This window comes from Allomesorhizobium camelthorni (assembly GCF_011045125.1).
GTDB classification, from domain to species: Bacteria; Pseudomonadota; Alphaproteobacteria; order Rhizobiales; family Rhizobiaceae; genus Allomesorhizobium; species Allomesorhizobium camelthorni.
Map to the genome: position 1 here is coordinate 108,420 of NZ_JAAKZF010000003.1, position 165,901 is coordinate 274,320.

Annotated in this window: 170 protein-coding genes, 2 tRNA genes, 7 pseudogenes and 1 riboswitch (1 of these 180 running past the window's edge); of the genes and pseudogenes, 82 read left to right on the forward strand and 97 right to left on the reverse strand. The window is 62.9% G+C overall.

The window, feature by feature from the left end; genetic code table 11:
* From G6N73_RS04455 to G6N73_RS04515, 13 genes are all read right to left on the reverse strand, one after another.
* On the reverse strand, window positions 1–252 hold the 5' portion of the coding sequence (locus G6N73_RS04455) for a hypothetical protein (RefSeq protein ID WP_165023934.1). 177 nt of this gene lie to the left of the window's left edge; the window shows 252 of its 429 coding nt (coding positions 1–252); its start codon is at window positions 250–252; its stop codon lies off the left edge, out of view.
* 79 nt (window positions 253–331) lie between these two features.
* Window positions 332–1,714, reverse strand: a complete 1,383-nt coding sequence (locus tag G6N73_RS04460) for a phage major capsid protein (RefSeq protein ID WP_165023936.1) — start codon at window positions 1,712–1,714, stop codon at window positions 332–334.
* A gap of 10 nt (window positions 1,715–1,724) precedes the next feature.
* Window positions 1,725–2,432 carry an HK97 family phage prohead protease gene (locus tag G6N73_RS04465; protein WP_165023938.1) on the reverse strand — a complete coding sequence of 236 codons (708 nt, stop codon included), beginning with the start codon at window positions 2,430–2,432 and terminating at the stop codon, window positions 1,725–1,727.
* Window positions 2,425–3,711 carry a phage portal protein gene (locus G6N73_RS04470; RefSeq protein WP_165023941.1) on the reverse strand — a complete coding sequence of 429 codons (1,287 nt, stop codon included), beginning with the start codon at window positions 3,709–3,711 and terminating at the stop codon, window positions 2,425–2,427. The genes G6N73_RS04465 and G6N73_RS04470 overlap by 8 nt, the downstream gene beginning before the upstream one ends.
* On the reverse strand, window positions 3,711–3,926 hold the full coding sequence (locus tag G6N73_RS04475; RefSeq protein ID WP_165023633.1) for a hypothetical protein: 216 nt from the start codon (window positions 3,924–3,926) through the stop codon (window positions 3,711–3,713). The genes G6N73_RS04470 and G6N73_RS04475 overlap by 1 nt, the downstream gene beginning before the upstream one ends.
* Window positions 3,926–5,683 (reverse strand): terminase large subunit, encoded by a 1,758-nt coding sequence (locus G6N73_RS04480; protein WP_165023944.1) that lies wholly within the window; start codon window positions 5,681–5,683, stop codon window positions 3,926–3,928. Before G6N73_RS04480 ends, G6N73_RS04475 begins: the two co-directional genes overlap by 1 nt.
* Before the next feature lie 10 nt (window positions 5,684–5,693).
* Window positions 5,694–6,212 carry a hypothetical protein gene (locus G6N73_RS04485; protein ID WP_246251609.1) on the reverse strand — a complete coding sequence of 173 codons (519 nt, stop codon included), beginning with the start codon at window positions 6,210–6,212 and terminating at the stop codon, window positions 5,694–5,696.
* 39 nt (window positions 6,213–6,251) lie between these two features.
* Window positions 6,252–6,560 carry a hypothetical protein gene (locus G6N73_RS04490; RefSeq protein ID WP_165023946.1) on the reverse strand — a complete coding sequence of 103 codons (309 nt, stop codon included), beginning with the start codon at window positions 6,558–6,560 and terminating at the stop codon, window positions 6,252–6,254.
* On the reverse strand, window positions 6,560–6,874 hold the full coding sequence (locus G6N73_RS04495; protein ID WP_165023949.1) for an HNH endonuclease: 315 nt from the start codon (window positions 6,872–6,874) through the stop codon (window positions 6,560–6,562). Before G6N73_RS04495 ends, G6N73_RS04490 begins: the two co-directional genes overlap by 1 nt.
* A 123-nt stretch (window positions 6,875–6,997) precedes the next feature.
* The gene (gene nusG, locus G6N73_RS04500; protein WP_246251612.1) at window positions 6,998–7,681 is read right to left on the reverse strand and encodes a transcription termination/antitermination protein NusG; all 684 of its coding nucleotides are present in this window, start codon (window positions 7,679–7,681) and stop codon (window positions 6,998–7,000) included.
* A complete protein-coding gene (locus G6N73_RS04505; RefSeq protein WP_165023952.1) occupies window positions 7,650–8,891 on the reverse strand; it encodes a hypothetical protein in 1,242 nt (413 codons plus the stop codon). The genes nusG and G6N73_RS04505 overlap by 32 nt, the downstream gene beginning before the upstream one ends.
* Complete coding sequence (locus tag G6N73_RS04510) at window positions 8,888–9,586, reverse strand: hypothetical protein (RefSeq protein ID WP_165023954.1); 699 nt, start codon at window positions 9,584–9,586, stop codon at window positions 8,888–8,890. Before G6N73_RS04510 ends, G6N73_RS04505 begins: the two co-directional genes overlap by 4 nt.
* Entirely contained in the window at window positions 9,583–10,116 is a 534-nt protein-coding gene (locus G6N73_RS04515; RefSeq protein WP_165023957.1) for a hypothetical protein, read from the reverse strand. The genes G6N73_RS04510 and G6N73_RS04515 overlap by 4 nt, the downstream gene beginning before the upstream one ends.
* 74 nt (window positions 10,117–10,190) lie before the next feature.
* On the opposite strand from G6N73_RS04515, the gene G6N73_RS04520 reads away from it, so the two are divergent.
* Window positions 10,191–10,499, forward strand: coding sequence for a DUF982 domain-containing protein (locus G6N73_RS04520; RefSeq protein WP_165023959.1), 309 nt, complete (start codon window positions 10,191–10,193; stop codon window positions 10,497–10,499).
* A 105-nt stretch (window positions 10,500–10,604) separates the two neighbouring features.
* Window positions 10,605–10,904 (forward strand): DUF982 domain-containing protein, encoded by a 300-nt coding sequence (locus G6N73_RS04525; RefSeq protein ID WP_165023962.1) that lies wholly within the window; start codon window positions 10,605–10,607, stop codon window positions 10,902–10,904.
* 32 nt (window positions 10,905–10,936) lie between these two features.
* Here the strand turns inward: G6N73_RS04525 and G6N73_RS04530 are convergent, their stop codons facing one another.
* From G6N73_RS04530 to G6N73_RS04605, 16 genes are read right to left on the reverse strand one after another with little or no spacing between them, the layout of a single operon-like run.
* On the reverse strand, window positions 10,937–12,856 hold the full coding sequence (locus G6N73_RS04530; RefSeq protein ID WP_165023964.1) for a DNA cytosine methyltransferase: 1,920 nt from the start codon (window positions 12,854–12,856) through the stop codon (window positions 10,937–10,939).
* Window positions 12,853–13,137, reverse strand: a complete 285-nt coding sequence (locus G6N73_RS04535) for a hypothetical protein (RefSeq protein WP_165023967.1) — start codon at window positions 13,135–13,137, stop codon at window positions 12,853–12,855. The genes G6N73_RS04530 and G6N73_RS04535 overlap by 4 nt, the downstream gene beginning before the upstream one ends.
* The gene (locus tag G6N73_RS04540) at window positions 13,134–13,427 is read right to left on the reverse strand and encodes a hypothetical protein (RefSeq protein WP_165023969.1); all 294 of its coding nucleotides are present in this window, start codon (window positions 13,425–13,427) and stop codon (window positions 13,134–13,136) included. The genes G6N73_RS04535 and G6N73_RS04540 overlap by 4 nt, the downstream gene beginning before the upstream one ends.
* A complete protein-coding gene (locus G6N73_RS04545) occupies window positions 13,424–13,810 on the reverse strand; it encodes a hypothetical protein (RefSeq protein WP_165023972.1) in 387 nt (128 codons plus the stop codon). The genes G6N73_RS04540 and G6N73_RS04545 overlap by 4 nt, the downstream gene beginning before the upstream one ends.
* Window positions 13,811–13,812: 2 nt before the next feature.
* On the reverse strand, window positions 13,813–14,256 hold the full coding sequence (locus G6N73_RS04550; RefSeq protein ID WP_165023974.1) for a hypothetical protein: 444 nt from the start codon (window positions 14,254–14,256) through the stop codon (window positions 13,813–13,815).
* Window positions 14,253–15,137, reverse strand: a complete 885-nt coding sequence (locus G6N73_RS04555) for a DNA adenine methylase (RefSeq protein WP_165023977.1) — start codon at window positions 15,135–15,137, stop codon at window positions 14,253–14,255. The genes G6N73_RS04550 and G6N73_RS04555 overlap by 4 nt, the downstream gene beginning before the upstream one ends.
* Window positions 15,134–15,988 carry a DNA-methyltransferase gene (locus tag G6N73_RS04560; RefSeq protein WP_165023979.1) on the reverse strand — a complete coding sequence of 285 codons (855 nt, stop codon included), beginning with the start codon at window positions 15,986–15,988 and terminating at the stop codon, window positions 15,134–15,136. Before G6N73_RS04560 ends, G6N73_RS04555 begins: the two co-directional genes overlap by 4 nt.
* Window positions 15,985–16,968, reverse strand: a complete 984-nt coding sequence (locus G6N73_RS04565; RefSeq protein ID WP_206078655.1) for a hypothetical protein — start codon at window positions 16,966–16,968, stop codon at window positions 15,985–15,987. Before G6N73_RS04565 ends, G6N73_RS04560 begins: the two co-directional genes overlap by 4 nt.
* Complete coding sequence (locus G6N73_RS04570; protein ID WP_246251614.1) at window positions 16,965–18,545, reverse strand: MT-A70 family methyltransferase; 1,581 nt, start codon at window positions 18,543–18,545, stop codon at window positions 16,965–16,967. Before G6N73_RS04570 ends, G6N73_RS04565 begins: the two co-directional genes overlap by 4 nt.
* Window positions 18,542–18,727: a hypothetical protein gene (locus tag G6N73_RS04575; RefSeq protein WP_165023982.1), complete on the reverse strand. Its 186-nt coding sequence runs from the start codon at window positions 18,725–18,727 to the stop codon at window positions 18,542–18,544. Before G6N73_RS04575 ends, G6N73_RS04570 begins: the two co-directional genes overlap by 4 nt.
* Window positions 18,724–19,665, reverse strand: coding sequence for an ATP-binding protein (locus G6N73_RS04580; protein ID WP_165023984.1), 942 nt, complete (start codon window positions 19,663–19,665; stop codon window positions 18,724–18,726). Before G6N73_RS04580 ends, G6N73_RS04575 begins: the two co-directional genes overlap by 4 nt.
* Window positions 19,665–20,342, reverse strand: coding sequence for a DUF2312 domain-containing protein (locus G6N73_RS04585; protein ID WP_165023987.1), 678 nt, complete (start codon window positions 20,340–20,342; stop codon window positions 19,665–19,667). The genes G6N73_RS04580 and G6N73_RS04585 overlap by 1 nt, the downstream gene beginning before the upstream one ends.
* Before the next feature lie 39 nt (window positions 20,343–20,381).
* Window positions 20,382–20,636 (reverse strand): hypothetical protein, encoded by a 255-nt coding sequence (locus G6N73_RS04590; RefSeq protein ID WP_246251643.1) that lies wholly within the window; start codon window positions 20,634–20,636, stop codon window positions 20,382–20,384.
* A gap of 56 nt (window positions 20,637–20,692) precedes the next feature.
* Window positions 20,693–21,400, reverse strand: a complete 708-nt coding sequence (locus G6N73_RS04595; protein WP_165023992.1) for a hypothetical protein — start codon at window positions 21,398–21,400, stop codon at window positions 20,693–20,695.
* The gene (locus tag G6N73_RS04600; protein ID WP_165023994.1) at window positions 21,400–21,588 is read right to left on the reverse strand and encodes a hypothetical protein; all 189 of its coding nucleotides are present in this window, start codon (window positions 21,586–21,588) and stop codon (window positions 21,400–21,402) included. Before G6N73_RS04600 ends, G6N73_RS04595 begins: the two co-directional genes overlap by 1 nt.
* Window positions 21,588–22,046 (reverse strand): phage regulatory CII family protein, encoded by a 459-nt coding sequence (locus G6N73_RS04605; protein ID WP_165023997.1) that lies wholly within the window; start codon window positions 22,044–22,046, stop codon window positions 21,588–21,590. The genes G6N73_RS04600 and G6N73_RS04605 overlap by 1 nt, the downstream gene beginning before the upstream one ends.
* A 218-nt stretch (window positions 22,047–22,264) precedes the next feature.
* Here G6N73_RS04605 and G6N73_RS04610 point away from each other — a divergent pair, with 218 nt between their 5' ends.
* The gene (locus tag G6N73_RS04610) at window positions 22,265–22,549 is read left to right on the forward strand and encodes a hypothetical protein (protein WP_165023999.1); all 285 of its coding nucleotides are present in this window, start codon (window positions 22,265–22,267) and stop codon (window positions 22,547–22,549) included.
* A gap of 5 nt (window positions 22,550–22,554) precedes the next feature.
* On the opposite strand, the gene G6N73_RS04615 is transcribed toward G6N73_RS04610, so the two are convergent.
* Together G6N73_RS04615 and G6N73_RS38500 are read right to left on the reverse strand one after the other, a co-directional pair.
* A complete protein-coding gene (locus G6N73_RS04615) occupies window positions 22,555–23,070 on the reverse strand; it encodes a hypothetical protein (protein ID WP_165024001.1) in 516 nt (171 codons plus the stop codon).
* A gap of 89 nt (window positions 23,071–23,159) precedes the next feature.
* Window positions 23,160–23,390, reverse strand: a complete 231-nt coding sequence (locus G6N73_RS38500; protein WP_165024003.1) for a helix-turn-helix domain-containing protein — start codon at window positions 23,388–23,390, stop codon at window positions 23,160–23,162.
* A 36-nt stretch (window positions 23,391–23,426) separates the two neighbouring features.
* Between G6N73_RS38500 and G6N73_RS04625 the strand changes: the two genes are divergently transcribed.
* The 25 genes from G6N73_RS04625 to G6N73_RS04745 all read left to right on the forward strand — a co-directional run bounded on the left by G6N73_RS04625 (window position 23,427) and on the right by G6N73_RS04745 (window position 35,935).
* Window positions 23,427–23,876: a helix-turn-helix domain-containing protein gene (locus G6N73_RS04625; RefSeq protein WP_343044552.1), complete on the forward strand. Its 450-nt coding sequence runs from the start codon at window positions 23,427–23,429 to the stop codon at window positions 23,874–23,876.
* 381 nt (window positions 23,877–24,257) lie between these two features.
* A complete protein-coding gene (locus G6N73_RS04630) occupies window positions 24,258–24,473 on the forward strand; it encodes an Arc family DNA-binding protein (protein ID WP_165024006.1) in 216 nt (71 codons plus the stop codon).
* 316 nt (window positions 24,474–24,789) lie between these two features.
* Window positions 24,790–24,984, forward strand: a complete 195-nt coding sequence (locus G6N73_RS36285) for a hypothetical protein (protein ID WP_206078656.1) — start codon at window positions 24,790–24,792, stop codon at window positions 24,982–24,984.
* A gap of 2 nt (window positions 24,985–24,986) precedes the next feature.
* Window positions 24,987–25,334, forward strand: a complete 348-nt coding sequence (locus tag G6N73_RS38505; protein WP_165024010.1) for an HNH endonuclease — start codon at window positions 24,987–24,989, stop codon at window positions 25,332–25,334.
* A complete protein-coding gene (locus tag G6N73_RS04645) occupies window positions 25,334–25,483 on the forward strand; it encodes a hypothetical protein (RefSeq protein WP_165024012.1) in 150 nt (49 codons plus the stop codon). Before G6N73_RS38505 ends, G6N73_RS04645 begins: the two co-directional genes overlap by 1 nt.
* A gap of 23 nt (window positions 25,484–25,506) precedes the next feature.
* Entirely contained in the window at window positions 25,507–25,764 is a 258-nt protein-coding gene (locus tag G6N73_RS04650) for a hypothetical protein (protein ID WP_165024014.1), read from the forward strand.
* Window positions 25,765–25,793: 29 nt separating this feature from the next.
* Complete coding sequence (locus G6N73_RS04655) at window positions 25,794–26,345, forward strand: hypothetical protein (RefSeq protein ID WP_165024016.1); 552 nt, start codon at window positions 25,794–25,796, stop codon at window positions 26,343–26,345.
* A complete protein-coding gene (locus G6N73_RS04660; RefSeq protein ID WP_165024018.1) occupies window positions 26,342–27,670 on the forward strand; it encodes a hypothetical protein in 1,329 nt (442 codons plus the stop codon). Before G6N73_RS04655 ends, G6N73_RS04660 begins: the two co-directional genes overlap by 4 nt.
* On the forward strand, window positions 27,667–28,125 hold the full coding sequence (locus G6N73_RS04665) for a hypothetical protein (RefSeq protein WP_165024020.1): 459 nt from the start codon (window positions 27,667–27,669) through the stop codon (window positions 28,123–28,125). The genes G6N73_RS04660 and G6N73_RS04665 overlap by 4 nt, the downstream gene beginning before the upstream one ends.
* Window positions 28,126–28,362: a hypothetical protein gene (locus G6N73_RS04670; RefSeq protein ID WP_165024022.1), complete on the forward strand. Its 237-nt coding sequence runs from the start codon at window positions 28,126–28,128 to the stop codon at window positions 28,360–28,362. It begins immediately after the preceding gene.
* A complete protein-coding gene (locus G6N73_RS04675; protein ID WP_165024024.1) occupies window positions 28,362–28,610 on the forward strand; it encodes a hypothetical protein in 249 nt (82 codons plus the stop codon). Before G6N73_RS04670 ends, G6N73_RS04675 begins: the two co-directional genes overlap by 1 nt.
* Window positions 28,610–29,083, forward strand: coding sequence for a hypothetical protein (locus G6N73_RS04680; protein WP_165024027.1), 474 nt, complete (start codon window positions 28,610–28,612; stop codon window positions 29,081–29,083). The genes G6N73_RS04675 and G6N73_RS04680 overlap by 1 nt, the downstream gene beginning before the upstream one ends.
* 62 nt (window positions 29,084–29,145) lie before the next feature.
* Window positions 29,146–29,508 carry a hypothetical protein gene (locus G6N73_RS04685; protein ID WP_165024029.1) on the forward strand — a complete coding sequence of 121 codons (363 nt, stop codon included), beginning with the start codon at window positions 29,146–29,148 and terminating at the stop codon, window positions 29,506–29,508.
* Window positions 29,508–30,671 (forward strand): DUF5131 family protein, encoded by a 1,164-nt coding sequence (locus tag G6N73_RS04690; RefSeq protein ID WP_165024031.1) that lies wholly within the window; start codon window positions 29,508–29,510, stop codon window positions 30,669–30,671. The genes G6N73_RS04685 and G6N73_RS04690 overlap by 1 nt, the downstream gene beginning before the upstream one ends.
* Window positions 30,668–31,684, forward strand: coding sequence for a hypothetical protein (locus G6N73_RS04695; RefSeq protein ID WP_165024033.1), 1,017 nt, complete (start codon window positions 30,668–30,670; stop codon window positions 31,682–31,684). Before G6N73_RS04690 ends, G6N73_RS04695 begins: the two co-directional genes overlap by 4 nt.
* Window positions 31,681–32,019 carry a hypothetical protein gene (locus G6N73_RS04700; protein WP_165024035.1) on the forward strand — a complete coding sequence of 113 codons (339 nt, stop codon included), beginning with the start codon at window positions 31,681–31,683 and terminating at the stop codon, window positions 32,017–32,019. The genes G6N73_RS04695 and G6N73_RS04700 overlap by 4 nt, the downstream gene beginning before the upstream one ends.
* The gene (locus tag G6N73_RS04705) at window positions 32,016–32,624 is read left to right on the forward strand and encodes a hypothetical protein (protein WP_165024037.1); all 609 of its coding nucleotides are present in this window, start codon (window positions 32,016–32,018) and stop codon (window positions 32,622–32,624) included. Before G6N73_RS04700 ends, G6N73_RS04705 begins: the two co-directional genes overlap by 4 nt.
* Window positions 32,621–32,821 carry a hypothetical protein gene (locus G6N73_RS04710; RefSeq protein WP_165024039.1) on the forward strand — a complete coding sequence of 67 codons (201 nt, stop codon included), beginning with the start codon at window positions 32,621–32,623 and terminating at the stop codon, window positions 32,819–32,821. Before G6N73_RS04705 ends, G6N73_RS04710 begins: the two co-directional genes overlap by 4 nt.
* Window positions 32,818–33,126 carry a hypothetical protein gene (locus G6N73_RS04715; RefSeq protein ID WP_165024041.1) on the forward strand — a complete coding sequence of 103 codons (309 nt, stop codon included), beginning with the start codon at window positions 32,818–32,820 and terminating at the stop codon, window positions 33,124–33,126. Before G6N73_RS04710 ends, G6N73_RS04715 begins: the two co-directional genes overlap by 4 nt.
* Entirely contained in the window at window positions 33,123–33,302 is a 180-nt protein-coding gene (locus G6N73_RS04720) for a hypothetical protein (protein ID WP_165024043.1), read from the forward strand. Before G6N73_RS04715 ends, G6N73_RS04720 begins: the two co-directional genes overlap by 4 nt.
* Window positions 33,295–33,726 carry a hypothetical protein gene (locus tag G6N73_RS04725; RefSeq protein WP_165024045.1) on the forward strand — a complete coding sequence of 144 codons (432 nt, stop codon included), beginning with the start codon at window positions 33,295–33,297 and terminating at the stop codon, window positions 33,724–33,726. Before G6N73_RS04720 ends, G6N73_RS04725 begins: the two co-directional genes overlap by 8 nt.
* A complete protein-coding gene (locus G6N73_RS04730) occupies window positions 33,723–34,097 on the forward strand; it encodes a DUF4326 domain-containing protein (protein ID WP_165024047.1) in 375 nt (124 codons plus the stop codon). Before G6N73_RS04725 ends, G6N73_RS04730 begins: the two co-directional genes overlap by 4 nt.
* Window positions 34,094–34,273, forward strand: a complete 180-nt coding sequence (locus G6N73_RS04735) for a hypothetical protein (RefSeq protein ID WP_165024049.1) — start codon at window positions 34,094–34,096, stop codon at window positions 34,271–34,273. Before G6N73_RS04730 ends, G6N73_RS04735 begins: the two co-directional genes overlap by 4 nt.
* Window positions 34,274–34,281: 8 nt before the next feature.
* Complete coding sequence (locus tag G6N73_RS04740) at window positions 34,282–35,334, forward strand: tyrosine-type recombinase/integrase (RefSeq protein ID WP_165024053.1); 1,053 nt, start codon at window positions 34,282–34,284, stop codon at window positions 35,332–35,334.
* Between the two features lie 43 nt (window positions 35,335–35,377).
* Window positions 35,378–35,935: a hypothetical protein gene (locus G6N73_RS04745; protein ID WP_165024056.1), complete on the forward strand. Its 558-nt coding sequence runs from the start codon at window positions 35,378–35,380 to the stop codon at window positions 35,933–35,935.
* Between the two features lie 25 nt (window positions 35,936–35,960).
* Here G6N73_RS04745 and G6N73_RS04750 read toward each other — a convergent pair.
* Window positions 35,961–36,045, reverse strand: a tRNA-Leu gene (locus tag G6N73_RS04750).
* A 193-nt stretch (window positions 36,046–36,238) separates the two neighbouring features.
* Here G6N73_RS04750 and lipB point away from each other — a divergent pair.
* Window positions 36,239–36,982, forward strand: coding sequence for a lipoyl(octanoyl) transferase LipB (gene lipB / locus G6N73_RS04755; RefSeq protein WP_165024059.1), 744 nt, complete (start codon window positions 36,239–36,241; stop codon window positions 36,980–36,982).
* Between the two features lies 1 nt (window position 36,983).
* On the forward strand, window positions 36,984–38,753 hold the full coding sequence (ggt, locus tag G6N73_RS04760; RefSeq protein WP_165024061.1) for a gamma-glutamyltransferase: 1,770 nt from the start codon (window positions 36,984–36,986) through the stop codon (window positions 38,751–38,753).
* Between the two features lie 275 nt (window positions 38,754–39,028).
* On the opposite strand, the gene G6N73_RS04765 is transcribed toward ggt, so the two are convergent.
* From G6N73_RS04765 to G6N73_RS04890, 26 genes are all read right to left on the reverse strand, one after another.
* Window positions 39,029–39,727, reverse strand: a complete 699-nt coding sequence (locus tag G6N73_RS04765) for an ABC transporter ATP-binding protein (RefSeq protein WP_165024064.1) — start codon at window positions 39,725–39,727, stop codon at window positions 39,029–39,031.
* Window positions 39,724–41,013: a lipoprotein-releasing ABC transporter permease subunit gene (locus tag G6N73_RS04770; protein WP_165024066.1), complete on the reverse strand. Its 1,290-nt coding sequence runs from the start codon at window positions 41,011–41,013 to the stop codon at window positions 39,724–39,726. Before G6N73_RS04770 ends, G6N73_RS04765 begins: the two co-directional genes overlap by 4 nt.
* Complete coding sequence (gene proS / locus G6N73_RS04775; protein WP_165024069.1) at window positions 41,010–42,335, reverse strand: proline--tRNA ligase; 1,326 nt, start codon at window positions 42,333–42,335, stop codon at window positions 41,010–41,012. Before proS ends, G6N73_RS04770 begins: the two co-directional genes overlap by 4 nt.
* Window positions 42,336–42,771: 436 nt before the next feature.
* On the reverse strand, window positions 42,772–43,041 hold the full coding sequence (locus G6N73_RS04780; RefSeq protein ID WP_165024071.1) for a DUF1467 family protein: 270 nt from the start codon (window positions 43,039–43,041) through the stop codon (window positions 42,772–42,774).
* On the reverse strand, window positions 43,038–43,442 hold the full coding sequence (mce, locus tag G6N73_RS04785) for a methylmalonyl-CoA epimerase (RefSeq protein WP_165024073.1): 405 nt from the start codon (window positions 43,440–43,442) through the stop codon (window positions 43,038–43,040). Before mce ends, G6N73_RS04780 begins: the two co-directional genes overlap by 4 nt.
* Before the next feature lie 136 nt (window positions 43,443–43,578).
* The gene (locus tag G6N73_RS04790; RefSeq protein ID WP_165024076.1) at window positions 43,579–45,249 is read right to left on the reverse strand and encodes a ribonuclease J; all 1,671 of its coding nucleotides are present in this window, start codon (window positions 45,247–45,249) and stop codon (window positions 43,579–43,581) included.
* A 19-nt stretch (window positions 45,250–45,268) separates the two neighbouring features.
* Window positions 45,269–46,096, reverse strand: a complete 828-nt coding sequence (locus G6N73_RS04795; RefSeq protein ID WP_165024079.1) for a biotin--[acetyl-CoA-carboxylase] ligase — start codon at window positions 46,094–46,096, stop codon at window positions 45,269–45,271.
* On the reverse strand, window positions 46,097–47,533 hold the full coding sequence (nuoN, locus tag G6N73_RS04800) for an NADH-quinone oxidoreductase subunit NuoN (protein WP_165024081.1): 1,437 nt from the start codon (window positions 47,531–47,533) through the stop codon (window positions 46,097–46,099).
* 13 nt (window positions 47,534–47,546) lie between these two features.
* Window positions 47,547–49,091 carry an NADH-quinone oxidoreductase subunit M gene (locus tag G6N73_RS04805; protein WP_165024084.1) on the reverse strand — a complete coding sequence of 515 codons (1,545 nt, stop codon included), beginning with the start codon at window positions 49,089–49,091 and terminating at the stop codon, window positions 47,547–47,549.
* Between the two features lie 3 nt (window positions 49,092–49,094).
* Window positions 49,095–51,092 (reverse strand): NADH-quinone oxidoreductase subunit L, encoded by a 1,998-nt coding sequence (nuoL, locus tag G6N73_RS04810; RefSeq protein ID WP_165024086.1) that lies wholly within the window; start codon window positions 51,090–51,092, stop codon window positions 49,095–49,097.
* Window positions 51,093–51,102: 10 nt separating this feature from the next.
* Complete coding sequence (nuoK, locus tag G6N73_RS04815; RefSeq protein WP_008836435.1) at window positions 51,103–51,411, reverse strand: NADH-quinone oxidoreductase subunit NuoK; 309 nt, start codon at window positions 51,409–51,411, stop codon at window positions 51,103–51,105.
* A 2-nt stretch (window positions 51,412–51,413) separates the two neighbouring features.
* A complete protein-coding gene (locus G6N73_RS04820) occupies window positions 51,414–51,677 on the reverse strand; it encodes a hypothetical protein (protein WP_165024089.1) in 264 nt (87 codons plus the stop codon).
* 2 nt (window positions 51,678–51,679) lie between these two features.
* Complete coding sequence (locus G6N73_RS04825; protein WP_165024091.1) at window positions 51,680–52,300, reverse strand: NADH-quinone oxidoreductase subunit J; 621 nt, start codon at window positions 52,298–52,300, stop codon at window positions 51,680–51,682.
* A gap of 133 nt (window positions 52,301–52,433) precedes the next feature.
* On the reverse strand, window positions 52,434–52,925 hold the full coding sequence (nuoI, locus tag G6N73_RS04830) for an NADH-quinone oxidoreductase subunit NuoI (RefSeq protein WP_008836437.1): 492 nt from the start codon (window positions 52,923–52,925) through the stop codon (window positions 52,434–52,436).
* 2 nt (window positions 52,926–52,927) lie between these two features.
* Window positions 52,928–53,119, reverse strand: a complete 192-nt coding sequence (locus G6N73_RS04835) for a hypothetical protein (protein WP_165024093.1) — start codon at window positions 53,117–53,119, stop codon at window positions 52,928–52,930.
* Window positions 53,119–54,162: an NADH-quinone oxidoreductase subunit NuoH gene (gene nuoH / locus G6N73_RS04840; protein WP_165024096.1), complete on the reverse strand. Its 1,044-nt coding sequence runs from the start codon at window positions 54,160–54,162 to the stop codon at window positions 53,119–53,121. Before nuoH ends, G6N73_RS04835 begins: the two co-directional genes overlap by 1 nt.
* An 8-nt stretch (window positions 54,163–54,170) precedes the next feature.
* Window positions 54,171–56,252 carry an NADH-quinone oxidoreductase subunit NuoG gene (nuoG, locus tag G6N73_RS04845; protein ID WP_165024098.1) on the reverse strand — a complete coding sequence of 694 codons (2,082 nt, stop codon included), beginning with the start codon at window positions 56,250–56,252 and terminating at the stop codon, window positions 54,171–54,173.
* A complete protein-coding gene (locus G6N73_RS04850) occupies window positions 56,252–56,563 on the reverse strand; it encodes a pentapeptide repeat-containing protein (RefSeq protein ID WP_165024101.1) in 312 nt (103 codons plus the stop codon). The genes nuoG and G6N73_RS04850 overlap by 1 nt, the downstream gene beginning before the upstream one ends.
* Window positions 56,564–56,571: 8 nt before the next feature.
* Window positions 56,572–57,282, reverse strand: a complete 711-nt coding sequence (locus G6N73_RS04855) for an NADH-quinone oxidoreductase subunit E (RefSeq protein ID WP_165024103.1) — start codon at window positions 57,280–57,282, stop codon at window positions 56,572–56,574.
* Between the two features lie 85 nt (window positions 57,283–57,367).
* Window positions 57,368–58,672 carry an NADH-quinone oxidoreductase subunit NuoF gene (nuoF, locus tag G6N73_RS04860; RefSeq protein ID WP_165024333.1) on the reverse strand — a complete coding sequence of 435 codons (1,305 nt, stop codon included), beginning with the start codon at window positions 58,670–58,672 and terminating at the stop codon, window positions 57,368–57,370.
* Window positions 58,672–59,283, reverse strand: a complete 612-nt coding sequence (locus G6N73_RS04865) for a hypothetical protein (RefSeq protein WP_165024106.1) — start codon at window positions 59,281–59,283, stop codon at window positions 58,672–58,674. Before G6N73_RS04865 ends, nuoF begins: the two co-directional genes overlap by 1 nt.
* An 18-nt stretch (window positions 59,284–59,301) precedes the next feature.
* Window positions 59,302–60,588: an NADH-quinone oxidoreductase subunit E gene (locus G6N73_RS04870; RefSeq protein WP_165024108.1), complete on the reverse strand. Its 1,287-nt coding sequence runs from the start codon at window positions 60,586–60,588 to the stop codon at window positions 59,302–59,304.
* A 271-nt stretch (window positions 60,589–60,859) separates the two neighbouring features.
* Window positions 60,860–62,050: an NADH-quinone oxidoreductase subunit D gene (locus G6N73_RS04875; RefSeq protein ID WP_165024110.1), complete on the reverse strand. Its 1,191-nt coding sequence runs from the start codon at window positions 62,048–62,050 to the stop codon at window positions 60,860–60,862.
* Between the two features lie 8 nt (window positions 62,051–62,058).
* Entirely contained in the window at window positions 62,059–62,661 is a 603-nt protein-coding gene (locus G6N73_RS04880) for an NADH-quinone oxidoreductase subunit C (protein WP_165024113.1), read from the reverse strand.
* Window positions 62,662–62,667: 6 nt separating this feature from the next.
* A complete protein-coding gene (locus G6N73_RS04885) occupies window positions 62,668–63,246 on the reverse strand; it encodes a NuoB/complex I 20 kDa subunit family protein (RefSeq protein ID WP_165024115.1) in 579 nt (192 codons plus the stop codon).
* The gene (locus tag G6N73_RS04890) at window positions 63,237–63,602 is read right to left on the reverse strand and encodes an NADH-quinone oxidoreductase subunit A (RefSeq protein WP_165024118.1); all 366 of its coding nucleotides are present in this window, start codon (window positions 63,600–63,602) and stop codon (window positions 63,237–63,239) included. The genes G6N73_RS04885 and G6N73_RS04890 overlap by 10 nt, the downstream gene beginning before the upstream one ends.
* Window positions 63,603–63,970: 368 nt before the next feature.
* Here G6N73_RS04890 and G6N73_RS04895 point away from each other — a divergent pair, with 368 nt between their 5' ends.
* On the forward strand, window positions 63,971–65,182 hold the full coding sequence (locus tag G6N73_RS04895; protein ID WP_165024120.1) for a winged helix-turn-helix domain-containing protein: 1,212 nt from the start codon (window positions 63,971–63,973) through the stop codon (window positions 65,180–65,182).
* On the opposite strand, the gene G6N73_RS04900 is transcribed toward G6N73_RS04895, so the two are convergent.
* On the reverse strand, window positions 65,166–65,612 hold the full coding sequence (locus G6N73_RS04900; protein ID WP_165024123.1) for a hypothetical protein: 447 nt from the start codon (window positions 65,610–65,612) through the stop codon (window positions 65,166–65,168). The two genes, G6N73_RS04895 and G6N73_RS04900, sit on opposite strands and share 17 nt — an antisense overlap.
* Window positions 65,613–65,799: 187 nt before the next feature.
* A riboswitch (cobalamin riboswitch) is annotated at window positions 65,800–66,001 on the forward strand.
* Between the two features lie 38 nt (window positions 66,002–66,039).
* Between G6N73_RS04900 and G6N73_RS04905 the strand changes: the two genes are divergently transcribed.
* From G6N73_RS04905 to G6N73_RS04935, 7 genes are read left to right on the forward strand one after another with little or no spacing between them, the layout of a single operon-like run.
* On the forward strand, window positions 66,040–66,465 hold the full coding sequence (locus tag G6N73_RS04905; RefSeq protein ID WP_165024125.1) for a DUF1636 family protein: 426 nt from the start codon (window positions 66,040–66,042) through the stop codon (window positions 66,463–66,465).
* On the forward strand, window positions 66,462–67,499 hold the full coding sequence (cobW, locus tag G6N73_RS04910; RefSeq protein WP_165024128.1) for a cobalamin biosynthesis protein CobW: 1,038 nt from the start codon (window positions 66,462–66,464) through the stop codon (window positions 67,497–67,499). The genes G6N73_RS04905 and cobW overlap by 4 nt, the downstream gene beginning before the upstream one ends.
* Before the next feature lie 10 nt (window positions 67,500–67,509).
* The gene (locus G6N73_RS04915; RefSeq protein WP_165024130.1) at window positions 67,510–71,253 is read left to right on the forward strand and encodes a cobaltochelatase subunit CobN; all 3,744 of its coding nucleotides are present in this window, start codon (window positions 67,510–67,512) and stop codon (window positions 71,251–71,253) included.
* A complete protein-coding gene (gene cobG, locus G6N73_RS04920; protein ID WP_165024133.1) occupies window positions 71,250–72,560 on the forward strand; it encodes a precorrin-3B synthase in 1,311 nt (436 codons plus the stop codon). Before G6N73_RS04915 ends, cobG begins: the two co-directional genes overlap by 4 nt.
* Window positions 72,561–72,562: 2 nt before the next feature.
* Window positions 72,563–73,192: a precorrin-8X methylmutase gene (locus tag G6N73_RS04925; RefSeq protein WP_165024136.1), complete on the forward strand. Its 630-nt coding sequence runs from the start codon at window positions 72,563–72,565 to the stop codon at window positions 73,190–73,192.
* Window positions 73,193–73,194: 2 nt separating this feature from the next.
* Window positions 73,195–73,926: a precorrin-2 C(20)-methyltransferase gene (locus G6N73_RS04930; protein WP_165024335.1), complete on the forward strand. Its 732-nt coding sequence runs from the start codon at window positions 73,195–73,197 to the stop codon at window positions 73,924–73,926.
* Entirely contained in the window at window positions 73,923–74,687 is a 765-nt protein-coding gene (locus tag G6N73_RS04935; protein ID WP_165024138.1) for a precorrin-3B C(17)-methyltransferase, read from the forward strand. Before G6N73_RS04930 ends, G6N73_RS04935 begins: the two co-directional genes overlap by 4 nt.
* Here the strand turns inward: G6N73_RS04935 and G6N73_RS04940 are convergent.
* Entirely contained in the window at window positions 74,651–75,418 is a 768-nt protein-coding gene (locus G6N73_RS04940) for a cobalt-precorrin-6A reductase (protein WP_165024337.1), read from the reverse strand. The two genes, G6N73_RS04935 and G6N73_RS04940, sit on opposite strands and share 37 nt — an antisense overlap.
* Window positions 75,419–75,875: 457 nt before the next feature.
* On the opposite strand from G6N73_RS04940, the gene cbiE reads away from it, so the two are divergent.
* From cbiE to cobM, 4 genes and pseudogenes are all read left to right on the forward strand, one after another.
* Window positions 75,876–77,102, forward strand: a complete 1,227-nt coding sequence (gene cbiE, locus G6N73_RS04945; protein WP_165024141.1) for a precorrin-6y C5,15-methyltransferase (decarboxylating) subunit CbiE — start codon at window positions 75,876–75,878, stop codon at window positions 77,100–77,102.
* Window positions 77,099–77,293, forward strand: a pseudogene (locus G6N73_RS04950) (cobalamin biosynthesis protein); the annotation flags it as partial. The gene cbiE and the pseudogene G6N73_RS04950, both read left to right, overlap by 4 nt.
* A gap of 414 nt (window positions 77,294–77,707) precedes the next feature.
* Window positions 77,708–77,869 (forward strand): annotated as a pseudogene (locus G6N73_RS36685) (cobalamin biosynthesis protein); the annotation flags it as partial.
* A complete protein-coding gene (cobM, locus tag G6N73_RS04960; RefSeq protein WP_165024144.1) occupies window positions 77,866–78,630 on the forward strand; it encodes a precorrin-4 C(11)-methyltransferase in 765 nt (254 codons plus the stop codon). The pseudogene G6N73_RS36685 and the gene cobM, both read left to right, overlap by 4 nt.
* Before the next feature lie 593 nt (window positions 78,631–79,223).
* On the opposite strand, the gene G6N73_RS04965 is transcribed toward cobM, so the two are convergent.
* Window positions 79,224–80,321, reverse strand: a complete 1,098-nt coding sequence (locus G6N73_RS04965) for a cobalt-precorrin-5B (C(1))-methyltransferase (RefSeq protein WP_165024342.1) — start codon at window positions 80,319–80,321, stop codon at window positions 79,224–79,226.
* Between the two features lie 53 nt (window positions 80,322–80,374).
* Here G6N73_RS04965 and cobA point away from each other — a divergent pair, with 53 nt between their 5' ends.
* The 5 genes from cobA to G6N73_RS04990 all read left to right on the forward strand — a co-directional run bounded on the left by cobA (window position 80,375) and on the right by G6N73_RS04990 (window position 84,700).
* Entirely contained in the window at window positions 80,375–81,151 is a 777-nt protein-coding gene (cobA, locus tag G6N73_RS04970) for a uroporphyrinogen-III C-methyltransferase (protein ID WP_165024146.1), read from the forward strand.
* Complete coding sequence (locus G6N73_RS04975) at window positions 81,148–82,461, forward strand: cobyrinic acid a,c-diamide synthase CobB (RefSeq protein WP_165024149.1); 1,314 nt, start codon at window positions 81,148–81,150, stop codon at window positions 82,459–82,461. Before cobA ends, G6N73_RS04975 begins: the two co-directional genes overlap by 4 nt.
* 3 nt (window positions 82,462–82,464) lie before the next feature.
* Window positions 82,465–83,223, forward strand: a complete 759-nt coding sequence (gene cobS / locus G6N73_RS04980; protein WP_165024151.1) for an adenosylcobinamide-GDP ribazoletransferase — start codon at window positions 82,465–82,467, stop codon at window positions 83,221–83,223.
* A gap of 24 nt (window positions 83,224–83,247) precedes the next feature.
* The gene (cobT, locus tag G6N73_RS04985; RefSeq protein ID WP_165024155.1) at window positions 83,248–84,258 is read left to right on the forward strand and encodes a nicotinate-nucleotide--dimethylbenzimidazole phosphoribosyltransferase; all 1,011 of its coding nucleotides are present in this window, start codon (window positions 83,248–83,250) and stop codon (window positions 84,256–84,258) included.
* Window positions 84,259–84,388: 130 nt separating this feature from the next.
* Complete coding sequence (locus G6N73_RS04990; protein WP_165024157.1) at window positions 84,389–84,700, forward strand: hypothetical protein; 312 nt, start codon at window positions 84,389–84,391, stop codon at window positions 84,698–84,700.
* Between the two features lie 287 nt (window positions 84,701–84,987).
* Here the strand turns inward: G6N73_RS04990 and G6N73_RS04995 are convergent, their stop codons facing one another.
* Window positions 84,988–85,716 carry a Crp/Fnr family transcriptional regulator gene (locus G6N73_RS04995; RefSeq protein WP_165024160.1) on the reverse strand — a complete coding sequence of 243 codons (729 nt, stop codon included), beginning with the start codon at window positions 85,714–85,716 and terminating at the stop codon, window positions 84,988–84,990.
* A 137-nt stretch (window positions 85,717–85,853) separates the two neighbouring features.
* On the opposite strand from G6N73_RS04995, the gene G6N73_RS36690 reads away from it, so the two are divergent.
* The 4 genes from G6N73_RS36690 (at window position 85,854) to G6N73_RS05010 (ending at window position 88,173) form a co-directional block, all read left to right on the forward strand.
* A complete protein-coding gene (locus tag G6N73_RS36690) occupies window positions 85,854–86,267 on the forward strand; it encodes a cupredoxin domain-containing protein (RefSeq protein ID WP_246251617.1) in 414 nt (137 codons plus the stop codon).
* A complete protein-coding gene (locus G6N73_RS36695; RefSeq protein ID WP_343044553.1) occupies window positions 86,258–87,001 on the forward strand; it encodes a multicopper oxidase domain-containing protein in 744 nt (247 codons plus the stop codon). The genes G6N73_RS36690 and G6N73_RS36695 overlap by 10 nt, the downstream gene beginning before the upstream one ends.
* A gap of 438 nt (window positions 87,002–87,439) precedes the next feature.
* Complete coding sequence (locus G6N73_RS37875) at window positions 87,440–87,655, forward strand: formate dehydrogenase subunit delta (protein WP_165024345.1); 216 nt, start codon at window positions 87,440–87,442, stop codon at window positions 87,653–87,655.
* Complete coding sequence (locus G6N73_RS05010; RefSeq protein ID WP_165024162.1) at window positions 87,637–88,173, forward strand: pyridoxamine 5'-phosphate oxidase family protein; 537 nt, start codon at window positions 87,637–87,639, stop codon at window positions 88,171–88,173. Before G6N73_RS37875 ends, G6N73_RS05010 begins: the two co-directional genes overlap by 19 nt.
* Before the next feature lie 293 nt (window positions 88,174–88,466).
* On the opposite strand, the gene G6N73_RS05015 is transcribed toward G6N73_RS05010, so the two are convergent.
* The 4 genes from G6N73_RS05015 to G6N73_RS05030 all read right to left on the reverse strand — a co-directional run bounded on the left by G6N73_RS05015 (window position 88,467) and on the right by G6N73_RS05030 (window position 93,258).
* Window positions 88,467–89,138 (reverse strand): SH3 domain-containing protein, encoded by a 672-nt coding sequence (locus G6N73_RS05015; RefSeq protein ID WP_165024165.1) that lies wholly within the window; start codon window positions 89,136–89,138, stop codon window positions 88,467–88,469.
* A gap of 25 nt (window positions 89,139–89,163) precedes the next feature.
* Complete coding sequence (locus tag G6N73_RS05020) at window positions 89,164–90,411, reverse strand: MFS transporter (protein ID WP_165024167.1); 1,248 nt, start codon at window positions 90,409–90,411, stop codon at window positions 89,164–89,166.
* A 232-nt stretch (window positions 90,412–90,643) separates the two neighbouring features.
* Window positions 90,644–92,083: a DEAD/DEAH box helicase family protein gene (locus G6N73_RS05025; RefSeq protein ID WP_246251618.1), complete on the reverse strand. Its 1,440-nt coding sequence runs from the start codon at window positions 92,081–92,083 to the stop codon at window positions 90,644–90,646.
* On the reverse strand, window positions 92,080–93,258 hold the full coding sequence (locus tag G6N73_RS05030) for a BaiN/RdsA family NAD(P)/FAD-dependent oxidoreductase (RefSeq protein ID WP_165024170.1): 1,179 nt from the start codon (window positions 93,256–93,258) through the stop codon (window positions 92,080–92,082). Before G6N73_RS05030 ends, G6N73_RS05025 begins: the two co-directional genes overlap by 4 nt.
* A gap of 86 nt (window positions 93,259–93,344) precedes the next feature.
* Here G6N73_RS05030 and G6N73_RS05035 point away from each other — a divergent pair, with 86 nt between their 5' ends.
* Window positions 93,345–94,265: a DMT family transporter gene (locus G6N73_RS05035; protein WP_425484047.1), complete on the forward strand. Its 921-nt coding sequence runs from the start codon at window positions 93,345–93,347 to the stop codon at window positions 94,263–94,265.
* A gap of 27 nt (window positions 94,266–94,292) precedes the next feature.
* On the opposite strand, the gene G6N73_RS05040 is transcribed toward G6N73_RS05035, so the two are convergent.
* The 5 genes from G6N73_RS05040 to G6N73_RS37880 form a co-directional block, all read right to left on the reverse strand.
* Window positions 94,293–94,823, reverse strand: coding sequence for a DUF3299 domain-containing protein (locus tag G6N73_RS05040; RefSeq protein WP_343044554.1), 531 nt, complete (start codon window positions 94,821–94,823; stop codon window positions 94,293–94,295).
* Window positions 94,824–95,228: 405 nt separating this feature from the next.
* Window positions 95,229–97,277, reverse strand: a complete 2,049-nt coding sequence (locus G6N73_RS05045) for a bifunctional aldolase/short-chain dehydrogenase (protein ID WP_165024172.1) — start codon at window positions 97,275–97,277, stop codon at window positions 95,229–95,231.
* A gap of 87 nt (window positions 97,278–97,364) precedes the next feature.
* The gene (locus G6N73_RS05050) at window positions 97,365–98,321 is read right to left on the reverse strand and encodes a sugar-binding transcriptional regulator (RefSeq protein WP_165024175.1); all 957 of its coding nucleotides are present in this window, start codon (window positions 98,319–98,321) and stop codon (window positions 97,365–97,367) included.
* A 59-nt stretch (window positions 98,322–98,380) separates the two neighbouring features.
* Window positions 98,381–98,674: a Dabb family protein gene (locus G6N73_RS05055; protein WP_165024177.1), complete on the reverse strand. Its 294-nt coding sequence runs from the start codon at window positions 98,672–98,674 to the stop codon at window positions 98,381–98,383.
* A 100-nt stretch (window positions 98,675–98,774) separates the two neighbouring features.
* Window positions 98,775–98,903 (reverse strand): hypothetical protein, encoded by a 129-nt coding sequence (locus G6N73_RS37880; protein WP_281352836.1) that lies wholly within the window; start codon window positions 98,901–98,903, stop codon window positions 98,775–98,777.
* A gap of 355 nt (window positions 98,904–99,258) precedes the next feature.
* Between G6N73_RS37880 and G6N73_RS05060 the strand changes: the two genes are divergently transcribed.
* Both G6N73_RS05060 and G6N73_RS05065 read left to right on the forward strand, forming a co-directional pair.
* Entirely contained in the window at window positions 99,259–100,515 is a 1,257-nt protein-coding gene (locus G6N73_RS05060; protein ID WP_165024180.1) for an SAM-dependent methyltransferase, read from the forward strand.
* A gap of 74 nt (window positions 100,516–100,589) precedes the next feature.
* Window positions 100,590–101,600 carry a glycerophosphodiester phosphodiesterase family protein gene (locus G6N73_RS05065; RefSeq protein WP_165024182.1) on the forward strand — a complete coding sequence of 337 codons (1,011 nt, stop codon included), beginning with the start codon at window positions 100,590–100,592 and terminating at the stop codon, window positions 101,598–101,600.
* Window positions 101,601–101,623: 23 nt separating this feature from the next.
* On the opposite strand, the gene G6N73_RS05070 is transcribed toward G6N73_RS05065, so the two are convergent.
* Window positions 101,624–102,658 (reverse strand): sodium:calcium antiporter, encoded by a 1,035-nt coding sequence (locus tag G6N73_RS05070; RefSeq protein WP_165024185.1) that lies wholly within the window; start codon window positions 102,656–102,658, stop codon window positions 101,624–101,626.
* Window positions 102,659–102,861: 203 nt separating this feature from the next.
* On the opposite strand from G6N73_RS05070, the gene G6N73_RS05075 reads away from it, so the two are divergent.
* Complete coding sequence (locus tag G6N73_RS05075) at window positions 102,862–103,239, forward strand: hypothetical protein (RefSeq protein WP_165024187.1); 378 nt, start codon at window positions 102,862–102,864, stop codon at window positions 103,237–103,239.
* A 56-nt stretch (window positions 103,240–103,295) separates the two neighbouring features.
* On the opposite strand, the gene G6N73_RS05080 is transcribed toward G6N73_RS05075, so the two are convergent.
* Both G6N73_RS05080 and G6N73_RS05085 read right to left on the reverse strand, forming a co-directional pair.
* On the reverse strand, window positions 103,296–105,272 hold the full coding sequence (locus tag G6N73_RS05080) for a bifunctional 2',3'-cyclic-nucleotide 2'-phosphodiesterase/3'-nucleotidase (RefSeq protein ID WP_165024190.1): 1,977 nt from the start codon (window positions 105,270–105,272) through the stop codon (window positions 103,296–103,298).
* Window positions 105,273–105,379: 107 nt separating this feature from the next.
* A complete protein-coding gene (locus G6N73_RS05085; protein WP_246251620.1) occupies window positions 105,380–106,681 on the reverse strand; it encodes an NAD(P)/FAD-dependent oxidoreductase in 1,302 nt (433 codons plus the stop codon).
* A gap of 204 nt (window positions 106,682–106,885) precedes the next feature.
* Between G6N73_RS05085 and G6N73_RS05090 the strand changes: the two genes are divergently transcribed.
* Window positions 106,886–107,560, forward strand: a complete 675-nt coding sequence (locus G6N73_RS05090; protein ID WP_206078660.1) for a 5-formyltetrahydrofolate cyclo-ligase — start codon at window positions 106,886–106,888, stop codon at window positions 107,558–107,560.
* Window positions 107,561–107,563: 3 nt separating this feature from the next.
* Here G6N73_RS05090 and G6N73_RS05095 read toward each other — a convergent pair whose 3' ends face one another.
* A complete protein-coding gene (locus G6N73_RS05095) occupies window positions 107,564–108,136 on the reverse strand; it encodes an HdeD family acid-resistance protein (protein WP_165024195.1) in 573 nt (190 codons plus the stop codon).
* Between the two features lie 109 nt (window positions 108,137–108,245).
* Window positions 108,246–108,719, reverse strand: a complete 474-nt coding sequence (locus tag G6N73_RS05100) for an Lrp/AsnC family transcriptional regulator (RefSeq protein ID WP_165024197.1) — start codon at window positions 108,717–108,719, stop codon at window positions 108,246–108,248.
* Window positions 108,720–108,865: 146 nt separating this feature from the next.
* Here G6N73_RS05100 and ald point away from each other — a divergent pair, with 146 nt between their 5' ends.
* A complete protein-coding gene (gene ald / locus G6N73_RS05105) occupies window positions 108,866–109,981 on the forward strand; it encodes an alanine dehydrogenase (protein ID WP_165024200.1) in 1,116 nt (371 codons plus the stop codon).
* Window positions 109,982–110,196: 215 nt separating this feature from the next.
* Here ald and G6N73_RS05110 read toward each other — a convergent pair whose 3' ends face one another.
* The 5 genes from G6N73_RS05110 to G6N73_RS05130 all read right to left on the reverse strand — a co-directional run bounded on the left by G6N73_RS05110 (window position 110,197) and on the right by G6N73_RS05130 (window position 114,044).
* Window positions 110,197–110,667 (reverse strand): DUF1203 domain-containing protein, encoded by a 471-nt coding sequence (locus G6N73_RS05110; protein ID WP_165024201.1) that lies wholly within the window; start codon window positions 110,665–110,667, stop codon window positions 110,197–110,199.
* A gap of 120 nt (window positions 110,668–110,787) precedes the next feature.
* Window positions 110,788–111,351, reverse strand: coding sequence for a GNAT family N-acetyltransferase (locus G6N73_RS05115; protein WP_165024203.1), 564 nt, complete (start codon window positions 111,349–111,351; stop codon window positions 110,788–110,790).
* Between the two features lie 4 nt (window positions 111,352–111,355).
* Window positions 111,356–112,207 (reverse strand): 3-mercaptopyruvate sulfurtransferase, encoded by an 852-nt coding sequence (gene sseA / locus G6N73_RS05120; RefSeq protein WP_165024205.1) that lies wholly within the window; start codon window positions 112,205–112,207, stop codon window positions 111,356–111,358.
* A 59-nt stretch (window positions 112,208–112,266) separates the two neighbouring features.
* The gene (locus tag G6N73_RS05125; RefSeq protein WP_165024207.1) at window positions 112,267–113,010 is read right to left on the reverse strand and encodes an alanyl-tRNA editing protein; all 744 of its coding nucleotides are present in this window, start codon (window positions 113,008–113,010) and stop codon (window positions 112,267–112,269) included.
* The gene (locus G6N73_RS05130; protein ID WP_165024209.1) at window positions 113,010–114,044 is read right to left on the reverse strand and encodes a cysteine synthase A; all 1,035 of its coding nucleotides are present in this window, start codon (window positions 114,042–114,044) and stop codon (window positions 113,010–113,012) included. The genes G6N73_RS05125 and G6N73_RS05130 overlap by 1 nt, the downstream gene beginning before the upstream one ends.
* A gap of 296 nt (window positions 114,045–114,340) precedes the next feature.
* Here G6N73_RS05130 and G6N73_RS05135 point away from each other — a divergent pair, with 296 nt between their 5' ends.
* Window positions 114,341–115,159: an SDR family NAD(P)-dependent oxidoreductase gene (locus tag G6N73_RS05135; protein WP_165024211.1), complete on the forward strand. Its 819-nt coding sequence runs from the start codon at window positions 114,341–114,343 to the stop codon at window positions 115,157–115,159.
* 458 nt (window positions 115,160–115,617) lie between these two features.
* On the opposite strand, the gene G6N73_RS05140 is transcribed toward G6N73_RS05135, so the two are convergent.
* From G6N73_RS05140 to G6N73_RS05155, 4 genes are all read right to left on the reverse strand, one after another.
* Window positions 115,618–115,702, reverse strand: a tRNA-Leu gene (locus G6N73_RS05140).
* 12 nt (window positions 115,703–115,714) lie between these two features.
* Window positions 115,715–116,707 carry an alpha/beta fold hydrolase gene (locus G6N73_RS05145; protein WP_165024214.1) on the reverse strand — a complete coding sequence of 331 codons (993 nt, stop codon included), beginning with the start codon at window positions 116,705–116,707 and terminating at the stop codon, window positions 115,715–115,717.
* Window positions 116,708–116,883: 176 nt separating this feature from the next.
* The gene (locus tag G6N73_RS05150; RefSeq protein ID WP_165024216.1) at window positions 116,884–117,807 is read right to left on the reverse strand and encodes a pyridoxamine 5'-phosphate oxidase family protein; all 924 of its coding nucleotides are present in this window, start codon (window positions 117,805–117,807) and stop codon (window positions 116,884–116,886) included.
* A gap of 7 nt (window positions 117,808–117,814) precedes the next feature.
* Window positions 117,815–118,438 (reverse strand): glutathione S-transferase, encoded by a 624-nt coding sequence (locus G6N73_RS05155; RefSeq protein ID WP_165024219.1) that lies wholly within the window; start codon window positions 118,436–118,438, stop codon window positions 117,815–117,817.
* Between the two features lie 96 nt (window positions 118,439–118,534).
* Between G6N73_RS05155 and G6N73_RS05160 the strand changes: the two genes are divergently transcribed.
* Window positions 118,535–119,443 (forward strand): LysR family transcriptional regulator, encoded by a 909-nt coding sequence (locus tag G6N73_RS05160; protein WP_165024221.1) that lies wholly within the window; start codon window positions 118,535–118,537, stop codon window positions 119,441–119,443.
* A gap of 56 nt (window positions 119,444–119,499) precedes the next feature.
* On the opposite strand, the gene wrbA is transcribed toward G6N73_RS05160, so the two are convergent.
* Complete coding sequence (gene wrbA, locus G6N73_RS05165) at window positions 119,500–120,099, reverse strand: NAD(P)H:quinone oxidoreductase type IV (protein WP_165024224.1); 600 nt, start codon at window positions 120,097–120,099, stop codon at window positions 119,500–119,502.
* 184 nt (window positions 120,100–120,283) lie between these two features.
* On the opposite strand from wrbA, the gene G6N73_RS05170 reads away from it, so the two are divergent.
* A complete protein-coding gene (locus G6N73_RS05170) occupies window positions 120,284–121,027 on the forward strand; it encodes a competence/damage-inducible protein A (protein ID WP_165024226.1) in 744 nt (247 codons plus the stop codon).
* Between the two features lie 73 nt (window positions 121,028–121,100).
* A complete protein-coding gene (locus G6N73_RS05175; RefSeq protein ID WP_165024229.1) occupies window positions 121,101–121,940 on the forward strand; it encodes a universal stress protein in 840 nt (279 codons plus the stop codon).
* Here the strand turns inward: G6N73_RS05175 and G6N73_RS05180 are convergent.
* The gene (locus tag G6N73_RS05180; protein ID WP_206078661.1) at window positions 121,927–123,693 is read right to left on the reverse strand and encodes an arylsulfatase; all 1,767 of its coding nucleotides are present in this window, start codon (window positions 123,691–123,693) and stop codon (window positions 121,927–121,929) included. The two genes, G6N73_RS05175 and G6N73_RS05180, sit on opposite strands and share 14 nt — an antisense overlap.
* Window positions 123,694–123,811: 118 nt before the next feature.
* Here G6N73_RS05180 and G6N73_RS36705 point away from each other — a divergent pair.
* From G6N73_RS36705 to G6N73_RS05205, 5 genes and pseudogenes are all read left to right on the forward strand, one after another.
* A pseudogene (locus G6N73_RS36705) lies at window positions 123,812–124,004 on the forward strand (LysR family transcriptional regulator); the annotation flags it as partial.
* An 85-nt stretch (window positions 124,005–124,089) separates the two neighbouring features.
* Entirely contained in the window at window positions 124,090–124,911 is an 822-nt protein-coding gene (locus G6N73_RS05190; protein WP_165024231.1) for an alpha/beta fold hydrolase, read from the forward strand.
* A 118-nt stretch (window positions 124,912–125,029) separates the two neighbouring features.
* Entirely contained in the window at window positions 125,030–125,527 is a 498-nt protein-coding gene (gene gpt / locus G6N73_RS05195) for a xanthine phosphoribosyltransferase (protein ID WP_165024234.1), read from the forward strand.
* A 160-nt stretch (window positions 125,528–125,687) separates the two neighbouring features.
* Window positions 125,688–126,179 carry an NUDIX hydrolase gene (locus tag G6N73_RS05200; RefSeq protein ID WP_165024236.1) on the forward strand — a complete coding sequence of 164 codons (492 nt, stop codon included), beginning with the start codon at window positions 125,688–125,690 and terminating at the stop codon, window positions 126,177–126,179.
* A 102-nt stretch (window positions 126,180–126,281) separates the two neighbouring features.
* On the forward strand, window positions 126,282–127,835 hold the full coding sequence (locus tag G6N73_RS05205) for an inorganic phosphate transporter (protein ID WP_165024239.1): 1,554 nt from the start codon (window positions 126,282–126,284) through the stop codon (window positions 127,833–127,835).
* 366 nt (window positions 127,836–128,201) lie between these two features.
* On the opposite strand, the gene G6N73_RS05210 is transcribed toward G6N73_RS05205, so the two are convergent.
* Window positions 128,202–128,348 (reverse strand): hypothetical protein, encoded by a 147-nt coding sequence (locus tag G6N73_RS05210; RefSeq protein ID WP_165024241.1) that lies wholly within the window; start codon window positions 128,346–128,348, stop codon window positions 128,202–128,204.
* A gap of 61 nt (window positions 128,349–128,409) precedes the next feature.
* Here G6N73_RS05210 and G6N73_RS05215 point away from each other — a divergent pair, with 61 nt between their 5' ends.
* From G6N73_RS05215 to G6N73_RS05230, 4 genes and pseudogenes are all read left to right on the forward strand, one after another.
* Window positions 128,410–132,231 (forward strand): vitamin B12-dependent ribonucleotide reductase, encoded by a 3,822-nt coding sequence (locus G6N73_RS05215; protein ID WP_165024244.1) that lies wholly within the window; start codon window positions 128,410–128,412, stop codon window positions 132,229–132,231.
* Between the two features lie 819 nt (window positions 132,232–133,050).
* Window positions 133,051–133,899: pseudogene (locus G6N73_RS05220) on the forward strand (SAVED domain-containing protein).
* The gene (locus tag G6N73_RS05225) at window positions 133,896–135,140 is read left to right on the forward strand and encodes a nucleotidyltransferase domain-containing protein (protein WP_165024246.1); all 1,245 of its coding nucleotides are present in this window, start codon (window positions 133,896–133,898) and stop codon (window positions 135,138–135,140) included. The pseudogene G6N73_RS05220 and the gene G6N73_RS05225 overlap by 4 nt, the downstream one beginning before the upstream one ends.
* 5 nt (window positions 135,141–135,145) lie before the next feature.
* The gene (locus tag G6N73_RS05230) at window positions 135,146–135,754 is read left to right on the forward strand and encodes a type II CBASS E2 protein (protein ID WP_165024248.1); all 609 of its coding nucleotides are present in this window, start codon (window positions 135,146–135,148) and stop codon (window positions 135,752–135,754) included.
* A 308-nt stretch (window positions 135,755–136,062) separates the two neighbouring features.
* Here the strand turns inward: G6N73_RS05230 and G6N73_RS05235 are convergent, their stop codons facing one another.
* The 4 genes from G6N73_RS05235 to G6N73_RS05250 all read right to left on the reverse strand — a co-directional run bounded on the left by G6N73_RS05235 (window position 136,063) and on the right by G6N73_RS05250 (window position 140,641).
* The gene (locus tag G6N73_RS05235) at window positions 136,063–136,275 is read right to left on the reverse strand and encodes a KTSC domain-containing protein (RefSeq protein ID WP_165024250.1); all 213 of its coding nucleotides are present in this window, start codon (window positions 136,273–136,275) and stop codon (window positions 136,063–136,065) included.
* A 3-nt stretch (window positions 136,276–136,278) separates the two neighbouring features.
* On the reverse strand, window positions 136,279–137,961 hold the full coding sequence (locus G6N73_RS05240; RefSeq protein ID WP_206078662.1) for a helicase HerA-like domain-containing protein: 1,683 nt from the start codon (window positions 137,959–137,961) through the stop codon (window positions 136,279–136,281).
* Window positions 137,962–138,085: 124 nt separating this feature from the next.
* Window positions 138,086–139,348: an SIR2 family NAD-dependent protein deacylase gene (locus G6N73_RS05245; RefSeq protein WP_165024256.1), complete on the reverse strand. Its 1,263-nt coding sequence runs from the start codon at window positions 139,346–139,348 to the stop codon at window positions 138,086–138,088.
* A 132-nt stretch (window positions 139,349–139,480) separates the two neighbouring features.
* Window positions 139,481–140,641: a hypothetical protein gene (locus tag G6N73_RS05250; RefSeq protein WP_165024259.1), complete on the reverse strand. Its 1,161-nt coding sequence runs from the start codon at window positions 140,639–140,641 to the stop codon at window positions 139,481–139,483.
* A 268-nt stretch (window positions 140,642–140,909) separates the two neighbouring features.
* Here G6N73_RS05250 and G6N73_RS05255 point away from each other — a divergent pair, with 268 nt between their 5' ends.
* Window positions 140,910–141,770, forward strand: coding sequence for a metallophosphoesterase (locus G6N73_RS05255; protein WP_165024261.1), 861 nt, complete (start codon window positions 140,910–140,912; stop codon window positions 141,768–141,770).
* A gap of 613 nt (window positions 141,771–142,383) precedes the next feature.
* Here the strand turns inward: G6N73_RS05255 and G6N73_RS05260 are convergent.
* Window positions 142,384–142,866, reverse strand: a complete 483-nt coding sequence (locus tag G6N73_RS05260; RefSeq protein ID WP_165024264.1) for a hypothetical protein — start codon at window positions 142,864–142,866, stop codon at window positions 142,384–142,386.
* Between the two features lie 374 nt (window positions 142,867–143,240).
* Between G6N73_RS05260 and G6N73_RS38510 the strand changes: the two are divergent.
* From G6N73_RS38510 to G6N73_RS05300, 9 genes and pseudogenes are all read left to right on the forward strand, one after another.
* Window positions 143,241–143,390 (forward strand): annotated as a pseudogene (locus G6N73_RS38510) (DUF4236 domain-containing protein); the annotation flags it as partial.
* A 105-nt stretch (window positions 143,391–143,495) separates the two neighbouring features.
* Window positions 143,496–144,374, forward strand: a complete 879-nt coding sequence (locus G6N73_RS05265; protein ID WP_246251622.1) for a hypothetical protein — start codon at window positions 143,496–143,498, stop codon at window positions 144,372–144,374.
* Window positions 144,375–144,379: 5 nt separating this feature from the next.
* Window positions 144,380–145,039 (forward strand): thermonuclease family protein, encoded by a 660-nt coding sequence (locus G6N73_RS05270; RefSeq protein WP_246251624.1) that lies wholly within the window; start codon window positions 144,380–144,382, stop codon window positions 145,037–145,039.
* A 257-nt stretch (window positions 145,040–145,296) separates the two neighbouring features.
* Complete coding sequence (locus G6N73_RS05275) at window positions 145,297–147,102, forward strand: AAA family ATPase (RefSeq protein ID WP_246251626.1); 1,806 nt, start codon at window positions 145,297–145,299, stop codon at window positions 147,100–147,102.
* Window positions 147,099–147,764 (forward strand): 4Fe-4S single cluster domain-containing protein, encoded by a 666-nt coding sequence (locus G6N73_RS05280; RefSeq protein ID WP_165024274.1) that lies wholly within the window; start codon window positions 147,099–147,101, stop codon window positions 147,762–147,764. Before G6N73_RS05275 ends, G6N73_RS05280 begins: the two co-directional genes overlap by 4 nt.
* 248 nt (window positions 147,765–148,012) lie before the next feature.
* Entirely contained in the window at window positions 148,013–154,030 is a 6,018-nt protein-coding gene (locus G6N73_RS05285; RefSeq protein ID WP_343044555.1) for an AAA domain-containing protein, read from the forward strand.
* Complete coding sequence (locus G6N73_RS05290) at window positions 154,027–155,373, forward strand: hypothetical protein (protein ID WP_165024279.1); 1,347 nt, start codon at window positions 154,027–154,029, stop codon at window positions 155,371–155,373. Before G6N73_RS05285 ends, G6N73_RS05290 begins: the two co-directional genes overlap by 4 nt.
* 111 nt (window positions 155,374–155,484) lie before the next feature.
* The gene (locus G6N73_RS05295) at window positions 155,485–158,898 is read left to right on the forward strand and encodes a TM0106 family RecB-like putative nuclease (protein WP_343044556.1); all 3,414 of its coding nucleotides are present in this window, start codon (window positions 155,485–155,487) and stop codon (window positions 158,896–158,898) included.
* 151 nt (window positions 158,899–159,049) lie between these two features.
* A complete protein-coding gene (locus G6N73_RS05300) occupies window positions 159,050–160,735 on the forward strand; it encodes a DNA cytosine methyltransferase (RefSeq protein ID WP_343044557.1) in 1,686 nt (561 codons plus the stop codon).
* Window positions 160,736–160,817: 82 nt separating this feature from the next.
* Here the strand turns inward: G6N73_RS05300 and G6N73_RS05305 are convergent, their stop codons facing one another.
* Window positions 160,818–161,057 (reverse strand): hypothetical protein, encoded by a 240-nt coding sequence (locus G6N73_RS05305; protein WP_165024287.1) that lies wholly within the window; start codon window positions 161,055–161,057, stop codon window positions 160,818–160,820.
* Between the two features lie 119 nt (window positions 161,058–161,176).
* Between G6N73_RS05305 and G6N73_RS05310 the strand changes: the two genes are divergently transcribed.
* Entirely contained in the window at window positions 161,177–161,863 is a 687-nt protein-coding gene (locus G6N73_RS05310) for a type II toxin-antitoxin system VapC family toxin (protein WP_165024289.1), read from the forward strand.
* A 96-nt stretch (window positions 161,864–161,959) separates the two neighbouring features.
* Here G6N73_RS05310 and G6N73_RS05315 read toward each other — a convergent pair whose 3' ends face one another.
* The 3 genes and pseudogenes from G6N73_RS05315 to hisD all read right to left on the reverse strand — a co-directional run.
* On the reverse strand, window positions 161,960–163,888 hold the full coding sequence (locus tag G6N73_RS05315; protein WP_165024292.1) for an AAA family ATPase: 1,929 nt from the start codon (window positions 163,886–163,888) through the stop codon (window positions 161,960–161,962).
* Between the two features lie 68 nt (window positions 163,889–163,956).
* Window positions 163,957–164,580, reverse strand: a complete 624-nt coding sequence (locus G6N73_RS05320) for a hypothetical protein (protein ID WP_165024294.1) — start codon at window positions 164,578–164,580, stop codon at window positions 163,957–163,959.
* Between the two features lie 224 nt (window positions 164,581–164,804).
* A pseudogene (gene hisD, locus G6N73_RS05325) lies at window positions 164,805–165,617 on the reverse strand (histidinol dehydrogenase); the annotation flags it as partial.
* Window positions 165,618–165,625: 8 nt separating this feature from the next.
* Here hisD and G6N73_RS05330 point away from each other — a divergent pair.
* Window positions 165,626–165,901: pseudogene (locus G6N73_RS05330) on the forward strand (transposase); the annotation flags it as partial.

The following is a 165,901-nucleotide window of genomic DNA, read 5'->3' on the forward strand; positions in this document are numbered from 1 at the left end:
GGCATCCGCCTCCGTGCCGAGCAGATCGGCATCGGCTACGCTGGTGAACGTGCCGGTCGCGGTGTCGCACTCGGTGATGAGCGCAGTGAAAACCGCATTCGTCGCCGTGACGGTGCCGTAGGAGATTTCGACCTCAGCGGCATCATAGCCCTGCAGGTCGATGGCGCCGGACGTCTTTCCGGTACCCGTGGTGCCGATCGCCACCGGCGACACGGCACGGATAATGTTGATGTTGTTGTGGAGATCGCGCATTGGATCGCTCCGTGAATTCGGGGTTACGAAAGCCGCGCCTGAGTGGCGCGGCGATGGTTCATCCTTCGTTGACCAAAGATCAGGCGGAGATCTTCTGCAGCTTGATCGCCTCGAAGTTGGTGACGTCGCCGCCAACGCGCCGGCGGGTGTAGTACCCGACGAACGGCTTCGCGGTGTACGGGTCGACCAGGACCGAGATACCCATGCGATCGACGATGGTGTAGCCGGCCTTGAAGTCGCCGAACGCGATAGACAGCGTGCCGGCGTCGACCGCGACCATATCCTCAGCCTCGCGCACGGCGTAGCCGAGCAGAAGCGAAGGCTGCCCCACCTGGTTGTTCGGGCGCCACAGATACTGGCCGTTGCCGTCCTTCAGGAGCATCACGGCGCCGACCGTGGTGCGCTTCATCAGGAAGTTGGCGTTGGCCTTGTAGAAGCCCTTCAAAGCCGCGGTCAGATTGATAAGACCGTCGAACGTTACCGCCGTGGCGGCTCCGGAGACGACCTGCTCGATTTGGCCGCGGGAGGTACCGCTGGCATAGGTCAGAAAGCCGCGAGGCTTGCCGACCCCATTGCCGGCGACGAAGGCGGTCGCCTCGGTGCGACCGAATTTCTCGCCGATTTTGCGACCCAGCCAGGCGCCGACATCGATGCCGGCGTCTTCGACGAACTTCTGCGTCGCCTTCGGAAAGGCATACATCTCATGGGCGACGATGGTCTGCTTGCCGACCTGAGGCGTGTCGGTCTTCGGCCGGTCGGCAGTTTCGCCGGCCCAGCTCGCACCGGCTTCATCCTCGTCGATCGGGATTTCGAGTTCGCTTGTCGAGATCGTCTCGATGGTGGCGATCTCGCGAAGCGGCGAAGATTCCCTGACGATCATCATGGTGCGGGAAGACACCTTGGGGACCAGCAGGTAACCGCCGTCGGGATCGGAGCCGACAGACATGTCCTTACGCTCTTCCGGCGAGAGACCGTCTTCGCCCTGGCGGTTCGAAATGACGCGATTGAACGCCGCTTCGTAGCCTTTGAACTCGTCGACGTTCACCGCGTCGTCGGGCATGCGGACGCCGCTTTTCAGCGTCTTGTGAAGCGCCGACTTGATCTCGGCGAACTCGCGGGCCTGCTTGAACTCGTCATCGCCGCCGCCACCACCATTCAAACGGGCGCGGTTGAGCTTCTTCTCGAGCTCGTCCATGCGGTCCTGGGCGGCCTTGATCGACTCGTCCTGGATCTTCTTGACCGCAGCTTCGATGGCGGCATGCTTCTCGGTGACGCCGGTCGTCAGCGCCTCGAGGTCCTTCTTGAGCTGGGTGCCTTCGCCGGCGTTCTTGCCGGCCTTCTCGGCAAGGTCACGGACCTCCTTGAGGTCCTTTTCCATAGAGGTTTTCAGGCCGGTGACATCTTCACCGAACTTCTTCACCTCGCGCTGGACATCGTCCAGCACGTCTTTGATCTCAGGCATTGAAGCCTCCTTAGCGGTTGGGGATTATGAGCTTGCGGGTCGAGCGGATGCTCTCCAGCAAGCCGGCTGCTACGTCTTGATCGTCCCCAGCCTCGCGCCGTACGACCTTCTTGAAACGGCTCACGAAATCGCGAACCGTCTTCTTCGACCATGCAGGACCGCCTGCCTCGCGCAGGAAATCCTCAAAGTCGGAGATGGTGTTAAGCGCATCGATGTCGGCGGATTTCACCGCGCCAACGACCGCCTTGTCATTTGCTGGGAACGTCACGATGCTGAGTTCGCGGAGTTCGACCTCATGCAGTGTGCGAGTCGGATCGGTCGGTTTCGTCCCGACCGTGAATTTCTTGGCACGGTAGCCGATGGAAAGACCATCGAGCGACCCGGCCTTCATGCCTTCATAGATCAGCTGGCCGCGATCGGTGCTGAGCGCGAACAGTTCGCCCTCGACCTTCAAACCCTTGGTGTTCTCCTCCATTGAGGTCCACTTCCCAACCGGCAGCATGTCGTCGACGGGCCCGAAGAAACCGCCATGCTGGAGCAACATCGGCGGCAGCTTGCCCTTGCTCTCCCAGGTACGGAGGGATTCCTTGAAGGCGCCGCGTTCGATGACGTCGCCGTAGCTGTCGACATTGCCGAAGATGGCTCCGTAGCCGGAGAAGGTGCCGTCCTTCGCTCCGGTGGCAAACTTGAACTCGAAGTCGGCCTGATACCTATCCATCGGCGGGCTCCTTGTTGGCTGCCGGCTGTTTCGTGGGTCGGGGGTAACCGTCATCGTCGATCGGCGTGACGTTGACCGGCACGTAAAGGCGGTTGCCGCCCGGCAGAGGCGGCATTTCATCGAAGCCGCGGACCTCGTCGGGCGTCACCCATCCCGGGTTGCCGCCTCCGCCAAGGGCAACCTTGAAGTATTCTGCTTTGTCCTTCATGGCCGGGCTGAGGAAGGCCTGTTCCGTGAAAGCGAGGTAGTATCCGGCTTTCCGCTCCTGGGGCGTGAGCAGCCACCGCTTTGCGGATGAAGCCACTCGGTCATGCCAAGGCCTGACTGTGTGCACGAGATGCGCCAGGAAGAGCTGCTCGGCCGACGCGTAGGTTGGTGCCTTGTCGCCGGAGAAGCCGACCATGATCGGCATCACGCACATCGCGCGGCAGATTTCCTCGACCTGAAACTGCCGGACCTCGATGTGCTGAGAGTCGACGCCCGACATGGCAAGCGGCTGCCACGTCAGTCCGTTGTCCAGAACCGCGGTGCGGAACTTGTTGGCGAGGCCGACCTGATTCTGCGCCCACTGCTCTTTCAGCCGTGCCCTGGCTGGCCCTTTCAGCTCCTTCTCGGTCGTCAGGATACCGCCCGGCTGGGCGCCGTTGGCGTGAAGCCGGGAATGGGTCTCCTCGGTCGCGATCGAAAGGCCGATGGCCTCGCGCATCAGCTTGATGGCGTCCATGCCAACACTGCCGTTCCATGACGGCCCGCGGATATGCCAGATTTCGTCGGCCTCGAAGGTCGAGTAGGTGTTGTCGAAGAGCCTGACCCGGTAAGTCAGCCGGCCGTCGCGCTGAAGTTGCGGCGTGGCACCATCAGGATCGAGGGGGATAAGCTCATTGATTTGCCCCCTGACGCGCCCGATGTAGGAATAGTGGTTGAAGGTCAGCGCAAGGTGCAGGCCGATCGTCTCGAAATATTCGAGACCGCTCTGCCATTGGTTCGGAGCATCTTCAACCACGCTGTAAAGCGGATGATCGCGATCCTCCTGCCTTGTCGTCGAGTTGGGATCTCGGCGGTACACCTTGCGCGGCACCATGAGCGCCTCGGCGATGCGGCGGGCGCACGCAACTACCGTCGTGCACTGGAGCGCGGTCTTCCAATTCACAGTGGCTCCGGATTTCGCCGGACCGCCGCCAAATAGACCGGCCCAGATCGCCTCGACATCGCCTATCGTGGTCGAGTTCTCGGCCTTGATCTGCAGGCCTTCCGCGATCGCGCCGAACAATCCCGACATCAGTCAGCCTTCGGCTTTTTCGTGCTGACCAAAATAACCCCGGCCAGCAGCAGCGTACCGGCGGTGATGAAACCCGCCGATGGATGAATCAGCCATGCCCCGTAGGAGATCAGCCCGACGGCCGCGAGGCCGATCCCGTCGCGAATGGCGGAAGGTATGGCTCGCGCGAAGCGCTTGCCGGCCGGAATGGACCGAGCACCGATATCGTCGATCATCAAATCACCATCAAATCTTCTTCTTCGAGGTAGGAACCGCCGTCGACAATTATCGGCTCGGGATTCAGCACCATCACGCTGACTGAATCGAACATGGCCATGGCGGGGTCGATCTTGGCGTCTCCGGCGTTTTGCTTGGTGGCCCGGATCGCGGTAGCCGTCGGCTCGATCTTAATGTTCCCGACGCACCAATCCATCAGTGTGCTGGGGCAATGCTTCATCGTGCGATTGGCCAGCTTGCGCTCCGATGTCTTCAGTGCGTTCATCAGCTTGTAGCCTTGGCCCACGCCGACCACGTGACCGCTCTCCTGGGTAACACCAATCAGCGCCAAAGCGTCGGTGAGCTCGCCATATGGGCCTTCGACATCGAGCGCGACGGCGGCGAGTAAGCTCGCCCGATTGATGCGATCGATTAGTATTAGAAAACCGGCAACGTCCTTAGGCAGCAGCAGCTCTTCCACTGGCTCAAGCAGTTTCACCAGCGGAGCGACGTCGACGAACTCATCGTCGATGATCGTCAGGGCGCTCGCCTGGGCGAAATCCTGAAGCCGGGCGGCGATAGTCTGCCGTCGCTTCAGCACACCTTCATGACACCAGGCGTGCGACCAGCTGAGCCAGGTCTTGGATCCGGTCTCCCGGCCAAGCACGTTGGCGCCGAATAGATCGTCAAGGCCGCCGCCATCGGCTCCTACGACGATCGCCTCGGAGCGTTCGATGATGGCATCGAGAGTTAGATCGGCATCTTCAGAGGAGGCCCAGAATTCAGCGCCAGGCCAGCCGTCGGTTTTCATGCCGACGCCCATCTCGATATTGAGATATTGGGACGCCCACACGCGGATGGCCTGGTCGCCTTTTTCCTTTTCGGAATTCCAGTCAGGAACAAGCGTGGCGAGATGAACCGAGCGGCCGAGGTTCGGCATAACCATCGGCCAATTTGAAGTGTCCCTCCAAGCCGCTGGCTCTTTCGCGATGTCCTGTGGAAATTCGAACATCACCGACAGCGTCGGTCGCGCGTTCTTTCCTCGGAAGGCACCATCGCGATGCCGACGGGCGTTGTGCAATTCGTCCTTGAACGCACCGGCAGGTATATCGTCGCTCTGCGTGGTTGTGATGAGGAACTTGCCCTCGGGCGTCTTGTCGATGCCGCCGCGAATTTGGCGGATGACCTTGGCGGCGTAGTGCGTCTTTCCGAGCAGATGCACCTCGTCAAGATGCGCGAATATCAGAATGCCGCCGGTCAGGATCTTGAGATCAAAGGTTTTGACCTTCATCTCCGACTGGTTGACCAGATCCTCGATCGTCTTGAGGTGATCGCGAGGCCGAAAGCGGCGTTTGAGATCCGTCGATTCCTCGATCATGCCGACCGCTTGCTCATAGGCGCGATCAGAAATCGCCTGTGTGGGACCGATGAACAATGCCTCTGCACGTGGGCGTGTGTTCATCAGCATCACTGACAGCGCCAGGCCGGCACCATATGACGTCTTCGATGATCCCTTCGGCGCCAGGACAAAGATGTCCCGGATAAAATTCTGCTGCGAAACCGGATCCCACGATCCAAACGACGTCGCAACAATGTCGCGGAACCATTGTCCCGTGGCATCGGCGAGCCGTGGCTTGCCAGGAACGTCCGGAAGCCTCAGCTCATCGTAAAATGCGAGGCCCATTTCGGCCTCGGATTGGATCAGCGGCAGATCCGGGATGAGGGAACGGCCTGTACGGATCCGCTCTTCCCAGTCCAGGCAGCTCAGATCCCACATTGGCGACGCATCAGTTCGCTGGACCCTGCCGGCGCGCCATCAGGTCGCCAAGGCGGTTGCCGCGATCTGGCTGGTGAGCCGCTACAACAGCCGCTTCCTTCTTGCCGAGCTTGGCGGCCTTTTGAGGCTTTTCCGGCTGGCCCGTCTGCCCGTACAGCATGAGGTCATTCTTCTCGAGGAAGTCGCGGAATTCCTTACCGGCCGCGACGTTGCCCGCCATGAACAGTTCCCACAGCTTGGTCGCCATGGTGGCGTTGAGGCGGTCTCGGGCGACATCCCGGAATTTGAGCTCGGAAAAATAATGCTTCCGCAAAGTCGGGAGCGTCACGAACAACGCCGAGGCAATCCGCGCATTGGACCAGCCGAGCGACACTAACATGCTGACTCGATTCCGGTTTTTCTGGCTGGCGATGTGCTGCGGTCGCCCGCGCTCACCCCAGTTCGCCGGAACTGGCTCTCCAAAGAGGTCAAAAATCTCACTCATCGAAAAAAAACCTCTGAATGCACCCAATGCGGTTAGGGGCCCCAAAGGCCCCAGAGATCCGACCCCCCCCCACCCCCTTGGGGGTCAGGCGGGCTGCATCGCTCGGATGACTGCGACCTCTCGCTCGACGAGGGCTTTCACCTCAGGCCTGATGTTGCCGTTCGTGAAGCTGTCGTCGATGACGACGTGGCCACCGAGCCCGCTGCGCTTGATGACATCGGATCTGTGCTCGACCGTGATCGTCCTGCAGCAGTCAGCTACAAGCTTGCCTCGACGTTCGAAGATGCCCTGTTTCAGCCAACGGCCGATGTCACTCCTGGCCACGATGATGACTGCACCTTCGTCGGGTAGGCCATCGATCAGTTGCTTGGCCCGATCCATCTGCTCACCCATCAGTACCTCTCCGCCATCCTCTTCGCTCGCGCCGCCGCCGTCTTCTTCGTGTGACATGAGCCGCAAAGGCATTTGACGTTGCGCTTGTCGAGCAGCGCGCCGCCGTCCTTCACCTCGACGATATGGTCACCGAAGATGCGCGTATTGGTCCGACCGCAATCCTCGCACCGCCTGCCCCGTTCCGCGATGACCTCAGCCATCAGCTTTCGCCACTCAGGCGACAGGTAGAACGGTTCGGCTGTCTTCGGCACGACCTTCACGGTCCGTGTGTCCATCGTCTTGATGGACGGCCGCATCATCCGGAGCTTGGCCATTGTTCGCTTTTAAGAGGGAGGAATCGCTTCCATTGCGGTGAGGCTGTCCGCCTTCACCTGGGGCCGATGGCGCGGTCCACCTTGCGGCGTGCGACTCTTTCGGCTCGTCCTAGGTGAGATTCGCTAGTCCAGTTTGGTGACTTGCGCAAGGTCGAGGTCGACGAACGACGCGCGCCCGAACAGATGCGTCTCAACCTTGATCCGCTCGCTGTCGCCCAGCATCAGAACGACAGCCTGGAACGATGCGAGAGGGCCGTTGTCGATCGTCACCCTGTCGCCCACCTTCAGGGCATTGGTCAGGATCTCGATCGCCTTCGGGTCTTTCTCGATAAACGCTTGCAGCTTAACGATTTCCTGCTCGTTCACCGGCTTTGGATTGTCGGCTCCGCCGAGCACGTCGACCACGCCTTTGACCGTCTTCAGCCCTGCCCAAGTGACCGCGCAGGATACTACCTTGACGAACAGATAACCCGGCAGTGCGGGCAGCATGCAGGGCTCCAGCGACTGCCATTTGCGCTTGCCGCGCCGCTTCGGCTCGACTTCCTTGACCGCCATCCAGCGCTCGACATTCGCTTCCTCAAGCGACTTATCCACAGCAATGTCCGCTCGATCCTCGACGCGCAGCACATACCAACGCGCTTCAGGCCCATCCATGCCCGCCGCGGCGAGCATCGCCTGCTCCCTGCGCGTCAGTGCGATTCGCTGGTCGCTCTTCTGCCAGGCGCGATCGATGTTGATCGGATCGCCCTTGCGGTCGAGCCAGACGCGTTCGCTCTCACTCAGCCGCTTGCCGTTGACCGCCATCATCGGTGTTTCCCTCGTTGCCCTGCTTCACCGCCTGTTCGAACGCACTCAACGCACCCGGTCCGCCAGCCGGGAAATACACAACGGGCTGTCGCCCCGGATCCGGCAGCCATGGCCAGCCGCGCAGCTCGTGCTCCAGCTTCCACGCCTCGAACGTCTCGGAGCCGACAGGCACGGCCTCCATCATCGCCGCCAGCGGCTCCAGCGCAGTCGCCACCGTGACGCCCTGCCGGCTTGCCGCCCGATCGTGCATGACATTGACGCGAGGCCATCCGAGCTTGGCCTGACGCTCCCGCCTCGCCGCCTCGCCCGTCTCGTCCTGCCTCTCCAGCATCTGCCGCAGGAAGCCCGAAGGAGGCGGAGGAAGCGGCGCCGGCGGCTGCATCAGCTGCTTCAGCCGCGCCACCTGCCACATCGGCCCGAACGGCGCGGCATCGACGAACAGCGGCTTTTCCGGCTCTTGCGGATCAGCCACCTCGTCGAACAGCTTCTGCCCGAAATAGGTGGAAAGCGCCGGGATGTGCGATTTCGCCTGCGCCTTCAGCAGCGCCAGCCAGGCCGGATAGCGCCGCTCGGCGCGGTCTCGCTCGTCGGGATCGAGCTTCAGCCATTCGACGAGCCAGCCCTGTTTCGGCATCCCCGACGACTGCGGATGGCCCCGAGCCATCTTCCAGAACCGACGCTCCAGGGTCTCACGGCTTTCTGCCCGTTTTCCTTCATCGGCCTCGCGCTCGCGCTCTCTCTCAATGGAGGGATCAAGGGAGGGGTCTGGAGGGGTTGGTGGACTCCCAGTGTCACCCTTAGGCGTCTCCGGTGTCACCCTATCGGGGCCGGTTTTGTCACCCTTGGCGGCTTCGTCTAAGGGTGACTGGGTGTCACCCTTAGGATTGAAGCCGCGCCCGGCCGCATAGGCGTCCCAGCCGGCCTTGCTGATGGCCGAAAGCACGTCGAGATCGAGCGCATATTCGTTGGTCGAGCGCCTGCCCTGCCCGCCGGCTCGCACCAGCGACAACAGCCCGATGTCGAGGAAACCCTTGATCTCGCGCTGCACCTGGCGGTCGGAGCACTGCGCCGCGCGCGCCACCGTGGCGATCGCCGGGAAGATGCGGCTGCCATCATCCTCGCAGGCGTCGATCAGCTTCAGCAGCACCAGCTTGCGGATGCATGTGCCCATGTCGGCGCGAAAGCCGGTGCCGAGGAGGAAGGCGCTCACAGCAGCGCCTCCTGCCGGCCTGAAGCGGGGTGCGCTGCGAAGGCCTTGCGCTCCGGCAGGATCGGCGGATCGGCCTCGACGAAGGTGCGGGCGCGGAGATGCTTGCAGACGGCCTTCTCGATCTCGGACCCGGTCATCATCCGCGACAGCTCGGGAACGAGCTTGTTGCCCGGCGTCCGGCTGGTGCAAGCGATCCGATGGTCTGCCGCGACAGCACGGAGCTCGTCAGCCCATAGGAGCAGCAGCATCCGGTGATACCAAGGAACTTCGGCTCGGTAGGGCGCTGACCAATCGCGCCTGCGGCTTTCGCTATTCGGGTAGGACCAGATGTCGTAGCATCTGCGTGCGCCAGCCAGCGCAAGGGTCAGCGGTGATGGAAGTTGCCTTATGACGCCATGCTTCACTGTCTCCATACCGGGCGACTTGGTCCACTTCTCATGCGCGGCCACGATCAGGCCGTGGCATGTCGGCCCGAAATCCGCGATCTGGCCGGCCAGCCGGTCGAGCTTGTCGCGCTCACTCTTGATCTCGCAAATCCAGAGCCTGTCAGGCTGAACTGCGACGACGTCCGCGCGGCTTGAACCGTGCTCGACATTCATCTCATGGATGATGCGGGCGTTGGGCCACAGCTCGCGGAATCGTTTGACGACCGCATCGCGTATCTCGACCTCCGCAGATGAGCGCGAATGCTTCAATTCCCCGTCCTCTTCCAGTTCTCGAAATCGCCGCGCATCGCCTTCCAGCGCGCAGCCGCCTGATCGTCCATGTTGAGTTCCTTGCGGCTGTTAATGCCGAGCAGAGAGCGCAGCTTCTGGATGCCGCGTGCCGTCGTCAGCGGTTCTTGGAGCCCGTGCCGCGCCGCCAGGAATTCGAGGAATCGCCACTCCGAGCACTTCATCGTCGCTTCGGCGGCATAGTTTTTCCGCACGTCCGCCACGGGCCCGGCTGGCGGCTGTCCCTGCCGGTCAGGCTGCAGCGCCTTCGTCTTGGCAATCGCCCTGTCGATCAGCTCCAGCAGGAACTGCACCGAGCCGGCCGCGTCGCAGACGAAGGCGATCTCGTCCTCGCTGGCGCCCGGGTCGAAGCGCGCGATCGGCAGCAGCATGCCGGTCTTTGTCCTCGCCTCGATGAAGCAGCCTTCGGAATCGTGCACGCGCGTCCACTCGCCCGGCGCGATGCCGGCGACGAGATCGCGGATCCGTGCGAGGCGCGCGCCGTCCTTCACCGAAGCGCCTCCCTTGCCGGGAACCGGACGGCTGCTGTAGCGTTGCGCCGCGGTGCGAGTGCAGGGTTTTGAGTATGGCGACGCTTGAGGATAAACCCTTCGACCAGGCGGTGTGCGTGCACGGCGCGCGCGCCGGTCAGGTGCAGAACGTCGGCAGCGCGCGGGAGGCCGCCGAATGGCTGCTCTACGAATGGCCGGCAGAGACGATAGACAGCGACAAGGCCCGCGCCGCGCGCCAGGCGTGCTTGGCGGCGCTTGAGAGCAGGGGCGAAACGGCCGATGCCCGCCAGGCGTTCCGCGCGGCGGCGCACGAAGCCGGCATTTTCATCGGCGACGTGGATCGTGTCCCCAAGCCGGGCAAGATCGTGAAGCGCAGGCGCTGAGTGCGCGCCAGACCACTTGAACCCGAAAAAGTCCGAGATCATATTTTGCGACGGCGCCACATCCCGGTGCCGACGTTCAACCCATTTGCGCAGATGGAGGAAGGAATGGACGAGCGCTTTGCCACCCCTGTCTATGTCGTAGACGGGTCGCGGATCATCCGTGAAATTGCCTGCCTGGAGGACGCAATCGATTTTCTTGAAGCTTTGCGGGCTCCGGTCAACGGCACGGTCCACGAGACCGCGCTCAAAGCATGCTACCGCGCAGCAGCGGGTCTGCTTCCGGTCGACAATGCCCGCCGCGCTTTCGAAAGCTTCGCGAAGATGTCCCGTATCCTTGAAGACGCGCCTCCGCAGCCGTGGATGATCCAGGTAAAGGATGAAACCGACGGCGGGGCCGCCAAATAGCATCAAAGCCGGGAGGCGATGCAGCGCGCTTTTCACTCCGCCGCCTCCCGAAATTCCACCAGGTGGCTGCAGTTGGCCGCTGCAAGCGCCTCGGCCAGCGGCGGCGAGACGCTATTGCCGCAGCACGAGCCCTGCACCGTCTGTGTGATCGCAGAGCCGTCAGTCCTGCGGTCGATGATGTAGCTGTCGGGAAAGCCCTGCGCGCGGAATCGCTCGCGCGGCGTCAGCATGCGCATGCCGATATCGGCGATGGCATAGGTCTGCCCGTCGATCTCGACCGTCACCAGTCCGAACCGGTCCTTGGTCGTGTCCGTGTGCAGCGGCCCGTCCACGGCCGCCCCGTCGCCCTGCCCGTAATACTTGGTCAGGAACGGCGCGATCAGCGCCGACTTGTTGACCCGGGCGGTGTCGGTGTGGGTCGGCTCGTCGAGCGAATGCCCGACCGACGTGCCGAACTGGCGCATCATGTGGGCCGTAACGACCTGCTGCTGCGCGCCGGCGGCCGTCAGCGTCGCCAATGGCTCATCCGCAGGGCGACCCGGATTGACCCCGCCAATGCGCCTGCTGTCGTTATTGTGCTGGGCAAGGAACGCCGCCACCACGCCGAACTTCGGCGCGCCCGCCATCACCGTGTCGAGCGGTTCGTCTGCGCCATGCCCGACGCCGTTCTGGGTGAACCGCGACAGGTGCACAGCGGCCAGAGCATGGTTGCCGCTGATCGTGCCGGTACCCGTAGGCTCGTCGGCGCGCTTGATGCCGAGGCCCCAGCGCTTGACCCCGCTCAGCGAAATCTCGCCATGCGCAGTCTCGACGAGGACGGGCGCCACGACGCATCCGTCCGCCTTGGCGGTCAGCGTCCCCAGCGGCTCGTCTCCGCCACGTGGCGCGCTCTGCCCTGCCCTGCCGCCGCAACCGACGAAGGTCGGAACGATGACGGCATTCTGGTCCTTCCGGCTCGCGGTGATGGTGTGCAGCGGTTCGTCCGCACCGCGCACGGAGCCGCCATGCTGCGCGGCGGTCATCACCGGGGAGACGATCGCGAAGGATCCTGCCGTCGTCAGGGTGTTAAGCGGCGCATCGACATCTTGGACGCCGTTGCGGTTTGCCGCGCTCGCCATGTCGGTGCGCACGATGAACGGCTTCTTCGCTTCCAGCACGTAGCGCACTACGCCGCGCGCGATGCGCCGCATGGTGGCGTCGGCGAGCGGGCGGATCGCGCGCACGCCGTGCTTGGCCATGATCTCCTCGGCGCTGTCGAAGATCGACGGGCACGGGATCGACCAGTCGATGATCTCCGCCGCTGTCCGCCAAGGCTTCTTCCGCCCCTTGATCACATCGGGATCGTCCGGCTTGCCATGGGTCGGCTTCGGCCAGACGATTTTTCCCCCGTCGCGGCGCGCAATGAGAAAGAGCCGCTTGCGTATCGTCGGCGCGCCATAGTCGCAGGCGCGCAGCTCGCGGTGCTGAACCTTGTAGCCGGCCTTTTTCAGCCGCTTCACCCAGTCCTGAAACGTCTGCCCGCGCAGCTGGGCGATGGCCGTGCCGTCCTCGTAGATCGGCCCCCAGGTGCGGAACTCCTCGACGTTTTCGAGCAGGATGACGTCGGGGCGCACCTCTTCCGCCCAGCGCACAACCACCCAGGCCAGATCGCGAATGTTGCGGTCGAGCGGCTTGCCGCCCTTGGCCTTGGAGAAATGCTTGCAGTCGGGCGAGGCCCAGAGCAGGCCGACATGCCGCCCCTTGCACACTTCCGAAGGCGAGACGTCCCAGATGTTGGAATCGAGGTGCACGGTGTCGGGATGGTTCATCGCGTGCATGGCAAGCGCGTCGGCAGAATGGTTGATGGCGATGTCGGGCGAGCGCCCCAGCGCCAGTTCGATGCCCGTCGAGGCCCCGCCGCCGCCGGCAAAGCTGTCGACGATCAGCGGCCTGTTTCCCCCGTCCAGCATCATTTCGGCCCCCGCCCATGCTTGCGCATCACCTTGGCGAGAAGCGCCGCCGCGCGTTCCAGCCTCCGCCTCGCCGGCAGTTCAGGAGCCCCGGCAAACTTTGCTTGCGCGATCGCGTCGCTCGCTTCGCCGACAGCCTGGCATGCGGCCATGATTTCGCTGTCCGCACGCTCTGCCTTGGCGACGTGATCGGCGCGCGCCTGAATCAGACGCGCCTCCTCGACGACGAGGTGATCGAGGCGCTCGGCGAGCTTGAGTACGCGCGGGTCGATCTGCGCGGTCATGTCGCCCCTCCTGCGGAAAACTGCGCCAGGGCGGCGCGGATGGATGTCAGGCGCTCGTCGAGGTTGGCCGGCAACAGCCCATTGCTCCCCCGTACCGCCATCAGCGACGCGACGCGCATCGTGATGAAGGCGTTGCCGGCCTCGAAACGAGCATCGCGGCAGCAGCGGGCAAAGATGTCGGGATAGGTGAACAGGATGCTGTCCGGTACCCGGAGCAGCACGTCAGCCCGAGGAGCATCGCCGTCGGCATCGATCATCTCGCGCAGTATGGGCAGCATGGTATCGGTCATGCGCCTGCTCTATCGAGCCGCTCGATCTCGGTGAGGATCAGCGTGTAATACGCCTCCGCATCAAGGTCGCGATGATCGGCTCTCTTTGCAAAGACCCGGTGGATACGGTCTTTCTCCGCAAGCGCGAGAGCCCCCGCGCGGACAAGGTCTTGGCGAGGTGCCTTCGGTTTCCACCATTTTGCGTCCCACGGCCAATCGTACGGGATACCCGCACGGTCTCCGCCCGATGGCGATAGCGCACGGCGCGTTGCATGGGCGAAGTATGCCTTCGCCGCGAGCAGGATCTCGCCCTTCTTGTGCTTGTCGTCGTGCTCCGGCGTCCAGCCTTCAGCATCAATCTGCCGCTGCCGTTCCGCCACGATGTCGGCAACTGCGCGAGACATGGTCATCCCTTCGCCCCCACTGTTTCAGTGCTTTTCCCGTGAAACCTTTTCGCCCGCGCCGGCTTCAGCGCCGGGCGTGGCCGCTTGCGCGCCGGCGGCGTGCCAGCCGGGGCGCGGTAGAATTTGCGCGCGTCGAGCCCGGCCCAGTCGCAGATGGCGAACACCTTTGCCGCCGAGATGTCCTGCCCGGCCATGATGCGTGAGAGGTCCGGCGAGGTGACGCCGATCTCGGCCGCCAGCACGCGCCAGCCGCGCCCGTCGAATTCCAGCATGGGCCGCAGCTTCCGGCCGAGCGCGGCCGTATCGTAGGCGGCGAGCGTTCCGGCCCTGATCGGCCGGCCTTCCCGCGTCGCCAGCTCTTCGGCGCGATCGTCGAGGCGCATGCGCCGCTCCAGCGCCTTGCGCAGCCGCGCCATGGCGCGCGTGATGCCGGCGTCGGCGCTCATGCGACCGCCCCGAAAAGCGGTGTGCCCTGCCCGGCCGCTCGGACTTCCAGCGCCGCCGCGCAGGCAGGATTCAGCCACAGCACTTCAGTACGCGGGCGTGCGCCATCGGCCAGCGCTTCCCTCTCGAACCGCGTCCAGCCCGCCAGCGCGTCGTCATAGAGCGGATGCGGATAGCCAGAGAGGACAACCATGCCGGCGAGGGCGCGCAGCGCCTCGAGCATCGCCGCATGATCGGCGTCGCTCATTTCATGGCGGTATTGATGCTTGGCATCGTAGGGATTCTTGCGGTTGCGGGTCGCGTGCACATAGGGCGGATCGACATAGTGAAGCGTGTCGGTGCGATCGTGCGCGGCCATCACTGCCAGCGCCGGGCGGTTCTCGATAGTAACGCCGCGAAAGCGCCGCACCACCGCCTCGAGCGTTTCCGGATAGCCAGCCCAGTCATGCGCCGGCGTGGTGCCCGATCTGGAGGAGTTGGCGCGAAATCCTGTAGTGCGATGCCCGCGCCCTATGTCGGAATGGGCGTTCGACCCGAATCCCATGAAGGCGCGGATGATCAGCCGGCGGGCGCGCTCGACAGCATCGTCGGTCGGATCCCAGCCAAGCTCAAACTCGGCACGGGCGAAGGGCGTAAGCTCAAGCAGCTGCATGAGCCTGCCCCCCCCGGCCGGGTCCTGGAGCACCCGGAACAGATTGACCACGTCGCCGTCGAGATCGTTGTAGACCTCGGCGTAGGCGCTAGGCTTGCGCAGCAGCACCGAGGCCGCGCCGCCGAACGGCTCGACATAGATCCGGTGCGGCGGAAAATGCGAGATGATCCAGGGCGCAAGCAGCCATTTGCCGCCATGCCAGCGAAGAACGGGACGGGAGGGCGCTCTCATGCGACCTCTCCGAAATCGAATGCCGCCTGTTTCGGTCGGGCGATCTCCAGTCGCTTTTCGGCTGTCGCGATGGCATCGGGCGAGAGGTCAATGCCAGTCCAGTTGCGGTTAAGCCGCTGCGCCGCGACCAAGGCTGTCCCGCTCCCGCAGGTAGGGTCCAAGACCATGTTGCCGCGCAGGGTCGCAGCGCGGATCAGTTCCTCAATGAGGGCAACCGGCTTCTGCGTGGGATAGCCGACGCGCTCTTTGTCGCCCTGGGCGAGCGGCGCCGCCTCAGCGAAGGTGTCGAAACGATATTCCCAACCCGGCGAGCAGGGATCGCCGCCGATGGTGCCGAGACGCCATAGCCGCCACAGCGCCGCCGGGCTGCGCGCATAGCAGGCGATGGTATCGTGGACGCGGCCGAAAGACTTAGCGTTGGCATGGCCGCCGAGCGTCCGCTTCCAGACCAGTGTCCCGGCCTCGAGTCCGGGTCCAAAGATCGCCGTGCAAAGCAGGCGCAACTCCGCGCCCATGGTGTCGTCGAAGTGCAGCCACAGCGTGCCGGTCAGCTTCAGGACGCGCCGCAGTTCGGTGACGATGCCGGCCATGACGCCGAGATATGCGCGCGCGGGAGCGGTTCGCGCCACGGCCGCCAGCAAGGCCGCGGCGGCGGCGGAATGGCGGTTGAGAGCCTCCCAGCCTTGGGCCGATGCCGCTGACCACTCCCACCGATCGTCGAACGATCCTGCCTTGCCGGCCCAGACTTGTTCATTGCCGAAAGGCGGGTCGGAATAAACCATATCCACCGAGCCGGTGGTGATCTCACGTCGCAGGACATCGACAGCGCTGCCGAGTAGAAGGCGGTTCATGCCGGCACCGCCTTGCGGTGTCGAGCCTTGCTTTTGACGACGGCAACCGCCGTAGCCGTGGAATCCGTCATGGCCGCCAGTTGCGTGTTATTGAGATCTGGCCGGGCGGCAGCCAGCGCCAGGATCGCGGCCTGCTTTGATTCCGCCTTGGCGTGCGGCGAAGCGCCCTCATGCACCAGGAGGTCCACGAACCAGAACTTGTCGACCTTGCGCAGGTCGACCGCAGCGACGTTCTCGACGATGAAGCGGGCAACATCCCTCCGGTGAATCCACCAGAAGTCATCTGTCGCCGTGGCCTCCCGTCGGGTCGCTTTCAGCCAGCCCTTCGCAATCCAGCCGCTGACCGTCTTGCGGTCGACCCCCATCACCCCGGCCAGCTGGTTAGCATTCAGGTGGTTGGGATCAGTGCGATCGGCACCGATGCGCTTCAGCTTGACGAAGATTGCTGTCTCGGTGCGGTGGAATCCCTTCGACCGCAGCATCTTCTGCAGCGTGGCGGGTGCCTTGTGGGCATTTTCTGTGACGATCTCGATCTCGACTTCCGACCAGGCAGGCTCCTTGAACCGGGGCACAACGAGGCCGAGCTTGACGGCGCGTTTCGAAACCCACCAACGCGGCCTGCCGCATGTGGCGGCGCACTTTTGGATGTCTCCCTTGGAAGGCGATTTCTGATAGGTGCGGCGGATGATCAGGTCGATCTGCTCGCTGCTTTCCCAAGCTTGGCGCTCGTGCACCTTGCCGTCGGGTCCTGGCCTGAGCAGCCCCAGCGTTCCGGCGCGCATGTAGATCGATTTGGCGGAGCGCCCCGGAAGCACAGCAAGGCAGGCTGAAACCCCGCCGCCAGGATAGTTCTCACGCAGCAGTTTTTCTTCCCGCCCGGTCCAGAAGCGCCGTGAGCCGTCGCGCCTTGCTCCGACCATTGGGTTGCTGTCGAGCAGTTCGCGGATACCATCTACTTCGCGGGCGACAGCGAGGTTCATGCTGCGCCCTCCCGAAGATCGAGGCCCCACTCGGTGGCTTGGCCTTCAATCCACAGGCAGCCAAAGCCCAGCGCTCGCCTCTGCTTGGCCGACAAGTCGCCGTTGCACTGGACCTCTAGAAGCCTCAGACGAAGGGAGATGAGCCCAGCCCGCAGCGCCGCTTGAAAACTGTCGAATTCCCCTTCCGGCCCGAAGCTTCCGCCCTCCAGCCCCGGGACCTCGTAGCGGCCGAAGGTTGCGAAGATGCCGCCGGCCAGCGGGGAAACACCGAACGACGCCGTTGCGGTCTTGCGCATGCCGCCGACCGTGTATTCAATCGACTGCGTCGTCGGCGCCGGCGGCAGTCTTGGCCGCGAGGGCTCAGCTGGTGGCGCATCCGGCTCGTTTGCCGATTCATTCCCCCACACGTCCCAGCCCGGCCGGCCGCAGCGCGCATTGAGTTCGATCTTGGCGGTGTTCGGCCAGTGCTTTTCGATCCACTCGGCAAAGACGTCCGGCTTCTTCGAATGTTTGGTCGCGTCAGCCTCGACGGCCATGTCGTCCTGCCAGCTGGCGAGCTGGTCGCCCATCGCTGGCGCCACCGGGTTGCCGCGCGTCGCGATCAGAAGGATCTCGTGCTTGCCGCGGTTCCAGTATCCCGGCGCGATCTTCTGCTTCAGCCAGGCCCAATGGCTGACATAGCGGCAGCGGGCCTTGTTAGGGGACAGGAAGCCGGTCGTCGGGTCGCGGTCGATCCAGGCGAAGCCCCACGCGTCGAGCAGGCAGATCGCCTCGACAAGCATCGGCGCCGTGGCCCAAAGGAACAGGACGCAATCCTTGGCGGCGATCGCGCCGACATCGCGTTGCATCAGGGTGAGAAGATCGCTTGTCGGATAGTGGTTGTCCGGCGCCCGGTCCATGCCGGTCTCTTCGCTGTAGGGCTCGAACTTCCACTCCGGGTCGGCATAGATCACGCCGTATTTCTTGGTCGGAAGCGCCGCCTGTTTCCCGGCGAGTTCGATCTCGCGAACGCCGCGGCGTTCCTTCTTCTCAGCCTGCTCGTCGGCCCGGATGGACTTGGCCACCGGCGCGATCGCGCGCTTGAGCGCAGTGCGCGTCGGCTCGTCGCCGCTGGCGATCAGCTCGTCGAGCGCGGCCCGGACGATGCCGGGATCGCGGACGATCGCATCGCGCACCTGCCGCGCCTCGAAAACCTCTTTCGATGAAATGCCGATCTCGCCAGCAGTGGCAGAACTATTCCCGCCGGGAAGAGATTTCGGGCGGCCCTTGGCCACCTCGCCGCGAGACTGCGCCCCGTCATATTCGTCGGCCAGCCGACGCTTTGCCGCCGCCTCGATCTCCAGCGCATCGGCCTGGGCGCGATGCGTGGCGGCGATGATGTCGTCATGCGCCCGCTTGGCTCGCTGCATGCGGCTGGCGCGCTTGGCCGCGTCATAGGCGAGGCTCGCCTTGTCGCGGGCGTCGAGAACCTCCGCCGCCGTTTGCGCGCCGGCCAACGCGTCGGCCGCCTGGCGGATAAGCGCCGGAAGTGAGTTCCGATCGGAAGTGGCAATCTCGGTGGCGCGCATCTTGATCATGCCGGCGCTCCATCGGCTGGAACGTCAGCCTTGCTGGCGACGGCGATGCTGGCGCTGGCGCATTTCGGGCAACGCGCCGCAAGAGCTAGCTTCGCCACCTTCTCCAGTTCCATCGGCAAATACGCGACAGCCCAGACGTGCGAACACTCTTTGCATTTCGCCCAGAGCGCCTTGTCGCTCATGCGCTCCTCCCGCGGCGCAGCGGTACGACATCGCCACCGGCCGACACGGGTTCGTCTACCGGATAGGCGGCAAGGTCACGCTCCAGCGGCCAAGGGAACTGAGGGACGGCCTTGTCTTTCAGGCCAAGGCTCCAGAGCCGCGGCAGGCCTATGTCCGGATGTGGCTTCACTGTGGCTATCACCCGCTCGATGACGGCGTTGCGGTCCATCGGCCAGCCGGCTTTCGGGCCGACGACAATCTGCCGCTTGATATGCTCGCAGAAGGATCGGATCAGCGCCGGAGACGCTGTCTCAAGCGAGTGAGCCAGTGCGGCAAGCGCCGCCTTCGGAATCACGAACGGTGCAATGTATCGCTCGACGATCCGCTGCCGTTCGTGAGGCCCCGGAAGATCGATGCCGATCTGGATTTCGAACCGGCGCCAGACCGCCTCGTCGACGCGGCTGCCAAGGTTGGTCGCGGCAACGATGAAGCCCTCGAACCGGTCCATGGCCGCGAGCAGCGCATTGATGGTGACGTTGTGATCCTGCTCGATCGTCTCGTTGACGCCGCTGCCCATGCGTTTTGCAGCGATCGAATCGAACTCGTCGAAGAACAGGAAGATCGGTTCCGGCTGCGCCGCCACCATGTCGAACAGCTTGCCGACCGCTTCGGCCGACGCGTTCATGTACCGGCAGTTGATCTTTTCCGGCCGCACGATCAGCAGCGGAAGTCCGAGCCGCGCTGCCAGATGGTGCGCCAGCGTCGTCTTGCCGGTACCGGGAGGGCCGGTGAAGATCGCACGCATACGCGCATTCAGGCCGACCTCTTCAAGTTCGGCCTTGGCCCAGATCTCTTCCAGCCATTCCAGCAGCGCCGCGCGCACCGGCTTGGCCAGGATAGGCTCCATCGCCGCGTCTGGCATCAGCACCGGCCCGAAGGCTTCGAGCGGATGCCGCATCAATCGTCCTCCGGTCCCATGCCGTCCGTGCCGGACGCCTCGCGCCAGCCGCCGTCGAACTCCTGCCGCCTCTCGTCATCCCAGGGAAATGGATTGGAGGTGATCGGCTGGTTTTCGCGGTAGGCCGTGGCGCCGAGCGCGCGAGCGCCAAGCCGGTCGACATCGGGCACGTCACGCTTCGGCCTGCTAGTCACGGCCGACGCCGGTTTGGACGCCGCAGTCGGCTTCTCGATGATGTCTTCCGCCTGCGCCACGCCGTTTTCGTCGCGGAACAACCGAACCGGCTGCTTGCCGATCTTGACGATAATCTCGCCTTCGGTCGGCACCAGCTGCTTGAACGCCTCGATCACTTCGTCGCGAGCGGCGAGATCGACGCTCATGTTTCCGACAGAGCGAAACAGCGGCGTTTCCGTCGCCATGCCGATCGCGTGCAAATAAAGGTCGAGCATCGATTCCGCCTCTTCGACATCGGCGGGCTTGGCGGCGCGGCGGCGCAGAACGTTGCGAATGGTCTTGTTGTCGAATCCGGTAGCCGCGCTTTCGGCGAACACCAGCTTCTCGTCTTCGGCCAGCTGCTTCTTCTGGTCGCGGATGCGCTCGATGCGTTCGATGAAGGCCATGAGGATGCGGCCGGAAATGGTATTGCGGCCCACGGCCGTGGCTTCACGCTTGGACATGCTCGACCCCCGATGATTGTGAAAAGGAAAGCGCCGACATCAGAACGACCTCGGCGGAACGAACAGGCAGATGGTGCGGCCGTCATTGGCCCCGGCGACGCTGCACCAGTGCGTGTCGCCGTCCGGCGAGTGCTTCAGCCGTGCGTCGGAATAGGCGACGACCTCGCCGGTGATGACGATGCGAAAGCCTTCCGGGCTTTCCTTCACCCAGTCTGCCGGCACGGTGCGGCAGTCGTAGCCGGAGCAGCACGAGAACGGATATGACCAACCCTGCGGCTGCGCAGCGGTCGGCATAGCGTCGTGTGCGTGGGCTGAAACCGTCAGCGCTGCGAGGATGAGCCCGGCGCGGATCACTCTGCCGCCTCACGCGCTGGCTCGGCCTTCGCCGGCTTCCTGAAATGCTTGTCGCCGCGCGCCCTCTTGGCCGCGAGCATGTCGTTATGCGAGCCGAGCGCATCGGCCTCCGGCGAATAGTCGTCGTCGGTGAACAGCACCCGTGCGCGCACTGTCTCGGCCTTGATGACCTGGCACACATGGTTGAGTTCTATCGTGAGCGCGGCGATCTGCGTTTCGAGCGCGATCTCCCGGCCGCGCAGCTCGTCCATCAGTTCATCGGATTTTCGACGCTCGACCTCGATCAGCGTCGGCGCAGGCAGGGCCAGCGCCGCATCCATCTCGGTGTCCAACCTGTCGAACGCGTCGGCAAGCCTGTCGGCGCGCTGGAATATTCGCGAAAGCCAGTTCATGAGCGCTTCCCCTGCTTTCTTCCATGCGTTGAGAATCTTGGTGACCAGCACTTCCTTGACGCCGGTTGCCTTGGAGATCGCTGCGGCATCGCCCTGCCCCGCCAAGGCGAAGACCAGCTTCACCTGCTCGTCGAGTTCGGCGTCGGAGACAGGATCCCCACGCAGCTGTCCGAGGCGGGCGGCGAAGCCGGCGTCGAACAGCATCTGGGCGTAGGCCGAGGCGGAGTAGCCTTTGGTCTTGCCGATCTCATGCAGGCGCTGATGCGCCTTCGGCGGCACCTTGATGGTAATGGAGACGTCGTTCGCCGCCATCACGCCGCCCTCATCAGGGAACGGCCGAGCTGGTAGCCAGCCCCTGCGCGCTCACAATGGCCGGCGCAATAAGGCTTGCCGGGAACACGAGGCCCAGCGCAGAACTGGTGCGGCTCGCCTGGCGCGGCATTGTTCACCGGCCGGCGGCATTCGTTCCAGTCGAGTTCGGCAAGCGTCGGGCTACCCATCACGCTACCGCCACTTTGCGGTCGAGCCGGTGCAGGACAGCGATGTTCTCGGCGATCTGCGAGCGGACTTCGCGCTTCTCGGCCAGGTCGACCTTCCCATCGGCGAGTGCGTGCGCCAGTGAGGTCACCACGTCGCCGCCTTCCTTGCTGACGCGGGCGATGTCTTCGTAGCCGATCGGCTCGCCTTCCTCCGGTTCGAGAGGCACGAGCCGGTAGCCCAGCTGCGCAGCCATGTCGGCTAGAATGAGCGGCGATCCGATGTCGCGGCAGAGATCGACGACGACATCGATCGGCATGAAGCTGTCCGGAATGCCCGGGTTGCCATAGTTGGAGAGCGCCGGCGGCAGGACGCGGGTGATCATCGCGAACTTGGCGGCGCATGCCATATCCAGCGCGCGCCTGGTCGAGGCCTTGAGTTCCATGCGTTCGGAGTCTGATGTCGGTCGGGGAAGCTTCATTTGACGGCGTCCGCTGGGCAAGGCTCCGCCGGTCAAGGAATCTTTTTCGCAAAAGATTCCCGTGCCGGCAGGCAAGGAATGGATTCAAAGTGCGGTCGTGAAAGTCCTCACGGGGGTCCGCATGCCTGTTTGCTCTTCGTTGATTGAGTGCAGTAGCTTCCGAAATCCGGGAGTTCTACGTGTCGCCATCCCGGAAAGGTGGATGGAGGATTATCGAGATGACGACCGAGACAGACCGGGACGTGGATATTCGCGAACTTTACGCGCGCTATCGCGTCCTCGAGGCAATCCAGACACAGCTTCTGCTTACAACCGCAGCTCGATCGGGCGACCCCAAGGAATTCGTCCAGTCGCTCATGCTTCACGTCGAGGAGACGTTCCGCATGGCGAAGCAAAGCGCCACCGCAGGCCAGTCGCAGGCGGCGGTGGACGCGGTGGACTTTCTCCGCGACTATTCGATGCGCCTCATCGCGGCGCTGACGCCGAATGCCGCGCGGCAGTAACGCCTTCATTTGCCACCTCGCGCGAACCGATTGATTGGCGCACGCTCGAACTCCGGCAGATCGGCCAGGTCCTGGGCATCGCGGGCAAGTGCGGGCACGCCCAGCTGCGTGGCGTAGACGCCGATCGCGCGGGCGAAGATCTCGTCACGAGAAAGGTCGGCCCTTGCCGTCTCGACCAGGCGCAGGATGAGCGCCACGGCCGGCGAAAGGGAAATGGTGAAAGCCGCGCCGGCAAGCGTGTGACCGAATCCCGGCGCGGTTTCGTCCGTCACGGATGCGGGCGGCGCATCCATGGCGGCAGCCTGTCCGTGAGTGGGGTCCGGACAGGAGTGGGGTGCCACCATGGACGCTGCAACGTCCATGGCGGCGGTCTCGGGTCGGGGACCGAGACAGGAATGGGAAAATGCCGCCGACGCCCGGAAATCGGTGGCGTCGGCGGCAACACCGCGGTCGGGCGCTTGGGGAGCCTGCGCGGAAACGGTTCGCGGCACGAGCCGGCCGGTGAAGGAAGCGGCGCTCATTCGGCTGCCGCCTTCATCGGACTGGACCGCTGTACGCCTATCGGCCAAGTCGCATTGGCTGGCCGGTTTTGCGAAAACGCGACGGACGCTCATTCTGCGGCCTCGCTAGGGACAGCCACCGGAGCATCGAAGAACCAAGTGTCGTTCCACTCAATCGCTCGGTCAGACGCCGCCTTCCGGATAGCCTGCATCTCGTCGAGGGACGGTGCTCCGCCGGCTTCCCAGCGGGAAACGCTGGCCTGCGTTACGCCCGCCAGCGCGGCGAACTCTGCCTGCGTGACTTGGAATATCTCTCGCCGGATGAATCGAATTGCACTCATGTTGGCGGATATTATGCGCAAACGGATAGTTTACAAGTGGAAAATTATGCGCAAGCGGATTTTCGTTTATCCGCGAGAAGTGGCAGCGTCCGCGTCATGACCATAGAGCAGAAAATCCGGGCGATCATGAGGGCGACCGGATGGAAACAACAGAAGCTGGCCGTCACCTTTGGGGTGTCTCAATCCACGGTCAACCGATGGCTTCGAGGGGCCGAGCCGGAAGGCCACCGCAGAGACGCAATTAATGCGGCTTACGCCGAACACGTCAAAGACGACGCACCGTCGACAGACGACAAAATTCGCGGTGATCAGGAAATCCTGGCGATGCTTCGGCGTATCGACGGTCTCTCGACGATCGACATCGACGTGGCTTTCACTGTGATTTCCAACGCTTTGAAGGCTAACAGGGCCGGATCAGAACAAGCTGATGCTGGTGATCGACAAGAACCCGCCATTGCCCGCCGTGAATCGACGCCATCGCAGTAGCGATTGAAGCGGCGCCCTCTTCAATCTGCTTTGCCGGGTCGGTCGCTCGCCAAAGACCCGTAGCCATGCCCCTCAGTTTGTCTAACGCTTCCTCGTTCCGCGTTTTGTCGCGCGGCAAAAACTGGATCAATTCATCTCACTCCCAAGCCCTTGGACGCCCTTGAAATAGGAACAATTTCCTGCCGCCATGTCAACAACGGTTTCCATGCCGCCCAATGTCCCATTTTGAAACGTACAAGCCTTGGTGTTTGATTAACAGAATATTTCAATCTGTAGCATTTGCCTGTGAATAGCGGGGGTAAATGGTACCAGTGGTGGGGCATGCGCGCCAACTGAGGGACGATTCCCGAGGATTAAGGTTTCCGCCATAAGTCGGGGACCATGCCACAGCCCGACAAGCCCAGCTTTCATCTCCGGTTGACCCCTGCCCTGCGCAAGCGCATTCGCGTGGCCGCAGCTGAGAATGAGCGCAGCATCAATGCCGAGATCGCCGCCAGGCTGGAAAGGTCTTTCTCGCCAGATGACGAAGACCGCTCGAAAGCGGTGCGGCTGTTGACCGATGCCTTGTCCATCCTCGACAAAGGCGGGACGGGGTAGTCGGATCCCGCGTCAGTCTTGATGAATTGCTGGTCAGCAATCATCGCCAGCGGAATCGCTTTCAAGCAGTAGCTCCAGACGGCATCGCGGTTATCCGCTTGCGCAAAGCGTCCTATCCGTTTACGCATTTTCTTTCTTGACTGTTATCCGTTTGCGCATATTATCCGCTCATCCGACATGAGAGGACGGGATGCAAACGCTCTTGATCGAATATCCGCCGACCATTCGCCTTACCTTCTCGGCAGAAGGTGGTGATTTCGCATCTAAGAGATGCGCCGTCTCCTTTCTTGAGAAGAGAGGATTCTCTGTCGGACGCATGCAGCGTGGCGCTCCGCGAGGGATTCTGTTCGGCCTCTACGACATTGCAAAGTGGAAGAACCTAAGCTCAGCCGATCGCCGCGCGCTGCACGGCGTCATGACTGGTGACATGCGCAATGGGCCCGTCTCTGTCGAGATATTCCACATCGCGCCGGATGAGGCGAAAGCCGCTGTCACAAAGCGCAGGGTCTGACGATGGCCCGCAAGCGTTTCTCCCGCAAAGACCGGGAACGGATCCTCGATGCAAATCACGGCCGCTGCCATCTATGCAGCCGTCCGATCGCCATCGGCCAGGCTTGGGAAGTTGAGCACGTCATTGCCTGGGCGCTGACGTGCGACGACAGCGACAGCAATCTTCGCCCCGCCCACGTCAAATGCCACCGCGTGAAGACGCACAGGCATGACAGGCCGGCGATCAATAAGGCCGAGCGCATCCACGCCAAGCACCGCGGCTGCTGGCCGAAACCCGTCGGCAACGCCCGCCTGCAATCGCGACCATTCCAGAAAACCCGTCCCTGCTTTCAACAGAGGGAGAGAAGCTGATGCGCCACCTCGGAACCTTCCAGGGCAAAAACGCCCACAGCGCCCCTCATGGTGAGCTTGTCGAACCACAGGGCGACACCCTCACCTCGATCATCTTCGCTGTCATCGTCATGTACGTCGTCATGGCGTGCGGCTTCACCCTGCAATGATCCACCCACAAGGAAACGCCATCATGAAACACATCGTTCTCACTGCTCTACTCGCCGTCTCCGCCTGCGCGACCCCGCCGAACCGGATCAAACCGATCGCCAACGCGGCCCCCTGCACTTCCCAAGACCGTACCCGGCTGGCCGAGATCTCCAAGGTCCAGGCCGCGACCGCCACCAACGATGCGGTCGGGGTCTTCCTCGTTGGCCTCCCTGTAGGGTCGATGGTCGGCGGTGCCGATCACAAGCAGGAAATTGCCCTGCTCAAGGGCCGCTGCGGCTGACCCCCATTCCTTACCGAACTGGAGCAGAGATGACCAAGTCCGCCAAATGGACCGGAACGAAACAGCGCGATGACCTCAAGACGTGTCCTTTTTGCGCGACCAAGCCTGTCCAACAGGTGCGGCTAGCAGGGAGCGACACCGACATGCAGTTCCGCATCGGGTGTAGCAATTCCTTCTGTTTCGTTGAACCGAACACGCCACCTTTCGCAGCCCTGAACGACGCCGAATGGGCTTGGCAGGATCGTGAAGCCGAGGCCCGCCTCGTCATGACCGAAGCAGCGAAACATACGCCGGGAACTTGGACCGCATACGAGAGCGCCGGGTTTAAGGGCGAATGGGGCGTCCAGACCGACGATCCGGCAATGGTCGAGGCTGGTGACGAGATCATAGTCTACCCGAGCCTCAGTGAGGAATACGCGCGCCTGATCGCGGCCGCTCCCGACATGCTGGCGGTGCTAAGGGATTTCGTCTCCGAAACACGCGCCTATAGCTCGCCGGAATGCGAGGAATGCGAGATCGTCGGCCCTCTTCTTCGCGCCGCTGATGCTGCCATCGCCAAGGCGGAGGCGCGCCCATCATGACCGAAGCAGCGAAACAAGACCTGACCTGCACCGACTGCGGCGGAACTGGAGAAACCTACCAGACTGAAAAGCGGTGCGCATGTCAGCCATATGGCAGCGACATAGCCGATCTGGTGGACGAATTGCGGGCGGGTGTCGCCGTTTGCGGCGAAACATCAAGCGGGGCCGAACTCTACGACATCGATGCCGCAGAAACGACAATGGCGAAAGCCGCCGATGCCGTTACCGCCGCATCCCTGGAGGCGGAGAAATGGAAGCAGCGCTGGCAGGCAAAGGCCGACGCTTTCGAGGTCCAAGAGCAGACAATCGCGGTTCTTCACCATCAGAAGGAAGTCGCCGCTGCCGCCCTTCGCGAGAAGCAGGCGGAACTGGATACGTGGCGCGATCATTGCCACGACTGGATAGCCCGTTTCGAAAAGGTCGAGTCTGCCCTTCGCGCACAGGAGGCAGTTACTCGCGCGTTCACCAATGAACTCGGTAATCGGATCAAGATAACAATCGAGGGGCCAACCTCGACATCTGAAAACATTCTGACGCCGGTTGAGTATGCGGAACTTCAAGCCGCATGCGCCCAACCTGCGGCGGTCGCCGATCAGATCATTGGCCAGATAGAAGAGCGGTTTCCGAACTGGCGATCCTATCGCGACCTAATCGACTGCATAGACTGCACTTTGCACGATCTTCGCGACAGCGCTGGTCTCTCCCCCTCCGCCCTTACGGTTGCGGCAGAAGAAGCACGCAACGAATTGGCGCGCAGACGAGATGCGGGATGGGATGCCCGCGTTCCGCTCACTGGACCAAAACATCTAGAGCGCCTAAGCGATTCAGAACTCTCCGCTCTCGCCTCGCCCCAGCCTGCGGCGAGTGGCTGGGGTAGTCTCAAGGAAGGCGACCGCGTTTCCTGCACTGACTATGGCGTTATCGATTCCATAGACGAAGAAGGCACCGCAGCGGTGGTGTGGGAGGCTTCGGGTTGCGTCGGCGATGTAGACCTTGATCGTCTCGTCCCTGCCTCCCCGCCAGCGCCGCAGCATGTTCAAGCAGCCCGGGAAGGTGTTCTCACAGATCGGCAATGGATGCTGCTGAAGAAGGCGGCAGATGAAGGCGGGATCTACCCGCAGCCGGCGCTGCCTGACCATCCCGGAAGCTGGGACGGCGACGTCTGCGCTCTGTCCGAAATGGGATTGCTCGACACCTCGCAAGAGATACCACATGCACCCGGCAGGCCGCGCAACGTACCCGGCCCGAAGGACGGCCCGCGGACGGCCTGGCATGTGCTGACCGAAAAGGGCCGCGCTGCCCTGTCGGAGGCTCGCCCGTCATGACCGAAGCAAAGACGCCGACGCCTTGGTACGTTTCCGGCTTTGAGGCCGGGGCCGGCGGTGACTCGCGCGTCGTCATGGGTGCGGATGGGTTTTCAATCGCGCACGTCATGGATCGCACCCCTATGGAAAACGCGGCCGACGCCGATTTCATCGTCAAGGCTGTCAACGCCTTCAAAGAGATGAAGAAGGCGCTCACGGCCGCATCCCACGCGCGGCGATCCTACCAGTACGGCAACAGCGCGCCCGACCTGGCGCAATCGACCGCCGACCTTTGCGACGCTGCCCTCTCCGGAACGTCAAATGCCGTTGAGCCCATCCTGTCAGGCGCCGAGAAGAAGGCCCAGGGCGCGCGCTGCGGCTGCCAAGGCGTTGACGACTACTGCCCATGCCAGAACGCGCCGGACAGAGAAACCCGACGCGCCCGCACCGCTCTCGCTGCACGCAAGGAGGATTAAATGAACTCGCTAGATCGCCTCGTCGACTTCCATCGCGAGCGCGCCGCCGAACCGGAGCGCGAAACCGCCTTCCGGCCGAGTGATCGGCAGGACGGCCCTCCCCTCGACCACGTCCCGGCCTCCTACAGGCAACCGGAAGGCGCGATCTACGGCACGGTCGAAAAAATCCTGATCGGTTCGATCATCCTGCTCGGGGTCTTCGCATTCGCCGCCGGCTACAGCTGGGGCGCGATCTGATGGGCGACCTCCGCGTGGAAAACCCGAAAACCACCGAAGCGTTCGTCGCGGCGCTCGCCGAGCAGATGGTCAAGCTGCCGCTCGGCGTGAGCGAGGATGAGCCGGGCGTTGTCTTCGATGCTGACGGCGAAACGGTCTTCGTGGTCGACGTCAATAACGAGCGGCCAGACGACCAGGTCGAGCAGATCGCCATGTGGATCGTGCTCGCGGTCAACACCTGCGGCGGCTTCAAGCTGGAGATGCAGTGATGAATGATCGCGTCCTGACCCGCCGTTTCGCCGAGGCCTTCATGCTGATGAAGTACGCAGGCAAAGCCGGTGAAGTCGAATGGCTTTGGAATAGCCGCGACGGCGTGTCGCCGTTCGGCGTATCGACCGGTTCCGGCGGCGGCATCATGAACCACGCCGATTGGCGTGAGGATGTGTTCGTGCCGAACTTCGTGCCGCCGATCGGCATGCGCATCTTCGTCGACCTGACGATGGACAAGGCGCTGGTGAGCGCGAGGAAGCGCGTCAGCGAAAGCTGGGATCGTGGTCAGTATCAAATGAAGGACCATCCGATCCTCGGGCCGCTAGGCCCGGCGGGCGCTGCGGACGAACTGGCCAAGGAGATCGTCGGGAACGGCGACCAACCCACGGTCGAAATCGTCACCGAAGAGATTCACGATCATTTCCGGATGCTCGCCTCCAAACATCCGTTCCGGCAAGAGCGAAGCGCCTGACGTGGCCGATAACACCGCGATCGAATGGTCCGCCGCTACCCAACAGCACTTAGGAGTTGAACATGTTTGATTTCGTGGAACCACATAGCGGACCCGTTGTAGTCGGGCTTGAGAAATTCGAAACGGTCTATGCCAAAGACCAACCGCAGTATCGGCCGTTGCGCACGTTGCCGGCCCGAAACGGCACCAGCGCCATTTCCCGGTTTCACTTCACCGATGCTCAGCGAAAGGCCATCGCGGATGGCGCAGACCTCTATCTGGAATTGCTGCACTTTGGAGGCCCGCTGGCACCTAGCCTGATGATGATCATGAGTGAACCTGCCGATACGGATGACTTCCGTTTGTGGTGGAAGGCGCAAACGAACGCACCGTATCAACCGGATACCATCAAACAGTCGGACGGCCGGGCGGCGAGCGAATTCTGATGGCCGATAACACCAGCATAGAATGGACAGACGCCACGTGGAATCCGATCGGCGGCTGCTCCATCAAGTCAGCCGGTTGCGCGCCCTGCTACGCACAGCAGCTCGCCGGCACGCGCCTGAAGCATCATCCCCTCTATGCGGGCACCACTACGCTCGTAAAGGGCAAGCCGGTCTTCAACGGGCACCTGACTGCAGCGCCGACTGATCATCCGGTCTGGACCTTCCCGCTGAGCTGGCGTGGTGCGAAGAACCCGGTGATGGGCCCGAACGCCCGCTCGCTGATCTTCGTCGGCGACATGAGCGACCTCTTCCACGAGGATCGCTCGCTCGGCTACGCGATGCGGGTGTTCGAGATCGGCATGCGCTCCAGCCACATCCTGCAGCTACTCACCAAGCGGCCGGAACGGATGCTGGAATTCCTGAAACTCTGGCACGATCTCGGCACGCCGGACGAATGGGAACCGAAGCTCGCCAGCGGTCCCGAGGCGATGCGCGCCGCACACAAGGCCGGCCGGGCGCGCCTCTTTGCCGACATGCTCGACACCATGGGCGATCCACCGCCCGGGTGCGCATACCCGTTCTATGACTGGGCCGGCGGCATCGCTGGCTGGGCTGGGCCTTTCAACATCTGGTTCGGCTTCTCCGCTGAGCGTCAGCGTGAGTTCGACGAGCGCTGGCCCGCGATGCGCGAGATCGCGGCCATGGGTCACACGGTCTTCTGCTCCTACGAGCCGGCGATCGGCCCGATCGTCCTGCCGGCCGACTTCCTGCGGCTTGGCCGCAAGGCCTGGCTGATCGCCGGCGGCATGTCCGGCCGCAATGCCGATCAGCCCCCGCACCCGAACTGGTTCCGCGCCGTTCGCGACCAATGCGCCGCAGCCGGCGTGCCGTTCCTGTTCAAGCAGTGGGGCGAGTATTTACCTGTCGGCCAAATCCTGCCCGGTTACGGGAAGGTCCATGGCGCGACGGCGGTTAAGCCGGGCCGGATGAAGCTGCACTACGGCGGCACACCTAAGCAGGCGCCGAAACACGCCTTTGCCGAGCGCGGCGTCGAGTTCGCTTCGACGGCTGATGGCCGCATGACATTCCACCTCGGCAAGAAGGCCACCGGCCGGCTGCTCGACGGTGTTGAGCACAACGGTTTCCCCAAGGTGATAGCATGAGACAGCCAGTCGAAATTCGTATCCACGATGCGCACATCGGCATCTGGCAGGACAACGCCCAGGATCCGAGCTTCAGACGAGAAGTCTATGGTGGGCTCATCCGCCAGATGCGCGATCGTGGCTGGTCGATCCGCTCCGAGCCGGGCGTCCGCCATCGCCATCGCATCTTGAGCCCAGACCATCGCCTCGGCGCACGCGGTACGCTCCGCTGCGCGATCAGGGTTTCCGGCCGCGTCGTCGAGGTCGACTTTTGGGCGGTGACCTGGCCGATCTGCAATAGCAACGGACGGCGGCACGACTTCGACCGGATGCAGCGCATGCGCCATATCGACCGGCTACGTGTGGAGTTGGAGTTCCGACGCTTCATCACCTGGCTCGAAACGTTGGCGACGGCGAAGGTCAGGCGGTCTGCCGAGCGTGACATGGCCCCGATCGAGCGCATCGAGAAGGACTATGCCGAAAGCTGGCACCGAGACAAGGTGCTAGGGCGCCCGACGTGGAGCAGCGATTCCCAGCGAAAGTCGCAGGACGGGAGCCTGCTCGTGCACGGCCAAACAGTATGGCTGCCCGACCGCAAGGGCCGCGTCGTCAGAGGCGCCGCTTACTACAACCTCAACAATATGTGGTGGGTAGTGGCCGGCGGGCAGCTTTTGAACGAGGGCAGCCATTCGCTGTTCACCGCACCGCCGTCAGATCTCCGCATCAAACGAAACGATCGCGCGCGGCGTTCACGGCTGGAGAAGGAACTGGCGCTGGCGGCTGGGCGAATGGACTTCCAGCGCGCTCACACGCTCAAGATGATCCTGTTCGGCGGCGAGCCGACGTTCATGATCTGGGCCCGCGACCACAACGCCTACTATCGATCCCAATATGCCGGCTACACGACGGACCGGATCAGCGCCGGCAAATACACCCGTGAAGAGGCGGAAGCTGAATGCAAGCGCGTCCCTCATGAACTCGAAATGGTGTGCCCGGACGGCGCTCATATTCGTTTCGATCGGAGGGCGGCATGATCCGCGTCACCTTCGAAATGCTGCCCCGCGGCAATGCCGACAAGGCCCGCACCATCGGCATCATGGAGATAGCCAACATCGCCTGCTACCTCGACGGCACGGCCGACTATGCGGTTATCCTGAAGAAGACGCCGCCCTTCTCCGGCGCGCTCGAAGCGGCGTGGAAGAAGGGCAAGCTCACCGCTGAGCATGGCGTCATCAACAGCGTCATGGCCGGCGAGGATGAGGAGACCATAACCGCCCTCGCCCAAGGCCATCACCGCACCCAGCGCGGCGTCTACGATCTGCTCTATCGCGCGCTGAAGGCCTGCGGCCTCGACCGGAGGAACTCATGATCCTGATTCCAGAAATTAGCACAGTCCTGATTCTTGTTCCCCGCACCGGCTCTGGATCCCTGCGGCGCGCAATTGCAGCGGCCTACCCGCAGTCGGTTCTGATCTATCGCCATATGGAGGCGGACGGCGTGCCAGCCGGATACGATCGCTGGCGCAGGGTCGGGGTCGTTCGCCATCCGGTGGAGCGGCTCTGGAGCCTGTACAAGTTCATGCGCAATTTTGCCGGCGATCACGACCCTGCCTACGTGGCGTCAATGCGCGACAGCGCTAAACGGCCGTTCTGCGAGTGGCTCACTCAAAACCAGACAGTCTTTACCAGTCCATACGATTCCGCCGGGCGCGGACGCTATTGGCCGCAGTTCACGGTTCGGCATCCGCTGCCGGAAAATCGAAAAAGCCAATTCGTCTATCTGCGGCCCGACCTCGGGACAGAGATCGTTCCATACGAAAAGGTTGGCGACCTGGCGGCGCAATTGTTCATTGCCCTCGATCGCCACAACCAGACGACCGCCACGCCACCACCACCGCTTACGCCCGAAGCTGCTGACCATGTCTCGCGCGTTTTTGCATGGGACTTCGAAGCCGTAGCCGAGGCGCGGCTATGATCGAGCGTGACTCCGGCAAGCAGCAACTCGTCTGCGACTGCGGTGCGTCCCACAAGGTCTACGCCGCCGACGACTTCACCATCATGATCACCGAGGCCAAGGCCGACGGCTGGAAGGTCCAGAAGGTCGCCGGAGAGTGGGAGCATAGCTGCCCCGATTGCGCCGCGCCGTCGCCGAGGAAAGGAACGCTGCTGTGAAGGGCGACACCGCATGGCAGGCCGAGGAGCGCGCGCAGGCTCAGCGCCTGGGCGACATCATCCAGAAGGCGATCCAGGACGACGGGATCGCGATAGCCGCCGAAGGCCGCGCCCCGATGCTGAACGCGGTCGCGGGCGCGCTGGTCAATGTTGAAGCTGCGATGCTGGCCGCGATCCCCGACCCACGGCACCGCAAGGCGCTGCGCCAGGCGATGGAACGTGCACGGCCGCGCGCCCTTGCCGAAGCGATGACGCGCGACAACGGCAAGGTGCAGGTCATCACTATCGGAGGCGTCAAGCAATGACCGAACCGGAAACCCGCGCCTGCAAGGGCGGAGAGACGCGCTGCGTCCAGACGCTGATGTCTCACATGGAGGAGTGCCAAGCCTGCGGCACGGCCGTCGCCTGCGACCTGATCGACCATCCCTTCTTCGGCTTCGCCACCAACTGCCCGCAGGCGGAGGAGCAGGACGATGGCTGAGCAGACTGGACTGGAAGTTAAGCCGCTGGGCGAGTTCTTCATTCAAGAACGCGACGACGACATGCTTATCGCTGAGAGGTGTTGGCAATTCGGCAACCGCTGCATCGCCCGCCGTCCGCGGCTCCTGACGAATGAAGAATGGCGACCAACGGCGCAACGCATCGTTGCAGCCCTCGCCGTCCCAGCGCCGCAGCCGGGCTGGCAGACCATGGACACCGCGCCGAAGGATGGGACGCGGATCCTGCTTTGGATGGTTCATGACAACGCGAAGTATAGCAAGCACCCCGTCGAGGAGGGATGGGAGGCTGCTGTCATCGCGGAATGGATCGATCACAACGGCGGCGGCTGGACGTGGCACGGCCTGTTTGGGCGCCCAACTCATTGGCGGCACCTGCCTGCATCTCCCCGGAGTGCGGGCCAATGACCGCCCCTGTTCGCCTCCGCCTCTCCCGCCGGCGCGGCTTCGACTTGCAGGCGCATTCGCACCAGGTCAATGGCCTCGAGGCGGTGAACGTCGCCCGGCCAGGCGTTTGGGGAAATCCCTTCATCGTCGGCAAAGATGGCGACCGGCCCTATTGCGTCGACCTCTACAAGGCCCTGCTCGCCGGCATGATCCCGCTCGGCAAGAGCGCGCACCACGGCGAGCTGCTGGCCGCGCGCCTGCGCGTCATCGCCGGGATCGACCGGCTGCGCGGAAAGAACCTCGCCTGCTGGTGCGCGCTCGACGGCAAGCCCTGCCACGCCGACGTGCTGCTCAACATTGCGAACGCGCCGGAAAGGGGAAACCGGGGATGAGCCGAGCCCTAGCCCTCTCGGCCCGCCAGGTAACGGCCCTCTGCAAGGGCGCCGAGAAGGCCGGCTTTGTTCCGGAGGTCAAGATCGGCGACGTGGTTGTGCGCCTTGTCCCGGCAGAACATGCGGCCCAGGAAAGAAGGGGCACTATTGACGAAATCGAGGAGATACGTCTTTGAATGGCGATATGCCTCGGAAGCTGCCGCCCTTTGTCATGCGCGAGACCACTCGCCACAACACGGTCGTCTTCTATTTCCGCAAGGGCAAAGGGCCGCGTATTCGCCTTCCGGCGCTGGGAGCGAAGGATTTCGACGAGGCCTACCAGGCGGCTCTCGCCGGCTCGATCCCCCAGAAACGTGCAGTTGCCAATGCCAGCAGCCTGAAATGGCTTGTCGCCCGCTATCGCGAGACCGGCGCATATCTGGCGCTTTCCCCGGCCACACGCCGGCAGCGCGACAACATCTTCAAGGGCGTGCTCGAGAGCGCCGGCGATGCGGCCTTTCGCGCGATCACGCGCAAGACGATCGTCGACGGTCGCGAACGCAGATCCGGCACGCCGGCCCAGGCCCGAAACTTCCTCGACGCCATGCGCGGCCTATTTCGCTGGGCGCTCGAGGCCGAGCACGTCAACGTCGATCCGACTGCCGGCGTGAAGAACCCGGCGAAACCGAAGGGCGGCGAGGGCTTCGCTGCCTGGACCGAAGATGACGTCGTGGCGTATGAGGAACGATGGCCGGCAGGAACGAAAGAGCGGGTCTGGCTTCACGTCCTGCTCTACACAGGGCTGCGCCGCGGTGATGCCGTCATCGTCGGACGGCAGCATGTCCGCGATGGCGTGGCGACGCTCCGGACCGAAAAGACAAACACCGAAGTCTCAATCCCGATCCTACCAGTGCTAAACCAGACGCTGGAGATCGGGCCGACCGGTGACCTGGCGTTCATCGTCGGCGAACGCGGAGAACCACTCACCAAGGAATCCTTCGGCAATATGTTTCGGAAGGCCTGTAACGAAGCCGATGTCAAGAAATCGGCGCACGGCGTTCGCAAGATTGGAGCGACCAGGGCGGCCGAAGCCGGCGCCACTGTTGCCGAGCTCGAGGCGCTGTTCGGCTGGACCGGCGGCGCGATGGCTTCGCTCTACACGAAGACCGCCGATCGGAAGCGGCTCGCGAGACAGGCATCGGAAAAGATCGGGAACATCCATCGCCCGCAGATCAAGAGAACGAACGATGCGAGCTAATGACTATCCGCATGTCGAAGTCGCGAAATCACGACACGGTAGGATGCGGACCTATTTCAGGCGAGGTAAAGGACCGCGGTTCAGGCTTCCCGATGATATCGCTTCAGCGGAATTCCAAGCAGCCTACCAAGCAGCGGCGGAGGGCAAGCCGCTACCTCATATCCGGTTCATGCCGGTCACACCGGTCGATCGCCGGAAGCAGGGAACGGAAGCTGTCCTTCGTGGTGCGTTCCGCTCCGCCAGGACACGCGGTCGGCAGAAGGATGTCGCGTTTGACCTCGACTTGGATTTCCTCCTCGAAATGGCTGTCAAGCAAGATTTCCGCTGCGCCCTGACGGGGATCGAGTTCCTTACGGAGCGGCCTGGCGACAGCCGGGTCAATCCCTACACACCGTCAATCGACCGTATCAGGCCTAAGCTCGGCTACACAAAGGGTAACGTCAGGCTGGTGATCTACGCAGTGAACGCAATGCTACTGGATTGGGGCGAGGAGCTTTTCAGGCAGATAGCCAACTCGCATCGTTACTGGCCGGGAACAAAAACGGGACGCGCAACGCCCGCACCAAAGATGGCGGTACGGGGCAAAGTAGAAAAAACATAATGATTTCAAAGGCTAAAAAATTCGTTGGTGCGGTCGAGAAGACTCGAACTTCCACGGGTTGCCCCACAGCGACCTCAACGCTGCGCGTCTACCAATTCCGCCACGACCGCACGTCACGAAAGAACCGGTCGGAACCGGCCAGCGGCATGTAGCAAATCGTTTCCGGCGAAACAAGTGCGTCAGAGGCATTATTCGGCGCAGAAAAGCGCGGTGTCGAAGCACTTCGCCCACTGCCTTGGCCCACAACAAAACTGGACCTTTTCAATGCTTGCCATCATATGATGGGAGCCAAGAGAGAGCCCCATGTCAGAACGCAGCCAGATAGCCGGATCGTTCCTGCCCGCGCCCGGTTCCGCGCCGGTCGAGTGGCGAATCGAGCCCGGCCTGACTGGATACGAGGAAGCGCTTGCGGTGATGGAAGCCCGCGCCGGCGCTATTCGCGACGGCACGGAGTGCGAACTGGTCTGGCTCGTCGAACATCCGCCACTTTATACAGCCGGAACATCGGCCCGCATCGAGGATCTTGTCGAACCCGACCGGTTTCCGGTGTTCAATGCCGGCCGCGGCGGCGAATACACATATCACGGCCCCGGCCAGCGGGTCGCCTATGTCATGCTCGACCTCAAGCGGCGGCGCGAGGACGTGCGCGCCTTCGTCGCGGCGCTGGAGGACTGGATCATTGCTGCGCTCGCGGCATTCAACGTGCGCGGGGAGCGCCGAGAGGACCGCGTCGGCGTCTGGGTGGTGCGGCCCGAGCGGCCGCCCATGCCGGACGGTTCGGCGGCCGAGGAGAAGATTGCCGCGATCGGCATCAGACTTCGGCGCTGGGTCAGCTTCCACGGCATCGCCATCAATGTCGAACCCGATCTTTCGCATTTCACCGGCATCGTGCCTTGCGGCGTGGCCGACCACGGCGTGACAAGCCTCGTCGATCTCGGCCTGCCGGTGACCATGGCCGACCTCGATTTGGCGCTGAAGTCCGCCTTCATCAAGGTGTTCGGGCAGGTTCTGGATGTTGCGGGGGCGCAGCACAGAAGGAGCGCATGACATGAACGGAGGAGTTTTCGGGAGCGGCGCCTTGTGGCGGGCGCTGGCCCTGACCTTGCTGCTGGCCGGGCCGGCCCCGGCGCAGCAGGCGGCCGACACAGTCGCGCCGGAGGCAAAGACCGCGATCGAATCGAAGCCAGCCATTCAGGCCGAGCGCCAGATGGTTGTCGCCGCCAACCCGCTGGCTGCCGACGCAGGCATCGAAGTGCTGCGCGCCGGCGGCAACGCGGCCGATGCGCTCGTGGCGGTACAGACGGTGCTGGGTCTGGTCGAGCCGCAGTCCTCCGGCATGGGCGGCGGCGCTTTCCTAGTCTGGTACGACGGCAAGAGCGGCGAACTCACCACCTTCGATGGTCGGGAGACTGCGCCCGCCGCGGCCACGCCGGATCTCTTCCTGGGCGAGGACGGCAAGCCTCTGGAATTCATGGACGCCGTGGTCGGCGGCCGCTCGGTCGGCGTTCCCGGCGTGCCGCGGCTCCTCGAAACCGTGCACCGCCGTTATGGTACGCGACCCTGGCAGTCGCTGTTCGAGCCGGCGATCAAGCTGGCCGACCAGGGTTTCGCCATCTCCCCTCGCCTTGCCGCGCTCGTCGCCAATGAGGGCGAGAAGCTCGACGAGGACCCCGGCGCGCGCGCTTATTTCTTCGCGCCGGACGGATCGCCTCTGCCCGCCGGGCACCTCCTGCGCAATCCGGACTATGCCACGACGCTCCGGGCCGTGGCTGCGGAGGGTGCGGACGCCTTCTACAACGGACCGATCGCGGCAAAGATCGTCGAAACGGTGCGTTCGCACCCGACCAATCCCGGCCTGCTGACGCTGGATGATCTAGCCGTCTACAAGGTCAAGGAGAGGCCCGCCGTCTGTGCGCCCTATCGCGGCCACGAGGTCTGCGGCATGGGACCGCCCTCCTCCGGCGCGATCGCCGTCGGGCAGATACTCGGCCTGCTCGAGCCGTTCGACATAGCCACGTTGGGCAAGGACGACCCGGAAGCCTGGCGGCTGATCGGCGACGCCACTCGTCTCGCCTTCGCCGACCGTGGCCGCTACGTCGCCGACAGCGATTTCGTCTCGATGCCCGAGGGCTTGCTCGATCCGGCCTATCTCAAGGCGCGTTCCGAATTGCTCCGCCGTCCGACGGCGCTGGGCGAGGACGAGGCCAAGGCCGGCGAACCGGCATGGCAGAAAGCCGAACTCCGCATCGACGGCATCTCCTTCGAAATGCCGTCGACATCGCATTTCGTGATCGTCGACGCGGCAGGCAACATCGCCTCGATGACCACGACGATCGAGAACGGTTTTGGCGCACGCCTGATGACGGGCGGCTTCCTGCTCAACAACGAGCTTACCGACTTCTCCTTTGCGCCCGTAGAGGATGGCGACAACGTCGCCAACCGCGTCGAGCCCGGCAAGCGGCCACGCTCGTCAATGTCGCCGACCATCGTGCTCAAGGACGGCAAGCCGGTCTTCGCGCTCGGCTCGCCGGGCGGCTCAAGCATCATCTCCTATGTCGCCACTACGCTGATCGGGCTGATCGACTGGAAGATGGACATGCAGGCTGCAATCTCCATGCCGCATCTCGTCAACAGGTTCGGCCCCTACGACCTCGAAAAAGGGACTGCCGCCGAAGGACTGGCCGCCGACCTCGAAGCGCTGGGCTACAAGGTCGCAGTGAAGGACCTGAATTCCGGCCTGCACGGCGTCGCTATCCAGCCTTCGGGATTGACCGGCGGAGCCGATCCGCGCCGCGAAGGCGTCGCCCTCGGCGACTGAGCGCCGGAGCAACATGCGGCGGCGACCCGACAGTCGCCGCCCGCCATTCTCAGAGCGCGCCGATCCATACGGCCATCGAAATCAGAAATGTGCTCATGCAAACCAGCGAGACCACGTCTTGCACCAAATCGGTCATGATTCCCTCCTGTTTTCAGTATGTTCGTAGTTTGTTCTCTCTTTATTCAAATGTCAAACGCCTGCACACGCCGAGAAGCGCGAGGGTAAATGAAAGGTAAAGGGCAGTAGAACGCCCGGGAGAACCCCGGCAAAATTCCTCAGAGGGGGACGACTTTGCCCTCACTCAGGGTGACACGCCGGTCCATGCGCCGCGCAAGCTCGTGATTGTGCGTGGCGATCAGCGCGGCGAGGCCGGACTGCCGGACAAGCGCTGCCAGGGCCTCGAACACATAGGAGGCCGTAACCGGGTCTAGATTGCCAGTCGGCTCGTCGGCGAGCAGCACCAGCGGCGCATTGGCTACGGCGCGGGCGATCGCCACGCGCTGCTGTTCGCCCCCCGACAGTTCCGCCGGGCGGTGGTGGCCGCGATTGCCGATCTGCATATAGTCGAGCAGTTGGCTGGCCCTCTCTCTCGCTTCCGACGCCGGAAGCCCTTTGACCAGTTGTGGCATCATGATGTTTTCGAGCGCTGAGAACTCCGGCAGCAGATGATGGAACTGGTAGACGAAACCGATGTCGTTGCGGCGGATCGCCGTGCGGTCGTCGTCCGACAGGCGGCCGCAGGCCTTGCCGGACAGGATGACGTCGCCGGCGTCTGGACGCTCCAAAAGGCCGGCCGTGTGCAGCAGCGTCGACTTGCCGGTGCCCGACGGGGCGACCAACGCCACCATCTCGCCGCGCCTCAGCGCAAAATCCACGCCGTTCAGGATGGTGAGCTTGCGCGGGCCCTGCACATAGTGCCGCTCGACGCCTTTCAGCTCGATGATGATGTCGCCGGAGCGATTGCCGCTTGTCATTCGTAACGCAGCGCCTCGACGGGATCGAGCTTGGCCGCGCGCCACGCAGGAAACAGCGTCGCCAGGAACGACAGGACCAGCGCCATCAATATGACGGAAAATGTCTCGCCCGGATCCATCTTGGCCGGCAGCTTGCTCAGGAAATAAAGCTCGGGATTGAACAGCACCGTGCCCGACATCCAGGAGAAGAACTGGCGGATCGATTCGACGTTGAGGCAGATGACGACGCCGAGGATGACGCCGGCGATGGTGCCCGTGACGCCGATCGCCGCCCCCGTCATAAGAAATATCCGCATCACCGCACCGCGCGACGCACCCATTGTGCGCAGGATGGCGATGTCGTGACTCTTGTCCTTCACCAGCATGATGAGGCCGGAAATGATGTTGAGCGCCGCCACCAGAACGATCAGCGTCAGGATCATGAACATGACATTGCGTTCGACCTGCAGCGCCGAAAAGAAGGTCTGGTTGCGCTGGCGCCAGTCGGACAGGAATATCTGCCGCTGTGCCGCTTCCTCTACCGGCGCCTTCAGAGCGTCGACATTGTCGGGATTGTCGACAAAAATCTCGATCGACTGGGCGCGCCCCTCCATATTGAAATAGAGCTGTGCCTCGGCAAGCGGCATGAAGATGATCGAGGCGTCATACTCCGACATGCCGACTTCGAAGATCGCGGTGACGGGATAGGCTTTCACGCGCGGTGTGGTGCCGAATGGCGTAACGTCGCCGTCGGGCGAGACCAGCGTGATGGAATCGCCGAGCGCCAGGCCGAGATTATCGGCCATGCGCTGGCCGATCGCCACGCCCTCGCTGGTGTCGAAGCCGACGATGGAGCCCTGGCGGATGTTGTTTGCCACCAGCGCGACCTTACCCAAATCCTCCCCGCGAATGCCGCGCACCAAGGCGCCGGTTCCAGGTCCGGCGTCGCCCGATGTCAGCACCTGTCCGTCGATCAGCGGGATCGCGTATTTGACACCCGGGACGCCGTTGATGCGGCCGGCAACTTCGGCAAAATCCTCGAGCGGCATGTCGACTGGCTGGACGATCAGATGGCCGTTGATGCCGAGGATGCGGGTCAGCAGCTCGGCGCGAAAGCCGTTCATGACCGCCATGACGATGATCAGCGTCGCGACACCCAGCATGATGCCGACGAAGGAGATCGAGGCGATGACCGAGATCACCGTCTCCTTGCGCCTGGAGCGCAGATAGCGCCAGGCGACCATGCGCTCGAATGGCGAGAACGGTCCGGCGCCGGCGGGTTTTGCTGTCGCGACCGTCTCGCTCATGCAGCGCCGAGCCGTTTGGTCGCCGCCTCGATCGGCAGCGTCTCGCGTTCACCGGTGCGGCGGTTCTTGATCTCGATCTCGCCGGCCGCCACGCCGCGCGGTCCGACGATCATCTGCCACGGCAGACCGATCAGGTCGGCGGTGGCGAACTTGCCGCCGGGCCGCTGGTCGGTGTCGTCGTAGAGCACGTCCCTGCCCGCCGCGGTAAGCTTGCTGTAGAGTTCGTCGCAGACGCGGTCGCATTCGGCGTCGCCGGCCTTCATGTTGATGATGCCGACATCGAACGGCGCGACAGATTCCGGCCAGATGATGCCGTTCTCGTCGTGACTGGCCTCGATGATCGCCGCGATCAGCCGGGTCGGCCCGATGCCGTAGGAGCCCATCGAGACGTTGTGGTCCTTGCCGTCGGGACCGGTCACCTTGGCGCCCATCGGCTTCGAATATTTGTCGCCGAAATGGAAGATGTGGCCGACCTCGATGCCGCGCGCCGAAAGCCGGTCGCCCTCGGCGATCTTGTCCCACGCCGCCTCGTCGTGCATCTCGTCGGTCGCCGCGTAAGGCGTCGTCCAGTCGCGCACGATGCCGGCGATCTCATCGTCGTTTGTGAAATCCGTCGCCTCGCCGGGAACCTTCAAGTCGAGGTAGTCACGGTGGCAAAAGACCTCGCTTTCGCCGGTATCGGCAAGGATGATGAACTCGTGGCTGAGATCGCCGCCGATCGGGCCGGTGTCGGCGCGCATCGGGATAGCCTTCAGGCCCATGCGGGTAAAGGTGCGGAGGTAGGACACGAACATGCGGTTGTAGGCGGCCTTGGCGCCTTCGAAATCGAGGTCGAAGGAATAGGCGTCCTTCATCAGGAATTCGCGGGAGCGCATCACGCCGAAGCGCGGCCGCACCTCGTCGCGGAACTTCCACTGTATGTGGTAAAGGTTCAGCGGCAGGTCCTTGTAGGATTTGATGTAGGAGCGGAAGATCTCCGTGACCATTTCCTCGTTGGTCGGACCGAACAGCATGTCGCGTTCGTGCCTGTCCTTGATGCGCAGCATCTCCTTGCCGTAATCCTCGTAGCGGCCGCTCTCGCGCCACAGATCGGCCGACTGAATTGTCGGCATCAGGATTTCGAGTGCGCCGGCGCGATCCTGCTCTTCGCGGATGATGCGGCAGACCTTGTCGAGCACCTTCTTGCCGAGCGGCAGCCAGGAAAAACTGCCCGCCCCCTGCTGCCGGATCATGCCGGCGCGCAGCATCAGCCGGTGCGAAACGATCTCCGCTTCGCGCGGGTTTTCTTTGAGTATGGGCAGGAAGTAGCGCGACAGCCGCATGAGGGTTCCGTGAAGTGAAGAAATGACGCCGGAATCGGCGGCAAGGCCGGTGCTTGCATGCGCTTCATAGCCATTTCAAGGCCGGATGGAAACCCGCGCGTCGAAGCCCAGCCGGGCGCTGTGCGTTTCGCAAGCATGGCCTGCCGAACTATTGTGCAGTGCAGCACATCAAGGGCTGTTTCAGCGCAATATTTCTAGTGACATTTTGTTGCAGGTTGGTCTAATGTGCCCCGATAACTGAGAGGGCGGAGCAAAATCTGCCTTCCTACGCGGTCAAAGTCTTGGGAGGATGCGATCTAGGCGCGGTAATTCGCAGCCGCCGGAATACCGGAAAACAGATCGGACGCGTTCAATTGCAAGGCCTTGTGCCTTGCATTTTTTTTGAGCAATCGGAAAAACTTGTGACCCCTTGCTGAGAAACCGCGCGAAGCGTGACTCAGTTGTATTCCGGAATGAAACGCGGGATATCGTCTATGCCGAGGCCGACCACCTTGGTCAAAATGTAAAGCGCTCCGAAGATCAGCAGCGAAACGACGGTGGTGCGGAGCACGGCGCGCAGCATATGCGGGCCCTGCGGCGCGCTCGAAACGGTGCCGAGCACCGTCTCGCCCTCATCGTCCTGGGTCTTCAGGCTGAACGGCAGCGTGGCGAACAACACCAGCCACCAGATGATGAAGTAGATGGCGGCGACGGAAATCCAGCTCATGCTTGTTCCAGTTCCACCAGCGTGCCGAGGAAATCCTTGGGATGCAGGAACAGCACCGGCTTGCCGTGCGCGCCGATCGTGGGGTTGCCATCGCCGAGCACCCGCGCGCCGGCCGCTTTCAGCCGGTCGCGCGCGGCGATGATATCGTCGACCTCATAGCAGATGTGATGCATGCCGCCAGCCGGGTTCTTCTCCAGAAAGGCTGCGATCGGCGAGTTTTCGCCCAGCGGCTCGAGCAATTCCACCTTGGTGTTGCCGGTATCGATGAACACCACGGTCACGCCGTGCTCGGGCAATGCCTGCGGCTCGGTAAGCGTGGCGCCCAGCGTGTCGCGATAGACGGCGCTTGCCGCGGCAAGATCCGGCACGGCAATGGCTACATGGTTCAGGCGGCCGAGCATGGGGGCTCCATGAAAATGCGTGAGGCAAACTTTGACCAGGCAGTGGGGAATGGGCAGTAGGGTAGATCGATAGCGAAAACCGATTCTGCTCGCCGATCTTCCGTTTCCTACTGCCTACTGCCCATTCCCCACTGCCTCATCTCGTGACAAACACCGTCACCAGCGGTTTCTTGCCCCAGGCTTCGTTGGCGGCCGAGCGCACGGCCCGGCGCACCGATTCCTGCACCAGGTCGAGGTCTTTTCGCCGCTGGCGCGGTATGGAGTCCACGGCGCCGATCGCCGCATCCAGCATGATCTCCTCCAGATCCTCGCCGCCGCGATCGGCAAGCGCTACGCCGATGGCGACCAGATCCGGGTCGCCTGCGAGTTCGTACCGCTCGTCGAGCACGACATTGACCGCCACATGGCCGGCGAAGGAGAGCTTGCGCCGGTCGCGAATGCCCATCGCCTCGTCGTCGCCGATCAGCTTGCCATCCTTGTAGACGCGGCCGAACGGCACCTGGTCGATGATCTCGGCAGCGCCGGGCGCCAGCCGCAGCATATCGCCATTGCGCGCCTGCGCGACTTCGGGAATGCCCGACTGCGTCATCAGCACTCCTTGCGCGACGAGGTGGGCGGCTTCGCCATGCACCGGGACACCGATGCGCGGCCGCGTCCATTCGTACATCTTGCGCAACTCGTTGCGGCGCGGATGGCCCGAAACATGGACCAGCGCCTCATTGTCCTCGATGATCCTGACGCCCTGCTCTATCAGCTGGTTCTTGATCTCGAGGATGGCCTTCTCGTTGCCGGGAATCGTTCGCGACGAAAATACGACGATGTCGCCCGGAGACAGCGCCACGGTCTTCATCTCGTCGCGCGCCAGCTTGGCGAGCGCGGCGCGCGGCTCGCCCTGGCTGCCGGTGCAGATGATGACAAGGTTTTCGCGCGGGATGAAGCCGTAATCCTCCTCCGCGATGAATTCCGGCAGGCCTTCCATATAGCCGAGCTCGCTGGCGACATCGATCATCCGCTTAAGCGAACGGCCGAGCACCAGCACCTGGCGGCCGGTGTCGCGGGCGGCTTCGGCGATTGAGCGGACGCGGCCGACGTTGGACGAGAAGGTGGTGACGGCGACACGGCCCGGCGCCTTTTCGATGACGCCGCGCAGCCCCTGCCCGACAGCCTGCTCCGAGGGCGATTCACCTTCGCGCATGGCATTGGTGGAATCGCAGATCAGCGCCAGTACGCCTTTCTCGCCGAGAGCGCGGAACTGCGCCTCATCGGTCATAGGGCCGATCTCGGGCGCGGGATCGAGCTTCCAGTCGCCCGTATGGATCACCGTGCCGAGCGGCGAGGTGATAGCGAGCGACATCGGCTCGGGTATCGAATGGCTGACCGGGATCGCCTCGATGCTGAAAGGACCGACGGTGAAAGTTTCGCCGGCGCGATAGACCGTCACGGGCACCTTCGGCGCGCCGTTTTCCCCCTGCCGCTTCGCCTCAAGCAGGCCGGCCGCGAACGGCGTCATCCAGACCGGCGCCTTGAGGCGCGGCCAGAGCTCGAGCAGCGCTCCGTAATGGTCCTCATGCGCATGGGTGATGACGATGCCGCGCAGATTGTTGACCTCGGTCTCTATGAAGCGCGTGTCGGGCAGCACCAGGTCGACGCCCGGCAGGTCGGGGCCGGGAAATGTCACCCCGACATCGACCACGATCCACTCGCGGTTCAGGGCTGGGCCGTAACCGTAGAGTGCGAAATTCATCCCGATCTCGCCGACGCCGCCGAGCGGCACGAAGACGAGTTCAGCATTGTGGTTCGTCGCCATTCTTATCCCTCTCCTGCCCTCAGGCAGCGCCGGCGGAGGCGACCGCGCCGAAATGCACGTCGCCCGCGGCTATCTTCAACACATCACCGCGATCGTCGCGGATCACAAAACGGCAATCCTCATCGATCGTCTCGAACACGCCGCGCACGACATTGCCGTCGACGCGCACCGCGACCTGACTACCTAGCCCCGCCGCGCGGGAAAGCCAGCGCCGGCGGATTTCGGTGAGGCCGCGGCCCTCGTTCCAGAGCCGCGCATTCTCGCTCCAGGCGTCCGACAGCGCGAGGAATAGAGTTTCGGCGTCACATCTCGCGCCAAGCGCCTTCAATGACGTGGCCGGATAGGGCAAATCGTCGGGATAAGCGATGACGTTGACGCCGATACCAACCGCGATCGCGCAGCGATCCTGCCCCAGCACCGAGGATTCCAGAAGGATGCCCGCGAGCTTGGCGCCTTCCGCCAGCACGTCGTTCGGCCATTTCAGCTCGAAGCGGTTGCGGCCAGCACCGCTGCCGCCATCCGGCGCGATCGCGAAGCGGCCGTTCGGAACCACGGCATTGAGTGCATCGGCGAGCGCTAGGCCGGCAACGAAGCCGAGGGTGGCGGCGGTGCGAAGATCACCGCCGGTGATGAGGAGCAGCGTTGCGGCGAGATTGCCGGGCGGCGTCGCCCAGGCCCGGCCGCGTCGGCCCCGGCCGCTTTCCTGCTGCTTGGATACGATCCAAAGCCGGCCGGGATCGCCGTCGCGGGCGCGCTCCAGCGCCAGCGCGTTCGTCGAGCCGACTTTGTCGTGGGCTTCGAGCCGGAAGCCCTCGGAGACACAAGTCGGCGCGAGTACGAATCCCATCTAGAAGAACGTCTTGGCGGCGGCTTGCGCAACTCGCCCGATCGGTCCGCCGATCAAGACGTAGAACAGCACGAACGCCCCGGACGCACCGAGCACGAGCCGCAGCTCGCCGGCCATCGGCATGAAGCCGCCGACCGGTTCGTCGAACCACATGATCTTGATGATGCGCAGATAATAATAAGCGCCGACCACGGAGGCGAGCACGCCGATGATCGCCAGCGCGTAAAGCCCGGCGTCGATGGCCGCCAGGAAGACGTACCATTTGGCCCAGAAGCCGGCGAGCGGCGGAATGCCGGCCAGCGAGAACATCAGGATGGTCAGGATCGTCGCCATCATCGGATTGGTCGAGGAAAGGCCGGCAAGGTCGCCGATCTGCTCGACATTGCCGTCCTTGCGCCGCATGGCGAGGATGAACGCGAAGGTGCCGAGCGTCATCACCAGATAGATCGCCATGTAGATGATGACGCCGCGCACGCCGGTCTCGGAATTGGCCGCAAGCCCGACCAGCGCGAAGCCGACATTGCCGATCGAAGAATAGGCCATCAGCCGCTTGATGTTGGTCTGGCCGATCGCCGCGAACGACCCCAGCGCCATCGAGGCGATGGAGACGAAGACGACGATCTGCTGCCAATCGGCCGCTATAGGTTCGAACGCGCCGACGGTGACGCGCACCATCAGTGCCATAGCAGCCATCTTCGGCGCCGCGGCGAAGAAAGCGGTGACCGGCGTCGGGGCGCCTTCGTAGACGTCCGGGGTCCACATGTGGAACGGCACGGCCGAGATCTTGAAGGCAAGGCCAGCCATGACGAACACCAGCCCGAACACCAGCCCGAGTTGTCTCTCGCCGCCGGCGAGCGCGGCCGCGATCGCATCGAAATCGGTATTGCCGGTATAGCCGTAAACCAGCGAGATGCCGTAGAGCATCATGCCCGACGACAGCGCCCCGAGGACGAAATATTTGAGGCCGGCTTCGGTCGAGCGCAGGCTGTCGCGGTTGATGGCGGCCACGACGTAGAGCGCCAGCGACTGCAGTTCGAAGCCGAGATAGAGCGCGATCATGTCGTTGGCGGAGATCATCAGCATCATGCCGAGCGTCGCCAGCATGATCAGCACCGGATATTCGAACTTGTCGAACTTTTCCGCCTTGGCGAAGCCGACCGATATGATCAGCGTCACCACCGATCCGGTCAGCGTCAGGAATTTCATGAAGCGGGCGAACGGATCGCTGACGAAGGAATTGCCGAACGCCTTGCCCTCGCCCCCGAACAGCAGCATCCAGGCGCCGGCGCCGATCAGTATGGCGACTGCCAGCCCTGTGACAGTGGCATTGGCGCGCGGTCCCGAATAGACCCCGACCATCAGCAGCGCCAGCGCGCCAAACGCGATGATCAGTTCAGGCGTGGCCAGCGTCAGGCTCGAATATAGTTCCGGCGTCATAAGCCCGCCCCTGTCAATGCGCTGCGGCCGGCGCAGCCGCTGCCGGCTGCACAATGGCAGGCTGCGGCTGCGGCACCGCGTCGAGCGATACTGTAACGTTGTTCACGAGGGCCTGCACGGAAGCGGCCGTCGCGTCGAATATTGGCGCCGGATAGACGCCGAAGAAGATGACCAGCACCACCAGCGGATAGATCACCACCTTCTCGCGCGTCGAGAGGTCGAGCAGGCCCTTCAGGCTTTCCTTCGACAGCACGCCGAAGATCACCTTGCGGTAGAGCCACAGCGCATAGGCCGCCGAAAGGATGACGCCGGTGGCGGCGAACAGCGCCACCCAGGTGTTGACCCTGAACACGCCGAGCAGCGTCAGGAATTCGCCGACGAAGCCGCTTGTGCCGGGCAGGCCGACATTGGCCATGGTGAAGATCATGAACACCGCGGCATATTTCGGCATGTTGTTTACCAGCCCGCCATAAGCAGCGATCTCGCGGGTGTGCATGCGGTCGTAGATGACGCCGACGCAGAGGAACAGCGCGCCCGACACCAGCCCGTGCGACAGCATCTGGAAGATCGAGCCCTGGATGCCTTCCTGGTTCATCGCGAAGATGCCCATGGTCACGAAGCCCATGTGGGCGACCGACGAATAGGCGATCAGCTTCTTCATGTCCTCCTGCATCAGCGCCACCAGCGAGGTGTAGATGATCGCCACCACGGAAAGGGCAAAGATCAGCGGCTGGAAGTAGAGCGACGCATCCGGAAACATCGGCAGCGAGAACCGCAGGAAGCCATAGCCGCCCATCTTCAACAGGATGGCGGCCAGGATGACCGAGCCCGCTGTCGGCGCCTCGACATGTGCATCCGGCAACCAGGTGTGGACCGGCCACATAGGCATCTTCACCGCGAAAGAAGCGAAGAAGGCAAGCCACAGCCATGTCTGCATCCCGGCCGGGAAATCGTGTCCAAGCAGCGTCGGGATGTCCGTCGTGCCGGACTGGAAGAACATCGCCATGATAGCGAGCAGCATCAGCACCGAGCCGAGCAGGGTGTAGAGGAAGAACTTGAACGAGGCATAGACGCGCCGCTTTCCGCCCCACACGCCGATGATGATGAACATCGGGATCAGACCGGCCTCGAAGAACACGTAGAACAGGACGATGTCGAGCGCCGTGAACACGCCGATCATCAGCGTTTCCAGGATCAGGAACGCGATCATGTATTCCTTGACGCGCTTTTCCACCGATTCCCAGCTGGCCAGGATGCAGAGCGGCATCAGGAAAGTAGTCAGGATCACGAACAGCATCGAAATGCCGTCGACGCCCATGTGGTAGGAGATGCCCGAATCCAGCCATTCGGTCTTTTCGACCATCTGGAACCCGGTGTCGGCATAGTCGAAGCCGGCCCAGATGAACAGCGACAGCACGAAGGTGAACACCGTCGTCAGCAGCGCGACATTGCGGATGTTGCGGCGCGCGCTGTCGCCCTCGTCCCGGATCAGCAGGATCAGGAAGGCGCCGACCAGCGGCAGGAAGGTGACCGTGGAAAGAATAGGCCAGTCCGTCATGGTCTAAAACGAGCTCCCGAGCATCATCCAGGTGACGAGGGCTGCGACGCCGATCAGCATGACGAATGCGTAGTGATAGAGATATCCGGTCTGCAGCCTGACGACGCTGCGCGTCACGTCGATGACGCGCGCCGATACGCCGTCCGGCCCGAAGCCGTCGATGATGCGTCCATCGCCGGTCTTCCACAGGAAGCGGCCGAGGCGCTTGGCCGGGTTGACGAGCAGGAAGTCGTAGAACTCGTCGAAATACCATTTGTTGAGCAGGAAGGCGTAGAGCCCGCGGTGACGACCGGCCAGTTCCCCCGGCATCTCCGGCGAGCGGATGTAGAACTGGTACGCTACCCCGAAGCCGGTCAGCATCGCCACGAAGGGCGCGAGCTTTACCCAGAGCGGCACTTCGTGGAAATCGTGCAGGATATGGTTGTCCGGCAGGACGAACAGCGCCGCCTTCCAGAAAGGCTCATAGTCGTGGCCGATGAAATATTCGTGGAAGATGACGCCGGCAAACAGCGAGCCGGCGGCGAGCACGGCCAGTGGCACGAGCATCACCGGCGGCGATTCGTGGACATGGTGCATGACATCGGCGGTTGCGCGCGGCCGGCCGTGGAAGGTCATGAAGATCAGCCGCCAGGAATAGAAGCTGGTCATGACCGCCGCGAGCGTAAGCGCGATGAAAGCGAAGCCAGCCATGGCGTTGTGGCCGACGAAGGCGCCTTCGATGATGGCGTCCTTGGAGAAGAAACCGGCCGTACCGATGATCGTCGCCGGAATGCCAACGCCGGTGAGCGCCAGTGTGCCGATCACCATCATCCAGTAGGTGGTGGGGATCAGCGTGCGCAGCCCGCCCATCTTGCGCATGTCCTGCTCGTCGGAAACGGCATGGATGACGGAGCCCGAGCCGAGAAACAGCAGCGCCTTGAAGAAGGCGTGCGTGAACAGGTGGAAGATCGCGGCCGAGTAGAAACCGAGGCCGAGCGCCACGAACATGTAGCCGAGCTGCGAGCAGGTCGAATAGGCGATGACGCGCTTGATGTCGTTCTGCACCAGGCCGACGGTGGCGGCAAAGAAGGCGGTGAACGCTCCGACGAAAGTGACGACGGTCAGCGCCGTGTGCGACAGCTCGAAGATCGGCGACAGCCGCGCCAGCATGAACACGCCGGCAGTGACCATGGTCGCCGCATGGATGAGCGCCGACACCGGCGTCGGGCCTTCCATGGCGTCGGGCAGCCAGGTGTGCAGCGGCACCTGCGCCGACTTGCCCATCGCGCCCATGAAGAGCAGCAGGCAGACGGCCGTCAGCGCGCTTTGCATGTCGAGCGCGTAGCCGAGAAAATTCAGCACGGTCTCACCAGGCGCGCCCGCTTCCGCGCCGTGCCCAGCAGAGGCCACGGATGCAGCGTTGGCGAAGATCGTGTCGAAATTGACCGAGCCGAACAGCACGAACACGCCGAAAATGCCGAGGATGAAGCCGAAGTCACCGACACGGTTGACTATGAAGGCCTTGATCGCCGCGGCGTTGGCCGACGGCTTCTTGTACCAGAAGCCGATCAGCAGATAGGAGGCGAGGCCCACCCCTTCCCAGCCGAAGAACATCTGCACCAGATTGTCCGCCGTCACCAGCATCAGCATGGCGAAGGTGAATAGCGACAGATAGGCGAAGAAGCGCGGCCGGTGCGGATCGTGGTGCATGTAGCCGATCGAGTAGATGTGCACCAACGCCGATACGGTGTTGACCACCACCAGCATGACCACAGTCAGCGTATCGATTCGCAGCGCCCAGTCGGCCTGCAGGCTGCCGGACTCGATGAAGCGCAGCACCGGAACCGTAAAGACTTCCGTGTCGCCGAATCCGACCGCGAAGAAGGCGATCCAGGACAGGACGGCCGAAATCACCAGGAAGCCGGAGGTGATGTATTCCGATGCTTTCGCGCCCAGCGACGTGCCGAAAAGGCCGACGATCAGGAAGCCGAGCAGCGGCAGGAAGACGATGGCTTGATACATGGTCTTACCGTCAACCCTTCATCATGTTCACGTCTTCGACCGCGATCGAGCCGCGGTTGCGGAAGAACACCACCAGTATGGCAAGGCCGATCGCCGCTTCGGCGGCCGCGACCGTCAGCACGAAAAGCGCGAAGACCTGACCGACCAGATCGCCGAGCGCGGCGGAAAACGCCACGAAATTGATGTTCACCGCCAAGAGGATAAGTTCGATCGACATCAGGATGACGATGACGTTTTTGCGGTTCAGGAAGATGCCGAACACGCCGAGCGTGAACAGGATCGCCGAAACGGTGAGAAAATGCGCGATGCCTATTTCCATCGTCAGATGCCCTTTTGCATCAACATGTTCATCTGTGCGTTGGCCCGGCCGATAGCATCGATCAGAGCCTGCACCTCGGATGGTTCAAACCACAGCGCCGTCCAGTTTCCAGCCGCTCCTCTGGCATAAGATCCGCGTTTAGACCAAATGCGCAGCGTGTATCGTTCTTTGCGCTTCCAAATGTAGACCTCTGCCTCGACACCGCCTGGGACCGGAGTGGACCACACCTGCTCTGCGAATAACCGCTTTGTTATGAAATCGAACACAGTCAGATGCCCTTGCCCGTCTCGACTTTTTTGATCTCGATCGCGGTTGCCGGGTTGCGGGCGACCTGCGCGGAAACGTCCTGGCGCTTCACGCCTTCCCGATGTCTGAGCGTCAGCACGATCGCGCCGATCATCGCCACCAGCAGGATCAGGCCGGCCACTTGGAAGAAGTAGATGTAGTCGGTATAGAGAATGTCGCCGAGCGCCGCCGTATTGTGCCGCGTCGCGATCTCGGGCGTCGGCATGGCGACGGTCGATGCCAATTCAGGCGCGAATGTGTAGCCGCCGAGCACGACCACCAGTTCGGCCGCCAGGATCAGCCCGACCATGGCGCCGATGGGCGCGTATTGCAGTGCCCCCGACTTCAGTTCGGCGAAATCGACGTCGAGCATCATCACGACGAACAGGAACAGCACGGCGACCGCGCCGACATAGACGACGAGCATGATCATCGCCAGGAACTCGGCCCCGGTCAGCAAGAACAGCCCGGCCGCGTTGAAGAAGGTCAGGATCAGGTAGAGAACCGAGTGCACGGGATTGCGCGCGGAAATGACCATGAAGGCCGCCGCGACCGCGATGAAGGCGAAGAGGTAGAAAAATACCGCTTCAAGTCCAATCAGCATGGGTTCCCCCGGGGTTTCCGTATCGGACGGAGCACAAGCCGCGCCCACCCGTTTCCGGTTTTGCGCCCGCCTCCGGGCGGCAAATCCGCGTGTTCCTTAGACGAGCAATTCCGGCCCGTCCATCATTCAATCTTCACCTGTAGGGCGCATCCAGAGCGATGTTGCGCGCCAGCTCCCGCTCCCAGCGGTCGCCGTTGGCGAGCAGCTTTTCCTTGTCGTAGTAGAGCTCCTCGCGCGTCTCGGTCGAGAACTCGAAATTCGGCCCTTCCACGATCGCGTCGACCGGACAGGCTTCCTGGCAGAAGCCGCAATAAATGCATTTCACCATGTCGATGTCGTAGCGCACCGTGCGGCGCGTGCCGTCATTGCGGCGCGGACCTGCCTCGATGGTTATGGCCTGCGCCGGGCAGATCGCCTCGCACAGTTTGCAGGCGATGCAGCGCTCCTCGCCGTTCGGGTAGCGGCGCAGCGCGTGCTCGCCGCGAAAGCGCGGGCTGAGCGGGCCTTTCTCGAACGGGTAGTTCAGCGTCGGCTTCGGCGCAAAGAACTGGCGCATCGACAGGAAGAACGCTCCGACGAACTCCTTGAGCAGCAGCGATTTGGCGGCTTGTGCAAGTGCCGTCATGATCAGTCTCCGGTAAACAGAGGGGCTACGAAGTAGCCTATGACCGGCAAGAGCACGAACTGGCTCAAACCGGTTATGTTGAGGACGCGCTTGGTCTCGGGCAGGTCAACGCGCGAGGCAAGCAGGCGCAGCGCGAAGTAATCCACGACAGCCACAGCCAGCCCGATCAGCGCCCCGACAAGCCCGGCCGACATCAGGCCATTCCCGTCAGTTTCAGGAACGCCGCCGTAATCACAACCATAGCCAGCGAGATCGGCAGGAACACCTTCCAGCCGAGCCGCATCAACTGGTCGTAGCGGTAGCGCGGCACGAAGGCCTTCACCATGGCGAACATGAAGAAGCAGAGGCAGACCTTCAGAACGAACCAGACGACGCCGGGCACCCAGGTAAATGGCGCGAAATCGAAGGGCGGCAACCATCCGCCGAGGAACAGGATGGTTGTGAGCGCGCACATCAGCACGATCGCGACATATTCGCCGAGGAAGAACAGCAGGAACGGCGTCGACGAATATTCGATCATGTGGCCGGCGACGAGCTCCGATTCGGCCTCGACCAGATCGAAGGGCGGACGGTTCGTCTCGGCCAGCGCCGAAATGAAGAAGATGATGAACATCGGGAACAGCGCCAGCCAGTGCCAGTCGAGGAACGTGTTGGGCAGGCCGAGCCGCGTGCCGATGCCGTCGCTCTGCGAAAGCACGATATCGGACAGGTTCAGCGAGCCGACAGCGAGCAGCACGGTGACGATGACGAAGCCGATCGAAACCTCGTACGAGACCATCTGCGCCGCCGAGCGCAGCGCGCCGAGAAACGGATATTTCGAGTTCGACGCCCACCCGCCCATGATGACGCCATAAACCTCGAGCGAGGAGATGGCGAAAACATAGAGGATGCCGACATTGATGTTGGCGATCGCCCAGCCTTCGCTGATTGGGATGACCGCCCAGGCGGCGAGCGCCAGAACGGCCGAGACCACTGGCGCGAGCAGAAACACGCCCTTGTTGGCGCCGGACGGTATCACCGGCTCCTTGAACACGAACTTCAGCAGATCCGCGAAGGATTGCAGCAGCCCCCATGGGCCGACGACGTTGGGGCCCCGCCGAATCTGCACCGCCGCCCAGATCTTGCGGTCGGCATAGAGCAGATAGGCGACGAATATCAGAAGGATGACGATCAGCGCCACCGATTGAAGCAGGATGATCAGGCCGGGCCAGACGTAGAAAGAGAAAAAGGAATCCATAACCGCCCCTACTCGGCCGCCTGTTTGAACCCACCCTTCGCCAGGGCCGAACATTCGGCCATGACGGCGGAGGCCCGCGCGATCGGGTTCGTCAGATAGAAGTCTTTGACCGGCGATGCAAACGCGCCCTTGGCAAGCGGCCCGGCGATCTGCGCCGCGCGCTGAATATCGGCCGGATCGCCAGCAGCGATCTCGTCGATTTCGGCCAGGTGCGGATATTCGGCGGTCAACTTCGCGCGCAATTGCGGCAGCGAATCGAATGGCAGCCTGTGGCCGAGGACATCCGAAAGCGCCCGAAGGATCGCCCAGTCTTCCCTCGCCTCGCCCGGCGCGAAGCCGGCGCGGTTGGTCTGCTGCACGCGGCCCTCGGTGTTGACATAGGTACCGGATTTTTCGGTGTAGGCCGCACCCGGCAGGATGACGTTGGCGCGGTGTGCGCCGGCATCGCCATGCGTGCCGATATAGACGACGAAAGCCCCGCCCGTGCCGGTCATGTCGATCTCGTCCGCGCCGAGCAGGAACAGCACCTCCATTGTGGACATCATTTCAGCGGCGCTCTTGCCGCCCTCGCCTGGCACGAAGCCGATATCGAGACCGCCGACCCGCGCAGCCGCAGTATGGAGCACGGCAAAGCCGTTCCATTCCTCACCGACCGCATCGACCGCGAGCGCCAGCTTGGCGGCCAGCCCGAGCACGGCCGCGCCGTCGGAACGCGCCAATGCGCCCTGCCCGACAATGATCAGCGGCCGCTTGGCGTTCTTCAGCACCGAGAAGAACTTGCCCTTGCCGCCGGCCAGTTCGTTCAGCGATTCGGAACCGGCCCCCAGCATCTCATACTCGTAGCGAAGATCGCCGATCTCGCCGATGGCGCCGACCGGCAGATTGCCGACCTTCCAGCGCTTCCTGATGCGGGCATTGAGCACGGAAGCCTCGAAGCGCGGATTGGCGCCGATGATCAGCACCGCATCCGCCTGTTCGATACCCTCGATGGTGGGGTTGAAGATGTAGCTGGCGCGGCCGAGCGCCGGATTGAGCTTTGCGCCGTCCTGCCGGCAGTCGATGTTCGGGGAGACCAGCGACTGCATGAGCAGCTTCAGCGCATACATCTCCTCGACAGCGGCGAGGTCGCCGGCAATCGCGCCGATCCTGTCGCCCGAGCTTTTCGCCACCGCTTCGTTGATCGCGGCGAAGGCTTCGCTCCAGCTAGCCGCCTTCAGCTTGCCGTCGCGGCGCACATAGGGCCGGTCGAGGCGCTGGGTCCTGAGGCCATCCCAGATGAATCGCGTCTTGTCGGAGATCCACTCCTCATTCACCTGCTCGTTGACGCGCGGCATGATGCGCATCACCTCGCGGCCGCGCGAATCGACGCGGATCGCCGAGCCTACGGCGTCCATGACGTCGATCGATTCGGTCTTGGTCAGTTCCCACGGCCGCGCCTGGAAGGCGTAGGGCTTGGAGGTCAGCGCGCCGACCGGGCAGAGATCGATGACGTTGCCCTGGAGCTCGGAGGTCATCGCCTGTTCGAGATAGGTGGTTATTTCGGCATCCTCGCCGCGGCCGATCAGGCCGAGTTCCGAAATGCCGGCGACTTCCGTGGTGAAGCGGACGCACCGCGTGCAGTGGATGCAGCGGTTCATGATCGTCTTGACCAGCGGGCCGATATATTTGTCTTCGACCGCGCGCTTGTTTTCCTGGTAGCGCGACGAATCGACGCCAAACGCCATCGCCTGGTCCTGCAGGTCGCACTCGCCGCCCTGGTCGCAGATCGGACAGTCGAGCGGATGGTTGATCAGCAAGAACTCCATCACGCCTTCGCGGGCCTTCTTGACCATCGGCGTGTTGGTGAAAATTTCCGGCGTCTCGCCGTTCGGTCCAGGACGCAGATCGCGCACGCCCATGGCGCAGGAAGCGGCGGGCTTGGGCGGCCCGCCCTTCACCTCGATCAGGCACATGCGGCAATTGCCAGCGATCGACAGGCGCTCATGAAAGCAGAAGCGCGGTACTTCCGCGCCCGCCTCTTCGGCCGCCTGCAGCAGCGTGTAGTGATCGGGAACCTCGATCTCTTTGCCGTCGACTTTCAGTTTCGCCATCACTTGCCCCCGGCGGCTGTCGCCGCTTCGTATGCTTTCAGAAGATCGTTCAACGCCACGCCGTTGATGGACATGCCCGCGACTTGCGCATTTTCGATCTTCACATTGCTCATGTTCACGCCCGAGAAGAACGCGCCAGACAGGTTTGCATCGACGAACCGCGCGTTGCTCAGCAGCACTTTGTCGAATTTCGTCGCGGAGAGATTCACATTGAGAAAATGCGTGTTCGACAGATTGACGTCGTCGAAGCGCGAATTCGCCACCGTGGCGTCGCGCACATCGAGAACATCGCGTTTTCCGTGTATCTCCATTGGCCCACTCAGCTCTTGTTGTCGCGCGCCAGCTTCGCGGCCTGCCCGATCCAGTTGTCGCGGCCGATCCGGCCCTTGAACGACAGATAATCGTCGACCCAGGCGATCTCTTCCCTGCTCCAGCTCGCGATCTGGCCGTAGGTCCAGACGCCAAGCCCGTTCAGCACCTGCTCCAGCTTCGGGCCGACGCCCGAGATCAGCTTGAGATCGTCGGGCTCTTCCGGCTTCGCAATCGCCTTGGGCTGCCGGAAATCCTCCGGCATCAGTTCGGCGACTGCATCGGCAACCGCGCTCTGGCGGGCGTCCGCCACACCGGCGGCGCCGGCATCGTCGGCAGGCGGCTGGCTAGCCTCTGTCGTCTCCCTGGCCACAGACCGCGCTTCGTCGATCAGCACTTCGGTTGCCGCCTTTGCGCGAACCGTAGGCGACTTCGGCTTCTCGACAAAATCGTCGACGTTCGGCGCGAGGTCTTCCAGGACCGGCATCCAGAGGCGCTGCGCCGCCTCGACGGTGCCCGAAACGGTGCCCGCCCACAACCCGTACGCCTGGCTGACCAGCCCCAAGCCAAGCGCCGAGAAAGCCGCAGCGCCAGCAAGCGGATGCGCCATCAGATTGACGGCGCCGGCAAAATCCTTCGGCATGATGACAGCCATGTATTCGTTCATCTTTTCGCGATCCGCATCGGGACCGGCATGTTCGGGTATGGAAGGTGTCGACATCGGTGGGCTCCTTCGCCGTTTTTCCGTTCGTCCCGTCCTTGGTATTTCTCTGATCGGACCTTCGGCCCGCACTTTCTAAGTCGTTCTATTCCGCCGCAACCAGCACCGGCTCGGCCCGGTGCGCATGCCGTGTGAATTCGTCGATGCGCCGCTCGATCTCCGGCCGGAAATGCCGGATCAAACCCTGGATCGGCCAGGCCGCCGCGTCGCCGAGCGCGCAGATGGTGTGGCCTTCCACCTGCTTGGTCACATCGAGCAGCATGTCGATCTCGCGCTTCTGCGCCTCGCCGCGCACCAGCCGCTCCATCACCCGCCACATCCAGCCGGTGCCCTCGCGGCACGGCGTGCATTGGCCGCAGCTCTCGTGCTTGTAGAAATAGGAAAGCCTGGCGATCGCCTTCACGATATCGGTCGATTTGTCCATGACGATGACAGCCGCAGTGCCGAGGCCCGATTTCAGGTCGCGCAGCGCGTCGAAATCCATCGGCGCATCCATGATCTGCTCGGCCGGCACCAGCGGCACCGAGGCGCCTCCGGGAATGACCGCCAAAAGATTGTCCCAGCCGCCGCGAATGCCGCCGCAATGGCGGTCGATCAATTCCCGGAACGGGATCGACATCGCTTCTTCCACGGTGCACGGATTGTTGACGTGGCCGGAGATGCAAAAGAGCTTCGTGCCGACATTGTTGGGCCGGCCGAAGGATGAGAACCATGACGCCCCGCGGCGCAGGATGGTCGGCGCGACAGCGATGGATTCGACATTGTTGACCGTCGTCGGGCAGCCATAGAGGCCGACATTGGCCGGGAATGGCGGCTTCAGCCGCGGCTGGCCCTTCTTGCCCTCGAGGCTTTCGAGCAGCGCAGTCTCCTCGCCGCAGATGTAGGCGCCGGCGCCGTGATGGACGTAGATCTCGAAATCGTAGCCGTTCTTGTTGTCCTTGCCGATCAGGCCGGCGTCGTAGGCTTCGTCGATCGCCCGCTGCAGCGCCTCGCGCTCGCGGACGAACTCGCCGCGCACGTAGATGTAGGCTGCCACCGCACCCATGGCGAAGCCGGCGATCAGGCAGCCTTCGACCAGCGTGTGCGGATCGTGCCGCAAAATATCGCGGTCCTTGCAGGTGCCGGGCTCGGACTCATCCGCGTTGACGACGAGATAGGAGGGCCGCCCGTCGCTCTGCTTGGGCATGAAAGACCATTTCAGCCCGGTCGGGAAGCCCGCGCCGCCGCGCCCGCGCAGGCCGGACGCCTTCATCTCATTGACGATCCAGTCGCGCCCCTTGGCGATGATCCCGGCGGTGCCGTCCCAGTGCCCGCGCGCCATCGCGCCCTTGAGAGACCGGTCGAACCGGCCGTAAATGTTGGTAAAGATGCGGTCCTTGTCGCCTAGCATCATTTCTGGCCCCCGGCATCGTTTGCGCCAAGCAGCTTCCTGGCGATGAATTCGACAATGATCCCGCCGCCGACCATGTAGCCTGCACCTTTGAGCAGAAGCACGGCAACGGCGCTGAAGTCCTGTTGCTGAAAGCCGTCCTTGAAAGCGGTCTGAACACCCCATTCTGCGCCCATGACCATTTGCGGGCTGATGAAGGTGGAGTAGACGAAATAACACAGGCCGATGGCAGAGCCGATAAGGAAGGCCGGCGAGCGAAAGAGTTGCGTGCGCAAGGTGTGCACATTGTTGAGCGACTTCCGCAGGCCGTTCATGGCGAGATAGCTGAAAGCGCCGAACAGGACGGGGGCAAGCATCAATCCAAATACGTCACGCTTGCCGTCGTAGATCAGATAGCCGAGCGCGAGCAAGACAGCGATCGCGGCGCCGTATTTTGGCCAGTGCACCTCGATATGAGAGCCATGGAATGTCGGCCGCTCGGTCTCGCCCTCTCGGTAGATGACATGCGGCGAAGCCTGCTTCTGCAAGGGCGCGCCGGCGCTGCTGGCGAGCGGCCGCGCAGCTTGAAAGCGCTGTGCGCCCTCCTGTCCTCGCTTGCCGAATACCGTCATCGCCCTTCCTCTAAGCTATCAGACCGGCTTCTTGCCGAAGACGCGGATGTATTCGGCGACGCCGCCCTTGGCCAGCGCCTTGGCTTGCCTGACCCAGTCGTCGCGCTCGATGCGGCCCTTGAAATTCAAGTAGCCGTCGACCCATTCGCGCTCGGCCTTCTTCCACGCGGCGATCTGGCCGAACGTGTAGATGCCGAGCGAATGCAAGGTGGCTTCGATCTTGGGGCCGACGCCGGAAATCAGCTTGAGATCGTCGACCGCCGCCGGTTTTTCGATGCCCGCCGGCCGGTTCTTGTCATCGAGCGATGGTTTTGACCCAGGTGCGCGCACTGGCGCTGCGTCGACTTCCTTGCCCACTACGCCGATCGGCTCTCCGTGCAGCAATTCAGGCGACTTGAACGCCGCCGCGGGCCCCGCGATGGCGATCGGATGCTTCCGCTGCTTCATCGCCTTTTCGACCGATTCGGCGGCCTTGTTGGCGACTACAGGGTCGGGCCGTGGCGTGCTCGCACTGACGGCGGCCTCGGCCTTCGGGCTCGTCTTGACCGGCGATGGCGATTTCACCGTGTTGTTGGTTTCGGCAGCATAAGTCTTGGGCTTTGCCGCCTTCGACGGCGGAATCGATGCACCCGCAGCCTTTGCTTCCTTCGCGGCGGTCTTGGCTACCTGGTCGCGGGATGCTTTCAGCACCGCGCTCTCATCTTTCAGCGTCGTCAGCCCGGACATCGGCGCGGAATAGATCCGGCCGTTCTGCGGCCCAGGCGTCACTGATGCGCCCTTGCCCGCTTCGAACGCGTCGATGATTTCGCCGAGCCGTTCGGGCGTCAGATCCTCGAACGTATCCTTGAAGATCATCACCATCGGCGCGTTTACGCAGGCGCCGAGGCATTCGACCTCTTCCCAGGAGAGTGTGCCGGCCTGATTGGTGTGAAACTGCTCGTGATGGATCTTCGAGCGGCACACATCCATCAGCGCTTCCGAACCGCGCAGCATGCACGGCGTCGTCCCGCAGACCTGCACATGCGCGCGGGTGCCGACCGGCTTAAGCTGAAATTGCGTGTAGAAGGTCGCGACTTCAAGCGCGCGAATATAGGGCATGTCGAGCATATCGGCGACGTGCTCGATGGCCGGCTTGGTGACCCAGCCTTCCTGCTCTTGAGCGATCATCAGCAGCGGGATTACCGCCGACTGCTCTCGGCCCTTCGGATATTTCTTGAGCCATTGTTTGACCGCCGCAGAATTCGCCTTGTTGAAAGCGAAGGCTGCTGGCTGGACGGCTGGCTCTGCGAGACGGCGGACGGACATTAGAAGCAAGGCTCACAAATGACATAGTGGGAGTATTTTGGATTGTCGATCAACGACAGATGTCCAAAGACCAGAGCGACGTGTGCGGATATCAGTGTTGCGACGACACCAACGCCGCACGCGACAAACTTAGCGATGCCTGCGATTTCTGATTGAATACTCCATGGGCGGAACCAGAGCACGAAAGTAGTCCCGATCAGCAAGATCGCGGCCGCAGGACCGAACGACACTGCGATTATTTCCAGCCTTAGCGGAAGGGGTGTATCCGGTATCACCGATCCACCTCCCCGAAAACGATATCGATTGAGCCGAGAACGGCGGAGACGTCGGCCAGCATGTGACCGCGGCAGAGGAAATCCATCGCCTGCAGATGCGCGAAACCGGGCGCGCGCAGCTTGCAGCGGTAGGGCTTGTTGGTGCCGTCGGAGACGAGATAGACGCCGAACTCGCCCTTAGGCGCCTCGACGGCGGCATAGACCTCGCCGGCCGGTACGCGGTAGCCTTCGGTGTAGAGCTTGAAATGATGGATCAGCGCTTCCATCGACCGCTTCATGGCGGCGCGGTTCGGCGGCACGACCTTGCCGTCGAGGTTCGATACCGGCCCCGCGCCATCCTTGCTCAGCAGCAGGTTGACGCACTGGCGCATGATCTTGGCCGACTGGCGCATCTCCTCCATGCGGATGAGATAGCGGTCGTAACAGTCGCCGTTCTTGCCGACCGGAATGTCGAATTCCATCTCCGGATAACATTCGTAGGGCTGCGACTTGCGCAGATCCCAGGCCGCACCCGAACCGCGCACCATCACGCCTGAAAAACCCCACGCCCAGGCGTCATCCAGCGAGACCACGCCGATATCGACGTTGCGCTGCTTGAAGATGCGGTTTTCGGTCAGAAGCTCATCGAGCTTCGCCACCGTCTGCAGGAACGGATCAATCCATTTGCCGATGTCTTCCACGAGCTTCAGCGGCAGGTCCTGGTGCACGCCGCCCGGCCTGAAATAGGCAGCATGCATGCGCGCGCCGGAGGCCCGCTCGTAAAATACCATCAGCTTTTCGCGCTCCTCAAAACCCCAGAGCGGCGGCGTCAGCGCGCCGACGTCCATCGCCTGCGTGGTGACGTTGAGGAGATGGGACAGGATACGGCCGATCTCGGAATAGAGCACCCGGATTATCTGGCCGCGGCGCGGCACGTCGATGCCGAGCAGCCGCTCGACCGCCAGCGAAAACGCATGTTCCTGATTCATCGGCGCGACATAGTCGAGCCGGTCGAAATAGGGGATCGCCTGCAGGTATGTTTTCGCTTCGATCAGCTTTTCGGTGCCGCGGTGCAGCAAGCCTATATGCGGATCGACGCGTTCGACGACCTCGCCGTCCAGCTCAAGCACAAGACGCAAAACGCCATGCGCGGCCGGATGTTGCGGGCCGAAGTTGATGTTGAAGTTGCGGACGTTTGTTTCAGCCATGGGCGCGTTCACTGCTTGGCTTTTTCGTCGCCGGGCAGCACGTAATCCGTGCCTTCCCATGGCGACAAAAAATCGAAATTGCGGAATTCCTGGCGCAGTTCGACAGGCTCGTACACCACGCGCTTGACCTCGTCGTCGTAGCGAACCTGGACGAAGCCGGTCAGCGGGAAATCCTTGCGCAACGGATGACCCTCGAATCCATAGTCGGTAAGGATGCGGCGCAAATCCGGATGTCCGGAGAACAGAATGCCGTAAAGATCGTAGGCTTCGCGCTCGAACCAGTCTGCGCCCGGAAACACTTCCGTCACCGAAGGCACCAGCGTGTCCTCGTCAGCCATCACCTTGACGCGGATGCGCTGATTCTGGCGCGGCGACAGCAGATGATAGACCACGTCGAAACGCTTTGCGCGGGACGGATAATCGACGCCGCAAATATCGATGATCGAGATGAACTGGCACTGCACGTCGCGGCGCAGAAAATTCAGCACCGCGACGATATCGGCCGGTTCGACCGAAAGCGTGAGTTCGCCGTAAGCGACTACGGCATCGCCGATCTGGCCATCCAGCTTTTCGCGGATATAGGCCGCGAGATCGTTGAGGGCTTCATTCATGTCGGCTCACCGCTCGATCGTGCCGGTGCGGCGGATCTTCTTCTGGAGCAGAAGGATGCCATAGAGCAGCGCCTCGGCAGTAGGCGGACAGCCGGGGACGTAGATATCGACCGGCACGACGCGGTCGCAGCCGCGCACCACCGAATAGGAATAGTGATAATAGCCGCCGCCATTGGCGCAGGAGCCCATCGAGATGACGTAACGCGGCTCGGGCATCTGGTCGTAGACCTTGCGGAGCGCCGGCGCCATCTTGTTGGTCAGCGTGCCGGCGACGATCATCACGTCCGACTGGCGCGGCGATGCGCGCGGCGCGATGCCGAAGCGCTCGGCGTCATAGCGCGGCATGGAGATATGCATCATCTCGACGGCGCAGCAGGCGAGACCGAACGTCATCCACATCAGCGAGCCGGTGCGCGCCCAGGTGATCAGCGCTTCCGACGAGGTGACGAGAAATCCCTTGTCGGACAGCTCATTGTTGAGGTCGCCGAAAAACGCGTCGTCCGACCCGACCGGCTTTCCCGTGTTCGGGTCGATGATGCCTTTCGGCCTGGGTGCTACCAGCGCGGAACTACTGTTCAATTCCATTCCAGCGCTCCCTTCTTCCACTCATAGACAAACCCGATGGTCAGCACGGCCAGGAACACCATCATCGACCAGAAGCCCAGCATGCCGATCTGGCCGAACGAGACCGCCCAAGGAAACAGGAACGCGACTTCGAGATCGAAAATGATGAACAGGATGGAAACCAGGTAAAAGCGGACATCGAACTTCATGCGCGCGTCGTCGAACGAGTTGAAGCCGCATTCATAGGCCGACAGCTTTTCCGGATCGGGGTTGCGGTAGGCCACCAGGAACGGCGCCGCGACCAGCGCCAGCGCCACGGCCAGGGCAACGCCAATAAAGATGACGATGGGAAGGTATGAACCGAGAAGCGTGTTCATGCTCCGACTTTCCGTTGGCGGCCGTTCGCTTTCCGCTCCCGGCCGTTCGACCTGATTATAGCACTTAGTCCTATCGTGAAACCGCGACAGCTTGACCGGGTGAAGCCGCGCCTGAAACCATGCTGCATTGCGGCGAGGGTTAGCGCACGCACACATGTGAAGCAAGTCAAACGTTGGCCGAATCGGGGCGGCGTCGATCGCTTTTCGGCGAATCTAAGTGCAGGAGCGCCGGTTTGATTTCCTTCCTATTCTACTCCACTTTTTCTCCTGACATAAATCTTGCTGAAACGCTGCTAGGCTGGACCTGATCGACCGATTCCCGTTGATGCTGGACAGCCCTGTTCGATGTTTTTCCGGACTGCCGAAGAATGAAGGAAACGATATCCGTTGCGATGGCGCGGCGCATCGCGCTTGCCGCGCAAGGTTTCGCCGAACCGCGGCCGGCAACCGCCATCGCTCGGCGGCATCTCGCCAAGATTCAAGGCCGCATCGGCCTGTTGCAGATCGATTCCGTCAGCGTCGTCGTCCGGGCGCATTACATGCCGCTGTTTTCACGGCTCGGTCCGTATGATCGCGACCTGCTTGACGGAGCGGCTTCCGGCAGGAAGCGGATGCTGTTCGAATACTGGGCGCATGAAGCCTCCCTTCTGCCAGTCGAAACCTGGCCGCTGATGCGCTGGCGCATGGACCGCGCAGCCAATAATGAGGGCATATACGGCCGCCTCGCCCAATTCGGCCGCGAGCGCGCCGATCTGATTGAGCAAACCTACCGCAAAGTGGCCGCCGACGGCCCGGTCGCCGCATCCGACATCGACGGCGCCAAGGGCTCCGGCGGCTGGTGGGGCTGGAGCGACGAAAAACACGCCTTCGAATGGCTGTTCTGGGCCGGCCGCATCACCACCGCCTCGCGCCGCGGCTTCGAGCGGCTGTACGATCTTCCGGAGCGCGTGATCCCGGCAGCCATATTCGAGAGCCCTGCCCCCGAACCAGCCGACGCCCATCGCGAATTGCTGCGCATCTCGGCCAGGGCGCTGGGCATCGCCACCGTCGGCGACCTGCGCGACTATTTCAGGCTCTCGCCCGCCGACGTGAAGGACCGCGTCCCGGAACTTGTCGAATCAGGCGAGTTGCTGCCGGTCAGAGTCAAAGGCTGGAAGCAGCAGGCCTATCTTCATAAGGACGCCCGCGTCCCCAGGAAGGTTTCCGCACGCGCTTTGCTTGCGCCATTCGACCCGCTGGTGTTCGAGCGCTCACGCGCCGAGCGGCTGTTCGACTTCCACTATCGCATCGAGATCTACACGCCCGCCGAAAAACGCCGCTTCGGCTACTACGTCCTGCCGTTCCTGCTCGGCGACACCATCGCCGCCCGCGTCGACCTCAAGGCGGACCGGCCGGCCGGCGTCTTGCGGGTGCTTGCCGCCTATGCCGAGCCCGGCGCGCCGCCGCACACCGCCGCCGAACTCGCCGAGGAGCTGCGCCTGATGATGAACTGGCTTAAGCTCGAGCGTATCGAGATTGTGCCTGCGGGCGACCTCGGACCGGCGCTGGCGGATATAGCCGAAGCTAGTCACTTAAGTTGATTGCCGATGGGTTCGGCTGCTCAGCCGGCGACGATCGTTCGAAGATGGCCTTCACGCGCATTTTGCTGCCGTCGCTTTCCACGATATGCATCATCAGAATCAGACGCCCCCGACGCATCTTAAAACCTGTGGCCACCTCGCGCGCCACAACCTGCCCGGATTTGGATCGGGTCCATTTTCCAGAACCGACAAGGGCGTCGTCGCCCTCGGTGAGTATTTGGGTAAGAGGCGCAGACCAGCCGTTGCTGGCGTTAACCCAGAACCCTTGTTCCTTGCGGCTTATGGAAATCGTGCAATCGTCGCAATGGCCGCCGGTCGAGAAGACTTGCCGCCAAACGCCAAGGAACTCCTTTTCCGATGCAACGGCTTGGCCTTTGACTGAAACCGTCAGCCACATCGCAAGAAGGATGGTTGCAAAAATTCTCAGCATTGAACTCCCCCGGGGAACGCTGCATCGAACATACTGGAAACAGCCTAAGGTTGCATTGAACGGGCCATTAAAATTGTCGACTTATCGCGTCCCCTCTAACCATGCATTCGGCTTGCTCGCCTGGCCCCTACAACAACCACGACACGATCCGCCGTAACGCCGCGTTGACAGCAACGAGCCCGGACGCCTAAATTCCCGGCCAGACGGTCCTCCTCCCGCAAAGGGGGAGGCTAAGAGGGAATGCGGCGCGGCTTTTCCGGCCAACTCCGCAGCTGTCCCCGCAACTGTAAGCGAAGAGCCGAAGGCCGAAAACCACTGGGATGTTCCCGGGAAGGCGGCCAAGGCGACGACTCGCGAGCCAGGAGACCTGCCGTCTGACGAAATATCCGACCGCCTGGCGGGTGTCCCGGGCAAGGAGCATGATGACTTGAAGGTCGACGGCATTTTTCCGCAACAGGGCGGGGACGCAGGCGATGACGGCCATGCCGGCATCACGGTCGTCGTCTGCTCGTCCTGCCGCGACGAGACCGGCTCCGACGCCCGCCCGCGCGCCGGCGAAGTTTTGGGCGACGCAACGCGCATCGCGGCAGAAGACACCGATATCAGCGTTAAACAGATAGAATGCCTCGGCAATTGCAAGCGCCGCCTGAGCGCCGCCATTCTGCGCGACGGCTCGTGGAGCTATGTCTTCGGCGACCTGACGCCGGAAAGCGGCCCGGACCTGATCACCGGCGCAAAACTCTTCGCCACCTCGACGGACGGCATCCTGCCCTGGCGCGGCCGCCCCGACAGCCTCAAGCGCGGCCTCGTCGCACGCATCCCTCCCCTCGACCTCCTGAAGGAAAATTCATGACCGCTTCCGCCGCCCGCGTTCCCTGCACCGTCGTCACCGGCTTCCTCGGCGCCGGCAAGACCACGCTGATCCGCCACATTCTCGAAAACGCCAACGGAAGGCGGCTGGCCATCATCGTCAACGAATTCGGCGACATCGGCATCGACGGCGAGATACTCAAAGGCTGCGGCATCGACGCCTGCCCGGAAGAAAACATCGTCGAACTGGCCAATGGCTGCCTCTGCTGCGCCGTCGCCGACGATTTCGTGCCGGCGCTCGACCAGATCCTGGCGCTGGAGCCGAAGGTCGACCACATCATCATCGAGACCTCCGGCCTCGCTCTGCCGAAGCCGCTGGTCCAGGCGTTCCAGTGGCCGTCAGTGAAGAGCCGCGTCACCGTCGATGGCGTCGTCGCCGTGGTCGACGGCCCGGCACTGGCCGCCGGCAAGGTCGCATCCGACCTCGACGCCCTGCAGGCACAGCGCGTGAGCGACGATTCCCTCGACCATGACGATCCGGTCGAGGAGGTGTTCGAGGACCAGATCGCCTGCGCCGATCTCGTCATTCTTTCCAAGAGCGACCTGCTCGACGACGTCGGCAGCGCGCGCGCTCACGCCGTGATCGGCGAACACCTCGCGCGCTCGGTCAAGATCGTCCCGACCTCGCAGGGCAAGGTCGATCCGTCGGTTCTGCTCGGCATGGGGCTGGCCGTCGAGGACGACATCGAGAACCGCAAGACCAACCACGACGGCGAACTCGACCACGAGCACGACGACTTCGACAGTTTTATTGTCGAGCTTCAGGCGGTCTCCAACCCTGACGACCTCGCAAAACGCGTCGCTGCCGCTGCCGACGAGGAGAACGTGCTGCGGGTAAAAGGCTTTGTCGATGTCGGGGGCAAGCCGATGCGGCTCCTGGTCCAGGCCGTCGGTCCGCGCGTCAATCATTACTACGACCGCGCCTGGACCGCCGATGACGACCGCCGTTCGCGGCTGGTGGTGATCGGGCTGAAGGGCCTGAACAGACCCGCCATCGAGCAGATTTTGGTGGGATAAAAGCTCGGCCATGCACATCCTGACCACGACATCCGCCTCGCTCGACGATCTGGTCGAGCCTGTCGATCTGCGGCAGACGCCCGCGGATATCGTGGCGTTGTCTTTTACGGACAGCGATCTGGCCGGGCTGGCGGCAGCGTGGAAAGCCGACGCTGCAAGCCTGCCTTCGATGCGGCTGGCGGCGCTGCGCGACCTGCGCCATCCCATGTCCGTCGATCTCTGGATCGACAGCGTCGCCGCCCACGCGAAAGTCATCCTAGTGCGCATTCTCGGCGGCTACGACTGGTGGCGCTACGGCTGCGACCGGCTTTCTGCGATCGCCCGTGAAAACGGCGTCAAGCTGGCGCTGCTGCCCGGCGAATGCCGTGACGAGGATCTGCGCCTCATCGAATGCTCGACCCTGCCGCGCGCCGAGCTCGACGCCCTGCTCGGCTATTTTCGCGAAGGCGGCCCGGAAAACATGCGTGGCCTTGTGCACCGGCTTTCGGCGCTCGCAGGCCGCGAGACGGCAGCATCAGCGCCGGTTTCAGTGCCGAAGGCCGGGTTTTATGATCCGGGAAAAGCCGTCGTCGATAAAGTGGATGCCTTCTTCGCCGAAGGCGCTCCTTCGCACCCCCCCCTGTCCTGCCCGACATCTCCCCCTCAAGGGGGGAGATTGGCTGGCCGCTATGTCGGCTCCTTCTTTTCTCCGGAAGATGCGCCGCACACGTCAAAGATTGGCGAAAGCGCCAATGAAGGCCCAATCTCCCCCCTTGAGGGGGAGATGTCCGGCAGGACAGAGGGGGGTCGGTACAGAACCGGGCGCGGCGATGGACATAAGACTGCCCCCATCATCCCCATCCTCTTCTACCGTTCCATGCTGCTTGCCGCCGACGTCGCCCCCATCGACGCGCTGTTCGCCGCACTGCGCGAGCGAGGCATGGCCCCCGTCCCGATCTTCGTCTCAAGCCTGAAAGACCCGGCTTCCGTCGCCTTCGTCGAAACCGCCCTCGCCGATCTCGCGCCCTCGGCCATCGTCACCGCAACCGCCTTCGCGACCGGCGCCGAGCCCGGCGTCGAAACCCTGTTCGACCGCGCCGGCGTGCCGGTGTTCCAGGTCATTGTCGCAACCACCCGGCGCGAGGCCTGGGCGGAAAGCCAGCGCGGCCTCGCTCCGGCCGATCTCGCCATGCATGTCGTTATGCCCGAACTCGACGGCCGCATCCTCGCCGGAGCCATCGCCTTCAAGGCCGAGACCGAAGCCGATGCAGCGCTCGCCTTCAGGGCTTTCGCCAACCGCCCCGAGCCGGACCGGGTGGCGCAGGTCGCCGACCGCATCGCCGCCTTCATCCGCCTGCAGCGCACGCCGCGCGCGGAGCGGAAGATCGCGGTGCTGATCCCGGACTACCCCAGCGCGCCCGGCCGCACCGGCTACGCCGTCGGCCTCGACGTGCCCGCAAGCGTGCTCGCCATGCTGCACGATCTGAAGCAACAGGGCTATCACGTTGAGAAGATTCTCGAATCGCCGCGCGCGCTTCTGAAGCTGCTTGAAGGCGGCGATCACGCCTTACGCCTGGAAGACTATGTTGCCCTCTCCGCCGATTTACCCTCCGAAGCGCGCAAGTCCGTCGAAGCCGCCTGGGGCAAGGCAGAGGCTGGGATGGTCAAAGCTGATGTACCGCACCGCCCCTCATCCCCCTGCCGGGACCTTCTCCCCGTAAGGACGGGGAGAAGGGGAAGCTCCAACGCCGACGCCCCCCTCTCCCCGTCCTTACGGGGAGAGGGTAAGGGTGAGGGGCGGGAGCTCAGTCCAAAAGCTGGGCCATGCGACCCTGACAGGAGCAAGCCAGCCTTTCCCTTCCGCGCCGCCACCTTCGGCAACGTCACCGTGACCCTCGCCCCCGATCGCGGGCGTTCGGTCGACCGCCGCGCCGACTATCACGACCCCACCTTGCCTCCGAGCCACGCGCTGCTCGCCTTCGGCCTCTGGCTGCGCAAATCGCTCGGCATCCACGCCGTTGTCCATGTCGGCGCTCACGGCACGCTGGAATGGCTACCGGGCAAGACCGTGGCGTTGAGCAGCGCCTGCTTTCCCGAAATCGTCACTGGCTCCCTGCCCGTCATCTATCCTTTCATCGTCAGCAACCCCGGTGAAGCGGCGCAGGCCAAGCGACGCATAGCGGCCATCACTATCGGCCATTTGCCACCCCCGCTCGCCGAGGCCGGTCTCGACGACAACCAGCGGACGCTGGAACGGCTGGTCGACGAGTACGCGCAGGCCGACGGCCTCGACCGCCGCCGCCGCGACCGCCTCGCCAAGCTGATCGTCGAAACCGCCGCCAAGACCGGCCTCGCCATGGAAGCCGGCGTGGCGAAAACCGACGCGCCCGACGAGGCGCTGCGCCGCATCGATTCCTGGCTCTGCGACCTCAAGGACTTTGCCATCAAGGATGGCCTGCATGTCTATGGCCGCGCTCCCGATGGCGAGGCCGACGCAATCCGCCGCCAGAGCGCCGCTGCCGAACGCGATGCGCTGATCGCCGCGCTCGACGGCCGCCACATCACCGCCGGCCCGGCAGGCGCGCCGGCGCGTGGCCGCACCGACGTCCTGCCGACCGGCCGAAATCTGTTCACCGCCGACCCGCGCACAATGCCGACGCCGACCGCCTTCGATCTCGGCCGCGCCGCCGCCGAGGAGATGCTGCTCCGCTATCTGCAGGATCACGGCGACTGGCCGCGCTCGCTGGTCATCGACCTGTGGGGCAGCGCCTCGCTGCGCACCGGCGGCGAAGAAATCGCCCAAGGCCTGTTCCTCATGGGCTGCCGACCGCAATGGGATGCTTCGACCGGCCGTGTCACCGGCATCGAAGTGCTGCCGCCAGCCGCGGTCGGCCGGCCTCGCGTCGACGTCACCTGGCGCATTTCCGGCCTGTTCCGCGACATGTTCCCGACCCAGATCGCGCTGATCGACGCAGCCGCTGCCGCCGTCGCCGCGCGAGACGAGGAGGCTTCCGAAAACCCGCTCGCCGCCGAAGCCCGCGGCACCGGAAAGACGCCCTCGCGCATTTTCGGCTCCTCCCCCGGCACATACGGCGCCGGCACCGAGGATCTGCTGGCGCGCGGCGATTGGCAGACGCGCGAGGAAATCGGCAGCGCCTATCTGGAAGCCACGTCGCACGCCTATGGCGGAGCCAGCGGCGAAGGCGTTTCGGCGCCCGGCGCATTCGCGGCCCGCATCGCCGAGGCCGACCTGCTGGTGCACACCGGCGACGACCCTGGCCGTGACATTCTCGAAGGCTCAGCCGATGTCGCCTTCATCGGCGGCTTTTCGGCGGCACTAGCGGCGTTGGGCAGGAATGCCGATGTCGTCGTACTCGACACGACCGACCCGGCGCGCCCCCGCCCCCGCTCAATCACTGAAGCGGTAAGCCGCGTCGTTCGCGCCCGCGCCACCAACCCGCGCTTCATCGACGGCCAGATGCGGCACGGCCCGCGCGGCGCATCCGAATTCGCCGAGACCGTCGACCGGCTCGTCGGCTTCGCCGAGACCACCAACGCCATTCCCGGCGCGCTGATCGAGGCGGTCCACGACGCCTATCTCGGCAACGAAGAAGTCCGCGCCTTTCTTCTCCGCGAAAACCCGGCGGCCGCAAAAGTCATCGCCGAGCGGTTCGCCTCGGCGCGCCGGCGCGGCCTGTGGCACCCGCTGCGCAACTCCGTCGACGATGACCTCGCGGCCCTGATCGCCGAGGCGCGAGCACTGGGGGCGGCATGACCTTCTCCCGCCGCGGCGCCTGCCCAGCACTGTCCGCGCCGATGCAGACCGGCGACGGCCTGCTCGTCCGGCTCAACCCCGTTGCTGGAGGCGTTTCGCCCAACGCACTGATCGGTCTGTGCGAATCGGCCGCGCGCCACGGCAACGGCATCATGGAAGTCACCGCCCGCGGCAGCCTGCAGTTGCGCGGCCTGACCGCCGAATCCGCACCGCTTCTGGCCGCCGAAGTGGATCGGCTCGGCATTGTGGTCCGGACTGGCATTCCGGTCGAGACCGGGCCGCTTGCGGGGCTCGACCCGCAGGAGATCGCCGACCCGCGCCCGCTGGCGGAGCGTATCCGGGCAGGCGTCAAGGCTGCCGACCTGGGAAACCGCCTCGGCCCGAAGGTTTCCGTCGTCATTGATGGCGGCGGGCGGCTGAGCATGGACACGGTGCTCGCGGACGTCAGGCTGGTAGCGGAACGGCAGGGTGCCGAAGTTTTCTGGCGACTGGCGGTTGGCGGCGACGGCACAACCAGCCCGCTCGCATCGTTGCCCGAACTAGCCGCCGCCGACGCCACGCTTGCCATCCTCGCTGCCATCGCAGCGCTCGGACGGGAGGGGCGGGCGCGAGACCTGACGCCAGAGCGATTGGCCAGCTTGGCGCTGGCGTCGAATGGTTCGCAAGATCGCTCCTCTGTACCTCTCGGCATCTTCCCCCTTGCCGAAAGCCAATACGCCCTCACCATCGCCCTGCCCTTTGGCAGCATGCCGGCCGAAACCCTCATCGCGCTGGCAAACGCGGCTGCCTCGCTCGGCGCTTCAGAAATCCGCTTCGCCCCGCGCCGCACTTTGCTCGTCCTCGGCCTTTCCGAACCCGCCTGCGCCGAACTCCGGAGCGCCGCCGCATCACTTGGCTTCGTCACCGATCCCGCCGACCCACGCACCAAAATCGCCGCCTGCCCCGGCGCGCCGGCCTGCGCGTCCGGCCACATCGCAACACGAAAAATAGCCGAAGAGATCGCCAAAGAGGCCGGCGACATTTTTGACCCAACTTTCTCCCTCCACGTTTCAGGCTGCGCCAAGGGTTGCGCCTATCCGGCTGAAGCATCGCTGACGCTGACCGGCGGCGAAAAAGGAGCCGGACTTGTCGTTTCGGGAACGGCCAAGGGGCTTCCGGCGGCCTACACGCCGGGCTATGAAGCCGCGCGCGGCTTCGGCCGGGTTGCCAAGCTTCTACGAAATCAGCGCAGGCCGGGAGAAACCACCGCGTCCTGTCTTGCGCGGCTGGGCGAAACCCGGATCGCAGCGGCTTTTCACCAAGGATAACAATGTCTTACGACTATATTCACGACGGTACGGCGATCTATGAGCGCTCCTTTGCGATCATCCGCGCCGAAGCCGATCTCAGCCGGTTTTCAGAGGCCGAGGCCGATGTCGCGGTGCGCATGGTGCATGCCTGTGGGCTCGTCGAGGCGGCGCAACACTTTGTTTTCTCTGAAGGTTTTGTCGCGGCGGCGCGAAATGCCCTGCTTGCCGGTGCGCCGATATTCTGCGATGCCGAAATGGTCGTGCGTGGCATAACCCGCGCGCGTCTGCCGGCCGATAACGAAGTTATCTGCACCCTGCGCGACCCGCAAACTGCTGAAATCGCAATGGAAATCGGAAATACTCGATCAGCAGCCGCGATGCGGCTTTGGGGCGAGCGCATGGCGGGCTCGGTGGTGGCGATCGGCAATGCGCCGACCGCCTTGTTCTATCTGCTGGAAATGCTGCGCGACGGCGCGCCGAAGCCGGCGGCGATCATCGGCATGCCGGTTGGGTTCGTAGGCGCTGCCGAATCCAAGGATGCGCTGGCCGAAAACTCCTACGGCGTGCCCTATGCCATCGTGCGCGGCCGCCTCGGCGGCAGCGCCATCACGGCTGCAGCCGTCAATGCACTAGGGAGGCCAGGCCTTTGAATATGCACGCAAAAGGCCGCCTGGTGGGCGTCGGCACCGGACCCGGCGATCCTGAATTGCTAACCCTGAAAGCCGTGCGCGCGCTGGCCGAAGCCGACGTGGTCGCGCATTTTTCCAAGCGCGGCAGCAACGGCAATGCGCGCGCCATCGTCGGCGCGCATCTGCGGCCCGTGTGCATAGAATTGCCGCTCGTCTATCCCGTCACAACGGAAATAGATAAGGATCACAATGACTACCGCTCCGCGATAGCCGATTTCTACGAAGAATCTGTTCACAAAGTCGCGGAACACCTCGAAGCCGGCAGAATGGTCGCGGTTCTGTCCGAAGGCGACCCGCTTTTCTACGGGTCGTACATGCATCTCCATGTGCGCCTCGCAGACCGCTTCCCGACAGAGGTCATTCCCGGCGTCACCGCGATGTCGGGCTGCTGGTCGCAGGCCGGCCTGCCGATCGTCCAGGGCGACGACGTGCTCTCCGTCCTGCCGGGCACGATGAGCGAATTCGAGCTGACGCGCCGGCTTGCCGACACGGACGCGGCGGTCATCATGAAGGTCGGCCGCAACCTGCCGAAGATCCGCCGGGCGCTCGAAGCAACGGGCAAGCTCGCCCGCGCGGTCTATGTCGAGCGCGGCACGATGGCGAACACCGCGTCGATGCCGCTGGCCGACAAGGCGGACGACGACGCGCCCTATTTCTCGATCGTGCTGGTGGCCGGCTGGGTGGGGCGGCCGTGAGCGGAAAGATCCTTGTCGTCGGGCTCGGCCCCGGCAATGCCGATCAGATCACGCCCCAGGCGAGCCGGGCGGCTGCGGAAGCCGAGTTCTTCTTCGGCTACGGACCCTATGTCAGCCGGCTGGAGCTTCGGCCTGACCAGACGCGGATTGCTTCCGACAATCGCGAGGAGCTTTCGCGAGCCAAGGCCGCGCTGGAGAAAGCGGCCGAAGGCGCGAAGGTCGCTGTCGTCTCCGGCGGCGATCCCGGCGTGTTCGCCATGGCCGCAGCCGTGTGCGAGGCGATCGAGGCCGGCCCAAAGGAATGGCGGGACATCGACCTGATTGTGGTGCCCGGCGTCACCGCCATGCTCGCGGTCGCCGCCCGCATCGGCGCGCCGCTCGGCCATGATTTCTGCGCCATCTCGCTGTCCGACAATCTGAAGCCGTGGAATCTGATCGAGGAGCGGCTGCAGGCTGCCGCGGGCGCCGGCTTCGTCATCGCGCTCTACAACCCGATCAGCAAGGCACGCCCCTGGCAACTCGGCCGCGCCTTCGAATGTGTGAGCGCAATCCTGCCCGGCGACACACCCGTCATCTTCGGCCGTGCCGCCGGACGCCCCGACGAGCGGATAGAAGTGTTTCCGCTTTCGAAAGCCGATCCGGAAAAGGCTGACATGGCGACCTGCGTCATTATCGGCTCGCCCGAGACAAAAATCATCGAACGCGGCGAGCGACCCGCTTTGGTCTATACGCCGCGCTTCTCGGCCGGTCCCAGCCAATGATCGACCTTTTCCAGAAGCTCCTCGACGCTCGCCGCGGCCGGTACGTCCGGCAGCATCGGCCTGCGGAACAGCATCACTTCGATGCCAAGCTTTCGCGCCGCGGCGATCTTGCCGTAGGTTGCGCTGCCGCCGCTGTTCTTGGCGACGATCGCGTCGACGCGGTGGGTTTTCAGCAGTTCCAGTTCGTCCGCCTCGGCGAACGGCCCGCGCGCCAGAATGTAGGTCGCGTCGGGCACGTCGAGCGGCGGCTCGACCGGGTCGACGCTGCGTATGACATAGGCGTGCTGCGGGGCGGAGGCGAATTCGGCGATCTCCTGCCGGCCGAGCGCCAGGAAGACTTTTCGCGGCTCAGGTCCGAGGGCTTTCACGGCCTCCGCCGCATCGGCGACCAGCGTCCAGCGGTCGCCTTCGACCCGCTCCCATGCCGGACGGCGCAGCGCGAATATCGGGACACCAGCAATCTCCGCCGCCTCGGCGGCGTTGCGCGAAATGTTCGCCGCATAGGGATGCGTCGCGTCGATCAGCAGATCTATTTGCTCCTCGCGCAGATAAGCGGCCAGTCCTTCCACCCCGCCAAAGCCGCCGCTGCGCGTCGGCACGCCCTGCGCGACTGGACTTTCCGTGCGCCCGGCAAGAGACAGGGTGACAGCGAGATCGCCGCGCTGCGCAAGCTTGCCGGCCAGTTGCCGGGCTTCGGTGGTTCCGCCGAGGATGAGGATTTTTTTGGCCAAGTTGCGCCGCGCCCAATGGAATCTGCCCCTCACCTTTACCCTCTCCCGATCGCCGCGTCAGCGAAATCGGATGGAGACGAGTGTCTAGCACCGGCGGCCTTCAAGAGCGGCCATTCTGACCCGACTCTGATTTCACCACCGTCGAGGCATGGATTCCCGACACTCTCCGCTCGTTCCTCGCTCACGAGGTCGGGAATGACGAGTTGCGTTTATGCCTCCGCCAATCTCCAACCCCGGCGATTTGCTGAAGCCTCCGCCAATCTTCACCGCTGGCGATTTGCGGAAGCCTTCGCCAATCGATTTGCGGAAGCGCCCCATGCAGCCGTCATTCCCGACCTCGTGAGCGAGGAACGAGCGGAGAGTGTCGGGAATGAATGCCTCGACGTTGGCTGCATCAAAACCGGCGAAGAACAGCCGATACCCGGAGCCGTAGCTTTCCGACAGGTTGGGGCCTGAGATGACAAACTCACCAGCCACATCCAAATGGCTCACCATCGTCGGTATCGGCGAGGATGGCGTGGAAGGTCTTGGCGACGAGGCCAAGCGCTGCATTGCTGATGCGGAGATCGTCTTTGGCGGCAGGCGGCACCTTGCATTGGCGGCTCCGTTGGTGAAGGGCGAAGCCCGCGCGTGGCCGACGCCGTTCGATCCGGAAATGCGCGATGTGCTGGCGTTGCGCGGCCGGAAAGTCTGCGTGCTGGCTTCCGGCGATCCTTTTTTCCATGGCGTCGGCGCGACGCTGGCGCGTCATGTCCCTGTCGACGAGATGCGGGTCATTCCAGCGCCGTCGGCCTTTTCGCTGGCCGCAAGCCGGCTCGGCTGGCCGCTGCCGGACATCGAGACCGTATCGTTGCATGGCCACCCGATCGATCTGATACGCCCGCTCCTGCATCCGAAAACGCGCATCCTGGCCTTGACCTCCGACGCCGATGGCCCGGCGGCGATTGCAAAGCTGCTCACGCAACTGGGCTTCGGCGCGACGCGCCTGACCGTGCTGGAAGCTCTCGGCGGTCCGAACGAGCGGCTGCGCTCCATGCAGGCCGATGCGTTCGATCTGGAAGAAATAAATCCGCTCAATGTGTTGGCGCTGGAAATTGATTCGTCGCGCGATGCGACACTCCTGCCTCTGACGCCGGGCATGGCCGACGATCTGTTCGAGCATGACGGCCAGATCACCAAGCGCGAAGTCCGCGCGATGACGCTGGCGGCGCTGGCCCCTCGGCGCAGCGAATTGCTGTGGGACATCGGCGCGGGTTCGGGTTCAATCTCGATAGAATGGATGCTCGCGCACCCTTCCCTGCGCGCCATCGCCATCGAAGCCAATCAGGATCGCGCCGCCCGCATCCGCCGCAATGCAAGCGCATGCGGCGTTCCCGGCCTGAGCATCGTCGAGGGCCGCGCGCCGGCGGCGCTGGCCGGGCTGGAAACGCCCGACGCGATCTTCATCGGCGGCGGCGGAACCGGACCGGGCGTCATGGAAGCGGCGATCGCCGCCCTGCCCTCCGGCGGCCGGCTGGTGGCCAATGCGGTCACGCTCGAAATGGAAGCGCTGCTGCTGGCGCGCCAGGCCGAGCTCGGCGGCGAGCTTACACGCATTTCCGTGTCGCGCGCGGCGCCGGTCGGCTCCATGCAAGGCTGGCGGCCAGCCATGCCGGTCACGCAATGGTCGTGGGTGAAGCCATGATCGTTGCGGGGATCGGATGCCGCAAAGGCGTGAGCACGGCGGAGGTGATTGCCGCCGTGGAAGCGGCGCTGGAAGCGCATGGGCTCGCCGTGAGTGCCCTGTCGTCGCTGGCGACCACTGCGTTCAAGCGGGACGAGGAGGCGATATTTGCTGCAGGACGCGAGCTTGGGCTGCCGGTGTTTGTGGTGGAGGATGAAGCGCTCTTGCTCGATGCGGCAGCGCCGCCCCTCACCTGCCTGCCGGCATCCTCTCCCCGTATCCTTCGACAAGCTCAGGACGGAGAGGAGAGCCTGCATGACGGATTTCTCCAATCGCCGACGTTGCAAGTTCAGCACGGAGGCCAAAGCCAGACTCCTTCGCCACGCGCCATCGCAAGTGATTCAAGCGAGACGCTGACGACTCCCTCCCCCTTGAGGGGAGGGATAGAGGGTGGGGGTCAACAACGCTCCAATCGTCGGCGAGGGGACGTCCCTTTGCGAAGACCGGACCCGGCCTTCATACCCCCACCCTCTATCCCTCCCCTCAAGGGGGAGGGAGGCATCGACGCTGCGCTCTACGATCAGTGCGATAGCCGTGCCCCCGGCAGGAAGAATGAGGGCATCAGCACCCTCACCCACTCCGCACGTTCCCAGGCTGTGGCCGGCTCGCCCTCCGTCTCCGAAGCCGCCGCGCTGGCCGCCGCCGGCGAAGGGGCGCGTTTGCTAGGCCCGCGCATCGTCGTCGGCCAAGTCACCTGCGCGCTCGCAACATCGGGAGATGCGGCATGACGGTCCATTTCATCGGCGCCGGTCCGGGCGCGGCCGACCTCATCACCGTTCGCGGCAGCAGACTGCTGGAACGCTGCCCGGTCTGCCTCTATGCAGGCTCGATCGTCTCACGGGAGTTGCTGGACTATTGCGCGGCCGGGGCGAAGCTGGTCGACACCGCGCCGATGTCGCTCGACGAGATCGAGGCCGAGTATGTGGCCGCGCATCAGGCCGGCCACGATGTGGCGCGCCTGCATTCGGGCGATCTTTCCGTGTGGAGCGCGGTGGCCGAACAGATCCGCCGGCTGGAAAAGCACGGCATCCCCTATACAATGACGCCCGGCGTCCCCGCCTTCGCCGCCGCCGCGGCAGCGCTCGGCCGCGAGCTGACCATCCCCGAAGTTGCGCAAAGCCTGGTGCTGACGCGCGTATCGGGGCGCGCCTCGCCGATGCCCTCGGGCGAGACGCTTGCAGCCTTCGGCGCGACCGGTGCGACGCTGGCGATCCACCTTGCCATTCATGCGATCGACCGCGTGGTCGCGGAACTGACGCCGTTCCATGGCGAGGACTGCCCGGTGGCGGTCGTGTTCCACGCATCATGGCCGGACGAGCGGGTCGTGCGCGGGACGCTGGCGACAATCGCGGCCGAACTGGAGAAAGATCCGATCGAGCGAACGGCAATCATTTTTGTCGGCAAATCGCTGGCGGCGGAGGGCTTTCGCGAGAGCTCGCTTTACGATGCGTATTATCAGCGCCGTTTCCGGGGCCGGGAGGGGCTATGATGCCAATGTTCGACATCGCCCTCCTTGCCGGTTCAGCGCCGCCCCGCCTCCCGGCATCCTCTCCCCGTGAGGGGAGGGATAAAGGGTGGGGGTGGAAACCACGCCGATCGCCTCCGAACCACCCTCTTTTTGAGTCAAATCGGACAAGAAAGCTGCCTTCATACCCCCACCCTCTATCCCTCCCCTCAAAGGGGAGGGTGTCGTCAGCGCCTCATTCCAACTATATGCGATTGCCCTGCCGTGAACGGGGAGAGGGGCGCCTTCATCGCGGGTTTTGCCACTCGTTGGCGGCCGTTGCCGCGATGGGGACGAAGTGCGTCCTTCGAGGCTCGCTTCGCTCGCACCTCAGGATGAGGGAGGTTTTTGCCCGCGTTCCTTTTCCTGAAGAGACTTTGGCCTGCGCAGCTATTCCTGAGGGGGCTCTGGCCGGCATCGATTTTTCTAAAGAGGCTTTTGCCGGCGTTTTTCGTCTCAAAGCGCTCGCATTCCCGAGTCAGAGAGGCAGGCGCACAACGTCCCTTATCCTGAGGCGCGAGCGCAGCGAGCCTCGAAGGACGCACTGCCGCATAAATCAACGCCCCGAACAATTGGGGCTATTCCCGATCTCCGGTGGGAGCAAACGGCTTGTGCCCCATCAACTCCCCCTCACGATTGAAGATCAGGATTTCGAGTTCGATTCCCGGGTCCTTCAGCACCGCCGCAGCCGTGCGCCAGGCGCCGGCGGCGATCGCCTCGCCGATCGGAACTCCGGCCGCCGTCGCCTCGGCGAAGGCTTCGGCGACGGTGTTGGCGGTACGGATTTTTCCGGCCAGCTCAACGGATGCGCCGGCTTGCAGCGCGGCCGCCGCCAGCGCGTCGAGGTCGGCGGCGCCTCGCTTGGAGTGCAGGTCGAGCATGCCTTGCGCCAGCTTGGTCATTTTTGCCACGCCGCCGGCGATCGTCACGCGCGGCACGGGATGATCGCGCAGATATTTCAGCATGCCGCCGGCAAAGTCACCCATGTCGATCAACTGCACCTCGTGCAGCTCGTGAAAATCGCGGGCGGCAATCTCGGACGCGTTGCCGGTGGCGCCGGAAACGTGGGTAAAGCCCATGGCGCGGGCGACGTCGATGCCGCGATGGATCGAGTGGATCCACGACGAGCAGGAATAGGGGATGACGATGCCGGTCGTTCCAAGGATGGAAATGCCGCCGAGAATGCCGAGACGCGGGTTCAGCGTCCGCTCGGCCATCTTCTCGCCGTCTGGCACGGAAATCTCGACCTCGAAATCGGCCCTCTCGCCCGCCACTTCGGCAATCGCGGCTGCGATCATCTTGCGCGGCACCGGATTGATCGCCGGCTCGCCCGGCGGGATCGGCAGGCCCGGCCGCGTCACCAGGCCGACGCCCTCGCCGCGCCGGAATGTGACGCCGGAACCCTTCGCGCCCGGCCGCACCGTGCTTTTGACAAGCGCGCCGTGGGTGACGTCGGGGTCGTCGCCGGCGTCCTTGACGATGCCGGCCATCGCCTCGCCGTCTCCTGCATGGGACGTCGCCAGGGCAAAGGCCACGCGCCGACCGCCGGGCAGCGTGATCTCGACCGGGTCGGGAAATCTGCCGGCGAGAAGGGCCGCGCAGGCCGCCTTGGTCGCGGCGGTGGCGCAGGCTCCGGTGGTCCAGCCGCGCTTCAGCGGGCGATCTTCAGTTTCCATGGCGCGATCTATAGGCTTGCCGAAGCCGCCCGTCATCGTCGAAAGCGGCATCCATGAGTCTCGAAAAAGCCATTGCCCGCCTGAACCACGCCCAACCGGTGCTCGAGCCCGGCCATGTCTGGCTGGCCGGCGCCGGCCCCGGCGATCCCGGCTGCCTGACGCTCGACGTGCTGTCGGCGCTGGACCAGGCCGACGCGCTGGTGCACGACGCGCTGGTGTCGGAGGAGATCATCGCCGTCGCCGAGCAGGCGGAGAAATTCTATGTCGGCAAGCGCGGCGGCAGGCTGTCCATCCCGCAGGACGAGATCAACGCGATCCTCATTCGCCTGGCCACGGAAGGCCGCAGGGTCGTCCGGCTGAAGGGCGGCCATCCGCTGGTGTTTGCGCGCGGGGGCGAAGAGGCATTGGCGCTGGCGGCGCAAAACATTCCGTTTCGCGTCCTCTCCGGCGTGACGTCGGCTTTCGGCGGGCTCGCCTCGGCGGGTATCCCGGCGACGATGCGCGGCGTCAACGGCGCGATCATCCTCGCCACGGGATTTGCCGCGGTGAGCGACGACCGCCCGGATTGGGCAGCGCTGGCCCGCACCGGCCAGCCGATCATCATCTATATGGGATTGACCCATATGGCGGACACGGTCGAGGCCTTGCGCGCCGGCGGATTGCCGGACGATATGCCGGCGGCGTTCGTGGAGAACGCGACGCTGCCGCATGAACGCACGATTGTCGCGACGCTGGGCACGCTGGTCGAGACGGCGGCGCGGGAAAACGTGATCTCCCCGGCGCTGATCGTCATCGGCGGCATTGTCGCCCTGCGCGAGAAGCTGCGATGACTGCCCGCGGCCTCATCATCGGCGCGCCGCGCTCCGGCTCGGGAAAAACCAGCGTCACTATAGGCATTCTGCGCGCGCTGACGCGGCGCGGTATCGCCGTGCGCGGCGCCAAATCCGGACCGGACTATATCGACCCCGGCTTTCATGCCGCCGCCACCGGCCGGCCCGGCGTCAATCTCGACAGTTGGGCGATGCCGCCTGCGCTGCTCAATTCGCTGGCCTCGGAGGCCGCCCGCGACGCGGAACTGGTGTTCCTCGAAAGCGCCATGGGCCTGTTCGACGGCATACCCGGCGAGCCGGGCCGCTCCGGCTCGGCCGCCGACCTTGCCCGGCTCTACGGCCTGCCGGTGCTCTTGGTGCTCGACGTTTCCGGGCAATCGCAGACGGCGGCCGCGGTGGCGAAGGGCTTTGCCGCTTACGATCCGGAGGTGCGCATCGCCGGCGTGGTGCTGAACCGGCTGGGCAGCGAGCGCCATCGCCGCCTTGCCGGCGACGCAGTCGAGGCGCTCGGCATGCCGGTGGTCGGCGCGATCCTGCGCGACCCGACGCTCAATTTGCCCGAACGCCATCTCGGCCTGGTGCAGGCGGAAGAGCATGCTGACCTGATGACGCATCTCGACCGCCTCGCCGACATGGTCGAGCGCTCGCTCGACCTCGACGCGATCATGGCGCTGGCTGCGCCGATGCCTTCGGCGGCGGCGGATTTTTCAGGCGCTCTGCCGCCGCCCGGCCAGCGCATCGCGCTGGCGCAGGACGCGGCTTTCACCTTCCTCTATCCGCATCTGGCGGCGCATTGGCGGGGTGCCGGTGCGGAGATCGTGCCGTTCTCGCCGCTCGCCGACGAAGCGCCGCGCGAGGATTGCGACGTTTGCTGGCTGCCCGGCGGCTATCCCGAACTGCATGCGGGTAAGCTTGCGGCCGCAGAGAATTTCCGCGCCGGGTTGAAAAGATTCGCCGAGACGAAACCCATTCATGGCGAGTGCGGCGGCTTCATGGTGCTGGGCGAGGCGCTGGAGGACGCAGAGGGCGAAACGCATGAAATGCTCGGCCTGCTCGGCCATTCCACAAGCTTCGCGAAGCGCAAGATGAACCTCGGGTACCGCCAGGCGAGATTGCTGGCGGATTGCCCGCTCGGGCCGGCGGGCGCGGTGGTGCGCGGCCACGAGTTCCATTACGCGCAGATGACCGCGCCGGGAAGCGACGACAGGCTGGCCGAACTCGCCGACGGGCAAGGCAACCCGCTCGGCGCGTTCGGCGGCCGGCGCGGCCACGTCACCGGCACCTTCTTCCACGCGATAGCAAGGGGCTGACGCATGCCGTCCCTGCAAAAACTTGTCAGCGACATCGCGCTCTGCCTCGTCTTCTTCACGCGGCTGCCGCTGCCGCATTTCGAGACAAAGGACAGCGTTTTCGCGCGTGCGATCTGGGCCGCGCCTGTCGTTGGCCTGGCCGTCGCGCTGATCGGCGGGGTCGTCTACGCCCTAGCCGCATTCCTCGGTCTTGCCGCCGGCCCGGCCGCCGCGCTGGCGCTTGCCGCGGCGATGGCCGCCACCGGCAGCCTGCACGAGGACGGGCTGTCCGACACCGCCGACGGTTTTGGCGGCGGCAAGGACCGTGAGAAAAAGCTGGAAATCATGCGCGACAGCCGCATCGGCGCCTATGGCGCATGCGCGCTGGTCTTTTCGGTGCTGCTGCGCTGGAGCGCGATTTCCGAACTTGGCAGCCCCATCGCGGTCTTTTGCGGGCTGATCGCCGCGCACGCCGCGTCGCGGGCGCTGCTTCCCGCCTTCATGCAGATGCTGCCGCCTGCCCGCACCGACGGGCTGTCGGCCGGCGTCGGCGCGATCTCGTCCGACACGGCGATTGCCGCGGCCGCGCTCGGCGCGCTGGCGCTGCTGGCGCTTGGGCTATCCGGCGCGGTCGCAGCCGCACTCTGCCTCGGCATCGTTTTCTTCCTGTTCCGCGCTCTCTGCCTCAGCCAGATCGGCGGCCAGACCGGCGATACGACCGGCGCGTTGCAGCAGGCCGGCGAAATCACCGTGCTTCTCGTCGCTTCCGCCGTCTTCATTTGACTCTTTTCCGGAGAAATTGCCCCCATGCCTTTCAAATCCTTCGATGAACTGCGTGCCGCCTGCCAGGACCTGCCGGCCGGAAACGACCGCGCGGCGGCCGCAGTCGCAGCCCGCCAGGACACGCTGACCAAGCCGCAGGGCAGCCTCGGCCGGCTCGAAACCATCGTCGCCTGGCTGGCGCGCTGGCAGGGCCGCGACACGCCCCGGCTGGACAAGGTCAAGGTCATTGTCTTTGCCGGTTCGCACGGCGTGACCGCGCAGGGCGTCTCGGCCTACCCCGCTGAAGTAACCGCGCAGATGGTCGCGAATTTCGCCGGAGGCGGCGCCGCCATCAACCAACTCGCCCGCGCCGCCGGGGCCGAACTCGACGTGATTCCGCTGACGATCGACCGGCCGACCGGCGATTTTACGCAAGGTCCCGCGATGACCGAGGCGGAATTCCTCGACGCCGTCTCGATCGGCCACGCGTCCGTCGCGGGAGATCTCGACCTCGTCTGCTTCGGCGAAATGGGCATCGGCAACACCACGACCGCCGCCGCGATTGCAGCGGCGCTGTTCGGCGGCAAGGCAGAAAGATGGACGGGGCGCGGCACCGGCGTCGATGATTCCGGCCTGCAGCGCAAGATCGCGGTAATCGAAAAGGCGCTCGAACTGCATGCCGAAATCCTCGGCAACCCGCTGAAGGCCGCCGCCGCCGTCGGCGGGCGCGAGCTTGCCGCGATCTTTGGCGCGACGCTCGCCGCGCGCCAGCTTGGCATTCCGGTCCTGCTCGACGGCTTTGTCTCCACCGCCGCTGCCGCGCCCTTGGCAAGGCTGCATCCAACCGGCCTCGCCCATGCGCTAGCCGGCCATGTCTCGGCTGAAGCCGGCCATCGCGGCCTGCTCGCGGCGCTGGAGCTGCCGCCGCTGCTCGAAATGGGCATGCGGCTCGGCGAAGGCTCGGGCGCATGCCTCGCCGTCAACATCGTGCGCTCGGCGCTTGCCTGCCACACCGGCATGGCGAGTTTTGCCGAGGCCGGCGTGTCGGAGAAGTAGCCGGCTCGATGGGCCGCGACCGGCAGCGCGCTCCTTTGTCCGCGATGCCCGCCGCTCCCGATCGGGGCGGGAACCAATGATAACGGCAGCCGTTTTTGTCTCGACCGTTCGAGGCGAAGGGATTTTCACCATGGTTGCCAATTTATGGAGACATCACAGCGATGCGGGCGACGATCTGGAGGCGCAGATCGCCAGGTTGAGCCGCGAAGTGGCCTCGCTCAAGAAGACGCTGAGCAAGCGCGGCGCGGCTGCCTATGAAGATACCAGCGAACGCGCCGCCGATCTTTACGAGGACGTTCTCTCCCGCATCAGCGACGCCATGCCGGACATCAAGAGGCAGTCGCGCGCCGTCCAGAAGGCCGCGCACGACAATCCCGTCGCGACCGCGGTGGTCGGCGTGGCGGTTCTTGGCCTGCTGCTCGGCCTGCTAGCCCGGCGGTGATTCGCTCTAATTCGGTGCGTCCTTCGAGGCTCCCCTTCGACAAGCTCAGGGTCGCGCCTCAGGATGAGGACGGTTGCGCGAACGGGTAGTGCCTCGGTTTGAATTTCGGCTCACGGACCCGGTGCAGACCAAGGGAAGGTCTTGGACCCCTTGGCGACCTCCGACGATTGGCATTTCAAATTCCGTATTGGCGTCGAAAGCCGACCATCGGCCGTGCGGCTGAATCGGGTGCAGGGCGCTCCTATAGCGTCGAATGGCTCGCAACATCTGGCTGCCGCCAGTACCGGCTAGGAACCTGAGCGCGCTTCCAGACGAGCGATGTTCTCGACGACGAAGTGACGGTTGTTCTCGATCTGGATGACGCCATCGGCGCGCAGTTTTGTCAGTTGCCGGCTGACGGTCTCGATCGTCAGCCCGAGAAAATCGGCAATATCGCCGCGTGACAGCGGAAGATCGAAGACCGCCATGCGCGCGTTCGGGTCGCGAGCCGGATCGATGTTTTTCGCGATGAGCAGGAGGAAGCTCGCGATCTTCTCCGCAGCCGTCTTCCGTCCGAGCGTCACCATCCATTCGCGGGCTTCGTCGAGCTCCCTGAGCGTCTGCCTGAGCAGACGGTGCTCGAGGCCGGGCTGTTCCTTCATCATCCGTTCCAGGGCGGCCTTAGGAAAAGAGCACAGCGACAGGTCGGTCGCGGCCTCCGCGCTGATCGTGCTTTCGGCCTTGAATGGCCTGCCAAGAAAATCTGGAGCAAACTGCAGCCCGACGACCTGCTGACGACCGTCGGAAAGAGTTTTCGTCAACTTGACGACGCCGGAAAGGATGTTCGCATAGCTGTCAACCGCCTCCGCGTCGCCGACCAGTTCAGCCCCGGCACGGATACGTCGCCGCAATGATGTTTTTGCCAGCCCGACCAGTTGGTCCGGGTCGAGCGCTCCGCAGATGCCGCGGTGGCGCGCCTCGCATGCCTGACAAAGGACAGGGGCACTCGAATTGTGGATGTCTTGTCTGACGGTCATCGCGATCGATCACCTGCGTAAGCAACAACACTACGGGCGGCTGTTTTGTGCATGAGGCCATTTGACCCAGATCAATGACGGCGGAAGCCCAGCCAGTAGCCTGTTGTCGATATTGGCAACTGGCGAAGGGCAAATCCATGCAACCCACCCGCACCAAGATGAACATGGCGCTGATGAGCGCCGTCGGCCTCCTGATCGGCCTTGGCGCGGTTACCGCGGTCAAACTCGCAGCCTCGGATGCCAACGTTGGTCAGTCGGCGCTCGGCGTGAACAAGGTCAACACAAGCTCGGTGTCCGAGGCAGTGCCGCATGCGCACAACGTGACGGCAAGCGCCGACACCGACGGCCCAATCTCGGTGGTCCGCGACCCCACGGACCTGCCGCCGCCAATCTGGAGGCACGGCTCGCGGCGTCTGCGCGTTGATCTGGAAACCGTCGAGGTGACGGCCAGGCTTGCCGATGGTGCGACCTATCACTACTGGACCTTCAATCAGAAAGTTCCGGGACCGTTCATCCGCGTTCGTGTGGGGATAGGGTCGAGGTGCGCCTGAAAAACCACGACGACAGCGCGCTGATGCACAATGTCGATTTCCACGCGGTTACCGGGCCTGGCGGTGGCGCCAAGGCAACCACGGCCGCTCCAGGTGAAACGCACGGCTTCGAATTTACCGCGCTCAATCCAGGGCTTTACGTCTATCATTGCGCAGTGCCGATGGCCGCACAACACATCACCAATGGCATGTACGGACTAATTCTGGTCGAGCCGGAAGGCGGATTGCCCAGGGTCGACCGCGAGTTCTACGTGATGCAGGGCGAGATCTATACCGAAGAGATGCTCGGAGCGACAGGCGAACTGACCTGGAGCTACGACAAGCTGATGAACGAGCGGCCGGAATATTTCGTCTTCAACGGCGCGGTCGACGCGCTGAGCACTGAGAAGCCGCTAAAGGCCAAGGTCGGCGAAACGGTGCGTATCTTTTTCGGCGTGGGTGGCCCGAACTACACGTCCTCTTTTCACGTGATCGGCGAGATTTTTGACAAGGTCTACAATTTGGGTTCGCTGAGCACGGCGCCGCTCCACGACGTGCAGACCGTCAGCGTGCCGGCCGGCGGCTCGACCGTGGTCGAGATGAAACTTGAAGTACCGGGCGAGTTCATGCTGGTCGACCACGCACTCTCCCGCGTCGAACGCGGGCTGGTCGGCGCGCTGGAGGTGGACGGTCCCACCGACAACTCCGTCTTTAGGGATCAGGTTGCAAATCCCGTCGCGGAACCAACTCAATAGTCGCTGGAAAACGCGTGAATACCCTAGCGTTCTTGCTGCAGTCCTGCACATGACGGCTGCGCATCATTGGCTTGATAGACAGTCCCGTCAGGCACGCCAACACGCGCTTTTTCTTAGCGATCTCTCCAAACGGTATCGACGAGTTGATCCAGGTCAAAGCGGCAAAGCGCGCAGTCGGGCATGGTTTGACATCATCATGCGGAGACAGAATGGCAAGCACGATGGCGAACCGTCCAAGCGGACGGGAATCCAAAGAGGCGGGACCAGGCTGCCAGTGAAACATGATGGACGGACCTGCGGCGCTATCCGGGCGACTCTGAAGGGCCCCTTCGGAGATGGAGGGTAGAGGGCCGCAGGTCCCCGTTTTTCGAGATCGCGGGGCTGCTACCCATGCCGCATCAAAGCGAAACCCTCAAGGGCAAAGACAAACTGTCCCATATGACCAGATCGCCGCTTTCTTCGGCAACGCGATGGGCACACGACGCGGCGGTCGCGGGGATCGCCAACCACCTCAACAAGTTCTGGGAACCACGGATGCGCCGGCAATTCCTAGAAATCGTCGAGTCCGGCGGCGCCGGACTAAACCCATTGGCGGTCGCCGCTGCGGCGAAGGTGAGAAAGCCAAGGAACACAGCATGTTCGTTCGGGAAATGACGCGAAACGAATGCACCGAGCTCCTTTCGGAGAGCCATCTGGCCCGGTTGGCTTGCGCCAGAGACGGACAGCCCTACATCGTGCCAATCTATATCGGGTTTGCAGGCGACTACCTCTACAGCTTCTCCATGCCGGGCCGGAAGATCGACTGGATGCGCGGCAATCCGCGTGTGTGCGTCGAGATCGACAAGCATGGGGATCATCGGGGATGGCGATGCGTGATCGTGAGCGGCGCCTACGAGGAACTTTCCGAGGTTCCCAAATGCGCCGAGGAACGTGAGCGCGCCTGGGCTTTGCTGAGCCGTCATGCCAATTGGTGGGAGCCGGGTGCGCTCAGTCCGGAGCCTTCGCCGCTGGCGTATGAATCGCGCCACCTGTTCTATAGGATTCGCATCGACACAATGACCGGGCGGCAGGCCGTCGGCGAAGCCCTTGAAAATCCTATCGAACCGCAGTCGGCAGGTCCCTGGAGAACCGTCGGACACTGGTTCCGAAGGGTCGCAATACATACTGCTTGATCCACATCAATGTGGCAATCGCGAGGGGAGCTTTGATCTGCTGAAACCCGAAGTGCGCGGTCGATCGCGCGATGGTGAGCGCGTCTATCTGACTTTCGGCCGCGAGCGGGGATGCCCCGTCTACTGACGCAAGTCAGTGGGAGCCGGTGACCACGGCATAGATGCCGAGTGAGCGGACGGAGTAAACCCGTCCAGTGGCTAGCGCGGATAGCGAAAACATTCCTCATCCTGATGTGCGAGCGCAGCGAGCGTCGAAGGACGCACCGCTGCACCGGATCCGTCGATAGCCTGCCCTACAAATAGCACTCGACGCCGCGGTTCCCCTGGCGGGCGTAGGCGCTGTGCTCGCCGCATTGCTTGCCATTCAGCATGAGATCGAAGGGGCATTGGCAGTTGCCGCCTTGCGGCGCACGCGCCGGATGGCGGCCGCCGAGAAGCGAGCCCCACGGCTTGGAGCCCGCCGGACGGCTTTGCACCGGCAGCGCCGGCCTCGGCCCTTCGGCGACAGCGGGCTTGGGCGCAGTGGATTGCGCGCCGAGATAGTCGCCATGGACCCAGCCCTTTTGACCGGCGACCAGAACCAGCCGCCATTTGCGGTCGCGCGCCAGCACCCCGACCTTCTGGCCGGGTTTCAGCGTCGAGACGATCGCGGCGGAGGTGTTCGCCTTGGCGCGCAGGTGAACGCGCGAGGTCGTGAACAGCGAAGACGCCTTGGCTGGGTTCCTGCCGACCGGCTTTTCCGGGCGCGGGATCGAGCCGGTGGCCATTTGCGATGGGCGCGCCTGAGGCGCGACCGCCTTCTTCGGCATTGCCGGCAAAGCTGCCTTGCGCTCAACCGGCTTCGCCGGCCGGTGCGCGACATCCGCGCCGCGCCGGCTCGGCGGCTCCTGCGTCATCGCCCAAAAGCCGGCGGCCGCCGCGCCGACAAGCAGCCATCTGAGTTTCGGGAGCGCGAATCCAGCCATGCCGGCAATGATGCCGGCAAGGTCCTTAAAACGCGGTTGACGGCGCTCGCATGAAGCCGCGCGAGCGCCACAGCAAAAATACCATCACCGAAACGTTGAGCAGGTTCCAGGCGATGCCGTTGAGGAACGCGGCCGCATAGGAGCCGGTCAGGTCGTAGATCCAGCCCGACATCCAGCCGCCGAGCGCCATGCCGACGATCGTGGCCATGACGACCACGCCGACGCGCCGCCCGGCTTCCGCCGCCGGCATGTATTCGCGAACGATGATGGCATAGCACGGCACGATGCCGCCCTGCGACAGGCCGAAGATGAAGGAAACGACATAGAGCGAGGCGAGTCCGTCGAACGGGATGTAGAATAGAAGCGCGAGGCCCTGCAGCACCGAGCCGATGAGCAGCGTTTTGATGCCGCCGATGCGGTCGGCGAGAAAGCCGGAACCCAGCCGGCTGACGATGCCCGCCGCCAGCATCAGCGACAGCATCTCGGCGCCCCGCGCCACGCCGTAGCCCAGATCCATGCAGTAGGCAACGATGTGCACCTGCGGCATCGACATCGCCACGCAGCAGGCGACGCCGGCGATGACCAGCAGCGCCTGCAGCACCGGCGGCGACACCGTGATCGGCTGAACGCGCGCCCGGGACGGCGCACCCTGCGCATGCCCGTGCCCGTCTTCGGGCAGCCTGCGCCGCAGCAGGAGCAGCAGCGGGATCATCGCCGCGATGCAGATGATTCCGATGCCGATATAGGTGGCGCGCCAGCTGTCGGAGATGATGAACCCCTGCATGCCGATCGGCCATACCGCGCCGGCGATATAGTTGCCGCTTGCCGCCACGCCGACGGCGACGCCGCGGCGGCGGTCGAACCAGTGCGAGATGTCGGCGATCAGCGGTCCGAACGTCGCCGAGGATCCCGCGCCGATCAGGACGCCCTGGATGAGCGCGAACTGGGTGACGGAGGTGGTGAGCGCCGCGAGGATGAAGCCTAACCCCATCACCACTGCGGCGATGATGCCGGGCCACATGAAGCCGAAGCGGTCGATGAAGCGGCCGACGACGAGATTGCCGAGCGCAAAGCCGATCATCGTAAGCGTGTAGGGCAGCGAGGCGTCGCCGCGGTCGACGCCGAACTCGGCCTGCACCACGGGCAACACCACCACGACCGCCCACATGCCGACGCCGCCGAGCGTCGACAGCAGCGTCGAGATTGCCAGCCGCCGCCAGGCATAGGCGCCATCGATGTCGGAGGCGGCATGCGCGCCGAATGCTGGATTCATGTCTGCCGCATTCCAATTTTGCCCGTATGTGGGGCGTGTGCAGGCTAGTCTTGGCTGGATTGTCCTGGTTTGGCAGCGCCACGGGGGATTTTTCTGCGCGCCAGTGCTCCCTTGCCGACTCAGCGCCGCCCCTCACCTGCCTCCTGCGCGTAGTCGAATGGGCGGCATCCTCTCCCCGTATCCTTCGACAAGCTCAGGACGGGGGAGAGGAGACAAGCGGCAACGTGGCCGCCTATAGAGCCTCCGCCCCCATCACCTCGGCGATTTCCTCAAGAAGCCGCGTGTCGTCGCCGGCCATGCCATCCATCGACATCATCCGCGAAACCACGGTCGCGCCGATCCTTTCCTCCACCGTTCCCTCGGCATAGGCGTAGTAGATGATCGCGCGGCGGCCGTCGCGGTGGGCGCGGCCTTCGATCTGCTGCAGCTGGATAGCGCTGTGGCGTAGGTCGTGCACCACAAGCGAGCGCTCGCGCTGGCCGCCCGGCATTTCGCCCTGGTGCAGCGAGATCGATTCGGTGACGGTGAAGACGACGGCATCGAGCCGGCCGGTCTGGAACGCGACCCGCGTCGCTTCATTGACCTCGCCGGAGCGCTCGCCATTGATCTCGTCGGCCGACCAGCCGCGAGCGCGCAGCTTTTCCGTCAGCATCGCGCTGGTTTCGAGGAAGGCGACGGAAATCGCCACCTGCTGGCCGTTTGCCAGCAGATCCTCGACGAATTCGGCCGTGCCCGAGATCCGAATCAGGCTCGCTTTCTGGCGGAAGCGCAGATCGGCGGCCCAGCCTGCCGGCTTGCGCGTGCTGCCGCCTGCGAGCCCTAACTCGCGGCGGAATTCTCGCCATGTTGCGTCGTAGAGCTTTTTCCCGGGGGCATCGAGCGCCACCGGCGCAAGCTCGCGCTGCACCTCCGGCCAGCCGGCAATGTCTTCGGGGCGGCGGCGCATGCCGATAGCGTTGCGGCCCTTATAGAGCAGGTCCGACATCAGCTTGCGGTCGCGCTCGTTGGGCTCCCATGACCAGTTCTTCCAGCGGCCTTTCGCCCGGCCGATGCCGAGCCGCTTCATCAGCTTGCGGAACTCGTCGAGCTCGCCGCTGGAGCCGCCGGTGGCGTAGGCCAGAAGCTTGCCGAGATAGGAGAGTTCGTGCGGCGACTGCCCCGCCGTCGCGCTCATGTAGATGGTGAACTCCGCGGCCGCGGCCATCTGCCGGCAGACCAGGCCCTGCTGTGCGTTGGGGTTGCGGATGCGGTGGCTCTCGTCGATGACGACGATCGGCCAGACGCGCTTCGGCGTGCCGAGCCGGGCAAGCTCATTGTTCTTCGCCCGCGTCGAGCGCTTGGTGCTGACGGCCGGCGGCGCCATCAGCGATTTGGTCCGCTCGAAATTCATGATGGTGACGCGTTTGCCAGCGTCGGGCGAATGCGCGATGGTGCGCCGCCATTGCGGGATCGCACCCTTCGGGCAGATCACCAGCACGTCCTTTTCCGGCATGGCCGAGATCGCCAGCCAGGCAGACAGCGTCTTGCCGAGCCCGGTGAGATCGCCGAGCAGGAAGCCCGGCCGACCCTCTTTCCGCGCCGCGAGGATCGCCTGCTTTGCCTCGATCTGGTGCGGCCGCGGGATGAAATCGTGATCGCGGTCCGGCCCGGCCATTGTGATAAAGGAACTCATGCCGCCTGCCCCGCGCACCAGCCGGACGACCACGCCCACTGGAAATTGTAGCCGCCGAGCCAGCCGGTCACGTCGACCACCTCGCCGATAAAATAGAGTCCGGGAACCGACTTCGCCTCCATCGTCTTCGAATCGAGGTCGTGCGTGTCGACGCCGCCCAGCGTCACTTCCGCCGTGCGGTAGCCTTCCGAGCCGGCCGGCTTCACTCGCCAGCCATTCACAGCCGCCTCGAGCTTGCGCAACGCCTTGTCCGAGAAATCGGCGAGGTTGCCCGCGGCGTTCGCCTGTTCGGCGATCGTCTGCGCCAGCTTCTTCGGCAAGAAGGCCGCAAGTGCTGTCTGCGCCGCCTGGCGGCCATTCTCGGCGCGAGCCTGGCGCAATGCTGCAAACATGTCGGTTTCGGGCAGCATCGAGATGGCGATCTCCTCGCCCTCGCGCCAGTAGGACGAGATCTGCAGGATTGCCGGGCCGCTGAGCCCGCGATGCGTGAACAGCATGGCTTCCGAAAACTTCGTCTTGCCGCTGGACACGACCGCGTCGACGGCGACGCCGGAAAGCGGCGCCAGCCGCGCCAGCGTGTTCTGGTCGAAGGTCAGCGGCACCAGCGCCGGGCGGGTCTCGATGATCCGCAAGCCGAATCGAGCGGCTACATCGTAGCCGAAGCCGCTGGCGCCCATTTTCGGGATCGACTTGCCGCCGCTCGCCACCACCAGCGACTTTGTGCGGACCGCGCCGTCGTTCAGCGCCAGCGCAAACCCACCGTCCATTTTCTCGATGCTTTCCACCCGCGTCGAAAGGCGTAGCTCGGCGCCGTGGTGTTTCATCTCGCCGACCATCATATCGATGATCTGCTTGGCCGAGCCGTCGCAGAAGAGCTGTCCGAGCGTCTTTTCGTGCCAGGCGATGCCGTGCCGTTCGACCATGGCGATGAAGCCGCGCTGCGTATAGCGGCTCAGCGCCGAGATGCAGAAATGCGGGTTCTGCGACAGGAAATTCTTCGGGCTGGAGTGGAGATTGGTGAAGTTGCAGCGGCCGCCGCCGGAGATGCGGATCTTTTCGCCGGGCGATGCGGCATGCTCTACGATCAGCACCGACCGGCCGCGCTTGCCCGCTTCGGCAGCGCACATCATGCCTGCCGCGCCCGCGCCGATCACCACCACATCGAAAGTCTGCAAACCCTAAGTCTCCTGCCGAAACGGCTCACCTATAGCACCCCGGCAAAAGATGGGAGTCGCAGCCGAAAAGCCGTTGGACCATTCGATTGACGCTAGTAGCCGTTGCGGCGCCGCCGCTTGGCTGCGAAACCGCCGGCATGAACCGGCAATCGAACCTTCTCGCGGCATTCTGGATGGCCTGTTCGCTGGCCTGCATGCTCTTGATGACCATTGCCGGCCGCGAGACCACGCGCGAACTTGACGTGTTCCAGGTGATGGAGATGCGCTCCGTCATCGGGCTGTTCATGCTCTATCCGCTGATCCGGCTTGCCGGCGGCTTTCGCGCCATGCGCACACGGCGGCCATGGCAGCATGTCGGCCGCAACATCGCCCACTATGCCGGCCAGTTCGGCTGGCTGCTGGCGCTGACGATGATTCCGCTGGCGCAGCTTATCGCCATCGAATTCACCGCGCCGATCTGGACCGCGCTGCTCGCCGTCAGCTTCCTCGGCGAACGTATGAATATCTGGAAGACCACCGCGATCGTGCTGGGCCTGGTCGGGGTAATGATCATCGTGCGGCCCGGCGTGGACGCGTTCGATCCCGGCCAGTTGATCGTGCTCGCCGCCGCTTTCGCCTTCGCCATCTCGTTTGCCATGGTGAAATCGCTGACGCGAACCGAAACCGTCGTGGCGATCATCTTCTGGATGCTGGTCATACAGTCGATCATCGGCCTCGTTCCGGCAATCTATGTCTGGCGGCAGCCTTCGGCCGAAGTCTGGCCGTGGATCCTGGTCATCGCCTTCGCCGGCTCTTTCGCGCATTACTGCATGGCGCGCGCCATGGTGCATGCCGACGCCACCGTGGTGATGCCAATGGATTTCCTGCGCGTGCCGGCGACGGCAGCCGTCGGCTGGCTGCTCTATTCCGAGCAGATCGACGCGCTTACCGCGCTCGGCGCGGCGCTGATCCTCACCGGCAATCTGCTCAATCTGGCGGGAAGGACGACGCGGCCGCAGCCGGCCTGACGCGCCCGATCCGCTTCAGCAGTCCCGTCACTTTTTCAGGAAATTCCACGGCGTCGCCTTGCGGGGCGTTGCGGCGTCGCCGGCTCTGGCGACCTGTGCGCGGCCGACGCTGTAGCCCGACTCAATCACCGTCACGCCGTCCAGCACGAACAGTTGCGTCGTTTCGAGGCCCGGCTTCAATACACCCGATATCGACACGGGCTCATAGATCTCGCTCAGTTTGTAGGGTCGCTCGGAGGTGACGTGGACCGTCTGGTTGGGCGGAGGCGGCGGCACGTGGGCGCAAAGGCCGCCCCATGGCAGCAGCATGAACTCGTAGACAAGATCGCCTTCGCGGTCGACGGGCAGCAGGTACCCGGTAAGTTCGATCGTCTTGCCCTGGAGATCCCACGAAAGCATTTCGCCCTGGCCGGAGCCAGTCGTCGCCGGAACCTCTCCGCCCCCCGGCCGCAGTTCGCTCCAGCGGATTTTCAGGGCGTCGACAGAGGCATTCGCCGCGCCGAAGAACAAAAGACTGGCGGCCGCTGCGCACCCCAAAAATTTGAAACGGTTCCCCACCGGCCGATCTCCGCTGTCACAAACGGAGTAAAGGCCGTTGGGCGGCGTGCGTCAATTGTATGGGTGTGAACGCGCCTACTAAAGGCCGATGAATGGCCCTGTACGCGGTCCGAACAGGCGCCAATTGGTCGGTTTCTCGCAGAATCCGGCGTCATATGGCCGGTCCGTGCACGCCCAGCGGTATGTCTGGGTGGAGTCCGGGCCGAGGCAGCCGGAAGCCGAAAGCGCCGCCGCCAGCATTGCAAGAACCAGAAAGAGCCGCATCGTCACTTCTCCGCCGGATCGCCATAGCGTCGATCCGCGCCACACCATCTACCCGAAAACCACGATTCCCGAAACCGGGAATGCCAGGTCATGATCAGGCTGGTTTTTCCGGCAGGACCATTCAACCTGCCTGATCATGGTCTATCTCAGCGCAGCCGCGATGTTGCCGCCGTCGACCGTGGTCACGTCGGCCGTCGTCCGTTCGGCCAGCGCCTGGTGCAGGAAGGCCTGCGCCACGTCCTCGGCGGTGACCTCCTGGCCGAGCAGATTGCCGGACATGTATTCTTTTTCCGAAACCCCGCGCGCGCCGGAACGGCTGGCGATCATCGCGTCGGTCAACAGCCCCGAGCGGATACGGTCGGCGTTGACGGCGTTGGAGCGAATGCCTTCCGCGCCGTATTCCAGCGCATATTGCCGCGACAGGAACAGGGTCGCGGCCTTGGGCAGGCCGTAGGCGCCGAATTTCGCGCCGGGATTGACCGCCTGCTTCGAGGCGTTGAACAGGAGCACGCCACCGGTACCCTGCTCCAGCATGATACGCACGGCGTTCTGCGCCACCGACTGGTGGGCGAAGAAATTGAGCTCAAAACTCTTGCGCAGGATCGCGTCGTCAAGTTCGCCGATACGGCCTTCCCAGGCAGCGCCCGCGTTGGAAACGAGGATGTCGACGCCGCCATAGGTCGCGACGGCCTTGTCGAAGGCGGCGCGCACCTGTGCCGGGTCGGTGATGTCGGCGCCGACGCCAATCGAATTGTTGCCGGCCTTCTTCGCCGCGTCGGCGGCCTTGTCCGCATCGAGGTCGACGACGACAACATGCGCGCCATTGGCGGCGAACAGCTTTGCCGTTGCGGCGCCGATTGCGCCTGCGCCGCCGGTCACCAGCATCACCTGGCCGGTCAGCGGCTTCGGCTTGTTGGAAGCAAGCTTGGCCTGTTCCAGAGACCAGTATTCGAGCGGGAAGAGGTCGGATTTGGCGAGCGGCCGGAAATCGCCGATCGCTTCGGCACCGCGCACGGCTTCGATCCACATCTCGCCGACATCGGAGGCGATCTTCGCGTCCTTCACCGTGCGGCCATGCCCGAACATGCCGAGCCCCGGAACCAGCGTCAGCCGCGGCATCGGATCGAGCATGGTGCGCGCCACATCGTCCAGCGCGTCATTGGTCTCGAAATAGGCGCGATAGTCGGCCGCGAACTTCTCGACGTGCTGCCTGATGACGGACTTGTATTCGCTTTCCGCGTCAGGCGCCGGCAGCGCCATCGGGCCGGTCTTGATGCGGATCGACAGATCGGGCGTCGAGACGCCGCGCTCGGCATAGTCGGCTATTTTTTCGGAAGCGATGAAGTCGAGGATGGCTTCAGAGGTGCGGAAATCGCTGATCATGCGGTCGAAGCGGCCTTCGCCGCGCGACACCGCCACCGCTCCGCGCAGCGCCGGCGCGATGTCCTCGGGCTTGGCGAGCTTTCGCGGCAGCACCGCTCTGGCTGCCGGCGGCTTGCCGTTGGCGGCGACGTAGTCCTCGGCCACTGTGACATAGTGGATCATGCGGCCGTAGGCCTGCCTGGCGTCGTCTCCGAAGGTGAAGATGCCGTGCTTGTCGAGGATAAGGCCCTCGACCGACGGATCGGCGTCGTAGATTTCGGCAGCCGCCTTGGCGAGGTCGAAGCCCGGCTTGATGTACGGCACGAAGCCCAGTTTCACGCCGAACACTTTTTTGCAAAGCGCCTCGCTGTCGGCCTGGTCGACGATGGCCAGAATGGCCGTCGAATGCGTATGGTCGACGAATTTGTGCGGCAGGAAGGCGTGCAGCAGCGTCTCGACCGACGGATTGGGCGATGCCGGATCGATGAGATTGGCGCGCTGCAGCGCCACCATATCCTCGTCGGAAAGCCTGCCCAGTGACCGCGCCTTGAGCAGCGGCGCCAGCTTTACCGCCGGCAGGCCGGCCGGCTCGATCACGCCCATGTCCCAGCCGCTGCCCTTGACGCAGAGCACGTCCCACTCGTCCCCGACGAGATCTGTCACCTTCGTCTTGCACGACGTGTTGCCGCCGCCATGCAGCACCAGCCGAGGTTCACCGCCGAGCAGCCGGGTGGTATAGAAGCGAAGCGCCAGGTCGCGCGTGACGCCCTTCTTCGCGTAATCGGCAACAAGGCGTTCGGCTTCGCCGTCATCCCACAGGTTTTTCATAATGCTAGGTCCGGTTTCTTCGTTTGTTTGTTGAGACAGGAATGCTGTGACGCGCCGATGACGGTCCCGTGCAAGTCCGTCCGCGTATCATCCCGCAACGGCCTTCGCGTGATCCAGCAACCGCTGCGCCATGCCTGCTCCGACCACCAGATGCGAGCAAAGCCCGCCGGCGATGGCCGCGATCAGCGGCTCGAATTTCTTGTCTTCCTGGACCACCATCAGCCGTTTCGGTATGGCGGCGAGCGATTTCAAATCGGCCGAGATGACCCGGCGGTTATAGCTGCACTCGAGCGCCGCGCCCCTGACGTCGATGATCTGCCCGGCAATGACGCCCGCAGCACCCCTCTGGCGCAAGGCGTCCATTTCGTTGGGGCTGAGCGCCCCGCATTTGACCACATGGCTGTCGACGTCGACCGTGCCGACCGAATAAAGCGCGAGATCGCAGTCCGAAATGCTGGCGAGCTGCTCGCGGATCACCGGTTCGGCGCGCAGATCGCGCGCCAGCGCCTCCGTGCTCAGCACCAGCGGCGCATAAAAATTGATGCCTTGGGCGTTCAGCCGGCGGGCGATCTCCATCGTGCACTGGTCGGGGCGATAGGAGTACGGCGCGCCGAGATTGCCGCAGAGCTGCACCACCGTCACATCCTGCAGATCGGCATAGGACATGATGTCGGCGATCGCATAGACCGTCCTGCCCCAGGCGACGCCGATGCGATCGCCCTTCCGGACCAGTTCGAGGAACACGCTCGCCGCCAGCACCGGCACGTCGGCCGTGGGATCGGCGGCCTGCTCGTTCTGAGGCGCGATCCAGACGGCGTCGAGCTTCAGTGCATCCTCGAGTTGGCGCGCCAGCACATCTTCGGCGAAAAGCTGCGTCGACGTCGAGATGTTGACGATGCCGGTCTCGCGCGCCTTGCGCAGGTACATGGCGACGGAAGCCCGCGAAATATCGAGCTGCTTCGCCACCTCGTCCTGCCGCAGGCCATGCGCGTAATAAAGCCAGGCGGCCTTGTGAATGATCTGTTCTGCCGGTCGGATTGCCATCACGCCTCCCTCTCGACATTATTCACGAGGGCTGACAAAAGTCAAACAAGCTTACCCGATCAGCCGGACTGCGCCACGATATCCGCGGAATAGCGCAATTCGCGCAGCGGCCGCACCAGACGCGTGGCCTCGGCGTAGATCGGATCGGCCTTGTAGGCGGCAAGCGCTTCGGCGTTCGCGAACTCGGCATAGACGACGACATCCACCTCGTCGGAGAGCGGATCGACCTTGGTGTTGAGCGAAACCTCGAAGCGGCTGGAATGAGGAATGGCGCCGAGCTGGGAAAGGCCGGCTCGAATGGCTTCCACATCCTCGCGCCGCTTTGCGCTGAAAAACACGATGTGCCGGATCAAGAGCGCCTCCGCGAAAATATGCGAGGCGTTTTCGGTCGGCGGCGTTCCGCCGTCAACCGCATCCGGGCTGGATGTGCTGAACTGACGCTGCCCGAACCGCTCAGCCGGTTATGAAGCTCAGCATATGCCTCAGCTCGCGGACTCCCGAATCCAGGTACCGGCCCTCATTGTAGCCGCCGTCCCAGATCAGGAAGCCGGTGACGAGGCAAATCCCGATTACATAGCGCATGCCCTACCCCCGAGGCGGACGTTTCATCGCCGCACGATGCTTGCCGTGCGCCCACTTTGGTGATTGCCGCCGAAACCGCAAGGCCCGGCAGGTTGCGCGACACCGTTTTGATTCTCGCGCAGGCATATCCAAGGGCCGCGGCATAGCAATGCTCGGCGGACGAGCCCGCGTGGCACAGCGGCGTCGGTCTCCTGTCTCTTGAACTTCGCTTCGGCGGCAATGAAGCTCGCGGCGCTGCACCAGGAGCCAAGCCGGCGAATAACCGGAAGTTGCGGATTTCGCCCGACAGTATCATGATGCGGGACAGCGTAGGTCAGCAAAGCATTGCAATACATCATCTAATCAGAGCTGTGCGATGAAAAGGGACGGCATCGAGGAGACTGCTTCGGACGGGGCGATCCGCCTCCACGCGGGAAATTTCGCCGAAATCGCAAGAGGGTTGCCGGCCAAGGCGCGCATGGTGCTTTCGGCGGCGATGGAGCTTGCCCGCGGCACGCTGAAGATCACCATGCCCGACGGCCGTGCGGTCGTCGTTGGCGGCAAGTCGCCCGGTCCTTCGGCGCAGATCATCCTGAAGAATTGGCGGCTGCCAAGCCGCGCCTTTACCGGCGGCACGATCGGGGTGGCCGAATCATACATGGACGGCGACTGGGAAAGCCCGGACGTGACGAGTTTTCTCGAACTGTTCGTGGTCAACACCGAGGCCGGGGAGAAGGTCGCCGGCGGCGCGAGCCGGCTGCTCACAACCGTCCAGCGGCTGCGCCACTGGCTCAACCAAAACACCCGCACCGGTTCGAAGAAGAACATTTCCGCCCATTACGATCTCGGCAACGCCTTCTACAGGCAGTGGCTCGATCCGAGCATGACCTATTCCTCGGCGCTGTTTTCGGCCGGCGCCAACGATCTCGAAAGCGCGCAGGTGGCGAAATACCGCGCGCTGGCCAGGGATATCGGGATCGGCGAGCGCGACCACGTGCTGGAAATCGGCTGCGGCTGGGGCGGATTCGCCGAATTCGCCGCGCGCGAGATCGGCTGCCGCGTCACCGGCCTGACCATCAGCCGCGAGCAGCATGACTTCGCCGCCGAGCGCATCGCCAAGGCAGGGCTTTCCGACAAGGTCGAGATCAGGCTGCAGGACTATCGCGACGAAAAAGGCAAATACGACCGCATCGCCTCGATCGAGATGTTCGAGGCAGTCGGCGAAAAATACTGGCCGGTATTCTTCGGCAAGGTGAAGGATTGCCTCAGGGCGGGCGGCACGGCCGGATTGCAGATCATCACCATCAACGAGGCGGCCTACGGGCTCTACCGCAAGCGCCCGGATTTCATCCAGCGCTACGTATTTCCGGGCGGCATGCTGCCGACGCCGGCGATCCTGAAATCGCTCGGCGCCGAGCAGGGCTTGTCCTTCCTGCGCGAGCGGGTCTTTGCGCAGGATTATGCCCGCACGCTCGCCGAATGGCGGCTGCGCTTCTGGGAATCATGGGAAAAGATCGTGCCGCTCGGCTTCGACGACCGCTTCAAGAAGCTGTGGGAGTTTTATCTCCACTACTGCGAGGCCGGCTTCCGCGCCGAATATATCGACGTCAGGCAGGTGGTCTACAAGGCGTGATTGCGGGGGTTTCGCCCTGAAAGCGCCTTATCCCCGGCTAGGTTGCTGATTCACTGAATCTGGCCGGGCAACACATGAAGAAACGCACGACAATCCTGCTCGTTCTGATTGCCGCCGGCGCAGCGATCTACATCAACAACACGTCGCTTCTCTCAAGCCGCCCGGCGGGCGAGCCGGTAATCCTCGCCCATCGCGGCCTTGCCCAGTCGTACGACCGGACCGGCCTCACCGGCGAAACCTGCACCGCCGAGAAGATGCTGCGGCCGCGCCACGACTATCTGGAAAACACCATCCGTTCGATGGAGGCAGCTTTCGCGCTCGGTGCGGATGTGCTGGAACTCGACGTTCACCCCACGACCGACGGCAAATTCGCCGTCTTCCATGACTGGACGCTCGACTGCCGCGCCGACGGCGCCGGCAGGACGCGCGACCGCTCGATGGCCGAACTGAAAAAGCTGGATGTCGGTTATGGCTATACTGCGGACGGCGGCAAGACGTTCCCGTTTCGCGGGCAAGGCGTCGGCCTGATGCCCTCGCTAGACGAGGTGCTCGCCCGTTTTCCCGATCGGCGATTTCACATCAACGTCAAAAGCAGCGACGCCGCGGAAGGCGAGAAGCTGGCGGCCTATCTGGCGGATATCCAGCCGCCCCGCCGCGCGCTGCTGACCGTCTATGGCGGCAACGAACCCGTCGCAGCGGTGAAGCAGGCTCTGCCGGATATACGCACGCTTTCCCGCCGCACGCTGACCCGCTGCATCCTGCAATACGCAGCCCTTGGCTGGAGCGGCTATGTGCCGGAGCAGTGCCGCGACACGACGCTGCTGATCCCGATCAACGTCGCCGGATGGTTGTGGGGCTGGCCGGACCGCTTTCTCGACCGCATGGACGGGGCCGGAACGCAAATATTCCTGCTCGGCCCCTATGCCGGCGGCGGCTTCTCGGAAGGTCTGGACGACCCGGAGTTGATCAAAAACCTTCCGGCCGGCTATTCCGGCGGCATATCCACCGACGCGCTCGACCTCATCGTACCGGAAATCGCCCATCGCCCGGCTTCAAAGGACAGAAGCGACGACGCTGCCTCCTGATTGCGCGCAACCCATATCTCATCTCACCTCATGGCATAGAGCAGCGCCAGGCCGCCGGCATAGACGATCAGCACTGCCCAGCTGTCTATGCCCAGCCGCCCCAGCGTCCGGTCCCGCCGCTCGATAAGGCCGGACAGGTACAACAGCGTGAGCATTATGCCGAGCAGCGCCGCCATCTGTGAGAAGCCGCCGACTTCGTTGATGATCGGGCCTCCCGCATAGACCGCGTCGATCAGAAAGATCAGCGAGACGTCGATGATGTTGGTCCCGAATATGTCGGAAAAGGCCATCGAGTAGCGTTTGAGTCGGACGGCGGCCAGGACTGTCGAAATTTCGGGCAGCGAGGTTGCGGCGCCGACCAGCGTCGCGCCGAAAAAATTCGCGCCGAGCCCCGTTTGTTCAGCGAGCACCTCGCTGGTGCGGGCCAGAGCGAAGCCGGCGACGAAAATCACCGCTCCTGCGCCCACTGTCAGCAGGATCGCGCTGCGCAGATTATACAGTATGTCTTCCACATCCATACGCTGCCCGAGATCGGGAAGGTTGGTCGGACGCCAGGTCCCATTCTCCTTCTCCCTCGCGATCAGCCAGAGCAGGCCGCCGGCTGCGAAAAGGACCGCTGTGGACCACGCGCCGACCCCGAAGATGGCCACGTCGCCGACGCCGATTGCCATGGCGACGATCGCCAGCAGCAGACAGCAGCAGACGCCCTGAAGCAGCACCGTCGGCCGTCCCATCACGAATGAGAGCGCCCGTGCGCCGAGCACGTAATCGCCGATGGCCAGGATGACCACCTGCAATGCGACCCCGCCAAGCAGATTGTTTGTGGCCAGCGCCGCCGCGCCGCTCAGGCCGGCGCTCACGGTCACAGCAATTTCGGGCAGCGAGGTGATGCCGCCCAGGACCACCATACCGATCAGCGCCGATCCGAGCGCGGTCAGATTGGCGATCGCATCGGCATAAGTCGCCAGTTTTACGCCGGCCCACCAGACGACCGCGGCACAGACGCCGAAGATCGCCAGGTTCAGCAAGAGGGGAAAGGATGCGAAGTCGAGAGACATGCCGCTCAAATCGAGCCCGGCCAAATGGTTCCCGATGCCGGCGAACTCAGAACCAAGCCCGCCTCAATGCGGTATCTACCAAACCAGGTCGACGGAAGATGAAACCATGGCCGTGGAAGCGCGTTCCGTTTCATCCAGCGCTCGCAAACGACTGCTTTAGGACACGTTCAGCGCGAGCGTCTCAAAGGATTAAGGAGGCCAAGATGAAACGGTTCCTGACGGCCGCCGGCATGATGCTTGCAAGCACGCTGGCCGCAACGGCTCAGACCTCGCCCGGTTGCGGCGACATCGGCATCGACCCCACCCCGCAACTCGACGACGTCTGCAATGACGTCGACAGGTCGACGACATCCGCCATCCCCGATGCAGGTTCGCCCGGCCTTCAGCCAGGCAACTCCATCGGCGGAGCGACATCCACCCTTCCCGGAGCGCCTGAGGGAATGCCGCCCCTGATCGTTCCGAACGATCCCCTGGGCACAGGAAATCGCGACGCGCTTTCCTCCGGCGGTTTGTCGTCTTCTCCCGGCAACCTGTCGCCCGGCCGCCGATCGGGCGCAATCCGATCACCGGGTGTGGATTAGCTTTGCTGTTGCGGAAAGGCGGTCGCCAGGGGCGGACCGCCTTTCCGGTCTCTCCCCTAAAGCGTGATCCGGTACTTCGAGAACCCTTCCGCCCCGTCGCCGGCCGGCTCGATCTTCACGCTCTTCACGTCCGCGATAAAGTCCTTTGCCTTGGGCCCGGTCTCGAAGATCACCGACGTGCCTTCCATCGGCGCGAACGACCAGTTGGCGTCGGCGGACGGATTGATCGTGCCCTGCTCGACGATGTAGCGCACGATCACGTCGCGGTTGGTGTCCGGCGCTTCGAAGACGAGCTTGGAGGCATTGATCTCCGGGAAATTGCCGCCGCCGCCGGCGCGGTAATTGTTGGAGGCGACCACGAATTTCTGCGCCGGATCAATCGGTTTGCCGTCGAACATCAGGTCGACGATGCGGTTGGAGCTGGCGTTGAGCACCGCGCCCTTGGGATCGTATTTCGGCGGCTGCCCAAGATCGATCCTGTAGGTCACGCCGTCAATGACGTCGAAATTGTAGGACGGGAAATCCGGATTGATCAGCGGCTGGTCGGCTTTGCCCGGCTCGATGGCGTTGAAGATGCCGGCCGACATTTCCAGCCATTCCTTGACCTGCGCACCGGTGATCGCGACCGCCTGCACCGTATTCGGGTACAGATAAAGGTCGGCGACATTCTTGATCGCAACGGCCCCAGCCGGCACGTCGGTATAGTAGTCCGCGCCGCCGCGGCCGCCCGACTTGAAGGGCGCGGCCGCCGAAAGCACCGGCAGGTCCTTGTGCTCGGTGTCCTTCAGCATGTCCTTGATGTACCAGACCTGCGCCTGGCTGACGATCTGCACGGACGGATCGTCGGCGACCAGCGCGAAATAGGAATGCAGCGGCGCGGAAGTCTTGCCGACAGGCGTGCGAACATATTTCAGCGTCGCCTCGTGGTCTTCCTTGACCGCCGCTTCCACCTCGGCCTTGCTTTCGACCTCCGGCACCACTTTCTTGTCGACGCGCTTGAAGATCGGCCGCGCTTCGGATGTCGAGCCTGCAACCTTCCAGGCATTGCCGTCGCGCTCCAGCATCAGGTCGATCAGGCCGAGATGCGAACCCCAGAAGCCGCCCATAACGCCTGGCTTGCCGCCGATCGTGCCCTTGGCGTTGTCGACGCCTTCCACCCCGTCGAACTTGGTCCCGGGGAAATCGAGATGGCTGTGGCCGGTCACGATCGCGTCGATGCCGTCAACGCCGGCCAGCAGCAGCGAGGCGTTTTCGAGATTCTCGGCATACTGCGCCGGTCCGATGCCGGAATGCGACAGCGCGATGATGAGCTCCGCGCCCTCGTCCTTCATCTGCGGCACCCAGGCCCCAGCGGCCTTGACGATATCGCGCGTCATCGCCTTGCCCTGCAAGTGGCGCGAATCCCAGGTCATGATCTGCGGCGGCACAAAGCCGATCAGGCCGATGCGGATCGGATGCTCGGCGCCGGCGCCGTCCTTGATCTTCTTGTCGAGGATCACATAGGGCTTCAGGAACAGCTCGTCCTTGGTCGCGTCGGCGGCGAGCTGGCCCTTGGTCAGATTGGCGCAGACGAACGGGAAGTTCGCGCCGTTGAGCACCTTGAACAGGAAGTCGAGCCCGTAATTGAACTCGTGATTGCCCATGGTCGAGCAATCATAGCCCAGCGTGTTCATCGCCTTGATGATCGGATGGATGTCGCCATCCTTCATGCCGCGCTCATAGGCGATGTAGTCGCCCATCGGGTTGCCCTGCAGGAAGTCGCCATTGTCGACCAGGATCGAATTGGTGGCCTCGGCGCGGATGGTGTCGATGATGGAGGCGGTGCGCGCCACGCCCATCGTGTCGTTCGGCTTGTCGGCATAATAATCGTAGGGGAAGACGTGAACGTGCAGGTCCGTCGTTTCCATGATCCGCAGATGCGCCTGATTTGCCTGGGCGCGCGCCGAAAACGGATGCAGCATCACCAGCGCGCCGCTGGCAGCCGTGCCGGCCAGAAAGGAGCGGCGCGAAATCGGGTGAAGCATATGGGACATTGTGTTCTTCCTCCTGGAACTGAAGCTCGAAAAAAATCGACGCCGAAACTGCAAGTTTCGCGCCGAAATTTTTGCAAGTCCAGCAGGATCGGATGACAGGCTGATGACTATCGCAAAGATCTGGCGTCATGCGGACCGGCCGGCAGATCGGCCTCGTCATCGCCGCCCTGCGCACCCTGCGTGATCAGGCGGGCGCTGCGTTGCCCGGTCGAATAGATCCATAGCCAGCTCAGTGAAACTGTCAGCCGGTTCCTGAGCCCGATCAGGAAATAGATGTGGGCGATGCCCCATATCCACCAGGCGATCCAGCCGGTGAGCTTGATTCGCCCGAAATCGATAACGGCGGCGCGTTTTCCGATCGTCGCAAGATCGCCATCGTGCTTGTAGGTGAACGGTCGCGGCGCGGCATCTCCCGCAAGACGTTTTCGGACGGTCTCCGCGACGTGCCTGCCCTGCTGCTTGGCGGCGGGCGCCACGCCCGGCACAAGCCTGCCGCCGGTCCACGCAACATGGGCGGTGTCGCCAACGGCGAAGATCTCGGGATGTCCGGGCACCGTCAGATCCGGCTCGACGATGATCCGGCCGACGCGATCGGCGGCAACGCCCAGCCATTCGGCCGCGGGCGAGGCAGCGACGCCCGCCGCCCAGATGATCGTCTTTGCCGGCAGATGCACCCCGCCGAACACCACGCCATCGGCATTGCATTCCGAAACCGGTCGGCCAAGCTCGACCGTGACGCCCAGCCGTTGCAGCGCATCCTTCGCGTAGGCGGAGAGTTCCGGCTTGAAACCCGGCAGCAGACGCTCGCCGGCCTCGACCAGCACGACCTTTGCGTCGCGCGTATCGATATTGCGGAACTCACCTTTAAGCGTGTCGCGCGCCAGTTCGGCGATCGTGCCGGCCAACTCCACCCCGGTCGGCCCTCCACCGATGATGACGAGCGTCATCAGTGCGCGGCGCTTTTCCGGGTCGCTCTCGCGCTCGGCCTGTTCGAAACCGAGCAGGATGCGCCGGCGGATCGTGGTCGCATCCTCCAGCGTCTTCAGGCCCGGCGCGAAAGGTTCCCACTCGTCATGTCCGAAATAGGCGTGCCGCGCGCCCGTCGCCAGCACCAGCGTGTCGTAGGCAATGGCATCTCCGCCCTCCAGCAGGACGCGCTTCGCTTCGGCGTCGACGCCGACGACCGTGCCTAGCAGCGTCGTCACCTCCTTGCGCGTGCGCAGGAGATAGCGCACCGGCCAGGCGATTTCCGACGTCGCGAGCGAGGTGGTGGCGACCTGGTAGAGCAGCGGCTGGAATAGATGGTGATTGCGCCGGTCTATGATCGTGACCCGGACCGGCGCGCCGGCCAGCGCCCGCGTGAACTCCAGGCCGCCGAAACCGGCGCCGACGACAACGACATGGTGCATGATCATGCTTTGCAAATTCGAAGGCGGTGCCGACTCGATGATGGGGCGTGGCGCCATCCGGCACAACCCCGCACCCGCAACCGCGACAATGAGAGGCAGCCGCATCCTCCCTTGTCATTCATGCCTGGTCGTCCCATGTCGCGAATACACATGCCGCTTGCCGATGCCCGGTCTAGCTTCGAGAGCAACGAATTGAGGTGACCGATGGATCATGATCCCGACGGCGACGGCCCGGTGCAATACGCTTCCCCACCGTGTTTCCTGCACGAATTGCAGCCTGGCTACAGCGCAGGCGGAGTCCATGCCGATCCTGTCGCCTGGGCGGATGTCGCGCGCTGGCGCAAGGCCGAGCGGGCGCGCCTGATCGAAGCGCGGCTGGCGATCCCGGCGGAAATCCGGGCGGCGATGGCGATAAAAATCGCCGAAGGGCTGGATGCCGAGATCGGCGATGTCGGCGGAAAGACCGTCAGCCTCTATTGGCCGTTTCGCGGCGAGCCGGATCTGAGGCCATGGATGGCTTCCATCATCGAGCGCGGCGGCAGGGCCGCCCTGCCGGTCGTCGTCGAGAAGGCGCATCCTCTGGTCTTCCGCGCCTACAGGCCAGGCGACCGGCTGGAAAAGGGCGTCTGGAACATCCCCATCCCGGCCGAAGGGGAAAGCGTCATCCCCGATGTGGTGATTTCGCCGCTGGTCGGCGTCGATCCGGCCAATTTCCGCCTCGGTTACGGCGGCGGCTTTTTCGACCGGACGCTCGCCGCCCTGCCGAAAAAGCCGCTGGTCATCGGGGTCGGCTACAATATGCAGCGGATAGCCACGATCTATCCGCAGCCGCACGACATTCCGATGGACCGGATCGTCACCGCATCCGCGCCCGTGTGAGTTCTAGTGCGCGCCGCGCCTCAGGCCGAAACCGAAGGCCACCAATGCGGCGCCCTGCATCGTCAGGTCGATCGCCAGCACGAGGCCGAGCACCCACAGCGTGTTGAAGGGCCAGCCAATGGCCAGCACGATGCCTGCAAGCAGCGTGATCAGGCCTGAGAACACAACCCAGCCCCAGCCCTGTTCGGGACGCGACTGGAAGCCTACCCAGAACCGCAAAATGCCGGCCACGATCAGCGTGCCCGCCAGGATCAGCGTCAGCACCGTTGCCGCGAGCAGCGGATTGTAGAATGCGAGGAAGCCGCCGACCGCATAGACAAGGCCGCTCAGCAGCCACAGCGCGAACGAGCCCCAGCTTCGCACGCTGAAGGCATGAATGACCTCGGCGATGCCCGCCGCCATCATCACCACGCCGACATAGAAGACGGAAGCAACGGTCGCCACCAGAATGTTCGAAAGCGCAATAAAGCCAAGTACAAGCAGCCCCACGCCGAGAAGCATAAAAAGCCACCACTTCGAGCGCAGTTCGGGAGCGCCTGAGCCCATAGTTTCGGAAGGGTCGATTGCATGTGTCATGGAAAGTCTCCTGTAGCCGCCAACAGTCGAACTTGGTCCGCCTATATTGGTACGCTCAATTACAGGTTGGCGCAATAACAACCGCTTGGAGGGCCAGGGGGGGTGACTCTCATGCCATCTCCGGTTTCATGCCCATTGCCGTGCGGTCGATGATCTCGCGCAGCGCGAAAGACGAGTTGATCTTGGTCACATGCGGCATGGCCGAGAGCCATTCCTTGTGGATGCGCTCGTAATCGGCGAGATCCCGGGCGGCGATGCGCAGGATATAATCGTATTCGCCCGACATCAGATGGCACGACAAGATGTTCGGGCAACGCTTTATGGCGGCTTCGAAATCCGACAGCGTCTTCTCGAACTGCCCGGACAGCGAAATGTGCACGATCGCGGTCAGTTGGTGCCCGAGCGCGGCGTTGGAAAGGCGGGCGTGGTATCCGCGGATGACGCCGCTTTTCTCAAGATTGTCGAGGCGGCGCGAGCAGGCTGACTGCGACAGCCCGACCCTTTCGGCGAGCGCCGCATTAGGGATGCGGCCGTCCTTCTGCAGCGAGTCCAGAATGGCGATATCGATCCTGTCGAGCGACATTGTTCGTGTTTCCTTCGAATGGAACGGATTTTGGCGCAAAAAATAGCGATTACCGCGCCCGGCGACAACCGGATTCGCAAACATTTGCGGCGCTATTTATGGTTTTATGGTCCACCCCGCAAAATCAGAAATTCGAGGAGGAACAAATGCGCGTCGGTTGTCCCAAGGAAATCAAGAATAACGAGTACCGCGTCGGCCTGACGCCGGGCGCGGTGCGCGAATATTCCGCGCATGGCCATGAAGTTCTGGTCGAGACCGGCGCTGGGGCCGGCATCGGCGCCGATGACAATGCCTATCGCGCCGCGGGCGCCGTGATCGCCAAGACCGCCGCCGACGTGTTCGCCAAGTCGGACATGATCGTCAAGGTCAAGGAGCCGCAGCCCAGCGAATGGGTGCAGCTGCGCGAGGGCCAGATCCTCTACACCTATCTCCACCTCGCGCCGGATCCGGAGCAGACCAAGGGTCTGCTGGCCTCCGGCGTCACCGCGATCGCCTACGAGACCGTGACCGACGATCGCGGCGGGCTGCCGCTGCTGGCCCCGATGTCGGAAGTCGCCGGCCGCCTGTCGATCCAGGCCGGCGCGACCGCGCTGCAGAAGGCCAATGGCGGCCGCGGCGTTCTGCTCGGCGGCGTGCCCGGCGTGCTGCCCGGCAAGGTTGCCGTCATCGGCGGCGGCGTGGTCGGCCTGCATGCGGCCAAGATGGCCGTCGGCCTCGGCGCCGACGTGACCATCCTCGACCGCTCGATCCCGCGCTTGCGTCAGCTTGACGACATTTTCAACGGCCGCGTCCACACCCGCTATTCGACGGTGGAGGCGCTCGAGGACGAATGCTTCTCGGCCGACATCGTCGTCGGCGCAGTGCTGATCCCGGGTGCGGCCGCTCCGAAACTGGTGACCCGCGAAATGCTGTCGGGCATGCAGAAGGGCGCGGTGCTGGTCGACGTCGCCATCGACCAGGGCGGCTGCTTCGAGACCTCGCACGCCACCACCCACGCCGATCCGACCTACGAGGTCGACGGCATCATCCACTATTGCGTCGCCAACATGCCGGGCGCCGTGCCGGTCACCTCGACGCATGCGCTCAACAATGCGACGCTTCACTATGGCCTGCAGCTCGCCAACAAGGGCATCAAGGCGATCCTCGACGACCACCATCTGCGCAACGGCCTCAACGTCCACAAGGGGAAGATCACCAACCGTGCCGTCGCCGAAGCGCTCGGCTACGAAATGGCGGAGCCGAAGGCGGTCCTCGCCGCCTGATATTTCCAGGCCCGAAAGTTTCCTCCAGCCTCGCCCGCCGGTCCGTCCGGCGGGCTTTTTCTTCGCAAGGCGGGGCAACAAAAAAGCGGGGCAAACCCCGCTTCCTCGACTGTCGAGATTTCCCGCCGGTTCATCCGCGGTCGGGATAATCGATCGACAGCCATCTTATACCGCGAGAATGCGACAGAGGTGCGACAAGCACCCCGCATGGGCCGTCACGCCCGCTCGATCCGGCACTGATAGCAATTGTTGCGGGCCGAGCGCATGTGCACATAGGCGATGTCGGGCCGCTGCAGCAATTCGTGCGACCGGCCGCAGATCATGTGGGTCGGCACCACTCCGCCGCTGCCATAGACGATGCGGTCGTCTCTGCCATAGCCGCGCAGGATGTAATCCGGCGTCGCCCGGAACATCGACGGAATGACGTCGGTTTCCGGCGCGCGCTCGCATTCCTCGGCGCAGAGGAAGATCGGCCCAGTTTCGGCGTAAGGCTGCAATTGTGGAAACGGGCGGTAGGCAAGGATCAGATACTCCTTGCCGGCCGCCACATTCTTCAGGCAGTGCCGGCAAGGCACGCCGTCGCCGTCGGAGACGCGCCTTTCGGGAACCATGCCGTAGGCGTCAGGCCCGCCCCTCTGCAGCGCGCGGACTTCTTCGGTGGGCAAAGCGACATAGCGTAAAAGCATGACATCATCTCCATCACAGGCTGAAAACCTTGCAATGAAAATACGGTTCTGCGGCTACGCCAGCCACCCGATTCCTGCCGGCGCAAGCGCCCGTGAACGCGCGGCAGTTGCCGGATTTTTCTACTCCCGCATCACGCTCTGCGCGCGCTCCTCGAACGACATCGGCCGCACATTCTCCTTTTTCTGACCGACCGGCGAGAAGCCGAGCTTCTGGTAGAGCGGCAGCGCCGCGGGATGGTCGAGCGTGCAGGTCTGCACCGTCACCCTTTGCGGCTTGTACGACCAGGCCGTGTCGATCGCCGCTCCCAGGAACCAGCGGCCGAGCCCCTGCCCCATCGCGTGCTCCATCATGCCGAAATAAGAGAGTTCCACCTCCTGCGGCAGATGCGGCTTCAGGTCGAAGAAGCCGGCCGGGGAGCCGTCGAGATAGAGCACCCTGATATCGCGGTCCTCGCGGTGCAGCCCCGCCGCGAGTTCCTCGTCGTCGAGCCTGAGAACGTTGACCCAGTGCCACTTCCGCCCGACCCGGTCCATCAGGTAACGATAGAAATGCAGCGGGATGTTTCTCGCCCTGAGCAGCGCGATCTGCCGGTTCGCCGGCAGCGGCGGGCTGAAGGCCGGCGGCCGGCTCATCTCGAGGAAGGTCACCGTGACCGGAATGGTCTCCGCAGCCTCGCTGTCCATAAGCTCAATCCTTGCCGGTCTCGACCGGCGTGTCGCTCCGCCCGCCCCATTCGGTCCATGACCCGTCATAGAGCTGGTTGTCGGTATGCCCAACCGATTCCAGCGCGAGCGTGATCGCCGCCGCGGTGATGCCCGAACCGCAGGAGGTCACCACCGGCTTCGACAGGTCGATGCCGGCATCCTCAAGAACCTCCTTCAACCGATTGACTGGCAAAAGCTTTCCGCTCTCGGAAAGGGTGAGCGCCGGCACGCTCTTGGCGCCCGGCATGTGGCCGGACCGCACGCCAGCGCGTGGTTCCGGCTCAACGCCCTGAAAGCGTCCGGCCGGCCGTGCGTCGGCTATCTGGCTCTCGCCGGTCTTGATGATGCGGCGCATGTCGGCGAGGTCGGCGACGCGCTCCTCGTCGAAATTCGCAAAGAACACGCAGGGCGCGATCTTGGTCCGCTCGGCTGTGACGGGCCTGCCTTCCGCCTTCCAGCCGTCGAAACCGCCATCCAACACATAGACCTGGAAAACGCCCATGACCCTGAACATCCACCAGACGCGCGGCGCGGCGAACATGCCTGGACCATCATAGACGACGATGGTGTCGTCGGCCGAGATGCCCATCGAGCCGACATGCTGGGCAAAGACCTCCGGCCGCGGCAGCGTGTGGGGCAGCGGCGAATCCGGATCTACCACCACATCCTGGTCGAAGAAGATCGCGCCCGGAATATGCGCTGCGTCATATTCGGCCTTGGCGTTTCGCTTCTGCGCCGGCAGGTACCAGGAGGCGTCGACGATCGACAGGCCGGGTGTGCCGAGCCGCTGCTCCAGCCAGTCAGCGTCGACGATGAAAGGGCTGGTCTCGGGCATTGGCTCGCTCCTGTTCGCGCACCTTAAATATCGCCGCGCGCGCAAAACTCAAACCGCGCTCACTGCGCGGGCATCGGCCCGAAGCGGATGCGGAAGCGGCGGTTTTCGCGGCCCTTCTTCTCGATCTTGCCGATATGGATCTCGCCGACCTCGCCTGTCGAGCGCACATGCGTGCCGCCGCAGGGCTGGCTGTCGATGACGGCATTCTCGCCGATGCAGACCAGGCGGATCTTTCCGGTCCCGTTCGGCGGGCGCACATTCTTCGATTTGACGAGGCCCGGGTTGGCGGCGAGTTCCTCGTCGGTGATGAGCCGTGTGAATACGGGATGGTCGGCCGCGACCAGTTCCATCAGGCGCTTCGTCACCTCCTCCTTGGTGAAGCTCGAATCGGGAATGTCGAAATCGATGCGGCTGTCGTCCTCGCCGACCGACGCTCCGGTGATCGGGAACGGGCAGATGACTGTCAGAAGATGGCAGGCCGTGTGCATGCGCATCAGGAGATGCCGGCGCGTCCAGTCGATGGCAAGCCCGACTTCGTCGCCGGCCTGCGGGACGGCCTGGCCAAGCGCCGGCACATGGATGATCTCGTCCTTGGTCTCGCCGGTAATCGTCGCCGCGATCGCGATAGCATCGCCGCCATTCAGGCGGAGCAGGCCGGTGTCGCCCGGCTGCCCGCCCGAAGTGGCGTAAAAAATTGTCCGGTCGAGGATGATGCCGCCGCGATCGTTGATACCCACGACCTTTGCGCCGGCTTCGCCGAGATAGGCGTCGTCCCTGAACAGGGCTTGCGTCACATGCGCCATCACGTCACCGCCTCGAAAGGCACGGATATCTGCGGCGCAGCGTCCATCCATTCGGGCACCGGCAGGTTTTTGGTCCGCAGGAAATCGGGATTGAACAGCTTCGACTGATAGCGCGTGCCGTAGTCGGCAAGAATGGTCACGATCGTATGGCCCGGCCCGATTTCCCGCGCCAGCCTTATCGCGCCGGCTATGTTGATGCCGGTCGAGCCGCCCAGGCAGAGCCCCTCCTCCTGCACCAGGTCGAAGACGATCGGCAGCGCCTCCTCGTCCGGCACCTGGAAGGAGAAATCGGGCGAAAAGCTCTCGAGATTGGCGGTGATGCGGCCCTGGCCGATGCCCTCGGTGATCGAGCTTCCCTCGGCCTTCAGTACGCCCTCTGTGTAGAAGCTGTAGAGCGCAGCGCCCAGCGGATCGGCGAGCGCGATTTTCACGCCGCTCTTGCGCTCCTTCAGGCCGATTGCAACGCCGGCCAGCGTGCCGCCCGTGCCGACGGCCGAAACGAAGCCGTCGACCTTGCCGTCGGTCTGCTCCCAGATTTCCCGCGCGGTGGTGCGGAGATGGCCGTCGCGGTTGGCGATATTGTCGAACTGGTTGGCCCAGATCGCCCCGTTCGGCTCGGTCCTGGCAAGCTGCTCGGCCAGTCGACCCGACACTTTCACGTAATTGTTCGGGTTCTTGTACGGCACCGCCGGCACTTCGATCAGTTCCGCGCCGAGCACCCTCAGCGCATCCTTCTTTTCCTGGCTCTGGGTGTCGGGAATGACGATCACGGTGCGATAGCCGAGCGCCTTGGCGACCACGGTCAGGCCGATGCCGGTGTTGCCGGCCGTGCCCTCGACGATGACGCCGCCGGGCTTCAGCAGCCCCTTCTCCTCGGCGTCGCGGATGATGAACAGGCCGGCGCGATCCTTGACCGACTGGCCCGGATTCATGAACTCGGCCTTGCCGAGGATCTCGCATCCGGTCTCTTCCGAGGCGCGCTTGAGGCGGATCAGCGGCGTGTTGCCGATGGCGTCGATCACCGAACGATGCATGGGAATTTTCCTTGTGCGATTGCCGTGGAACCCTAGAAATGTGGCGCGGGCGTTTCAAGGCAGGAAATTGCCTGGACCGCCCGCATTTTCTACCTGGCGTCCTTTGCCTGGGCTGAAAAGTAGTTCGATTGTTTGCCGGCGACATGAGAACCACAGCGATTTTGCGCGTCTTCGCCACCCGCATTGCGAGCGCTTTCTCCACGGCAGACCACGACGCAGTGTCCGGATTCCACGCTTTTCTTTCCCACCAGCGGCGGTTAGGTATCATCCCGATGCGGTCGATGGATTCTTGAAGTATGGCATTGTACAGGGCTGCCCCGGCAGACGGCGTTGCGTGGATCACCGGCGCCAGCACGGGCATCGGACGCTCGCTGGCGCGCGACCTGGCCGCCGAAGGCTACACGGTCGCGGTGACTGCGCGTGACGAGGAGCGGCTCGCCACCCTTGTTCAGGAGACGCAAGGCCTGCCCGGCCGCATCGTGTCCTTTCCCTGCGACGTCACCGACGAGGCCGCCATGGACAGGACCGTCTCGGCGATCGAGCGGGAGGCCGGCGCGATCGTGCTGGCCGTCTTCAACGCCGGCGGCTATTTCCCGACACGCGGCGAACGCCTCGACGTTCTGAACATATTGAAGACCTACGAGATCAACTTCTTCGGCGTCATCTATGGCATGGTGCCCGTGGTCGACCGTATGCGCAGCCGCGGCGGCGGCCAGGTCGTGCTGGTCGGCTCGGCCTCATCTTATTTCGGCTGGCCGTCCGCGGCTTCCTATGGTTCGTCAAAGGCTGCGCTGAACAATTTCGCCGAAGCGATCAAGCACGATTTCGACAAGATCAACATTCGCTTGCAGATAATGAATCTCGGATTCGTCGCCACCCCGCTGACGGAACGGGCCCAGTTCGCCATGCCGGCGCTGATGAAGGTCGAGGACTGCTCGAAGCGCATGGCGCAGGCGATCAGGACCGGCGGCTTCGAGCCGAATTTCCCGCGCCGCCTGACCTGGCTCCTCAAGATCGTGCGAATCCTGCCCTTTCGGCTGCGCTACAGGCTCATCCATCGGGTGGCCCGCTGGGAAGAGCGCCCTCTGGCCCCCGCCCGCCGGCGCAAGGCTTAGACTTGCTGCGGGCGCTGACGGCCGCAGCGCCCGCTTCAGACCAGGATATTTTTCCGCCAAGGCCGATCAACGGAAACTAGCGGTGCTGAGGAAACGGCAGGATCTTTGCCGCGCTTCGGCGCGAACATTCCTCCGCAACCATCGCTTCGATCAGAAGGCCCAGCGCTTCCCGCGACTGGACGCTCAACCGATCATTGCCTTGAAGTAGGTCGAATGCGCGCTCAAGATATCGGCGCGCGCCAGCAAAATCCGATCGCACGTTTTCCTCCCACGAGGCCCCCCGCGCAAGACTTAGCAAGGGCCCGGTTCCTTAAGGAAATGCTGACGACGGTTGTTGGATTTTATGCATTGGCCGGTTTTGCGGGCCGATAGTACGCTTCCGACAGGCGCGGCACGCGCAGGCCGAGCGGCCGGCGAACGGCTTCAACCGCCACGGGATTATTTCCGGTTGATGATGCTGGTGCGGACGCCGGGGATCGAACCCGGACGGGAGTTCCCGAGGGATTTTAAGTCCCTTGCGTCTACCAGTTCCGCCACGTCCGCTTGATTCAGTGCCTAAAGGAGCGCCCTGCCGGGAGCAAGGGCAAACGCCCTGTCGGCCATCCGCCTGATGAAGGCGATGACCCGCCCGGTCTCGGCATATTGCGGCATGTGGCCCATGCCCTCGACCATTTCAATCTCCAACCCATCGATCCTGCCGCGCATGGAACACCCCTGCATTTCGGGATCGAGCACCTGGTCGGCGGTTCCGAACATCAGGCCCGCCGGCATGCTGATTTCGCCGTAGCGCTTCTGGATCTCGCGCAAATCCTGTTCCATCGCGACGAAATCGGTGCAGGTCGCATAAAAATGGCTGGGCCGCAGGCCGATCATGCCGCCGCCCTCGGTCATGTAGTCTGCCGGCACGGATTGCGGGCCGAAGATGAAGGCCAGCGTCTGCGGCGCATATTTCAAAGCCGCCGGCACGGCGACGGTGTGCGCGACGATCATCCGCTTCATCCGCGAGCGTATGTAGAGCGGCTGGAAGGCCGGCGGCACGGTTTCATAGGCATGGGTCAGCGGCGAAAGCAGCGCCAGGCCGGAAATCAGGTCGGGATGCCTGAGCGCGAGCGCCAGCGCCACGGCGCCGCCGAGCGAATGGCCGACGACCAGCGGCTTTTCCAGGCCGAGCGCCTCGATGAAGCGGGCGATCACATCCGCCTGCTCGTTAAGCCACCCCGTGGCGCCCGGAGCGCGGGTCGAATAGCCGGAACCCGGCCGGTCAACCGCGATGAGCCGGTAGTCGGGGCCGAGCGCGGCAAACAGCGGCTGGCGGAACTGGTGAAGCTGCGCGCCGAGCCCGTGCAAAAAGAGGATCGGCCGCCCCTCGCCCGCCTCGACGTAATGCAACCGGTTGCCGCCGATTTCGACAAACTTTCCCGTAGGCGGAACGGTTCGCTCCGCGTTGCGCGCGATCCTCTGCGTGGCGATGACGAGGTAGAGCACATAGGCGACAGCCAGCGCTACGGCGGCCAGCGCCAGATAAAGGACAAGCCAAAGCACCGTCATTCCAGCCCCGTACCGGTTGCCGCCCGATTCTTTAGCGGTCCGCCGAGGCCGGGACAATCAGGTGTACGATTCGCCCCAACGCTTCAGCGCCAGAAGCACCGGCCCAAGCTCCTGCCCTTTTCGGTCAGCACATATTCGATGCGCGCCGGATGGCTGGCATAGGCGCGCGGACCGCCTCAGCCTGCCTTGCGCCAGGCGCCGGTCCGCTTGGTGAATGGCGAGTAGTCGACGAACGACCACTTTAGCGGCGTCGCCGCCCGGCGACGCCAGCCGCGCGCTACGTGGAAACGCCACATGCGCTCGGCGCCTTCGATCATCCGGCCGGCCTCGCCGCTCCAGTCGACCTCGGCAACGCCCTGCAATTGCAGCAGGTCGCCGCGCTCGAAGTCGATGAACAGCAGTCCGGCGCGGGGCTCGCCCAAAAGATTGCCAAGCGTGTTGAAATAGCGGTTGCCGCGAAAATCCGGGATCGTAAGCACATCGCCCGAGACATCGACGAAGCCCGGCCTGCCGCCGCGATGCGATATGTCCGGACCGCCGGCAGCACCCGCTTCGGGCCGCGAGCGCGAGGCGACGAAGAATGTATCGGCCCGCGCGATCATCGCCCGCGCCTCGCCGTCGAGGCCGGAAAGCGGCTCCGTGTCGGCTGGCCAGCGGTCCGCGACCTCGACCGCCCGGCCCTGTATATATTGCGGGCAATTGCCGAAACTCTGGCTCACTGAGACCGTCAGCCCGCCTGAATCCATTTCCGCGATGCTGCCATTGGCGCGGTTGCGCCGGCGCGTCGACAGGTCGATGCCCAGGATCGCGATGTCGCGTCCAGCCGCAAAGCCGCCGGCCGCGGGATCCCGGCCGTCCGGCAACGCGTCGATGCGCAGCGTCACCGGATCGGGCGAATGGGCAAAGCCCGGCGCGCCGGTCAGCATCGTCGCCAGCGGCCATCCCTCCTTGTCCGCCACGCCGGCGAACAAATAGGGCAGCAGTTCGAAGAAGCTGCGGTGCTGGTCGGGCATGAAGCCGCGAATGCCGCCGCCGCCCGCGCCGACACCGGCCAGCGCCTGGGCGGCGAGTTCGTCCGGATGGAAGGGCGAGCGGTCCATATCGGCCTCACGCGACCTGCAGGATAGGCGAAGCCGGCAGCGGCTTGAAATTCGGCAGCGCCTCGACCCGGCGCAGCCATTCGCGAACCGCCGGATAGGGATCCAGCATGATGCCGCCTTCCGGCGCGTGCGCGACATAGGAATAGCAGGCGAGGTCGGCGATCGTCGGATGCTCCGCCGCCAGCCATTTGCGGCCGGCGAGATGGTTCTCCATGAATGTCAGCACGCGCGCGCCGATCGCATGGCACGCTTCCCGGTCGCCGGGCGCGCCGAACAGCGCCATCACCCGCGCTGCCGCCGGGCCGTAGCGCAATTCGCCGGCCGCGATTGACAGCCAGCGCTGCACCTGTGCCGCGGCTACAGGTTCGTCGGGCAGCCAATTGCTCTCCGGCGCGTAGCGCCTGGCCAGATAGACCAGCATGGCGTTGCTGTCGCACAGCACCAGATCGCCATCCTCGAGCACCGGGATCTGGCCGAGCGGATTGAGCTTCAGGAAGGTTTCGGTGCGGCGCACGTCTGCCGGCGCCGGCGCGAAGCGGAAAGGCAGGCCGAGCATCAGAAGCATCAGTTCGACGCGGTGCGTATGGCCGGACAGTTCGATGCCGTGGAGGGTGATTGCAGGTTGGCTCATGGGCGGTCTCCTTCGTTCGCGCCCACTCTATCCTTGCCGCTTCCGGCATCAATCTGGTATCTGCGAAAGTCAGAATTTCAGATTTCGGAACAATCCATGGACCGGCTGGACGAGCTTGCGATCTTCGTCGCGGTCATCGACGGCGGCAGCCTGGCAGTCGCCGCGCGCCGGCTGCGCCGTTCACCGCCGGCGGTGAGCCGCGCGCTGGCCGCACTGGAGGACCGTGCCGGCGCGCGCCTCGTCGAGCGCACGACGCGCCGCCTGTCGCCGACCGAAGCAGGCCGCGTGCTTGCCGAGCGCGCCCGCCTTCTGCTCGCCGATTATGACCGCATGCTGTCGGGCATCGCCGGCACGCCGCTTCGCGGCCTGCTGCGGGTCACCGCCCCGGTACAGTTCGGCCGCCGCCACGTCGCCCCGGTGGTCACGTCATTCCTCGACGCATTTTCCGAGATCCAGGTCGAGCTCGTCCTCAACGACCGCAATCTCGACCTGATCGAGGAAGGCCTCGATATTGCGATCCGCATCGGCCCGTTGTCGGATTCGGCGCTTCTGGTGCGGCGGGTCGGCGAGGTCCGACGGGTGGTCGTCGCCAGCCCCGACTACGTGGCAAGGCTCGGCGCGCCGCAAAGGCCGGCAGATCTCGCCCGCCATGACTCGATCTTCAATTCACTGCGGTCGGGCGCGCAGGAATGGCGCTTCGGCCCGACGGCGCGCGGCCCAGTGGTGAGGCTATCGCCGCGGCTGCTGGTCAATGATGTGGAATCGCAGCTTTTGGCAGCCAGGGCCGGCCGCGGTATCGCCCGCTTCCTGTCCTACCAGGTCGCCGACGATCTGGCGGCGGGTTCGCTGATGCGCCTGCTCGCCGAGTTCGAGCCGCCGCCTTTGCCCGTGCAACTCGTCGCGCGCAGCGGCCCGCATATGCCGGCGAAGGTCCGGGCGTTTCTCGACCATGCCGCCGCCGCTTTCCAGGAGCTGGCGGTCATCCGGCCGTCGGCCGTCAAATGATGCAAAACGGGCGGCTCTGAGGAACCGCCCGCAAATCATTCATCCGGCTGAAAAAATCAGCCGTGCAGCCTGGCCGCGATCTCGGCGACGCGCTTGCCCTGGAATTTCGCTCCTTCCAGCTCTTGCGCCGAGGGCTGGCGCGAGCCGTCGCTGTCGGAAGTCGTCGTCATGCCGTAGGGCGAGCCGCCGCGCACCACGTCGTTGCCCGACTGGCCCTGATAGGCATAGGACAGCGGCACGATGATCATGCCGTGGTGTTGCAGCGAGGCCTGCGCCGTCAGGATGGCGAGTTCGGCGCCGCCATGCTGGGTGGCGGTCGAAGACATCACGGAAGCGACCTTGTTGACCAGCGCGCCCTTGATCCAGAGCGGACCGGTCTGGTCGAGGAAATTCTTCATCTGCGCCGACATCGCGCCGTAGCGCGTGGAGATGCCGAGGACGATCGCGTCGTAATCGGCGAGTTCCAGCGGGTCGGCGATCGGCGCTTCCTGGTCGAGCTTGTAGTAGGCCGCCTTGGCCACCGCCTCGGGGACCAGTTCCGGCGCCCGCTTGATCGTCACATTTGCGCCGGCTTCGCGCGCGCCCTCGGCCGCCGCCTTCGCCATCTGCTCCATGTGGCCCCAGCTCGAGTAATAGAGCACCAGTACCTTCGCCATCGCAATTCTCCGTGGTTTTGAAAATTTCAACCGGCGCTCTGACGAGCGCGGCCACAACCACGTAATGGCGCGTTCGTTCATTGGAAACGTCACTAATGCCGACAGATCGTTCACAGTTCCGTACCCATTGCCGAGTTTGCGTGACGCCTGTATCTGCAGGTTGTCCCTTCCCGGAGAGCACCCGATGGCCGAAATCGTAACCGCCGCAATGGTCGTCATCGGCGACGAGATCCTGTCCGGGCGCACCAAGGACCGCAATATCGGCCACCTCGCCGACATCATGACGGCCATCGGCATCGACCTGAAGGAAGTCCGCATCGTACCGGACGAGGAGGACGAGATCGTCGCCGCAATCAACGCGCTGCGGGCGCGTTACACTTACGTCTTCACCACCGGCGGCATCGGCCCGACGCATGACGACATCACCGCCGACGCCGTCGCGAAGGCCTTCGGCGTGCCCTGCGAATACGATGCAAAAGCCTACTCGATGCTGGCGGAGAGCTACGCCCAGCGCGCCATGGACTTCACCGATGCGCGCAAGCGCATGGCGCGCATGCCGCGCGGCGCGGAGCACATCGACAATCCGGTCTCGATCGCACCGGGTTTCCGGATAGGCAACGTCCATGTCATGGCGGGCGTGCCGGCGATCTTCCAGGCCATGCTCGACAATGTCCTACCGATGCTGAGGACCGGCACGAAGCTGCTCTCGGCCACCATCCAGTGCCCGTTCGGCGAAGGCACGATCGGCGGTCCGTTGGCGCAGATCCAGAAGGCGCACCCGGACACCATCATCGGCTCCTATCCGAAATATCTCGACGGAAAATTCTGGACCGAACTGGTGGTGCGCGCGCGGGACACTGCGGCGCTGGAAGCGGCGCGCGCCGAGGTCGAGACCATGGTCGCGGGGCTTGCCAAGACTGGACAGTAATTGGGGCTGGCGGAACCGCGCGCGACCTATCATTGTTGTACTGAGAGGCCGGATCGCTTTTCAGGAGGCTGCCATGCCGTTCAAGACGATCGTCGCCATCATCCAGAGCGCCGAAGACACCGACCGGGTGCTCGATTGCGCAGTTCCCCTTGCTGCACGTTTCGAGGGCCATGTGATCGGCGTCCATGCCGAGGCGCTGCCTGTCGCCTATGCCTCGACCATCGGTTTTCCCGACACCGAGTTCCTGCAGGCCACGGCCGACATGAACAAGGAGCGCTCCAAGAAGCTCGAGGGGCTGTTCCGGGCTCGCCTCGAGGCTGCGGGCCAGTCATTCGAATGGCGCGGGCTGGAGAGTTTTTCGGGCGATAGCGCGCTGTCGGGCATTTCCAGTGCGCGCTGCGCCGATCTGGTCGTCGCCGCCCAGCGCAATCCCGATGCCGATTCCGATGCGTCGACCGACATCGACACTCTGCTCTACGACGCCGGGCGGCCGGTGCTGGTCGTGCCGCATGCCGGGCCTTCGCTCAGTTCCTACAACCGCATCCTGATCGCCTGGAACGGCAGCCGCGAGGCGGCGCGCGCCGCCTTCGACGCTCTGCCCTTCATCGTCGAGGCGGAGCAGGTCGAGATACTGGTCATCGATCCGCCCGAGGATATCGAAGCCAATGCCGATGCCGGCGGCGCCGAGATTGCGGCCGCGCTTGCGCGCCATGGCGCCAATGTCGCCGTGGCGATGGAAGAATCCGACGGCCGCGCGGTCGACGATGTGATCCAGGACCGCGTCGGAGCCATCGGCGCCGACCTCTTGGTGATGGGCGCCTACAGCCATTCCTGGCTACGCGAATTGCTGTTCGGCGGCATAACCCGCACCGTGCTGCAATCGATGCCCGTCGCGACGTTCATGTCGCGTTGAAGGTCTGCGGCACGTAATTGAGCTGTGCCGAGTGGAAGCGGCAATCGGCTGGAGGGCGGGCTACCCTCCAGCCGTCAGCAACTCCTTTGGCTGGCGCTGGCAGCATCGGGAAGGCGTGGCGCAACGCGCGCTCCGCCCGGATCAGGCGCATCTTCTCCGCGAAGATGTTCGCCGGATTGAACGATGGCGGGAACGAGCGCGGCGGGAACTCGTCGAAGGTCACCGCGAACTCGGCAACGTCGGCCATCACGCCGTACATCACCTGTACGTGATTGAGCTGCCAGTCCCAGAAGGTGTTGGACGTGATGTCGGCGCGCTCGAAGGGGTCCTGGAACAGGTTGAAGATTTTCTGCATCCTGAGATTGGTGAAGGGCTCCGCCCAGACGCCCATTGTCCCTTCCTTGCGCTGCTCCTCGAACACATACTTGTAGTCGCCCTGACGCATGGCCACGAGTTCCATATCATCGTCGGTGTACCAGAATATGTCGCGCGCGCTCTCCACGCCATTGTTGTCGCCGACCGTGCCGGTGACCGACGTCAGAAACTCGGACTGGTCGTAGCCGTCCAGATGCACCTTGTAGTCGGTATCGTTGAGCGTCGCGCCGGCCTTCAACTGCTCGGCAATGTCCGGATTGCCGGCGATCGTGGCGAGCGTCGGGATCCAGTCGTTATGGCTCATCAGCTCGTTGGTGACCGTGCCGGGAGCGATGTGGCCGGGCCAACGCACCAGCGCCGGCACCCGGAAGGCGCCTTCCCAGTTCGTGTTCTTCTCCGAGCGGAACGGAGTCATCGCGCCGTCCGGCCAGGTATTCATGTGCGGCCCGTTGTCGGAGCTGTAGACCACGATGGTGTTGTCGGCGACGCCCATCTCGTCGAGCGCGTCGAGCAGCGAGCCGACCGTTTCGTCATGCTCGATCATGCCGTCGATGTATTCGCTGTCGCCGTGCTGGTAGCGGCCGCGGTGCTCCGGGCGCACATGGGTGCGCAGGTGCATGCGCGTCGAGTTGTACCAGACGAAGAACGGCTGACCGGCTTCGTTCTGGCGCTTCATGAAGTCGATTGCGGCGGCGGAGGTCTCGTCGTCGACGGTCTCCATGCGCTTCTTTGTCAGCGGCCCGGTGTCCTCGATCGTCTGCATGCCAACCTTGCCGAAGCGCGGATCGACCGTTTCGTCATCGACATCGGCGGCCTTGGTCCTGAGCACGCCGCGCGGGCCGAACTTCGCCAGGTATTCCGGGTCTTTCGGGTAATCCGGCAGCTCGGGCTCTTCCTCGGCGTTGAGATGATAGAGGTTGCCGAAGAACTCGTCGAAGCCGTTGACCGTCGGCAGCGACGGGTTGCGATCGCCGACATGGTTCTTGCCGAACTGGCCGGTGGCGTAGCCGAGGCTCTTCATCACCGTGCCGACCGTGGGATCGAGTTGGCTGATCCCCATCGGCGCGCCGGGGAAGCCGACCTTGGTCAGGCCGGTGCGCAGGCCGTGCTGGCCGGTCAGGAATGCCGCGCGGCCGGCGGTGCAGCTCTGCTCTCCGTAATAATGCAGGAAGCGGATGCCCTCCTCGGCGATGCGATCGATGTTGGGCGTGGTGTAGCCCATCAGGCCGTCGCTGTAGGCGCTGACATTGGCGACGCCGATGTCGTCGCCAAAGATGACGAGGATGTTCGGCTTCTCCTCCTGGGCGCTTGCGGCGGACGACATAGTCGTGCCCACCACCGCCAGCAGAATGGCGCCAAGTATATTGCGCATTACCATCTGTGCCTCCATCTCTTTCAGGATTCGCCGCCGCCCATCGCTCCTGGACCTGAAGTGTGGGCCCAGTTGCCACAATCGATGATATGCCTTGCAGGGGTACTTGCAATCTGAATTCGATGCTCTTGCCCGAGCCACCGACCTGATCGCCAGCGTCCCGAGCGACACACCGGAAACCCCCGCGCCGGAATGCATAATTTTCCCCTTCCGGTCCCATGCCGGAGATCACGGTTGCATAGCTATGGCACCCGCGGCTCGATGCCGATCCAGCGCATCGCTGGCTGCGCGGGTGCGTTCAGGACGTTTGCGGGGGACAGCTCGCTAGCCAGCGGTCTCGAACTGTGTGGTTGCGATCTTGGTCGTATGGACGGCTGTCCCGAATATTAAGGAGAACATTCGATGTCGTGGAAACTCGATGAGACCGTGCAAACATCTGCGGGTACGGTGGCAGCGGGCCGACTTGGTAGCGGGCCCGCGCTCGTGCTCGCCCACGGCTGGCCGTGGTCTTCGTTCTCATGGCATCGGATCATTCCGGACCTTGCAAGGCGGTATCGCGTCCATTGGTACGATATGCCCGGATACGGGCGATCAGCCAAAGACGCGGAGCAGCGCACGTCGCTCGACGTTCAAGGGAAAGTGTTCGCCGAGATGCTTGCGCATTGGGACCTCGACCAGCCCATGGTCGTTGCCCACGATATGGGTGGAGCGACGACGTTGCGGGCGCATTTGCTGCATGGCTGCGACTTCGACCGGTATGTTCTGATGAATGTCGTTGCGATGCGCCCCTGGGGATCAGAGTTCGTCGATCATGTCGGTCGCCATGTGGATGCCTTTCTAGGCCTGCCGCCGCATATCCACCGAGCGGTCGTGGAGGCCTATATCAAGGGGGCGATCGTCAACGACATCGATACCGGAGATTTTGAAAAGCTTGTCGAGCCTTGGCTTTCCGAAGAGGGACGAGGAAGCTTCTATCGGCAATTCGCGCAAGCCGATGAAAAATATACCGCCGAGATCGAGCCGATGTTCGGGGATATCCGCTGCCCGGTCAAAATCATCTGGGGCGAGGACGATCCCTGGATCCCGCTGGAGCGAGGCAAAGCGTTTCATTCGCTGATCCCGCAGGCCTCGTTTGAAACATTGCCTGGCGTCGGCCACTTGCCCCAGCTCGAAGCCCCGCATCTCGTTCTGAAGCGGCTGAACGCGTTTCTGGAGCGGTCCTGAGCACCCGCATATCACCGCCCGGCGGAAGCGCTTGCCAAGACCCGGCCTTTCCGGTTAATTCCGCCCGCATTCCCTGATCTTCCGCGCTTTGCTGGCGCGCCACCGGAGTGCGCACAAAATGTCCCTTCCCGACAAGGCCTTTCCCGTTTCCTGGGACCAGTTTCACCGCGACGCGCGGGCGCTTGCCTGGCGTCTCGCCGGCGCCAACGGCCAGTGGAAAGCCATCGTCTGCATCACCCGCGGCGGGCTGGTTCCCGCCGCCATCATTTCGCGCGAGCTCGGCATCCGTGTCATCGAGACGGTCTGCGTCGCGTCGTATCACGACTACACCTCGCAGGGTCAGCTCAACATCCTCAAGGAGGTCACGCCGACGCTGGTCGAAAACGACGGCGAAGGCGTGCTGATCATCGACGACCTGACCGATACCGGAAAGACGGCGGCGATCGTCCGCGCCATGATGCCCAAGGCGCATTTCGCCACCGTTTATGCAAAACCCAAGGGTCGGCCGCTGGTCGACACGTTCGTTACCGAAGTGTCGCAGGACACCTGGATCTACTTCCCCTGGGACATGGGCTTCACCTATCAGAAGCCGATCGCCGACGACCACGCCGGCTGAACCGCCCCCCAAACACCATCGCCGCGCGCGAAAATGCGGCTTTTTGCCCGCCGATGCAGCCTTTCGGCGTCTGGATGGTTTATTTTTCACTACTAATACACATATTTAGCCGTAATATTCTTGAGACGGCAAACGAATCGGACTGGGACCCGGCGCCTCGATGTTCATCAGTCACCAAAAGCGGAACCACCTCGCGGAAAGGATAAGACGCCTGTTCGGCGCCATGCCTTGCCGTGTGCAGGTGGCCGCGCTGCCGTGGCGCAGGACCGCCCAGGGCGTCGAGGTCATGCTCATCACCAGCCGCGACACCGGCCGCTGGGTCATTCCGAAAGGCTGGCCCGAAGGCCAGGAGGATCTGTACGAGGCGGCCGCCCGCGAGGCGGCCGAGGAAGCCGGCCTTTCCGGCTCGGTCTCGCGCTTCGAGATCGGCCGCTACTATTACGGCAAACGCCAGCCCTCCGGCATGGAGGCGCGCTGCGAGGTTCTGGTCTTCCCGATGGAGATCGACCAGGTCGCCGAAAAATGGCCCGAGCGGAAGAAGCGCAAGCGCAAGTGGTTTTCGCCTCAGGCTGCCGCGGCAGTGGTGCGCGAACGCGACCTTGGCGAACTGATTTCCGCGTTCGGCGTTAATCCACGGGAATCTGCTGCCTGAACAGGCTCGTCCGTACCTTCCGACTTGTCCGCAGCCAGACCTTTCCCCTAGCTAGAGCGCGCGGGATCGCCGTGCCGCGTGTTTGAATCGTCAGGACGGGTCATGGCCGACATAACAGCAGCAAGCCGCAAGGCGACCCTCGACAAGGATCTGGATAAGCTCAGCCATGTCGAGGAAGCCGCGACCTTCGTGGCGCGCGGCCTCGTCGCGCCCGGCCTCGCGCTGCTGTTCATGGCCGCCGTGGCGGCCGCGGCCGCCATATATGCCTTCGACGAGCCGCGCGCGATCTTCATCGTCGCCGCGGCGGCGATCGGCGCCTATATGGCGCTCAACATCGGCGCCAACGACGTCGCCAACAATGTCGGCCCGGCGGTCGGCGCGAAGGCGCTCACCATGACCGGCGCGCTGGTCATCGCGGCGATCTTCGAGATCGCCGGCGCCCTGATCGCCGGCGGCGACGTTGTCGAAACCATTTCCAAGGGCATCATCGACCCTGCGGCCGCCGCCGGTCCGACCGCCTTCATGCGCCTGATGCTGGCCGCGCTGATCTCGTCGGCGCTCTGGGTCCATATCGCGACCTGGATCGGCGCTCCGGTCTCGACCACCCATGCTATCGTCGGCGGTGTCTTCGGGGCCGGCATCGCAGCGGCAGGGCTGGCCTCGGTCAACTGGCCGGTAATGGGCGCCATTGCGGCAAGCTGGGTGATCTCGCCCGTCCTCGGCGGCCTGGTGGCGGCTCTCTTCCTCGCCTTCATCAAGTCCGCCATCATCTACCAGGACGACAAGATTTCGGCCGCCCGGCGCTGGGTGCCGCTGCTCATCGGCGTGATGGCCGGCTCCTTCGCGGCCTATCTCTGCACCAAAGGGCTGGGCCGCATCCTCGACATCTCCGCCTACGATCTGGCGGCCGTCGGCATTTTAAGCTTCGCGCTGTTCTGGGGACTCTCGCAATATTACGTGAACCGCGCATCGGTCGGCATGGAAAACCGCAACCAGTCGCTACGCAAGCTGTTCAGGCTGCCGCTGATCGTCTCGGCGGCCCTGCTTTCGTTCGCGCATGGCGCCAATGACGTGGCCAATGCGGTCGGCCCGCTCGCCGCGATCGTGCACACGGCTCATTCCGGCACGATTTCCGGCAGCGTCGAAATCCCGCTATGGGTGATGGTCATCGGCGCGCTCGGCATCTCTTTCGGCCTGCTGCTGTTCGGCCCAAAACTCATCCGCATGGTCGGCGAGCAGATCACCAAGCTTAATCCGATGCGGGCCTTCTGCGTAGCGCTTTCGGCGGCGCTCACCGTCATCGTCGCCTCCTGGTTCGGCCTGCCAGTCAGTTCCACCCATATCGCCGTCGGCGCGGTATTCGGCGTCGGCTTCTTCCGCGAATGGTACACGGCCAAGTCGCGGCGCAGGCAGGCTTATATGGAACGCAAGAACCAGCGCTGGGTCGCCGAGCGGCGATCGGACGGCGGCGAGAAAAGGATCGTCGGCAAGGCGCGCGAAATACACAGCAAGGCCTCGCGCGAGGAAATCGCCCGCCGCAAGCTGGTGCGCCGCGCCCACGTCACCACCATCGTCGCCGCCTGGGTCACCACCGTGCCCGCCGCAGCCCTTCTGGCCGCGGGCGTTTTCCTCGGTCTCGGCCTGCTCGGCCGCTGACCGGCGCTCGGCGCTGATTTTTCTCCCCGCTATCCACATTCACGGCCCACAACATGTTGGGGTCATAAAACTTACAGAAACGAACCCTTGACGGGCGAAAGCGAGTCGCCTTTTATGGGTCATGCGCTCCGAGTATGAGGCGCGGCCGGCGGTGACAGCACCGGTCTTTTTCCCGGATTTCCCATGCGTTCTGGCGGACCGGCCCGTTTCGGCGGCGGGTCGACGCACGGGATTTCTGCGGGCGTTTTTCGCGTCTGGCATAAAATTGTGACACTGGAATAAATCGTCTGTTAACACTATATTTAGCGTTTGCAGCGATGCTTGAACACCAGATAGAGTGAAGCTTCCCAATTGGGAGACTCACGATCAGGCATCGAAGAAAGCGCTGCGGTTTTCGCCGGAGGGGAACCGCCGGCCGCCGGAATCGGCGGGAAAGCGGTTGCGGCGGAGATTGAAGAGTTGGGGGACGCCGGCCCGGACAAAGGCCGGCATTTGAAGGACACGCACCTTCATGCGGATATCACGAGGGTATCCGGTGGATAGGTGCTATATATAGGGACTGAAGGGCAGACCAATGCGCATCGAGCGGCGTTTCACCAGACAAGGGCAATCGGCTTATGCGGAGATCGAATTCCGCAAGGCGCTCTCCGAGATCAGGAACCCGGACGGCTCGGTCGTCTTCCGCCTCGACAATATCGACGTGCCGGCGCAGTTCTCCCAGGTCGCCGCCGACATCCTCGCCCAGAAATATTTCCGCAAGGCCGGCGTGCCGGCGCGCCTGAAGAAGGTCGAGGAGACCGGCGTGCCCTCCTTCCTGTGGCGCTCCGTGCCCGACGAGGCAGCCCTCGCCGAACTGCCCGAGAAGGAACGCTACGGCTCCGAGACCGACGCCCGCCAGGTTTTCGACCGCCTCGCCGGCACCTGGACCTATTGGGGCTGGAAGGGCGGCTATTTCGCTTCCGAGGAAGACGCCCGCGCCTTCAAGGACGAACTGTCCTACATGCTCGCCACCCAGCGTGTCGCTCCGAATTCGCCGCAGTGGTTCAACACCGGCTTGCACTGGGCCTATGGCATTGACGGCCCCGGCCAGGGCCATTTCTACGTCGACCCGTTCACCGGCAAGCTCACCAAGTCGAAATCCGCCTACGAGCACCCGCAGCCGCATGCCTGCTTCATCCAGTCGGTCGCCGACGATCTCGTCAACGAAGGCGGCATCATGGATCTGTGGGTGCGCGAGGCGCGCCTGTTCAAATACGGCTCCGGCACCGGCTCGAATTTTTCGTACCTTCGCGGCGAAGGCGAAAAGCTCTCCGGCGGCGGCCGCTCCTCCGGCCTGATGAGTTTCCTCAAGATCGGCGACCGCGCCGCCGGCGCGATCAAGTCGGGCGGCACCACGCGCCGCGCCGCCAAGATGGTGGTGGTCGATGCCGACCACCCCGACATCGAGGCGTATATCGACTGGAAGGTCAACGAGGAACAGAAGGTCGCCTCGCTGGTCACCGGCTCGAAGATCGTCAAGCAGCACCTCGCCCGCATCATGGCGGCCTGCATCAATTGCGAGGCCGACAATGGCGACTGCTTCGACCCGCTGAAGAACCCGGCGCTGAAGCGCGAGATCAAGGCGGCGAAGAAGAATTCGGTGCCGGAGAACTACGTCAAGCGTGTCATCCAGTTCGCCAAGCAGGGCTACACCTCGATCGACTTCAAGACCTACGACACCGATTGGGATTCGGAGGCCTACCTCACGGTTTCGGGCCAGAACTCCAACAATTCCGTCTCACTGAAGGACGATTTCCTGCGCGCGGTCGAAAACGACGGCGACTGGAACCTGACCGCCCGCAAGGACGGAAAGGTCATGAAGACGCTGAAGGCGCGCGATCTCTGGGAAAAGATCGGTCACGCCGCCTGGGCGTCCGCCGATCCTGGCCTGCACTTCAACACCACGATGAACGATTGGCACACCTGCGCGTCTGCCGGCGCGATCCGCGCGTCCAACCCGTGCTCGGAATACATGTTCCTCGACGACACGGCCTGCAATCTCGCCTCGATCAACCTGCTGCCCTACCGCAATGCCGACGGCAATATCGACATCGCCGCCTACGAGCACACGGTGCGGCTCTGGACCATCGTGCTCGAAATCTCGGTCATGATGGCGCAGTTTCCGTCCAAGGAGATTGCCAAGCTCTCCTACGAATACCGCACGCTGGGTCTCGGCTACGCCAATATTGGCGGCCTGCTGATGACCTCCGGCATTCCCTATGATTCGGCCGAGGGCCGGGCCATCGGCGGCGCGCTCACCGCCATCATGACCGGAATCGCCTATGCCACCTCCGCCGAAATGGCGTCGGAGCTCGGCGCATTCCCGGATTACGATCGCAACGCGACCAACATGCTGCGCGTCATGCGCAACCACCGCCGCGCCGCCTATGGCGACCGCGACGGCTATGAAAAGCTGTCGGTCAATCCGGTGCCGCTGGTCGCTTCCGACTGCCCGCAGGCCGAGCTCATCAGCCACGCCCGCGCCGCCTGGGACCGCGCCATCGAACTCGGCGAGGAGCACGGCTACCGCAACGCGCAGGCGACCGTGATTGCGCCGACCGGCACGATCGGCCTGGTCATGGATTGCGACACCACCGGCATCGAGCCCGACTTCGCGCTGGTGAAGTTCAAGAAGCTCGCTGGCGGCGGCTACTTCAAGATCATCAATCGCGCCGTACCCGAAGCCTTGCGCACGCTGGGCTACACCGAAGCGCAGATCGCCGAGATCGAAGCTTATGCGGTCGGCCACGGCAATCTCAACCAGGCCCCCGGCATCAATCCCGGCTCGCTCAAGGCAAAAGGCTTCACCGACGAGAAGATCGCCGCCGTCAACGCCGCGCTCGGCCAGGCCTTCGACATCAAATTCGTCTTCAACCAGTGGACGCTCGGCGCCGACTGGGTGAAGGAGACTTTTGGGTTCACCGACGAGCAGCTCAACGATTTCTCCTTCGAGATTCTTCCTGCCATCGGCTTCTCGCGCAAGGAGATCGAGGCCGCCAACATCCACATTTGCGGCGCGATGACCCTGGAGGGCGCGCCCTTCCTGAAGGACGAGCATCTGCCGGTGTTCGACTGCGCCAATCCCTGCGGCAAGATCGGCAAGCGCTATCTCTCGGTCGAGAGCCACATCAAGATGATGGCCGCGGCCCAGCCCTTCATCTCCGGCGCGATCTCGAAAACCATCAACATGCCCAACGAGGCGACGGTCGAGGATTGCAAGAACGCCTACATGCTGTCGTGGAAGCTGGCGCTGAAGGCCAACGCGCTCTACCGCGACGGCTCGAAGCTCTCGCAGCCGCTCAACGCCTCGCTGATCGCCGATGACGAGGAGGATGAGGATGATGCGGTCGAGGCGCTGATCGCCGCCCCCGCCGCCGCGCGCGCCGCGCAGGTCACCGAAAAGATCGTCGAGCGCGTGGTCGAGCGCCTCTACCGCGACCGCGAGAAACTGCCGAACCGCCGCAAGGGCTACACCCAGAAGGCGGTGATCGGCGGCCACAAGGTCTACCTGCGCACCGGCGAGTTCGACGACGGCCGCCTCGGCGAGATCTTCATCGACATGCACAAGGAGGGTGCCGCCTTCCGGGCGATGATGAACAATTTCGCCATCGCCATCTCGATCGGCCTGCAGTACGGCGTGCCGCTCGACGAATATGTCGACGCCTTCACCTTCACCAAGTTCGAGCCGGCCGGCATAGTCCAGGGCAATGACGCGATCAAGAACGCCACGTCGATCCTCGACTATGTGTTCCGCGAGCTCGCCGTGTCCTACCTCGACCGCCACGATCTCGCCCATGTCGACCAGTCCGATTTCGACAAGACGGCGCTCGGACGCGGCATTTCGGAAGGCCGGGCCCTGCCCTTCTCCAAGGGCCTGACCCGCGGAGCCTCGCCGCTCAAGGTCGTCTCCGGCCAGGGCGTTTCGGGTCCCGACCCGAAGGGTTTTGCCGGCGGCCAGGCCGGTTCGGGAACCGGGCAGCCGGCGCGCTCGGCCCCGGTCGCCTTCTCCGGCTCCAATGTGCGGGCGCTGTCCTCGGCCTCGGCCAATGCCGGCCTGGCGGCCAAACCAACTCTGGTCACCGAAGGGGCGACGGCCTTCAAGCGCGACTATGAGGAGCGCGCGCGCGAACTGACGCAGGAAGCGCTGGAGGACGAAGCCTCCGCCTCGGCCCTGTTCACCGACGAGGCCGCCGAAGCCGCCGCCGAGGCGAAAAAACTCGCCTCCCAGCGCCGCCAGCAATCGCTGATGCAGGGCTACACCGGCAACGAATGCTCCGAGTGCCACAATTTCACGATGGTGCGGAATGGGACTTGTGAGAAATGCGACACTTGTGGGGCGACGTCAGGGTGTAGTTGAGGAGTGTAAACCAGCTGGTGGGAGACCCAAAGTTCTGTACTTAGGAGCCAAAGTTCCGTCCTGCGCGTAATGAAAACAGGCACTTGCAAGGAATGCGCGGTCTGCGGAACAACGACGGAAACTGGAAAATCGTGAACTGGATACGAAGGCGAACCAGGTTTGTCCTCCTGCAGCCTGAAATGTTCGCAAACGCAGGCATCCGATGTCCCAACATCTTGAGTTGGGAAAAACCTTAGAAATCCAGGCACTTCGGTGCCCGGGTTTCTTCCCGATCGGCGATGCCTCGGTGGCTGGCTGTCACTGGGCTCATAGTTTGACCTAAACGACCCAAAGATCGCCTCAACGGGACGCAACAGTCCGCCTCAAGCTGGCGAAGCCAGCATAACAGGCAAAATTCCGGGCACTTCGGTGCCCGGAATTCCACATGTGAACAAAACGGGACCGCGAATGGCGGCTTGGGCGATGAAGAATGAACTGGTCGACGACGCACGGCCCGCTGGAGGACCAGCCCGAGCAAGGCGACCGACTCTGCCGGGAAATGTAAAGGCGGTCGTCTGGGCTCGGGCCGCCGGACGCTGCCAGTTCGGTGGATGTAACAAGTTGCTGATCGGTGACCTGGTATCCGGCAATGCAAGGCTGAACACAGCGTACATCGCGCACATCGTCTCTGACTCGCCGACGGGTCCCAGAGGCAACGAGATTGATTCCCCCCGACTGACGACGGATCCCAACAATCTGATGCTCATGTGCGATGCCCACCATCGCGAGATTGATGGGACCACCACGTGGCGGGACTATCCTGTTGAGCGTCTTCAAGCGATGAAACAAGACCATGAACAGCGGATCGCGATCGTCACCGCGATCAATCCAGACCGTGCCTGCCACGTCATTCGCTTTGCCGCAGGCATTGGCAGGAATGAGTCGCCTGTTGCCGCCGACCACATCAAGACGGCGCTGCTGCCCGAGCGGTATCCCGCTGACGGGGGCTGGATCGACCTTGACGTGCCAGACCTCGGCGTTCCCGACCATGATCCCAATTATTGGCAATTTCACCGGAAACTGCTTGGACAAAAATTCGCCGAAAAGGTCCGGGGTCGTCTTGAGCGGGGAGACATCAGAAGGCTGGCAGTGTTCGGCCTGGCTCCGATTCCGCTGCTTGTCGAGCTTGGACGACTGATCTCCGACATCTCGGATGCCGAGGTGCGCCAGCTTCTTCGCGAACCCAAAGGATGGTCTTGGGACAGCAGTCCAGGTCGGCTCGCTCTCGATGATGGCATTCCGCAGCGTTCTCGAAAGGCGGTGGCGCTCAAGCTGGAACTCAGCGGCTAGATAGACGACAGCCGCGTCGTCTCCGTCCTCGGCGATGATGTCTCGGTCTGGTCACTAACTGCAGCTGGCGCGCACAATGACATCATGCGCTCCCCGGATGACCTTCGCCTTTGGCGGCAACGCCTCCGCGGGGCTCTCGAGGCGATCAAGGACCACCACGGCCACGCCGAGATTGTCCATGTATTCCCTGCGATTCCGGTATCAGCCGCTGTGGAGGTCGGGCGGGTTTGGATGCCGAAGGCGCACCTTCCGATGCGCATTTACGACCAGAATAGGATCAAGGGGGGATTCCTTGCGGCCTTGGATATCAACCACGAAATAGGAGAATCCAGCCGATGAACTACCCCGATCCGTTCCTCCGCGAAATCGCCAGCTACACCCCGCTCGACGTGCTTCTCGCTGGAATCGCGGTGCGTATCCAACCTACGCCGACCGATCACAAGCTGGCCGAGAGCCACTACCATGCCATTCACGAGTGGCTGGACCGTGATGGAAGCCCGCTGAAGGGCCGAGTGGAGCTGTTCTATGCCCAAGGCGGATTTTCCATCGGTTCCACGACAGCTAGACACGCCGAGAATGCTGACTTCGACATCGACGCAATGGCTCAGCTTGCGGTCCATCCGGGCAGCGACCCTGAGGATGTGCTTTCGCTTCTTCACAACGCGATCAAGGGTGAGCCCGGCACCCGTTACTGGGACAAGACGGACCGAAAGACGCGCTGCGTGACGGTGCTCTACGATGGCATGCACCTGGACGTGACGCCCGCCGTCCGCACGTCGGGAACTATCGAACGCATTAGCCACATCTATCATTCAAAAAAGCGTCAGTCGGGGTACGAGAAGGACAGGCTGCTGGCCAACCCCTTCGGCTTCGCCGAGTGGTTCAACTCTATGACCCCACCGGAAGGAGCTTTCGGTCGCTTCTTCGAGAACCAGTCCCTTGACTACGAGCGCATGCTGAAGGCCCGGGGACAGGCCGACGCTGAACCTGTGCCAGATCAGGCCCCTGCCTACCGAAAGTCGCGTGCTGTAATCGCGCTCCAGCTGATCAAGCGCTGGCGGAACCTTGCCTACGACGCCAGGCATTCCGCCTTGCGTCTTCCGCCATCTGTCTTGCTCGCGTATTCGGTCGCTTCAAATGCGAACTGCACATCCACACTGTCCGAGGAGCTGCAGCACCAGGTCGCATGCCTCACCATGGCCTTGGAGACCGCGGATCGCGCCGGGCGTACTTACCGCGCCTGGAACCCCCGCTGCGACGACGACGAGCTGACTGACCGTTGGCCAGAAAACCTTTCGACGCAGCGGGTCTTCATCGACGAGCTGCGCGACCTGGCGGTGGACCTTGAGCGTCTCCAGCGGGGGTTGCCACTGTCCGAAATCCGGAAGACGCTTGAGCGGCTCTTCGGAGAGAGGCCTGCTCAGGACACCGTGCGCAAATTCATGGACAGGCATGTGGCCGACAACGACAGCAACATGGCCGTCCATATCATTTCCACAGGTAGCGTACCTGCGCTTGGTTCGCTCGCCGTACCAGCTTACGCCCGCGCCACTCCCAAGAGCAGCCCGTTCGGCGACTGAAGAAATTGGCGTCGCTTTCGGTCAAAGAGCAGGACGAACGTCTGCGGGCAGCGAACCCAAGCTTCCGTATGACCATCGACACGTGGTGGATGGGCGTTTGGGAAGGAAATCTGACGCCGATCTGCCAAGCCTACCGGGTGCGCATTCGTTACTTCCCATACCGATATTGGGAGCACGTCACGATAGGGCACCCGTACGTGACGGTGAAAGTGATTGATCCCCTCATCGCGCCCGATCCGCGCGGAACGGGCGAGCGAACGCCGCATGTCTACAGCTTCGGTCATCCGCCAGAGCTTCCGGCACTTTGCAGTTGGGATCCGGCGGAAGACGAATGGAACCCGGGCGAGTACATAGTCGATAAGATCATCCCATGGACGATCAAATGGCTGCTCTTCTACGAAGACTGGCTCGACACCGGTGTATGGCAGGGACGCGGGCGGCATCCTGATCTGCCCCGCTCCCGCGGCTGCGAGCACGCCGTGAAGTCGCAGTCGTGCGGCCCTACTCTGTTCCATTCCTTCGGGACGAGGATCGGCCTACATTCATCAGCGGTAGCCCTCGTTTTGGGGGCTTTCGGGTTTCGAACCGACTACTCTTGGCCAATCCTGCCGTAGAACTAGCTCCTGAGGCAGTGAGAGTTACTGGTCCTCATTAACGATTCGCCTTCGGCGTAAGCGGCACTGGCTTCGCCTGGTCCGCGGCCGCATCAAACGCGTGCATTCTTCTCAGCGCTTCCGCAAGGGGCATCGGTTCCCCGCTGCGGCATTGGCGGCGGCTTCCAGCCTTTGAGCACGCGCTTCGAAAACGGCCTCCTCCTGCGGCGCAACGCTCGCCAGCTGCTTCCATTTCCTGCCGATTCCGACTTCGTTTATTCATCCTGTGACGGTTCCGTTCGGACGGGCACGCTGTCAGATGAACATGGTCAAGTTTCCCTGACGGGATATCCCTTGGCTTTGAACTCCTCGTTCAGGAACCTGCCCTTCGAAGAAGTGTCTCGGAACCGCTCCCAAACTTCTTGGGTAACCTCGGAATAGATGTAATGGCGGCCAGTCTTGAAGATCACATGCGCTTCCCCTTCGTATTCGTCGTACCCGATCTGATCGACAGTCGACGAGTCGACGTAAATTAGGTCCATCGGTTATTCCTTTACCTGCTGCCGCCAATTCCGCAGAGCTTGCCCATAGAATTGCGCATCTGGTCTAGGATCCGTCTCCCATTGTGTGGAGACCTTCGGCTCCGCGCCTCCTTCGGGTGACTGCGTCAGGCGCACGCGGACGCGCGAGGGAACAAACATCGCCTCGCCTACGAACAGGCCTTCACCGGTTCTGAGCGAGGGCAACAGGTCTACCAGTCCGCCAAGGTCGTCCGGAAAAGCGGCTGCGACGCGACTCCTGTCTCCCGGGTTGGTGGTGCGCAGCGCGATCATTGTTCCACACTGACTTAGAACCGTGACGTCGATTTCGCTGGGACGTTGTGTAACTACCGTTAGCCCGACTCCGTACTTACGGCCCTCTTTGGCAACCCGAGTGAGAATGCGATGGCAGCTGCTGTCACCACCTTCAGGTAGGAAGCGATGCGCCTCGTCGACAATGATCAGCAGAGGCTGCGCCTTGCCGGAGATTTCCAGTGAGCCCGCCCAAAAGAGGGTGTCATAGACGATCCTCAGGAGCAGTCCAACCACGTCGCTTGCGACGTCCGACGGCAGCTCCGAGACGTCAAGAATCGTGATCGGCTTGTCATGTCCAACCCAAGACGCGACCAAGCCATCGATGTCAGCGTCTACGTTTCCGGCAACATCTGGCGCGTACCCACCTTTCGGCTCGAACAGAAAGGCATAGCGCGCATCAGTGAGGCGACTGCGGGCAAGTTCCAGCTGCTTCGAAATTCCGCGAGGGGACGGGTTTTTGAATGGCTCCTTCGCACCTGGTGCATGGATGGGGTAGACGTTCGAAATTAGCGCCTGCGGATCACCGGCCTGTTCAACCTGAGTCGGGACCCGTTGGCCGCCTACGGTACGGAAGGTGCGACGCTCAAAATCGTCGAGGTCGAACCACAATTGTCGCATGCTGAAAGGCACAGGACTGTCCGCCGTGACAGCCGCCGCCTGAGGCGGGTTTTCAAGATGGACGGCTGCCGCCCGCTTCATGTCTTGGACCATGTCACGGATAGCCGCTTCATTCGTTGGAGACATGCCACCGAAGGTGATCGACAACAGCTCGTCGAAGGGAAGCGCCCAGAAAGGCACCACAAGCGGCTGCTCGCCTTCACCGGGGGTAACGCGGAATACGGTCGAGCGCCCGGATGCCACCCCCGCATACTCGCCATGGGGGTCGATGACCAAGACACGGGCAGAGGGATACTCCGCCGACGCGAGCGCCTCCAGGATCACAGAGACCAGGTTCGACTTCCCCGCTCCCGTAGAGCCGACGATCGCACAATGGCGGCTAACAAAGCGATCCAGGTCGAGTGATGCCGGGATTCCGCTCGTGGACGCTACGTTCCCGACTGTCAGCCCGCCTGCAAACGGTGCCCGGCCGTAAATGATCGAGAGATCCCCGCTAGTTACGAAATGAACTTCGTCGCCCACCGTCGGATACTGGCCGACGCCGCGCTCGAAACGTCCGCCGGTCGACTCGCCGAACAGGACGATCGTCATCCACCGATAACCCGCAAGTCCTTCGTCCTTCGCAGGATCCCTTTCAAGGACAGCGAGTTCAGCAGCTGTCGAAGGCGGCACGGCGTCCGCGCCCACTTGGGAGCACACCGCGTAAAGCTGGGTATAACCGACCGGAACCCTGAAAAATCCACCAATCTGGCCCACGCGATATGACTCGCCTTCGACCAAGACGAGTGTAGTGGGCAAATCACGCCGGAGCCGAACCCTCACCACGCCACCTGCGACGGACGCGACTTGGCCAACGTAAGTTGGGTCTGAGCTGGCCATGTTATGCCGGTCTGGTCAGTGCGCCGAGAAACACGGCGAAGCGAGCGAAGTCGCCGAGCAGGAGCGTTCCGGACCCGCTTGGCTGTTCTCCTTCTTCAGTGGAGTCCAGTTGGAAAGCCTGTTCGATCTGAGGCGCACTCCGAACCTCCTGCAGCCGCCACTTGCCCGGGCTTCCGCCAATATGCGCGACACGGGGACCCAAGGCCATGAGGTTCAAGAAGCGAGCAGCCCGCTGCACGAGCACCGAATCCTCTTCAGGGTCAGAATATTGCAGCGCGATGACGTGGGGGCGGCGCTTTGCCTCAAGCGCGTCAAAGATGATCGCGTTGATGTGCTCGTCAGAGAAGCTGTAGCCACACACGAACAGGATTGCATCATCGCGCTCCAGGACACGGGTGAGCCGGTCGAGCAACGCGGAATACGGCTGCTTCCGAGATTCATCGTACTTGTGGTGCGACGGGAGGATCATCTCCCCCTCGTTGTGCGGATCTGTGCGCACTACCCGTTGGCGGCCCCTTACGGTGTCCAGCCGCCAGTTGATAGAACCGTGGATTTTCCAAAGCCTGGTCCAGGCTGGACCCGGCGCACTTTCCGGGCGCGTCAGGCTGTCGTGAGAAAAGAAAGGTCGGTTGCAGCCCACGAAACCGTCGAAAGCAGGAACACGTTCTGCCTCGAGCGCAGTTTCAATCAATACGTCGTAATTCGTGGTGAAAATTTCGACGGGGTGCGCGCGCGGCATACGCGCGATCCAGCGCACAAATTCCTCATGCGGCAGCTTTTCAGGGAAGCTTGAGGGATCCGGATTCACCTGGGCCGCAATCGTGCTCCGGATCGTCTTTTCAAGTTGGGCGAGGTCAGCGGCTGTCAGCCCGGAGAGCGTGTCGCCGGCTCCGATAGCGTACAGTTTCCGTCGGACGCAGGACAGGATGTCCTCGATGTTTGACGGCCGATCTTTTGGCCGGATCTCAACTTCGATGGCATCGTAGGCGGCTCCGAACCGCGGATCTGCGCCCTCGGGATCCAGCTTTCGGATCTCTTTCACGCAAATGTTCGTCAATTCGGCAACATTTGGAATCAACGACCGCGTCTTGGGGATTGTCTCTTGGCCGGTCTGCTCCGGCTGAGTGCCCAAGTCTTCGACAACGACCGGAATGCGCACTGCGCAAGAGCTTCCCGCGCCAAACAGAAACGCGACATTCGCGTCTGGCTGCGTCAGATGATTGCGCAGCGTTTCCAGCACTTTCCAAGGATCATGTGTCGCCATTGGCCACCCAATTTACGCAGAGAGGCAACCGACTCTCTCCGCAACTAAAAGTATATCACGGAAAACAACCGCGCTGTGCGACTACGTTGAGCAACTCCCAGAGCGCAAGTGCAGATCAACACGTATCCAGACCTAGCGACAACAGACCTTGCGAACATAGGTGTTGCCGTAGGTCATGAAAGCATCGTCCGGTATTGAGCCCTTCTCCTTCAGCGTCTTCACCAGGTTGGCGGCCACATCTTCGTTGAAGGTGTCTTCCAACGTAATTGCGAACCAACCATTGGTGGCTAGATGGGCCGCAAGCGGGATCGGCGCGGAGCGCACGTAAGACTCCGCCTCGGGCAAATTGTCGAAACTCTTAATCTGGATATGGCGCTGGCCGAAGGGGCCACTATCGTACTGGTCAACGAAAACCCAGGTGTGGTGCATGTAGCCGATCTGGTCGCTCGACCGAACACGGTACCAGCGATCGGCGCTGTCGAGAATGGCGACCGGGCTTCCGTTCCGGAGATTCACCACATTGGCCGCCTTTCCATCCGGCAAGGCCTTCACCGGGGCCGCGCCTTTGGGGTGCCTGATACGGCCGGAGCGAGCCTCGGGGATCGACAGCGGCGACCCACTCTGAATGGAAGGCGAAGGCAGAGCCGCGATGTTGGGCTGTGGCGTGGCGGAAGGGGCTGGCGTTGGCAGGGGAACCTGCGGCTGGCCGACATCCACTTGGTTTGTGACCCGGTACTGCTTCATCTCGCTGTTCGAGAGGTAGCGCATGTCGTCACTGTCATATTGCAGCGAAAGCTGAAGCAAGGCGGGATCAACGCCCATTTCGATCATATACGTCATCACATCGGCCGTGAGCTGTTGGACAGCAGAAACGGCCGTCTGGGTATCGATCGCGTGGCTCCCGCTAAAGGAGGATTTGTGGACGCCAATCGCGCCCGGCTCTGACCAGCGAATAACTCCGCCAAGGAAAGCCAAGGCGCAAGCCGAAGCGCAATTCGGTCCTTTAGGTTGTAGCGTATTGAGCCTGTATGAGCGGATGAGCCGACCCAGCTCCATTGCCTTCATGACATTTCCGCCGGGCGAATTGAACCCAACCACCGAAGGATTGTGCGACCTCACCACGGATGCGAACTCATCGAGATTGTCGTCGTAGGAAAACTCGCCGAGAACCATCACGTAGCGGAGACCGTCAGGCGTCTGCTCGGGTTGATAGCTCAATCCGGCATGGGCAGTCGCAGTGACGACAATCCATGCGGCCAATGCAACCAACAGCGCCAAAGATTGCCGAACCATCACCCTCACCCCCGGCCAGAATTTAACGCCCTCGATTGCTGCTGTCGAATCATGCCGCGAAATATCGTGACAGGACACTTAAGGCAGGCGCGATAGTTTAATAGACGGGCAGCAGCTCCGCTGGTCTTGGCACCGTCGGACTTTGTACCAACTGCCCAAGCTACATTTCCGATGGTTGAACATAGGGAGTTCACTTGGGGTAGACCCGCCGCTTAATAGAACGCCAACGGACTGCCGGTAAGCGTTGATCCAACAAAGGACGTACCGCTTGCCTCATATCACGTACGCTATCGGCGATATCCATGGACGTGCCGACCTTCTGGAGCCACTGTTATTTGCGATCGAAGACGACGCATCTGCGTCCCGTGTCGAACCTCGTGTGCTATTCCTCGGCGACATCATCGACCGCGGCCCTAGCAGCCGGGAAGCTATGGACCTCGTCTGCGACGCCCTGGCCCGATGGCCGCGTTCACGGCTGATCCGGGGCAATCACGATTCCTACTTCCTCGATTTCATGACGGCCGATCTGGTCGACGACGACAGATTTGGGAAATGGCTGATGCGGCTTGGTGGATACCAGACGATGGAATCCTACGGGCTCCTTTCAGCGAGGAACATCCGGCATGCCACTGAAAGCTTTCGAACAATCCATCCTCGGCATCTGGAGGCGTTCGAGAATTCATGCAGGATTGTCGTCGACGATCGCTTCGCCTTTGTCCACGCAGGCATAGATCCGCTCCGCCCAATCGACGACCAGGATCCAAAAGACCTCATGCTGATCAGGGAAAGGTTCCTTGGGTACGACGGGCATCTGTCTCACGTCATCGTCCACGGGCATACCCCCACGTCGGATAACTTTCCGGACGTGAGAGCCTGGCGGATCGCCATAGATACCGGTGCCTATGCATCCGGGAGGCTGAGCTGTTTGGCCATCCCTGAGGACGAACGAAACCTTCACTTCCTCTTTGCTACTGCATTCGGCCGGAACATTGAGGTCACACGGGAGACGCAGACGGATGACAGGTTTTGTACGCCTCAAGGCGAAGTACCCTCACCTCATTCCGGCAACCATGAGCTTCGATGCGGAATAGGCTGGGAGCTGGTTCTTGATCGCTACTTTACGACGTAGCACTAGCCTTGCCTGGGGACGCGCGGCTGCGCCTCGATGCGGTTTATGAGAAATACGGGAGTCTCAGAATCGAAGCTGTGGCCATGGGGCCCAGTACCCCGGAGGTTCTCCACGCGCTCGACAAGGCCGCGGCTATCGCAGAGTCGCGCTCGTATCGATGTTGTGAGACCTGTGGTGCACCGGGAAGCTTTCGTGATCGGGGGTTGCTGTACGTCGCGTGTGAGGCCCACGCGAGGGGGGCAGCCGCGCTGCCGCCAGACGAAGGTGGCACTACCCTGGACGGAATTGCCTATGAGTACGACGAAGGCATCGACGACCTGATTGCCATGAAGCGAGCAGGAAGCTGCTGAATAGTGCACGGAACAGGTATTGCAGCTCGGGTGCCCGCGAGATCGGCCGCCCGAGTCGAACGGCAGCAGATCGGGCCTTGAGATAATACCCGATTAAGTCGTCGCAACTTCGGGGCTGGGAGCGCCCATTGTGGACCAAGAGCGCCCGCTTCTGATCAGTATGCCGCTACAATCGCCAGCCTGAGACTGCTGAAGAAGGTGGCCAGCGAGGGCAGTCTGTCGGCGCTCAGCGAAATAAGAGATGAAAATAGGAAAGCGCGAGTTTAGGCGAGTTCGTTCAATGCGGTCATGCAGATCTGCTTGATGCTCTTGGCATAAGGATCAGCCGACCAGTCCTTCCAACTGATGTGGGCGAGGTCTCCGGCCTGTTTCCGAAATTGAAACAGGCGGACGGCACTGTCCTTCGGGAGCATAATTGCATCATACAATGTGAAATCACGATGCCACCTGATTGCGGCAATCCATGAGGCCTTGTCCAAATTTCGTTGTTTCAAGGACACTCGCGGGTATGGACCATCCGTTCCCAGGATACGCGACTTGACCTCGATCAGGCCATAGGACCGAGACCGAACGTCGGACCCTAGATTGTTGCCGCCGATGACTTCCCCTCCTGTCGCAATGGCAACAAGTAGCTCGCTCAGCAGTTCATGGCTTATGTGATCGTAACGGGCAATGCATCGCGATCTCTGCAGGATTTGCATCATCTCATTGGCGTCTTCGACTGCGAATTCCTGTTTGTTAAGCATTAGGTTCACCGAGCAGTTCCGATCACGTTGCTATTCGCCGATTCGATCATGGCGTCGAGGTGAATTTTGCAAATGGCACTCTGCTGCTGTTCCCGCCCGGGACGGGCAGCCCTTTGGGTATCAGCCGGCCATTTCAAGTTTCCTCGAGCGACGTGGTCTAAACTCGAACTTTTATCTTCTCGTCTCTTCGAAGCCAGTTCTGATCCGCAATCGCCGGCGGTCGTGCAAGCTGGAGACGCCGGAGCATCTCAACTGAAAGTTAGCACGTAGAACGTGGCACGCTCGCAAGCATCGCCCGTTGCAGGCAAATAGTTATTGCTCCCGCGGAAATGCCCTACTAGTGCTTGATTGGGCGCGAACTTGGGGGTGTGGCAATGGGCTTCTCTGTCCGGAAATCGGTCTCGGTCGGACCGTTCCGATTCAATTTGTCAAAATCAGGAATTGGAGCGTCGGTCGGGATCCCGGGATTAAGAATAGGGACTGGCCGCCCGCGAGGCAATTACGTGCATGCCGGAATGGGCGGTTTCTATTATCGTTCCACCCTATCCTCGCCGAAGCCACCACTTCGACCCGCTGCGGCCCCATCAGGCGGCGTTTCAATTCCTGCCGATCCACATGGCAACGTAGTGATGCACGAAATCGAGAGCGGTTCGGTTCTCGATATGGTGCCGGAATCGGCAGCCACTCTATTGGCCGAGATCAACAGCAAGCATTCGATGATCACGCTTAGCAGTGTAGCTATGGTCATTGGCGCAATGGTCGTGGCCGGAACATTCTTCGCCGGGCTAAGAGACCTTGCCACGATGTTGGCAGTGGTAGCCGTATTCGCGGTGATTGGAGCGAGGTACATAGATAAGATCCGGCGGTCTGTCGTCCTATTCTATGATTTCGAACCTGATCTCCTCGTTCGATACCAAGGCTTTGTCGACGCTTTCGAACGGCTCCGCGGGTCAAACGCGATCTGGCATGTGGCCGCTGAGGGAAACGACAACAACTGGAAACGGAACGCCGGGGCTACGCGCATCCAGAACCGAAGCGCCATCCAATTTTCGTTATCAAGTCCTCCGGTGGTGAAGTCGAACATCGACGTGCCCACGATTCCGGTGGGAAAGCAGGTTCTCCATTTCTTCCCCGACAGGCTTCTTGTCGTAGACAGCTCAAAGGTTGGGGCTGTCGAATACACGGACCTCGGATTGGACGCGCATCCTATCAGGTTCGTCGAGGATGGCCGTGTCCCGTCCGACGCAAAGATCATCGGACATACCTGGCGGCACCCGAACAAGAACGGCGGGCCCGATCGGCGTTTCAGCAACAATGTGCAATTGCCCGTGTGCGCTTACGAAGAAATGCACTTCTCCAGCAAAAGCGGTCTGAACGAACTGATCCAAGTAAGTGTCGAAGGACGAATGGGGCCGTTTGTTTCGGAACTGCGGCGGCTCGTTTCGCCGGGCGTCGCGTCTAAGCGATCTAATCCTTCGATGTTCGGAAGCGATGGCCCAGTCATATGAAATGCTTGCCCAAACTCGGCGCAGCCGTCTGGCTCGTGGCTGTATCAGCAAGCGCTTCGGCGGCTGAAGTCAAGGGAATAGCCAAGGTCATAGACGGCGATACGATCCGCATTGGCGGAACGACGATCCGACTGCACGGTATCGACGCTCCTGAGGCCGGACAAAAGTGCGTTACGGCATCTGGGAAGAGCTGGGACTGCGGCGACGCCGCGATGGACGGCCTTGGCGACCTGATCGCCGGGCACATTACGTGCGTCGGAACCGAATACGACGGTTATAACCGCCTTCTTGCAGTTTGCCGGAGTTCCGAGGGGATTGAAATAAACCGGACGCTGGTAAAAGATGGCCATGCTTGGGCCTTCCGGAAATACTCCTTCGACTACGCCAATGAAGAGGCGGAAGCCCGGGCGTCAAGGCTGAGAATTTGGCAGGCTGTGACTCAGACTCCTTGGGACTATCGAGCCGACAAGTGGAGGGTCGCCGAGCAAACGTCTCCGAACGGCTGCCCGATCAAAGGGAATATTTCAAACAACGGTCACATTTACCATGCGCCGTGGAGTCCTTGGTACAGTCGCACCAAGCTCAGTCTTGAAAAAGGAGAAAGGTGGTTCTGCTCAGAGCGGGAAGCGCTTGATGCGGGCTGGAGAGCGCCAGCATGGCGGTAAACAGACCTGTACCGCAGTTTGACGACATTCCGGGCTGGTTGGCGGGTTTCTCTAAACGGTACGATTCGTGTTGGGACATAATCTGGTGCAAGATTCTCGATTATCCGTGGCATCAAAGGCGAGTTCGCCAATGATGATGCGCCGGCAGCAATGGTGTCACCGCGCCTCGATTCCGATCGTTGGGACAAACGCGTCCTCCGCGACGAAGAAATAAGGTTGTTTTGTTGGTAGAGAAGTCATTCACAAGATCGCGGTGGTTGCTAGACCTGCTTCGCTTCCTCCCCCTGAAGAGCCAATTTGTTCTGTCTGGTAACGTCAGGGACCTGCAGGCTTATCAGGTCGCCGAAGGAATGGTGGCCCCAGTCCCCCTCACACATTGTCTAGAAAGCGAGCTGCGGGAAGCGGGCTATACTGAGGTCTTGCTCTTCGAACCCTTAACCGGTTTCCGCATTTTGAACGCCGACGGCTCAAGGCAAACTGGTTCTGTCCTCGAACGCATGGGCATCAACGCTTCGGAAGGGGCCATTGGCGGCGCTGAGTTACTTGGGGCTTCGATCGAACGTTTTGTCCGGCTGGACGGGCCTCCTACTGCAATGATTGTGGACTACGCATCAAGGCTCGTTAACCGGAACGAGGCGCTTTCGCCCGCGGAGCACCAGTTGTTTACGCGGGCCCTCATAGCTGCCCATGCCGCAAGAACGCGTCCCGCCGGCGAAAGCCGCAGTCCCTTATTCAATACCGTTATCTGGATCGTAGACAAGGAAGGCGACCTGCCTGATTGGTTCCTCGTCGAAAACCCGCGCATACGCCATATCCCACTTACCAAGCCTGACTATCCGACGCGTAGGATTCTCGCGGCAACGCTGCTCCGCAATTTAAGTGGAGGCAGAGAGGCACCTCCGGAAGCTGTCGCAAAAGCTGAAGAGGCATTCGCAAATCACACGGAGGGCCTTCTCCTCGCCGACCTCAATGCCGTAGCGCAATTGGGACGTAACGAGGGCGTGAAATTCGACCAGATCGCGGAGGCGGTCCGTCGTTTCAAGATCGGGGTTACGGAGGACCCGTGGCGAAAGATCGATCGCGGAAAAATCCGGGATGCTGGCGAATTCATCCGGCAACGTGTGAAAGGCCAGGAACACGCGGTCACCCACATGCTTGACATCGTCAAACGGGCGGTGACCGGCATCGGCAGATCTGGTCGGGGCGGCAATCCCAGAGGCGTGGCTTTCCTCGCCGGACCGACTGGCGTTGGAAAGACTGAGCTTGCCAAGACGGTCACCAGTCTCCTGTTTGGCGACGAAACTGCCTACATTCGTTTCGACATGTCGGAGTTCAGTGCCGAACATGCCGACCAACGGCTGATTGGCGCGCCACCTGGCTACGTCGGATACGACGTTGGCGGCGAACTGACGAATGCAATCCGCGAGAAGCCATTCAGTGTTGTGCTCTTTGACGAGATAGAAAAGGCCCATCCCCGGATTCTCGACAAGTTCCTGCAGATACTTGATGACGGAGTCCTGACATCAGGGCGTGGGGACCGCGTGTACTTTTCGGAAGCCCTCATACTCTTTACGTCTAATCTTGGCATCTACTCGACCGACGGCACGGGGCAACGTGTTGCGAATGTGACGCCCGCCGACAGGCATGAAACGGTAGATGCCAAAGTTAAATCGGAGATCGAAAACCATTTCAAACTGGTGCTCAACCGCCCTGAAATATTGAACCGGATCGGGGAAAACGTGATAGTTTTCGACTTCATCCGGGATGACGTAGCTTCTGACATTTTCGACAATATCGTCGGAAATCTACTGGGACACGCACGTAGCATCGGATTCGAAATCACCCTGAGCCAGCTAGCGAACGAAACTTTACGGAAACTCTGTATTTCGGACTTGACCAATGGCGGCCGCGGCATCCGAAACCAAATCGAGGCGCACTTGACGAACCCGCTCTCTCGCGCCCTGTTTGACCGAGACTCTGATAGCGGGGCTTTCGAGATCGTAGATATCCTTCCAGGCGCGGTCACGACACTGGTCCTCTCGCCGAAGCTCCCTACTCCATGACAGTGGTCGGAATTTCCCGCCTACACTATCCGGTGACTACCCTCGGACCGGGGCAGCGGATCGGGATCTGGTTCCAGGGATGCTCCATCCGCTGTCACGGATGCATCTCCGCCGACACTTGGTCCGACAGGCGCGGGAAAACCTCGCTCGAGTCTCTTCTGGAGGCAATCGATCCCTGGATCACCGAAGCCGACGGGTTCACAATTTCTGGCGGCGAGCCTTTTGACCAGCCTGAAGCTTTGCATGGCCTGCTTACCAGACTACGGCTCCGATCATCCGCAGATATCCTCGTGTTCTCAGGCCATCCGTTCGAAGCGATCGAGGACCATGTCGACCGGTCGAGCGGCTTGATCGACGCGCTCATCTCAGATCCGTTCGAGTTGCACGCACCGCAGACATTGGCGCTTCGTGGAAGCGACAACCAGAGGCTCCATCTCCTCACGGATCTCGGCCGGCGGAGATTCTCCGCCTACGACCGCCCTGCCGAGTTATCAGACAGGTCGTTCGACCTCATGGTCGATGAGGTCGGGGCGGTTTGGTTGGCCGGCATTCCCGGTCGCGGAGACTTCCGGAAGCTAGCGGCCCTGATGGAAGAACAGGGTCACGGCGTAGTCACTACCGAGGACCTGCGGTCCACAGCGATCCATATAGGCAAGCAATGATCCGTTTTTGTCCGAACTGTGAAACAGAGCGCCCTCTGAGCGAAATCTTCTGCGAGGGCAGCCGCCAGGGGGCAACGTGTAACTGGGATCTGACCTCGGCCCCCATCCGCAGCGCAGGCTCGCAGTCAGGGACGGCCGAAGTTCCAGTTCCAACAGAAAGGACCTGTTCCCAAGGGCACCCCGTTGAGGAAGGCGACGTCATCTGCTTCACTTGCGGGACCGATCTCCCAGCCGACCTGACAGTCGAAGTGAGTGCCCTGTCGCCGGCGGACAATGCGATTGTCGAAACGGCCCCCGGAATCGAAGTGACGGAAATAGCCGGATGGCAGCTTATCCGAAAGCTCGCGGCTTCAAACGTTGTGAGTGAAAGGTTCCTTACGCAAGAACCAGAAAGCGGCAAACCCGCGGTACTCACCCTTTACGCCGACGCGGCCGAACCCGACCCGGCAGTTTATGATGTTGTCCGCAATCTCCCCCGCGACCATGTGCAGGAAATTCTCGATATCGGCCGCTGGAGTGACCGCGCTTATGAGGTTGCGGAAGAAATCACAGGTGGTTCCCTGGCTGAACTCGGCCATACAGGATCCGGCTTGGATGCAATTCAGCGCTTGGTTTCCGAGATTGGAGGAGCGCTGCACGCATTTTCGAACTCGGGCCTTCGGCACCGCGATCTCCATCCGGGTAACATCATCGTAAGGACCAGAAACCCGCTGGACCTCGTCGTCACCGGATTCGGTTCAGCCCGTCTTTCGGACTTCGATCTTGACGTGGTCTCTCCTTTGGAGACTACGCGGTACATGGCTCCGGAAGCCATTGCAGGGGGAGTTGCGGCTGCCTCCGACTGGTGGAGTCTTGGAATGATCGTTTTGGAGCAAGCCACGGCGGGCGCTTGCTTCGAAGGGGTCAACCAGCAAGCCTTCCTCATCTACGTCCTGACGAACGGCGTGCCGATCCCTTCTGACCTCGATCCTTCAGTGGAGGTATTGCTGCGCGGCCTGCTGGCCCGCGATCATCGAAAACGCTGGCAATGGAAAGAAGTGAGAGGCTGGCTCGAGGGTGAGGAAATTCCTGTCCCAACGGAGGCCGCCTCTGTCAATGAGACCAGCGGTCGGGTTCCGATCGCACTGGCAGGCACGAGCCACGACAAGGCCGCGAAATACGCGCTTGCGGCGGCCGAAGCCGTGAACTGGGACGAAGCTCGGGATCAGCTTGCACGGGGGGCAGTCGCTACATGGGTTGAGGATGCGGAACTGGATTCAAAAATCCGTTCAGGTATCCGCCAGCTAGCACATATCGAAGAGATATCGGATGATCTGCGTCTCTCGCTTGGACTGAAGGTGCTCAACCCGGCGATGCCCTTGATCGCCAAAGGCAACATCGTCACGCCTGGTTGGCTATTGGATCATCCCGAGGAAGGCTACAACCTCATTGCGGGACCGGCACCCGACTTTCTCAAGCGCATTGACGCTGAACCGTGGCTTGGCAAGCTCAAGGAGAGGGTAGCAACGGTCAGGGCCAGAGCAAGGCAACTCGGGATAGAGCTGAACGAAGACGACTTGCGGATAAACCTCCTCTCTACATCCAAGGCTCGTCTGTCGGCGCTCTGGGATGATCGCCGCCGCCTGTTCCCCGATACCGATCATCCCGGTCTCGTTTCGCTTATCGAGCGAAGGCAGACGACGGAAGAGGATTTTATACTCTTATTGTCCGCGGTCTTGGGACAGTTCAGATCGGTGCAGGAGATCCTGGAAGAAGCGCGAGATGCCGCCGAACGTGCTGGGGTGACCACATTTCGTGTGGACGCTGCGGAAGAAATGCTGGCCAGTTCCCGTCGCGACATCCACAAGATGATTGATGAACGGCTGACAGGTTTCGCGCGCTGCAACATCGCCCGCGTCGACGAATGGGCTGATCAGTTCCGGCTCGATCGTAGAATGCCCATAGGTCGGGCGCTTGCGCTCCTTTCAGTTCCCGAAGAGAGTTGGGTGGAGCCGCCGAAGCAGGCCTATGTCTCGACTCTCCTTGACTACTTCGCGAAGAAGATTTCGGGAAGCATCTTGCGAGGTCCCCTCACCCGTATGCTGATCGGGAAGTCCACCCCCCGCGTCGATCTAATGGAACTTGGCAGCGAGCGAAGGACCGCACCGGCGATACTGGACCAAATCCTCGCGCGCACTGACCACACGATCGACATCGATCCAAGCGTGTTTGTCGGACCCGAAACACTGGAACGCCGTCTTCGATCACTCTACGCCCATTCAACCCTGTACAAGCGCGATACTGGCATTGACGGCTTGTATCTAGGATTCCCCATTCTGCTGATGAGGGACGTCCGCGGCAATACACGGACCCGTATCGCACCGGTTCTGCTGTGGCCGGTCAAGATCAGTCCGCAGGTCGGAAACCGCGGACATGTGTCGGTGTCATTCGATCGCGACCGTGACGAAGTGCGGCTCAATCCTGCGTTCGAGGGCATGATTGGGATCGAAGCGTCCCGACGATGGCTGGACGCCGCATCCGATCTCCTTGGACGTGCAAGTTTTACCGCTGCAGACGTGATGGATTCCTTTGGAACGACGCTTGCCTCGGTTCGCAGCCGCGAACTGAAACCGGTTCCAGGCCGTGAAACGGAGGTGGAGCCGGGCAGGCCAGAAGTTGAATGCTCGGCGGTGTTCTTCCATCTGGCGTACATGGGGCAGGCGGTCGTGGAGGACCTTAGGCAACTCAAGGGAATCCCGCCCGCCGGTACGGCTCTCGAAACCGCACTCAGGGTAACCAGCCAGGACTGGAGCGCCCGAGAGATTCCTGCTGTTCCGGAGAACGACCGTTATTTCACGGTGGCCAGCGATCCATCCCAGGAAGCTGCCGTACTGGAGGCGCGAGGGGCACCGGGGCTGCTGATCGAGGGACCACCTGGAACGGGAAAGAGCCAAACGATCGTGAACATGGTGGCTGATGCGATCGGTCGGAAGAAAAGCCTGCTGGTCGTCTGCCAAAAACAGGCAGCTCTCGAAGTTGTCAAGAAACGGCTGGAGGCAGAAGGGCTGGGCGAGCGGATCGTAATGATTTCCGACATGAACCGGGACCGTGAGCCGACCATTCGCGCTGTTCGCGAGCAACTTGAAACCCTGTTTTCCCGACCTCGTGGAGGAGCACCGCTGTGGAAGCGGGAACGCGAGATGCACGCCGCCCGAATTCACGCATTGGAGACCGAACTAGACCAGCATCACGCAGCTTTGCATCAGGTTGATGAAGCTACTGGCGGAACCTACCGCACCCTTCTAGGAGAACTGATCGCGCTCGAGGTGGGTGCACGACCGGCTTTGGAAGTCACGGCGTTGCGCCGGCTGCTCGCCGACTTGGACCCGTTCAAAGTTGCAGAACTGGAAGAAACCTGCGGAGCTCAGGTGCAGCACTGGCTTCCTGCGAAATACGAGGGCAGCCCACTTTCCGTCCTCAAATCCTTCACTCCGGACGCGGCCACCGCAAGCGCTTTCTCAGATGACTTCGAAGCGCTTCGGCGCAACGAATCCTATCGCGCGGAAGTCCTGGAGCGGACGCTGGACGCGATCCCGCTTTCGGACCCCGAACCGTACCGCAAGTGGTTCAATGAGCACGACAGCGAATTCAGGTCGATGTCGGCTGCGACTCGAAATGAGTTGGCCAGGTGGTTGCAGCTGTCCCGCCGCGATGCCGCAGGGCAAAGCGACGTCACCAACTTGGCCCAAACTCTGTTGGAGGTTGAACGGAAGCTCCGTAATGTCGAGCATTCGCCAGTGTCTAGCAAGGTTTCACACGTCGCAGTCTCCCTTTCGGACCAAGACCTAGAGCAGTCCGTAAAATTGGCAGCTTCGGTGACGGCTCCGGTCTCCGGCATCGGCCGGTTCAATCCTCTTCGCTGGAACAGAAAGCGCCAACTCCGAGGTTTTCTGGAAGATCACAAACTTGGCGACGGGCCTGAGGACATTGCAGCGTTTCTAACGGCCGGACAGATGGAGCAAATTCGGCGTCCGCTCCGCGACCGCCTTCGGTCATTGCTGTCCACGATAAGGGAAGACGGCTTGGTTGCGAGAGACGCTGCCGCGCGGGAACTGGCGGACATCGCATCGCACCGAAGCGCCAGCCTTGGTGTTTGCCAGCGTCTTGCGGATGCTGTTTCGGCGTTTCCGGATCCACTTAGGCTTGAAACGATCGTTTCGAGCGGATCGCTTGAAGCGTACGAGAACCTCAAGACTAGTGCCGAGCATGCTTTCGAGAGGTACGAAGCCCGGCAGTTCAGTCGAGCTGCCCTCGACAACCTTTCGCCTTGGTTTGAGAAAACGTGGCTCGACGGGCGGCGCGCTGAAATCGACGCCGACGGGGCAACTTCAGACGCAATTTTGAAAGTCGCGGAGAGCCTCCCTGCCCTTGCCTCCTACCAGCGCTTCCGCATCAGGGCGTCGCGGATCGGAGATACCGCGATGAGGGTATTCGGAGTGTTGCGCAGCAAGGATGTCTTGCTGGCAGAGATCCCCGATGCAGAGTTGGAATCGGAGACGCGCAGGATTATTGCCCGCGAAGCGCGTTTGGCCTGGAAGGCGCGGATCGAGGCTGATAACCCGACCCTCCTATACGAGACTGGAGAAATCCAGAGCAAAATCCGGGCTCTTGCCGAAGCAGATCACGCGATGCGACGAACCAACCGCGACTTGCTGATTGAAGGCATCGACGTCGGCCGCATCCGCCCGCTTCGGGAGTGGGAAGACATCACGCGGTTGCGCGGGCAGCGGGCACGACGTCTGCGGGAGTTCCTGGACCGGGGCACGGATCTCGGACTGATGGAACTTCGTCCTGTCTGGCTGATGAACCCGGACGTTGCAAGCCGGGTCCTGCCTCTCAGGGGCGCAATGTTTGACGTCGTGATCTACGATGAATCGTCCCAGATGCCGGTTGAATATTCACTCCCCACACTATTTCGGGGAGACATCGTCATCGTCAGCGGCGACGAGAAGCAAATGCCCCCGACGGCGTTCTTCTCGAGCAAAGTCGAAAACGACGAAGCCGACATCTTCGATGGTGAAGAACTGGAGGAGAACGCGAGCGACGAGGATAGGGACATCTATACCGAAACATGGAACAGGCGCGAGATCAAAGATTGTCCCGATCTCCTGCAGCTTGCCAGGACTGTACTCCCGTCAACCACGCTCCAGATCCATTACCGGTCCGCATACCGGGAGTTGATAGGCTTCTCCAACGCCTCGTTCTATGGCAACCGGCTCAACGTTCCCGTCAAACATCCGGACGACGAAGTCAGGCGTGCGAGACCTATAGAACTAGTCCGTGTTGACGGGATTTACAGCGACCAGACCAACCGGATGGAAGCGGACAAGGTGGTTGAGCTCCTTGCTGAGCTTTGGAGCCGCGACAGCGCGCCGCCAACGGTCGGTGTCGTCACTTTCAACCGCAAACAGGCGGACCTCATCGAGGAAGTCCTCGAAGAAAGGGCTGAGAACGATGCCGACTTCCGAGTTGCCCTGGCGAGGGAGCGGGAGCGCATCGAGGATGGCGAGGACATGGGCTTCTTCGTCAAAAACGTTGAAAACGTGCAGGGTGACGAGCGGGACGTGATAGTGTTTTCATCGACATTCGGGAGGAACGGACAAGGCACTTTCCGGCGCAATTTCGGCGTTCTCGGTCAGAAAGGCGGTCAACGCCGCCTGAACGTTGCCGTCACCCGGGCAAGATCGAAGGTCGTGATGGTGACCTCGATACCCATTGCTGAGATTTCGGACATGCTATCCTCCCGGAGGCCTCCTTCCGCTCCACGCGACTTTCTACAAGGCTATCTCGAATACGCTCGCGCCATATCGGCAGGCGAATTCGAAAGTGGCCGTACGCTGCTCTTGCGTCTCGCAACGGAACACGGAGGCGAGAAGGAACGTGTCGCTACCGAACAGGACGGCTTCTCCGACTCGGTCGCGTCCTTTCTGCGCGAGCAGGGTTGGCGTCCTCAGCAGGCACACGATGGAGGTGCGTTCGGGCTCGATTTCGCAATCGAGGACCCGAGGACTGGCCTCTTCGGTATTGGCATCGAATGCGACGCTCCCCGCCACCGGATTTTGGAAACGGCCCGTGCCCGCGAGGTATGGCGGCCGAAGGTCCTCGGCCGGGCGATTCCCCGCATCCACCGCGTTTCGTCCCACGGGTGGTTTCACAACAAAACGGAGGAGCGCGCGCGGCTCCGGACGGCAGTTATCGAAGCACTCGGACATGGAGCAAGCCGATGAGTGGTCCAAAGGTTGTCCGTATAATAACCAGGGAAGAAATGATTGCCCTGTGCGAACGCCTTCTCGCCCAGTTTGAAGCGGCGATGGCCGAATGGGTGCGTATTGGCCGCCGTAATGGCACGGTGGACGACGGTGACATCGAAGCTGTCGCTGCCCGCGGGAGCGCTTTGAAGAATTTGCTGGCCTCGGACAGGTTCATGGACCTGCAGAAACAGGTCGCCGCTGAGATCTCCTATCTCGCGTCTGACACCCAGGTGCGCCTAGTGAAAGCAGCGGATGCGGAAACAGAAAAGCGGAAGTCCGCACGTCGCCTTCAGAAATCCGCCGAGACGCTCGCAGTAGCGTTGGGACGGGCTGGCCGCGACATCCCAACAGAGTTGGCAGCCGTGCTGAAGTCGGGAACCCTTTCTCGGCAGCAGCTGGAAGCAGCCATCAGCGGAGCAATGAAATCGCTAATGGGATCCCATTCGGCGGGCGGAATTTCCGAACACCAGCGCGAACTCGCGAATTGTCTCGGAGAAGGCGAACGAAGGCTGACGTTTTCGGAATGGGCGTCCGCTCAGCCGCTTGTGGACGACGATTTGTTGGACTCGATAGACACGCATCTAGCGGAGCTGTCGACGCTCGCCGGGACGGATGCGGCGGCAGCTTTCGAAGAACGCGCCGCCGCCGTGGCCGTCGAAAAATCTTCGCGCAAGCAGTTGCTCGCCGACAGCCTCCTAATCGATCTCGCGGCCGCAACCAAACAGGCGCGGGACAGGATCAAGCTGCGGCCGACTCTAGCCTCGCTCCGGAAAGAATTGGAAAAATTTGACAGTGAACGGGCGCGTTCCCTAGCCCAAGAACTTGATGCAGTGCTTGGGTCAGGAGGCTTGGCCAGTGCGCCTTTGCACATTGAACGTGCAGAGGCTTACCTAAAGGAGCAGGCTGACGCAGCGGCCTCTCGCGCACGCCGCCGTGCCGTCCTCGAAGGACTGTCCGCATTGGGATACGACGTCAGGGAGGGAATGGAAACAGCGTGGGTGAAGGACGGCCGCATCACAATGCGAAAGGCATCCGACCCCGGCTTCGGGATTGAGGTTGGGGGGAATCCGGGAGGCAATTTGCAGATGCGGGCAGTTGTATTCGACGGGGGCGCACAGCGCAACACCGGACGAGATATCGACATGGAAACAGCATGGTGCGGTGAGTTTTCTCAGCTTCGGGAGATGTTCGCCACAAACGGAGGCGAAATACTCATTGAAAAAGCGCTCGCTGTAGGCGCGGTGCCATTGAAGGTGGTGGCTTCGAATACAGTCGACGAAATCGTCGCCGAGGTAGCCAGAGGAGCACGACACAGCTAGCACGGTGTCTGCCGGCAAGATATGAATGGCGCTTGGACGATTTGGTTCGGAGTCCTCCAAGTTGCCGGATGTACAAACCTCGGCAGAAGAATATCCACTCGATACGTCGCGGTGATAGTCATCAGGAACACGGGCCACTCTTACGAACTCAGCGCCAGCGACCTCGTCGGCCATCTCAGCTGCCGGCATCTGACGCAGCTTGACCGGGCCGTTGCCGACGGAACATCCGCCAAACCTCAAGTATGGGACCCGCTCCTTGAGATATTGCGGGAGCGCGGGGCGGCACATGAGCGAAAATACGTGGAGCACCTGACAAGTCTGGGGCTTCAGACCGTCACTATTGATGGTATCGGCGTTTCATCCGACGCCGTCGCAGAAACCATTTCGGCCATGAGAGATGGAGTCGATGCAATTGTGCAAGGGGCGCTTGCACACGGGATTTGGGTAGGCCGGACAGATGTGCTCCTCAGGGTAATGACGCCAAGCGCGTTCGGAAATTGGTCCTACGAACCGGTCGACACCAAGCTGGCCCGAGAAACCAAGGCAGGATCGGTCCTGCAGCTCTGCCTCTATTCGGATCTCCTTCGAGAAACTCAGGGATGCGCACCCGAATTCATGCACATCGTTCGGCCATGGTCAGACTTCGTGCCCCAGAGTTACCGGTTTTCCGATTACGCGGCCTATTTTCGTAAAGTGCAGAGAGGACTCGCTACCTCAATAACGGCTGTATCGAATGAAGCCACCTACCCTGATCCGCAGGAGCATTGCGACATCTGCCGCTGGGAGAGGACGTGCGACCAGCGCCGCCGTGATGACGATCACCTTTGTGTTGTGGCAGGCATATCGAAACTGCAGATTTCTGAACTCGGTGATCACGACATCAAAACGCTAGCTGCGCTTGCTGCCACCCCGGTTCCGCTACAATGGAAGCCGGACCGCGGTTCGGCACAGGCACTGACCCGCATCAGGGAACAAGCACGAATCCAGCATGAGGCGCGCAAGACTGGCGACAAGATTTTCGAGTTGTTGCCGGTCGAGCCAGGATTTGGCTTCAGCCTTCTCCCGGCACCCTCGCCCGGCGATGTTTTCCTGGACCTGGAAGGCGATCCCTTCGTCGGAGAGCACGGGCTGGAGTACCTTTTCGGCTATGCCTGCTTCGACGATGTGGGGAACCTTGGTTACCGCGGCAACTGGGCTTTCAGTCGCGCCGACGAGAAACGCGCTTTCGAAACGTTTGTAGATTTCCTGATGGCAAGGTGGGACCGCCATCCCGACCTCCATGTCTACCACTACGCACCATATGAGCCTGCAGCCCTGAAAACGCTGATGGGACGCTACGCAACCCGCGAAGATGAAATCGACCGACTGTTGCGCGCCGGCGTGTTCGTGGACCTCTACGGAATCGTGCGCAACGGATTGCGCGCAAGCGTCGAGAGCTACTCGATCAAGAGGCTGGAGCCGTTCTATGGGTTCGAGCGCAGCGTGCCGCTCAGCGCCGCAAACTCGGCACTTACCGAAATGTCGGCCAGTCTCGAGCTGGAGAATGCCCCGTCCGTCACCGAAGAAACAAGGGCGGTCGTGCTAGGGTATAATCAAGACGACTGCATTTCGACGGCCAGGTTGCGGGACTGGCTGGAGGCGCGCAGGGCCGAGGTTATCGCGACAGGAGTGGCCATTTCGCGGCCAGTTCCCGGCGATGGCGCGCCAGACGAAAAGATCACCGACTGGCTCGCGAGAATTGCACCACTGATCGAGTCACTTTCGGCCGGCATCCCTGTCGATCCGGCCGATCGGGATGGCGAACAGCAAGCGCGCTGGATCCTCGCAAATATCCTGGATTGGCACCGGCGGGAACAGAAGGCCGTCTGGTGGGAGTACTTCCGCCTGGCCGCCTTGTCAGCAGATGACTTGATGGACGAGAAGGCGGGACTGTCCGGCTTGGAATTCGTTGACGCTGCCGGAGGAACCGCACGTGCGCCAATCCACCGGTATTCGTTTCCACCCCAGGAGACCGAACTACGCGGTGGCGAAGACTTGAAGAACCTCGGCGGCAATGATTTGGGCAAAGTCGCAGATATCTCATTCGACGACCTGACCATCGACATCAAGAAGCGCCAAGACAGTGCTGACATCCACCCGACCGCGGTGTTCGAGCACGGCACGGTTCGCATCGAGGTTCTAGCCGAAGCCCTTGCGCGAATAGGAGAGCACGTTGTCGCAAACGGGATTCACGGGAACGGCCCATATAAAGCAGCGCGTGCCCTGCTGCTCAAAGAGCCTATCCTCAGCTCCGGCGAAGCGGTCCGGCGGGAGGGCGAAACTACGCTTGATGCCGCGTTGCGAGCAGCGGGCGAATTGAGCAACGGCGTCTTTCCTATCCAAGGGCCGCCCGGCGCAGGGAAAACCTACACCGGCGCGCGCATGATTTGCGAGTTGGTCCGACGCGGCAAGAAAGTCGGCATCACTGCGAACAGCCACAAGGTGATCCGCAACCTGATCGATGCCGTGGTCAAGGCGGCGGACGAACTTGGGGTTGATCTTCAGTGCTGCCAAAAGGCTGGCGAGGCCGAAGACGCTCAACACCGTCTCTCGTTCGCCAAGAAGCCGGAAGACCTTTTAGCTGCTTTCGGCAACGGCACAGACGTCGGTGGCGGAACCGCCTGGTTATGGGCTCGTCAGGACGCGTTCGAGGCCGTCGACGTTCTGTTCGTCGACGAGGCGGCCCAAATGTCCTTGGCCAGCGTGCTGGCAGCCTCCAATGCCGCCAAGGCAGTGGTGTTGCTTGGTGACCCGCAGCAACTGGACCAGCCAACGAAGGGAACCCATCCCGAGGGGACTGGCACTTCTGCCCTCGCCCACATTCTCGGTAAAAGCCAGATCATTGCGCCTGATCAAGGGTTGTTCCTTGACGAGACGTGGCGGCTGCACCCGGATATCTGTGCGTTTACATCGGAGGCATTCTACGCGGGAAAGCTTCGCTCCAGGGAAGGTCGGGAAAGGCAGGTCATCAGGTCATCAGGACCGGTCAACGGTTCGGGCCTCCGCTATCTGCCGGTGGAGCATGTCGGCAACCAGAATTGCTCGCCGGAGGAGGCCGTCGCCGTTGCCGAACTGGTCAACCGAATGCTCGATGCCAGTTCAACCTGGATCGATGACAAGGGATGCGAACAGCCACTCGGATCAGAGGACATAGTGATAATCGCCCCCTACAACGCGCAGGTGTTCGAAATACAAAAGCACCTACCGCGAGCACGGGTGGGTACCGTGGACAAGTTCCAAGGACAGGAAGCGGCCATAGCGATTTACTCGACAGCCACTTCGAGCTATGCCGACGCGCCTCGAGGGATGGAGTTTCTTTACAGCCTGAACCGCCTAAATGTCGCGATTTCGCGCGCCAAATGCATCTCGATCCTTGTGAGTTCTCCGCAGATTTTCGAAGCGGAATGCCGGTCGCCGCGCCAGATGCAACTCGCTAACGCCTTCTGCCAATACCTGGAAATGGCGGACCCACTCGCGATTTGGTAACTCGTCTGCAAATGCCCATTCGGGCTGCGGGCTCGGTAGGCAGTCGCCTGCAGTGAGATGACTCTATCTTGCCTCCACACCGCCCCACGGCACCGCCGCCGCGCACTTTTGAGTTTCAAATTAAGCAGTCTTCAACTCCCGATAGGCGACGGTGCAACCGTCATCAACGGGGAGTTTGGAATTGACTGTATTACGAGCAGTAGACCTTTTCTGTGGGGCGGGTGGTTTCGCCCACGGAATGCAAAAGGCCGGAATTAAGATTGTGCGATCCATGGATCATGACCCAGCGGTCATTGAGGTCCACAAGACGAACATCAAGCACGTAGAGCACCGGCTTCCATTTCGGCCGGCACCCAGCAAACAGCCTCCGGTAGAGGATTCCGGGAAGTTCCGGCGGGGCCAAGTACACACCAGCCGCAAGACTCAACATGTTGTTGACCTTACGGCAATCGTCGACATAGCGCCGGAAGTCACCCACGACAAACCCGATATCATCTTCGGCGGCCCGCCCTGCCAAGCATTTTCAAGTGCCGGCAAGGGAGAGGGTGACGACGACCCGCGTTCGACGCTCACCGAAGCGTTCGCAATTATCGTTGCAGCGGCGCGGCCGAAGTATTTCGTCATGGAGAACGTCAAGGGGTTACGCAAATCCCTGACGTACAAGAGAGCTGTCGCGATCTTCAGACGAGTTGGCTACGGCCTATCGGAGGCCGTAGTAAACGCTTCCTCTTTCGGAACACCCCAAGCGCGCGAACGGCTGATCTTGGCAGGATGCCTCGACGAGACCGACGGCTGGTTTCATGCCTATCTCAACCAGTACAAATCAGCCCAGCGGATCAATGTAACGGACGTGCTGGGATCCGAGTTCGGAACTCTTTTTGACGACTTCACGCTCGACGCGGAGTGCCCGGATGCCGTCACGGAAGCAGCCTCCGACGAATATAAGGGATATCGTCTCCGCGAAGCGGACCTGAAAAAGCTCGCGGGGAAAAATCCCGAGACCCGATTTTACTACTGTGCGCCGGGCGGTCCAGCTTCCGGAGCAATCCACCGCACAGACAGACCAGCTCCCACTCTAATCCGGACATCGACCGACGGGCTGTCGCATCGTTACCGGCCGCAAGCGGGCGATCCTGTGGACCTGAGAAAGGTCGCGCAACCTTCTTTCGATCAGTTTTCACGACTAGCCGGCTATCCAGCGGGGTGGAACTGGGGAGCACTTCGTTCCCAGACTAGCGACAGCCGGAATCCTGACGACATGATCCTCGGTGCACGGCAAAGACAGCTCATGCTCGCCAATTCGGTACCGCCTCCGCTCGCGTTCGCCATTGGTCGCTCCATTGTTGATCACCACAACCGGAAAGTGCCGTCCGTACCGATCGAGGCCGCTGCGGTACAGCAGCGAACCTGGAAGGTGTCGACCCGGGAAGTGGCGCGCTACAAGGATTGGCTGCGGATAGCCAAGAGGCTTGCAGGGCGACGTCTGATCCAAGAGATAACTGATCTTCGTGCTGCCAAGGGTCTGACAGCTGACCGCGGGTTGGCGGCAGCGGCCGAAGAACTCAAGGCATTGGAAGGAATGCCGGCTACCGCCGAACCACATATGTCTCGCGGGAGGAAATCCCAGCTATGCCGGACCTTGGCAAACCTCGCGGAATTCCAGTACTACCAGTCGTACGTGCAGGCAGGCTTGTTCCCGGACGACGACAAATCTTATGCACGCGGCGATTTGCGGCGAATGCTGGAAGACGACGATCCGATCGATGACTCGTTTGACAACTTCGGGAAATTGTCACCTCCGCTGATCGGGTCGAAGCCGCCCCTCGCAGCTGAGTAATGGTCCAAGACTGCGGCCAGCACTGTTTGGCCGCAGTCGTCTCCTCGACCACCAAGCGCACCTGCATGTGGGGGTGGTGCGCTCAGTCCGGATCGATGTCTCGGTCGTCGAGCGGTCCTCCTTTCAGCAGAAAATCACGCCCTGACTTCTTTGACGGAGCGGATTTTTCCAAACCAAAGACGATACCGCGTTCGGTGTCGTGGATTTGCTGCGGCCCTTTGTTGGCGGCCGCATCAAGAAGCTCTTCAAACCGGTCCCGCGCCTGCTGAACCGTCCAAACTCCTTGGGTTCGATTGTCGTGCTTTCGATCAGGGTTCGACACGATCCAATCTCCATTTCGGCATCTTTACCGTTTGCCGGTGATTCCACATTAGCTCTTATTCGGCATTTCTGTAACGCGGGGGGCGTTTTAGAACGCGCGGGCCAAGGAGCCCACTCCTGATGTTCGTCCTCGACACGAATGTGCTGAGTGAATTCACGAAGCAAATCCCTGACCCGATTATAATGGGTTGGGTTGCGGCGAGGTCCCCGACGGAGCTCGCGATTCCTTTCGGTGCACTCGTCGAACTCCAGCGCGGTGTCGAGCTGTTGCGCCGTACGAATCCGGCACGTGCCCACCAACTTTCCCGATGGGTCGATGACTTGCTCGAGACAGATATGCCGTTTCTCAAAGCCGACGCCGCGGTGGCCCGCTTATATGGAGAGATGAACGTTGTGCCGGAGCTGCGTCACCTGTGGGTGCTGCACCGCCCCAGCCAGAGGCGCGGACCTGGCCAGGATTTATTGATTGCCGCTGCCGCGATCGTCCATGCAGCCGTGGTCGCTACAGTCGATGTGTTAGACTTTCTCACAATCAACAAATACTTCCGTCTGCCCGGCCTTTTTAATCCTCGGTCACAGGCTTGGGAGATCAGGCCGCGAACCCGAACGAATGGCTGCGCCGCACCCAGCGCAATTCAATCCGGCGACAATTTAGTCGGGGGAACTCTCGTCAAAAACGGGAGCCCGGAGACCAACACGTCGGGTGATTCTCGGTACGCCAGCCGTCTGTGGCAACTCCCTCCGAACAGTTCCACGTTCGGCTTCGAGGGGAGGATGGGGGCCCGATCTCGGTTGCCTTGCACCTAGCCAGAGGCATCCTGCCGGTCGCGATCGCTAGCCAGGTAACAAGAGAATATATGGCGCACTTCCCCCGTCGTCGCAGCCTCACTCCATGAAGATGTCTTATCGGTCTGAAGTGCCTGGTCCGGTTCCGGGATTCCCGGTCAGAAGGTCAACTTCGTGTTTTGACAAGCAGCCGCGCACAACCAGCGCATCGGCAAGGCGTTCAACGTCACGGCGGCGTTCCTCAACAATCCGCTTAGAGCGCCGATACTGTTCCGACAGGATCTGGTCGACACGCACCCGCAAATCGCGGTTAAGACTCAGCGCCGCGAACAGCTCGCTTTCCCGGTCATCAGACAGGTAAACCAGGCTTTCTCCCAATCCGTATGTGGCCTCCATCATCAGAGCATTGAGGGTTGCGGCGTGCAGGTCTGAACCCGTGCTGCCACCACCTCCGGCCGATCTTGAGCCGAGAACCACCTCCTCCGCAGCCAATCCGGCCAGCCCGACCGCGATGAGGTCGAGATACTCCGCAGGCACCCGTTCGCGCAGATTCTGGTGCCGAAAGGTCGTTCCCCCACCGTCCTGCGTCTGATTGCCGGAAGGGTCGAAGGCCTCCACGATGGTCACGCCCTGAAGGTCTCCGCTCCCGAGCGCAATTCCAACGATTGCATGCCCTGCCTCATGGACCGCTGTCCGTCGTCGCAGGCCTACTGGCAAAGGAACCATGGTCGGAAACTCGGAATGCAAATCCTCTAGCGCAATGGGCCGATGGGAACGGCGCGCCCGACGCCGGGCGTCTCGAACCAGCTTTTCCAACGAGGCTCCTGACCATCCTTCCGAACGCTTGGCGATTTCCGTCAGATCGGCAGCGGCTAACGCCCCCTGAAGATGCCACCGCAGGATTCCCTCACGGCCTTCCTGATCGGGCAGCGGAATTCGGACATGTCTGTCGAGGCGGCCGGCACGGACCAGGGCGGCATCGATCCGTCCTGGATAGTTGCAGGCTCCGACAACGACGACGCCCTCCCTGCCCTCCGCCCCGTCGATGCATTCAAGCAGGGCGGCGACCACTTCGGTGCAGTATTGGGCATTATGGTCGTCGAATTTCTCGCGGTCGCCGACGGCATCGATCTCGTCCAAAAATAGGATGCTGGGTGCGTTGGATTTTGCTTCTTCGAAGGCCCTGCGCATGGCTTTCAACATGTCGCCAAGATGCCCCCTCGCCTGCCAGCGCCCGATCGACCCAAGCACCAAATATGCGCCGCAGGTGCGTGCGAGAGCGCCAGCGAAGGTCGTTTTGCCCGTGCCTGGAGGGCCGCTCAGCAGAATGCCGCGGTCGACATCTTGCCATCCGATCTTGCCCGCTCGCCAATCGGCGAGGTCCCTCGCCAATTCCGTTCCCCACTCGCCCGCCTCACCCAATCCGTGGAGGTCCTCCAGCTTGGGGCCAGCGACATCCTTCCTCGGCTTGCTCGCGGTCACCAGCCTCATTCTCTCAATCGAGACGGCGGCCGGTCTCCCCCTCCGCAGCGTCGCTGCGATGATGCCCAGCGGCACCGTTGCGATGAAAGCGGCATCTGACTCCGAAACGTGGACGCCGAGGCACAACCGGCATGCGGCGGCAACGTGGCGGGCACTGGGCGGATCGACACTGACCACAGCATCCGCCGAGATTCTGAAGTCATCGGGTAGCGCTTCGGCAGTCTCCGCTACAACGACTACGCGCGATTTTTCGCTGAGGGCGATCGCAATGTCGTCCGGTTTTGACCCGGTTTTTCGGTATCCTGCCGAGCGCGTCAGGATGATCGTATCATCACTCCTGCTCCACTTGCGCTGGCGAAGGGATTCGCCAAGCGCAACGAAAGCAACAGCATCTTCATAGATAGCGAGGTCGGAGCCCTCGGGGATCACGATGCCAAGCACTGCCGGCTTGCCGCGCAGAAATCCATACTGATCACGGCAAGCGCGGGCCAGGCCGCAGTACGCGAGATACAGTGTCACGGACCGCGTAAGGTTGGCGTGAAGCTTTTGCCTGAATTTTGTCATGTCGACACCTTGTCGAGGGCCGTCATCCGCGATCCCAAGGATGGAGCAGAGAGCCGGATTTGGGGTTGTCAGTCACGCCATCTGCGTGCCGCAGTTTCGGGGCCGATCCGCGCTTCATCGAGTTCGACCTCAATGAAGCGGTGCAGGACCAGCGACGCGAATCCGGCTATTGGTGCTGTTTCTTTGAAGGCTGCCAGGCATTCGGTCACAGTCATGGAGCCGACCTCGTCCAACGCCGCGAGCAACCGCACCCGATCGCCCAGCGGACAATGCCAGCGCGCGTACCGCAGCAGGTCCCGGGCATTCTGGAGACGGTACCCTGCATTCATCTGAGTGGAATGCGTAGCAGAATAGCAGTGCCCTGCACGATGCGCTGCTTCAACGATCCATGATTCAGGGCCACCCGTCTGCCCGTCGACCGCATCCTCGATTGTGGTGCCACTCCCGCGTTCTACCAGGAAGTCGGGCACGTGGGCGGCTCCCCCCTCGCCCAATGCCGTCGGGAGACAGGTCCAGGATACGACATCCGTGTCGAAGTCGAGGAGGCAGCCCAGGTCTCGGGCGATTTGGGTGCGGAACAATGGAATGCCAAGGCAGCGCACGGTCCCCCGAGGCGCGAAGGTCTTGGAAGCGGCAATCCCGCGCGCGGCGGCGACGGGATCGTCTTGGATGTCAGGCTGGGCGCTCATCATACCCTCTCATACGCAAACAGGATCGGCCGCTGCGAGTGCAGCGTTTCGGCGCGATCAGCGTATGAGATGGACGGGCGCGTGTGTCATGGTTTGGAACAAATAGAGAACATGAAGCTGACTGTCAAGCACGGATTTGCGCCTGCGCCTCGGGCAATTGCCGACTCCTCGGGGCAACACAATCTCTGGCGGAAATTGAACACTGGCTCCGGCGCGCCGGCTGGAATTTAAAACATCCTCATTGCTGAGACCGCATTTGCGTGCGCGTCGAACCCTTCATAGCTTGCGAAGCGGTAGGTATGCCGCGCCATTTCACCATAGCCTTTCGCCGTGACATGGCCGACGGAGCTGGCCTTTAGGAAATCGTGCACGCTGAGGCCGCCACTGTAACGGGCAGCCCCCGATGTGGGCAGAACGGCATTGGGTCCCATCAGATAATTCGCCATGGACCCCGGTGCGTGCTCCCCCAAGAGTATCTCGGCTGCGTTTCGTATATGACTGAGGTGTTCGAACGGCGACTTTGACAGGATCTGCAGGTGCTCGGGAGCGTAGTCGTTGATGAAATCGTAGGCTTCCTGACGATCCCGGGTGATTACGATACCTCCGCGACTACCGCTCAGCACGTCTCGAGAGTACTCGATGCGACGCATACTCATCTTCCTCCAGCATTCAGGAACCAGCGCGCGTGCGGCTTCAGCCACGTCCCTCGACCATGTGACAAGGAAGGCTGACGAGTCCGAGCCGTGTTCAGCTTCGATCAAGAGGTCCAAGGCAGCCAGCCGTGGATTTGCAGTGTCGTCGGCGAGAATGATGCTCTCGCTTGGCCCAGCGGACACTCGCGAAGCGATCCTACCCTGGAGGAGTTGCTTGGCGGCAGCTACCCACGGGCTTCCCGGTCCTTCAAACTTGCAGCAGCGCGGCACGGACTGTGTCCCGAATGCCGCCGCCGCGACGGCTATCGCACCGCCCGCCTTGTAGACGCGATCGATCCCCGCCAGCCTTGCTGCCACGAGCGTCGCCGCGTCGACTTTGCCGTCCGGACCGGCTGATCAACGGGCGCAAGCGTCACATTGTCGACACCATCGGCCTGATGGTCGGTCTCGTCGTCCACGCCGCCGATATCCAGGACCGGGACGGCGCACCGGCTGCCCTCAAGACCATTCTGGAACGCTGGCCGTGGCTGCGACACGTCTTCGCCGACGGCGGCTATGCCGGGCCGAAGCTTAAGGGCTCGCTGCAAAAGATCGGCACGTTCACACTGGAGATCGTCAAGCGGACGGATAAAGCCAGAGGCTTCGAGGTCCTGCCGCGCCGCTGGGTCGTC

Bases quoted from the DNA above. Each gene is read 5' to 3' on its own strand.
- G6N73_RS04460 (WP_165023936.1), bottom strand. From the start codon at position 1,714: ATGCCTGAGATCAAAGACGTGCTGGACGATGTCCAGCGCGAGGTGAAG.
- G6N73_RS04465 (WP_165023938.1), bottom strand. From the start codon at position 2,432: ATGGATAGGTATCAGGCCGACTTCGAGTTCAAGTTTGCCACCGGAGCG.
- G6N73_RS04470 (WP_165023941.1), bottom strand. From the start codon at position 3,711: ATGTCGGGATTGTTCGGCGCGATCGCGGAAGGCCTGCAGATCAAGGCC.
- G6N73_RS04475 (WP_165023633.1), bottom strand. From the start codon at position 3,926: ATGATCGACGATATCGGTGCTCGGTCCATTCCGGCCGGCAAGCGCTTC.
- G6N73_RS04480 (WP_165023944.1), bottom strand. From the start codon at position 5,683: ATGTGGGATCTGAGCTGCCTGGACTGGGAAGAGCGGATCCGTACAGGC.
- G6N73_RS04490 (WP_165023946.1), bottom strand. From the start codon at position 6,560: ATGGGTGAGCAGATGGATCGGGCCAAGCAACTGATCGATGGCCTACCC.
- G6N73_RS04495 (WP_165023949.1), bottom strand. From the start codon at position 6,874: ATGGCCAAGCTCCGGATGATGCGGCCGTCCATCAAGACGATGGACACA.
- nusG (WP_246251612.1), bottom strand. From the start codon at position 7,681: ATGATGGCGGTCAACGGCAAGCGGCTGAGTGAGAGCGAACGCGTCTGG.
- G6N73_RS04520 (WP_165023959.1), top strand. From the start codon at position 10,191: ATGGCGACGCTTGAGGATAAACCCTTCGACCAGGCGGTGTGCGTGCAC.
- G6N73_RS04525 (WP_165023962.1), top strand. From the start codon at position 10,605: ATGGACGAGCGCTTTGCCACCCCTGTCTATGTCGTAGACGGGTCGCGG.
- G6N73_RS04530 (WP_165023964.1), bottom strand. From the start codon at position 12,856: ATGATGCTGGACGGGGGAAACAGGCCGCTGATCGTCGACAGCTTTGCC.
- G6N73_RS04535 (WP_165023967.1), bottom strand. From the start codon at position 13,137: ATGACCGCGCAGATCGACCCGCGCGTACTCAAGCTCGCCGAGCGCCTC.
- G6N73_RS04540 (WP_165023969.1), bottom strand. From the start codon at position 13,427: ATGACCGATACCATGCTGCCCATACTGCGCGAGATGATCGATGCCGAC.
- G6N73_RS04545 (WP_165023972.1), bottom strand. From the start codon at position 13,810: ATGTCTCGCGCAGTTGCCGACATCGTGGCGGAACGGCAGCGGCAGATT.
- G6N73_RS04550 (WP_165023974.1), bottom strand. From the start codon at position 14,256: ATGAGCGCCGACGCCGGCATCACGCGCGCCATGGCGCGGCTGCGCAAG.
- G6N73_RS04555 (WP_165023977.1), bottom strand. From the start codon at position 15,137: ATGAGAGCGCCCTCCCGTCCCGTTCTTCGCTGGCATGGCGGCAAATGG.
- G6N73_RS04560 (WP_165023979.1), bottom strand. From the start codon at position 15,988: ATGAACCGCCTTCTACTCGGCAGCGCTGTCGATGTCCTGCGACGTGAG.
- G6N73_RS04565 (WP_206078655.1), bottom strand. From the start codon at position 16,968: ATGAACCTCGCTGTCGCCCGCGAAGTAGATGGTATCCGCGAACTGCTC.
- G6N73_RS04570 (WP_246251614.1), bottom strand. From the start codon at position 18,545: ATGATCAAGATGCGCGCCACCGAGATTGCCACTTCCGATCGGAACTCA.
- G6N73_RS04575 (WP_165023982.1), bottom strand. From the start codon at position 18,727: ATGAGCGACAAGGCGCTCTGGGCGAAATGCAAAGAGTGTTCGCACGTC.
- G6N73_RS04580 (WP_165023984.1), bottom strand. From the start codon at position 19,665: ATGCGGCATCCGCTCGAAGCCTTCGGGCCGGTGCTGATGCCAGACGCG.
- G6N73_RS04585 (WP_165023987.1), bottom strand. From the start codon at position 20,342: ATGTCCAAGCGTGAAGCCACGGCCGTGGGCCGCAATACCATTTCCGGC.
- G6N73_RS04590 (WP_246251643.1), bottom strand. From the start codon at position 20,636: ATGCCGACCGCTGCGCAGCCGCAGGGTTGGTCATATCCGTTCTCGTGC.
- G6N73_RS04595 (WP_165023992.1), bottom strand. From the start codon at position 21,400: ATGGCGGCGAACGACGTCTCCATTACCATCAAGGTGCCGCCGAAGGCG.
- G6N73_RS04600 (WP_165023994.1), bottom strand. From the start codon at position 21,588: ATGGGTAGCCCGACGCTTGCCGAACTCGACTGGAACGAATGCCGCCGG.
- G6N73_RS04605 (WP_165023997.1), bottom strand. From the start codon at position 22,046: ATGAAGCTTCCCCGACCGACATCAGACTCCGAACGCATGGAACTCAAG.
- G6N73_RS04610 (WP_165023999.1), top strand. From the start codon at position 22,265: ATGACGACCGAGACAGACCGGGACGTGGATATTCGCGAACTTTACGCG.
- G6N73_RS04615 (WP_165024001.1), bottom strand. From the start codon at position 23,070: ATGAGCGCCGCTTCCTTCACCGGCCGGCTCGTGCCGCGAACCGTTTCC.
- G6N73_RS38500 (WP_165024003.1), bottom strand. From the start codon at position 23,390: ATGAGTGCAATTCGATTCATCCGGCGAGAGATATTCCAAGTCACGCAG.
- G6N73_RS04630 (WP_165024006.1), top strand. From the start codon at position 24,258: ATGCCACAGCCCGACAAGCCCAGCTTTCATCTCCGGTTGACCCCTGCC.
- G6N73_RS36285 (WP_206078656.1), top strand. From the start codon at position 24,790: ATGCAGCGTGGCGCTCCGCGAGGGATTCTGTTCGGCCTCTACGACATT.
- G6N73_RS38505 (WP_165024010.1), top strand. From the start codon at position 24,987: ATGGCCCGCAAGCGTTTCTCCCGCAAAGACCGGGAACGGATCCTCGAT.
- G6N73_RS04645 (WP_165024012.1), top strand. From the start codon at position 25,334: ATGCGCCACCTCGGAACCTTCCAGGGCAAAAACGCCCACAGCGCCCCT.
- G6N73_RS04650 (WP_165024014.1), top strand. From the start codon at position 25,507: ATGAAACACATCGTTCTCACTGCTCTACTCGCCGTCTCCGCCTGCGCG.
- G6N73_RS04655 (WP_165024016.1), top strand. From the start codon at position 25,794: ATGACCAAGTCCGCCAAATGGACCGGAACGAAACAGCGCGATGACCTC.
- G6N73_RS04660 (WP_165024018.1), top strand. From the start codon at position 26,342: ATGACCGAAGCAGCGAAACAAGACCTGACCTGCACCGACTGCGGCGGA.
- G6N73_RS04665 (WP_165024020.1), top strand. From the start codon at position 27,667: ATGACCGAAGCAAAGACGCCGACGCCTTGGTACGTTTCCGGCTTTGAG.
- G6N73_RS04670 (WP_165024022.1), top strand. From the start codon at position 28,126: ATGAACTCGCTAGATCGCCTCGTCGACTTCCATCGCGAGCGCGCCGCC.
- G6N73_RS04675 (WP_165024024.1), top strand. From the start codon at position 28,362: ATGGGCGACCTCCGCGTGGAAAACCCGAAAACCACCGAAGCGTTCGTC.
- G6N73_RS04680 (WP_165024027.1), top strand. From the start codon at position 28,610: ATGAATGATCGCGTCCTGACCCGCCGTTTCGCCGAGGCCTTCATGCTG.
- G6N73_RS04685 (WP_165024029.1), top strand. From the start codon at position 29,146: ATGTTTGATTTCGTGGAACCACATAGCGGACCCGTTGTAGTCGGGCTT.
- G6N73_RS04690 (WP_165024031.1), top strand. From the start codon at position 29,508: ATGGCCGATAACACCAGCATAGAATGGACAGACGCCACGTGGAATCCG.
- G6N73_RS04695 (WP_165024033.1), top strand. From the start codon at position 30,668: ATGAGACAGCCAGTCGAAATTCGTATCCACGATGCGCACATCGGCATC.
- G6N73_RS04700 (WP_165024035.1), top strand. From the start codon at position 31,681: ATGATCCGCGTCACCTTCGAAATGCTGCCCCGCGGCAATGCCGACAAG.
- G6N73_RS04705 (WP_165024037.1), top strand. From the start codon at position 32,016: ATGATCCTGATTCCAGAAATTAGCACAGTCCTGATTCTTGTTCCCCGC.
- G6N73_RS04710 (WP_165024039.1), top strand. From the start codon at position 32,621: ATGATCGAGCGTGACTCCGGCAAGCAGCAACTCGTCTGCGACTGCGGT.
- G6N73_RS04720 (WP_165024043.1), top strand. From the start codon at position 33,123: ATGACCGAACCGGAAACCCGCGCCTGCAAGGGCGGAGAGACGCGCTGC.
- G6N73_RS04725 (WP_165024045.1), top strand. From the start codon at position 33,295: ATGGCTGAGCAGACTGGACTGGAAGTTAAGCCGCTGGGCGAGTTCTTC.
- G6N73_RS04730 (WP_165024047.1), top strand. From the start codon at position 33,723: ATGACCGCCCCTGTTCGCCTCCGCCTCTCCCGCCGGCGCGGCTTCGAC.
- G6N73_RS04735 (WP_165024049.1), top strand. From the start codon at position 34,094: ATGAGCCGAGCCCTAGCCCTCTCGGCCCGCCAGGTAACGGCCCTCTGC.
- G6N73_RS04740 (WP_165024053.1), top strand. From the start codon at position 34,282: ATGCCTCGGAAGCTGCCGCCCTTTGTCATGCGCGAGACCACTCGCCAC.
- G6N73_RS04745 (WP_165024056.1), top strand. From the start codon at position 35,378: ATGCGGACCTATTTCAGGCGAGGTAAAGGACCGCGGTTCAGGCTTCCC.
- lipB (WP_165024059.1), top strand. From the start codon at position 36,239: ATGTCAGAACGCAGCCAGATAGCCGGATCGTTCCTGCCCGCGCCCGGT.
- ggt (WP_165024061.1), top strand. From the start codon at position 36,984: ATGAACGGAGGAGTTTTCGGGAGCGGCGCCTTGTGGCGGGCGCTGGCC.
- G6N73_RS04765 (WP_165024064.1), bottom strand. From the start codon at position 39,727: ATGACAAGCGGCAATCGCTCCGGCGACATCATCATCGAGCTGAAAGGC.
- G6N73_RS04770 (WP_165024066.1), bottom strand. From the start codon at position 41,013: ATGAGCGAGACGGTCGCGACAGCAAAACCCGCCGGCGCCGGACCGTTC.
- proS (WP_165024069.1), bottom strand. From the start codon at position 42,335: ATGCGGCTGTCGCGCTACTTCCTGCCCATACTCAAAGAAAACCCGCGC.
- G6N73_RS04780 (WP_165024071.1), bottom strand. From the start codon at position 43,041: ATGAGCTGGATTTCCGTCGCCGCCATCTACTTCATCATCTGGTGGCTG.
- mce (WP_165024073.1), bottom strand. From the start codon at position 43,442: ATGCTCGGCCGCCTGAACCATGTAGCCATTGCCGTGCCGGATCTTGCC.
- G6N73_RS04790 (WP_165024076.1), bottom strand. From the start codon at position 45,249: ATGGCGACGAACCACAATGCTGAACTCGTCTTCGTGCCGCTCGGCGGC.
- G6N73_RS04795 (WP_165024079.1), bottom strand. From the start codon at position 46,096: ATGGGATTCGTACTCGCGCCGACTTGTGTCTCCGAGGGCTTCCGGCTC.
- nuoN (WP_165024081.1), bottom strand. From the start codon at position 47,533: ATGACGCCGGAACTATATTCGAGCCTGACGCTGGCCACGCCTGAACTG.
- G6N73_RS04805 (WP_165024084.1), bottom strand. From the start codon at position 49,091: ATGACGGACTGGCCTATTCTTTCCACGGTCACCTTCCTGCCGCTGGTC.
- nuoL (WP_165024086.1), bottom strand. From the start codon at position 51,092: ATGTATCAAGCCATCGTCTTCCTGCCGCTGCTCGGCTTCCTGATCGTC.
- nuoK (WP_008836435.1), bottom strand. From the start codon at position 51,411: ATGGAAATAGGCATCGCGCATTTTCTCACCGTTTCGGCGATCCTGTTC.
- G6N73_RS04825 (WP_165024091.1), bottom strand. From the start codon at position 52,300: ATGCTGATTGGACTTGAAGCGGTATTTTTCTACCTCTTCGCCTTCATC.
- nuoI (WP_008836437.1), bottom strand. From the start codon at position 52,925: ATGACGGCACTTGCACAAGCCGCCAAATCGCTGCTGCTCAAGGAGTTC.
- G6N73_RS04835 (WP_165024093.1), bottom strand. From the start codon at position 53,119: ATGTCGGCCGGGCTTGTCGGGGCGCTGATCGGGCTGGCTGTGGCTGTC.
- nuoH (WP_165024096.1), bottom strand. From the start codon at position 54,162: ATGGATTCCTTTTTCTCTTTCTACGTCTGGCCCGGCCTGATCATCCTG.
- nuoG (WP_165024098.1), bottom strand. From the start codon at position 56,252: ATGGCGAAACTGAAAGTCGACGGCAAAGAGATCGAGGTTCCCGATCAC.
- G6N73_RS04850 (WP_165024101.1), bottom strand. From the start codon at position 56,563: ATGGAGATACACGGAAAACGCGATGTTCTCGATGTGCGCGACGCCACG.
- G6N73_RS04855 (WP_165024103.1), bottom strand. From the start codon at position 57,282: ATGTCGACACCTTCCATACCCGAACATGCCGGTCCCGATGCGGATCGC.
- nuoF (WP_165024333.1), bottom strand. From the start codon at position 58,672: ATGCTAGGCGACAAGGACCGCATCTTTACCAACATTTACGGCCGGTTC.
- G6N73_RS04865 (WP_165024106.1), bottom strand. From the start codon at position 59,283: ATGACGGTATTCGGCAAGCGAGGACAGGAGGGCGCACAGCGCTTTCAA.
- G6N73_RS04870 (WP_165024108.1), bottom strand. From the start codon at position 60,588: ATGTCCGTCCGCCGTCTCGCAGAGCCAGCCGTCCAGCCAGCAGCCTTC.
- G6N73_RS04875 (WP_165024110.1), bottom strand. From the start codon at position 62,050: ATGGCTGAAACAAACGTCCGCAACTTCAACATCAACTTCGGCCCGCAA.
- G6N73_RS04880 (WP_165024113.1), bottom strand. From the start codon at position 62,661: ATGAATGAAGCCCTCAACGATCTCGCGGCCTATATCCGCGAAAAGCTG.
- G6N73_RS04885 (WP_165024115.1), bottom strand. From the start codon at position 63,246: ATGGAATTGAACAGTAGTTCCGCGCTGGTAGCACCCAGGCCGAAAGGC.
- G6N73_RS04890 (WP_165024118.1), bottom strand. From the start codon at position 63,602: ATGAACACGCTTCTCGGTTCATACCTTCCCATCGTCATCTTTATTGGC.
- G6N73_RS04895 (WP_165024120.1), top strand. From the start codon at position 63,971: ATGAAGGAAACGATATCCGTTGCGATGGCGCGGCGCATCGCGCTTGCC.
- G6N73_RS04900 (WP_165024123.1), bottom strand. From the start codon at position 65,612: ATGCTGAGAATTTTTGCAACCATCCTTCTTGCGATGTGGCTGACGGTT.
- cobW (WP_165024128.1), top strand. From the start codon at position 66,462: ATGACCGCTTCCGCCGCCCGCGTTCCCTGCACCGTCGTCACCGGCTTC.
- G6N73_RS04915 (WP_165024130.1), top strand. From the start codon at position 67,510: ATGCACATCCTGACCACGACATCCGCCTCGCTCGACGATCTGGTCGAG.
- cobG (WP_165024133.1), top strand. From the start codon at position 71,250: ATGACCTTCTCCCGCCGCGGCGCCTGCCCAGCACTGTCCGCGCCGATG.
- G6N73_RS04925 (WP_165024136.1), top strand. From the start codon at position 72,563: ATGTCTTACGACTATATTCACGACGGTACGGCGATCTATGAGCGCTCC.
- G6N73_RS04930 (WP_165024335.1), top strand. From the start codon at position 73,195: ATGCACGCAAAAGGCCGCCTGGTGGGCGTCGGCACCGGACCCGGCGAT.
- cbiE (WP_165024141.1), top strand. From the start codon at position 75,876: ATGACAAACTCACCAGCCACATCCAAATGGCTCACCATCGTCGGTATC.
- cobM (WP_165024144.1), top strand. From the start codon at position 77,866: ATGACGGTCCATTTCATCGGCGCCGGTCCGGGCGCGGCCGACCTCATC.
- G6N73_RS04965 (WP_165024342.1), bottom strand. From the start codon at position 80,321: ATGGAAACTGAAGATCGCCCGCTGAAGCGCGGCTGGACCACCGGAGCC.
- cobA (WP_165024146.1), top strand. From the start codon at position 80,375: ATGAGTCTCGAAAAAGCCATTGCCCGCCTGAACCACGCCCAACCGGTG.
- G6N73_RS04975 (WP_165024149.1), top strand. From the start codon at position 81,148: ATGACTGCCCGCGGCCTCATCATCGGCGCGCCGCGCTCCGGCTCGGGA.
- cobS (WP_165024151.1), top strand. From the start codon at position 82,465: ATGCCGTCCCTGCAAAAACTTGTCAGCGACATCGCGCTCTGCCTCGTC.
- cobT (WP_165024155.1), top strand. From the start codon at position 83,248: ATGCCTTTCAAATCCTTCGATGAACTGCGTGCCGCCTGCCAGGACCTG.
- G6N73_RS04990 (WP_165024157.1), top strand. From the start codon at position 84,389: ATGGTTGCCAATTTATGGAGACATCACAGCGATGCGGGCGACGATCTG.
- G6N73_RS04995 (WP_165024160.1), bottom strand. From the start codon at position 85,716: ATGACCGTCAGACAAGACATCCACAATTCGAGTGCCCCTGTCCTTTGT.
- G6N73_RS36690 (WP_246251617.1), top strand. From the start codon at position 85,854: ATGCAACCCACCCGCACCAAGATGAACATGGCGCTGATGAGCGCCGTC.
- G6N73_RS37875 (WP_165024345.1), top strand. From the start codon at position 87,440: ATGACCAGATCGCCGCTTTCTTCGGCAACGCGATGGGCACACGACGCG.
- G6N73_RS05010 (WP_165024162.1), top strand. From the start codon at position 87,637: ATGTTCGTTCGGGAAATGACGCGAAACGAATGCACCGAGCTCCTTTCG.
- G6N73_RS05015 (WP_165024165.1), bottom strand. From the start codon at position 89,138: ATGGCTGGATTCGCGCTCCCGAAACTCAGATGGCTGCTTGTCGGCGCG.
- G6N73_RS05020 (WP_165024167.1), bottom strand. From the start codon at position 90,411: ATGAATCCAGCATTCGGCGCGCATGCCGCCTCCGACATCGATGGCGCC.
- G6N73_RS05025 (WP_246251618.1), bottom strand. From the start codon at position 92,083: ATGAGTTCCTTTATCACAATGGCCGGGCCGGACCGCGATCACGATTTC.
- G6N73_RS05045 (WP_165024172.1), bottom strand. From the start codon at position 97,277: ATGAAAAACCTGTGGGATGACGGCGAAGCCGAACGCCTTGTTGCCGAT.
- G6N73_RS05050 (WP_165024175.1), bottom strand. From the start codon at position 98,321: ATGGCAATCCGACCGGCAGAACAGATCATTCACAAGGCCGCCTGGCTT.
- G6N73_RS37880 (WP_281352836.1), bottom strand. From the start codon at position 98,903: ATGCGCTATGTAATCGGGATTTGCCTCGTCACCGGCTTCCTGATCTGG.
- G6N73_RS05060 (WP_165024180.1), top strand. From the start codon at position 99,259: ATGAAAAGGGACGGCATCGAGGAGACTGCTTCGGACGGGGCGATCCGC.
- G6N73_RS05065 (WP_165024182.1), top strand. From the start codon at position 100,590: ATGAAGAAACGCACGACAATCCTGCTCGTTCTGATTGCCGCCGGCGCA.
- G6N73_RS05070 (WP_165024185.1), bottom strand. From the start codon at position 102,658: ATGTCTCTCGACTTCGCATCCTTTCCCCTCTTGCTGAACCTGGCGATC.
- G6N73_RS05075 (WP_165024187.1), top strand. From the start codon at position 102,862: ATGAAACGGTTCCTGACGGCCGCCGGCATGATGCTTGCAAGCACGCTG.
- G6N73_RS05080 (WP_165024190.1), bottom strand. From the start codon at position 105,272: ATGTCCCATATGCTTCACCCGATTTCGCGCCGCTCCTTTCTGGCCGGC.
- G6N73_RS05085 (WP_246251620.1), bottom strand. From the start codon at position 106,681: ATGCACCATGTCGTTGTCGTCGGCGCCGGTTTCGGCGGCCTGGAGTTC.
- G6N73_RS05090 (WP_206078660.1), top strand. From the start codon at position 106,886: ATGGATCATGATCCCGACGGCGACGGCCCGGTGCAATACGCTTCCCCA.
- G6N73_RS05095 (WP_165024195.1), bottom strand. From the start codon at position 108,136: ATGACACATGCAATCGACCCTTCCGAAACTATGGGCTCAGGCGCTCCC.
- G6N73_RS05100 (WP_165024197.1), bottom strand. From the start codon at position 108,719: ATGTCGCTCGACAGGATCGATATCGCCATTCTGGACTCGCTGCAGAAG.
- ald (WP_165024200.1), top strand. From the start codon at position 108,866: ATGCGCGTCGGTTGTCCCAAGGAAATCAAGAATAACGAGTACCGCGTC.
- G6N73_RS05110 (WP_165024201.1), bottom strand. From the start codon at position 110,667: ATGCTTTTACGCTATGTCGCTTTGCCCACCGAAGAAGTCCGCGCGCTG.
- G6N73_RS05115 (WP_165024203.1), bottom strand. From the start codon at position 111,351: ATGGACAGCGAGGCTGCGGAGACCATTCCGGTCACGGTGACCTTCCTC.
- sseA (WP_165024205.1), bottom strand. From the start codon at position 112,207: ATGCCCGAGACCAGCCCTTTCATCGTCGACGCTGACTGGCTGGAGCAG.
- G6N73_RS05125 (WP_165024207.1), bottom strand. From the start codon at position 113,010: ATGGCGCATGTGACGCAAGCCCTGTTCAGGGACGACGCCTATCTCGGC.
- G6N73_RS05130 (WP_165024209.1), bottom strand. From the start codon at position 114,044: ATGCATCGTTCGGTGATCGACGCCATCGGCAACACGCCGCTGATCCGC.
- G6N73_RS05135 (WP_165024211.1), top strand. From the start codon at position 114,341: ATGGCATTGTACAGGGCTGCCCCGGCAGACGGCGTTGCGTGGATCACC.
- G6N73_RS05145 (WP_165024214.1), bottom strand. From the start codon at position 116,707: ATGACGGTGCTTTGGCTTGTCCTTTATCTGGCGCTGGCCGCCGTAGCG.
- G6N73_RS05150 (WP_165024216.1), bottom strand. From the start codon at position 117,807: ATGGACCGCTCGCCCTTCCATCCGGACGAACTCGCCGCCCAGGCGCTG.
- G6N73_RS05155 (WP_165024219.1), bottom strand. From the start codon at position 118,438: ATGAGCCAACCTGCAATCACCCTCCACGGCATCGAACTGTCCGGCCAT.
- G6N73_RS05160 (WP_165024221.1), top strand. From the start codon at position 118,535: ATGGACCGGCTGGACGAGCTTGCGATCTTCGTCGCGGTCATCGACGGC.
- wrbA (WP_165024224.1), bottom strand. From the start codon at position 120,099: ATGGCGAAGGTACTGGTGCTCTATTACTCGAGCTGGGGCCACATGGAG.
- G6N73_RS05170 (WP_165024226.1), top strand. From the start codon at position 120,284: ATGGCCGAAATCGTAACCGCCGCAATGGTCGTCATCGGCGACGAGATC.
- G6N73_RS05175 (WP_165024229.1), top strand. From the start codon at position 121,101: ATGCCGTTCAAGACGATCGTCGCCATCATCCAGAGCGCCGAAGACACC.
- G6N73_RS05180 (WP_206078661.1), bottom strand. From the start codon at position 123,693: ATGGTAATGCGCAATATACTTGGCGCCATTCTGCTGGCGGTGGTGGGC.
- G6N73_RS05190 (WP_165024231.1), top strand. From the start codon at position 124,090: ATGTCGTGGAAACTCGATGAGACCGTGCAAACATCTGCGGGTACGGTG.
- gpt (WP_165024234.1), top strand. From the start codon at position 125,030: ATGTCCCTTCCCGACAAGGCCTTTCCCGTTTCCTGGGACCAGTTTCAC.
- G6N73_RS05200 (WP_165024236.1), top strand. From the start codon at position 125,688: ATGTTCATCAGTCACCAAAAGCGGAACCACCTCGCGGAAAGGATAAGA.
- G6N73_RS05205 (WP_165024239.1), top strand. From the start codon at position 126,282: ATGGCCGACATAACAGCAGCAAGCCGCAAGGCGACCCTCGACAAGGAT.
- G6N73_RS05210 (WP_165024241.1), bottom strand. From the start codon at position 128,348: ATGAAGGTGCGTGTCCTTCAAATGCCGGCCTTTGTCCGGGCCGGCGTC.
- G6N73_RS05215 (WP_165024244.1), top strand. From the start codon at position 128,410: ATGCGCATCGAGCGGCGTTTCACCAGACAAGGGCAATCGGCTTATGCG.
- G6N73_RS05225 (WP_165024246.1), top strand. From the start codon at position 133,896: ATGAACTACCCCGATCCGTTCCTCCGCGAAATCGCCAGCTACACCCCG.
- G6N73_RS05235 (WP_165024250.1), bottom strand. From the start codon at position 136,275: ATGGACCTAATTTACGTCGACTCGTCGACTGTCGATCAGATCGGGTAC.
- G6N73_RS05245 (WP_165024256.1), bottom strand. From the start codon at position 139,348: ATGGCGACACATGATCCTTGGAAAGTGCTGGAAACGCTGCGCAATCAT.
- G6N73_RS05250 (WP_165024259.1), bottom strand. From the start codon at position 140,641: ATGGTTCGGCAATCTTTGGCGCTGTTGGTTGCATTGGCCGCATGGATT.
- G6N73_RS05260 (WP_165024264.1), bottom strand. From the start codon at position 142,866: ATGCTTAACAAACAGGAATTCGCAGTCGAAGACGCCAATGAGATGATG.
- G6N73_RS05265 (WP_246251622.1), top strand. From the start codon at position 143,496: ATGCACGAAATCGAGAGCGGTTCGGTTCTCGATATGGTGCCGGAATCG.
- G6N73_RS05280 (WP_165024274.1), top strand. From the start codon at position 147,099: ATGACAGTGGTCGGAATTTCCCGCCTACACTATCCGGTGACTACCCTC.
- G6N73_RS05290 (WP_165024279.1), top strand. From the start codon at position 154,027: ATGAGTGGTCCAAAGGTTGTCCGTATAATAACCAGGGAAGAAATGATT.
- G6N73_RS05310 (WP_165024289.1), top strand. From the start codon at position 161,177: ATGTTCGTCCTCGACACGAATGTGCTGAGTGAATTCACGAAGCAAATC.
- G6N73_RS05315 (WP_165024292.1), bottom strand. From the start codon at position 163,888: ATGACAAAATTCAGGCAAAAGCTTCACGCCAACCTTACGCGGTCCGTG.
- G6N73_RS05320 (WP_165024294.1), bottom strand. From the start codon at position 164,580: ATGATGAGCGCCCAGCCTGACATCCAAGACGATCCCGTCGCCGCCGCG.